The organism is Pseudomonas kielensis (assembly GCF_030505375.1).
Classification (GTDB): domain Bacteria; phylum Pseudomonadota; class Gammaproteobacteria; order Pseudomonadales; family Pseudomonadaceae; genus Aquipseudomonas; species Aquipseudomonas kielensis.
In genome coordinates this window covers 4,947,422-5,178,107 of sequence record NZ_CP130043.1, presented here as the reverse complement: position 1 = coordinate 5,178,107, position 230,686 = coordinate 4,947,422, and the positions used below count along the sequence as shown (strand labels likewise).

Sequence of the window (230,686 nt, the reverse complement as noted above, 5' to 3'; positions counted from 1 at the left end):
GCAGCAGTTCGATACCGGGCATGGGCCTTGGGTCCTCCAGCGAAGCGGTTCCTGTGACCCTAGCGCACAATCAGCCAGGCGCTACCGCTATCGCGGGCCAGCCTGCTCCCACAGAGGCATCCCACATAGATGTTCCGGCCAGAACAAGCAGGCCGGCCGGTAGCCGCCATCACCGCAGCAACGGACATGCCCCCCAAAGCCAAGATCAAAAGACCGCAGCGTGTTGATTGCCCGGCCGGTCAGCCGAGCATCTCCTTCATCCGATACCAGGCCATACCCAACGCCAGCAGCGGGGCGCGCAATGCACGGCCGCCGGGGAAGGTCAGGTGCGGCACCGCGCTGAACACGTCGAAACCCTGGCTGTGTCCGGCATGGATCGCTTCGCCCAGCAGGCGTGCGCACCAGTGGGTGACGTTCAGGCCGTGGCCGGAATAGCCCTGGGCGTAATACACGTTCGGGTGCGCCGACAGGCGGCCGATCTGCGGGAAACGGTTAGCGGAAATCCCGATGCGCCCACCCCATTGATAGTCGATGCGCACATCGGCCAACTGCGGGAACACCTTGAGCATCTGCGGCCTCATGTAGGCGCTGATGTCCGCCGGGTCCCGCCCGGAATAATGACAGGCACCGCCAAACAGCAAGCGCCGGTCGGCGGATAACCGGTAATAGTCCAGGCCGACTTTCTGGTCACACAGCGCCAGGTTCTGCGGGATCAACTGATCCGCCGCCTGCTGCGACAGCGGTTCAGTGGCGATGATGTAGCTGCCGGCGGGCAGCACTTTGCCGCTGAGCTTGGGCTCCAGCTCCTCCAGGTGCGCATTGCAGGCCAGCACCAGTGTGCCGGCGCGCACCGCGCCGCTGGCGCTGCGCACCTTGACCGTGGTGCCGTGAATGATCTCCAGCACCGGGCTGTGCTCGAAGATCCGCACCCCCAGGGACTCGGCGACCTGCGCTTCGCCGAGCACCAGGTTCAGCGGGTGCAGATGCCCCGAGCCCATGTCCACCAGCCCCCCGGCATAGACCTTGGAGTTGACCACCTGGTCGATGTCCTGCGCCGCCACGAGCCGGGTCTCATGGGCATAACCCTGGTCCTGGAGGCTCTGTTGCTCCGCCTTGAACGCGGCAAACTGCGCTGCGGTGTTGGCCAGCTCGCAGAATCCCCAGCGCAGATCGCAGTCGATGTCGTGCTGGCGGATGCGCTCGGCCACCACCTGCACCGACTCGATCCCCGCGCGCTCCAGGTAACGCACGCCGTCCTCGCCGATGTAGCGGGTAAATCCCGAGACATCATGGCCGACACCGCGGATCAGTTGTCCGCCATTACGCCCACTGGCCCCCCAGCCGATCTGCCGAGCCTCCAGCAGGATCACCGAGAGCCCGCGCTGGGCCAGTTCAATGGCGGTATTGACCCCGGTAAAACCGCCGCCGATCACGCAGACATCCGCCTCCAGGTCCGCCTCCAGCGCCGGTCGCTGGCGCATGCCCTTGGCGCTGGCGGCGTAGTAGGAGCGGGCGTGCTCGGTGTCCGGGTTGAATTGAGTGGCCTGGTTCATTTGTTGGACTTCACTTTGCTCCACGAGCGAGTCATCAGGCGCATGATTTCTGGCGTCGGGGTGGTGGAAATGTACAGTTTGTCGAGCACCGCCTGGGGCGGGTAGACCTCGGGGTTGTTCACCAGTTCGGCCTCCATGAACGGCTTGGCGGCCGGGTTCGGGTTGGCGTAGCCGACGGTGGCGCTGACCTTGGCAATGACCTCGGGGTCCAGCAGGTAGTTGATGAACTCGTAGGCTTGCTTGGGGTTGCTGGCATCGGCCGGTACCGCCAGCAGGTCGAACCACAGGTTGCTGCCTTCCTTGGGAATGGCGTAGGCGATGTTCACCCCATTCTTCGCTTCCTTGGCCCGGTTGGCGGCCTGGAACACGTCGCCGGAATAACCGAAGGCGATGCAGATATCACCGTTGGCCAGGTCCGAGACGTACTTGGAGGAGTGGAAGTAGGTGATGTAGGGGCGAATGGTCAGCAGCTTGGCTTCGGCCTTTTTGTAGTCTTCGACTTTTTCGCTGCGCGGGTCCATGCCCATGTAGTTGAGGATGGCCGGGTACACCTCATCGGCCGAATCCATCATCGACACGCCGCACTGGCTGAGTTTTTTCAGGTTCTCGGGTTCGAACATCACTGCCCACGAGTCGATATGGTCAACCCCCAGCACCTGTTTGATCTTGTCGACGTTGTAACCGATGCCGTTGGTGCCCCACAGGTAGGGCACCGAGTGCGCGTTGCCGGGGTCGTTTTTTTCCAGCAGGGTCAAGAGTTTCGGGTCCAGGTTCTTCCAGTTGGGCAACTGCTCGCGATCAAGCTTGAGGAAGGCCCCGGCCTTGACCTGGCGCGCCAGGAAGTGGTTGGACGGCACCACCACGTCGTAGCCGGTACGACCGGCGAGCAGCTTGCCTTCCAGGGTTTCATTGGAGTCGAACACGTCATAGATGACCTTGACCCCGGTCTTGGCGGTGAAGTCGGCGAGGGTGGTTTCGCCGATGTAGTCGGTCCAGTTGTACACGCTGACACTGGGCTGTGCGTGGGCCACAGCGCTGCACAACAGCCCCAGGGCAACGGGTACCACGGATTTCAATAGACGCATTCGACACCTCTTAGAATCATTGTTTTCGATGTGTAGGACCTTTTGTAGGAGCGAGCTTGCTCGCTCCCACCTTTGCAATCAGACGCTCAGCAGCAGGAACTCGCGCTCCCAGGAGCTGATCACGCGCTTGAAGTTTTCATGCTCGGCACGTTTCACCGCGACGTAGCCGCGCACGAACTTGCTGCCCAGGTAGCTTTCAATGGTCGGGCAGTTCTCCATGTGCGCCAGGGCATCTTCGATGGTGATCGGCAGGCGCAGGTTGCGTCGTTCGTAGGCCCGGCCCTCGACGGCGGCGCTCGGCTCGACGCGCTCGACCATACCCAGGTAGCCGCACAGCAGGCTGGCCGCAATGGCCAGGTAAGGGTTGGCATCGGCGCCGGGCAGGCGGTTTTCCACGCGCATCGCATCCGGGCTTGAGGTCGGCACCCGCAGGCCGACGGTGCGGTTTTCCACGCCCCATTCGACGTTCACCGGCGCCGAGGTGTCCGGCAGGAAACGGCGGAACGAGTTGACGTTGGGGGCGAACATCGGCAGCAGCTTGGGAATGTACTTCTGCAGGCCGCCGATATGGTGCAGGAACAGTTCGCTCATGCCGCCGTCTTCATTGGCGAAGATCGGCTTGCCGGTGGCGATCTCGACCACGCTCTGGTGCAGGTGCATGGCGCTGCCCGGCTCATCGCCGATCGGCTTGGCCATGAAGGTGGCGGTGACGTTGTGCTTGAGCGCCGCTTCGCGCAGGGTGCGCTTGAACACGGTGATCTGGTCGGCCAGGTCCAGCGCGTCGCCATGCCGGAAGTTGATTTCCATTTGCGCCGGGCCGTCTTCGTGGATCAGCGTGTCGAGGTCCAGGCCCTGGGCTTCGCACCAGTCGTAGACATCTTCGAACAGGGGATCAAATTCGTTGGCGGCATCGATGGAAAACGACTGCCGACCGCTTTCGGCGCGGCCCGAACGGCCCAGCGGCGCCTTGAGTGGCAAGTCCGGGTCTTCGCAGCGCTGGGTCAGGTAGAACTCCATTTCCGGGGCAACGATCGGCTTCCAGCCTTTGTCGGTGTACAGCTGCAGGACTTTCTTGAGCACGTTGCGCGGCGACAGCTCGATCGGGTTGCCGAACTTGTCGAAGGTATCGTGGATCACGATCGCAGTGGGCTCGATGGCCCATGGAATCACGTAGACCGCGTCGGACACCGGCTTGCACACCATGTCGATGTCGGCCGGGTCGAGCAGGTCGTAGTAGATGTCGTCGTCGACAAAGTCCCCGGTTACCGTTTGCAACAGCACACTTTCCGGCAGGCGCATGCCTCGCTCATGCAGGAACTTGTTGGTGGGCGCTATCTTGCCGCGAGCGATACCGGTCAGGTCAGTGACCACGCATTCGACTTCGGTAATCTTGTGATCTTTCAGCCAGGTGGAGAGCTGATCGAAAGGGGCGTTCATAAAGACCTCGTTATTGGTTTTATCCGCGCCAGAGTCAGGCTTGCTGTGCACAGAGACTTCCCCTGTAGCGCGTTGACGACTATCTTGGGCCAGCGTTACGGTTCCATCTATCCACTTTCAGCAGCCCTAAAGCGCACCAAAAGAGTGCGCGCGGATCCCCCCATGACAGCGCCCAGTCCCTTGCATGTGCAGGCTTTCAACACCGCAGACGTCGCCGACCAGATACGCGCGACCCCTGGGTGGGTGCAGCACTACCAGCAAATGTCGCCCGGCCACTTCGCCGGCCTGGTGCGCTATCTGGACTTGCAGGGGGTAGAGATTTACGAGGAGTGCATGAACACCCGGGTCGAGCAGAATTTCAGCGCGCCACCGGGGGCCTTGGCGTTCTGTTTCGACCGCAGTGATAACGCGCTTTATGTGCTCAACGGTGAAAGCCGCAACATCTGGATCACCCCGGAGAACTACCAGGAAGTGGCGGTGGTCTTCGGTCCGCAGTTCCTGCAGCGCCAGTGCGTTAGCATCGAACGCCTGGAAGGCCTGTTCATGGCACCGCTCAACTCGCAGCAGAACGCACTGTTCAGCCGCTGGCTCAGCGGTACCCTGACCCGCTTGTCCCAGACCATCGACCCACCGAGCCGGGAAGCCCTGACCCAGCAACTGCTGGACGACTGCCTGTTCATCCTCGACAACGCCTGCGTCTGCCTCGACCAGGGCGCATTGCAGCGCCGGGCAGGTGAGCGGGTGATCATGAAACGGGTGGGCGAGTGGGCAGCCGATACCCCGGAAGAACAGCTCAACCTGCTGGAATTGTCCCACGTCGCCGGGGTTTCCCTGCGCCAGTTGCAACACGCTTTCAAGACCTACACGGGCATGGCCCCGACCCAATGGCTGCGCCTGCGCCGCCTCAACAGCGCCCGCCGCGAACTGCTCGGCAGCCACCCCGGCCAGACCACCGTGGCCGAAGTGGCGATGCACTGGTCATTCTGGCACCTGGGGCGTTTTTCCAGCAGCTACCGGGCGCTGTTCAAAGAACTGCCGAGCGACACCCTCAAGCGCGCGGGGGCTACGCCAATGAGCAGGCGAGGGGTGCGTTAAAACGTCGGCGGAGTAATCACCCAGATCACTACCGCATCCACTTCGCCAGGGTTGCCGTAGCGATGCGGCTCCTGGCTCGAGAAGCTGAAGCTGTCGCCTTCGCTGAGCTGGAAATGCCGTTCGCCGACCCACAACTCGAAGCTGCCGCACAGCAGGTAGCCGGCTTCTTCGCCGTCGTGGCTGTAGCTTTGCTGGCTGTAGGTGCCGGGTGGGAAGCGCGAGTGGAGCATTTCCAGTTGGCGGTTGGGCTGGGGGGTGAGCAGGTGGTCGACGATGCCGTCTTCGTAGTGCACGCTCAGGCGGCTGTTCTTGCGCACCACCACGCCCTGGTCTTCGGGGACGGTGGGGACTTCGCTGGCGAAGAACCACTGGATGGTCACGCCCAGGCTGCGGGCGATGTTGAACAGCGCCGGTATCGACGGGTAGGCGAGGTTGCGTTCCAGTTGGCTGATGTAGCCGGCGGTCAATTCACTCAACTGCGCCAACTGCGCCAGGGTCATGCCCCGGCGTTTGCGCAGGCCGCGAATCCGCGTGCCGAGGAAATGCGGCGCAGCGCTGCCGATGTCGGGCGCAGGCGTGTTGCTGTTGCTCATGGCAAATTCCAGACCGGGAGGGACTTGAGCGCACACCCTGTGGGAGAGAGCCTGCAGTTAAACGCACGGATTTGCGCTCAAGCCAAAACCTAAAGTCCCGGAGTATAAACAGGCTTAAAGCTCCCAGGCGACTTTCAGGCCTTCGTAGATGGCTTCTTCGGCGGTGCGCGGTGCCAGGCAGTCGCCGATCCGGCGAAACTCCACCAGTCCCTGCAGTTCGGCACCGAGGGTGTCCACGGGTTGGTGGCCCTGGCACAACACCAGGGTGTCAATGTTCTCCAGCAGCATGGGCTCGCCGCTGGCGGTGTGTTGCAGGTACACCGTGTTGTCGTCGCAGCCATAGAGTCGGGCATACGGGGTGATCGGGATGCCAAGCTTGTGCAGTTCGCCGGCCAGTTGGTCACGCACGTACAGCGGCAGGTTTTCCCCGCAATGGGTGCCATTGACCGCCAACTGGACCTGATGACCGGCCCGCACCAGACGCTCGGCGATACCCGGGCCGATCCAGTCGCAGCGCCAGTCCACCACCACCACCGAACGCCCGATCGGCACCTGGTCCTTGAGCACCTGCCAGGCGTCGACCACCTGCAGTTCACCACCGCGCTCGAAGGTCGGCCAATAGGGCTCGGCGCCGGTGGCGATGATCACCAGGTCGGGTTGTTCCTGCTCCACCAGTGCCCGGTCGACCCGGGTGTTACGCACCACGCGCACCCCGGCCAGTTGCATCTCTCGCTGCAGGTTGGTGCTGGCTCCGCCGAACTCGGCGCGGCGCGGCAGCAGTTGGGCCAGCAGCACTTGGCCGCCGAGTTGCGAACTGGCTTCGTACAGGGTTACCTCATGCCCGCGTTGGGCCGCCACTGCTGCGGCCTTCATCCCGGCGGGGCCACCGCCGGCAATCATGATGCGCTTGCGTTGGGTCGCTGGTGCGCGTTGGCTGTAGATCAGTTCGCGGCCGGTTTCCGGGTGCTGGATGCAGGAAATCGGCAAACCCTTGTGGAAGTGCCCGATGCACGCCTGGTTGCAGGCGATGCAGGCACGCACGTCTTCGGCACGGCCGGCGTCGGTCTTGTTGGGCATTTGCGGGTCGCAGATCAGCGCCCGGGTCATGCCACAGACATCGGCCTGGCCCCGGGCCAGGATCAGTTCCGCTTCCTGGGGCTGGTTGATCCGCCCGGTGACGAACAGCGGAATGTTCAGGCCCGCCTTGAAGGTCCCGGCTTCCCTGGCCAGGTACGCCGCTTCGATGGCCATCGGCGGCACAATGTGCACCGCGCCACCCAGCGAGGCCGAGGTGCCGGCGACGATGTGCACGTAGTCCAGTTGCCCCTGCAGCGCTTGCACGCTGGCCAGGGATTCATCTTCGCTCAAGCCTTCGGGGTCACGCTCGTCCGCCGAAATGCGCAGGCCAATGATGAACTGTTCGTCGGTGCTGGCGCGCACCGCCGCGATCACTTCCCGCAGGAAGCGCAGGCGCTGTTCGAGGTCACCGTTGTAGTGGTCGGTGCGCCGGTTGACCCGTGGATTGATGAACTGCGCGGGCAGGTAACCATGGCTGGCGACCACCTCGACCCCGTCGATTCCGGCCTGATGCAGGCGGCGAGCGGCCGCCGCATAACCGGCGACGATCTCATCGATCATCGCCTGGTCCAGCGCCCGCGGCATCACCCGAAAGCGCTCATTGGGCACCGCGGAGGCGGAGTAGGCCACCGCCAGCAAGCCGTCGCTGGACTCCATGATTTCCCGTCCCGGGTGGAAAATCTGCGACAGCACCAGGGTGCCGTGGGCGTGGCACGTCTGCGCCAGTTCGCGGTAGCCCTCGATGCAGGCGTCATCCGTGGCCATCAGCACATGGGAGGTGTACCGCGCACTGTCGTGGACTCCGGCCACCTGCAGCACGATCAACCCGACACCGCCTTCGGCACGAGCCCGGTGATAGGCGATCAGTTGCGCGTTGACCAGGTTGTCGGTCGGCATCGAGGTGTCGTGCCCACTGGACATGATGCGGTTTTTCAAGCGTTTGCCGCGGATCTGCAAGGGTTCGAACAGATGGGCAAAGGCGGGGGACGAGGTCGGCATGGTGGGCTTACTCCAGGCAGGCTGAAGCCGAAAGGCCGTGCTTCGGCGTTGTTATTATTGCCCTATAGAAATTTACCGGCAGTAAAAAATCAACTTGTTTTTTTACTGAGGCTTGCAGTACTTTCGTTTGGCGCCCGCTCCTGGGGCGAACCTCACAACAATAAAAATGGGTCACACCGGCCTTGCTCCGGGTGGCACCTGCACGAGGACTGCCAGATGAACTCCAATAGACTCAAGCTCGCTCGTTATCCCTTGCTGCTGTCCCTGGCCATGGCCCTTGGCAACGCTCAGGCGGCACCGGACATGGTGGTGGTCGGCTACGGCGGCGCCGGACAGAAGGCCCAGGACGTGGCGTTTTTCCAGCCCTTCAGCGCGCTGGACCAGAGCAAATTGATCCAGAGCGAATACAACGGCGAAATGGCCCGGATCAAGGTAATGGTCGACACCGGCAACGTTGATTGGGACGTGGTGCAGATCGAAGGCCCGGACCTGATGCGCGGCTGCGAAGAAGGTATGTACGAACGCCTGGACTGGACGCAACTGGGGCACGCCGCGCAGTTGATTCCCGAGGCCGCGCAGGCGTGCGGTTCCGCCGCATTGGTGTGGAGCGTGGCGATTGCCTATGACACCGACAAACTGGCCCAGGCCCCGGCCTCATGGGCGGATTTCTGGAACGTGGAGAAAATCCCCGGCAAACGTGGCCTGCGCAAACGCGCGGTGTACAACCTGGAGTTCGCCTTGCTGGCCGACGGGGTCAAGGTCGAGGACGTCTATCAAGTCCTGGGCACGCCTGAAGGGGTCAACCGCGCCTTCGCCAAGCTCACCGAACTCAAGCCCCATATCCAGTGGTGGGAAGCCGGCGCACAACCGGCGCAATGGCTGGCCGCCGGCGACGTGGTCATGACCTCCACCTACAGCGGCCGGATTGCCGCCGCGGCCCAAGGCGGCAGTCACCTGGGCCTGGTCTGGCCGGGCAGCCTGTACGGGATGGACTACTGGGCGATCATCAAGGGCTCCCGCCATGTTGATCAGGCCAAGCGTTTTATCGCGTTCGCCAATCAGCCCGATGCCCAGGTCAAGTACGTGCAGCAGATTCCCTATGGCCCGACCAATACCGAGGCCGCCGCACGCCTGGATGCTTCGCTTGCGCGCTGGGTGCCGACCGCGCCGCAGAACCTCAAGGGGGCGCTGTCGATGGACGTCGGCTTCTGGGTCGATCACGGCGAAGAACTGGAAGAGCGTTTCATCGCCTGGGCCAGCAAGTAAGCCACGCGGCTGGACGCTAGCCCCGTCCAGCCTTACTGTCTGCCCAGCCACCTGCCTGGAGAACCTCGTCAATGAAGCCATTTGTCAGCCCATCTGTTGCGCCTGTCGAGCGCAGTGCCACCGAGCAGCGCCTGCGTGAAGAGTTGGCGGCCTGCTATCGATTGATCGCGCACTTTCGCATGACCGATCTGATCTTCACCCATATCTCGGTGCGCTTGCCTGGGCCTGAGCATCACTTCCTGATCAACCCCTACGGCTTGATGTTCGATGAAATCAGCGCTTCCAACCTGGTGAAAATCGACCTTCACGGGCGTGCCGTGGAACCGTCGCCGTACCCGGTCAACCCGGCGGGTTTTGTCATCCACAGCGCGATCCATGGTGCCCGTGACGACGCCCAGTGCGTGCTGCACACCCACACCCGCGCCGGTTGTGCGGTGGCGGCCTTGAAGTGTGGGCTGTTGCCGGTCAATCAGATTTCCATGGAGTTCTATGGCCGGGTCGCCTACCACGACTACGAAGGCGTGGCGCTGGACCTGAGCGAGCAGCAGCGGTTGGTGCACGATCTGGCGGACAAGCCGGTGTTAATGCTGCGCAACCATGGCCTGTTGACCGTGGGCGAAACCGTGGGTCAGGCGTTCTTGCGCATGTACTACCTGGAAAAGGCGTGCGAGATCCAACTGGCGGCCCAGGCCTGTGGTGAATTGGTGCTGCCACCCCACGAGGTCTGCGCACACACCGAACGCCAGTTCAACGACCCCGGCCGGCCGCTTGAGGACGGCCAGTTGAGCGACCCGGATGCCATGCAACTGGCCTGGGCGGCCATGTTGCGCCTGCTCGAGCGCATTGCCCCGGGCTATCGTGACTGAACGCGGTTGAGGCTGGAGACGGGGCGCACTCTTGCTGTACAGTCGTTCAACGCTGGGCCGAAGCAGGGCCCCCAAAGAACGATCCAAGGAGAGAGTCGCCCATGAGTCAGGAAGCCCGTTTTTCTCGCATGGAGCCGGAGCTGCGCAAGGCCAATCTGATCGAAGCGACCCTGGTGTGCCTCAAGCGCCATGGCTTCCAGGGCGCGTCGATTCGCAAGATCTGCGCTGAAGCCGGGGTCTCGGTGGGGCTGATCAGCCATCACTACTCGGGCAAGGACGAACTGGTGGCGGAAGCCTACATGGCGATCACTGGGCGGGTCATGAGCCTGCTGCGTGAGGCCATGGAGCAGGCCGCGCCGAGTGCGCGGGAGCGTTTGTCGGCGTTTTTTCGCGGCTCGTTTTCCGCCGAGCTGCTGGACCCGCAACTGATCGATGCCTGGCTGGCGTTCTGGGGCGCGGTGAAAACCGCCGAGGCGATCAACCTGGCCCACGAACACTCCTATGGCGAGTACCGCGGCATCTTGCGCAAAGTGCTGGCCGAACTGGCCGAGGAGGAGGGCTGGGAACACTTCGACGCCGACCTCGCGGCCATTGGCCTGAGCGCCTTGCTCGATGGTCTGTGGCTGGAGTCTGGGCTCAACCCCGGAACCTTCAGCCCGGAGCAGGGTATGCAGATCTGTGAAGCCTGGGTCGATGGGCTCCAGGCCGGCGGGCGCCAGCGGTTCTGCCTGCCGACCGGCAGCTGTTGATCGATTGTTCAGCAGGGGCTAGGATCAGCCGCCGAAACGCAAAACCCCTCTAATAAGAAACACGCCTTCGGGCACACGCAGGACTTTAAGCGATGACTCCTCGGGTACTGATCGTCGATGACGATCCGCTGATTCGCGAACTGCTGCACGCCTACCTGTCCCAGGAAGGGTACGAGGTTCACTGCGCTGAAACCGCGGAGGCTGCGGACACCTTCCTCGCCGGCCAGGCGGTCGACCTGGTGATGCTCGACATCCGCCTGCCGGGCAAGGACGGCCTGACCCTGACCCGCGAACTGCGGGTGCGCTCGGAGGTGGGCATCATCCTGATCACCGGGCGCAACGACGAAATCGACCGTATCGTCGGCCTGGAGTGCGGCGCCGATGACTATGTGATCAAGCCGCTGAACCCACGGGAACTGGTGTCCCGGGCGAAGAACCTGATCCGTCGAGTACGCCACGCCCAGGCGCCCCAGCCACTCGCCGCCGCCAAGCCGGTCAAGCAGTTCGCTGCCTGGGCCCTGGACACCGATCGCCGGCGTCTGATCGACGACGCTGGCAACGAGACCCTGCTGACCCACGGCGAGTACCAGTTGCTCAGCGTGTTCCTGCGCAACAGTGGCCATACCCTGAGCCGCGACCAGTTGATGGACCAGATCCGCAACCGCGAGTGGGTGCCCAACGACCGCTCGATCGACGTGCTGGTGGGGCGCTTGCGGCGCAAGTTGCATGATGATCCGGCCGAGCCGCAGTTGATCATCACCATTCACGGCGCCGGCTACCTGTTTACCGCCAGCGTGGCGGCCTGAGGCAATGTTGCGCGCCCTCGGGCTGTTACTGATGCTGGGCGCCGGCACGGCCATGGGCGCCGACAAGATCCGCTATTGCGATTACCCGGTGTACCCGCCGATCTCCTGGAGTGATGGCAAGCAGGTGCGCGGCCTGGCCCCCAGCGTGGTCAAGCACCTGTTCGGCGCGCTGGGCTACGAGGTCGAGACCGTGGTGCTGGGCAACTGGAAACGCTGCCTGCTGGACGCCGCCGAAGGCCGGGTCGACGTGGTGCTGGCCTACAGCACCGCGCAACGCGAGCAAAGCCTGGCGTTTTCCCAGGTGCCGGTGCTGCGCGAGGACGTCGCGGTGTTCATCAACCGCCAACACCCGGTGCGCTTCGAACGCCTCGAAGACCTGGCCCGGTACCGCGGCGGCCTGCTGTTCGGGGAAAGCTATGGGGTGGATTTCGACCGCTTGGTGGCCCGCAGCAACAATATCGAATGGGTCTCCGACAGCGGGCAGAACTTCGGCAAGCTGATTCGCGGGCGCATCGACTTCATCACCCAGGAGCGGCGCACAGGCGAGTTGTACGTCGAACACCTCAAAGGCGCCGAGGACATCGTCGCCTTGCCCAAGGCCTTGAGCGTCGACTACCTGCGGATCGCGGTGTCGCGGCGCTCGGCGCTGGCCAGCCAGATGCCGCAGATCGACGCCCAGTTGCAGCGTATGGTCGAGGCCGGCGATATCGAGCGCTGGCTCAACGAAAGCGAAGTCACCTACCGCGACATGGTCAGCCTGCCGGCGGACGCGCAATGATCGGCGCCCGGCCCGCAGGATTGTTGCGGCGCCTGCTGCTATTCATCCTGTTGTTCAGCCTGTGCTTTACCGTGCTTGCCAGCACCGTGCAGCTGTACTTCGAGTACCGCCGCGAGATGCGTGAGATCGATGCGCGCATGGAGCTGATTCGGGCCGGTTATCTGGCCAGTCTGGAACGCAGCCTGTGGGACCTCAACCAGGAGCAGTTGAACGTCCAGCTGCGGGGCCTGGTGGATTTCTCCGACGTGGCGCGGGTGCGCCTGAGCAGCCCGGACTTCGAGCTGTTGCAGGGCAATCCGCAGCCGGTCGGGCCGTTGCGCATCGAGCGCTTCGAACTGGATTACCAGCCGCCCTCCGGGGAAAAACGCCACCTGGGGCAACTGGAGGTCAGCACTGACCTGGGGGCCGTGCACCAGCGGCTATACGCCACCGGCTTGACCAGCCTGCTGTGGATGAGTGTGTTTCTCTGCGGTCTGGCGGTGGCGTTGTCTGGCTTGTTCTACCGCCTGGTGACCCGCCACCTGCAAGTGATGGCCGGGTTCGCCCGGCGCATTGCCGCCGGTGAGTGGCAGGAACCCTTGCGCCTGGACAAGAGCCGCAGTGGCGTGCCGGATGAAATCGACACCGTGGCCCATGCCCTGGACGATATGCGCCGGGCGATCCTCAGCGACATCGACCGCCGCGAATCCGACCGCCTGGCCCTGCAGCACAATCGCGACGACCTGCTGCGCATGGTCGAGCGGCGCACCGCCAGCCTGATGCGCGCCAAGGACGAAGCCGAGGCCGCCAACCTGGCCAAGTCGCGGTTCCTGGCGACCATGAGCCACGAATTGCGCACACCGCTCAATGGCATCCTTGGCATGGCTCAACTGCTGCGCAGCCCGCGCCTGGACGAGCTCGACGGCAAACGCCTGGATGCCCTGCACAAGGCCGGAGAAGGGTTGCTGACCATTCTCAACGAGGTGCTGTACTTCGCGCGCCTGGAGGAGGGCGAAACCCACCCCGAGCCGGTCAATTTTTCCCTGCGCCAACTGCTGGATGAGGTGCTGACCCTGCTGGAGCCACGAGCGCTGGGCAATCGCACGCGCCTGCAGTGCCTGGTCGACCCGCAACTCGCGTCACGCCAGTTGGGCGCCGAACAGTTCCTGCGCCAGGTGCTGAGCAACCTGCTGGCCAACGCCATCAAGTTCACCGAGGGCGGCGAGGTCAGTGTGCAGGTGCTACTGCTGGCGCCGCTGCCTGGGTACGACGGGCAACGAGTGCGGGTCAGCATCACCGACAACGGCATCGGTATTGCTCCGGCCATGCAGGAAAAGATCTTCGAACGGTTTACCCAGGCCAGTGAGGAGGTGGCGCAACGTTTTGGCGGGACCGGGCTGGGCCTGGCCATCTGCAAACACCTGGTGCAGAAAATGGGCGGCAGTATCGGCGTCGACAGTCAGCCCGGTCGCGGCAGTTGCTTCTGGTTCGAGCTGACGCTGGCGCCGGCGGGCGAGCGGCTCGCCGGCCCCGCCGAGCAGGCCAGCGGTTCGGCCCTGAAGATCCTGGTGGTCGAAGATGTGGCGCTCAACCGAGAGGTGGCCAGCGGCCTGCTGCAACGGGACGGGCACCAGGTGTGGCTTGCCGAGGAGGGCCAGCAGGGCCTGGCCGAGTGCGCCGGCCAGAGGTTTGACCTGATTCTGCTGGACGTGCATTTGCCAGGGATCAGCGGCGACGAGCTGTGCCGGCAGATCCGCAGCGGTACCGGGCCGAACCGCGCCACACGGATTTTCGCCCTGACCGCCAGCGTGCAACCGGCGCTCGTGCGCGGCTATCTGGATGCCGGGATGGACGGCATCCTCGCCAAGCCCCTGAAACTGGCCGAGTTGCGTGCAGCCCTGGCAGGGCAGACGCCGCTGGCCGAACCTGCGGCGCAGGACGGGGCCATGGACTGGCCGTTGCTGCAGACCCATCGCACGTTGCTCGGCGAACAGAAGGTCCAGGGCTTGCTGGCGGTGCTGCGCACCTCGATCATCCAGCACCGTGGGGCCCTGGCGGAAGCCATCGAAGCCGAGGATTGCACCGAGGTCGCGCACCTGGCCCACCGCCTGGCGGGCAGCAGTGACTCCCTGGGGTTCAGCGCCCTGGCCCAGGTGTTGCGAGTACTGGAGGACGCCGCGCTGGGCAACGCCGAATCGGCCCTGCGAGACCTCGCGCCCCAGGTCGATGCCCAGTTCCATGAGGCCCTGCTGACCCTCAAAGGCCTGTTGCAGAGCTGACGTACAAATCTGTTACGACTTTCTACAACTTCGATCTTTACCGTCAACGCGAACTTACATGGCCTTCCAATAATCGAGGCAACCGCCACAGCGCGGTCTTCGAAGCTTATTGGAGATAATAATAATGAATGGCCGTAAAGCTGATCCCCTCCACCTCACTCGCCTGGGGTGCTGACATGACTCAAACCACTGAACGTACAGGCATCCACCTGACCCGCGCCCTGAAAAGCCGGCACATTTTCATGCTGTCTCTGGGCGGCGTGATCGGCACCGGGCTGTTCATGGGCTCCGGTGTGACCATCAACCAGGGCGGCCCGATGGGCGCGATTCTGGCGTATCTGGTGGCCGGTTTCCTGATGTACCTGGTGATGGTCTGCCTGGGCGAGTTGTCGGTGCAGATGCCGGTGTCGGGGTCGTTCCAGACCCACGCCACCCAGTTCATCGGTCCGGCCACCGGCTTCATGATCGGCTGGGTGTACTGGATGAGCTGGGCCACTACCGTGGGCCTGGAGTTCACCGCCGCCGGCATGCTGATGGTGCGCTGGTTCCCTGAAGTACCGATCTGGTACTGGTCGGCGCTGTTCGTGGTGGTGCTGTTCGGCCTCAACGCCCTGGCCACTCGCGCCTTCGGCGAAGCCGAGTACTGGTTCTCGGGGATCAAGGTGGCGGCGATCCTGGGCTTTATCGTGGTCGGCGTGCTGGTGATCTTCGGCGCGATCCCGCTGAGCAGCGGTGCACCGGCCCCGGGAGTGAGCAACCTGATCGGCGATTCGGTGTTTCCCAACGGCCTGTCCGCAGTGTTCGCGGTGATGATGACCGTGGTCTACGCCTTCCAGGGCTGCGAAATCATGGGGGTGGCCGCGGGTGAAACCGACCAGCCGGAAAAGAGCATTCCGCGTGCGGTGCGCAACGTGGTGTTCCGCGTGCTGATCTTCTACGTGCTGGCGATCATTGTGCTGTCTGCCATCGTCCCGTGGCAGCAGGCGGGCCTGATGGAGAGCCCGTTTGTGCAGGTGTTCGACATGGTCGGCATTCCCTATGCCGCGGACCTGATGAACTTCGTGATCCTCACCGCGATCCTCTCGGTGGGCAACTCCGGCCTCTACGCCTCGACCCGGATCCTCTGGGCCATGTCCAAGACCGGCATGGCACCGAAAAGCCTGTCGCCCCTGAGCAAACGTGGCGTGCCATTGCGCGCCCTGAGCATCACCCTGTGTTTTGCCCTGGTGTCCCTGATGACCAGTTTCATCGCCGCCGACACCCTGTTCATGGTGTTGATGGCCGTGAGCGGGATGTCCGGGACCGTGACCTGGATCGTCATCGCCCTGGCCCAATACAAATTCCGCAAGGCCTACCTGCGTGATGGCGGCAAGCTCGAAGACCTGAAATACCGCGCCCCGTGGTTCCCGGTGCTGCCGCTGGTGTGCATCGCCCTGTGCTGCTCGTTGTTCGTATTCCTTGCCCTGGACGAAACCCAACGCCCGTCGCTGTACTGGGGCTTCGGCTTTATTGCCCTGTGCTATGGCGCCTACTTCCTGATCCACCGCAAACGCCAGGGCGTACTGGCTCCACAACTGCCTACCGCATAACTCCCCCCCTCTGTGGGAGTGAGCTTGCTCGCGATGGTCACCAACGATGACGCGCACAGCCTGATGCAGCGCGCCGTCCTTGCGACCATCGCTGGCAGGCCAGCCCCCACAGATGTTCCCCACTCCCTACGTGCGACCCCGGGCTTTCCGGCCTTGGTCAAGGCGCCGTCCGCGATTCCAGATCCATCTCCGCCGGCCAGACGACTTTGGGGGCGAGACGTCGAGCCAGGTTGAAGCTCACGTCTTCGTTGTTCCAATCGCGGGGCACGTAGGGGAAGGTGGGCAGGGCATGGGGCCCTTGCTGCATGAAGAGTTGAGCCATGGCCCAATACATCTCGCCTCGATGGATTTCGTGAGCGAACAGAAAGCGATCGATCACCTCGTTCGTGCCGGGTTGAGCACGGCCAGCGTGACGGTTTCGATAAAACCGCCGGTGCCCATGGGACCGTAGAGGCTGCAGGCTTCGGCGTGCAGGTCGTCCCAGTCGTAAGCTACCGGGCGCACGCCCCAGGCCGTGCGGCTGAAGGGTTTTGCACCGTCGTGGAAGAAGCGATAGACGTAGACTTTGCGCCGCAGGCGATTGAAGCGGATGGGCTCATCGCGTGGGGCTTCGGTATCCATTCGCCACGAATAAACTGCCCCCCATAGGCCCGCAGTGAAGGCGATGCCCCCGGATAGATTTAGAGCGAACTCAGGTATGCCCCCTGCATTTATCGCTGCTCTAATCCAGGTTACTAAAGAGACGAGGGAAACCAGAAAAAAGAAGATGGCCATGTATGCACTCAATCCCCGCACTCTGTATGTCGAGCGTGCCAACTCCAGATAGATGTCGTCTACGTAATTGGGCGGGTTTGGCAGGAGCCCCGTGTTCGGGGTTCTGCTGGGCGGTTGGTTGGGGCCTGGAAGGTCATGCTTCCAGCCTTCCGCCGGCTTGTTGAGTAAGGGAGCGGTATATGCCATTGACTGGTTCCAGTAAGAGATTAAAACGGCCGTCTTGGATCTGATTCAGGCTCAGGGTGCCGTCCGCGATTCCAGATCCATCTCCGCCGGCCAGACGACTTTGGGGGCGAGGCGCCGAGCCAGGTTGAAGCTCACGTCTTCGTTGTTCCAATCGCGGGGCACGTAGGGGAAGGTGGGCAGGGCATGGGGCCCTTGCTGCATGAAGAGTTGAGCCATGGCCCAATACATCTCGCCTCGATGGATCTCGTGGGTGAACAGAAAGCGATCGATCACCTCGTGTGTGCCGGGTTTGAGCACGGCCAGCGTGACGGTTTCGATAAAACCGCCGGTGCCCATGGGGCCGTAGAGGCTGCAGGCTTCGGCGTGCAGGTCGTCCCAGTCGTAAGCTACCGGGCGCACGCCCCAGGCCGTGCGGCTGAAGGGTTTTGCACCGTCGTGGAAGAAGCGATAGACGTAGACTTTGCGCCGCAGACGGTTGAAGCGGATGGGTTCATCGCGTGGGGCTTCGGTGTCCATGCGCCATAGGTAAACACCTATCCAGAGAAATGTACTGAGTAGGACGAGCCCGAAGAAATTGAGAACGAAAGGGGGGAGGTGACCCTCTGTTACCGTAAAGTCGATCAATAGGACGGGGGCGACGGTGGACGTCAAGAAGAAAATTACTGCCGCCCAGATACCCACGCTTCGTATGGCGAGTGTCGAGCGCGGCAACTCCAGATAGATGTCGTCTACGTAATTGGGCGGGTTTGGCAGGAGCCGCGTATTCGGGGTTCTGGTGGGAGGTTGGTTGGGGCCCGGAAGGTCATGCTTCCAGCCTTCAGCCGGCTTGTTGAGTAAGGGGGCGGTGTAAGCCATTGATAAGCTCCAATCTGTGTGGATTAGTACGTATTGCTGCACGGCCTTCTGGACTTCATAGAAAATCCATCGTGATCAGTTCTGCATAAGCATCCTGTACATCGCGGTCTGGCCAGTAGGTCAATGACAAGGTCGCGCCCTCGATGTTGTAGTGGCGAGACTCCAGCAGTAAGACAATCGCTCCCTGGATGTCCTTCACCGGCATGGGGCTGCCATCGGTCGAACGCACGGTGCGCAGGTTGACGCGGGGGGTGATGCTGTTTTCCTTGTAGTCAGGCTGCCTTGGTCGGGTTGATGCCTTCAGTGCTGCGCGGCGCTCGCTGGCGGAGGTAAGGACAGGCGGGGGATTCCACTCGCCTTCCACGATCACCTCACCGCCTAGGGACTGGTTGCCAGTCTCGTCACCGCGGCGATGGATTGTCACGGCCCAGCGATAGGCAGAGCGGGTCGCGTCGAAGTACGGCAGGGATATCCGGTACTCCAGGCACTGCTCGTAGACCGGGGCACTGAGGCCCGGGATGAGGCCGCCATCGTCAGGTGAACTGAGTCCGGTCAAACGCAGTCGGAAATGTATGCCCGCCTCAAGACCGAGGGTTATGGCATTGAGTTCGGCAATCGCAATGTGGGCTTGATCAGGTCTGATCCAATGAACCTTGGGTATTTCGTCGGAATTTCCGAAGTAACAGCGTTTTGCCCATTGTTCGAACGGATTCGACTCATTTTTTTTGGCCCACTGGTAGAGGCCGTAGGCCAGAAAGCTAAATGCAATAGCGATACCCAGAGGCCCCATTAATGCGGTGGTTTGTGTTGCTGCGGCATAGGTACCGAAAGTTGCACCACCTATGGAAAACACCATCGAAAAACCAAATCCAACCGCAGCAAATTTGTCGCCGTTACGCCTCGTACGACCAATAGCAACTCCCGCCTGCATTACCTCAAAAATCCCCGTAGCAGCCCCCATCACAGCCCCCGCCCTCGCGAGCACCCGCCCGACACCTTCAACCGCATCTGCCACCAATGCTCCCCGCACAGACAACCCCCCACTCATCAACACCCGACTCCCCCCTCTCGCCAATGCCCCACCCACCAACTCGAGCCCACCCCCCAACACCCCCAGGCTGCTGCCGTACAACGCCAACCGCGCTTCCAGGGACTTGTCCCCGACGACTCGCTCCGCTTCCTTGAGGTTCTTGTTCAAGGCGTCGTTGAGCAAATACATCCCGCCGAGCGCCAGCAGCATGTCGCCGCCAACCGCACCGCGCAGGCCGGTGAAGCCGGTGCGTACCCACTGGGCGGCCTGATTTGATGAGACTTTGAGCCCCTGCAGCACTTGACGCGCCTTGGGGTCGAGGGTGCCCATGCCGACCCTGACATCCTGCAAGGCCGAGTGCGTGCTGTCAGTCAGTTGCGCCATGCCGCGCTGGGTTTCCTGCAGCAGGTTGGAAGCCTTGCCTTCGACCCAGACACTCACGGTGATGGTCAACGAGGCCAGTTTTGGATCGAGCAGTGCCAGGCTGAGCAAACCGCCCTGGATCAGCGGCCGGACTTTGCCGGTGACCTTGCGTGTGTTCAGGTCCCGGGTGCCCTTTTCCTCGAGGATGCTGTCCCAACTGCGGTCCATGGACGCGACGGCATTGTGCTGCAGGTTGCGCAGGTGCTCCGACTGCAGCGCGTAGTACTCGCTGAGCTTCATCTGCACCTGGAGCTCGGTGAGGTGCAGGCGGTTGTGCAACAGTTGGCTGGCACTGTTCACGCGGGAAACCACGCGCCCTACCGCGGGACCGATGATCGGTTGCAGGCGGGCGCTGGCGGCATTCAGGGCGCCGAGCAGGTCGGCCATGGATTGTTTCAGATAGGCGCCCAGCAGGTACTCGCCCCGGTCGCTGGCGATCAGTTTGCTCAGGGCGCTGTAGAGCCGTTCGCTGTCGTTCCAGACAATGCTGGCGTCGTCCTCGAAAGTCGGCAGCAGGTTGGCCAGCAGGGACTGGTCACGTAACAACAGGGCGCGGTAGATCGGGCTCTGTGGATTGCTGAGCCACGCCCGCCAAAGCTGTGCGCTGGGGCCGCGCTCGTCGCCATTGGGCGCCGGGGCTTCGCTGATGCCGCCACGCAAGCACAGCGCCATGGTGGTGGCGTAGGCCCGGCCCGAGGCGCCGACAGCACCGTCGTAGTCATGCTGTTCGATGCAGTTGAAGCGTGGCGTGCGACAAGCTGCTGCATAGGCCTCGGCGGATTGATCAATGAACTGCTGGTAACGTTGCAGCCGTTTATCGTAGCCCTGCTGAAAGCGTTCGCGCGCGGCTTCGTCGTAGCGCTGCTCCAGATTCTGATCGGACTCGACGGCCTGGTGGTCGATGATGCGCTGGCGTTCGACTCCAGGGTCGACAAACACCGGGGGGCCGTCACCGCTGGTGGGTTCGAAGGATGGGGTCTGCGCCTCTGCGCGGTCACGGTGCTGGGCGCGGATGGCCAACAGAATCTGCGAGGTTTGGTGCTGGTAGGCGCGTAGCGGATCTTCCAGCCATTGCTGGCGGGCATGAATCCAGGCGGTGCGCTGGGCGTTGTATTCCTGGACCAGGCCGAGGGTGTCATCGAGGACGAAGGCCAGCACCCCCTGCTGCAATTCATGGCGCGCGGTGATGTTACGCAGAAAACCTTTCAATGCCTGACGGCGCAGGGCTCGCGGGTAGACACCGTGCACGCTGGGGAGTTGTCCCGCCTGCAGCGACTGGTACTCCAGGACCCGCTCATCCACCTGCAGCGACTCCGCGGTCATGGCCAGGCCCAGGCTGGCCGGGTTATCCCGTGCCTGGGCGAGGTCCAGCGCCTGGAAGCGGTGCGGAGCACGTCCGGCCTTATAGGCATCCAGCACACGGGTCGGCCAGGGATCACTGGCAAACGCCAACCAGGCTACGCGGTGCTCATGGGTGTCGATATTGAGGAACGAGGCTGGGGCGTCGTGATCGGCCGAGACACAGGTCGAGGCGAGCAAGGACTCGTTTGCAGCCGGCGGCGTATAGGGATTGAACTGCCGAAGATAGCCGTCAGGCGTGACCTGGTAGGCGTGCCAGATCGAGCGGTCGAGCAACACATACAGGTAGCCCGCGCGCAGGGTACGCCAGCCCAGTCGGGTCGGGACCTGGCCATTCTCGGCGAGGAACGGATCGCCCGAGTAGTCTGGGACCAGGGCCTGGCGCAAGGGTAGGATCGGCAGGCCCTGGCGCTCGCAGGCCCGGCACTGGTCGGTGAGCAAACCGGTTTCCGAGACGACGATGGCCAGTTGTTCGCCGAGGGTCATCGGGCTTGCCGCCGAACGTCAGCATGAACAGATACCGCGACATAGGCCGCACAGGGGACGAAGAGGCGGGTCCGTTGTGACATGAGCTTTCCTTGTCTGAAGTGCCGAGCACCCTATGCAAGGAGTGGTGGAGGGATAAATCAGCTGTTTCGGTGTTGGGTGTAGGACGCGTCGGTTTTTGATGGCTGGCCCACGCCCAAGAACGCCCGGAGCTGGATGGCGGCCCCCCCTATATCCATATCCCTTGTCATGTCATCAGTTGTGCAAAGTTGTAACAGCACACCCCTGGGCCAACCGTCACTCTTAAACAAATCCTTTAAATACAATCAGATAAGCATGTTTTTCCGCTGTTACAGCGGATTTGTCCAACGATTGCCGCCTTGTTGAACACTCGTTTAGTATGGCCTCAAGTCGCAGCACCTCAGGCCAAACACAATAATTCGAGGATTCCCATGACTACTGATTCTGCCGTGCTCAGCCAGGTTGAAGCCGGCGTTGCCTGGATCACCCTCAATCGCACCGCCCAGCGCAACGCGCTGGACATCCCGACCCTGAAATACCTGCACGCCTTGCTCGATGACTACAACGCCGATCCGCAGGTGCGGGTGGTGGTGTTGACCGGCAGTGGCCGCAGTTTCTGCGCCGGTGCCGACCTTGATGAGTGGGCCGCCGCCGAGGCCCGGGGGGCCCTGGAAAGCTACGGCTGGACCGAAACCGCCCACGCGCTGATGAACCGCCTGTACAGCCTGGAAAAACCCACCATTGCCGCCATCAACGGCACCGCCGTGGGCGCCGGGATGGACCTGACCCTGTGCTGCGACCTGCGCATCGCCGGGCAATCGGCGCGCTTCAAGGCCGGCTACACCAGCATGGCTTACTCGCCCGATGCCGGTGCCAGCTGGCACTTGCCGCGCCTGATTGGCAGTGAGCAGGCCAAGCGCCTGTTGTTCCTCGACGAGCTGTGGGGCAGCGAGCGGGCCCTGGCCGCGGGGCTGGTGGGCGAAGTCTGCGCCGACGAGCAACTGCAAAGTGTCACGGCGCAACTGGCGACGCGCCTGGCCAATGGGCCGACCTTTGCTTTTGCCCAGACCAAGCAGCTCATGCGTGACGGCGCTGACCGCAGCCTGGCGCAACAACTCCAGGCTGAACTCGCCGCCGGCCTGCTGTGCGGGCGCAGTGAAGACGCCAGCGAAGCCCTGCGCGCCGTCGCCGAGAAACGCCCGGCGCGTTTTATCGGACGCTAATGCACCACCTCAATCAGCACACGAACAACAGGTAGCCGCATGAATTTCCAACTGACCCAAGAACAAGAAATGTTGGTGGACGCCGTACGCAGCTTTGTCACCAAGGAACTGCTGCCCTATGAAGAGGCGGTGGACCGCGCCGACGAAGTATCGCCCGAGCTGGCGGCGCAGATTCGCGGCAAGGCGATCGCTGCCGGCTTCTATGCGTTCAACATGCCGGAAGAGGTGGGCGGTGGTGGCCTGGACTACTTGTCCCAGGCGCTGATCGAGCGTGAACTGTCCAAGGTCTCCTGGGCGCTGCACGTGTTCGTCGCACGGCCCTCGAAAATCCTCATGGCGTGCACCGGCGAGCAGATCAACGACTACCTGTTGCCGTGCATCCAGGGCGAAAAAATCGACTGCTTCGCCCTCACCGAGCCGGGTGCCGGCTCCGATGCCAACTCGATCAAGACCCGCGCAGTGCGAGACGGCGACGACTTCGTGCTCAACGGCAGCAAGCACTTCATCAGCCACGCCGGGCACGCCGACTTTGCCATCGTGTTTGCCGTGACCGACACCTACGAGCACAACGGCCGCATGCGCAACGCCGTGACGTCGTTCCTGGTGGACCGCAATACCCCAGGCATGACCATCCGCCGCGGCCCGAAATGCGTGAGCAACCGTGGCTACCACACCTTCGAGATGTTCTTCGACGACTGCCGCGTGCCCGCCTCCAAGGTGCTGGGTGAAGTCGGCAAGGGCTGGGACGTGGCCAACGCCTGGTTGACCGCCGGGCGGGTGATGGTGGCCGCCAACTGCGTCGGCCAGGCGCAACGGGCGCTGGACGTCTCGCTGCAATGGGCCGCCGACCGCAAACAGTTTGGCCAGCCGATCGGCACCTACCAGGGCATCTCGTTCAAGTTGGCGGACATGGCCACGCAGATCCGCGCGGCCGAGTTGTTGACCCTGCACACCGCCTGGAAAATGGACCAGGGCAGCATGACCGATGGCGAAGCCGGCATGGCCAAGCTGTTCGCCAGCGAAACCCTGGGCAAGGTCGCCGACGAGGCGGTCCAGATCTTCGGTGGCATGGGCCTGATGGATGAGTGTGTGGTCGAGCGCATCTGGCGCAACGCGCGGATCGAGCGGGTCTGGGAAGGCACCTCGGAAATCCAGCGGCACATCATTTCCCGCGAGCTGCTGCGGCCGCTGCTGCGCTGATCGGTCCCGGAGAACCCCCATGTCCCTGACGATTCGAGACAACCTCAAGCGCCTGCTTGCCCCACGCCACGTCGCCTTTGTCGGCGGGCGCAGCATGGCCCGTGCCCTCAAGCGCTGCGCCGACGGCGGTTATGCCGGCCAGATGTGGCTGGTCAACCCGCAACACGACGAACTGGAAGGCGTGCCGTGCGTGCGCCAGATCAGCGATCTACCCTGCGGGCCGGACGCGGTGTTCATTGCCACCAACCGTGAGCTGACCCTGGCCTGCGTCCGCGAGCTGGCCGCCAAGGGCGCGGGCGGGGCGATCTGCTACGCCTCCGGTTTTGCCGAGACCGGCGCCGAGGGCCAGGCCCTGCAACAACAACTGCTCGAGGCCGCCGGCGACATGGCCTTGCTCGGCCCCAACTGCTATGGCTTGCTCGACTACCTGCACAGCTGCGCGCTGTGGCCGGTGGCCCATGGCGGCAAGGCGGTGGAGCGGGGCGTGGCCGTGCTGACCCAAAGTGGCAACTTCGCCTACAACCTGTCGATGAGTGATCGCTCGCTGCCAGTGGCCTACATGGCGTCGGTGGGCAACCAGGCGCAACTGGGTGTGGCGGAGTTGATGGACGTGTTGCTCGACGAACCGCGCGTCACCGCCATCGGCCTGCACCTGGAAGGCCTGAAGAACGTCCCGGCCTTTGCCCGTGCCGCGCACAAGGCGCTGGAGCAGGGCATCCCGGTCATCGTCCTGAAAACCGGGGTGTCGCAGATCGGCGCCGAATTGGCACTCAGTCACACCAGCTCGCTGTCCGGCTCCGATGCCTTGTACGACGCGCTGTTTGCGCGCCTGGGGGTGATTCGGGTGAGTGGCCCGGTGAGTTTCGTCGAGACCCTGAAAGCGGCGGCCTGCGGCAGGTTGCCTAGCGGCAACAGCCTGATTGCGCTGGCCTGCTCCGGCGGCGATGCCGGGCTGATCGCCGACTACGCCGAACGCAACGAGCTGCGCCTGCCCAAACTCGACGCCGAGCAAACCGCCGAGCTGGCACAGGTCCTGCCCAGCTACGCCAACCTGGTCAATCCGCTGGACTTCACCACTGCCATCTGGGGCGATGGCGAGGCCCTCAATCGCATGCTCGACAGCGCCCTGCGCACCGAAGCCGACGCGGCCATGCTGGTGCTCGATTACCCCGCCCAGTTCACCGGCGAACGCAAGGAGTGCGACCTGTTGCTGGAGCTGTACTGCCAGGCACTGGTGCGTCACGGCAAGACAGGCTTCGTCACCTCGGCCTTTCCCGAACTGCTGCCAGCCCATGCCCGTGAGCGCTTGCATGCCCAGGGCGTAGCCGCCTTGCAGGGCGTGGAAGACGGCCTGGCCGCCTGGGGCCGGATCGCTGGTTATCAGGCCAATCGCCAGGCATTGCTGGCCCTGGGTGAGTCGGCGCTGGTGCCGCTCTGCCCACAGCCGCTGGTGGGGACGGGGCGGCTGCTCAATGAATGGGACTCCAAGCAGGCACTGCGGGCCTTTGGCCTGCCGGTACCCAATGGCGTGCGCAGCACCGTAGCGCAGGCCCTCGAGGATGCCCAACGCCTGGGTTACCCCCTGGTGCTCAAGGCGCTCAGCGCCGAGTTGCCGCACAAGACCGAGGCCGGTGCCGTGGCGCTCAACCTCAAGGATGCCGCCGCCCTGACCGCGGCCCTGGGCAACATGGCGACCAGCATCGGCGCCTACGCCCCCGGCGTGGCCTTCGACCAGGTGCTGCTGGAACCCATGGCCAGCGCGCCGCTGGCAGAGTTGATTGTCGGCATCAAGCGCGAAAACGACTTTTGCCTGGCGTTGGTGATCGGTGCTGGCGGGGTCCTGGTGGAACTGCTCAAGGACAGTCGCAGCCTGCTGCTGCCGACCACCGAAGGGGCGATTCGCAATGCCCTGCTGAGTTTGCGCAGTACCGCCTTGCTCCAGGGCTTTCGCGGCCGTGCGCCGGCGGACCTCGAGGCACTGGTGGCCGCGATCCGCGCGGTGGCCGACTACGCCTGCGAAAACGCCGGGCAGTTGCTGGAGCTCGATGTCAACCCATTGTTGGTCGGTGCCCAGGGCACGACCGCGGTCGATGCGTTGATTCGCATCGGCCATGCGTGAGGACAAACACATGCACACCACACCTTTGACCGGTGGCCAGGCCCTGGTTCGCCTGCTGGCTAACTACGGCGTCGACACCGTGTTCGGCATTCCCGGGGTACACACCCTGGAGCTGTACCGAGGCCTGCCCGGCAGCGGCATCCGCCACGTTTTGACCCGGCATGAACAAGGCGCCAGCTTCATGGCCGACGGCTACGCGCGGGTCAGCGGCAAACCGGGGGTCTGCTTTATCATCACCGGCCCCGGGGTAACCAATGCCGCCACCGGTATCGGCCAGGCCTATGCCGACTCGATCCCGATGCTGGTGATTTCCAGCGTCAACCACACCGCCAGCCTGGGCAAGGGCTGGGGCTGCCTGCACGAAACCCAGGACCAGCGCGCCATGACCGCGCCGATCACCGCGTTCTCGGCCGTGGCCTTGAGCACTGACGACCTGCCGCAATTGATTGCCCGCGCCTACGCGGTCTTCGACAGTGAACGCCCACGGCCGGTACACATTTCCGTGCCGTTGGACGTACTCTCGGCACCGGTGTCCCGCGACTGGAGCCAAGACGTGGTGGTACGCCCCGGACGTGGCGCCGCGTGTGCCAGCGCGCTGGACCAGGCAGTGAGCAAATTGAACGACGCCAAACGGCCGATGATCATCGCCGGGGGCGGCGCCCTCGAGGCGGGCGCGCAACTGCAGCAACTCAGCACCCGCCTGGCCGCGCCGCTGTTCACCAGCGTCGCCGGCAAGGGCCTGTTGCCGCCGCAGGCCGCACTCAACGCCGGTTCCTCGCTCTGTGTGGAGCCGGGTTGGCAACTGATCGCCGAGGCCGACGTGGTGCTGGCGGTGGGCACGGAAATGGCTGACACCGACTTCTGGCGCGAGCGTTTGCCCCTGAATGCCGAGCTGCTGCGAGTCGACATCGACCCGCGCAAGTTCAACGACTTCTACCCCTGTGCCGTGGCCTTGCACGGCGATGCCCGGCAAACCCTGGACGGCTTGCTCGAACGCCTGCCGGCCGGCCCCCGCGACGCGAGCGCGGCGATTGCCGCCGTCGCTGCCTTGCGCGAAGCGGTGCAGGCCGGTCACGGCCCGTTGCAGTCGATCCACCAGGCCATTTTGCAGCGCATTGGCGCTGAACTGCCGGACAACGCTTTTATCAGCACCGACATGACCCAGCTGGCCTACACCGGCAACTACGCATTCGACAGCCTGGCACCGCGCAGTTGGTTGCACCCCACGGGCTACGGCACCCTGGGGTATGGCTTGCCCGCCGGGATCGGCGCCAAGTTCGGCGCACCACAGCGCCCGGGCCTGGTGCTGGTGGGCGACGGTGGTTTCCTCTACACCGCCCAGGAGCTGGCGACCGCCGTCGAAGAACTGGACAGCCCGCTGGTGGTGCTGCTGTGGAACAACGACGCCCTGGGCCAGATCCGCGACGACATGCAGAGCCTGGACATCGAGCCGATTGGCGTGCTGCCGCGCAATCCGGACTTTGCCGCCCTCGGCCGTGCGTTCGGCTGCACCGTCAGCCAGCCCCAGAGCCTGGCCGAACTGCAGACCGATTTGCGCCACGGCTTCAAACGCAACGGCGTCACCCTGATCGAGCTCAAGCATGCCTGCGCTCATTGAATTGATGGTTTGTTTGACGGAGGCAGCACCATGCGTTTTTCCGATCTGACCCAACGTATCGCCGGAGACGGCGCCGCCGCCTGGGATATTCACTACCGTGCTCTGGCCTTGCGCGAGCAGGGCCATGACATTCTGCTGCTGTCGGTGGGTGACCCGGATTTCGACACCCCGGCGCCCATCGTGCAGGCCGCCATCGACAGCCTGCTGGCGGGCAACACCCACTACGCCGATGTGCGCGGCAAACGCACCCTGCGTGACGCCATCGCTCGCCGGCACCAGGCGCGCAGCGGCCAGGCGGTCACCAGCGAACAGGTGATCGTCTTGGCCGGCGCCCAATGTGCGCTGTTCAGCGTGGCCCAGTGCGTGCTCAACCCGGGCGATGAAGTGCTGGTCGCCGAACCCATGTACGTCACCTATGAAGCGGTATTCGGTGCCTGCGGCGCCGTGGTGATCCCGGTGCCGGTGCGTTCCGAGAACGGCTTTCGGGTGATGCCCGAAGACGTCGCCGCGCGCATCACCCCGCGCACCCGGGCCCTGGCGCTCAACAGCCCGCACAACCCGTCGGGGGCCAGCCTGCCGAGAAGTACTTGGCAAGCCCTGGCCGAACTGTGCATCGGCCACGACCTGTGGCTGATCTCCGACGAGGTCTACAGCGAGCTGCTATTTGACGGCGAACACCTGAGCCCGGCCAGTTTGCCGGGCATGGCAGAGCGCACCGCGACCCTCAACAGCCTGTCGAAATCCCACGCCATGACCGGCTGGCGGATCGGCTGGGTGGTGGCACCACCGGCACTCGCTTCGCACCTGGAAAACCTTGCGCTGTGCATGCTCTACGGCCTGCCGGATTTCGTCCAGGACGCCGCCGTGGTCGCCCTCGACAACCATTTGCCGGAACTGGCGGTGATGCGCGAGGCCTATCGCCAGCGTCGCGACCTGGTCTGCGCCGTGTTGGCCGATTGCCCCGGGGTGCGGGCCTTGAAACCCGATGGCGGGATGTTCGTGATGCTCGACATCCGCGCCACCGGGCTCAGCGCCCAGGCGTTTGCCGACCGCCTGCTGGAGCGCCACGGTGTCTCGGTCCTGGCCGGCGAAGCCTTTGGCCCCAGTGCGGCCGGGCATATCCGCCTGGGCCTGGTGGTCGACACCGAACAACTGCGCGAGGCCTGCCAGCGTATCGCCCGTTGTGCCCATGAATTGATGGAGGCCCAGGCCCATGCTTGATCACCGTTCGCTGTACATCGATGGCCGCTGGCTGGCCCCGTCGGGGCAGGGCATGGCCGAGGTGATCAACCCGGCCACCGAAGAAATCGCCGGCCGCGTGCCGCTGGGCGATGAACAGGACGTCGAGCGCGCAGTGGCGGCGGCGCGGCGGGCGTTTGGGCCCTGGTCACGCACCGCTTCCAGTGTGCGCGCCGGCTACATCCGCGCACTGGCCGAACAACTGCGGCTGCGGGCGGACGAGATGGCGGCCGTGATCACCCGCGAGTTGGGGATGCCGGTGCAATGGTGCCGCTCGGTGCAAGTGGAAGGGCCGATCATTGGCCTGGAGCAATACGCGGAGCTGGCGGGCCTGATGGACCAGGTCCGCGAGGTCGGCAATTCCCTGGTGATCCGTGAACCGGTGGGCGTCTGCGCCTTTATCAATCCGTGGAATTACCCGCTGCATCAACTGCTGGGCAAACTGGCACCGGCCCTGGCCGCCGGGTGCACCGTGGTGGTCAAGCCGAGTCAGGAAACCCCGCTGCACGCGTTCCTGCTGGCGCAGATGATCGAGGCCATCGGCCTGCCGGACGGGGTGTTCAACCTGATCAGCGGGCCGGGTTCGAAAGTCGGTGAAGCTTTGGCCAAGCACCCGGATGTCGACATGGTGTCGTTCACCGGCTCCACCGGCGCCGGGGTGCGCGTGGCCCAGGCTGCGGCACCGTCGGTCAAGCGGGTGTGCCTGGAGCTGGGGGGCAAGTCGCCGCTGCTGATCGCCGAGGACGCCGACCTGGCCGCCGCCGTGCAGTACGGCGTACAGGACGTGATGATCAATTCCGGACAAACCTGCACCGCCCTGACGCGCATGCTCTTGCCCGCCAGTCGGTACGCCGAGGCGGTGGAAATGGCGCGCGAGCAGACCCTTGGCCTGGTCATGGGTGATCCACTCGATCCACAGAGCTTTCTCGGGCCGATGTGCTCGGCGGCGCAACGGCGCACCGTGCAGGACTACATCCGCGTCGGCCAGCAAGAAGGGGCGCGACGGGTGTGTGGCGGTGACCAGGCGGCGTTCGAGCGTGGCTTCTACGTCACGCCGACCCTGTTCGCCGATGTCGACAACCGCATGCGCATCGCCCAGGAAGAGATCTTCGGCCCGGTGCTGTGCCTGATCCCCTACACCGATGAAGCGCACGCGTTGCAGATCGCCAACGACTCGCCTTTCGGCCTGTCCAGCGCCGTCTGGGCCGGCAGCGCCGAGCGGGCATTGCACCTGGGCCGGCAAGTGCGCGCAGGCCAGTGTTTTATCAATGGCGCGGCGTTCAACTATCAGGCGCCGTTCGGCGGCTACAAACAATCCGGCAATGGCCGGGAGTGGGGGGAAGAGGGGCTCAATGAATTCGTCGAAGTGAAGGCGATCCAGGTGTGACGGTCGACGCCACACAGAGTGTTTGCACCGGGCCATGGCCCGGTGCCTTGCGTGGAGTTGGACCGGTAATCGATTAACAACGCAGCTTTTGATCAGAGGCCATGCAATGAGCGATAACAACAACAAGATTACTCAAGCGAACCATGCGCACAGCTTCCCGCGCCGGGACTTCCTCAAATACAGCGCGGCTGCGGCCACGGTGGCCGGTGCCTTCTCCATGGGCTTGCCGTTTGGCGCATTTGCCCAGGACCCGACCCCCAAGCCCGGTGGCGTGCTGCGCCTGGGCCTGGCCGGTGGCAGCACCACCGACTCGCGTGATCCCGGCTCCTGGAGCGACACCTTCACCTTCGTCGGCTTCTCGGCGGTGTACAACACCCTGAGCGAAATCGCCGTCGACGGCACCGCCATTCCGGAACTGGCGCAGAGCTGGGAGTCGAGCCCCGACGCGCGGGTCTGGATCTTCAAGCTGCGCCAGGGCGTGACCTTCCACAATGGCAAGAGCCTGAGCAGCGAAGATGTGGTGGCCTCGATCCAGCACCACCTGGGCGAGAAGTCCACGTCGGCGGCCAAGACCGTGCTCGGCGATGTCGCCAACGTCAGCGCCCAGGGACCGGACAGCGTGGTGTTCGAGTTGCACTCGGGCAACGCCGACTTCGCCTATGTGGTCGCCGACTACCACCTGGTGATCATGCCCAGCAAGGACGGCGTGCCGGACTGGCAATCCGCGGTCGGCACCGGCGGCTATCGGCTCAAGGACTTCGAGCCGGGCGTGCGCATGACCCTGGAGCGCAGCCCCGACTACTGGAAACCCGGCCGGGCGCACTTCGCCAGTGCCGAACTGATCGCCATTGCCGATGGCGCCGCGCGGGTCAACGCCCTGGTGACCGGCCAGGTGGACGTGATCAACAAGGTCGACCTCAAGACCGTGGCCCTGCTCAAGCGCAACCCCAACCTGGTGATCGAGGAAACCAAGGGCGCCCAGCACTACACCTTCCCCATGCTCACCGACAGCCCGGTGTTCCAGAACAACGACGTGCGCCTGGCCATGAAACACGCGATCAACCGCGAAACCCTGCTGGCCTCGGTGCTCTACGGCTACGGCCTGGTGGGCAACGACCACCCGATCCAGCCCGGCAGCCGGTTCATCAACAGCGCGCTGGAGCAACGCAGCTACGACCCGGACAAGGCGCGTTTCCACCTGAAACAGGCCGGCATGGATTCGCTCAAGGTACGCCTGCAAGCGTCCGATGCCGCCTACACCGGGGCCGTGGACGCTTCGGTGCTGTTCAAGGAGCAGGCCCGGGCCGCCGGGATCGACATCGACGTGGTGCGCGAGCCCGCGGACGGCTTTTTCTCCAACGTGTGGATGAAGCAACCCTTCACCACCTCGTTCTGGTACAGCAGCCTGACCGCCGACCGCATGTTCAGCATCGGTTACGCCAAGGGCGCGGCCTGGAACGAAACCCACTGGGACAACCCACGCTTCAACCAATTGCTCAATGCCGCCCGGGGCGAGATGAACGAACCGCTGCGCCGCGAGATGTACAACGAAATGCAGGCGCTGTGCCGCGACGACGGCGGGGCGATCGTGCCGTTGTTCGCCAGCTCCGTGGCGGCCCGTTCCAAGCGTGTCAACCATGGCGGCCAGACCGCGCCGTATGGCGAGCTGGACGGGCTGCGGGTGATCGAGCGCTGGTGGCAGGCCTGATGCAACCGTTGAAACACTGAACATCCCTGTAGGAGCGGGCGCCCGCTCCTACAGTGGAATTTGCAATCTTCACTAGCGTGCCCAATTCAAGGAACCGCACGATGCGAAGTATTTTCAGGTTGTTAGGGCAGCGCCTGGCACTCGGCCTGCTGTCATTGTTTGCCGTCTCGGTGATTATTTTCCTCGCCGTGGGCATGCTCCCGGGTGACATCGCCCAGGCCATGCTCGGCCAGTCGGCGACCCCGGAAACCGTCGCCGCATTTCGTGCCCAACTGGGCCTGGACATGCCGCCGCTGAGCCGTTTCGGCCACTGGATCTGGCAGTTGCTGCAGGGCGACCTGGGGGTGTCGTTGGCCAACCAGCGACCGATCGCCGACCTGGTCGGCAGCCGCCTGGGCAACACCTTCAGCCTGGCGCTGCTGGCGGCGCTGGTCTCGGTACCGCTGGCCTTGCTCCTGGGCATGCTCGCGGCGTTGTATCGCAACAGTTGGTTCGACCGCTTGCTCAACACCTCGGCCTTGAGCGCGGTGTCGTTCCCTGAGTTCTTCGTGGCGTACCTGCTGATCCTGGTGTTCGCGGTGAAACTCAACTGGTTCCCGAGCATCTCCAACCTGGCCCCGGACGCCTCGCTGGGCACCATCCTCGAGCGCTCGGTGCTGCCGGTGGCGACCCTGAGCCTGGTGGTGATCGCGCAGATGATGCGCATGACCCGCGCCTCGCTGATCAACCTGCTGGCCAGCCCCTACATCGAAATGGCCCGGCTCAAGGGCATCAGCCCGGCGCGGATCATCTTTCGCCACGCCTTGCCCAACGCCCTGGCGCCGATCGTCAACGTGGTGGCGCTGAACCTGGCCTACTTGGTGGTGGGGGTAGTCGTGGTCGAGGTGGTGTTTGTCTACCCCGGTCTTGGCCAACTGCTGGTGGACTCGGTGGCCAAGCGCGACATCCCGGTGGTGCAGGCCTGCAGCCTGATCTTCGCGGCCACCTACATCCTGCTCAATACCAGCGCCGACGTGCTGTCGATTGCCAGTAACCCACGCCTGATGCATCCGAAGGGGTAGACCATGAGCCTGCTTAAACAATTGCTCCGGGCGCCGCTGAGCGCCCAGTTCGGCCTGCTGGTGATTGTGCTGTACATCCTGGTGGCGCTGTTCGCTCCCCTGTTGGCGCCGTTCGGCGAAACCCAGGTGGTGGGCGAGGGCTTCGCGCCCTGGGGCGGGGAGTTCCTGCTGGGCACCGATAACCTGGGCCGCGATATGTTCAGCCGCCTGGTCTACGGCGCCCGTAACACCCTGGGGATCGCCTTCCTGACTACGCTACTGGCGTTCCTGCTCGGTGGCTTGAGCGGGCTGGTGGCGGCGATCAAGGGCGGCTGGGTCGACCAGGGCTTGTCGCGGGTGGTGGACATCCTGATGGCCATTCCGCAACTGATCTTCGCCTTGCTGATCCTCAGCGTGGTCGGCACCACGGCCACCTCGCTGGTGCTGGTGATCGCGCTGCTGGACGCAACCCGGGTGTTCCGCCTGTCCCGGGCGGTGGCGATGAACGTGGTGGTCCAGGACTTCGTCGAGGCCGCGCGGCTGCGGGGTGAAGGCCTGTGGTGGCTGGTGACCCGCGAGGTGCTGCCCAATGCCGCGGCGCCGCTGATTGCCGAATTCGGCCTGAGGTTCTGCTTTGTGTTTCTGTTCATCAGCGCGTTGTCGTTCCTGGGCCTGGGTATTCAACCGCCCACGGCTGACTGGGGCAGCATGGTGCGCGACAACGCGGTGCTGATCACCTTCGGTGACATCAGCCCATTGCTGCCCGCCCTGGCCGTGGCGTTGATCACGGTGAGCGTCAACTTCGTCGTCGACTGGATGCTGCACAAATCCAGCGGTCTCAAGGAATGCTGAAGATGAATACCGCCAAACCGCTGCTGGAAATCCGCAACCTGCACATCGAAGGTCACTACGAGGACGCCTGGCATCCGTTGATCAAGGGCATCGACCTGACCCTGCAACGGGGTGAAGTACTGGGCCTGATCGGCGAGTCGGGGGCCGGCAAGTCGACGCTCGGCCTGGCCGCCATGGGCTACACCCGCGATGGCTGCCGGATCACCGGCGGATCGCTGCAGTTCGATGGCATCGATCTGCTGGCCGCCAAGCCCGAGACCCTGCGCAAGCTGCGGGGGCTGCGCATCGCGTATGTCGCGCAGAGTGCGGCGGCGTCATTCAACCCGGCCCATCGCTTGATTGACCAGCACGTGGAAACCGCCGTGCAGAACGCCGGCATCAGCCGCGCGCAAGCCATGGCCGAAGCCGTCGAACTGTATCGGGTGCTGCGCCTGCCCAACCCCGAGCAGATCGGCCAGCGTTATCCGCACCAGGTCTCCGGAGGCCAGTTGCAGCGGGTCATGACCGCCATGGCCATGGCTTGCCACCCGGACCTGATCATCTTTGATGAACCGACCACGGCCCTGGACGTCACCACCCAGATCGAGGTGCTGGCGGCGATTCGCGATGCCGTGACGAGGTACGGCAGCGCCGCGATCTACATCAGCCATGACCTGGCAGTGGTGGCGCAGATGGCCGACCGGATCATGGTGCTGCGCCACGGCAAGCTGGTGGAAGAGGCCCAGACCCGGCAGATGCTCGACGCCCCGCAGCAGGACTACACCAAGTCGCTGTGGGCGGTGCGCAGTTTCCGCACCGAACCCAAGCCCTTGCCACAGCAGGAGCAGCCCTTGCTGGAGTTGCGCAACAGCTGCGCCAGCTATGGCCAGCAGCCGGTGCTGCACGATGTGTCCCTGAGCCTGTACCGCGGCCAGACCCTGGCGGTGATCGGGGAGTCCGGCAGCGGCAAAAGCTCCACCGCGCGCTTGATCACCGGCCTGCTGCCGCCGACGGCGGGCCAGGTGCTGTACGACGGCCAGCCGCTGCCGGCGGATTTTCGCCAGCGCAGCAAGGAACAACTGCGCCGGATCCAGATGATCTACCAGATCCCCGACACGGCGCTCAACCCGCGCCAGCGCATCGTCGATATCATCGGTCGGCCGCTGACCTTCTACCTGGGCCTCAAGGGCAAGGCACTGCGGGCCCGGGTTGCCGAGTTGCTGGAGATGATCGAGCTCGACCCGGCAACCTTCATGGAGCGTCAGCCCCGGGAATTGTCCGGCGGGCAGAAGCAACGAATCTGCATCGCCCGGGCGCTGGCGGCCGACCCTCAACTGATCATTTGCGACGAAGCCACCTCGGCCCTCGACCAACTGGTGGCCGAAGGCGTACTGAAACTGCTCAACCGCATTCAACAGCAACTGGGCGTCGCCTACCTGTTCATCACCCACGACGTGGCCACGGTGCGGGCAATTGCCGACGAAGTGCTGGTGATGCAAAGGGGCAGGGTGGTGGACCACGGCTCCCGTGATGCCATCTTCACCCCGCCGCACCAGGACTACACCGGGCTGCTGTTTTCATCCGAACCGCAAATGGACCCCGACTGGCTCGACCGGTTGCTGGCCACGCGCGCCGCACACCCTTCAACGCCGACGCTTGCAGACGTCTAAGGAAGCCTCATGAAAGTACTGATCGTCCACGCTCACCCTGAACCAAACTCCTTCACCGCGGCCCTGCGTGACCAGGCCGTGACCACCCTCAAGGCCCAGGGCCACGAGGTGCAGGTCAGCGACCTGTACGCGATGAACTGGAACCCGGTGGCCAGCAGCCAGGACTTCTCCTCGCGGGAAAACCCCGACTACCTGGTCTACGCCCTGGAACAACGCCTGGGGGTCAAGAGCCAATCCCTGGCCGCGGACATCCAGGGCGAGTTGGACAAACTGCTGTGGGCCGACCTGCTGATCCTCAACTTCCCGATCTTCTGGTTCTCCGCCCCAGCCATGCTCAAGGGCTGGATCGACCGGGTGCTGGTGTCCGGCGTCTGCTACGGCGGCAAACGCTTCTACGACCAGGGTGGCTTGAGTGGCAAGAAGGCCCTGGTCAGCGTGACCCTGGGCGGGCGTGAGCACATGTTTGGCGAGGACGCGATCCACGGTCCCCTGCAGGACATGCTGCGGCCGATCCTGCGCGGTACCCTGGCCTACGTCGGTTTTGATGTCCTGGAACCCTTCGTCGCCTGGCATGTGCCCTACATCAGCGATGAAGCGCGCCAGGCATTTTTGGTGGAGTACGACCAGCGCCTGCAGCACCTGGCCGATGAACAGCCCCTGGTGTTCCCGCGCCTGGCGCAGTTTGACGAGCAGTTGTATCCGCGGACTCCAACCACGGCCTGAGCCGCGATCCACAGGCGCTGGCTGGCCAGCGCCGCCGGCCTTGATCGGGATCAATACGCTAAACCGCCACGGGTGCAGTCTTGGGTCAATACTGAACATAACTTCATCCGAGAACCCGACCATGAGCCAGTACCAACGCCTGCTGCTGATCATCAACCCGGCCCTGCGCGAGTCGCCCGCCATCCAGCAGGCCGGAGCGCTGGCCGGAGCCAGTGGCGCGAGCCTGCACATCGTCGCGCTGATCAAGTCCCTGGGCATCCTGACCCTGCTGGAGGGCGATGACTGGGCCAGCGCGCGGGTCAGCTATCTGCAGGAACAGGACGACTGGCTCCAGGGACAGGCGCAACAGTTGCGGGCCAGCGGGGTCGAGGTCACGGCCCATACCACTTGGTCCGAAGACCTCAAACGCGACATCCTGGAGCACGTCAGCGAACTGCAACCGGACCTGCTGATCAAGCAAGTGCAGCAGGAGCCATTGCTCAAGCGCACCTTCTTCACCCCAATGGATTGGCACCTGCTGCGCTATTGCCCGGTGCCGACCTACCTGGTGGGCGACCAGACGCAGGCTTTGCCGCGCAAGATCGTGGCCGCCATCGACAGCGCCAACGACCAACCACAGAACCAGCAGCTCAACGCGCGGATCATCAAGCAGGCCGAACGCCTGGCGTTGCAATGTGATGCCGAACTGCACCTGATCAGTGCCTGTGACATCGCCGCGGACTTTCTCGGCGACCTGGGCGGCGCCGGGCTGGCGCTGGGGGAATTGACCCGGGAGTTGCGCCGGGACCTGGAAAACGCCTTTCTCGACACCGCCGAGCGGTTTGGCGTAGCGCCGGAGCACCGGCACTTCATCAGCGGCGACCCGGTCCGGGTGCTGGCCGAATTTGCCCATGAGCACCAGGTGGATGTGCTGGTCCTGGGCCGCAACCAGTCGCGGGGCCTGGAAAAACTCATCGGCAGCACCACCGAGCACCTGCTGTACCAGGCGTCCTGCAGCGTGCTGGCGGTCTGACGGAAAGTGCGTTGTAGCCGCTGCCGAAGGCTGCGTTGGGTTGCGTAGCGACCCCCGGCGGATGTAGTGCCACGTTGAATGAACGTCCTGCGGCCGTTAACGCAGCCTCGCAGCCTCGCAGCCTCGCGGGCTCGGCAGCCGCTACGGTTCTGCGTTTGGTGGTGCGGCCGTTCACCCCCTTTCGGGGTATGGTGCCTTCGCGCAAATCCTCCAATAGTAGGCACGCCCGCTCATCCAGAGCCGAGCCTGCTCATAAGGTGGAATGTGCAATGCGCAAGGCACTACGCGTGTTTTCCAGTCTGTTGCTTGCTCCCATGTCCTGGGCGGTGCATGCCGCCGAGGTGAACGACGCCCATACGCTGCGGTTGTACAACTGGGCGGACTACATCGGTGAAAAGACCCTGGCCGATTTTGAGCAGGCCACGGGGATCAAGGTCATCTACGACACCTTCGATGCCTACGAGACGGTGCAGGCCAAGTTGCTCACCGGCCATTCCGGGTATGACCTGGTGGTGCTCAATGCCTCCCTGGTGCCGCCGCTGATCAAGGCCAAGGTGTTCCAGCCCCTGGATAAGCAGCTACTGCCGGGCTGGAGCAACCTGGACCCCAAGGTGCTGCAAGACTTGCAGGGCTACGACAGCGGCGTGGTCTATTCGGCGCCTTACACCTGGGGCAGCAACGGCGTGACCTACAACGTCGACATGATCAAGGCCCGCATGCCCGATGCGCCCATCGGTTCGCTGGCGATGATCTTCGATCCAAAGATCGTCTCGCGTTTCGCCGACTGCGGCGTGACCCTGATCGACGCCCCCACCGAAGTCATCCCCCTGGCCTTGACCTACCTGGGCCGCGATCCCCACAGCGCCGCGCCGGCCGACCTCAAGGCCGCCCAGGACCTGCTGCTGTCGGTACGCCCCTACATCAAGAAATTCGACTCGGTGAACTACCTCACCAGCCTGCCCAATGGCGATGTCTGCATGGCCATGACCTGGTCCGGCGATTACGCCACCGCCCAGGCCCGAGCGGAGGAGGCCAAGCTGAAGATCAACCTGGCGTACTTCGTGCCCAAGGAAGGCTCGCTGATCTGGTTCGACAATATGTACATCCCCGGCGACGCGCCCCATGTGGCCAACGCCCACACGTTCCTCCAGTACCTGTTGCAACCCCAGGTGATGGCCGACGTCAGCAACTACATCCATTACGCCAACAGCAACCAGGCCGCCACCGCGTTGCTGCAGCCCGAGGTGCGTGACAACCAGGCGATCTACCCCGACGCCGCCACCCGTGAACGGCTGTTCGCGCAGAAGACCCAGGACGCCAAGGACATGCGGGCCATCACCCGGGTCTGGAGCACGGTAAAGACCGGGCTCTGAGTCAGCGCCGGCTCGCTCCCACCTTGATATCCCAGCGGATTGATCATTACCTTCGAGACCTTTGCCATGACCACGCCCAACCCCGAGTTCTTCAACACGTTCGATAACGCCCAACTGGTCAAGGCCGACAAGGCCCACCACATGCACGGTTACCACGTGTTCGATGAACACCGGCAAAACGGTGCACTTAACATCGTCGCCGGCGACGGCGCCTATATCTACGACAGCCAAGGCCAGCGCTTTCTCGATGCGGTGGGCGGCATGTGGTGCACCAACATCGGCCTGGGGCGCGAGGAGATGGCCCTGGCGATTGCCGATCAGGTACGGCAACTGGCCTACGCCAATCCGTTCTCCGACATGGCCAACGCGGTGGCGATCCAGCTCTGCGAAAAGCTTGCCAGCCTGGCCCCCGGCGATCTCGACCACGTGTTCCTCACCACCGGCGGCTCGACCGCGGTCGACACCGCCTATCGACTGATCCAGTACTACCAGAACTGCCGTGGCAAGCCGCAGAAAAAACACATCATTGCCCGCTACAACGCCTATCACGGCTCGACCTGCCTGACGATGTCGATCGGCAACAAGGCCGCCGACCGGGTGCCGGAGTTCGACTACGCCCATGAGCTGATTCATCACGTCTCCAACCCCAACCCCTACCGCGCGCCCGATGGCATGGACGAAGCGCAGTTCCTCGAATTCCTGGTCCAGGAGTTCGAAGACAAGATCCACAGCATCGGTGCCGACCGGGTCGCGGCGTTTTTTGCCGAGCCGATCATGGGGTCCGGCGGGGTGATCATTCCCCCTGAAGGTTATCTGCAGCGCATGTGGCAGGTGTGCCAGGCCCACGACATCCTGTTTGTCGCCGATGAAGTGGTGACCTCGTTCGGCCGCCTGGGCAAGTGGTTCGCCTCCAGCGAGCTGTTCGGCGTGCAGCCGGACATCATTACCACCGCCAAGGGCCTGACGTCGGCCTACCTGCCGCTGGGGGCGTGCATTTTCTCGACGCGGATCTGGGACGTGATCGCCGAGCCCGGCCAGGGTCGCTGCTTCACTCACGGGTTCACCTACAGCGGCCACCCGGTGTGCTGCACCGCGGCGCTGAAGAACATCGAGATCATCGAGCGCGAGAACCTGCTGGCCCACGTGCAGGACGTGGGCAGCTACCTGGAACAACGCCTGGACACCCTGCGGGGCTTGCCACTGGTGGGTGATGTGCGCTGCGAGAAGCTCATGGCGTGTGTCGAATTCGTCGCCGACAAGGCCAGCAAGGCGCTGTTTGCCGACGAGGTCAACATCGGCGAACGGATTCACCTGCGGGCCCAGGCCAGGGGATTGCTGGTGCGGCCGATCATGCACCTCAATGTGATGTCGCCGCCGCTGATCATCACCCACGCCCAGGTCGACGAAATCGTCGAGACCCTGCGCGAGTGCATCCTGGAGGTCGCCGCCGAACTCCAGGCCCTGGACCTGTACACCGGGCGATGAGCAGCAGCCTGCCTATGCGCAGTCCTGGCTCCCCGGCTAGACTGCGCGGCATGAGTAAAGCCCAGGACCACACACTGATCGCCATGCCCTGGCGTGCCCTACATCAATGGCACGCCGGGCTTGCGCACGCCTTTACCCGGATCGACTCCGCGGATGCGCTGCGCTGCCTGGCGCAGGCCTTGGGGCACCTGGTGTCGGTGGAATCGGTAATGATCAGCCTGGAGCGCAAGGACCAGCCACCCCAATCCTTGTACCTGCAAGGCATCCCCGAGCAGTACCGGGAGTCGGTAATCGAACGCTATTTTGCCGGCGGCTATCTGCTCGACCCGTTTTGCCTGGCAGTGGAGCAGGGCCTGGCGGAAGGCTTCTACCACCTGGAAGAAATCGCCCCGGACGACTTTTTCGACAGCGACTACTACAAGACCTACTACCTCAAGGGCGGTTGTTCTGAAGACAGTTATTTCATTGTCGATGTCGGCAACCGGAGCAAGGTGTCCCTGAGCCTGTTCCAGGGCTTTGGCGGCCAGGCCTTGAGTGCCGGGCAACTGGACCTGCTCCGCGCGGTCGAACCCATGGTCCGCCAGTTCATCCGCCAGTTCGCCCAGTGCAACCGACTGATCACGCAACAGGACACTGTGGCCGTGCCTGCGACGGTTGACCTCAAACCCAGTATCCAGCACGCCTTCGAGCATTTTGGTAGTGAGGTACTGACCGAGCGTGAACGTGAAGTGGCGCACATGGTGCTGCGCGGCCACTCGGTCAAGTCGACCGCCAACGAACTGCGAATCGCCGCGGAAACTGTGCGCATGCACCGCAAGAACCTGTACCTGAAGTTGGCGATCAACTCCCAGTCAGAGCTGTTTGCGCTGTTCATCGAGTGGCTGCGCCAGGATCGAGTCTGACAAGGCGCCAGCCCTGGGAACACGCGTAGCCACCACGACTATGACGTTGCACTCGTACGCGGACGGCTAACTTAATACGTTTCCCACAAGCATCAGGGAAACGACCTATTTACTACCAACATTCACATCTTCAGGGTGCTGCCTGTCAATCACATCCTCTTACTCATGGTCATCGGCCGATTGGTCTCGCGCCCATCGTTCTCACTGGCGTGACAAGAGTAAGGCAGCCAAAAAACACCCAAGGATCTGGATCATAAACATGAAAGCCGCACTGCCCCTGTTGTACACGGACGATGTCTCCCTAGAGCTTCTCCAAACGCTGGAAAAAACCACCCGTTATCGAGCAGCCGCTTGCCGCTTTCAACAAGCCAGCCAGCTACCTTCGAGCGGGGGCTGAATCATGATCCGAGCCAGCGTCAACGGTATAAGACAAGGTCTGCACGGTGATCTGACCACCACCGGCGCGGTGTGTATCAGCAGCCTGCCCAATGCGACACAAGGCGGCCGGGGCGTCCTGCGGCTCGGGGATAAAACCACACCTTGTCCGCTGTGCGGAGAAATCGGCGTAATCGTTGAAAGCCAGCCTGCAATGAAGTGGATGGGGATTGCGACGGCGCTGGACGGCGCAGGGATCCACTGCGGCTGTCCCAAGGGCCGCAACCGAGTGATCGCGTCTGAGCAATCAAGCGCTGCACCGCAAACGACAAGAACAGCCGATCAACCCGCTTCTTCAGCAGTCACCAGCCCCTCGCAAGCGCCGCGGCAATCCGCCTTCTCCCCGTCGAGCCAGCCAGCTGCGTCAGTGTTCAACCGTCTGGAACCTCAGGAGCCAGGCTTCTATGTGGTACCCAAAAGCATGACCCGTGAAGCACTGGAGGCCACGCTTTTCCCGGTGCGTGATTGGGCTGTGATGAGCAAGTTTCAGGCGCTCAACCCGGGTATGGGGGAGGTCAAAGCGGGTTCGATGATCGTGCTCAGCGATCCGAACAACCCCTCCTGTACCTACCAGGAAGCGCAACTGATGCAGGCCGCTCGACAGGTCAAGGCGACCCTTGATCCCCTGACGCCGCAAGAGGCCGATTTTCGCTTTCGCCACGCTGCTGAAATCGCCAGCTTTACCGGTCACACCTCAACCTGGCTTGGCGTCAGTGCTCTGGTCATGGAAAACCACGTGAGCAGGCTGCGTGACACGCTCCAGGCCATGGAGCGCTTGCATCAGGAAAGCTATCGCCAGCATGGTCACCTCAAATCGCCGCAGTTCTTCGCCGATCGCAGGCACCTGATCAGCCAGTTGGATGCCCATTTGCTGAACTCGACGCGGCTGCGCGGCCAGACCACCCTGGGCGATCACCCCAAGTTGAAAACAGCCCTCGGCATTTCCAGTCGAAGCCTGGTCCATCATTGGGACAAGGCCGGGGCGCCGGGACAGATACCGGGGTATGCCACGCATGTCAGCGCTACCAGTCGTGCTGCCCAATATATGCAGTCGGGCGGTTACATCGGGATTGGTATTGGCGGGGTGTCCTCGTTGTTGGCGATTCAGGAGGTATGTATTGGCGATTCGGGGGCGGCTTGCGAGAAGGTGAGGTTTACGGAGGGAGGGAAGTTTGGCTTGTCCACCTTTGCTGGTGCCGTGAGCGGGAGGATTGCCATCTCTGCCGCAAGTCCGATTTGCGTGGCAATTGGCGTATCTACAGGTATCGGGGGCGTTGTCTGTGTCGCGGCCATAGTGGGGACGGGGGCATGGGTGGGTACGGAGTACGGTGGTAAGGCTGGCGAATACATGGGGGAGAAAATTTACGAGGTTACACAACCATGACCAGTATCGACACGTGGTCTCCCTGGATTGCGATCATTGTTACTGGTGGGTGGAGCCTGCTTGCAGCTGCGGGTCTTGCGTTCAGTCTATACCTGAGCAACCGTCAATTGGACGCCATTAAGGAGGCCTTGAAGAACAGTCGTTATGTCTATATCTGGGGACCTAGCCTGGGAAAGCGAGGTTTTATTTGGTCCCTGTTGGAGATATCAAAAATCGCCGGAATGGTGGTGTGGCCATGGGCATCACTTCGCATCGGTGAACTAGACCCTATCGATCTTAAAAACTTTCCTACTCGCTTGAAACGTCTTCTGATTATCGATTTGACGATAATGATCATTTCCTGCACTTGGATGGGAATTGCAGTCGTGCTGATAAAGTTTAAATAGCTTGATGGACGACCATTCCAAACTGAAAACAGCCCTCGGCATTTCCAGTCGAAGCCTGGTGCATCACTGGGACAAGGCTGGAGCGCCGGGACAGATACCGGGTTATGCCACGCATGTCAGTGCAACCAGTCGCGCTGCCCAGTATATGAAGTCCAATGCACCTCAAGCACTCAACGCGCTTGAGGTGCACGCGTGGCTCAGGCGCCTTGTGGCGTTTCGCCCCGCGCCAGGCGGGCGTTGATCTGCTCGATTACTGCCGGCAACTCGGCAATGGTGTCGATCAGGTAGTGCGGGCGGGCGCCTTCGAAGGTCTGGCTGATGCGGGCGTGGGCATCGGCCAGTTGCTCGGGGCTCAGTGCCTGGAACTGTTCGTAGGTCAGGCCCAGGGCGTTGCCGGAGCAGGTCAGGGCGACTGTCCACATGCCGGCGCTGCGGCCTTCGAGGATGCCCGGCCAGGTGTCGTCGACCTTGACGCACGCCGCGACGTCGCTGACGCCCAGGGCGATCACGTTAGCCAGGGCCTGGGCCGGGTACGGACGGCCGTTGGGCACTTCGTCGGTGGCCACCACATGGTCGGCGACGTAGCCGTTGGCTCGGGCCAGTTCTACCACCTTGGCCATCACCACCGCCGGATAGCCGGAGCAGGAACCGATTTTCAGGCCCTGCTCGCGGAGTGCGGCGATGGCCTCCAGGGCGCCCGGGATCAGGGCCGAGTGCAGGGCGATTTTCTCGATCTGCAGCGGCATGAAGCGCTCATAAAGTGCGGTGACGTCTGCATCGGTCGGCAGGCGATCGAACACGGCACGGTAGCGTTCGGCAATCTGCGGTTGATTGCACAGGGTGCGGATGTGGTCCCACTTGCCCATGCCCATCGGGCCGCGGGCCTCTTCCAGGGACACGGCAACGCCGAACTCGGCAAAGGCCTCGACGAAAATCTGCGTAGGGGCAAAGGAACCGAAGTCGACGACGGTGCCGGCCCAGTCCAGGACCACGGCTTGCAAGTGGGTCGGTTGTTGATAGTGCATGGGAAATCTCCAGTGTGTGGGTAGGGGGTGGCCGTCCTTCGTGCAAGGAAGCAGGGCGCAGGGGTGAAGGTGGGACAGGGTTATCAGGTGGCCGGTATCGGGCTTGAGTCGAACAGCTCCGCGATCATTGGTCGGTGGCGACGGATGCCCAGACAGCACAGGTGGTAGTCGATGGCGAACGGGTGATTGACGAACGTGATGGGAGTGGTGCCCGGGGTGTGGGCGTACTCGACAGCCGAGACAAAACCAATACCGATGCCCTTGGCGATGGCGTGGACAATGGCTTCGCGACTGTTCAATTGCATCACGCAGTTGAGTTCGACGTTCAGCCGCTTGCAGCTTTCCTCAACCAGTTGCCGGGTCCGCGAGCTCTTCTCGCGAAGCACCCATTTCTCGGCACTGATCTGCTCGACATGCACCTGTTCCTGCTGCGCCCAGGGATGGTCGTCACGGACCACCGCGATGATCGGGTAGCGTCGGTATAGCTGGGTGTCGAAACGCTGGTCGAATTCGGACAGGGCAAGGATCGCCACGTCGATGTCGAAATTGAACAGCCGCGCCAGGGTTTCCTTTTCCGGGCTGAAGGAGGTTTCCAGCTCGATGTCCGGATGCTGCTGCATCAGTTCATAGGTCAGGTTCATCGCGATAGGCGGTGAAACCGCCCCCAGGCGTAGCATGCCGGTCTTGCGTTGCTTGAAACTGTGCAGCAGTTGCACGGCTTCGTCCTCCTGGCCGAACAGGCCCTGGGTGATCCCGTAGAGCTGGTGTCCGGCCGCACTCATTTCGATAAAGCGGCCACGGCGGTGGAACAGTTCCACCGAGAACTTCTTCTCCAGGGCGTTGACCTGCTCGCTGACCGTTGGCTGGCCGATACACAGGTAGTCGGCCGCCAGGGTGAAGCTGCCGGTCTTGGCCACGGCGTGAAAGGATCGGAGCCACTTGTGGTACTGGTACATGAATGCGCCTGCCTGTGAGTCGAAACGGAGTGCCGGGCCATCAACGCCGGATGAACAGCGCAACCAGCGCACTGCACAGGCAGGCCGCGGTCACCACGATGAAGATCAGCGAGGTATTGCCGGTACTGTCGAGCATACTGCCGATCAAGGGTTCCGCCAGGCCCGCGAACAGATAGGAGGAGAAGTTCATTACCCCGGTGGCCGTGCCCGCCCGTTTGGCGCCGACCAGGTCGGGGCACAGGGCCCAGAAGCTGGAAGCCGGGCCATAGACAAAAAATCCGCAGAGAAACAGCGCCACCAGGCCGATCATGCTGTGGGGCGGCAGGCTCCACATCCACAGGCTGGTCGCCGCGCCGAGGAACATGTAGAGCATGATCGCCAGGTAACGTTTGGAGCCGAACAGCTTGTCCGACACCCAGCCATTGGTCAGCGCGCCGATCGCCATGCCCACCGGCAGGGCCACGGTGATCCATTTCGGATCCACCAGGCTGTCGCCGCTTTTCCAGTCGGCGCCGAGAAAATGCACCGGCACCCAGACGATCAGGCCGTAGCGGGCGGCGTTCTGGAAACCCAGGGACACTGCGGCGACGATCAGCCGGGCATTTTTCAGGACTGCCTTGTAGCGTTGCGCGGAGGTTTCGACCTCGCCTTGCGCCACCTCGTGCTGTTTGTCCGCGGCATTGGCCACACCGGTGTCGGCCAGCGGCTCGAAGCCCAGGTCCTGCGGGCGCTCACGGGCAATCAAGTAGAACAGGATGCCGCCGGCCAGCATCAGCAACACCGGCAAGCGGAAGATCCAGCGCCACTCCAGTCTGCAGCACCTCAAGCACCACGATTGAGGTCACGTAGGACAGCACCGAGGCGCACCCGGCAGCAAACACATAAAAGCCATAGACCTTGCCGCGCTCGCCAGCGCTCCACCAGTTGGAGATCAGCCGGCTGCCGGGCGCCCAGCCCAAGGCCTGGAAGTAGCCGTTGATGCCCCAGGGCAGGATCAGGCTGGCAAACCCGGCAGAGAAGCTGGTCACCCAGTTGGCGCCGCAGGACAACACGGCGCCCAGGGTCATGATCCGCCGGCCACCGAACTTGTCGGCGAGGTTGCCGTTGATGGCCTGGCCGATGGCGTAGGCCCAGAGCATGGCGGCCGACACCCAACCGAGGGTTTCCTTGCTCAGGCCGAACTCGGCCTGGATCCCGGGAATGGCAAAGCCGAAGGTTTGCCGGCCGGTGTAGAAAAACAGGTAACAGAACATCGCCGCCAGCAACATGCGCCACTGGGCGACGCGGAACGAAGCCGTGTGGGTAGCGAGACCCGGCAGGGTTTGGGCACGATTCATGATCTTTTCCTTATTATTGTTCGCCCCTCGAGCCATCGCCCGAGGGTGACACCGATTTACCGGTGCCGCAGGAAATCGCCGCGGCCGGTGGCGCCGCAGGCAGTGCGTGTTGGGTGAACGCTGGATCTAGGCCGCCTGGCAACCGATGAAGTTCTTGCCGCGCGCGCCCTGCAGGGCGAACTGGATGATGGCCTCGGCGTCCTGGGCGGTGACGCCGTAGTCGGCAAACTCGGTCTTCACGCCCACGCTGTGCAGCAGGTCGCGCAACTGGGCCTGGGCCTTGGCCAGGTCGCTGCCGAAAATCCGTTGCAGGGTCTGGTCGCGCTCCTGGTCGTGACCCCAGGCCAGGCCCAGCACCAGGGGCAGGGTGAAGGAGCAGGCGATGCCATGGGGCAGGCCGTGGCGCAGGGTCATTTCATAGGAAATGGAGTGGGCCAGTGCGGTCTTGGTGTTGGAGAACGCCATACCGGCCTTGAGCGCCGCCAGCGCCATGCGCGTGCGCAATTCCTGGCTGGACAAGTCGCGCAGCAACCGTGGCAGGCAGTCGAGGATGTCCGCGATGGCGGCCATGGCGAAGGTGTCGGAGATCGGGTTGGCGTTGACGTTCCAGATCGACTCCAGGGCGTGGGACAGGGCGTCCAGGCCGGTGGAGACGGTGACGCTGGCCGGCACCGTCAACATCAGTTGCGGGTCGATGATCGCCACCTTGGGCCAGGTGCAGTCCAGGTGCAACGAGTACTTCTTCAGGCTGGCGCTGTCCCAGATGGTCGCCCAGGGGGTGACTTCGCTGCCGGTGCCGGCGGTGGTCGGCGCGGCGATCAGCTGTTTGCTGCGCGCCGGGACAAAGGGTTTGCCGGTTGCCAACAGGGCCAGCAATTCGTCGAAGCGCCCCGACTCGGTGCCGACGATCAGGGCCTTGGCGGTGTCGATGGCGCTGCCACCGCCCACGGCGATGACCATGCTGCAGTCGTCGGCGTCAGCCCAAAAGCGTTCATAGGTATCGCGCAGGTGTGCCACGTCGGGGTTGGGCTGCACGTCTTCAATCACGTACACCAGGCGCTCGCCCAGCAGTTCTTCGATGCGCGCCACCAGGCCCAGCCCGCGCGCCTCGGGGAATGTCACCAACGCGACCTTGTGCTGTTGGGTAATGGCGGCCAACTGTTGCAGGCTGCCCCAGCCGAAACGAGTGTCAACCGGGTTGTGGAATCGGGCGGTCATCAGGGAGTTCCTTATTGTTGTTGGCGAGAGTGGCCCCATACTCGGGGGCACTCGCCAACAGCTCAAATCGATAAATCGCAGGTTTGAATCGGCGGGGCCGATAACAGCCCGCAGCCGTTGGTGCAGGTACGCTCAGTGGCTGGAACCGCGCTGGATCGCATTGCGCAGCCTGCCGGACACGGCGTCGGCGATGACCACCATCAAGGTAATGACGATGATGCAGGTGGCGGTTTGTTCGTATTTGAACAGTTTGAGGCTGCTCACCAACTCGAACCCCAGGCCGCCGGCGCCGACCATGCCGAGCACGGTGGCCGAGCGCAGGTTGACCTCGAAGCGGTAGAGGATCACCGCAATCCAGGCCGTGATGACTTGTGGCAGCACACCAAACACAATCACCTGCAACGGCCGTGCCCCGGTGGCCTGCAAGGCCTCGATGGGGCCCTGGTCGATTTCCTCGATGCTCTCGGCGAAGAACTTGCCCAGCATGCCCATGCCATGCAGCGCCAACGCCAGCACGCCGGGAAAGGGGCCCAAACCCACCGCCGAGACAAAGATCAAGGCCAGGATCAGTTCGTTGATACTGCGAGTGACGTTGAGAAACTGCCGCGTGGCGTGGAACACCAGGCGGTTGCGACTGAGGTTGCGTGCCGCCAGGAACGACAACGGAATCGCCAGCAGCACGCCAAGCAGGGTGCCCCAGATGGCGATCTGCAGGGTTTCGATGGCCGGGGCCAGTAATCGCGGGAGGATGCTCAGGTCCGGGGGCATAGTGCGGGCGAGGAAGTCGCCGATTTGCGGCAGGCCGCCGGCCAGTTCCGCGACGCTGAGCTGCGCGCCCTCGGCGCTCCAGTGCAGGGTCAGCACGACTGTCAGGACCAGCGCCGCGCTAAACAGCCAGCTCCGCGCGCTGCGCGGTCGGTCCACGGTCCACAGGTAGTTGTTCGGTTGCATGCTCAAGCCCTCGGTTCGCTGCACGGCACCAGCGCCAGGGCGCTGGCCACGGGTTGGGCGTCAGGCGCTGGGTCCTGGCCGGGATAGATGCGTTGCAGGTCAGCCTCACCCATGCTCGCCGGGTGGCCGTCGAACACCAGGCGACCGTGGGCCAGGCCGACAATCCGGTCGCCAAACTCACGGGCGTAATCCACCTGGTGCAGGTTGCACAGCACGGTGATCCCCAGTTCCCGCGATGCATCGCGCAGGTACTGCAACACCAGGCGAGCGGTCTTGGGGTCGAGGCTGGCCACCGGTTCGTCCGCCAGGATCACCTGGGGACACTGGGCCAGGGCGCGGGCAATGCCGACCCGTTGCATCTGCCCGCCGGAGAGGGCGTCGGTGCGTTCGTTGGCCTTGTGCTCCAGCTCCACCCGTTGCAGGCATTGCCTGGCCAGTGTCACATCGGCTTGGCGGAACAGCTGCAGGACTGAGCTGAAGGTGGATACGGCGCCCAGGCGTCCGGTCAGGACATTCTTCAGCACGCTCAGGCGCGGCACCACGTTGTGGTGCTGGAAGATCATCGCGACCTGGCGGCGCAGCGTCCGCGGATCGCGGCAGGAGCGGGCATCGATGCCGGCCACCTGCAGGGTGCCGGAGTCGGCCTGGACCAGGCGGTTGATGCAACGCAGCAAGGTCGACTTGCCGGCGCCGGATTGCCCCAGGATCACCACGAACTCGCCTTGGCCGACGTCCAGGTCGATACCGCGCAGCACCGGGTTGCTCCCGTAGTGCTTGGTCAATTGGCGGATGCTGATCATTTCATGCTCCGCAAATCCAGATCGAGCACCTTGGCAGTGTCGCGCACCACGTCGTAGGCCGCGTCGCTGGTGGGCTGGAAGCCGTCGAGCACACCCTGGTCACCCCACGGCACATCCTTGATCGAGGCCAGGGCGCTGGCGACTTTCTGTTGCAGGGCCGGGTCCAGGTCCTTGCGCCAGACCATCGGCGACTCGGGAATCGGCCGCGAGCTCCAGACCACCTGGAAGTCGTCCTGCTTGACCAGGCCCTTGCTCACCGCGCTGGCAAAAATCCGGTCGGCTACCGCCGCGGCGTCCACTTTGCGGTTCTCCACGGCGAGGATGCTGGCGTCGTGGGAGCCGGAGAAGATCACCCGGGAAAACAGCTGCGCCGGCACGAACCCGGCCTGCTCAAGGCCCGCCTTGGGGAACAGGTGGCCGGACGCCGAGCTGGGGTCGACAAAGGCGAAGGTACGGCCCTTGAGGTCCGCCAGCTCGCGGATGCCGCTGTCCTTGCGCGCGACAATCACGCTCTTGTAGGCGCTTTGCCCGGTTTTGCGGGTGACGGCGACCGCGAAGGCTTCGACATTGGCCACCGAAGTGGCGAGGACGTAGGAGAACGGGCCCAGGTACGCCACATCGAGCTTGCCGGCACGCAGGGCTTCGATGATGCCGTTGTAGTCGGTCGCAACGAAGGGCACCACCGGCATGCCCAACCGGCTTTCCAGGGTGCTGAGCACCTGTTTGCTGGCTTCGATCATCGCCTGGGAGTCTTCGGACGGAATCAGGCCAATGGTCAGTTGGTCTTTGGCGCTGGCGAGGCCGGCGGCGGTCAGGGTAAGGGCGATGCTGGCGACACGCAGAAATGAGCGCAGAGGTTTCATGGCAATCCAGGGAGTGGGTTGGAGTTGCCTCAGGCTAGAAGTGTCACGTGACAGTCATTCGATCAATTCAATATGGGTTCAGGCAGTTAACTATTGATGGAGTCTATGGATGTCCAGCGCAAAGATGCGGGCTTTCCTCGCGGTGGCCCGCCACGGCAGTTTCAGTGCCGGGGCACGGGCGCTCGGCCTCAGCCAGCCGACCCTGACCACCCAGGTGCAAGCCATGGAGCGGCAGTACAACCTGGAGCTGTTTCACCGCCGTGGGCGGCGCATCGAGTTGTCCGATGTCGGCCGGCAATTGCTGCCGATCGCCCAGGCGATGGCGGCGCTGGACCTGGATGCGCACAACCTGCTGCGCGATTCCGGCCGGCTCGACAGCGGGGAGTTGCGGCTGGGGGCGGTGGGGCCGTTCCATGTGATCGAGATGGTCGACCACTATCTGCAGCGCCACCCCCGTATCGATGTGTCGATCCGGGTCGGCAACTCGGCGCAGGTCCTGGCCGATCTCGAGCGCTACGTGACGGACATCGCGGTGCTGGCCGGTCGGCACGACGATCCGGCGCTGTGTGCCGTGCACTACGCGCGCCACGCGATCATCCTGTTCGCCCACCATGCCCATCCCCTGGCCGCGCGCGGCTCGGTGCGCCTCGAAGAACTGGAAGGCCAGGCGCTGCTGCAACGCGAGCCCGGCTCCACCACCCGCGCGGTCCTCGACGCCGCCCTGCAGGCCGCGGGCGTGGTGCCGCGAATCGCCATGGAGATCGGTAGCCGGGAAGCCCTGCGCGAAGCCGTGGTCCGCGGGATTGGCCTGGGCGCGGTGTCCGAAGCCGAATTCATCGCAGACCCACGGATCCGCGCGATCCGCCTGGAAGGCGACCCGCTGTACACCGAAACCTACCTCTATTGCCTGGCGGAGCGACGCTCCAGCCGGCTGATTTCATCGTTCTTCGAGGTCTTGCTGGCGGGGCAGTCCCAGGCGTCGTGAGTGACAGGCCGGGCGGGCCGATGGATCATTCGAGGGCGAGCGGGGTGATGCCTGGCGCCAGCGGTTTTTCCGCCAGGCCCCCAAAGCTGTGAGAGGCGTCGACATAGCGCATCGCCGACTTGACGTCTTTCCAGCCGACATAGCTCATCAGTGACTTGATGTCCCAGCCGTTGGCGGTGGCCCAGGTGGCAAAGCCGCGGCGCAGGGAGTGGCTGGTGTACAGCTCGGCGGGCACCCCGGCTCGGCGAAACAGGCGCCGCAGCAAGGGGATCAGGCTGTTGGCGTGCAAACCGTCCGGTGCCAGGTTGCCCCAGCGATCCAGGCGCCGGAACACCGGCCCATAGGCAATGCCCGCGGCCGTAATCCAATTGCCATAGGCCTGCACCGGGCAGAGCTTTTTCAGGGCCGGGGTCTGGAAGCGGGTCCCCAGGTGCTGGCGATCGCCCTTGCTGTGGGGCAGGTAGAAGCTGATCCCGACACCCGCCTGCATCTCGGTGTGTTCTACCCGCAGGCGGGACAGTTCATCTGCGCGAAAGCCGCGCCAGAATCCGATCAGCACCAGCGCGGCATCCCGCCGACAGCGCAGTACCGTGGGCCAGTCGTGCTGCTGGGCGGCCAGCGTTGCCTGCTGTTCGAGCCAGTCGATGGCCTGTTCCAGGTGCTGCAGCAACAGCGGCGCCGCCTGCTTCTCCTGGGCCGGATGCAAGGTGCGGATGCCCTTGATCATCTGGCGCACCGTCGGGGTCTTGGTCGGGTCGGGAAACCCCTGGGTGATGTGCCACTGGGCGAGGGCAGCCAGGCGTTGCTTCAAGGTGCTGATCGCCAGTTGATCGGCGTAGTCGGCCAGGTAGCGCACGATGCTGTCGCCCGTCGCCGGCAGAAACCCGCCCCAGGTCACTTCGAAGTGCTCCACCGCGGCACGGTAACTGCGCCGGGTGTTCTCCCGGGTGCCGGCCTTGAGGTAGCGGTCCACCTTGTTCAACTTTAGCTCCCCACAGTGCCTGATCAGGTTTTGTCGAACAAAGTAGAGCGCAAATCCTGGAAAACAGCAAAAAACCATAAGAAATAAAGGCTTGGAGCTGATGCAGGAGACCACGAGGCGGCTGTTATCAAGCGTTTGATAAATCGACGCAGTTGGATCGTATCCAGATACAGAATGTTTATGGGCAACCTCCAGCATAACAAAGTTCGCTGTTTTGTTATTGAGCCGTACTTGATTTCACAACTGGAAAATTTGCGTTGTAGGGTATTTCCTTATATGTGTACGAAATTTCCCTTTCTTATATTTGGGGCTGGAAACACCTCTGTAAGTCATCCATCATTACAACTTGCAGGTGTTTATCTTGTTTATTTTTTTGCCGGAAAAAAGGGATTTACCTAACGAGGCCGGTGGATCGGTTGCCGAGATGCCACCGGCTGTCACGTTATTGTCTGGAGGATGTATGGCGTCAAGTAGTTTTCAGAACGAAGTGCCCAAGGCGCGGATCAATATCAAGCTCGACTTGCACACTGGCGGAGCACAGAAAAAAGTCGAGTTGCCTCTCAAGCTGATGGTCATGGGCGACTACAGCAACGGCCAGGAGCTGCGGCCCCTGTCGCAAAGAACCAAGATAAACGTTGATCGCAACAACTTCGATAGTGTCCTCGCCGAGTTCGCCCCTGACCTGAAAATGACAGTGGCCAACACCTTGGCTCAAGACGGTTCGAAGACAGCTATCGAGTTGAAGTTGCGTAACCTCAAGGATTTTGAACCTGAACAGGTAGCGCGGCAAATACCGCAACTACGTGCACTGCTTGCGATGCGCAATCTCCTGCGCGACCTAAAGTCCAATCTGCTGGACAACTCAACTTTTCGTTACGAACTCGAGCTCATACTCAAGGATGAAGGGTTAAGTCACGAGCTTCGCAATGAACTGGCTGCCTTGGCTGTGCAAGAAGATCGCTAACTGCGCCCGGATTCTTTAAAAGGAAGTTTATCCCATGCCTGTAGAACATCCCCACGCGCAGTCGCGCGACGCACACGTGTTGACCGAAGAAAGTCGCGGCGTCTATGGCGCCCTGTTCAGCAAGATCAACCTCAGTCCAGTTGCGGAGTTGGGCGGTATTGAAGCTTTTCAAAGCAGCGAGGCATTGGCCGAGGCCACTGCCGACGAGCGAGTGACCGCCGCCGTCAGCGTGTTCCTCAAACTGCTAGAGCAGTCGGCACAGAAGGTCGAGCGCCTGGACAAGAGCCTGCTCGACGAGCACATTGGCGCGCTGGATGCGCAGATCAGCCAACAACTGGATGCGGTGATGCATCACCCGGACTTCCAGCGAGTCGAGTCAACCTGGCGCGGAGTGAAGTCGTTGGTCGATCAGACCGATTTCCGCCAGAACGTGCGTATCGAGCTGCTGGATATCAGTAAGGAGCACCTGGTACAGGATTTCGACGATGCCCCTGAAGTCGCGCAAAGCGGCCTTTATGTGCAGACCTACACCCAGGAGTACGACACCCCGGGCGGCGAGCCGTTCGCCGCGGCCATTTCCAACTTCGAGTTCGATCGCAGCCCGCAAGACATTGCCCTTCTACGTAACATCTCCAAGGTCGCGGCCGCCGCGCACATGCCGTTCATTGGCGCCGTGGGCCCAGCATTCTTCGGCAAGGAGTCGATGGAGGAGGTGGCTGCAATCAAAGACATCGGCAACTACTTCGACCGTGCCGAATACATCAAGTGGAAAGCCTTCCGTGACAGCGACGATGCCCGTTACATTGGGTTGACCATGCCACGGGTACTTGGCCGCTTGCCATATGGCCCGGACACTGTGCCGGTGCGCAGCTTCAACTACGTTGAGAGCGTCAAGGGCCCGGACCACGACAAATACCTCTGGACCAGCGCTGCGTTTGCGTTCGCCGCCAACATGGTCAAGAGCTTCATCACCAATGGCTGGTGTGTGCAGATTCGTGGCCCACAGTCTGGGGGCGCGGTCAGCGAGCTGCCGATTCACCTGTACGACCTGGGCACAGGTAACCAGGTGAAGATTCCATCGGAGGTGATGATCCCCGAGACCCGTGAATTCGAGTTCGCCAACCTCGGTTTCATTCCGCTGTCGTACTACAAGAACCGCGACTACGCCTGCTTTTTCTCGGCCAACTCGACTCAGAAGCCAGCGCTCTACGATACCGTCGATGCCACCGCCAACAGCCGGATCAATGCCCGTTTGCCGTACATCTTCCTGCTGTCGCGCATTGCTCATCATCTGAAGCTGATCCAGCGCGAGAACATTGGCACCACCAAAGACCGGCGCTTGCTGGAATTGGAATTGAACAAGTGGATAGGCGGGCTCGTGACTGAAATGACCGACCCTGGCGATGCCTTGCAGGCTTCGCACCCCCTGCGTGATGCCAAGGTGACCGTCGAGGATATCGAGGACAACCCCGGGTTCTTCCGCGTCAAGCTGTACGCCGTGCCGCATTTCCAGGTGGAAGGCATGGACGTCAACCTGTCGTTGGTTTCGCAAATGCCGAAAGCGAAAGCCTGATCACTTTGTAGGAAATCTTGATGAATATCGACCGCCCCCTGTGGAATGCGGGAGCCCTATTGTGCCCGCAGCAATTCCAGCAGCAGGCTCGCTGGGAAGCCCGTACCAACGAGACCATTGCCCATTTGTCGCAGGTCCATCCATGGGGCGTGCAGGCCGTGGCTTTCGACGCGCAGGCCCTGAAGCTGGGCCTGCTCAAGGCGACTCAGTTGTGCGTGCGGATGCCTGACGGCACCCTGATCGATAGCCAGCAAGCAGATCGTCTGCCTCCGGCCCTGGAACTGGCTCGCCTGCTGCCTGAAACCTGCCAGCAGGTCACGCTGCTCCTGGCGCTGCCGCTTGAACAGGCCAATGGCAACAACTGCCTGTTCGAGGGTGACAGGGCAGACCGGCCGGTGCGTTATCGCCAGGATTGGCGCCAGGTGCAGGATATCTTCGGCGATGACGTGCAATCGGTCGGCGTACTGGAATATGCGCTGAGCTTGCGCCAGGAAAACGATGACAACGGCGACTACCTGACCTGTGCGGTCGCGCGCCTGATACGCGACGGCCTGGGTACCTGGAGTCTCGATCCGGCGTATGTGCCGCCGCTGATCAGCTTTGCCGCGCATCCCGGTTTGCTCGGGCAACTGGACAACCTGCTGACTCAGCTGTCGGCCAAGCGTCAACGGCTGATGGGAATGCGCCGCGAAAGTAACCAGCGCATGGCTGACTTCGCGGTGGCCGATGTGTCGTTGTTCTGGCTACTCAATGCCTTGAACACCTACCAGCCGATCCTGGCCGATCTGCAGGCGCACCCTGCGCGTCATCCGGAGCAGGTGTATCAGGACCTGGTCAAGTTGGCGGGCAGCCTGCTGACCTTTTCCCTGGATCACGATATCGAGCAGATTCCGAGCTATCGGCACACCCAGCTGGAGAGTGTATTCGCGCCCTTGATGAGCACCATCTCAACCTTGCTCGAAGCCAGCCTGCCGTCGCGTGTCATTGCCCTGGAACTGCAGGAGACCGGGGCCAATCGCTGGCAGGTCAGCCTCAACGATGGACGCTTGCGTGAGCCGGGTGGCGCGGACTTCTACCTCTCGGTGCGCTGCCGCCTGCCGGTGGTGCAGGTGCAGGAGCAGTTCCCGCGTCTGTGCAAGGTCGGTACCCCGGATGATGTCTCGCAACTGGTCAACGCCGCGCTGGACGGTGTTCCGTTGCAGCCCCTCAGTCATGTACCGGCGGCCATCCCGTTGCGCTTGGAAAACCAGTACTTCGCCCTCGACCTGAGTCACCCCAAGGGGAGGGCGATGCTCGCGGCAGGGGTCTGTGCTTTCTACGTGCCCAGCACGCTGACCGACGTCCGTCTTGAACTGTTTGCGGTACTGCGCACATGAGCCTGAGCGCTGCACACAACCACCGCGCCCTGGCGGTGGATATCGATGGGCTGATGCAAGATAGCTATCTGCTGGTTGTCGAACTGCGCCAGGGAGCATCGGCGCAGAACAGTGATCAGCTGTGGCAGCGCTGCGTTGAACAGGTAGAGCGGGTTCGCCAGGACCTCGAGGCAGCCCACGTCAGCGAACGCAGCATCGAACTGATCAGCCACGCGCAGTGCGCCTTGCTGGATGAAACCATGCTCGGCTGTGCCCAGGGCGATGCCCATGCGAGGTGGGCCGGCGAGCCACTGCAGGCGAAGTTCTTCAACCGGCATCAGGCCGGCGAGTTTTTCTATACCGACCTGCGCGAAGTGCTGCACCAACCTGCGCCGGACCCGCTGGTGCTGACCACCTTCCAGCGCGTGTTGATGCTCGGCTTTCGCGGGCGCTACCCCGACAACGGTGATCCTGAGCGTGAACAATTACTGACCATGCTGACTGCCCGGGTCGCGCCCTTTGAGCTCGACCACGTCCTGCCCAGCCAAAGGCGTGCGAGTCGGCGCCTGGGCTGGCTGGGGCGGGACCATTCGCCGCTGGTCCATCTGTTGATGGCGGCACTGGTGCTCGGGCTGGTGTGGTGGGGGCTCGACCAACTGCTGGGCAATGTCATCGCAACGCTAGTGCCGGGGCAGGCATGAAAGCGTTACCGATGACGTCCAGGCAGGCGCAAGGGCTTTGGTTGTGGGCCGGGGGGCTGTGGCTTGGGTTGCTGATGATTATCCCGCTCGCAGGCTGGCTGCGGGTCATGATGGTCTTGGCCGTACTGTTGCTCGTCGGCCGGGCCTGGCGGCGCGCCCGCCATGAGGCGCGCCTGCGGCGTGGTTGCTTGGTGCTGGCCGAAAACGCCTGCCTTCCACCGCCCGGGTACCGCTTGCCCGTGGTGCTGGTCTGGGGGGATAGCGCCAACGAATTGTTCGCGCTCCCCCCGACGCCGCAGATCGCGCTGCGCACTACCGGGCAAGGCTGCTTCGTACGGGTACCGAGCCTTGAACAACTGCCAACACTGGTCGCCGGGCTGCTCGCCGAACGGGGGCAGTGGGGCGAACAACTCAGTGTGCTGTTGATCATCAACCCCGCTGAGCATACCGACAGCGCCGCACTGGCTGGACAACTGCGCGCCTTCTGCCACCAGGTGGCGCAAGTGCGCAAACGCGGGATCGGCTTGCCGCTGATGCTGGCGAGCTACCTGCAGAGTGCGCACGGTGCCGGTCCATGGTTCAGTTGGGAGGCGGGGCAGGCCCAGCCTTGGGTACGTGAATCCACCGCCTGTGTCAGCCTCGCCGATTGGCAGCGCCAGGTCGCGGATCCTGGCACCCGGGCCGCACGTTTGCAGGTCAGCGTGCAACTCAACAGTGCTGCGGCCTGGCTCGCCGAATCAGTCCTGCCACACCTGGCCAAGCGGGACGGACATACCACCGTCGAGCCCGCGCTGGCTTGCGCCGTCACCCTGGTGCCGGCCCTGGACGGCACGCTGTCGGGCAACCTGTGGCAGCAGTGGCTGCGCGACAAGCTGGCCCTGCTCGATAGCCCCTTGGCACAACGGCAGGTGGACAGGCCGTTGATCTTTCCCGATCCGTTGCTGTCTGTCGTGCCAATCCGCCCCTCTCGTTCGCCGTTGCGTGGCGCACCGCTGATCGCACTTTGGCTGTTCGTCGCAGCGGCTGTCGTGGCCCTCGCCAGCTCGGCCTGGCAGAACATTTTGTTGGCCCGGCAGGTCAGCGATGATCTGCGTCGCTACCACGTCATTGCTTTCAGCGAGCGGTCTGAGCATCCATCGTTCACCCAGCGCGAAGACGCACTGGCAACCCTGCGCCAGTCCGCAGTGCGCCTGGATCACTACTACCGCCGTGGCGCACCACTGGCCCTGGGACTCGGCCTGTATCACGGCGAACGATTGCGCACGCCATTGCTGGCGACTATTGCCGGACACCGGCAGCCAGCGGCCTCGACCCCGGCGCACGTGAGCCGCCCGGTTCGCCTGGACAGCCTGTCACTGTTCAGTAGCGGCAGTGCGCGGCTCAAGCCGGACTCGACCAAAGTGCTGATCAACGCCCTGGTCGGCATCCAGGCCCAGGCCGGTTGGCTGATCGTCATCGCCGGGCACACCGACGCCACCGGCAACACCGAGCACAACTTGAAACTGTCCCGCGCCCGCGCGGCGGCGGTGCATGACTGGATGCAGCGCATGGGTGACATCCCCGACAGCTGCTTTGCAGTCCAGGGCTTTGGCGCCAGCCAGCCGATCGCCAGCAATGCCACCGAGGCCGGGCGCTCGGCCAATCGACGCGTCGAAATCCGTCTGATCCCGGCAGCGGGGGCCTGTGTGTTCCCCACCGCCGGATCGGACAGACAACCCCCTGCCGCGACAGCGGCAATCGAGTACTGAGAAAGGAGTTTCACATGGCAATTCCCGTTTACCTGTGGCTGACCAATGACGGCGGCGGCCCAATCAAAGGTTCGGTGGACATGCAAGGGCGAGAGGGCAGCATCGAAGTACTCGCTCTGGACCATAACGTGTCGATTCCGACCGACAACAACACCGGCAAGCTGACTGGCACGCGCATTCACTCGCCGTTTACGTTCACCAAGGAAGTCGACGCGGCCACCGTTTATCTGTTCAAGGCGGTGACTTCCGGCCAGACCCTGCAGAGCGCTGAATTCAAGTGGTACAGCATCAACACCGCAGGTCAGGAAGTGGAGAGCTACAGCGCATTGCTGGAGCAGGTCAAGGTGGTGAATGTCGCCTCGAAAATGCACGACATCAAGGACCCCACCAAGGAAAAACACAACCACCTGGAGGAAGTCGAACTGCGCTACGAAAAAATCACCTGGTCCTTCAAGGACGGCAACCTCAACCACTCGGACGCCTGGAATACGCGCGAGAGCGCTTGACCTGAAAGCGCCAGCAGGCTGACGCCGGTCTGCTGGCTCCGGTGTGCTGGGTTGAGTGTCCGTGCGCGGATGCTCAGCCAATCACATCGCGCGGCACACCTAGCGCTGACGCAACCGTCCGCGCACCCAGAATCCAGTATAAGGACGTACCTGCATGGCCCCTGACGCCACCCGTTTGCTTCGCCGCCTCAATCCCTATTGTGCCCAGGCGCTGAGCTCGGCCGCTTCGCTGTGCCAAAGCCGAGCCCATGGGCAGATCAGCATCGAGCACTGGTTGCTCAAGCTTTTGGAACAGGGCGAGGGCGACCTGACCCTGATCGCGCGTCGCTACCAATGGGACATGGATGCGCTGTGGCGAGGCCTGCTCGAGCACCTCGACCGTCTGCCGCGCAGCGTGCAGGGCAAACCTCAGCTGTGTGGCAGGTTGCAGCAACTGATCAGGGATGCCTGGCTGCTGGCCTCGCTGGACGACCATTGCACCAGCCTGCGCTCTGCCCACTTGCTCGGTGCCTTGCTGCAGACGCCAAGCCTGCTGGCCTGTGATGCGGCATGGCCATTATTGAGCCTGGGTCAAACGCAGTTGCAGCAGCTATCCGTCCTGCTCGATCAACACTCCGAAGAACGTCCCCAGGCACAACAGCAAAGCGCGATGGGCGACGACAGCCTGTTGCCTGACCCGTGCCCACCGCCGGCGGACGATGCCTGCCAGGCGGTACTCCAACGATTTACCCAGGACCTCACCGCCAAGGCCAGGGCCGGGCAGATCGACCCGGTGCTGGGTCGCGACGACGAAATCCGCCAGGTGATCGATATTCTCAGCCGCCGACGCAAGAACAACCCATTGCTGGTCGGCGAGCCTGGGGTAGGCAAGACCGCACTGGTCGAAGGCCTGGCGTTGCGTATTGCCCAGGGCAATGTCCCCGACAGCCTCAAGCCCGTCAGTGTACGCACCCTCGACCTGGGGCTGTTGCAAGCTGGCGCCGGGGTCAAGGGAGAGTTCGAACAACGCCTGAAAAACGTCATCGAGGCGGTGCAACAGTCGACCAACCCGGTGCTGCTGTTCATCGACGAAGCCCATACCTTGATCGGCGCCGGCAACCAGGCCGGCGGGGCGGATGCGGCGAACCTGCTCAAGCCCGCGTTGGCCCGGGGTGAGCTGCGCACGATTGCAGCGACCACCTGGAGCGAATACAAGCAGTATTTCGAGCGCGACGCCGCCCTTGAACGACGTTTCCAGCAGGTCAAGGTCGACGAACCGGACGATGCCAGCGCCAGTCTCATGCTGCGAGGCCTCAAGGCGCGTTATGCCAGCCACCACGGCGTGCACATCCACGACGCGGCGGTCCAGGCCGCTGTCAGCCTGTCACGGCGCTACCTGACCGGTCGGCAACTGCCGGACAAGGCTGTCGACTTGCTCGATACCGCCAGCGCCCGGGTACGCATGAGCCTGGACTGTGAGCCGCAAGCCCTGGTCTGCCTGCGTGCCCGCCAGGTTGCGCTGGGCCTGGAGCGCGAGGCCCTTGAAGCCGACCAGCACCTGGGCGGTTGCCAGGCCCGTGAGCGTCTGGCATCGATTGCCGCGCAACACGCCGACCTGCAGCACCAGCAGGCTCAACTGCAGCAGCACCATCAACAGCAACTGGACCTGACCCGGCAACTGCTCGACGCCCGCCAGGCCGTGCCAGCGTGCATGGACACTTGCACCCGCTTGCAGGCGCAACTGAGCGACGCCCAGGGCAATCAGCCCCTGGTGTCCCTCGACGTCACGGCGCGCAGTGTCGCTGAAGTGATTGCCGACTGGACCGGAGTGCCCCTGGGTAGCCTGCTCAAGGATGAACAGGCCAGCCTGCTGGCGCTGGAGCAGGAACTGGCGGCGCGGGTAGTTGGCCAGACGCCGGCGTTGAGTGCTCTGGCCCAGCGTCTGCGGGCGGCGCGGACCGGCCTGACCGAAGAAAAAGCGCCCCTGGGGGTATTCCTGCTGGTGGGCAGCAGCGGTGTCGGCAAGACCGAAACCGCCCTGGCGCTGGCGGACTGTCTGTTCGGCGGCGAAAAGTCGTTGATCACCCTCAACCTGTGCGAATACCAGGAAGCCCACACCGTCAGCCAACTCAAAGGCTCACCGCCCGGTTATGTCGGCTATGGCCAGGGTGGCGTGCTCACTGAGGCAGTCCGCCAACGCCCCTACAGCGTGGTACTGCTGGACGAGGTGGAGAAAGCCCATCGCGACGTCCTCAACCTGTTTTACCAGGTCTTCGATCGTGGCTTCATGCGCGATGGCGAAGGGCGGGCAATCGACTTTCGCAACACCGTGATCCTCATGACCTCGAACCTGGGCAGCGATCAACTGCAAGCCTGTCTCCAGCAGCAACCCGATGCGCCGGACAGTCTTCTGCACGAACGGCTGCACCCGCTGCTGCGCGAGCACTTCCAGCCGGCCTTGCTCGCACGCTTCCAGACCCTGATCTATCGCCCGCTGCCAGCCTGCGCGCTGAAGCGCATCGTCGGCCTCAAGCTGGCCAAAGTCGCCGAGCGCCTGCAACGCCACTACGACCTCGAATGCCACTACGACGAGCCACTCAGTGATGCCCTGGTGAGCGCCTGCCTGCTGCCCGACGCCGGCGCACGCAGCATCGACAGCCTGCTCAACCAGCAGATCCTGCCGGTGCTCAGCCAGCAGTTGCTGCAACGCCAGGCGGCCCGCCAGCCCAGCCACCGCGTGACCATGGGTTACAGCGAGGAGCTGGGCGTCAGCTTGCAGTTCGCTGACGGCGCCACGGAGGCCTGAGCATGCCCACCCAAATGACCAGATTTTTCGACCACAGCCGGCACAAGCTACAGGTCGAGGGGGGCGAGGCGCCGCTTGACGTGCTCGCTTTCGAAGGCGAAGAGCAACTCAGCCAGCCGTTCAGCTACCGCATTGAATTCACCAGCAGTGCCGCTGAAATCGAGGCCGCGCAGATGCTCGGCCAGCGTGCGCAGTTGAGCCTGTACGCCTTGGCGTCGAACGTGCCGGTGTTCAGCTTCAGCGCCCCCGACGTGGTCCTGCCCCTGCGTGCTTTGCGCGGTGTGGTCACAGCTTTTCGACGCCTGTCCGGCTCGGCGGATGAAGCACGCTATGAGCTGACCCTGCAACCGCGCCTGGCGTTGCTGGCGCGGGGCAAACAGTTTCGTATCTACCAGCACCAATCAGTGCCGCAGATCGTCGAGAGCATCCTGCGCAGCCGCCACGGCTTCGAAGGCCAGGACTTCTTTTTCGACCTGCTGCGCGAGTACCCCAAGCGCGAGCAGGTCATGCAGTTCGGTGAAAGCGACCTGGCCTTTATCTCGCGGCTGCTGGCCGAGGTCGGGATCTGGTACCGCGTTACCAACGACGAACGCCTGGGCATCGACGTGCTGGAGCTGCATGACGCCCAGCGTCACTATCAGTTCGACGTCGAACTGCCCTATCGACCAACCTCCGGCCTGAGCAGCAGCGCCCAGGACGCCGTCTGGCAACTGGAGACTCGCCACCAGGTGGTGGAGCAACACGTTCACTTTCGCGCCTACGACCCACGCCAGGCCAACGCCTGGCTCAAGGGCGACGTGGACCAGAGCCGCGGGGCGAGCAGCACCTACGGCGAGGCCTATCTGTACGCCGAACCGTATACCCAGTTGGGCGACGCCCTCGACCAGGACGAAGAGCTGCAAAGCGAAAGCGGCTTTTTCTACGCCCGCCTGCGCCACGAGCGTTACCTCAACGACCAGACGCAACTCAGCGGCATCAGCAGCAGCGCGACCCTGGCCCCGGGCCAGGTCCTGAACATTTCCGGCGGTGCACCCAAGGCCTTTGCCCCGGGTGCGCTGATCACTCACCTGAGCCTGCATGCCGCCCGCGACCGCAGCCTGGAGGTCAGTTTCCAGGCCATTCCCTACTCGGACAGCGTGTGTTTCCGCCCGCCGGTGCCGAGCAAACCGCAGATCGCCGGCACCGTCCCTGCGCGGGTCACCAGCAACCGGGCCAACGACCCCTACGGCCACATCGACCTCGAAGGGCGCTACAAGGTCAACCTGCTGTTCGACCGCGACAGCTGGAAGGCCGGCGAAGAAAGCCTGTGGCTACGCCTGGCCCGCCCGTACGCCGGCGACACCCACGGCCTGCACCTGCCGCTGATCGCCGGCACCGAAGTGGCCATCGCCTTCGAACAAGGCGACCCGGACCGGCCCTACATCGCCCACGCCCTGCACGACAGCCAGCACCCCGACCCCGTGACCCTGCACAACTACAAACGCAACGTGCTGCGCACCCCGGCCAACAACAAATTGCGCATGGACGACAGCCGTGGCGAGGAGCACATCAAGCTCAGCACCGAACACAGCGGCAAGAGCCAGTTGAGCCTGGGGCATATCGTTGACGCCCAGCGTCAACCGCGGGGCCAGGGCGTGGAGTTGCGCACCGATGGGCACGGAGCTATTCGAGCCGGCAGCGGCCTTTTTATCAGTGCGGATGCACAGCCCAAAGCGCAGGGGCCGATGCTGGACATGAGCGCCGCGCTGGGCCAGTTGCAACAGGCAGGCGATCAACTGGAAAGGGTGTCGGCCGATGCCCAGACGGCCAATGCCGATCCGGCCGATGTGCAGGCGCAGTTGCAGTTGCTCAAGCAAGACCTGGAACAACTCAAGTCGTCCGTGTTGCTGCTCAGTGCACCACACGGGATAGCGCTCACGAGCGGAAAACATCTGCAATTGGCCGCGCAAAACAACTTGATGCTCAGCGCCGGCGCGCAAGCGGACATCAGTGTGGCCAAGCGTCTGTTCATGGGGGTGGGGCAGGGGTTGAGCCTGTTTGTGCGCAAACTGGGGATCAAGCTGATCGCCAACCAGGGCCCGGTGAGTGTCCAGGCACAGAACGACAGGTTGCAGCTGATGGCCCGCCATGGCCTGGAGATCACCAGTACCGAGGATGAAATCCGCATCACGGCGAAGAAAAAAATCACCCTCAATGCCGGTGGCAGCTACATCACCCTGGATGCCAACGCTATCGAAACTGCGACGGCAGGCGACGTGCGTATCAAGGCGCCGCACTTGGAGTACTTTCCCGGCAAGGTTTCGCAGGCAGCACGGCTCGGGGCACTGCCAGTGCCCATCGATCCGCCGCTGGCATTCAACCAGCAGTTCCGGATATTCGCCGATGACGCCGAGCAGGCCCTGGCCAATATGCCTTACACGATCACCGCAGCCGGCGGCAAAGTCTGGAAAGGCAGCACCGACAGCCAAGGCTTTACCCAGCGAGTATTTACCGCCAACCCTGAAGAGCTTTCGCTGAGCTATGGCCTGGAAGAAGAGGAGGAAGAGGAAGAACTCGACGGCATCACCCTGCGCCTGGGCCTGTTCTTTGATGGCACCGGCAACAACCAGGCTAATGCCGCCGCTACCGAACAATGCCGGCGCGAGGATCTGCAGTTGTTCGACCGCGACGAACTGGCAAGCATCGTCCAGCAGTGTGAGCAGTATGGATTTGATGGGTTCGATGGAGATGGATTCGACCGGGGGCCGGATGACAGTTTTGGGAATGCACCGAGTAATGTGGCGCATTTGTACAGGTTGTATCCCGACCATTCCACCGAAGGGCTCCCTCCGGGGGATGGGATTGGCTATGTTCCGGTTTACCTGGACGGCATCGGTACCCGCAGTGGTGGAAACGACTCGCTCTTCGGCCAGGGCACGGGGCGAGGGGGAACTGGGGTAGTGGCGCGGGTGGAGCAAGCACCAGAGGCTATCATAGGTCAACTTCGTGACTTTACGGGTGCCAACCCCGGGACGTCAATTCGCCGTATCGAGTTCGACATCTTTGGCTTCAGTCGTGGCGCCGCCGCTGCGCGGCATTGCGCCAACGAGCTGCTCAAACCGGGCCGTGGACTGTTCAGCGAATTGCTGCAGGCTGGTCGCTTCGGCCTGCAGGCCAGCTTCGACCCCGCGGTGGATGTCAGCCTTAACCTGATCGGCCTGTTCGACACCGTCGCCGCCATCGTCGGCCTGGACCTCAGTCCGGCCAACGATCACAACCCGGGGGTCAACCTGTACCTGCCACCTGGTTGTGCGCGCCAGGTCATCCAGTTGCAGGCCCGGGACGAGTGTCGGCACAACTTTGCGCTCAACAGCGTATTGCACGGCCATCAACAAATCAGCCTGCCCGGGGTGCATTCGGACATTGGCGGTGGTTACCTGCCGCGTGGCCGCGAGCGCCTGTGGTTGACCCAGCCGCGGCGTATCAGCCTACCGGCCCACCGCCCTATTACGAGCCATCCATTGTGGGCGCAAGCCCATGCCCAGGTGCAGGCGCTGCGTGCCAGTGGCCTGGCTGGGGAGGGCCAACTGACGATCAAGAGTTGGCCGCTCTCCCGTGCGCCGAGCGGCAAGCTGGAGCCCCTTGAGCAGGAGCACCTGCTGACGATTGAGCTGGAGCGCCCGATGCGCGGCGAGTTGGCGCTGGTAGCGCTGCGGGTCATGCGTGAATTGGGCGTGCGTCATGGGGTGCCGTTCAAAGAACTTGAAGCACGATCTGACTTGGCGATACCGGTCGACTTGCAACCGATTGCCGCACACATCCTGGATCAGGCTCTGGCAGGTCAGGAGGTCTGTCTCGATCCTGCCCAGGAACGCTTGTTACGGGGTCGCTACATCCACCAGTCCGCGCACTGGATTCCGAAGAGGGGAATGTTGATCAACAAACCAGCGGCCGACAACACACGCAATATCTACTCCAACCAACCGCAGAAGGGTTACCCGCAGTGACGCGCCCGCTCTTGCTGGCTGCGCTGTTGTTCAGCCTGTGCGCCTGCGCGAGCGGGCCGAGGCCGCCCGCACCTCCCAAGCTGCCTTACAACAGTTGGTATGTCGGTCTCGCCGCGCCGCGTTTTATGGAGGTATGGGTCGAGACCGTGGATGTACTCGATCAACGGGGAGGGGCCTTTTTTAATGTGCATGGAGGGGTGGCTGGCTATACCCGCAAACCGGAAGGTTGGCACAAGGGTGGGGGAAAAATGATGCCGATAAGCAATGTCGACTTGCCGGAGCGGCTGTTCCTGCGCTGGCAATCGCTGGTGGAGCCGCAAGCCTACAAGATCCGCATCCCGATTCCGCAATGGGTGCGCGACGAGATGGTCAAGCCGGAGCGGGTGTTTTGCGAAGCCGACCAAGAAGACGTAACGCTGTATCGCAACAGAATAACTCTGGGTATGGCCCCCGGTGGCATCGTAAAGGTCTGGGTGGGAGCGGGCTGCCTGGGCTTCAAGGAAGTCGGGCGTTTTCAGGCGGAGATCGAGCCGCTGGGTCCGTACCGGGGCAAGAGCAACGGCCAGTACATTCCCATAGAGCCTGAGAACAAAGCCTATATCGACCAACACGGAATCCCCTATGGCACTTGGTAAGTTGACTCCACTCAAGCGCCAGACCGTGCTGGTTGCCCTGCTGTTCAGCCTGTGCGCCTGCGCCAGCGGGCCTAAGTCGCCCGCACCTCCCAAGCTGCCCTACAGCAGTTGGTACGTCGGTCTCGCCGCACCGCGCTTTATGGAAGTCTGGGTCGAGACCGTAGATGTGTTGGATCAGCGTGGCTTGGCGTTTTTTCATGTGTCTGGAGGCGTCGCAAGTTATACCCGCAAACCAGAAGGGTGGCACAAGGGTGGAGGGTCGATGATGCCCGTGAGCAACGTCGACCTGCCGGAGCGGATTTTCCTGCGCTGGCAATCGCTGGTGGAGCCGCAAGCCTACAAGATCCGCATCCCGATTCCGCAATGGGTGCGCGACGAGATGGTCAAGCCGGAGCGGGTGTTTTGCGAAGCCGACCAAGAAGACGTAACGCTGTATCGCAACAGAATAACTCTGGGTATGGCCCCCGGTGGCATCGTAAAGGTCTGGGTGGGAGCGGGCTGCCTGGGCTTCAAGGAAGTCGGGCGTTTTCAGGCGGAGATCGAGCCGCTGGGTCCGTACCGGGGCAAGAGCAACGGCCAGTACATTCCCATAGAGCCTGAGAACAAAGCCTATATCGACCAACACGGAATCCCCTATGGCACTTGGTAAGTTGACTCCACTCAAGCGCCTGACCATGCTGGCTTCGTTGATGTTCAGCCTGTGCGCCTGCGCCAGCGGGCCTAAGTCGCCCGCACCTCCCAAGCTGCCCTACAGCAGTTGGTACGTCGGTCTCGCCGCACCGCGCTTTATGGAGGTCTGGGTCGAGACCGTGGATGTGTTGGATCAACGTGGCTTGGCGTTCTTTCGTGTACATGGGGGGGTAGCCGGCTACACCCGCAAGCCCGAGGGTTGGCATAAGGGTGGGGGAAAAATGAAACCGATAAACAACGTCGACCTGCCGGAGCGGCTGTTCCTGCGCTGGCAATCGCTGGTGGAGCCGCAAGCCTACAAGATCCGCATCCCGATCCCGCAGTGGGTGCGCGATGAGATGGTCAGGCCGGAGCGGACGTTTTGCCAGGGTTCCAAAAAGTGGAAGGATGACTATCGAGACTCCATCACCTTAGGCATGGCCCCCGGCGGCATCGTCAAGGTTTGGGTGGGCGGGGCGTGCCTAGGCTTCAAGGAGGTCGGGCGTTTTCAGGCGGAGATTGAGCCGCTTGGGCCTCATCGCAATGGCAACGGTATTTACTACCGAGCACCGAAACCCGAAGCCCAAGCCTATATCGACCAGTACGGTATCCCCTATGGCACTTGGTGAACATCGGGTTCGATTATTTCAGTGCACTTTCCTTTAAATCAGTCGTTATATGTGCGAATAGAGGAGTAACGCCATGCAAACGGTCAGGCATGCGGGAAGTACCAGTAGCGCAGGGGATGCGGTGACCAAGGTGGTTTCTGCGGACAATGCCTTGAGGTGGGTTTCACCGGTTGAAAATGCCGAGTTCAAAATAACTGAGGATGGTGAGTTTCCGGAAATAGTCTTCGAGTTTCACGCGCAGGCAGTTGCCGACTGTACGTGGTCCTGGGTTATAGAGTGGGATGCAAAAGTCAGTGGCTTGAGGGAGCGGGCGCGCCAAGGGAATGCCCTACAGACATTCAAGGCATCAGGCTCATTTAATAACCGCAATAATGTGTGGGTCGCCGATTTATCCGGAAGCGTTCTAGGTGGAACGTTAACGGTGACTGTGGCGCTTGGCCAAAGGACACTCAGTCGGTCGGTGGTTATAAAAGGCGCAAACCCGAGTAAAGACAGCGTTGCGAATTACATAGCAGATCTCGAGGATATGAGTGGGTTTGAGAAGTTGCTGGAGCAGGAGACGGGCAGCAAACACTTCATCGAGTTGGATAGCGAACCCATTGTTGCCTTTGATAAAGGTTATGGCATCACCCAAATGACCAATCCAGCCCCGTCCTTTGAACAGGTTTGGAGTTGGAAGGCCAATATTCTGGCAGGCTCCTCCATATACAAGGATAAAGTGCGCGCCGCTAAACAATACCTTGGACAGGCAAGCCGGACGTACACCGATGAGCAGCTCAGGCATGAGGTGTTCAGCCGCTGGAATGGCGGTTCCTACCATGAGTGGGACGCTGCTGCCAGCTCCTGGGTCAGGAAGAAAAATACCCTCTGCGACAGCAATACCGGAAATATTGGCTGGTCAATGGATAAAGAAAAAAACAAAGGCAAAACCGAAAGCGAACTGCGGGAGCGAGATAAGGATACGTACAAGAAAGGCACAAAGGGCCAGTCTGCCGACCACCCGTGGGAATATAAGGGGGTGTGTTATGCGGATCATGTACTTGCAGAGTAGTTTCAGGTGCTTTTTGTTGATGTTGATGTTGATATTCGGCTGGGGGAGTACAGCTAACGCGCTGGATATTTCGCCGTTATCGTTTTCAGGCAACACCGACAGAACTGTCTACATCGATGCCGCGGATGGCGACGTGTATCGCCTGAGGCTCTACTCCGACGTGTCGGGCATTGTGTATGACAAGAAAAAACACAAGATCAATGGCGATGTTTATTTGCCTCTGTTTCAAGTCTCGGACTCTAACCCCGGCAAGCCTACGGCTTATTGCGGCGTCGGTCGTGAAGTTTGGTTGTATGTCTATAAGGTTCAAGGGGGCACCCTGAGCCCGATAACGCGGGTCCTTGTAAGCAGTTGCTTGCGCTCGATCTCATTGACCAGTCAGAACACCGGCGAACAGGCGCAAGACTTGGATTTTTCTTCAGTGCAATGGCATGAAACAGGCTTTTCCATTCAATGGTTTGCCAGGATCGATACGGCGGGAAAGTTATTGAGCTCAACAAACTATGTAGTGCACGACGGTGTGTTCTCGGCGCAGGACGTATTGGCTATTGAACATCCGGCGGATTGATCGACGCGGACTTTATAAGGAATAAGTAATGAAAGGCATCATTCGCACAGGTGATAAAACCACGGGAGGGGGCAGAGTCCTGTCGGGCTCTAGCGCCATGCAATTTGCAGGTCTTGCTGTCGCTCGCCAGGGTGATCCCGTGGAGTGCCCCGTGCCAGGTCATGGTCGGACGATAATTGCCGAAGGACATGGGACGTTTCGCGAGAATGGAGTGCCGTTAGCGTTTGATGGGCACCGCTGTGCGTGTGGGTGCGTGTTGATCACCTCGTTGCCCGCCGCGAGTGCAAATTAGTCATGCCGGTGCGACTGGATCAAATCCCAGGCAGGGCGCCACGACCAGCCCCCCCTCGGGTGTGGTTGTGGCTGGTGCTGCTGCCTCTGCTGCTGGTGGCCGCTATCGGCGTGGCGTGGGCGTGGGACATTGCGGCATGGCGCGAGAGGCCCTTGAACTACTGGGCGCAAGCGTCGGGCTTGGCGCTTTTGCTCTGGAGTCTGCTGAGCTTCGTCCGAGGCTTGGTGCATTTGGGGCAGCAACGGGCTGCGGACGGATGGGATCAAGCCCGAGAGGAAGATTCACTGCGCAAGACACGACGTGGTCGACGGTCTCAGCAAGTCCTGGGGGTGAGTGTGCACACCGGCCTGCGCGAAGCAGGGCAATCACCGGCAGCGCAACTGCACGCGTTCCTGAGTGGGGCCCAGGCGTTACAGAGTCAAGCTCCGCGCCAAGGTGGTGACCCTGTACGCCATAGCTACCTGCCATACGATCCCCATGAACCCCCTGAGCAGGTGCTGTTGCAGGTGCTCAACCAGGTACTCGCCGATCTGGCGCAAGCGTTGGTCCATCTGGCTGACGATACGCCGGTGGCATTGTTACTGGAGATCGATAGTGGTTTGCCGGAGTCTGTGCTGCGACGGGTATGGCGCCACGCGTGGAGTGAATCCGGTATCCGTCAGTCAGCGTCGCCGCTCGACAGTAGCGGCCTGGCAGCGCTGGACCATTGGCTTGATCAGCGCATTGCGGATCGGGGGTTGTTGATGGTGGTGGCGGTACAGTTTTCGCCGCAACCGCTTGAAGGTACGGCGGACGCCGCCGTTGGGGTGTTACTGGGCAACCGACTGACGCAAAACACCTTGCCTGCACTTGCCTACCTTCATCGACCGGAACTCGCACGCGAGCCTACCGCCGAGGCATTGCTGCCTGCAGTAAAGCAGGCTCTGAATTGGGTTTCGCTGGACGCCAAGGCAATCCAATACGTCTGGCGGGCGGGGATTGCCAGCGCACTGGATGCGGCAATTAACACGGTACTGGCACAAGTGTCCATGCCCGCAAACGCCCCTCAAGGGCTTTGTAACCTCGATACATTGCTGGGGCATCCGGGCGTAGCGTCACCTTGGCTAGCAATCGCTGCCGCTACGCAAAACCTAGAATTCGGCGCCGGGCCTCAATTCATTTTCAGCGCTGACAACTGCGGTCAAACGGGGCCGTGGGGCATGGTCTTGGCGCCCGTGTCACCGCTTCTGACAAAGGAATCTTGAATGCTGTCTCCACACACCGTAGGGATTGGGGTGCTTGTTGGCTTAGTGCTGGTGGCGGGTGGGCTCATCACCTGGCGTTTCCCTGAGTGGCTAGCAATTACTCCTGGCAGCGACGGTCAAGGCATTGGGTTGTGGGTGGTATCGATCGTTGCGTTTGTCAGCGTAATGCTGTTGGTGGCTTACCCTCTGCTCGGGCGTTCACTGGGGCGCGCTGCCTACCACCGGCAAGACGCCGATGATCTGCCCGCCCCGGCGCAACCTGATGCATCGCCCACTCAGGAGATGCAAAGTGTCGCGACCCTGAAGCAATACCTGCGCACCCACTACGGCCCCTTCTGGCGTCACAACGTCCGCCTGCTGCTGGTGGTCGGTGAGCCGGCGCAGATTGATGCTATCGCTCCGGGCCTGAGCACCGACCGCTGGCAGCACGGGCAGGATCTGGTGTTGCTGCTGGGTGGCAGTGTGCTGGATGCATCCGAGGACTTTTTTTGGCGCGACTTGAGTAGCCGCTGGCGTGGGCTGGACGGGGTGGTCTGGGCACTCACTGCCGAGCAAAGCGCCGATGCGGTGGCGATGGAGCAGGGCGCACTGGGCTTGCGCCGGCTCGCTCGGGAATTGGGCTGGCATCTGCCGCTGGCGATGTGGCAGGTGTGTCACAGCGCCTGGTCACAGCAAGGTCGCAACGTTCAAGCGGTGGGCTGTGAACTGCCCGCGGGTTGCACCGTGCAGGTGCTGGAAAAGCGTCTGCAGCAGTGGCTGGAGCCATTGCGCCGACAAGGCATTGCGCAGATGAACCAGGTGATGGGTCATGACTTTTTGTACCGCCTGTCCCGGGATCTGCAGGACGAGGGCATCCGCCGCTGGTCCCAGGTGGCGGCCCCCTTGCTGGGGCGGTTGGCGCAGGGGGTGCCGTTGCGCGGCGTGTGGTTCAGCCTGGCACTGGCACCGCGTACGGACACCTCTCACCCGCACGTTTGGCTGGCAGACCCGGCCTGGCAGGGCGTACTGGCGGCGCCGTCGGTCAAACGCCGCCTGGGCTGGAGTGTCCCGCGAGTCGGTTACGCCCTGGCCCTTGTCCTGGCGCTGTTGTGGGGGGCGGGGATGCTGCTGTCGTTTGCCACTAACCGTGCCCATATCGCCCAGGTGCAAGGCGTGCTGTTGGCCCTCGAACAGGCGCCGGCCGGTGATGGACAACGGCTGGCGTTCAACGCGCTGGTGACTGAACTGGACCGCCTGGATTACCGCGCCGCGCAAGGCGCCCCCTGGTATCAGCGTTTTGGTCTGAACCAGAACCCTGCATTGCTCGCGCTGTTGTGGCCACGTTATGTCCAGGTCAATAAGCGACTGTTGCTTGACCCCGCGCTAGCCTCTTTACAGCGCGAGCTCAGCGCGCTGGTCAAACTGCCGGCGGACAGCCCTGAACGCGCGCGGCGTGCTCCGGGGGCCTACACGCAGCTCAAGGCCTACCTGATGCTGGCGCGTCCCGACAAGGCTGACGCGAGGTTTCTCGCCGATACCCTGGGTGGCGCCGAGGAGGGACTGGCCCCCGGTTGGTGGCAGTTCTACGGCAAGCACCTGGCAGCGTACCCGCAGTGGCGCAGCGAGGCCGACCCAACGCTGGTGGCCCAAGTGCGCCAGGTGCTGCTCGGCCAGCTAGGGCAGCGCAACGCCGAAGCCAGTCTGTACCAGCAGGTGCTCGACGCGGCCGCCAACCACTACCCGGCACTGAGCCTGGGGCAGATGGTGGGTGTCACCGATGCCAGCGCGTTGTTCAGTAATCCGGCCGAGGTGCCTGGGGTCTTTACCCGGCAGGCCTGGGAGGGCCAGGTGCGGCAAGCGATCGATACCATCGCCGAGGCGCGCCGCGAGGAGATCGACTGGGTACTCAGCGACCAACCGGCTGCACTCGCCACGCACTTGAGCCCGCAGTTGCTGCGCGAGCGTCTCACCGCACGTTACTTCGAGGACTATGGCAGCGCCTGGCTGGACTTTCTCAATCGCCTGCGCTGGCAGCCAGCCAATAGCCTGGCGGATGTCATCGACCAATTGAGCCTGATGAGCGATACGCGCCAGTCGCCGCTGATTGCCTTGATGAACACCCTGGCTTACCAGGGCCAGGCAGGCACTCGTCACCAGGCCCTCGGCGACTCCTTGCTGCAGTCGGCGCAAAAGCTGGTGGGCCAGGACAAAGTGGCGCTGATCGACCAGCAGTTGCAGGAACCGCAGAGCCCGCTGGATGCCACGTTTGGCCCGTTGCTGGCGCTGCTCGGCAAGGACCCGCAAAGCAGGAATGACAGCCTCAGCCTGCAAGCTTTTCTCTCCCGCGTGACGCGGGTGCGCCTGAAACTGCAGCAAGTGAGCCATGCGCCGGATCCGCAGGAGATGACCCAGGCCCTGGCGCAGAGCGTGTTCCAGGGCAAGAGCGTCGACCTCACGGATACCCAGTCCTACGGCAGCCTGTTGGCCGCCAGCCTCGGAGCGGAATGGGCGGGCATCGGTCAGACGCTCTTCGTGCAGCCGCTGGAGCAGGCCTGGCAGCGGGTCTTGCAACCCTCGGCCGCGAGTCTCAATCGTCAGTGGCAGCGCTCGATCGGCAGTCATTGGCACAGCGCGTTCGCCGGCCGCTACCCGTTTGCCGCCACGCGTAGCGATGCTTCGCTGCCGATGTTGGGACAGATGATTCGCGCCGATTCCGGACGCATCGAACAGTTTCTGCAGCATCAGTTGGGTGGCGTGCTGCGCAAGGAAGGCAATCGCTGGGTGGCCGATTCGCGGCACAGCCAGGGCCTGCGTTTCAACCCGAAGTTTCTCGCGGCGATCAACCAGCTCAGTCACCTGGCCGATGTGCTCTATACCGACGGTGGCATGGGCCTGGGGTTCGAGCTGCAGGGCAAAGCGGTACGCGACGTGGTGCAGACCACCTTCATCCTCAATGGCGAGCGTCATCAGTACTTTAATCAGCGGGAGAACTGGCAGCGGTTCAACTGGCCTGGGCGCAGCGATCACCCGGGGGCGAGCCTGAGCTGGACCAGCATCAGTAGCGGCGAACGGCTGTTCGGTGACTACCCGGGCACCTGGGGCCTGATCCGACTGCTGGAGCAGGCCCAGGTCACGCCCCTGGATGACGGCGACAGCCGCTACCGCGTGGTGCTCAAGGCCGCAGATGGCCTGGGCCTGACCTGGCACCTGCGCACCGAACTGGGTGCTGGGCCGATGGCGTTGCTGCAGTTACGCGACTTCAGGTTGCCGTCGCGGATATTTCTTGAGGAGGGCGTAGAGCCCGAACCTTATGCACTGAACGGAAGTAATGAATGAGCCTGCAGACATTGATCGCCCGCTGCCTGGGGCAGCGCGATGCCACGGCCCTGGCCCGTTCCCAGGCCGAGCGCTGGGCAACCTGGTTGCTTCCCATCAGCGGCGAGTCGCCCGTAGGCCAGGACCCGGGCTATGACGATGACTTTCAGCACATGCGCGAAGAGGTCAACAAGTTGTCCGGTGCGGACCTGGAGCGAGTCGTGCAATGGGCGCAGAAGCTTCTCAAACACAATTGCAAAGACCTGCGCGTGGCCACCTACTACCTGTGGGCCCGCTTGCACAAAGACGGCGAGGCAGGGCTGGCCGATGGCCTCAATCTGCTGGCTGCGCTGGTCGATCGATACGCCGACCAGGTGCTGCCCGCCCGGCCCAACAGTCGCAAGGCTGCCTTGGAATGGCTGGCCGCCAGCAAGGTGCTGGACAGTCTCTCGCTGCACCCGGAGGTGGTCAAAAGTGAAGCCGAGCGTACGGTGGCGGCGCTGGTGTGGCTGGAGCAGGGCCTGGCGAACTGGCCAGAAAACCAGCGTCCGGAGCTGGGGCCACTGCACCGCGCGTTGTCCGTGCGGCTAGCGCAGTCTGGTGGTGTCGACGCATTGGTTCCGCAGCATAGCGCCGGTCACGAGGCGGGTGGACACAGAGCGGCGCCGCCGATTGCACCAATCAAGTCTGGACGCGATTTGCTCGACGCTGGCCGCGCCTTGGCCGCTTATCTGCGCGAACAGCCCCTGGGTTGGTTGGCGGCCCATCACCTGATGAAGAGCCTGCGTTGGGACACCGTGCATCAGGTCCCGCCGCAGGGCGCCAACGGCTTTACGCGCCTGGCACCACCGCGTAGCGACTGTCGGGCGCAACTCAAACGCCTGTATGTGCAACAGAACTGGAGTGAGTTGCTGGAGCAGACCGAGCGCATTTTTGCCGAGGGCGTCAACCACTTCTGGCTGGACCTGCAGTGGTACCTGTACCAGGCCCTGAGCAAACTGCCGCCACCTCAGGACAGCTGGGCCGCGATTGCCCGGCGTGACCTGGGCATGTTTCTCGAACGCCTGCCCGGACTGGAGCTGTTGTGCTGGAGTGACGGCAGCCCCTTGGCCGACGAGACCACCCGCGAGTGGATCACCCGGGACGTCAGTGGTAATCAGCCGCAGCAATGGCTGCCGGCACCGCTGGTCGCGACGACCACCGTCGATGCCGAGGTCCTGTCCCTGGAAGCCGAGGCGCTGGCCCAGGCCGACAGCGATGGCGTGGAATCGGCGCTGGCCTGGCTGGCGGCGCGCCCAGGGGTGCATAGCGGGCGCCAGCGCTGGCAGTTGCGGTTATTGATGGCGCGGGTCGCCGAGCAATACGGCAAGAACGATCTGGCCCTGCACCTGCTGAGTGAGCTGGATGCCTGCGCGCAACGCCAGGTCCTGGCGCAGTGGGAACCGGAATTGGAGTTCGAGGTCAAGGCCCGCCTGCTCAAACTCTTGCGTCTCAAAGCCCAGCGCCAGGACTCAGACAAACCGGCACTGGCCCAGCGCATGGAGGCCCTGCTGGCAGCGCTGGTGAGCATTGACCCGGTGCGTGCCGCCGTGCTCTGCACTTAACCCTCATTGACCAGGATGTTTGCTCAACACATGGAAAATCTGACATTGCGTTACTTCGACGCCGAGATGCGCTACTTGCGCGAAGCGGGCAAGGAGTTCGCGCAGGCCTTCCCGGACCGGGCGGCCCAACTCAACCTCGACAAACCAGGGGCACAAGACCCTTACGTGGAACGACTGTTCGAGGGTTTTGCTTTCCTTATGGGGCGGCTCAGGGAAAAGCTCGACGATGACCTGCCGGAGTTGACGGAGGGACTGGTCAGCCTGCTGTGGCCGCATTACCTGCGCACGATTCCCTCGTTGTCGGTCGTCGAGACTGCTCCCGGAGTATGCACAGATGAAGGGCAGCGAAGTGCTCGCCAAGGGGTTTGGCGTGCTGTCGCAACCCATCGGGCCACAGCGTACCCGCTGCAGCTACACCACCACCGAAGACCTGACGCTGCAGCCATTGGCCCTGCAATCCCTGCGTCTGGCGTACGAACCGGACGGACGTTCGGTGCTGCGCCTGGGTTTTGCCTGTGGTGCCTTGGCGGACTGGAGCCAGGTCGACCTCAGTCGCTTGCCGCTGTACCTCAATGCCGACGCGCCGCTGGCCAGCGCGCTGCACCAGGCACTGACCCTGAACGCTCAGGCGCTGTATGTGCGTTGGCCCGGCGCAGAACGCGAGGCATTGGACGGGCACTTCGCGGCCAAGGGCTTCGCCGACGAGGATCGCTTGTGGCCCAAGGGCGACAGCGCCTTCAGCGGTTATCAGTTGCTGCTGGAATATTTCACCTTTCGCGAGAAGTTCATGTTCGTCACGCTCTGTGGTCTCGAGCACGTGCACGTTCCTCCCGGTACCAGTGGCTTCGAACTCGAGGTGGTACTGCGTGAAGCCTGGCCGCAGGCGTTTGCCCTGAGCGCCGAACACCTGCGCTTGCATGCGGTGCCGGTGATCAACCTGTTTGCGCTGGAAGCCGATCCGCTGAATCTGGCGCCCTTGCAAACCGATTACCTGCTGCGGCCAATGCGATTGCAGGACGGTCACACCGAGATTTACTCAGTGGATCGGGTCTCGTCCACCCGGCAGGGTGCCCGCCACGACTACGTACCTTTCAGCAGCTTTCGGCACAAGGGTGGCATGCTGCGTGACGAAGCCCCGGAGCGCTATTTCCATACGCGCTTGAAACGCGGCGCCAACGGCCGGCATGACACCTGGCTGATTCTTGGCGGCGAAGGTTTCGACGCCGATCAACTGGAAAATCGCGAGAGCTTGTCATTGCGCCTGACCGGCACCCACGGGCAGTTGCCGCGCAAGGCCTTGCAAAGTACCTCCCTCGATACCCTGGTGCAATCGACCCAAGTCGGTCTGCGGGTGCGCAATCTGTGTGCGCCGACCATGCCGTGCTACCCGCCGAACCGTGATCGTTTTCATTGGCGCGTGCTCAGTCACCTGGGCTCCAATTTCCTACCCATGCTCGACAGCGCCGAAGTGCTGCGCGGCACTCTGGCGCTGTACGACTGGACGGGAAGTGAGCTGAATCGGCGGCGTCTGGCGGCCATCATCGAAGTCCGCCACCACCTGATCCAGCGTTTCGAAAAAGGCTTCCTGCTGCGTGGGGTGGATATCGAAGTCACCCTGGATGCCAATGGTTTTTGCGGTGAGGGCGACATCAGCCTGTTCGGCGAAATGCTGCACCGATTTTTTGCCGTGTATGCCGATATTCATTTGTTCAACCAGCTCACGCTGATCCTGCAACCTACTGGAAAGTGCCTGCGATGGAACGAGAACCACAGTCAGCGTATTCCCGGCTGAAAGCCTCCGGTCTGCTGGAAGCATTGCGGGGGCAGGTAGCCGAGGCCAATTTGTACCGCTTCTGTCAGTTGCTGGAGCAAGCACTGCCCAATCACCCGCCGCTGGGCAGCACCACACGGCCGGCGGATGACCCGGTGCGCTTTCGCCCGGACCCTGGCATGGGATTCCCCGCCAGTGAGCTCAAGGCCATCGAACCTTGCGCGACCGATCCTAATGGCCCGGCGACGGTCCGCACCCGCCTACTGGGCCTGTACGGTGTCGACTCGCCAATGCCGACGAGTTTTCTCGACGACATTGCCCAGCGACGGGAGGGGCATGAGGCGCTGGAAGCCTTCCTCGACATCTTCAACCACCGGATCTTTACCCAGTTCTACCGCATCTGGCGCAAGTACTCCTACCCAGCGACGTTCGAAAGCGGCGGCAGCGATGCCACTTCGCAATGCCTGCTGGGCCTGATCGGGTTAGGGATTCCCGGTACCGCGCAACAGATCGCCACCCCCATTTCACGCTTCCTGGCGCTGCTCAGTGTCATGCGGCTGCCAACCCGCAACGCTGAAGGCGTAGTCGCCCTGGTCAAACTGCTGGCACCCGATACCCAGGCCCGCGTGACGCCGCATTGGCCGCAGAAAGTGCCGTTGGTCCAGCCGGCCAGTCTATGTGCAGGCCGTCCGGTGTGTCTGTCCCAGGGCACGCCACTGGGGCGTGCCGGGCAAGACGTCAATAGCCAGATGCACCTGGCGCTGTTTACCGACGATGCAGTCCAGGCCCGGGGCTGGTTGCCGGGCGGCCGCTTGCACAGCGACCTGTTGGTGTTGCTGCGGGTCTACCTGGGTTGGCGGTGCACCGCACGCCTGCAGTTGTCGTTACCGGTGCGCAGCCTGCCACCGCCACTACTTGGCAGCGCCGAAGTGCTGCTGGGCAAGACCGCCATGCTGGGGCTGGGCAGTTCGGCCAAGGCCGCTGCGCAGCACGCGAGCATCACGATCAACTTGGGTCGATATCAAGGCCTGCACATCAACCCCAAACTCAGAGAGGCACAGCATGTCGCGTACCCTGTTTAATGCATTGATGCTGGTGGCGCTGGGTGCGTCGCTGAGCGGTTGCGCAATGACCCAGGCGATATCGGATACCAGCAGCGCCACCGCGCGGGCAATTTTCTACAAACAAGTGAAAACCCTGCACCTGGACTTCACTGCTCGCGCGTCGATCAACACCGCAGCGGATGAAATGAATGCGCTGGCAACATCAACCCTGGTGCGCGTCTACCAATTGCGCAGCCGTGATGCGCTGGACCGCACGACCTACGCCGCGCTGGTTGACGAGGGGACCCGCGCGCTGCAGGCCGACCTGCTGCATGAACAGGCTCTGGTGGTAAAGCCCGGGGAGGGCGCGCAATTGAGCGTGGCGCTGGATAAAGACGCGCAATTTATCGCAGTGGCCGCGCTATTTCGCGAGCCGGATACACAGGCCGCGACCTGGCGCCTGGTCCTGAGGCGTGACGATCTGGATCCGGACCGAGCCCGGGTCATCGAACTGGCGGACAACCGGCTGAGCCTGCGTCCGCTGGCGAAGGACTGAGGCATGGCTAACCCACCTTCGCTCTACGAAATACTCCTGCAGAACTTCGATGGCGAGCTGGATCTGCAGCGCGTCAACGAAGAGGACCAAGCGATCCTGTCGGTACTCGACAACCTGCAACGCATCCTCAACAGCCGCGCCGGCACTCTGGACCATCTGCCGGACTACGGTCTGCCGGACATGGGGCTGATCCTGCAGGGGCTGCCGGCCACCGCGCAGGAACTGATACGGACCACGGCCGCTACGCTGCTCAAGTACGAACCTCGCCTGGCCGCGTTGAACATTGAACTGTTGCCGCAGGTGTTACCCGGCCATCTGGACTATGCCCTTGACCTGCAACTCAAGGGCGGCGCGCGGGTCGCCTTCGGCACCACCCTGGCCCCCGAAGGCAAGGTGCTGGTGCGCCACTTGAAGCGCCAGCAGTCACTGGTGTGATACCTCCAACCATAAGGACCTCCGATGACCGGGTTGTTTGAAATGCATGTGCGCGTGGGCAACGATCCGCGCGGTTTTGCCGAGTTCCTGGTGCTGCGCGATGAACTGGCCAAGCTCAGCCATCCGGCGCGCCCCGATGTGGACTGGGCGCTGGTCGAGCAGTTGTGCCTGACGCTATTTCAAAAGAACGGCGCGGAACTGCAAACCGTCGCCGCCTTTGCCTTGGCCCGAAGCCATCGCCATGGCCTGGAAGGCATGGGACAAGGCCTTGAACTGGTAGCGACGCTGTCAGAGCAGTGGCTGAACCTGTGGCCGCCAATGGCGGCGGCCCGCCTGGATATTCTCGCCTGGCTGTTCAGTCAGTTGCCGCCATTGCTGCGCAGTCTGGTACTCGATACCCGAGACTTGCCTGCACTGGTTGATTTGGATGGGCAACTGGCGCGCCTCGTGCAACGCCTGGAACACCAGGTGTCGGCGCCTCTGGTGACCTTGCAGACACTGCGTCAGCAGGTGCATAACCTGATGCAGCGCCTGCAACGCAACGTATTGCCCGACCCGACGCCGTACGGGATCTGGATGCCCCAGGCGGAACCGGAGCGACGCTTGCCAGTGGTGATCCTGAGCCAGCCACCGGCACTACCGAGCCGGGAACCCCGCCGTACTCGACGCACGCCTTGGCTACTGGCACTGGTCGCCACGCTCCTCCTGGCGTGCGGGTTGGCCTGGAACAGTGGCTGGCGCCTGGCGGCTGACAGTGAAGGCCGATATTACTGGGTCAACAACAGCCATCAGGCACAACCCAGGCTAGAACCATTGCGTCTGCAAGGCTTGTTCGATGCCGGTAGCGCTGAGCTCAAGCCTGAAGCGAGCAACTCACTGCTAAAGGCCCTGGAGGTGTTCAAACCTCGGCCTGACTGGCTGATCGTGATCATCGGGCACAGTGACGCCACGGGCAGTGCCGAGCACAACCTGCAATTGTCACAAGCCCGGGCATCGGCCGTGCGTAGCTGGATGCAACGTTTGGGCGACATCCCGGACAGTTGCCTGGCGGTTCAGGGGTATGGGGCGAACCATCCACTTGCCAGTGACCGGACCGAGGCTGGACGGGCCGCCAACCGCCGTGTGGAGATTCGCCTGCTACCTGCGTCGGGAGCCTGCGCAGCAGCCTCTGTCGAGACCGGCGATTCTCACACCTCCTGACGTTGTCTACGGCGCAGTACAGCGAGGCTGCCGGGTTTTACCGGCGAAAATAGATTTAAGATGCGATAACGCTCAATTATTCCATCTTATAAACAGCGATTTAGGTAGCTGTGTATTGAATGAATCTGGTACGTAAATACATGGTACGTACCACGTTAATAAAACCCTCTGAAAATGCCCTCGGCGCAGCGCCGCAACCACCCGCCAGGCTGTAGACCGCGAAGCCTCGGAGCAGGAGTGGCAGATGATCAGTGCCGACTTTGCCGAAGGCACCCGCGCCATGCTGGAGTGACGAGTGCCGGTGTTTATCGGTGCGTAGAGATTTGCCTGATCAGGCGCGCTCGGTTGTCACGAAATGAAAAGCCATTGTCGTCTGATGAGAAGCGGTGCCGCAGGCTGAGTCCTACAGTCCAATCAGCACAATTCGATGCCGCACGCCAATCTTGCAATGGAGAATAAGAAAACATGGCCAGAGCCGTCCGCTTTTACGAAACCGGTGGTCCCGAAGTCCTTCGCTATGAAGAGGTCGAAGTCGGCGAACCCGGTCCCGGCCAGGTTCGTCTTCGTCATGTGGCGGTCGGCCTGAACTATGCCGACACCTACTTTCGCAACGGCACCTACCCGATCCCGATGCCCAATGGTATGGGCGTGGAAGCTTCCGGGGTGGTCCAGGCTATTGGTGAAGGCGTCACCAACGTCCAGGTTGGCGATCGTGTCACCTACACCGGCTTTCTCAACACCCTGGGGGCCTACAGCACCGAGCGCCTGATCCCGGCCGCGCCGCTGATCAAGCTGCCGGAAACCATCAGCTTCGAAACCGCAGCCGCGATGACCATGCGTGGCCTGACGGCGTCGTACCTGATGCGCCGCATCTACGATTTCAAACCCGGTGACAGCATTCTGCTGCACGCCGCCGCCGGTGGCGTGGGCCTGATCGTTTCGCAATGGGCCAAGCTGCTGGGCCTGACCGTGATCGGTACGGTGTCGACCGAGGCCAAGGCCGAAGTCGCCCGCGCTCACGGTTGCGACCACGTGATCAACTACAGCCACGAAGACGTTGCCCTGCGGGTGCGTGAATTGACCGATGGGGTAGGGGTCAACGTGGTGTTCGACAGCGTTGGCAAAAACACATTCATGGGCTCCCTCGATTCCCTCAAGCGCCGTGGCCTCCTGGTGTGCGTCGGTACCGCTTCGGGGCCGATCCCGCCATTCGACCCAGTGCTGCTGGCGATCAAGGGCTCGTTGTTCATGACCCGTCCGGCGCTGGCGGACTACATCTCGGACCCGGCAGAGAAGGCCGCCCTGGCCGGTGAGCTGTTCGACCTGGTCGGCAGCGGCAAGATCAAGATCGAGATCAACCAGCACTACGCCTTGCAGGACGCCGTCCAGGCCCATCGGGACCTGGAGTCACGCAAGACCACGGGCTCGTCGATTTTCGTCATCTAAGGGGGCCGCCTGCCATGAGAGTCGAACAATTGACCTGCAACATCGGCGCGGAACTGATCGGCGTGAACCTCGCCGATGCGGTCCACGACGACGGTCTTTTTGCCGAGATTCGTGCCCAGTTGCTCAAGCATCGGGTGGTGTTCCTGCGCAATCAGGACATCAGCCGCGCCGAGCACGTGGCCTTCGCCCGCCGTTTCGGCGAGCTGGAGGACCACCCGGTGGCCGGCAGCGACCCGGACCACCCGGGCCTGGTGCGCATCTACAAGAATCCCGACCAGCCGATGGACCGTTACGAAAATGCCTGGCACACCGACGCCACCTGGCGTGAAGCCCCTCCCATGGGGTGCGTGTTGCGCTGCGTGGAGTGCCCGCCGGTGGGGGGCGACACCATGTGGGCGAACATGGTGGAGGCCTACGCGCGGCTGCCAGAAGACGTGAAGCTGAAGATTGCCGGGCTGCGTGCACGCCACAGTATCGAAGCGAGTTTCGGTGCCGCCATGCCCATCGAAAAACGCCTGGCGCTCAAGGCTATGTACCCCGATGCCGAGCACCCGGTCGTACGGACCCATCCGGAAACCTTGGAAAAGGTGCTGTTCGTCAACGCCTTTACCACCCACTTCAGCAACTACCACACCCCGGATCGGGTGCGTTTCGGCCAGGACGCCAACCCGGGAGCCAGCGAACTGCTGCGTTACCTGATCAGCCAGGCCCATATCCCCGAGTTCCAGGTGCGCTGGCGCTGGCAGCCCAACAGCATCGCGATCTGGGACAACCGCAGCACCCAGCATTACGCCGTCATGGACTACCCACCGTGCCATCGCAAGATGGAGCGGGCCGGGATCATCGGCGACAAGACTTACTGAAACACCGCAACGGCATTCGCACTCGTACAAGCGCTGCCCGGCACGATCCCGGGTGCGCGAACAACCATAATAAAAGGAGTAACTCATGCAATTTTTTGACGATTCCCTGCACCCGGAAACCATGGAGAAGGTGGTCATCACCGTGGCCCCTTACGGCCCGGAGTGGATGCCCGAAGACTTCCCGGAAGACATCCCCCTGACCATGGATGAACAGGTGCAGAAAGCGGTCGATTGCTATGAGGCAGGTGCCACGGTCCTGCACATGCATGTGCGTGAACTGGACGGCAAGGGTTCCAAGCGCCTGTCCAAGTTCAACGAACTGATTGCCGGCGTACGGGAAGCCGTGCCGGACATGATCATCCAGGTCGGCGGCTCGATTTCCTTCGCCCCGGAAAGCGATGGCGAGGCGGCCAAGTGGCTGTCGGACGACACCCGGCACATGCTGGCTGAACTGACGCCCAAGCCCGACCAGGTCACGGTGGCGATCAACACCACCCAGATGAACATTATGGAACTGCTGTATCCGGAGTACCTGGAGGGCACTTCCCTGGCCAACCCGGGCATCCAGGCCGCGTACAGCGAAATGACCGTACCGGCCGGCCCGGCCTGGGTTGCCGAACACTTGCGCCGCCTGACCGCCGCCGGTGTGCAGCCGCACTTCCAGCTGACCGGCATGCACGCCCTGGAATCCCTGGAGCGCCTGGTGCGCAGGGGTATCTACATGGGGCCGTTGAACCTGACCTGGATCGGCATCGGCGGCGGCTTTGACGGCCCGAATCCATTCAACTTCTTCAACTTCATCCACCGCGCGCCGGACGGTTGCACCCTGACTTCCGAATCGCTACTCAAGAACGTCATGCCGTTCAACACCATGTCGATGGCGATGGGGCTGCACCCGCGCGTGGGCAATGAAGACACTATCATTGATCACAAGGGTGATCGTTTCAGCTCGGTTGCGCAGATTCAGCAGACCGTGCGCATCGCTCATGAGCTGGGGCGCGAGATCGCCAGCGGCAAAGAGGCCCGCGAGATCTACCGCATCGGTGTGCAGTACCAGAGTATTGAAGAAACCCTGTTGGCCAATGGCATGGCCCCCAACCGCAAGGTGGGCGAGAAAGGTGTGCCGCAACGCGGCTGATCGTTGACGCGGGGGAAGTCCAAGGCTTCCCCCGCGCTGCGTTGCTACAAGCTCGATAACAACAATTACAACAATGTTTCGAGGAGGCTGAATGGCCTTTCATCCCATTGCCGCAGACGATGACGACGCCAGTGGTGTCGGTGTTGCGCGCAAATATGCCTGGATCGTCTTTGCCCTGACGTTCGGCCTGTTGATTTCCGATTACATGTCGCGCCAGGTGCTTAACGCGGTCTTCCCGATGCTCAAGGGCGAGTGGGCCCTGAGTGACGGCCAGTTGGGGCTACTCAGCGGTATTGTGGCGCTGATGGTCGGCTTGCTGACATTCCCATTGTCGCTGATGGCGGACCGCTTCGGTCGGGTCAAGAGCCTGGCGTTGATGGCGCTGTTGTGGAGCCTGGCAACCCTGGGTTGCGCGTTGGCCCAGGACTATCAGCAGATGTTCATTGCCCGCTTCATGGTGGGCGTGGGCGAGGCGGCCTACGGCAGCGTGGGGATCGCCGTGGTGATCTCGGTGTTTCCCAAGCACCTGCGTGCCACCCTGGCCAGTGCGTTCATGGCCGGCGGCATGTTTGGTTCGGTGCTGGGCATGGCCCTGGGCGGTGCCATTGCGGCCAAGCTGGGCTGGCGCTGGTCGTTTGCCGGCATGGCGTTGTTTGGCCTGGTGCTGGCGGTGCTGTACCCGATCATCGTCAAGGAGGCACGCATTGCGCCACAACGGGCCAACCAGGCAGCGAACAAGGTCGCCGCGGCGGTCAAGCGGCCGCTGCGTACCCTGTGCTCCAGCCCGTCGGTGATTGCTGCCTATATCGGCAGTGGCTTGCAATTGTTCGTCGGCGGCACGGTGATTGTGTGGATGCCCAGCTACCTCAACCGTTACTACGACATGGCCACCGACAAGGCCGGTGGCGTCGCGGCGATCATCGTGTTGTGCAGCGGCGCCGGGATGATCCTGTGCGGCATGCTCAGCGATCGCCTGTGCCGGCAATCGGCGCAACGCAAGGTGTCCCTGGCCATCGCCTATTGCCTGGGCAGTTGCCTGCTGCTGTCGGCGGCGTTCGCCTTGCCGCCGGGTCCTGCCCAGTTGCTGCTGATCTGCCTGGGGATGCTGATTGCGGCCGGGACGACCGGTCCTGCCGGGGCCATGGTTGCCAACCTGACCCATTACTCGGTGCATGGTACGGCCTTTGCCACATTGACCCTGGCCAACAACTTGCTCGGCCTGGCCCCGGGGCCATTCATCACCGGCAAGGTGTCGGATGTGATCGGCCTGCAAGCGGCGTTTCAACTGGTGCCACTGGTGAGCATCGCGGCGGCGGCGGTGTTCTTTTACGCCAAGTGTCACTACCACAAGGATATTGCCCGGCTTCAGGGCGAACAGGTCGACGATTCGGTTGGCCATGCGGTTGTAGAGGTGAAAGTGTGAGTGCTCGTTTACAGATTGATGTGTTTTTCGATTTCATCTGCCCCTGGTGCCTGATCGGCAAGCGCCAGCTGGAGCGGGCCCGGGCGCTGCTGCTCAGCCAGCAACCCGAGGTGCAAGTCATTGTTCAGTGGCACGGCGTGCAACTGTTGCCCCACATGCCGGTCGGCGGGCAGCCCTTCGCCGAGTTCTACAGCCACCGCCTGGGCAGTGCCGAAGCCGTCAGCCAACGCCAGGCCCAGGTCAAGCAGGCGGCGGAGGCGGTGGGGGTGGACATCGATTTCAGCCGCATCGCGACCATGCCCAATACCGCCGATGCCCACCGTTTGCTGGAACGGGCCAGTCAACTGGGCTCGCCAGCGCAGCGTGATGCCTTGCTGGAGCGCTTTTATGGCGCCTACTTCCAGCAGGGTGATGACCTGGGATGCCGGCAGACCCTGCTGGCCATCGCCCAGGACTGCGGATTCGAGGCCGCGGCGGTCGAGGACTGTCTGCGTGGCGATGGCCAGGCGTTTGTCGGCAATGGCGCCGGCGCCGCCAGCGGTGTGCCGTGTTTTCAGTTCGATGGCCGACTGACGGTGGTTGGCGCGCAGCCGGCCGAAGCCCTGCTGGGCGCGATGCACGAAGCCCTGCTGGAAAGCGCGCGTGAGCGGCAGCCGGCATGAGCCGGCGGGTCCCTGTGCCTGCCGGAAAATTCCCGCAGGCAGGCGCTCGCGCACTGCTGGAACTGGAGGGTAAAAGCCTGGCGCTGTTCAACGTCGACGGCGAGCTGCTGGTGATTGACGACAGCTGTCCCCATCAGGGCGCGTCGTTGTGTGGCGGGCGCCTTGAGGGGCGGGTGATTCAATGCTGCGCCCACGGCCTGCGCTTCGATCTGCGCACGGGCTACCTGCTCAATTCCACCGCACTCAAGGTGGCCCAGTATCCGGTCGAGGTCATCGACGGCCGGGCATTCATCGTTTTCCCTTGCGAGGAGTCCGCGCCATGAGCGCCATCGCCCTTACCCGTATTCATAGCCGCACCCGCGAGCTGGCGCCGGGATTTGTGGTCAGCCTGATCGTCGCCGCGGCGGCGTCGTTCCTGTCCGAGCACTACGGTGCGCCGGTCATGCTGTTTGCCTTGCTGCTGGGCATGGCCCTGAACTTTCTTGCGGGTGAAGGAACCTGCAAGGCCGGTATCGAGTTCACCGCCCGTACCGTGTTGCGCATTGGCGTGGCCTTGCTGGGCATGCGCATCACCCTGGAACAGATTGCCGCGCTGGGCTGGAAACCGGTGGCCCTGGTGGTGATTCTGGTGGTGGTGACCATCGGTGTCTCGGTAATCGCCGCCAAGGCCCTGGGGTTCCAGCGCCTGTTCGGCATGCTCACCGGTGGCGCCACCGCAATCTGCGGCGCCTCGGCGGCCCTGGCGCTGGCGGCGGCCTTGCCCAACCACCCGCAGAAAGAACGGGCCACGCTGTTCACGGTGATCGGCGTCTCGGCGTTGTCGACCCTGGCGATGATCCTGTACCCGATGATCGCCAATTGGCTGGAGTTGTCGCCGCAAGTGGCCGGGGTGTTCCTGGGGGCAACCATCCACGATGTCGCCCAGGTGGTAGGGGCCGGCTACAGCATGTCGACCGAGACGGGGGATACCGCCACGGTGATCAAGTTGATGCGCGTGGCCATGCTCCTGCCGGTGATCGTCTGTGCGGCCATGGTCACCCGCATGCAAGGCGCCGACCCCACGGGCAAGCGCCCGCCGTTGTTGCCCTGGTTTGCCGTGGGCTTCCTGTTGCTGGCCTGTATCAACAGCACCGGCTGGGTCGCCCCGGTGGTGCAGGGCACGGTCAATGAACTGTCACGCTGGTGCCTGGTGGTGTCCATCAGCGCCCTGGGGATGAAGACCCAGCTCAAGGAGCTGGCTGCGGTGGGGATCAAGCCGATCCTGCTGATGGTGGGGGAGACGGTGTTCCTGGTGGTGTTGGTGCTGTTGTTGCTGCACTGGGGGTTGTAACGCCTGCGCAAAGCTCTCGACCGGTGCCACAAGCGTCGGTTTTTTCGGCGGTGACTGTGCCAGCGGTCGCCGTTTTTTTTTGCCCAGATATCCAACTATGTTGGCTGTGCTGGCCCCATCGCGGGCAAGCCCGCTCCCACGGGGGCTCATACCTGTGGGAGTGTGCTTGCCCGCGATGACGGTCCAGAGCGTACTCAGCCCGTGCCGGCGCCTACAGTTCTCCGGGGAGGTCGGTCGGCAGTTTGTTGCCCTGCTTTTGCGCGCTGCGCCATGCCGCCGGGGGCATGCCGAATTGGGTGATGAACCAGCGGGTGAAGGAACTGGCCATGGAGTAGCCGAGCATGTCGGCGATGCGTCCCAGGGAGTAGTTCGGGTTGTCCAGGTAACGCAGCACCAGGTCGCGCCGGACCTCGTTGATCAGGTCGTTGAAGGCGCAGCCATCTTCCTTGAGCCGGCGCTGCAGGGTGCGTACGTTCATGCCCTGGGTCTGGGCGATCTGCTCGATGGTCGCGCGGCCCATGGGTAGCAACAGATAGATCGCCTTGCGCACCTCGAACAACATCGAGGCGCCCTCGTGGCTCAGCAACGAATCGAGGTAGCTCTGGGCGTAGCGGGCCATGGCCGGGTCGGCATGGGGGTTGGTCATGTCGAGGCTGGCGTCGGAACACACAATTCCGTTGAACTCGCTGCCGAACTCCAGGGTGCAGCCGAACAGCCGCCGATGCAGTTGCAGGTTGTCGGGAGGCTGGTGGGTGAAGTTGACGCTGTAGGGGTGCCAATGGCTGCCCAGCAGGGCGGCGCACAGGCGGAACATCACCCCGATCGCCAGCTCGGTGGCCTGGCGCGAAGGCATGGGTGTCTCGGTGACCACTTCTTCGCGAATGAGCACCATCTTGCCGGCTTCTTCGATGAAAATCGCCAGCGAATCGTTCATCAGGTGGCGATAGTGCACCACCACTTGCAGGGCATCGCGCAAGGTCCGCTGGTGGCTGAGCAGCAGGCTGACCACGCCGAAGTCCGAAAGCTGGCGCGACTCGGCCATGCTCAGGCCGAAGCTCTGGCAGCCACTGGCCGCAGCCGAGTCTTCCAGCAGGCGCACGGCGGCATCGATCGGGATGCGCTGTTCCGGGGCGAGCAACTGGGCGCGGCTGAGGCCGACCCCGGCCATCACATCGCGTGGGTTGAACCCTAGGTACTGGGTGACTTCCAGGTAGTTGGTCAAGACGGCGGCGCGAACAAGCTTGGTCATGCGGAAGTCTTTCCTGAGCCGATTGCGATGGAAGCGAGCGGGGCGACTATATCCAGCACCTGATCAATTGAACAGTTTTGAAGTCAGCAATAGTCTGCCGCCGATTGTGCCCCGGGGCAGGTACGCTGACACCCGCCATCGGCGTCCACCCCTTGATTACAGTGGCCTGGCGCGCATCTGTCGAGTTTTGTGACCAACGGTCGTGCCGTCGCCCTGGCGGCAAATTTGTCATCAAAAGAAAAGTCACTGACGTCCAATGAAAAGCGTCGGGGGTAGGCGCTCTTTAATGTCAGCACTACAAAAAGCTTCTGGCGATAGAGCCAGTCGAGTCATCGAGAAAGCGTAGGTGTTGAAGTGGATAAACTGCAGACTGCCGCAACCGTTTTGATCGTACCGGGCTTGCGCGACCACGTTGCCGAGCATTGGCAAACGTTGCTTGCCGAGCAACTTTGCAAGGTGCGCAGCGTTCCCCCACTGACCACCGACAAACTGGACTGCGCCAAGCGCGTCGAGGCGATCCAGCACGCGCTGGAGCAGATCGACGGGCCGGTGATCCTGGTGGCCCACAGTGCCGGTGTGCTGATGGTTGCGCACTGGGCCGCCCGCCACACCCGCGCGATCAAGGGCGCCCTGTTGGTCGCACCACCGGACCTCGATGCCGCCTGGCCGCAAGGCTATCCGTCCCCCGAAACCTTGCGCACCCAAGGCTGGGACCCGCTACCCAATGGCCCGCTGCCGTTTCGCAGCCTGGTAGCCGCCAGCACCAATGATCACCTGGCCAGCCTCCAGGCCGTGCAACGCATGGCCCAGGGCTGGGGCGCCGAACTGCGCAACGTCGGCGCCGTCGGTCATCTCAACCCGGCTGCGGGCTTCGGCCCCTGGCCACAGGCCTACACCCTGATCCAGGAACTGGATCGTTAGTTCAGGCACCGCAAGACCCCGAGTCAACCGGCCAAGGCCCTCATTGCTGATCAGCGTCAACCCCTGGAACAAGGGGTGACGAGAGGGCGGCTGCGCTTAAAACAACTACAAAAAGGCGGAGACACGTTAATGCACAACAATAAGAGTCACGGCTTCACCCCATCGCGTTACACCTTGCTGGCCTCAGCCATCCTCGCCGCCAGCATGCCGGTCGCCCACGGTTTCGAGCTCGATACGGGGAACCCGGACTGGACCGCGCGTCTGGACAACACCGTCAAGTACAACTACGGGGTGCGCACTGAAAGTGCCGACAAACGCATGTTGGCGACGCCCAACAACAACGATGGCGACTACAACTTTCGCAAGGCCGGTACCAACATCAGCAACCGGATCGACCTGTTGACCGAGATGGACGTGGTCTACAAGAACAGCATGGGCTTTCGGGTCAGCGCCGCCAGCTGGTACGACAAGGCCTATGAAAACGTTGGCTCGAACTCCAATCCGTTCGTCAACGGCAACGATGCACGCTCCGGCCTGGTGGCCAATGACCCGCGCCTGGCGGGCGTCACCGGCGACAATGTCGGCAACGGCAGCCCGCACCTGAGCAACTACGCCCAGCGTTACTACACCGGACCGTCCGGGGAAATCCTCGACGCCTTCGTGTTCTACAGCACCGAAGTGGGCGAAGAGTCGTTGCTCAGCGTCAAGGCCGGCCAGCACAACGTATTCTGGGGCGAAACCCTGCTCAACCCGGTGCACTCGGTCAGCTACGGCCAGTCGGGCCTGGACCTGGCCAAACTGTCGGCGTCGCCGGGCACTGAGGCCAAGGAGCTGTTCGTTCCGCGTAACCAGCTGTCGATGTCGTTCACCGTGAACCCGGAACTGACCGTCGGCGCGCAGTACTTCCTCGATTGGGACGCCGCCCGCTTGCCGGAAGCCGGCACCTACTATGGCGGTTCCGACCTGGTGGGTTTCGGCGCGCAATCGTTCCTGCTCGGCAACACCAACTCCGTGGTCCCGGGCAGCCCGCTGGGCTGTGGCCTGGCACCGTGCAACGGGTTGACCAACGTGCGTCGCGGGCATGACCTGACGCCGGGCAGCAGCGGTGACTGGGGGGTGATGGCCAAATGGTCTCCGGCTTGGCTGGACGGGACCCTCGGCGCCTACTACCGCAACACCTCGGACATCCTGCCGCAAGCCTGGTTGAACGCCACCGGGCTGACCTCGGCCAACCCCAACGGCACCCGTCCAGCCGGGCAGGTGCCGGCCGTGGTCAACACCCTCAACTCGTTGAGCACCAGTACCTACCAAATGGCCTATGCCGACAACATCCGGGTGTTCGGCCTGAGTCTGTCCAAGGATGTGGGCGGGGTGAGCGTGGGTTCGGACCTGAACATCCGCCACAACATGCCGCTGGCGAGTATTCCGGCGATTGTCAGTTCTTCGGGGCCGCTGGGCCTGGGCGCCGGCCTTGGCCTGTTGCCGGCCCGTACTGCCGCCACCGGTGTGGTCTATGACGCCCCGAGCCGGGGCGACAGCATGAGCGCCACCGGTGACACCTTGCACTGGACCCTCAACGGTCTGATGAGCCTGCCGAAAACCCCGCTGTTCGACTCGGCCAACCTGCTCGCCGAGCTGTACTACAGCAACCTGCTCAAGCTCGATGACAAAAACGAAGCGCTGTACAAGGGCAACGGCAGCTATCGTGGAATTGATGCGCCGACCCGCGACAACTGGGGTCTTGCCGTCAACTTCACGCCCACCTGGTACCAGGTGTTCCCGGGGGTCGACCTCAACATGCCGCTGTCGGTCAACGTCGGGCTGGACGGTGTATCGCCTGTCTCCGGCGGCGGCGCCAAGGACACCGGCAACTACGCCGTGGGCGTCGGCGCCGTGGCGTACAACAAATACTTTGTCGACCTCAAGTACGTCGATTCCTTCGGCAAGTCCGACAAGTGTGACAACAGCGGTTCGAGCACCGGCGCAGCCAATGCCGGCAGCGGCGACGGCTCGACTCCGAATGCCTTCAGCGGTAACGAAAACTACGCCTGTTATGGCGGGGGCTACTCAGCCTTTTCCGGTGGCGGAGCCACTACCGAAGACCGTGGCGCTCTGTACCTGACGATGAAAACCACGTTTTAACTCACGAATCGCTGACTCGAGTCAGCAGGAGAATAACAAGATGAAATTCGTGCACACCGTGTTGGCTGCCTCACTGGCCCTGGTCATCGCCGGCCAGGCCCAAGCCGCCGTCTCCGCCCAGGAAGCCGCCAAGCTGGGCAGCAGCCTGACCCTGATCGGGGCGGAAAAGGCCGGCAATGCCGATGGCTCGATTCCCGCCTACAGCGGCGGCCTGACCACGCCACCGGCCAGCTTCAAGGCCGGCGACAGCATGCGTCCGGACCCTTTTGCCGATGAAAAGCCGGTGCTGGTGATCGACGGCAAGAATGCCGAGCAGTACAAGGGCGCGCTGACGGCAACCACCCTGGAGCTGGCCAAGCGTTTCCCCAGCTTTCACGTCAACGTCTACCCGACCCACCGCACCGTCACCTTGCCCAAGGCCGTGCTGGACAACGGCGTGAAGAACGCCACCGGTGCCAAGTCCCTGGAAGGCGGCCTGGCCATCGACAACGTGCTGCCTGGCGTGCCGTTCCCGATCCCGCAGTCGGGCAATGAGGCGATGTGGAACTTCCTGCTGCGCTACCAGGGGGTCAACATCAACTCCAAGTACGACTCCTGGAACGTCGATTCCGCCGGCGTGGCGAGCCTGGCGACCACCGGCCAGGCAATGATTTCCTACCCGATCTACGAAAACCTCGCGCAACCGATCAGCAGTGCCGACGTGTACTACCAGATGAAGCTGTCGTACACCGGTCCTGCGCGCCGGGCCGGCGAAGCGGTAATGCTCAAGGACGCCGCCAACCCGCTGCAACAACCCCGTCGCGCCTGGCAATACCTGCCTGGCCAGCGTCGGGTCAAGCTGGCCCCGAACCTGGCCTATGACACACCGAACCCGGGCACGGCCGGCGCGGGCACCTACGACGATGTGTTCGTGTTCAACGGGGCCCTGGACCGCTACGACTGGAAGCTGGTGGGCAAGCAGGAAATGATCGTGCCCTACAACACCTACAAACTGACCTACGCCCAGGATCCGAAGTCGCTGACCACCCCCAATCACCTGGCACCGGATTATGTGCGCTGGGAAAAACACCGGGTGTGGGTCGTCGAGGGCAACCTCAAGGCCGGCGCCCGGCACATCTACCAGAAACGCCGCTTCTACCTCGATGAAGACAGCTGGACCGCTCTGGCCTCAGACCAGTACGACGCCCGTGGCCAACTGTATCGCGGCTCCTTCGCGTTCCTCAGCCAGAGCTATGACAAGCAGATCCCGGACTCCACGCCTTTCATGATCTACGACCTGGTCGGTGGCTCCTACAACATCAACGGTGTGGTCGGCCCTTACGGCGGCATCAAGTACATCGAGCCGCTCTCCAAGGCGCAGTGGTCGCCGGAGTCCCTGGCAGGTTCGGGCATTCGCTGATCGGCAAGGACGCCAGGTGTCAACGCCAGGCCACACGGTTGTGTGGCCTGGCGCAGTTTTCCGAAGAGGACGCGGTATGGGTTCGTACAAAAAGTACCTGCAAGTGGCGCTGGGCGCCGTGCTTGCCGTCAGCCAGGGCCTGACATGGGCCGCTGGCTACGTCGATGTCCTGGACTTGCCAGCCAAGGCCAGCCCGCTGGCGGTGCGCAGCCCGTTGTCAGGCATGGCGCGGGCTGGCGAGCGGCTGATCGCGGTCGGCCAGCGTGGCCATGTTCTGTATTCCGATGACAGCGGCACCCACTGGCAACAAGCCGTGGTGCCGGTGAGCGCCGATCTCAACGCGGTGAGTTTTCCATCGCCCTCGCAAGGCTGGGCGGTGGGGAACGACGGCGTGGTGTTGCACAGCAGCGATGCCGGGGCGAGCTGGAGCAAACAACTGGACGGGCGCCAGATCGGCGCCTTGCTGGTCAAGCACTACGGCGACCTGGCCAGGGCCGAACCGGCTAACGAGCGCTGGGCGCAACTGGCAGACGAAGGCCAGCGCATGGTGGAGCAGGGCGCCGACAAGCCATTGCTCGACGTCTGGTTCGCCAACGATCAACTCGGTTATGTGGTCGGTGTGTTCAACCTGATCCTGCGCACCGAGGACGGTGGGTTGACCTGGACACCGTTTCAGGACCGCACCGACAACCCTCAGGGCTTTCACCTGAACGCCATCGCCTCCACCGGCGACGCGCTGTACATCGCCGGCGAGCAAGGCTTGATGTTGCGCTGGGATGAGGCCGGGCAACGCTTCGTCGCCTTGGCCACGCCTTATCAGGGCAGCTTTTTCGGGGTGCTCGGCAAACCCGGCGAGGTGCTTGCCTACGGCTTGCGCGGCAACGTGCTGCGCAGCGTCGATGGCGGCCTGAGCTGGACCCCGCTGGACACCGGCCTGCACGTCAGCATCACCGCTGGCCTGCTCGACGCCAAGGGCCAGTACCGCTTGTTCACCCAGGGTGGGCAGATGCTGCAGAGCCAGGGCGCCGGTGCGCCGTTGCACCTGGTGCCGCAAGCCGAACCCGCCCCGGTGGCCGGTGCCACCCAAGCCGCCAATGGTGCGCTGGTGGTGGTGGGTAGCCGTGGTGCACGGGCGCTGTCCGGCGATTAAGACCTCGAATCCTTAGAGCGAGAACCCAGACATGGGCAATATCAAGCAAGACACCATGCCGGTCATCCGCGACGTGCGTGACTTCGACCAACGCTCCGGCAACCGCCTGGAGCGCCTGGTGTTCAACTACCGGCCGCTGTTCATGCTGCTGATGGCGCTGGCGACGGTGGTGCTGGGCTATATGGCCGCCACGCGCCTGGAACTGCGCCCCAGCTTTGAAAAAATGATTCCCCAGAGCCAGCCCTACATCCAGAACTTCCTGGAGAACCGCCAGTCCCTGCGCGGCCTGGGCAACTCGGTGCGGGTGGTGGTGGAGAACACCCAGGGCGACATCTTCGACCCTGCCTACCTGGACGTGCTCAAGCAGGTCAACGATCAGCTGTTCCTCACCGAAGGCGTCGATCGTGCCTGGATGAAATCGTTGTGGAGCCCGGCCGTACGCTGGACCGAGGTCACCGAGGAAGGCTTCCAGGGTGGCCCGGTGATGCCCGACACCTATGAGGGCAAGCCCGAGCAGATCGAACAGTTGCGGCAGAACATCGCCCGGGCCGGCATCGTCGGCAGCCTGGTGGCCAGTGACTACAAGTCGAGCATGTTGATCATCCCGCTGCTGGACAAGGCCGCCGCCGGTGGCCAGCCGATCAACTACCACGCGTTCTCGCAGATGCTCGAAGAGCAACTGCGCGACAAGATCGAATTTGCCGGCGACAAGGCGGCACGCGCGTCCGGGGAGGAGGGCAAGGGCCCGTACAAGGTGCGGGTGATCGGTTTCGCCAAGCTGATGGGCGACCTGATCGACGGCCTGATCCAGGTGATGATGTTCTTCGGCCTGGCGGTGGTGACCTCGCTGCTGATCATCTACCTCTATACCCGATGCGTGCGCAGCACCTTGCTGGTGGTCGGCTGCTCGCTGATCGCGGTGGTCTGGCAACTGGGCATCGTCGCCTGGCTGGGTTATGCCATCGATCCGTACTCGGTGCTGGTGCCGTTCCTGATCTTCGCCATCGGCGTGTCCCATGCCGCGCAGAAGATGAACGGGATCATGCAAGACATCGCCCGTGGCACCCACAAGCTGATCGCCGCGCGCTACACCTTTCGCCGCCTGTTCATTGCCGGGGTCACCGCACTGCTGGCTGACGCCGTGGGGTTTGCGGTGCTGATGCTGATCGACATTCCGGTGATCAAGGACCTGGCCATCAGCGCCAGCATCGGCGTCGCCGTACTGATCTTTACCTCCTTGTTGCTGATGCCGGTGGCGCTGTCCTATGTCGGTGTCGGCCGCAAGGCAGCCGAGCGTGCCCTGAAAATCGACACCCGGGCCGACGGCCACAAGGGCTTTGGCAAGCTGTGGGACTGGCTCGACCGTTTCACCAGCGCCAAGTGGGCCACGGGGGCGGTGCTGGTGGCCCTGGTGATGGGCATCGGCGGCTTCATGATCAGCTTGCACCTGCAGATCGGCGACCTGGAAAGCGGGGCGCCGGAGCTGCGTGCCGATTCGCGCTACAACCGCGACAACGCCTACATCACCCAGCACTACGCGCTGTCCAGCGATCTGTTCGCGGTGATGATCAAGACCGCTCCCGAAGGCTGCCTGAACTACAAGACCCTGGTGCTCGCCGACCGCCTGGCCTGGGAACTGCAGCAGTCACCGGGCGTGCAGGCGACCACCTCGCTGGTCAATGCCGTGCGCCAGATCACTGCGGGCACTTATGAGGGCAACCCCAAGCTCAACAGCATCCAGCGCAACCAGGACGTGTTGAACTATGCGGCCCAGCAGGCCTCGGTCAATTCCCCGGAACTGTTCAACACCGATTGCTCGCTGATGCCGGTGATTGCCTATCTCAAGGACCACAAGGCCCAGACCCTGGATGAGGTGGTGGCCATCGCCGATAAATTCGCCCGCGACAACAGCAGCGAAGATCGCCAGTTCCTGCTGGCCGCCGGCAGCGCCGGGATCGAGGCGGCCACCAACATTGTGGTGCGCGAAGCCAATCGCAGCATGCTGCTGTATGTCTATGCGGCGGTCACGCTGTTCTGCCTGATTACCTTCCGCAGTTGGCGCGCAACCCTGGTGGCGCTGCTGCCTTTGGTACTGACCTCGATCCTCTGCGAAGCGCTGATGGTGGTCATGGGGATCGGGGTCAAGGTCGCGACCCTGCCGGTGATCGCCCTGGGGGTGGGGATCGGCGTGGACTACGCCTTGTACCTGCTCAGCGTGCAACTGCATTACCAGCGCCAGGGCCTGCCACTGGCCCAGGCCTACCGCAATGCCGTGTCGTTCACCGGTCGGGTCGTGGGCCTGGTGGGCATCACCCTGGCCGCCGGCGTGGTGTGCTGGGTCTGGTCGCCCATCAAGTTCCAGGCGGACATGGGCATCCTGCTGACCTTCATGTTCCTGTGGAACATGCTGGGTGCGCTGATCCTGATTCCGGCCCTGTCGTACTTCCTGCTGCGAGATCCGGCGCTGGAGCGTCGGGTGGCAGCCGAAAACTCCGTGGCCCCCGCCGGTACAACCGACACATCCCAACGTCAGGGTATGCCTGATGCACTGACAACTTGTGAGAAAGCCAACTATGTCTGATTACAAAGCCCCTTTGCGTGACATGCAGTTTGTCCTCAATGAGGTGTTCCAGGTTTCCAGGTTATGGGCGCAATTGCCGGGCCTGGCCGAGGTCATCGATCCAGAGACAGCCGCGGCGATCCTCGAGGAAGCCGGCAAGATCAGCGCGCACGTGATCGCGCCGCTGAACCGCAGCGGTGATGAGCAAGGCTGTGGGTGGGACAACGGCCAGGTGACTGCGCCACAGGGTTTCGCCGAGGCGTACCAGGCGTTTGCCGAAGGCGGTTGGGTGGGCGTTGGCGGCGACCCGCAGTTTGGTGGCATGGGCATGCCCAAGGCGATTTCGGCCCAGGTCGAGGAGATGGTCAACTCCGCCAGCCTGTCGTTTGGCCTGTACCCGATGCTGACGGCCGGCGCCTGCCTGTCGATCAACGCCCACGCCAGCCAGGCGCTCAAGCAACGCTACCTGCCGAACATGTACGCCGGCACCTGGACCGGCTCGATGTGCCTGACCGAAGCCCATGCGGGTACCGACCTGGGGCTGATTCGCACCCGGGCCGAGCCGGCAGCCGATGGCAGCTACCGGATCAGCGGCAGCAAGATCTTCATCACCGGCGGTGAGCACGACCTGACCGAGAACATCATTCACCTGGTGCTGGCGCGACTGCCGGATGCGCCGGCCGGGCCCAAGGGCATTTCGCTGTTCCTGGTGCCCAAGGTGCTGGTCAACGACGATGGCTCCCTGGGCGCCACCAACGCGCTGTCGTGCGGTTCCATCGAACACAAGATGGGCATCAAGGCGTCCCCCACCTGCGTGATGAACTTCGACGGTGCCACCGGCTGGATCGTCGATGCGCCGAACAAGGGCCTAGCCGCGATGTTCACCATGATGAACTACGAGCGCCTGGGCGTAGGTATCCAGGGCCTGGCGTTGGGTGAGCGTTCCTACCAGAACGCGGTGGAGTACGCCCGCGATCGCCTGCAGAGCCGCGCACCCACGGGCCCGCAGGCCACCGAAAAGGCCGCCGACCCGATCATCGTGCACCCGGACGTGCGACGCATGTTGCTGACCATGAAAGCCTTGAACGAGGGCGGCCGGGCGTTTTCCAGCTACGTGGCGCTGCAACTGGACACGGCCAAGTACAGCCAAGACCCGGCAACCCGGACCCGCGCCCAGGAACTGGTGGCTTTGCTGACGCCGGTGGCCAAGGCGTTCCTCACCGACATGGGGCTGGAGACCACGGTGCACGGCCAGCAGGTGTTTGGCGGCCACGGCTACATCCGTGAGTGGGGGCAAGAGCAACTGGTGCGTGATGTGCGGATCACCCAGATCTATGAAGGCACCAACGGCATTCAGTCCCTGGACCTGGCCGGGCGCAAGATTGTCGGCAGCGGCGGGGCGCTGTATCGCGTGTTCGCCGAAGAAATCCGCCATTTCATCGCCAATGCCGGGGCGGACATGGGCAAGTTCTGCAAGCCACTGAGCGCCGCCGTCGACAACCTCGACGAACTGACCGCCTGGCTGCTGGATCGGGCGCAGGACAACCCGAATGAAATCGGCGCGGCCTCGGTGGAGTACCTGCAGGTCTTTGGCTACACCGCCTATGCCTATATGTGGGCGTTGATGGCCCAGGCGGCCATGGGCAAGGCCCATGAGGATGAGTTCTATGCCGGCAAGCTGTGCACCGCGCGTTTCTACTTCGCCCGCCTGTTGCCGCGCATCCATTCACTGAGCGAATCGGTCAGGGCCGGTAGCGCCTGCCTCTATGAACTGCCAGCCGCGCAGTTCTGATTGAACGGACAAGGAACCCCAGCATGATCGAGACAAAAATCATTCCTCCGGCCGCCGGCGCCTATGCCTATCCCTTGCTGATCAAGCAATTGCTGCTGTCCGGGGTGCGCTACGAGCCAGGGCGGGAAATCGTCTACGCCGACAAACTGCGCTACAGCTACCAGACCCTCAACCAGCGGATTCGCCGCCTGGCCAACGCCCTGACCACCGCCGGCGTCAAGGCCGGGGACACCGTGGCCTTGCTCGATTGGGACAGCCACCGCTACCTGGAATGCTTCTTTGCCGTGCCGATGATCGGCGCGGTGCTGCACACCGTGAACATTCGCCTGTCGGCGGAGCAGGTGCTGTTCACCATGAACCACGCCGAGGATGACCTGGTGCTGGTGCATGACGACTTCCTGCCCCTGGTCGAACAACTGCAAGGGCAACTGACGACGGTCAAGGGTTACCTGCAGCTGACGGATGAGACGGCGGCCGAGACCTGCCTGCCAGTGGTGGGGGAGTACGAGCACCTGTTGGCCGAGGCCGCAGACCAGTACGCCTTCCCCGACTTCGATGAGAACTCGGTGGCGACGCTGTTCTACACCACCGGCACCACCGGCGACCCGAAAGGCGTGTATTTCACCCACCGCCAACTGGTGCTGCACACCCTCAATGCGGTGGGCACCCTGGGGGCCTATCAAGGCTTGCCACTGTTGCGCTCCGATGATGTGTACATGCCCATCACCCCGATGTTCCATGTGCATGCCTGGGGCGTGCCCTATGTTGCGACGCTCATGGGCCTCAAGCAGGTGTACCCGGGGCGTTACGAGCCCAATCGGCTGGTGCAGTTGTACCGTGAGGAGAAGGTCACGTTTTCCCACTGTGTGCCGACCATTTTGCAGATGATCCTCAACTGCGAGGCGGGCAAGCACAGCCGTTTTGATGGCTGGAAAATGCTCCTGGGCGGCAGCGCGCTGACCCTGGGCATTGCCAGCGAAGCCAGCGCCAGGGGGATCCAGGTACACAGTGGCTACGGCATGTCGGAAACCTGCCCGGTGCTGTGCACCACCTACCTGCGGGCCGACGATCTGCAGCAACCCATGCAGGACCAGTTGGCCACGCGTATCAAGACTGGGGTGCCGGTGCCGATGGTCGACCTGAAAATCATCGATGCCGAAGGCAATGACGTGCCCCACGACGGTGAAGCCCTGGGTGAGATCGTGGTGCGCGCGCCCTGGTTGACCCAGGGGTATCTGAAGGAGCCGCAAAAGGGCGCCGAGTTGTGGCAGGGCGGTTGGCTGCACACCGGCGACATGGCGTCGATCGATGCCCGCGGCGGCGTGGAAATCAAGGACCGGATCAAGGATGTGATCAAGACGGGCGGGGAGTGGATCAGTTCCCTGGAACTGGAAAGCCTGATCAGCGAACACCCGGCGGTGATGTCGGTGGCGGTGGTCGGGATTGTTGACGAGCAGTGGGGTGAACGGCCCATGGCCCTGGTGGTGTGCGAGCCCGGGCACTACCTGGACCGCAAGCTCCTCGAAGCGCACCTGCAGACGTTTGTCGAGCGTGGGCGGATCAACAAGTGGGCGATCCCCAAGCAGTTCAAGTTCGTCACCGAGATCCCCAAGACCAGCGTCGGCAAGATCAACAAAAAGCTGATCCGCGAGGAAGAAATGAGCTGAGGCCGGCGGTCACTCCGCCGCCGGTTTGGCCAGGGAGATGCCGGCGGCCCCCAGGCGCTTGAGGATCTCGAACAGCAGGTCGCTCTTGATCTTGCCCACCACTCTGGGGCTGCTGACGTAGCCGGTGACGGTCAGGGTGATGCCGTCGGGCGTCAACTTGCTGAAGCGCACGAAGGGGGCAGGGTGGTCGAGGATGTTCTCGTGCTCGCAGTAGGTGTTGTACAGCAGGTCGTTGACTTGCTCGGGATCGATATCCAGCGCGAAGGTCAGTTCCAGCGTCGCCACCCCCTGGGCACTCCCGCCCAGGGTCACGTTGCGCAGGTTCTGGGAAATCAGCTGGGAGTTGGGGACGATCACAATGGAGCGGTCACTGAGCTGGATTTCCGTGGCCCTGACATTGATCCGCCGAATGTCGCCTTCGACCCCACTGATACTGATCAGGTCGCCGACCTTGACTGGGCGCTCGGTCAGCAGAATCAGGCCGGAGACGAAATTCTTGACGATCTCCTGCAAACCAAACCCAATGCCCACCGACAACGCACTGACGATCCAGGCCAGGTTCGTCCATTGCACGCCCAGCGAAGACAGGGCGAGCAAAATCACCAGGGCGTACCCGATGTTGGCGAACAGCGTGCTCAGGGACGCGCACATGCCAGGGTCCATCGCGGTCTTGGGCAGGAACTCGTTGTCCAGCCAGCGGCGCAGTGAGCGGATCAGGTAGACGCCAATCAACAACGCCAACACCGCGTTGAGCAAATGCCCAGGGATGATGTTCAGTTTGCGCAAGCCCGCGCCGCCGAGAATCTCCAGGGCCTGGGCAAACAGTTGACCGAAGGTGGTGCCGACGCCGCCCACCAGCAGCGCAATCAAGGCGAACAACAACATGCTCGCGCGACCGGCCCCCGACAGCACCGTCGAAACCTGCTCCAGGCGCGCATCGCCGATCCCCAGCAACTGCTTGAGTGCCTTGCCGCTGGCTTGCCTGGGGGAAAACAGGTACTCGCACAGGTCCTTGAACAACTGCATCAGCAGGTAGAAACCGGAGAACACAATGAACAGCCACACGAGTTCATAGGTGATGAACCGGGCCAGCGAGATGTAGCCCGTCAGCAGCGCCAACATGGAGGCCACGACCGCCAGGCTGGTGAACGCGTACATCAGCCCAGCCAGGGTGGTGCCGGCTTCCGGAGCCTCACCGCTGTCGGCCACGGCCTTGCGTACCTTGCTGATGTGCAACAGCAAGATGGCAAGGATCACGGTCACGATCAGGGCGATCACGCCCCGGCCAACAATCACCGCCTGGGAGCTCATGCCGCTGACGTTGGTGATCTGCGACAGCGTCACCAGGACCAGCAGCACGCCCGCCAGGATCCGCGGAAAGGGCTCCATTGCCATGGCCACGGGGTCGGCAATCGCCGGCAGTCGCCAGGAGGGATGGCGGTTCGAGAGCAAGGCCCGGCTCAGGCCGGTAATCAGCACGCAGGTGTACACCAGTTTTTCGATTTCTTCGGCCAGGTTCTGCAGCATGGGAGTCAACGGCAGTTGCCGTGTCACCGCATAAAACAGCAACTCCAAGGCGCAGGTAGCGGTCAGCAAGGTGGCGAGGATCGATGCCAGCGCCAATGAACTGCGGCGCAGCCGACCTTCGGGCATGCGATGAATGCACACCCAGAACAGCCCCCGCTCAGCGAGCCTACGTCCCTGGGTCCATACCGCCAGTGCCAGCAACAGCAACATACTGCTCGCCAGGCGTTGGCCCGGCTGCCAGACCGACGCCAGGGTGGCGCCGATCTCCTGCAGCACCGCACTGAGCCGTTGCCGGTCTTGCGGTTGCGGGGTAATCAACGGCCGCCAGAAATTCGGGCTGAGGATGCTGTTACTGCGCTGCGTCACTTCGCTTTCCAGCAGGCTGCGGCGCAGGGCGGCAATCTGGGTGGTCAGCTCCGTGGCACTGGCCTTGAGGCCGGCCAGGGTTTTCAAACTGCTGTCGAGCTTGTCTTTCTGCTCGATGAGATGGATGCGCTGGATCGCAATGTCGGTGTTTTCCGGCGCCTGTTCGTCAGCGGAGGCGGGGCCCAGCACCCCCAGCTGGGCCTGGAGCTGGGCCTGCAACGGCCGCAACGCCGAGAGTTGCCGTTCGACGTCGTTGAGGTAGGTCTGAATCAAGTCCTGCAGACTGACCAGTTGGGTCAGGCTGTCGGCCAGCGACACCTGCTGCTTGAGGCCGTCGAGACGGGCCTGCAAGCCCGGCAAGTCATTCTGCGCAATGACAAACGTCGCCTGCTCAGTCTTGGCTACCAGGCCGACCGGGCTGGCGTCCGCCGCCATGACAACGGACCATGACCCGAACAGGACGAGCGCCAGCAACCACATCGTTTTCCATGCACTGCCCATAGATGCGCCCGGCCCTGTGGTGAATCACTTGCCCTGGTGCTCAGAACCGTTCGGCGATGTATTTGAACGGATAGTTGATGGCCTTGTAGTCGCCCACCTTGCGCTTGGGCAGCCTGACTCGCGGTTGCTTGATGGTTTCGTAGGGAATGTTTTCCAGCAGGTGAGTGATCACATTGAGCCGCACCGACTTCTTGTTTTCCGAGCGGGCCGCATGCCAGGGCGCCCACTGCGAATCCGTAGCCTGGAACATCTCGTCGCGCGCACGGGTGTAATCATCCCAACGGTTGTAGGACTTGATATCCATGGGCGAGAGTTTCCAGGTCTTGCGCCCGTCGGTGATGCGCTCCTTGAGGCGACGGCTTTGTTCCTCAGGACTGACCTCCAGCCAGTACTTGAACAGCAGGATCCCGGAGTTGACCATCAAACGCTCGAAACTCGGCGCCAGATCAAGGAACGTGCGCGCCTGATCCTCGCTGCAAAACCCCATGACTCGTTCCACGCCAGCGCGGTTGTACCAACTGCGGTCGAAAATCACCACTTCGCCAGCGGCCGGCATGTGCGGCATATAGCGCTGCAGGTACATCTGGGATTTTTCCCGCTCCGACGGGGCAGGCAAGGCAACCACCCGAAAGATCCTCGGGCTCACGCGCTCGGTCAGGGCCTTGATCGTGCCGCCTTTGCCCGCACCGTCACGGCCCTCAAACACAATGACCACCTTGGCCCCCGTGGCAACCACCCATTGCTGCAACTTCACCAGCTCGACGTGCAGGGCGGCAAGTTGCTTCTCGTAGTCCTTGCGATTGAGCGGCGCGGGCGGCTGCGCTTTCGCAAGCGCCTGTTTTTTCTTGCTCATTAACCAAACTCCGATAGGGATCCGAACACAAGCGTAGTCAGGATCACGACACTACGCGAACTGGCCGAGTACAGATCAAAAGCTGAGGAGCAGGGGGCTGATCAGTCACGGTCCAAGACTCACCAATATATAACTCAACTAAATAGACCTTTAGTTGAGTTATAAGTTATTGGAATATGAAGAGTAGGGCACACACCGACATTCCGAGCTCTACCGTTGTTGAATATGGAAATAGCCACTATCGTCAAAAACACTAAAAAACGGGTACTTCCTACAGTAGCCACAACCCTGGAATGTCCGGAATATGGGGCTTCCAGCACCGTGTGGTGCCTATCAGGAGAACGAACATGGATAAGATTCACGACGATGAACTGAAGGCTATCTCGACCAGGCTCGCTGCCATGACGGCTGCTGATCGGCAACGCGCGTTGGACTTTTTGAATGGCAAGACTGAACTGCGTCCCGATATGGGCAATATCGCAAGCGTGATCGGCTCTTCAACGACTCCCGTTAAACCCACCGAGTGACATGGCGCCGCCATCCGGCCTCGAGCCACACAAAGCATTCACGCCAATACCCGGCAACTTGGCCAATATTGCGTACGCAAAGGAAACCTCCGGTGATCTGAAAGATTCGCGCAGGGTTTCTTTGCATACGTAACACCTGGGTTGATGGTTGATTCGCAAGCTAGTTGGTTGGTTGTGCGGCGGTCGCTGGGAATAATGAGCGTCCTGTAGCGCGACATGTGTCCAGTCGGTGGTGATGAGAATACAGGGGTGGGCGTTTGCCAACGTAATGGGTCATTACAACGAACGTGCATCACCAGAGGCATGGTTTGCCGTTGGCATCGCCAGTGTGGCCCTCCTTTAAAAGTGGTTAAACGCTCAAGCCTTTAGGATCCGTGGCTTCTAGCGATTCCGACTTTTAAAAATGGCTGAAAGCTTTGATGCATTAGTGGATTTGATCATTTTAAAAGGAGTGCAGTCTTAGCCCGTAAATGCAGGGGGGGCTGAAATAACCTCTGCGTCCTGGTTTTGGTAATGGAATCCAACCAATTGATTTGTAGCGGTTTTTTTTAAGGGTTTAAGCACGTGAGGCCTTGAGAAATATGCCAGTTCTAAAAGTCCAAAAAGATCGCTTCCTGTTCCCCTTGTAAAGCTGTTGCTCAAGGAGCGTTTGCTAACACGGGGTATCAGGGAGGACTCCAATCGGCAGTGACTACTTTCAGCTACAGCCTTGTGCACGGAAACAAAGTTGTGATATATGCCACGTGAACGACAGTCAGCGCGCGGTAAAGCCTTCTGCAAGCCCCATAGGGTGTTGGAGGGCACATTACGTAGACGTTTAACCTCAGCTGGCTATGAAAGGGGGAAGGGGCTAGATAACCCCTTGCTATGCCATTGAATGAGGAGTGCGGCTCACAGGCTGAGATAACTGGCGCCCTGATACCCGACTTGGCTCGCTGTCAATATAAGTAAAAGCAGATTTTTTGACTCAATAATTAGCCTTTTTGGCCGTCGGATGCGGCGTCTAAGACTCCAGTTTACAGAGCTGTGCCATTATCTTGGCGGTTATTTCGAGTCGCAAAATCCAATAAGCTCTTTCAAAGCTGTTAATTGACTCGGGGCTGGCTCAGGAAATACCCTTCCCAACGTGAATGCGGTTCATACATCAATAGATAAAAATTGAATCTTATTAATTTTATTTGTGTATATTTAATAAATTGACACTTCAGGCGGCAAGCGAAAATTATATCAAATAATAATCCATGAGTCCTGAATCCGGGGTTCGCAGGTGCTTGGCTCGCTTATTGCTAAATGCGGGCGTGTCAATTGATTAAGTATGTTTAAGCTTGGTGTCAATTAACACAATATTAGTTAAAGCCCTTCGTCAATATATGAAATTTAAGACAGTGCCTAACGAAAAATAGTTGATGCCTAACGCCAATTTCATGACGATTGACAAGCTCGGTAGTCATAGAGCTATGCTTGCGCACCTAGAATTTAAAACAGTCGGTGCCGAGTCCTTATGTTGCAACCCATCGTCGAAGGAAACTTAGTTAGCTTTGAGGAAAAGGTATATCGTGTAATAACTTGCGGAGCTAACGGTGCGATTACCCTAAAAAGCCTTGAAAGTGAGCACTCCTTTGATGTGCTCTTTACTCAGGTAAATCTGGTTGAGGTCGATCAAGAAAAACATGAGCTATACAATGATCGCCGTTTGATTTGGTTGGAACAAACAAAAGTTAATCCGAAAGAGTTGGCTATTGCTGCGGATCGAGCAAAAAACATCAGCGACTACTTCCAGGGGGAAGTTTCGCGGGCAGAGCTTATCGAAAAACTCGGCTCATCAGAAACAACGATTCGACGTCTATTAAAAAGATATGACCCAGAGCTTGGTGCTGTTTCTCTTGTTAGAAGTATCAGGGGGCGTAAAAAAAATTCGCGATTGCTTTCTGATACTCAAGAGAAAATCATGGAGAAAGCAATTTCGAAACGCCTTAATGATAAGACTAAAAAATTAGAAGCATTTGCTTCTCTTTGGGAATATGTCGACTCTCTATGTCACACCATGGGTGTTAAAACCCCGAGTATTAATGCTCTGAAGCGAAGGCTTGAATCGTTCGGGCAGAAAGCCGTTTACTCCCTTCTGCACGGCAGAGAGCCGATGCTTCAAAAGTTTGTTCTGAAACCAGGGATGATTCATGTAGATACTATACTTACTATGGTGCAAATCGACCACACACGGGTGGACGTAATTATCTGCGACGATCATGGTCGACCACTCATGCGGCCTTGGCTGACGGTAGTTATCGAACTTAAGAGTCGCGTTATTCTTGGTTACTATCTTGCACTCCATCCGCCTAGCTCACTCAGCGTTGCCATGGCGATGCTTTCTGCCTGTTTTCCTAAGCAAGCCTTTCCAATCGCTCTCGGTGGTGGTCAGAATTCTCGCCACAGGTACTGGGGAGTGCCTGGTGCAATTGGTATGGATAACGCCGCGGAATTTACTAGCCCAGAACTTGAAGCCACCCTGCAATTTTACAAAATCGTCCCTATGCTGCGGCCTGTTGGGAAAAAGCATTACGGAGGGCACGTTGAGCGAATTATCGGTACGCTGATGGGGAAGGTGCATCTTCTGCCAGGTACTACCTACTCGAATGTGCTGAAGAAAGCAGACTACGACTCTGCCAAGCATTCAGCTATGACCTTTTCAGCATTTTGTGAGTGGTTCGCAAATGAAGTGGCGATCTATCATGGGCGTGCTCATGAAGGGTTGAACAGACTTGCGCCGTTCGAGGTTTGGGATGCAGAGATGGCCAAGAAGGGGCCGGATTATGTACCTCCTATGCCGGGGAACTTTCAAACATTTGCTCTTGACTTCTTTCCAAGTGTGCTACGAACGGTGCAACCAAAGGGTGTCGAGTTTAGTAGGTCATTTTACTCTTCGGCAATACTCAGTAGGTTCGTTGGTTCACGACTTTCGTTTAAGTACAATCCATTGAACCTTTCAAAAATATGGTTGCGCCAAGATGGCCGGTATCATGAAATTCCTTATTCTGATCTGACGAAAACACCTGTCTCATACAGCGAGTACTGGGCGTTTTCGAGACCTCGCGACCGTCGCCCGGGAACACTGGTGGACGAGGAATTGCACCAAGTTCGCTTGGAGAATCATGAGTTAGTGGAAAATTCAAAGGCTACGACCAAGCGGCTCCGGCAAAACGTCGCCAAGAAAGTTACGGCCGCTGAAACTATGTCTTTTCTTTCCTACGGCGGGGAAGGGAATTTGCTTCAGGGGAAAACCAAAGAGCCGAGCTCTGATCAAACTCGAAAAAAACTTAAGTGGGAAGACTGAGAATGGATGGTGAACATTTGCATGAGAGCCGGCGTTACGCTTTGGTTCTGTCAGCTGAGGAGCGCTGTAAGATTATTCGGCAGGATATTAAGGTCGACACCGAACACTTGCTCACCGTGTCTAACATTGTCCACAACATGCTTAGCATTGTACGCGGCAGTATGGAGGCTCCATGTCTAGTCGTATCTGCCGGATCTAACCATGGAAAGACCACAATTTGCAATGCGGTCAGGGGGATGGATGAATCATGGCGTCATAAAATCAGGTATGTGACCTTTGTCAAGGATACTGAGAAGACAAAGCCCATGGTGAAGCTCTTGACCGCTTTGGGCATGGAACCTGGGAAAGTTGGGATACCCATTAGCATGGTAGCCGAATACTGTATCGCTAACGATATTCGCGGTGTGTTTATGGATGAGTTTCATGACTCTATCAAGGGGCTTTCTAAGGGCGAGCAGGATACGTTTCTCTCCTTGCTGAGGGGTTTATGTGGGGCGCCTGCTTACCTAAGCTTTTTTGTTTTCGGTATCGATGAGGCCCTCAATGCTCTCGCAAGTGACGCCCAGTACATCCGCCGATTTGAGCTCTATGAGCTTACTCCTTGGTCGAAAAACGATGCAGAGTATCTTAACTTTTTGGATACTTGGGAGGAGATCGTTCCGCTTTCAAAGAGGTCACATCTTTCTTCTAAGGCAATGTCTGACTATATTTATAATAATACTTCGGGGGTTATTGGAAATATTTGCACGTTACTCCGAGCGGCTGCTTGCCTAGCAGTGATATGGGGCGATGAGAAAATTACACTTGAAAGCTTGCAGGCAGCTACTCGTTCGAAGTGGAATACCCGCGTACGACCAAAGGGTACTGTCGAGTGAAGTATTTATTGTGTCCAAAACAGTATCGAGCTGAGCAGAACGTCTTGGCAGGTTTTTCCGCTAACGTACCAATTATTCTAGGTGGGGAGACTTGGACAGGAAAAACCACTGTTGCCAAGCGGTTGCTTAAAAATGCCGATCGGACACAAGTGTATACTGCTTATGTGCCTGGAAGGTTTACTAAGGCATATGGCAACGTCTACGCGGCATTCGCGGCAGCTCTGGGCCTTCCCTTGAACAGTCATTTTATGTCTTTTCGAAATGTCGAACATGCACTTGAGGATCTGATCGGTGGTCGAGAGTTTCGTCTGGTGTTTGACGATGCAAGTGTTCACTTTGGCGGCGGTGCGGAGCAAAGAAATAATTCTATTGATTTAGTCGGGGCCTTGCTACAGCGATTTCAGAACTTAAAGATATTGGCTGTGTCTGGGCCCGATATTTTAGATGGAGATCTGAAAAAGGTCGTTGCTAAGGAGGCTCGCTATGTCGACATCGGCTTGTGGCAGGATGACCAACAGTTCCGAACCTTCATTTCACGGGTTGGGGAGGCATGTGGCTTCAAACGCTCTCAATTGCTCAATGACGATTTCATCAAGGATCTTTTGGTTAGATCTCATGGTGCCAGTGGAGCTCTCATTCAAATCTTCCAGGCGCTAGCGCGTAACTCCAGCTACAAGGCTTGTCCATCTTTACCAATCCAGTGTCTGCGTAACATGTGGAATTTCTAACTTGTTCGACGAGTTCTCATCAGGGGCAGCGCCTCGTTTCGTTCTGGGAGAAACGCTACTTTCCTGGGTGATGCGGCGGCTTGCCCACAACAAGCTTCGAAACCCTCATCTATTTCGCGAGGCAATCAATCGAGGCCTTTCTGTCCCCAAGCGCGTGCTTCCCGGGATAGTGGAATCGTGGCCTTTCCCCGCATTCGAGGACATTGAGTTTGATTGCACCACTGAGCTTTTCAAAGTGATGCGTGCCACCTATGGTATCGATGGGGTTTTACTGCAGCAGCTATTTGCCGCCCGTCAGTCTCGTTTGATTCACATCCATTACCGACACGCCTACTGCTCTACATGTCTAAAAGAAAGTATGCGGAGAACAGGTTTTCCCATTTGGCGCCAATCATGGTGCTACACGACCACTGCATTTTGCGTTGATCACCGATGCGTGTTAATCAGGCCTCGAAATACGTTTACCCCCGAAAGGCGGATCTGGGATGCTTACCTCTATTCAAGAGGGGAGCGGTCAGTGAAGCACTCTTTATCTGATCGGCGGATTGCGGGAATCACAATACGCGTACAGCAATGGATTGAATCTCTAGTAGTGGCACAAGCACTCAATGAAGGGGTGGAAACTCTGTATGGACTGCTGCTTGCGAAGCGGACGGCGTTTGCACCCGGTGGGATAGCCTCAGCAGGGTTTTCTCGCACTCAGCAACTCCTGTGCAAAGTAAACTTGGATCTGCATGAGCGCATCGAATTCGGATTGAATGACAGCGATCCGTACCAGCGGATGGGGGCTTTGCTATTGATCGGATGGTTGAGCGGTATTGTTTCACCAGAAGAAATCGTCTACTTGGGGCGCCATAACCATTGCGTTCACAGAACGCTGCCGCCCTCACCGCAGCAATTGGGACGCTTGGTAGCTCTGGCCCTAAGTGCAGAGGAAGTGATGGTTGTTCGAGAGAAACTGGTCAACCTGAGGGAGATATCATCCACCATGATGTCGAGTTTTTTGGAGGGTTTCGGTGAAGCCGCATCCCGCTCCCTTCGTTCAAACCGGCCCAAGCGTTAAATCGTCCACGCGTTAATGGGCCAAATCGTTCCGCAGGATATGAGGTCTCAAGACCAACATTGTCGAGCGCCGTAAAACTCAGTCAGCCTGGCAGCGGTGGAGTGAAGACTTCAGGCGTCGTAGGTGACTGATGCCTATAGCGTTGAGTTGCGTAGTTTTAACCTCCTTCTGATCGGAATCTGTCTAGCTCGACACGGGCTCGTTCTAAAGCCGCTTCGGGCGTCTCGTCATTGCTTAGGGGGATGCTAATGGCTAGAAGGGCCACAGGGTCAAGCTTCAGAGGCGTGGATAGCTCAGCCAATTTATCAACGGTGATGTTGAATTTTCCAAGTTCGAGCGCACTGATGTTCGTGCGAGCGTTGATAGGCACCAAGTCTTCGTATGCCAGCCCGCGCACCGAGCGGACTAGCCGGATCGTTGCGGCAATCTGACGCACGCATATGTTTTTTGGCATACCCGTATTTTTAGCATCTTCCTTAATCCCAGAGACATCGCGTTTTTTGTCCGCTACTCGTTTCAACACAGCGGATCAAGCCAGCGATGACTTGAGCCCAGGCGAGTAGCTGGAAACAATCAAACCCAGAATCTCTGGACGGAAGACTTTGAAATACCTAGTGCTTCGGCGACTTCCTTTCTTGATTTACCTTCCTCTTTGAGACGCTTAACAGCGAGTCTCCTGCTGTCAGCGATTTCGCGAGCCTTAGCTTTTGATACTAGGCTGGAGCTTAGCTGCTCCTCGCGTATTTCCTCATCTAGGCCGATCGAGCGGAGATGACGAAGCTCCTCCTTCAGCTTGCCTATGACATCCAGAGAGTCCTGTCCACTCTCTATAGACTCGCACAACACCATAAGCGCCAGGGGAGTGATCTCAAGGCTCTTTGAAAGCTCCCGTACCTTGCCTAACGATATATTTTTCGGCGTACCTGCCTCTAAGGCAAAGGCGTAGCTCCTACTAGATGGGAGTCGTTCCTGAGTGAGCTCTCTAGTTTTTCGTAGCGCGCGAAGCACCACCGCGAGACTCTGAGTCAGCATGACGACTTGTCCTCAAAACGGAGGATAAGGCCAGCAAATTAGTGACCCAGCCACTCTGTACAACGAGCTTGTGGGTCTGGTATCGTGATCGCCTTCTTGTCTTAATCATACTTTCAGGAAGGATGCAACAAAAAACATTAGGCATAAATTGACACCTGTGAATGGACGCTAAAGCCGGCAAGGGATCATTCCTTTTTGTCCGAAAGCCTCATTCCCAAGCTCGTTGAATGCAGAAGAAGCGCCGCAGAGCGTGTAATGGCGGGTGGTGTCTCTCACGCCCTTAAGAGCTCTCAAACCAAAATATTGATGTTACGGATATAACCATCATGTTTATTTCAGATGAAACTTGTCTTGTCGGCCTACCGGGATTTCCCGGGCTTGGCCGCACGGCTTGGCGGATGGTCGAGCGAGACTCGGAAGATTTTTGGTATCACGTTCGCTTTCGCATTTGTGAAGAAGCAGGGGTTCGGTTCAAAAAATTGATGCCAACAGACCCCTCTATGTTGGCCCACCTAATCTCTCAGCGGAGCCGAGAGCACACGATTGAGGCGGTTCAGGTTGTGACTCCCGCTTGCATTAATGGGGGCTCTTTAGACCGGATGGAAAAGTTGATCAGTGTGATCGTCGGCTATGACGGAAACGGTGAGTGCGTACTGCTTCATAAAGTCGATAGCGGAGCAATCTATAGCAGCTCGCCCGGCGTTATCGACGCAGGCTTGCTCAGCAATATTCGAACGATCTACGACGCCATGACTGCCGCCGGAAAGCATTTCCATTGCACCAACTATCAGACCCCGAATCGCTCTGCCACTACAACGGCAGCAGGTTAATCCATGAAGATTCAAATCTATTCAGATCTGCACCTCGGTTTCGCTCGGTTCGATCCCGCCCCAAGCGATGCGGACGTAGTCATTCTTGCGGGGGACGTTGATATCAAATCGCGTGGAGTGAAATGGGCGAACGAGGTCTTCCAGTGTCCGTTTATCTACGTTTGTGGCAATCACGAGTACTACGGTGGCCACATCGATCACACGCTGCGCAAGATGAAAGAAGCGGCAATGCCGCATGTCCATGTACTTGAAAACGAGGCCTTGATCCTGAATCAAACTAGGTTTTTGGTCACGACAGCGTGGACAGATTACTCCTCGACTGGAGACGTTGCTGCCGCGAGGCGCGTCGCTTGGGAATGGATGAACGACTTCACTGTCATCAGAGCAGATGAGAATTACCGGCGCCTTCGTCCCGATGACTTGATCGCTAGATCAAAAGCAGCCTATGCCTGGCTCACACAGGAACTGGACAAACAATTCGATGGCAAAACCGTTGTAGTTACGCACCATGCACCGGTATTGGATTACGTTGGTGATGAGCTTCCTGCACACCTCATCGCTGCTTATGCCAATGACTGGAAGGAGCTCGTGGGCAAGGCCGATGTTTGGGTTTACGGGCACACCCAAGTCTCAGCGGATTTCCTCAAGAATGGGTGCCGTGTGATCTCCAACCCTCGCGGCTATCCGAGGCAACATACTGGATTCGATCCAGATTTTCTGATCAAGATTTGATGAGCAGCCGTTCAGCGCTGAACCTCAGCGAACTGAATTTCGCTGCTTACGATTTCGAGAAATTTACATGGTTACGTTAGAAGAGATTGCACAGTTCCTTTACGGCGCAGGGGAGGTGATGGCTGGCTGGCAGGGCACCCAGGATGAACTGATTGCATTGGCTGCAAAAGCGTTCCCAGGGAAATCATTTTGCGTAGTACGGCAATGGATTTTGATCGACCTTACGGTTAACCCGGATGAGAAAGAAAAGCTCATGGGCATCGGTCTACTTCCGGCCACCCTATATGCACATGAGGTCGTTCTCGATAGTCGAAATCGATTTCAGCCTGGCATGTGGGTACGCAGCAACTTCGGAAGATCCTTCACCGAAGGCTGTATGTTTGAAACCAAGAACACCGTCTACCTTCTCTGGGGCTCAGGTCAGAGAAAAGAGGCCACTGTGGGTGCAGCTTTTTCGATGTCGGTCGGGTAAGTGATGTGTGCGGACAAATCATTTGAATTCGTTTTGGAGCCTTTCGGGATGTCTGAAATCATCGAGGTCGAATTTCACAGCAAAGAGTTGACCGACTTTCAGCTGTATCGCCTAGAGCGAGCGAGCATTCGAAAATATTCGGTACCGGTCACTGCGTTCATCAGTGACGCCTTCATCGCAAATGACACGTGCCTTGGCATTTCCTTCGATCACGTTGAGCAAGGTGACGCTTTTCGCCCAGCAGATGGCGGCCTTCTTCGGACAGGGAAAATTCAGAAGGTATGGAAAGAGGGACGTTTCTGGCTTCTTGAAACTCAAAGTGGCAACTACGTCCTCGGAAGTTTCCTGCGAGGTGTCGGACGGAAAAGTTTTCGTGAGTTTCTTCAGACAGGTGAGCGTTACTGAGGTGTAAATTCAGCAATGCACCAGCGTGGCGATTGTCATACGCACACTAAATCACCTGTGACTACCTGACCTTTGAAGGCGCTGGCGCGCAGGGGCGATTTCATCGATGGTGCACACCTATCCATAGTGTCCTCGGACAACACTTGAGTACTCATTTGCGAGCGGTTTTTTCACCCAGGAGCACGATATGGGACATCTCAGCTTGGAGGACATTTACCCTGATGAAGTGAGGGAATACGGTCACATGCGTGTGGGTATGACTGACCTCTATGTAAAGGAAAATCATGTCGTGCACGGAGCTACTACGCTCGGCGAATGCCGCAATTTGACTCGCCGCTTTTTGCGCGACGAAACCGTGCAAATTGTCATCAGCGCCAAGCTCGCCACGTTGCCCGATGACTACGATCCGTGGATCTGGCAGATCAAACGAAATCGAGCCTTGCATGCCAAGTACGGGGACAAGTTCGATCCTTGGGGAGACGACTGACAGTCCATTTTCAAAGTCGTTTTTGGGGAATCCCAACACTTGCTGAAGCTTCAAAAGCTTCGTACAAAGTCGCTGAAGGCGCCGTGGGCCTCCACGAATTCGTTGTAGGCTTTAACGGCCTCGCGGTTCTCTGTCAGCCATTGCTCGAAATGCTTCCGCCTCAGTGCCTCGGCCAGAGCCAACTCCAATTGAATTTCCTCCTCACTCTGCATGGTGTTGTCTCTTCAGACGCGATAAGCAAGCTTACACTTTAGCGAGCATCCTATTTTATACGGCCAATAACACCGTTTCCGATTGCAATATTTCAGCCTGCACGGCTAGCCGCTTACTCGACCTCAAGATACAGAGAGTGTCATGAGCGCGTAAGCAGACCTCCACAGAGAGATTAAATGGGTGTAATTGGGTGTGTAATTGGGTGTAGATGCGGATTCCACGACACTTGGACACTCAGCCCACGATCATTTGGACACTCATTCCACGCTCACTTGGACAGGCAGTCGGAGCGCAGCGACGCAGGTTCGCATTGTTAGTCTGAAGTCCCGGTTGCAGTCAATTTCGTTGCGCGCTTGCGCATCGATTCGCCCTTCAGTTCGATGCGGTAAGCGTTGTGCACCAGCCGGTCGAGGATCGCATCGCCCAAGGTCGGATCACCGATCAGCGCATGCCATTTATCCACCGGCATCTGGCTGGTCACCAGCGTCGAGCGGTTTCCGTAACGGTCGTCCAGCAGTTCCAGCATGTCGCGCCGCTGCGCGGCGGTAAACGGTGCAAGGCCCCAGTCGTCCAGGATCAGCAGATCGGTCTTGGCATAACCCGCCATGAGTTTGGCGAAGCGACCGTCGCCGTGGGCCAGGCCCAGTTCTTCCATCAAGCGAGGCAGACGCAGATAACGCACGCTGTAACCGTCCCGGCAAGCCTTATGGGCCAGCGCGCAGGCGAGCCACGTTTTGCCTACGCCTGTCGGGCCGCCGATGATCAGGTTCAGGCCGTCACGCAGCCATTGGCCGCTACCGAGTTGCAGGATCAGGGCCTTGTCCAGGCCGCGTGGGCTGCGGTAATCGATATCTTCCAAGCAGGCGTTGTGGCGTAGTCTCGCGGATTTGAGGCGAGTGGTCAGCCGAGCATCTTCACGCTCGGTCAGTTCGCGGTCGACCATCAGGCCAAGGCGTTCGTTGAAGCTGAGATCGCTGATGTCGGGCGTTGCGTGTTGCTCGCTCAGCGCTTTGATCATGCCGTGCAGCCGCAGGGTTTGCAGCTTGTCCAGAGTCGGGTTGGGTAGCATCTTGATGCTCCTTTTCAGGTCAGTGGTAGTAGTCGGGGCCACGCAGGTTGATGTGCTCTTCGGGCAGCAGTGGCAGGTTTTGCTGGGTCAGCGGCAGCCGTTCCAAGCCTTGGCGCAGGATCGATTCGAGGCTTTTGTAACTGCATGCGCCCAGCGCCAGCGCACGCTGGCAAGCGGCTTCCAGCCGCTCTTCGCCGTGCTGTCTGCTCAGGCGCAGGATGCCCAGGCAGGCGCGGAAACCGTGCTGCGGATGGATTCGGCGTTCGAGGATGTGGGCGATGACGCCAGCCGTGTTCGGGCCGGTCTGCTCGGCCCAGCGGATCAGCCGTTGCGGTGTCCACTCGGCATGTTCGCGGTGGCTCTTGGGCATGTGCTCGGTTTGGGTGGTGTGGCGGCCTTTATGTGCCGAGCGCAGATGGCTGGCCACGCGCTGATTGGCGTGGAAGCATTCAACGGTCTGCGCCGTCAGCCGCACTTCGAGTTGGTGCTTCACCAGCTGATACGGCACCGAGTAGTAATGGCCGTCGACCTCGACGTGGTAGTCGATGTGTACTCGTACCTTTTTCCATTCGGCGTAGACGTACGGGTGTTCCGGCAGCGGTTGCAGCGCGGGTTGGTCGATGGTCTCGAAGACCGACCGGCGTGAGCCGGGCAGCTTCTTGAAGGGTTTCTGATTGAGTCGATCCAGCAGCAGTCCAATTGCCGTGTTGAGTTCGCCCAGCGAGAAGAACTGGCGGTTGCGCAGCACTGCCAGGATCCAGCGCTCGACCACTTGCACGCCGACTTCGACCTTGGCTTTGTCCCGAGGCTTGCGGGATCTGGCAGGCAATACGGCCACGCCGTAATGCTCGGCCAGGTCGCGGTAACTGGGATTGATGTCAGGCTCGTAACGATGCGCTTTGGTAACGCCGCTGCGCAGATTGTCCGGTACCAGGATCTGCGATGTACCGCCGAAAAAGGCGAAGCAGCGCACGTGCGAGCCCAGCCAGTCGGGCAGTTTCTGCGACCAAGTGGCCTCGGCAAAGGTGTAGCTGGACGCGCCGAGGACGGCGACGAAGATCTGCGTTTGGCGGATCTCGCCGGTTCGCCGATCAATGACTGGCACGGTCTGGCCAGCGTAATCGACAAACAGCTTTTCGCCGGCACGGTGTTCCTGGCGCATGACCACGTCGACCTTGGCGGCCCAGAGGCGGTAATGCTCGCAGAACCAGCTGTACTGGAAGCCTTGCGGATGGCTGAGTCGATACTCTTGCCAAAGCAGGGCCAGGGTGACGCCGGGACGGCGCAGTTCGGCATGGACATGAGCCCAGTCCGGCATCGGACGTTGATCGCTGGGAACCGTCGGCGCTGGCGGGAACAGACAGCGTTCCAGTTCGGCATCCGACAACGCCGTCGGCCAGGTCAGCCCGCAAGCGTTGAAGCGATGCAGGTAGTTGCCGGCGCTGCCACTGCTGATGCGAAGGCTGGTGGCGATCTTGCGCACGGACAGGCCGGCGTCGAACTTTAGGCGTAGTACCTCTCGGATTTTACGCATGGATATACGCTCCACGACGACCTCTTCGCTTCGAGAAAAGAGGTCGATGGTAGTGAATAATCCTGCGTCGCTGCCTGCCTGAGCATGGGCTGGGTCAGTGGAAAATCACTGTCCAAATGCTCGTGGAATGAGTGTCCAAGTCAGCGTGGAATCACTGTCCAAGTGTTCGTGGAATGGGTGTCCAACTGCGCGTGGAATCCGCAGTGTAGAGGCGCTAACTCTCGATTTAGGTCGACCTTCCACCGGCTGGGGGAAGTGCAGAGCCTGGTCAATTTCGATTCATCCATCTGGCCGACGTGCTCAATAAAATTTTTGGAGCCTGTTAAAGGTTCGTAGGAGTCGAGCCGATTGGCATTCAGTAAGCCAATTCTTCGAGAGTGCTATGAGCGACAATGATCGTTTGAAATCCCGCCTCACCTTCAAGTCCTCTGAGTTTTTCACCTTTCAGGGAACAGACGAGCAGTATCTTGCGAGGGTCAAGCTCACTCCGTCTCGACTCATACGGGTAACGCTACACGACTTCAAAGCATGCTTCACCACACGGCAGGCTTATGAAATAGCGTCTGGTCTAATCAAAGCAGTAATTAACTCGTTTGATCATAATCACCCCAAGCCGGATAAGTCTAATATCCAGACAGCTCATGATCATTGGACTGCTCTCATTGAGCGCCATGATCCGTTTGGATCACAAGAAACATCTGATCTGCTCCAACTTGTGATGACAGGTCGACGTTTCCTCATTGAAGGAGCTCTCCTGGATCCTGAGCCGATGGTGGAATTTAAGGACGGTGAAGAGCCTATCCATGACTTTCAGATCAGACTAGAAGGCCAATACGTCTTAATGTGTTTTGGGTGGGTTGGTTGGAGACTCAGCCGAAGTGAGGCTCAGTGGTTGGCGGAACAGCTTTGGACTGCGGTTTTTTTGGCAACAAAGCCGAGCCCCGCAATCAGCAAACAAAATTAGGTATCCCTCACGACCAGAGCCGTGCCATCCGCTGATCTGGCGTCATTCCCTTTGGTCTATTTTTCGCGCTCGACATTGACCATCAACCGCCTTCGACGTTTACTGTATGTATGTACAGTTTTGGTTAAGGCACCCACCATGAGCGTCACAATAATTGGCCAGTTAGGAGGAGGGGGAGTCCAGCTCCCGTTCTACTCGTTCAAAGTCCCAGCCGGCTTCCCATCCCCTGCGGCTGATCACCTTGAACAACACATCTCCATCGACGAGCTGTTGGACATTCGAGCCCCGCATATCTATCTGGTGCGCATCGAGGGTCGCAGTATGGAGGGTGCAGGGATTTTTGATGGTGATATGGCTGTGGTTGATCGCTCGATCACCGCTGAACACGGGCACATCGTTATTGCTGCAGTGAACTGCGAACCTGTCTGCAAGCGTCTCTGTAAGCAAGGGCCCAACATCATTCTCATGTCAGAGAACAGCGGATTTCCACCTCGCTATATCCTCGAAGGCGATGAGCTGATCATCTGGGGTGTGGTGACTTTCAGTGTGCGTGCTCATGATCCAAAAGCCTGAGCCTGTCTTCGCGTTGATCGACTGCAACAGTTTCTACGCGAGCTGTGAGCGAGTATTCCGTCCTGACCTGGCGAAAACGCCCATCGTGGTGCTGTCGAACAATGACGGCTGTGTGATCGCTCGAAGCGCGGACAGCAAGCCGTTCGTTAAAATGGGCGAGCCGTACTTCCAGATCAGGCACAAACTCAAGCAGCACGGCATCGTGGCGTTCTCGTCGAACTACGCATTGTATGGGGACATAAGTGAGCGTGTGATGAGTGTGATCGAATCTCTGGTACCTGCCGTTGAGGTTTACAGCATCGATGAAGCTTTCGCAGATTTGGCAGGCGTACCAGGTGATCTAGAGACGCTCGGGCGGCGTATCCGTGCGCAGGTTTATCGGAGTACCGGCATACCAGTCGGTGTGGGTATCGCCGGCACGAAAACCCTCAGCAAGCTTGCCAACCACGCGGCGAAAAAGTGGCAAGCTCAGAGTGGTGGCGTGGTCGATCTTCGTGATCAAACCAAGCGCGACTGGGTACTCAAGAAATGCTCGGTCTCGGACGTATGGGGTGTCGGACGTAAGATGACTCTTCACTTGGAAGGTATGGGCATTAAGTCAGCTTGGGATCTCTCCAAAACCGATCCCTGGACGTTGCGCAAGAAATTCAGCGTAGTGATTGAGAAGACCGCACGGGAGCTCGCGGGTACGCCATGCCTTGAGCTCGATGAACCTGACCCACCGAAGCAAGAGATCTGCTGCAGCCGGATGTTCGGCAAGCGTCTCACCGAGATTGCACCGATCAAAGAGGCCGTGGCGACCTACATGATGCGGGCCACAGAAAAACTCAGAGCCCAGCACTCACTGTGCAAGAAAATACGCGTGTCTATCCGCACCGGCATGTTCAATCCGGAGGAGGCCAAATACGCCAATGGAGTTCTGGTTGAATTGCCGTATCCAACTGACGATGTCCGGTTGATGACAAAGGCTGCTGTGGAAGCAGTGGATCGAGTCTTCCGGCCAGGCTTCAAATACAGCAAAGCCGAGGTGCTTCTGGTCAATCTGTGTCAGAAAGGTGAGTACACGGAAGACCTCTTCGCGATCTCGCAGCCGGTTGCCACTGAGAAAGTCATGGGTGTGTTGGACTCAATTAATGAACGCTGGGGTAGGGGAACGCTGCGTTTGGCGAGTGTGCCGGCCGACCCGGATTGGGGGATGCGTAGGGAGATGATGAGTCAGAGCTTTACGACGCGGGTGGATCAGCTTTGGACTGTGTACTGCAAATGAGCAGTGACTTGCTAAAGCACTATCCATTCTCCTTGCCTGCATGATGGGTGTGCGCCTGCAGCGAATCCGGAACCCCGATTCGTATCAATCCCCCTCCTTCAATCCACGTTTGGGTCGAATGATACGCGCGCTGCAGCAGTTGATCGGTCTGGCTGAAGTCGAAAACCGAGGCGTCCAGTGGGCACAAGGGGGCGACGACATGGATAGAGGCGCGCGGGGAGTATAGTTCAATGTCGCGCACCAATTGGCGCATGCTCATGAGGTTCAGTGTGTGCAGGGCTAGCGCCACGAGCCCGAGGGGCGGTGTCGGGCAAGCACAACCGAAACCGGTGGGTACCACCACGATCCGCGTTGCCCCTAGGGCAACCGCACTGGCAATTGGCGTATTGCTGGCTACGCCGCCGTCGATCAAGAACTTTTTGCCGATTCGCACGGAGGGAAACACCAGCGGAATTGCAGCACTGGCGAGCAACGCCTGTTCAGCATTACCACTGGACAGCAGTTCTTCGGCACCGCTGAGCAGATCGGTGGTGACGATATGCAATGGCAATTCAGTGTCTTCGATCTGCTCGAACGGCAGCGATCGGCGCACGAGGCGCTGTAATGCTGACGCGCGTAGCAGATGTCCGCGTCGCTGCAATATCGCCGTGAGCATGTCGAGTACCGAGAACGGGAACACATCGTCCTTGCGCAAACCTCGCCAGAAGTCCGCTAGCTCGGCCACACCCTGTGCATTCGGCCTGGCGGCGAAGTACGCACCGTTGATGGCGCCGACTGACGCTCCCACCACTAGGTCGAATGTAACCTGCGCCTCGACCAGCGCTTTCAACATACCAACCTGAACCGCGCCCAGACTGCCGCCACCCGCGAGGACAAGTGCGGTTTTTACCGTGGGCATGGTTTGCCTCCAATGGTTACCTGCTACAGACGTTACAAGCGTAGCTGGTGTGAATGCGCTTCCCCAATCCCAACACTCGCGACATTAAAGCGCCAAACCGGTAGGTGAGTCGTGTGGTCAGGTGCTAGCTTTATTTTGTGTCGGTCGATACAAAACATGTGTTACCTTCTACGGCAAACCTGCAGAGCACTCCAGTCAATGGCCCGGCCTCGTACATTCGATGAATCAAAGGTTCTAACCTCCGTAGTCGAGGCATTTTGGACTCAGGGATACGAGGGCACTTCAACCAGAGACCTTGTCAGGTGCACAGGCCTTAACCAGCCAAGCCTTTACAACGCTTTTGGTGACAAGCGCAGTCTTTATCGTCACGCCCTTGAGCATTATCTGGAATGTGGCGTGCGTGAGCGAATTCGGCGCCTCGAGGAGTTGCCAGATCCAGGATTGGCCATTACCGGTTTCTTTGCAGAAGTGTTGTATCGCACGCTGAACGATCCGCTGAATCGTGGGTGCCTGTTGGTGAACTCTGCCCTCGAAACGAATGCAGAGGATGCAGACTTGCGTCAGGCAGTGTCAGAAGAACTTGAGACCATCCGCAGTTTTTTTGAAAGCCGCCTACATGCCTTCAGCTTGCAACGCGCAGTCGCCACAGGGATCGATGCAAAGCAGGGCGCTCATCACTTGCTCAGCGTATTACTTGGGATTCGCGTGTTGGCACGGATCAATCCGGATCCTGCGTGTGTAACCGACGCTATTGGAATTGCACTCACCAGCCTGGGGCTTCCGCCCTTGGCTCTTTGCGACACTCAATGAAAGCCACTGTACGGAGTCGACATGATCAAGTTCTACTATCACCCGTCTCCCAACCCCGCGAAAGTCGCTCTTTTCCTGGAGGAAGCAGGTCTTGAGTACGAGCTCATCCCTGTCGATACGCGAAAAGGGGAGCAACACGATCCGGCGTTTCTCAAGATCAACCCTAATGGCAAGACACCGGCCTTGGTTGATGGCGATAACGTTGTGTTCGACAGCAACTCCATTCTCATCTATCTGGCAGAGAAGACCGGAAAATTCTTGCCTGCCGACAACCTGAAAGCACGCGGCGAAATGTATTCCTGGCTGATGTTCGTCGCGACAGGCATTGGCCCTTACTCTGGTCAGGCCGTGCACTTCAAACACTACGCACCCGAACCCAAAGACTACGCCGTTACTCGTTACACCTTCGAAGCCTGGCGTCACTGGTCAATCATCAATGATCGCCTGTCCAACCTGCCTTACATGCTCGGAAGTGAGTACACGCTAGTGGACATGGCCGTGTGGGGGTGGGCGCGAGCGGTTCCATTCATATTGGGGGATGACGCTTGGGCAAAGCTCCCGAACGTCAAACGCCTCCTCGACGAAATCAATACGCGACCTGCTGCACAGCGTGCGGAAGCATTGAAGACCCAGCACAGTTACAAGACCGAAATGGATGCTGACGCCCGTAAGGCAATGTTCCCGCAGATTGCTCAGTAAAGGTGCCAGGTCATGATCGATTTGCATTACTGGACTACTCCAAACGGCCACAAGATCACTTTGTTCCTTGAGGAATCGGGTGTGCCTTATCGCATCGTGCCGGTGAACATCGGGAAGGGGGAGCAGTTCACTCCATCGTTTCTGAACATCGCGCCCAATAACCGCATTCCGGCCATAGTCGACCATTCGCCACTCGATGGTGGTCAACCGTTATCAATCTTCGAGTCGGGTGCGATCTTGTTGTACCTGGCAGATAAAACTCATCAGTTCATTGCTGATGATCTGCGAGGTCGTAATGAAACCTTGCAGTGGCTGTTCTGGCAGATGGGCGGGTTGGGGCCAATGGCAGGGCAGAACCATCATTTCGTCCAATACGCCCCGGTGCCAATTCCCTATGCGCAGGAGCGCTACGTCAAGGAAACCGCTCGATTGTATGGCGTGTTGAATAAACACTTGGCGGATGGCCGTGACTACATCGCTGGCGACTACAGCATTGCCGACATGGCCAGTTATCCATGGATTGTGCCCCACGTCCGGCAGCAGCAAGACCTTGCCGACTTCCCTCATTTGGCTCGCTGGTTTGAGCGAGTAGGTGATCGACCTGCGACAAAGCGTGCATACGCGATGGCGGAACGAATCAACACCGCTCCGGTCGTCGACGAGGAAACACGCAAGCTGCTATTCAATCAGGACGCGAGCACGGTTCGATAAGCGATCGTTGGTGAAGAGCAATCCATCATACATTTATGTTCGGTCTGTGAAGGCAGTTCATAAAGTATGGAAGATGTAATCGGTGGAATCGTTGGCAGCCATTGCTAGATTCGCCCTGGCCAATCGTTCACTGAGTGATGGATCATCGACCCGTACTAGCCACTCATAATCTGGATGATCCTCTGAGTTACCTATGGCGCTGTCTATCGCCTCTAGCAAATTTGTCCGAGGCGGAAAATAAACGGCCAGCGCATTGTCTTTCCAGCTCGCCACATTTAATCCCAGTTGCGCACAAATGGCGACTTTGCTTGTGGCGTCGGAGTTGTCTGCCAGTCGAGACTGATGGATGAGCGCTTCTAGCGCTGGATTGGCTTGTCCATCGGTACATAGAATATCGTTGCTCTCCCACGCTTCTGGCGGGCACACCTTGTTGTCTTGGCGTAACGGGATAAATGGGTTGATTTCCATTGGATAAATTCGACAAACCAACGGGCGCTCGTCGTAGATACCGCACAGATTATCCGCTCTGAGGTTGGGACATTGCTCGAGGGCTTTGCCAGCAAATACGGCGATGACGTTTATCCGGGCATCGCCACAACGAACGCTTACCGACCGACCTTTGGCGTGGGCGAATTCCTCTGATGAACGAGGCCAGTTCGATTCATCGAAGGCTTCGACAATCACTGCGACTTCATCCCCCCGAGTCAGCCACTGTTGTGCCTCAGCTAACGTCAACGGTATCAGTCTGCCTTTGCAGCAAATACCGCAGCCTACACAGGAAAATCGGACGACATTACTTTGCATGTGAATTACCTGGAAGTTGCAGCCCTACGGAAGGCGGGCGTTGTACTGGCGTGATTTGCGGCGCACGGAGAACGAAGCGTTTAGCGGTACACGGGTTGCCGAAAACCATGAACAAGGTTGCTTTCTGAAACCATGCTCAATGGTGAAGGTTTCATCGGATGCCCAGCCGCCGATCAAGTGAAAGTGATCCAGCCCCGCGCGCGACTATGAGCAGCAGTAGGCCTGCCCAAGAGAGGTGAGTTGGCCAGGCATCGGGGTACACAAACACTTCGATTACAAAGGTCATGCCCAGCAATGCCAATGCTGATAGACGGGTAAACAGACCCAGCACCAGAAGCACAGGAAACAGATGCTCGCTGTACGTCGAGAGGTGCGCCGCCAGTTCTGGAGAGATCAACGGCAATGCGTACTCCGTACGGAAAAGCTCGTATGTGCTCGGAGTGATTGTCATAAAGTCCGAGACTTTGGTGCGTCCGGACATGAAGAAAATGGCGGCAATAGCAATGCGCGCCACCAGAACCAAAAACGAATCGCCGATGAGTGTGCTCAGCCGGTTCGCGACGAGATTCCAGAGTCCGCGCAGGGAGTGGTCAGCGGCGGGTGAGCGGGTTTGGAGAGTGTCCATGTCGTGCTCCTTTAATGATGTCAGTAACCGGTTTTTCAGGAGGAAAGACCCAAGTCCATAGAAACGAATGCATCGGCACTCACCAGGCGGATAATGAGATTCTCCAGATTCAGGTCTGGTTCGGCTTCAATGGCTTTATCTGCCGCGAGATCGAGGGGCAGGTGCGCTGTACAGGCGTCGAGAAAGGCACAATCAGCAGCACTGGCGGGTTGCCAATGCACGCGACCGGCTTTACGTGTCAGCAGCGCGCCTTCACCTTGCCATTCGAGTTCCTCTGGCATTTCCAGTTGTTCACGATTGACACGCCATATCGTGTAGGCCGGGCAGTCAGGTAACCAGAGCCAACCGGCTGCGGCCCTTGGTGTCAGCCACAGATTGCCAAGTTCTGTCTCGGTAAACTGCGACAAGTCGCTCAGCTCCAGACCCGGTTCATCATTGGCGCAATGAACGTGTGTCCAGAGCATATCCAGCCGGGCGACACCGCCTAAGTAAGGCATTTCTCTCGCAGGCTCAAATTCGTCGAGAAAGCGGGGGAAGTCGGTGCCGTAGTGCAGCAACCGGGCATCCGTTGGCGGCGAAAGGCGTGCGTATATCGCCACCGCACTTCTGAGCCAGTCAGTACCCACCAGGCGCTCAACAGTTGGAAAGTTGGCGAGCAGCGCATCAGTCGAACCCTTGAGTACTGTATTGCGATACACCGTAAAACCAGGCTGACTGGTAAGTGAGTCCATGAGGGATGATTCGATGCCATGCAACGCATCCACGAATGCATCCTGAAAACTCGCAAGCGATGGTTTCATATCGCCACCTGCAATCGCTGGTTTTGCCCAAGGTTCAACACGGTCTGTGCCCGGTTGCGTTCGGCCAGTAAAACGTCGAAGTCAGGGATATGATCATCACGTTCAATCAGTGTAGGGCGCAGGCCGATCCTCTCGATCAGACGTCGATACAAAGACCAGACGTCCTCGGCGATAGGGGCATCGTGGGTATCAATCAGTAACGTGGAGTTGCCAGGATCTTCGGCGAATCCTGCTAGATGAATCTCCATGATCGCTTTCGCCGGAAACGCATCCAGATAGGTAGACGCATCGAACCCCAGGTTATGGGCGCTGATGTGCACGTTATTCACATCCAGCAGCAAACCGCAGCCCGTTCGCCGACTCAGCTCGGTGAGAAAGTCGAGCTCGCTGTAGTCATGTCCATCAAAGTGCAAATAGTGGGTCGGATTTTCGATCGCAATGCGACGTCCGAGGATATCTTGTGTGCGTTGAATATTGCCTGCGATGCGCTGCAAGGCTTCTCCGGTACGGGGAAAGGGCAGTAGGTCAGGATGGTACTTTCCGCGCCAGGTTGACCACGCCAGATGCTCGGAGATTAAGGCCGGTTGAACGCGATCCGCGAGCATTTTCAGACGTTTCAAATGCTCTTCGTCCGGCGGGCAATCGGCGGCCAGTGATAGCGATACACCATGCAACGACAGTGGGTGTCGCTCAACAATGGCTTCCAGCCATGCCAAACGGGGGCCACCGCCAACCATGTAGTTTTCCGGATGAACTTCGAACCAGAGACCCTCGACGGTACACTCGAGGGCGTCCTCATAATGGTTCGGTTTGAGACCGAGTCCGGCCCCGATCTGGAATGGCTTATTCATGATTGGCGTGTGCCCCATGGTGACGGTATTACATAGGTGTGAGGGTGCCGGTGCCTTTTGGCGTCTTGATGCTGGTGCAAGTACCCGCTGGAACGTTTTTCCAGGCGTTAGGCTGGTAGTCCATTTTGGCAGTGCCTGCACAGGTGGTGCCGGCGCCGGCTTTGCAATCGTTGTGACCAGCCATGGCAACGCCGTAACATTTTTCCATGGCACCTGCTTTATCCATGGAACCGGCTGCGGTTGGGGTCTCTGCGGCAATGGCGCCAGCGGCGAAGGAAGAAAAGGCAACGGCGAGGGCGGCAAGTTTCAGATTGTTCATGGCTGTTACTCCGGGATCATGGGGATGGGTCGTCGTATCAGTGCAGGATGCTCTGTACTTGCGATCCGATAAGTAGTTCGCTGGCTTCTCCTTTCCGGTTACAGCCACCACAAAATATTTTTCAAAAACTTTTCATAAGCCGCAAACAAGGTCGATTGTTGCCTTACGTCCTTGAGCGCAAGCATCATCCGTTGCCTGTCGTCAGGGCTGGCGTTGTATAGGTACAAAAAAATTTTTACTCTTCGTGTAACCAGGGCGGACGATGGAACGAACTACATGTAACGACGCGTTGCGCAGCCGAGAGATGCAGCTTCAGGCTCTGTTCCTCGCAGGCCTTGAGGGCGACGAGCGGGCTTATCGCTCGTTCCTGTCGGTGTTAAGTGGTCATGTACGCGGCTTTTTGCGCGCCCGGCTGCAACGCCAGCCCAGTGAAATCGAGGACTTGCTGCAAGAGGTGCTGCTGGCCGTGCATAACGGTCGCCATACGTATCAGACGGATCAACCCCTGACGGCGTGGGTTTTTGCCATCACCCGCTACAAACTCACAGATTTTTTCCGAGGACGGTCGCGCCATGAGGTCTTCAACGACACACTCGACGATGCGGCGGAACTGTTTGCCGAGCCTCACCTTGAACCGGCGCAGGCCAGTCGCGACCTGGGCAAGTTACTTGAGCAATTACCTGAGCGTCAGCGTCTGCCGATCATGCACGTGAAGCTTGAGGGATTGTCCGTCACAGAAACTGCGCAAATTACAGGATTGTCGGAGTCAGCCGTTAAGATCGGCGTCCATCGCGGGCTTAAAGCGCTGGCACTGAAGATTAGAGGTGCACTATGAAAACTGATGATTTTATTGGCATGCTCGCCTCCGGGATAACCCCGGTAGACCGGCATGCGCTTGCCAAACGCTTCAGTGTTGCGGTGCTGGCAGGGCTTGTAGTTGCCACCTTGCTGGTGACGATCATATTGGGTGTCCGTCCAGACCTGGCCACAGTTGCAACAACCCCTATCTTCTGGGCGAAGATCGCCTTCCCGCTGAGTCTGATGATCGGCGCTCTGAGCGTGGTGACGCGACTGGCAAGACCTGGAGTAACTCCGGGCACCGGAAGCCTCCTGATCGGTGCAGCGGTGGCAGCGGTGTGGGCCGGTACCCTATATGTCCTCATGACTGCAGTTCCCGATACGCGCGTCGCGATCATTCTGGGTAAGACTTGGCGGGTATGCGCGATGAACATCACCTTGCTCTCGATTCCTGGGTTTATTGCTGTTTTCTGGGCCCTACGCGGGATGGCCCCGACGCGACTGTCACTGACGGGTGCCTGTGGTGGATTATTGGCGAGTGCGATGGCTACGATTGCCTATTGCCTGCATTGCCCTGAAATGGAGGCTCCATTTTGGGGGGCCTGGTATTTGCTGGGTATGTTAGTTCCGACTGCCTTAGGCGGATTACTAGGGCCGCGATGGCTTCGCTGGTAGCAATAATGGTTGATAATGCCTCGGTGGCTCTTCATGGATTTTCGCTCCAAGAGCAAAAGATGTGTTAGCCGAGCGCTTTTTTCGTACATACAAATCACATATGAGATTTACCATGTCCAAACTCGCAGAATTCCGCCAACTCGAAAAACACCTAGCTGAACAGCTTCAAGCGCTCGAAGCCCTGAAAGGCGATGCTGGCCTCAAGCAAGAAATTGAATTTGAGACCAAGCTGCGCGCCTTGCTTGCCGAATACAGTTACAGCCTGCCGAAAATGATCGCTCTTCTTGATCCGCAAGCGGGTCGTCGCGCTCCAGCAGTCGAATCCAAAGCCGGGTCTCGCAAGCCTCGTCAAGTGAAGGTCTACAAAAATCCTAACACCGGTGAAGTCGTCGAAACCAAAGGCGGAAATCAACGGACGCTGAAAGAGTGGAAGGCCGAATACGGATCAGACACGGTTGAGTCCTGGCTGGCAAAGTGATTTTGGGTTGAGTACAAAAGGGCCCGAGAGGGTAATGCCAGTCAGTTAAGCCTCATTGCTTGACCTTTGGCCGCAAGAAATCAAAATCCGATGCCTGAATAGGCATCGGATTTTTTTATGCGTCTGGCTCGGGCACTGGAACTGACCCACAACTTCGTCTCGACTCCCAATTCCCTCGAGAGATTGGACTCGTTGCTTGATCCATCTCTGGTCGAACAGGCCTTGGAACAGGCCGGTGTCGCCACCTTGCGCAAGCGGCGCTTACCTTTGGAAATGATGCTTTGGTGCGTCATCTCTATGGCGTTTTTTCGGCGCATGTCGGCGTGGGATGTGGTCAGTCGCATGAACATCATGCTGCCTGGACAACGTCCGCTGGTCGCGCCCAGCGCCGTAGTCCAGGCCCGTCAGCGGTTGGGCAGCGAGGCCGTACGACAAGTCTTCGATCTGACTCAGAAAAGCTGGCATGAAGCGGCCGGCCATCCGACCTGGGCCGGGTTGCGTTTGCTGGGTGTCGATGGCGTCGTCTGGCGAACGCCCGATACACCCGAAAACCGTGCGCGTTACGACTCCGCCAGCAACCAGCATGGCGATACCGGTTTTCCTCAGGTACGCATGGTCTGCCAAGCCAGTAGGCTTTTGATGCTCTGATCGCTTCCAAGCGAGCCAAGTGATAGCGTTCCTGGTGCCATGGCGGGTAACTAGCCGTGTTCTGCCTCAATGCACCAGACCGATGTGTAGGTGGTGTGTGACCGTAGCCCAGGCCGATCGGCCAGCTTGTGAACCGCACTTTAGTTCATCAACTTTTGGTTGAAAAAAAGCCCGAATCTCGGGCTTTTTCTCTATGGTTTTACGCCTTCCCACATCTCGACGTAGGGATGGGAGCAGAACTCGATGGTGTTACCCCAAGGGTCTTCGCAGTAAACGATTTTGTAATTCTTCACCGGATCAATGGTAAGAATTTCCGTCCTCGCTTTTCCGCCTGCAGCTTCAAGCCGTTCCACCGCGAGATGGATGTCTGGCGCGGTTAACCCGATGTGGTTGTAGCCTTTGCGCCAGTAGGTGAATGTCTCGGTGCCTGGATCGACCTTGGTCTTTTCGAAATGGAAAAGCTCAAGACCCACGTTGTCACTGGTGGCCAGGTGGGCGAAATGAAAAACTCCGAATCCCCTCCCATAGATTTGCGTGGCAGGCGGGCCGAGAAGCCGATCGTCTTCTCTAACGGAGAGCGGCCCAGCAAGAAGCCGAAAATCCAAGGTTTCGATGTACCAAGTGATAGCTGCCACCAAATCAGGTACGGTCAACCCGAAATGGGGCGCGCTAAAAGGGCGTGCAAGCAAATGATTTACTCCTCTAAAACTCAGGCTCGCCTGAGGGTTTGTCGGGGTGTTTCTCCATAACGTTGTTTGTACTCGGTACTGAAACGCCCCAGGTGGGCGAAGCCCCAGCGCAGGGCTACACCCGCAACGTTGGTTGCTTCCCCATTTACGAGTTCCTCGCGCACGTTTTCCATACGTAGGTCGCGCAGGTATTGCATAGGGCTAACGCCAAGAAACTCTCGGAATCCAGAATAGAGGCTACGAAGGCTTACGCCCGCGATCCCCGCCAACTGTTCGGGCGAAATCTGCTCGTGGGCATGGGCGGTAATGAAGTCCTGCGCTCTTCGCACATGACGGGGCAAGATGGTGTTCCGGCGAGCAGGCGCGGCTTCGCTGTAATTGTGCTGATGGGTGGCCAGCAGGACTGACGTCGTCAATTGCTCGATCTGCGGGAGCACAAATTTGTGCTGAGCCAAGTCAGGGTATTGAACGGCGCACTCCATGAGATAGGAGAGCAAGCAACGCCATGCTGGGCTGCTGCGCCAGGCGAACGAGTGCTCGAATCTTAAAGGGTCGTGCAGCGGATGCCCTAAGTGACCGACCAGAGTACGTTCCAGGAGGTGTCGGGAAACTCGCATGATCAACTGATCCATGTCATGGCTCCATTGCATATGAGCCGCGTCCGACGGACTCAAAACAGATGCAACGTCCCCTCCATCCATGAGCTTTTGGTTGCCTACGGTGATGTTCGCAGTGCCGCCAATCGGCATCTGAATCAGAAAGCATCCATCCAACGGGTCACAGTCGATCTCGACCTTAGCACCGTACCTCAGACGGCTGATGGAGATTTCTCCTAGTGCGAGGTGGTGCATCCTCGCGTCCAATTTCTCCGACCTGTCCATCTGAACGATGCGGTGCGGCTTCATGACTCTGCTAACCATCGATCGAGCTTCCTCAAGGCTGGACGACGCAAAAAGCAGCTTATCTGGGGTGCTGAGCAGTTGATCTATGGAGCCCATAGACGGGTGAGTTCGGCCTGAGGCATTAGGGGATAACGCGTGGTTTTGCACGGTAATACTTCCTGAAAGGTAGCTGGTACCCAGCCTCTTTTATTGTTATTCGAAGCTCTGATCACCCCAACGCCGACGCTTCGAAATTAGACGGCGTTATATGATTATTCATGCACTTCGTTGGCCATTAATCTCATGAGGTCAGGGAAAAATCAATCCACCCTACATCGCTTCCCTAAGTGCTCATTTTTGGGTAATTCAGGCGCAGCCGCTCTAGTCTGCGGCTTTGAGTCTCGAATGAGTTTTGGAACTTTTTTTAGATGACAGCGTGTTGCGTAAATGCGCCATGAAATCACGTTTTTGAGTGCTTATCAGGGTGGTGGAGAGGTGTCACCTGCAACCTGCAGTCTACCGTCAAAGAGAAGGTTTCAGCGTCGAAGTTTCTGCTGTTCACAGGGAGCGTCGCGCAACAAATTAAGGCTTTTTGCGCCATTTTTGCGCGCCATTTAGCGGATTCCTCCATCCTGTGCAACAACTATCCGCTCTGTGCTTTTTGTGAAAACACATGATAAATCATGCATTGACGGGCCGCGCCTCTAGAGGGAAAAGTAAAGGCCATTAAGAACAAGCTTGACGGGCTGAACCCGAGAGGAAGCACGATGGCCGAAAGATCGTTTGTTGAGGAAGTCAAAACGCTGAGGATGGGCGCTGGTGAGGTCTTCAGTGGTGAGGGCATCCTGGCGGTAACCAAGGCTTTACTGGAGTCGGGAGTCGCCTACGTCGGCGGCTACCAAGGTTCTCCAATTTCTCACCTGATGGACGTTTTGTCGGACGCCCAGGATATTCTGGCGGAGTACGGTATCCGCTTCGAGAACAGTGCCAGTGAAGCCACCGCTGCGGCTTCTCTCGCCGCATCCGTCAACTATCCGCTACGCGGCGCCATTACGTTCAAGGCCACTGTCGGCACCAACGTCGCTTCCGACGCCTTGGCGAACCTTGCGTCAGGAGGTGTGACAGGCGGTGCCCTCATCATCGTGGGGGAGGATTACGGTGAAGGCTCGTCCATCATGCAGGAGCGCAGCCATGCCTTCGCGATGAAGTCTCAGATGTGGCTGCTAGATCCTCGCCCAAATCTTCCGAGCATCGTTCAATCGGTCAAGGATGGCTTTGAGCTCTCTGAGGCGAGTAACACGCCTGTGATGCTGCAGATGCGCATCCGCTCATGTCACTTGCATGGTCAGTTCATTACCTCTGACAACCGCCCTCCGGCCTTCACCGTAAAGGACGCACTTGAGAATCCCACGAGGGACTTGAGTCGGATCGTGCTGCCACCGGCGAGCTTCCTGCATGAGCGGGAGAAAATCGAAAAGCGTTGGCCTGCGGCCATCGAATTCATTAAGGAAAAGCAGCTCAACGAGTTTTTCTCGGAGGGCGCAGCAGATATCGGCATTGCTCTGCATGGCGGACTCTACAACACGGTTATTCGAGCTCTCCAGAAGTTGGGGCTTGCTAATGCTTATGGGGACTCCAAGGTTCCTCTATACGTGATGAACGTCGCCTACCCATTAGTGGATGATGAACTTGAGCGATTCGCTCAGGACAAGCGCGCCGTGCTGGTTGTTGAGGAAGGACAACCCAATTTCGTTGAGCAAAACATTGCAGCCATCTTCCATCAGCGTGGCCTCGATACAGACATCCATGGCAAGGATGTCTTGCCACTGGCAGGGGACTACAACACGGCGACAGTGCTCAAAGGGTTGCGTAGTTTCCTGACCAACGTTGGTGTCCTGAAAGATCTTGCTCAGGTTGTGAAGGTGCAGCCTGCACCCATCCACTTCGATCCATTGATTGGAGCGGAGCAGAAAGGGCTAAGCGTTGCCAATGACGATTGGAAAGGCGAGCGGATCCCTTTGACGGAGTTGGCCGTCTCCGATGTGACCGGTTCCTCGGTCGCGGCGAAAGCAGAACTGCTGCCCCTGGAGGAGACGGTGCATGCCCGGCCACCAGGGCTTTGTACAGGTTGTCCTGAGCGTCCAATTTTCACTGCTGTGAAGCTGATCGAACGCGAGCTTGGGCCTCACCACTACAGCGCCGACATCGGTTGTCACCTGTTCTCCATTCTCCCCCCGTTCAACCTGGGCAACACCACCATGGGTTACGGTTTGGGCGGTGCCGCTGCGGCAGCATTCACTGTGGCACCTGGCAGTGCCGCTGCTCAGAAGCGAGCGATCGCGGTAATGGGTGATGGCGGTTTTTGGCACAACGGTCTCACCAGCGGTATCGCGAACTCCGTATTCAACAAGAGCGACAACCTCACCATCATCGTCGACAACAACTACAGCTCGGCAACCGGTGGGCAAGATGTGCTTTCATCGCGCGCGGTCAATCCAACCCGTAGCACTGGCCATGAAATCGAGCAGGCGGTGAGAGGGGTCGGGGTGAAGTGGGTGCGTACAATCAAGCGTACCTATGACCTCAAAGCGATGACTGCGACGCTGCGCGAGGCTCTCACGACCAATGAACCTGGGCCTAAAGTTCTCATTGCGCAAAGCGAGTGCATGCTCAACCGCCAGCGCCGCGAGAAAAAAATAACGCGCAAAGCGCTGGGCGAAGGGAAGCGTGTAGTTAGAGAGCGTTTCGGTATCGATCCCGATACTTGCACTGGCGACCACTCCTGCATTCGTTTGTCTGGCTGCCCGTCGCTTTCTATCCGTGATAACCCGGATCCGCTACGCCAAGATCCGGTGGCAATGGTCATGGACAGCTGCGTGGGTTGTGGCAACTGCGGCGAGGTGGCACATGCGGCGGTGCTGTGCCCATCGTTCTATCGGGCGCAGATCGTGAGCAATCCTACCTTCATGGATCGCCTGGGGCAGAAAATCACCAGCAGCATCATCGGATGGTTGCAGCGCGGGGAAGCGAATCGTCGTGCGAGGTACGCGCTATGAATACTGCAGCAGCTAAAGGTGGCGCTGCTGTCGCTACCGCCGCGAATCCTCCAGCGAAGGTGACCACAAGGGTGCTGTTTGTCTGCTGGCTCGCGATCCTGTTCGAAGGCTATGACGTAGGCGTGATGGGAGCCATTCTTCCTTCGATGGCTGAAGAAAAAGCCTGGAACCTGACTCCCCTAGAGTTGGGGGCTTTAAGTAGCTATGCGTTGCTTGGCATGTTCTTCGGCGCCTTTTTAATTGGCACGCTTAGCGAACTGGTTGGACGGCGACGCATGCTGCTGATGTGCGTGACATTGTTCTCACTGACGATGGGAGGAGCGGCTTGGGCGCCGACACCAGAATGGTTTGGTGCTTTCCGCTTCATTGGGGGGCTAGGCCTGGGTGGTGTCATCCCTGTAGCTGCAGCGCTGACTATCGAGTATTCCGCTCAGCATCGGCGAAGCTTCAATTACGGGATTATGTATTCGGGCTACTCGATAGGCATTCTCACAGCGGCAGCTGTAGCGATGTGGCTGATACAGGATCACGGATGGCGGACTGTTGTGGGGCTTGGCCTCATTCCGTTGATCGCGATCTTGCCGATGGCTTGTGCGCTTCCAGAGTCCCTTGAGAATCTGGTTAGCAGGGGGCGGCAGGAACAAGCTGAGCAATTGGCAAAAAAGTTTGGCGTTTCGATGCCACAGCGAGCGCAGCAAAGCGAGTCCCCTACGGCTGGATGGCGTCAAGTGCTTGCCGAGGTTTTCTCAAAGCGTCATCTCAGAGCAACCGTTTGTTTCTGGTTGGCGTTGTTCTGCGGGCTTCTTTTGATCTACGCACTCAACACGTGGCTGCCATCGATCATGCGCCGTAATGGTTATGACCTTGGATCAAGTCTGAGTTTGCTGATTGTTTTCAGTCTAGCCTCGGCGATTGGCGGCATGTTCTTGGGTAAAGCAGCGGATCGCTTTGGTGTGCGGGTGATGGTGACTTTGTTTTATCTACTGGGCGCGTTGGCGATTTTCGCGCTGATGTGGCAACACTCGATGTTCATCAATTACGTCCTTGTTGCTGTAGCGGGGGTTGGAACCATTTCAGCCTCTTTGATCCTGACCGGTCATCTTGCAAGTTACTACCCCTCTAATGTTCGTGCCGCTGCAACGGGCTGGGGACTGAGTTTTTCCCGATTAGGTGCAATGACCGGCCCGATATTGGGCGGTTACGTTGCCGGAAGTGGCCTGGGAGTAGAGTGGAACTTCGTTACTTTCGCTGTGATTGCGGCACTAGCTGCTGTTGCGGTGGCTTTTCTTCCCCGGCGCTCGGGTGAGCAAAAGTGACCATGAACTTTTGTTTGATGCAGAAAAACAAATACTGCTGGGATAATCGCTATGACTCATGAGCCAATCAAAATTGCCATTCTTGCCATGGGCGGCGAGGGGGGCGGTGTACTTGCCGACTGGATCGTCAATTTGGGCGAGCACAATGGCTACTTCGCTCAAACCACATCGGTGCCAGGTGTGGCTCAGCGGACGGGCGCGACCATTTACTACGTGGAACTTTTCCCCGGTGCGAACGTGGAAGGTCGCCGCGTGCCTGTACTGTCGCAAGCTCCGCTTCCTGGCGACGTCGATATCGTCCTGGCATCAGAGTTGATGGAGGCAGGTCGCGCTGTACAGCGTGGATTCGTGACCACCGACCGTACGACCCTTATCTCCTCCACCCACCGGGTCTACTCCATCGCTGAAAAATCCGCCATGGGTGATGGCCGTGTCTCAAGTCAAGCTCTTCTGGATCAGGCCCGAAATGCCGCTAAGGAGTTCATCTGTTTCGACATGGAAAAGGCAGCGGAGAAAACGGGCAGTGTTATCTCTGCGGTTCTGTTCGGAGCGCTGAGCGGTGCAGGGGTGTTGCCATTCAACCGTAAGCAATTCGAGGAAACCATCGAGCTGGGCGGGGTAGGTGTCAAACCAAGTCTCAAGGCTTTTGATCTCGGATTTACCCTGGTACGCGATGGTGGAGCTGAACAAGCTTCCACGGCGATCAAAGTCGCTTCTAGCTGGGAGCAGGCCAGGACAGGCAAGCTGCATCGTGATGTCGTAATGCTCGTTGATCGTTTGTGTTTGCTGCCCGAAGACGTGGCGGAGCTCGCCTATGAAGGGGTGAAGCGCCTGATTGACTATCAAGATCCCGCGTATGCCGCGCTCTATCTGGATCGACTCGAAAGGGTTGCTCAGGCACCAGGCGGTAGCGATCGTGGGCTGCTCCGCGAGCTGGCACGCCATCTGGCTCTTTGGATGTCTTTTGAGGACACCATCCGTGTTGCTGATCTGAAAAGCCGTGGCACCCGTTTCGACCGAGTACGTGGAGAGGTTCGCAGCAAGACCGACCAGGTTCTGCACATTCAAGAGTACATGCACCCACGGCTAGAAGAGATTTGCGAAACGCTACCCGCTGGCTTGGGGCGGTGGTTGGCGAAGCCACACTTCCTGAACCGTCTAGTCGGACGGATGACGCAAAGTGGTCGCACCGTGAAGACGAGCTCCTTGAGCGGGTTCTTGCTGCTGCATGGACTGGCCAAGTGGCGTCGCTGGCGTCGTTCGACCCTTCGCTACCAGCTGGAAGACGCGCGTATCGAGGCGTGGCTGGAGCGGGTCAAAAGGCTTGCGGCCATCGACCCCGTGGTCGCGCTGGAAGTTGTTCAATGCCAGCGGCTGGTGAAGGGCTACAGCGATACCCATAGCCGCGGACTCAAAAATTTCGAAGTATTAATGGCGGCTGTAGATCGCCACAAAAATGTCCTTGGTGCACCCACTTTGCGGGAACTTAGAAACGCAGCGCTCGCTGACGAGCACGGGTTCAAATTAAAAGAATCGCTCAATCGGCACGCGCTTACTGCTGAAGGATAAGTCTTATGAGTCCAGATAAATTCGAGAAGTCGCACAAGATTCGTTTTGCTGAATGTGATCCGGCAGGGATTGTTTTTTATCCCCAGTATTTTGTCATGTTCAATAATCTTCTAGAGGAATGGATTGATAACCTGCTTCCTGAAGTTGGATTCGCTGGTTACATTGGTGAGCTCAAATATGGAATGCCGTCAGTTCGGATTGAGGCGGATTTCAAGTCCATCAGTAAAATGGGTGATGAAGTTGTATTGACTCTTGATGTTGTGCGTCTGGGGTCGAAGTCAATCACCCTGCAACTTCAATGTATGTCCCCTGATGGTGAGGTTCGCGTAAGTGTCACGCAGGTTCTGGTTACCACGTCGTTGGTAACTCATAAAGCTATTGAAGTTCCTAGCGTATTACGCAAGGTGCTGGCTTCATCGCCCATTCAAGAATAAAAGGAGATCGCATCGTGAAAATCGCATGTATTGGTGGTGGGCCAGCTGGCCTTTATTTCGGTCTGCTCATGAAACTGCATGATCCAAGCAATCGCGTCGTCGTAATCGAGCGTAATCGCCCTTACGACACGTTTGGTTGGGGCGTAGTCTTCTCTGACGCCACCCTGGACAACCTTCGCGAAGCAGATCCTGTCTCGGCACAGACCATCTCCAGCGCGTTTAACCGCTGGGACAACATTGATATTCATTTCAAAAATGAAATGGTGCGCAGCGGTGGCCACGGGTTCATCGGGATCGGTCGTAAAAAACTCCTGAACATCCTCCAAGCACGTTGCGAGGAGGTTGGTGTCGAGTTGGTGTTCGAGACCTTCGTCGAGGACGATCAAGAAATCGCGCGCAAGTATGAGGCTGATCTTGTGATCGCTGCGGACGGCATCAATAGTCCGACGCGTACCCGTTACCAGGAAACGTTCAAGCCGGACATTGATCAGCGGAACTGCCGTTTCGTCTGGTTGGGAACGCGCAAGGTCTTCGATGCCTTTACCTTTCTCTTCGTTGAGACTCCGCACGGCTGGTTCCAAGCCCACGCTTACCAGTTCGAGGATGGTCTCAGCACTTTCATCGTCGAGACTACTGACGAAGCTTGGCAGGCCGCTGGTATCGACCAGATGTCCCAGGAAGAAGGTATTACGTACTGCGAGAAGATCTTCGCGCCGTGGCTGCAGGGTGAGCCACTGATCTCCAACGCTGCTCACCTGCGCGGCTCGGCCATCTGGATTCGTTTCCCGCGTGTGATGTGCGGTCGCTGGGTTCAGTGGACGAAGCCATATGGAGAGAGCGGCCAAGACGTTCCCGTTGTCCTCATGGGTGATGCAGCCCATACCGCCCACTTCTCCATCGGCTCCGGTACCAAGCTCGCCCTTGAGGATGCGATTGAACTCTGCAACACCCTCAAAGAGTCCGGCGATTTGCGCGAACGCCTTGCCCACTATGAAGAGGTGCGTGGTGTCGAAGTTCTGAAGATTCAGAACGCGGCTCGCAACTCTACCGAGTGGTTCGAAAACGTGGCGCGTTACGAGGGGCTTGAGCCTCAGCAGTTCGCCTATTCCTTGCTGACGCGCTCTCAGCGTATCTCGCATGAAAACCTGCGACTGCGAGATTCAAAGTGGCTGGGAGGCTATGAGGCATGGCTGGCACGGCGCGTTGGAATTGATGTAGGGCAGGGCGCCAAGCCGTGTCCGCCTATTTTGACGCCCTTCACCGTCCGCGATTTGACGTTGGTGAACCGTGTCGTGGTTTCGCCCACCATGCTGTATAGCGCTAACGAAGGCGTTGTCGGTAATTTCCACATGGTTCACCTCGGCAGCCGGGCCCTTGGCGGTGCCGGCTTGGTAATGGCTGAAGCCACTGCGATCAGCCCCAATTCTCGCGTTAGCAAGGGTGATACCGGCTTATGGAATGAAGACCAGGTAGCTTCGTGGAAACGGGTGACCGATTTCGTTCACAACAGCAGCCAGTCCAAGGTAGGTATTCAGCTCAGCCATTGTGGTCGCCGAGGGTCGACTCAGAAAGGGTGGGAAAAGCCCGAACAACCTCTCAAAGAAGGTAACTGGCCTCTGATTGCTGCCAGCGCGATACCCTACCTCGACGGCGTCACGCAAACACCAAAGGCGGCCACGCAAGCTGACCTTGCCGAGATCCGAGAGGCTTTTGCTCAAGCTGCGGAGCGTGCTGCACGTGCCGGTTTTGACTGGTTGGAAATCCAGGCTGGCCATGGCTTCCTTCTTTCCAACTTCATTTCGCCTCTCACCAACGAGCGTACCGATGAATACGGCGGTTCGCTTGAAAACCGTCTTCGCTTCCCGCTTGAGGTCGTCGCAGCAGTTCGCAAAACCTGGCCAGAGAATCTTCCGCTTTCGGTACGCATCTCTGCGACCGACTGGGCGGAGGGCGGTACCACAGTTGATGAAGCTGTCGCGATCGCACGCGCGCTGAAGGTCGTGGGTGTAGACGTCATCGATGTCTCCAGCGGTGAGGTGGTCGCGAACCAGCGTCCAGTGTACGGGCGCATGTTCCAGACGCCATTTGCAGACAGGGTGCGTAACGAGGCGGGTATCCCAACCATCGCGGTAGGTGCCATAAGCGATGCAGACCAAGTGAATGGGATCATTGCTTCCGGTCGTGCTGATCTGTGCGCCATCTCCAGGCCGTATCTCGCAGAGCCGACCTGGTTCCTCCGTGAAATTGCTCGACTGGGCTGGGATTCAACTCAGTGGCCCCAGGCCTATCTGTGGGGCAAAGACGCCTTGCAGCGCAGCTTCGCTACCCGTGTTTAGACCTGAACGACATTGATGTCCTGAGGAGAAAACAATGACTAAATCCTACGATCAATACCGCGAGAATACGCTTGGACGCGCCGACGTCGAAGATACGCCGGAACTGCTCGCTTATTACCGTCAGCTTGATGAACTTCAAGTTGGCGCGCTCTGGACTGTCGCCAACAAGATCGAACCGTGGCAGCCGAAATCGGATTCGGTACCGGTAGTCTGGCGATACAAGGATCTGCGGGAAATTGTGCTGCGTTCCGTGGATCTGGTTACTCCAGAAAAAGCTGGGCGCCGCGTTATCTACCTAAATAATCCGGGACGCACAGAAGTGTCAGCGGCGGTAGGTTGGTTGTATTCGGGCTTGCAGGTCATGCACCCCGGCGAACTGGCCTCCGCTCACGCACATTCATCTTCTGCGCTGCGCTTCATCATGGAAGGTCGGGGTGCCTACACCATCGTCGATGGCCACAAAATGACCCTCGGGGCGAACGACTTCGTTCTGACGCCTAATGGCACCTGGCATGAACACGGTGTCGAGTCCGATGGCCTGCCGTGCATCTGGCAGGACGGCCTGGACATCCCGCTCGTCAATGCACTCGAAGCAGGTTTCTACGCTGTGCACCCAGATCTGCAACAGGCTGTGGGTTTCCCTGTCGATGACTCGGTCAGTCTGTGGGGCGCGGCCGGCCTTCGTCCTCAAAACATCGGCTGGAAAAAACCTTACTCCCCGCTGTTCAAGTACCAATGGGAGCCGACTTACGAAGCCCTTCGCCGCTATGCCGCCGCCAAAGAAGACACCCCCTTCGACGGTGCACTCATGCACTACACCAACCCTGTCAGTGGCGGACATGTCATGGCCACCATCGGCGCAAGCATGCAGCTTCTTCGCCCCGGCTTCGTTGGTAAGGCACACCGGCACACTGGCAGCTTCCTTTATCAGGTAGCTAAAGGTAAGGGCTACTCCATCATCAATGGTCAACGCCTCGACTGGCAGGAACGAGACATCTTCTGTGTTCCGTCCTGGGCGTGGCATGAGCACGTCAACGAAAGCGGTACCGATGACGCCTGCTTGTTCTGCTTCAGCGACCTCCCTGTGATGGAAAAACTTGGGCTATATCGCGAAGAGGCCCTGGCAGACAACGACGGTCATCAGCCCGTCGCTGCCCACTAAACCCCTGCAAACAATAAACGAGAACTTGGAGTTTTTATGCGCCTGGTAACTTTCCGTAGCAACGTCAACGCCGCCGCTCGCCTCGGGGCTCTGGTCGATGGTCTTGTCGTAGATCTTAACGCCCTGGGCCAACACTCGGGCAATGTCATCCCTGACAACATGTTGGACTTCATCGACCTCGGCCCGCAGGCAGTCAGCGCTACTACCGCTTTGCTGAAGAGCTTTGAAGGCAAATGGCCTTTCGGCGTTGCTGTTCCCGCGAGCAACGTCAAACTGCTGGCTCCGATCCCTCGTCCGCGCAAAAACATCTTCGGTATCGGTCTGAACTACGTTGAGCACGTTGAAGAGTCGAGCCGCACCCTGGATACCTCCAAGGAGCTCCCCAAGCAGCCAGTGATCTTCTCCAAGCCGCCAACCACTGTGATCGGGCCTGGCGACGCGATCGAGCACAACGAGAACATCACACGCCAGATGGACTGGGAGGTCGAGTTGGCGGTCATCATCGGCCAGCGCGCCAAGGGCGTTAGCGGTGCTGAAGCACTGAACTACGTGTTCGGTTACAGCGTGATCAACGACATCAGCGCCCGCGATAACCGCCGTGCAGGCCAGTGGATCTATTCCAAAGGGCAAGACACCTATGCTCCCTTCGGGCCAGTAATCGTCACCGCTGACGAACTCCCAGATCCACACAACCTGAACCTCAGCCTCAAGGTCAATGGAGTCATCAAGCAGGAATCCAATACGCGTCACCTGCTGTTCAAAATCCCGACCTTGATCGCGGATATCAGCGCCGGCATCACGCTGGAGCCGGGCGACATCATCGCCAGCGGCACCCCAGCAGGCGTAGGTGCAGGTCGCACGCCGCAAGAGTGGCTCTGGCCAGGTGACGTTGTTGAAGCCTACGTCGAGAAAATCGGTGAGCTGCGCAACCCGGTGGTAGCCGTGGGTGACGAGCCTCGCTCCGGTAAACAGCAGGCTTAAGGGTTTTCTAGAAGGAAGTATTTCATGCTCGAATTACCTCGCTTCAAGGCGGCGGCTGTTCAAACAGCCCCCGTGTTCCTGAATACCGATGCGACAGTGGATAAGACCATATCGTTGATCATGGAAGCAGCAGGCAATGGCGCCAAGCTTGTCGCTTTCCCTGAAGTCTTCATCTCTGGATATCCGTACTGGAGCTGGATCGGTAATCCAATCGAAGGCAGCCCCTGGTTTGAGCGACTCGCGCGTTCGGCCATCGAAATTCCTGGCCCGGAAATAAGCAAGATTGCTCAGGCGGCAGCGCGCCACAAAATCAACGTGGTCATTGGTGTGAACGAGCGAAACCGCAACGGCATCGGCACGCTTTACAACACCGTGGTGACCATCGGTGAGGACGGCACGATCCTGGGGCGTCATCGCAAACTGGTGCCGACTTGGGCAGAGAAGCTGACTTGGGCTCCTGGTGACGCTTCTGCCTTGCGGGTTCACCAAACCAGCGTTGGGCCGTTGGGCGCACTGGCCTGTGGCGAGAATACCAACACCTTGGCGCGTTTCTCCCTGATCGCCCAAGGGGAGTTGATGCACGTTGCAAGCTACATTTCTCTGCCAGTGGCGCCGCCTGACTACGACATGGCCGACGCGATCAAGGTGCGTGCAGCAGCCCATTGCTTCGAGGGTAAGTTATTCACGGCGGTCTCGTGTTCGACCGTATCCGAAGAGATCATCGAGGCCCTGGAGAAAGACTTCCCTCGCGCCCGGGAGACTGCTGACGCGCAAGAACAGCGCTTTCTCTGGTTTCCTCGGCCCAGATGGCCGGGTCATCGGTGAGCCTCTTATCGACGAAGAGGGGATCGTCTACGCAGATATCGATCTGTCGCGTTGCATTCAACCCCGCCAGATGCACGACATCGCTGGGCATTACAACCGCTTCGATATCTTTGACCTCAAAGTGAACCGCCGTCCTCTGCAGGCCGCGCGCTTCGACGATGATCCCACTGAAGTCTTCAGCACCTCATCAAGCGGTGCGTCCGAACAGATCCAGGAGAATGCCTCGTGAGTGAGAGCCGGATTTATCGCATTGGCCAGATTGTGCCGTCCTCGAACACCACCATGGAAACGGAGATCCCGGCTATCCTTCGAATCCGCGAAACCGTTGCTCCTGAGCGGTTCACGTTCCACTCCAGTCGCATGCGAATGAAGCATGTGACCAAAGAGGAGCTGGCAGCGATGGATGGTGACAGCGACCGTTGTGCGTTGGAGCTTTCTGATGCGCGTGTAGATGTGCTGGGCTATGCATGCCTGGTGGCGATCATGAGCATGGGTAACGGGTATCATCGTGTCTCCGAAAGCAGACTCCATCAACGGACGGTCGAGAACGACGGGCCCGCGCCGGTCGTGACCAGCGCCGGCGCCCTGGTGGATGGGCTGCATGCCATCGGCGCCAAGAAGATCTCGTTGCTGGCTCCATACATGAAGCCTCTGACACGTCTTGTTATCGACTACATCGAAAGCGAGGGCATCGAGGTCGTTGATAGCATCTCGCTGGAGATTCCAGACAATCTGGAGGTGGGTCGTCAGGACTCCCGAGCGCCGATCGAGATCACCAAAAGGCTTCAGACTACTGGGGTTGATGCGATCGTTGCCTCGGCCTGCGTACAAATGCCGTCGCTTCAGTCGATTCAAGCCATTGAGGATCGTGTTTGCTTGCCGGTGCTTTCGTCTTCAGTTGCCACCACCTACATGATGCTCAAACGACTAGGCCTCAATACGGCGGTACCTGGTTTCGGCTCACTGCTGTCTGGGCGATACTGATGTCCTGAGCGGGGTTATCCTCGCTCATTCGCAAACGCTACAATCGACGGGATAATTCTGTGCTAGAGGCCATCGCTTGCATGACCAAAACAAACGATTTCGTCGATAACTACCTTCCCGCGCTCCTCGGTCAAGCCTGGCACTTGGTTTCCACGCAATTCCATGCCGTTGTCGAGGAGCACGGGCTCTCTGTGCTCGAATGGCGTGTGCTATCGACTTTGGCCAGCCATGGGGCCATATCCATCTCCGCTCTCGCTCAGGTTACTGTAAGCAAACAACCCACGGTGACTCGCCTGCTGCTGCGCCTTGAAGCGCAAGGCTATGTAGAGCGTTCAACGAGTCTTGATGACCGACGTTTTACACTCGTACGAGTAACACGCGCTGGTCGGCGTCTTGTGACGGGGTTGATCGCGCTTGCTGAAAAGCACGAGGTGGAAATCCTGTCTCCTTTCGAGGATGAGAAGATATCCGCGCTTAAAGAGGTTCTGCGTGAGCTGATCGCACGGCATCAGCCGAAAATCTAAAACGCCCTCTTGCAAGGGCATTTCTCTCACTCGGGTCGGGTCATCTGAAAGAGCCCAGACGGTAAAACCTCAAAGTAATCCGCAGGGCCTCCACCTCTCAGGATTGGGCGGGCCGACGCGGTATCGTAAATCCCATCCATCAATAGTGCCGAATTGATGTGAACCGCGACGACCTGGCCAATGACCATCCAGGTGTTCAGAGGTGTACCATCGAGGCCGCTTAGTTGCTGGACAGAAATGACCTTACATTCAAGTGAAACGGGGCTTTCTGCCACGCGCGGCGACGTCACCTGCGTTGACGGCACAGGGGTCAAGCCGGTCGCCTCGAACTCCTCAACTCCGGCAATCTCGGTACTGCTGCCGTTTACCGATTCAGCCAGGGGGCGGGTAGCCAGGTTGTATACGAAGTGGCCGGTTTCCTGGGCATTGCGGACGCTGTCTTTTTTCCCGACGCTAGAGAAAATCAAGATCGGCGGGCGGTAATTTACGATGTTGAAAAAGCTGTAAGGCGCAAGGTTTGTGCGACCTTCCTGGTTGATGGTTGATATCCAACCAATTGGGCGCGGGCCTAGGATAGCCGGCAGTGGGTCATGGGGAAGGCCGTGTCCATCGGCTACGGAATAGCTGTACGTAGAGGAAGCCATGTTTTTCTCTCACTGGAGTGAGGCGTAAACGTAACGTGGGCAGAGTAGCCGCGCACGTAGCTAGAGGAAATTCATGCAGGGAGTGGATAGTGAAAGCAAGATACCAAGAGCTATAGAGCTTCCGGTGTATTTCTTAACGCTATCAACGAATGAAAACTGAATAGAGCATCGCGGAGAGGAAGGACGTTTACAACAGCTCAAAAAGCCGGGGAGATGATTGGCGCACCTCCCGGTGTCAAAAGGAGACAATCAGCGACGTGAAAGCTTGTCAGCCACAAGGATGCCGGAGCCTGCTCCTAATCCAGGCCCAGGGTGCGTGGAAGCCCCGATGTGGTAGACATTTTTGAGCGTGGTTTTGTTGATACGCGCGCCATGAGTAGAAGCAAAAGGACGCAGCCAGAAGAATTGATCCGGCGAGCAGATTCCGGAGTAAGGATCACCACCGATTAGGTTGCAGTTGAGTTTTTCAAGGTCAGCAGGGGATAAGGTCTTCCTGCCTATGACGATGGAAGAGAGCCCTGGCATGACCTGTTCAAGACGCTTTTGAACGCGATCAGCAAAAGCCTCTCTGACCTGATCGTTCCACTTGCCGTCAGCGGGCGTGGCGATTTCGCCGGCAGCATCACCTTTAAGTGTGGTGGGTAGCTCCAGCATTTGAATCCAAAGAATCCACGAGCCGTCTGGCGCGCGCGATTTATCAACCACTACAGGCTGACCGATACCCAAAGTGGGTTTCGACGGGAGCAGTCCATTATTTGCCTCAGTGACGGAAAGGCAGGTTTGCTCCATGCTTTCCGTCATGTGGACTAGGGGGACTTCGCCCAGCTCTTCGGTGAGCCAACTAGGCTTCGCGCTCAACGCGAAATGGATCTGCATGCAACCGCGCCCATAGCGGTAGCCGTTGGCATGGTCACGTACAGACTTTGGGCTGTATTCGATCAGCTTACCGTACAGCTTTTCAGGCGTCACGTTGCAGACCACGGATTCAGATGCCTGGAATTGGGATCCGTCTGAAAGCGTGACGCCGGTTGCGCGCTCTCTGGTGCCTTGACCGTTGGTGTTGATTCGAACGACATCGCTGTTGGTTCGTACGGCACCACCTTTGGCTTCGATGATGCTTGCAAGGGCGTCAACCAGGCGGCTGCCGCCACCCTTGATCACGGGCATGCCTGCGGTGACCACCGAAGCGAACGTTAGCTTGCCGATGAGCGCGGAAGATGCATCGTCAGGGCCTAATCCGGAGTGCAGCGTCCAAGGGGCAATGAGGGTACGCACTTCATTGGAAATAAAGGTTCGCTCCGACCAGCGACGGAAATTTTCCAAAGACTCAGTAGCAAAGGTAAGCAACCCGTCCACGCCGCGCTTGCGCCACGCTTGGAATAGAGGCTTGAGCATGCTGAGCCCGTATGGATCTTTGCCAAGCATCGTAAAGATAAGACCGGCGTCTTCACCCATCACTTTGGAGAAGGTATTTTTGAGGGCCAGACCATCCCCAAGAGCGATCTTTTCCAAACGCTCACATGCGTCATCCAAATCTCGCGTCAGCGCGATGCCTTTGCCGTTTGGATGAACCCACCCGGTTGAGTACTTGCTGTGCAGCACTTCGACCCCGTGCTTGCGGAGCTCGGGCTCCAACTCCGCATAGGCCGGGCTTCCAGCGAGCAGAGAGTGCCAGGACGAGAGCACTTCGTGAGTGAAGCCAGGGAATAGCTCCTCAGTCCGTATGCATCCACCCAGGCGGTCATTCCGCTCAAGCACAAGCACTCGCTTTCCACGGACGGCGAGAAGCGCAGCTCCGATCATGGAGTTGATTCCGCTTCCTACAAATACCACCTGGTGACTGTTTGCCACGGTCATCTCGTTACTCCACCAAGGCCAAGACGCGCAGCGGGCTTCCGGATCCAGCTTGGATTTTGAGAGGGGCAGAGAAGATCAATGCGCCAACCGGTGGCAACTGATCCAAGTTGTTCAGGCACTGCAGACCGTACTTGTTAGCGCCATGCATCAGCGTATGACACGGGTAAGGAACAGGCCACGAATACGATTGCCCTGCATCAGTGTTGATCGTTTCAACGCCGAAGCCATGAACGTCGCGCTGATGAATCAACCACTCAATTGCTTGTTGCGAAGGGCCTGGAGTATGAGCGCCGTCCTCATGGATGTTCAGGTATGCCTGCGCATCAGGAAGCCGTTTCGACCAATCTGTGCGTAAGAACACCCAAGCACCTTTAGGGATGCGACCGTATTGGGTTTCCCATCTCTCCAGAAACTCCACGGTAAGAACCCAATCTTCGTGAGCCGCAACCTGGGTGCTCGCATCAATCACGACGGCGGGTGCAATGAAATTGGATGGAGGTATCAAATCCACCGTGTTCGCCGGGTGTTCACGCCCTGAGATCCAGTGCGCAGGGGCGTCGAAGTGTGTGCCGGTGTGCTCGCCGCAGGTGAAGTTGTTCCAGTACCAGGCAGGGCCGGCTTCGTCATACATCGAAATTCGTTCAATCTTGAAAGACTGTACTTGGCCAAAATGAGCAGGCAGTTGAAGTGCTGGGAAATCTGGAGAAAGTGTATGGGTTAGGTCGATGATCTTGACCTGACCTACAGAAAGTTGTTCTGCTAGGGTGGCTAGGGTGGGTTTACCGGTATTCATAGATTTTTGCTCCTATATTGTGGGAGGCCGCTTAAGGCGCGTCGCGCCCGACCATGCAGCCATAGTCGCCTTTCGTGGAACGATGCCGATATCCAATTAGTGCATTAAATATCCTAAAACGGCATGTTTTGATAGTTGTGAATTTATGTCGCGATGCACGGACTGCCATGCGCTGTTGCCGCACTCTAAAATCCAGGCTCCAAGAGTTCTAAGGCTTTACGAGTCATATGTTTGTAATGCTGAAGTTTAATTCATGGCTTTCAGGTCTACAACTTCTCAACCTGATTTTAAAGTACAGAAAAACAAAATAGAGGTCGACAGATTTGTGCGAGCAAGCGTTTTCCGTTGATAGGTATTTCTGTGGGACTTATAGCCTGTCAGGCGCAAGCAGATTTTTTGAAGAATCGAGCTTGAGGCTGGGCTTGAGAAACTTTTATTTCGATTGAGATTTCAAAAAATCGGATGCTCCGAAGTCTAGGGTTGGTAACTGGAGCCAAGGGTTCGACCTTCAGTTCAAATCAGGCTACACCTCAGGGCCTGTACAGTTTGCTGTGGAAACCTCCAGCCAATTTGCTTACCGTCTCGATGGGGGAGGAAGGGGCCCGGATTCCATCATCCCGTAAGACCGAAGCCGAAAGGAACAAGTAAAAGAGTACGGACGCTCCGGAGCAGCGATTAAGCTTCGCACCTCTAAAGTCGAGATTAGGATAGGAGAGCATCGACCGACGCTGCCGGTCGCATATCTGGACGATTAGCGGCAGCTGGTGACTACCTACCAGGGATCAACCGTGGAGTCCAAAGAGTGGTGCGGATTGACTTTGAATGCTGGGCGTTTCTGGACGTTCGCATCCCGAGAGTCTTCCAATCGTGAAAAACTCTATCTTCTGGGCACCCCGGATCGGTGCAGCGACGGTTTGAATTTCGACGGTGTTACCTACACCTTCATCCCATCACTCAGTATTAGTTATTTCTATGCGCAGCTTAAGGATATCTACGATCAAAACTATTTAGGGCGGACGTATACCGCAGATCTTGGCGATGGCTACTCGTTGAAAAACGACATGGGATACTACAAGGATACTGGCGATGGCCAGCAGTTAAACGGGAATTATGACAACAAATCGCTGGGCTTGATGACTTCCTTGCGCAAAGGCGGGCACGCTTTCACCGTCGCACATCAAGAAATGAATGGGTCTGACCCTTTTCTCTTCTTGGCTATGCGCCACAGCTTCATCTGGTGAACTGGTCAACGATTGCCTTCTATCTGTCGGAAGAGCGTTCTTGGCAGGCCCGGTATGACTATGATTTCACGAGCGCCGGTATTCCTGGGCTCAAATTCATGACGCGATACATGAAAGGTACCGACATCGATCGAGGAAATGGGATGTCGCATGGTCTGGAAAGCGAGCGAAATTTTGTCGTAAGTTACGTCATGCAACAAGGAGCTCTGAAGGGCTTGGGTTTGGAGGCGCGTAATATCCAGGTCAAAATCCGATACGGTTCTGACTTTGATGAGAATAGGGTGGCGACTACTTACACATGGAAGTTTTGGTGGTTGAATGAATAATAAAGGCCAGCTTGCTGGCCTTTATTATTTTTCTCAGGTAGCCGTTGCCAGTGATTTCTTTCGTCCAATTAAGCGAAGCATCGGATAGAGGACGAATGAGGCTACCAATGAAGTGGCGAATTCAATGGGTATCCACGTTTTGAGTACGTAGTGAGCCAGCACAAAGCCAACTCCAACGGTGACCACTCCAGCCCAGTTCACCTCTGGTGTTAATTGTCCTTCGTCGAATTTAGCGACGATAAGGTAATCGGCAATGATGATGCCGGCAAAACAAGTCGTGAGCACACCTAGGATGGTGATGAAGCTGTTGACCCACTCTAGGATAGAGCCCGCCAACATCAAGCAAGCCAGTACGTTGGCCAGGATGACAAATAGGATTCGGCCTGGTCGCCACCCGAATACCACATCCGCCAGTCCCGTCAGGGAAAGCGAAGCACTGTAGGTGTTGAGCACCTGTGCCTTACCTTGAGCAAGGAAAAGCATTACAGCACCAAGGCTGCCAGCAAAAATGACAAAAGCTGCGGCAACGCTGTCTGGGCTTTGCAGTACCGCCTGCAACGCCGTCTCATGGTTCATGCCTCGTGCCACGTAGTAGTCCACGAGCTGCTCTGTGCCGGCATACATGATTACCGCGCCGAAAATGAGCATCACGATATCCATGAACACGTTTCCGAAAATGGCGGCGATCAGAATGTCCTTACTGGATTTGGCATAGCGGCCCAGATCGCCATCAATCAATGCCAGAGCCCCTGCAGAGCCGATGAGCACATTGATGCAGAAGACAAATTTCCCCATCTCGGTATCTGCCCCCATCGCGGCCAGGGCCTCAGGAGGAAATTGCGCTCCGAAGGTCAGCACCGTCTGCCAGCTCTGACCTGACGAATGAATGACGTCGAACACCATGTAGACGAGTAGCGCGAGGAAAGCGACTAACGTAATGGAGGAAAATCGAGCTACGACCTGGAAGCCGAAGGCCGTCAGTAGGATCCACACAAGTGACATCACCCCATAGACCGCGACCTGCAGTAATACGGTGTCTTCGAAGCCAAGCCAGAACAGCAATCCCTTGTACAGCAGGGCGTTCTCAAGGGCGATGAACCCTATGATCATGAAGCCGAATGTCAGCGCCACGAGCACGGAGCCTTTGCGGCCAAAGCCGTGCTGACGCGACAGCATCGAACTCGCAAGTCCCGTCTTGTAGGCAACGTGTCCTACTCCCCACCCCAGGAGCGCGCCTACTACAGTCACGACAAGGCCTGCGATTATGCCAATCCAGATCCCGGCAACAAATGTTACCAATGCGCCGAGAAATATCTGGATGAGCGTCGTGACAATCCCGGTGGTATTCCAAGTTAACTGAAGCCAGTTTTGTCGTTCATTGGAAGGGACAGACTCTAATGAGTGATCGTCTGTTGACTTGCTAAAGGCGGCCATATGCTCTCCGATTTTTGATGGCAAACGGGGCTCTTCAGTAGGTAATACCGGGGCCCTGTCGGAGATGATAAGTTCGCTCAGTATGGCCTTAACTCCAATCCAGATAGGGAGCGAGATCTATCCAGTTTTTTTGATAGGGCGCCACCACTGGAGTGGTTTTTTTCATTTTCCTTTAGATTCGAACCGTCGAGAGGTGACGCTGGGACTTTCTCCGAATAAAGCGCGATACTCAGTTGAAAACCTTCCCAAGTGCGTGCAGCCCCAGCTTAAAGCGATAGTCGAAACGTTTGCACAGGATCGATCACTTAGAAGCGCTTCTCTGATTTTGGTAAGTCGATACTTTTTCAGGTAAGCCATGGGTGAAGTATTCATGCTTTTTTTAAAGTCAGTTAATAATTTGTAGCGCGAAATACCTGCAGCGGTCTCTATGTCCTCTAAGGAAAGCTCGTATTTAGCATTGAGCTCAATAAAGGCTCTCGCCTTTTTAATGTGGGGTGGGATAGATTTTTCACTGGTTTTGATTAGCTCGTCGGTGTAATTGCTGGGCTGGCTGAATAGTAGACTTTTTACGATAATAGACTCGATCTCGGCAGCAAGATGCATTTTGCCGAATGCGCTCAGCCCTAGGGGGCTTTCGTTAAGGTAATATTTTATAAGCCCCCACCAATTTCCCGATGCCCCACTTGTTGCGTCAATGGTGGGTGAGAACTCAAGGCGGGCGGATACTTGGCGCCCAAGAAGGTGCTCAAGCTTCTCCTGCAAGAGGGCGGATGGAAGGGTCAGTTGAATCTTCTTGCACAGCTTGTCCATTGAAAGGCGTTGAGCCTGGAATGGCGCGATTATGCAGCCTGTATTTTGATCAGAAAAAATGCTCCGTCCTTGAAGTGTCAATTCCTGCGAGCCTGCAACCGGTAGACTTATGCAGAAGTTATCGAAATGGGCGAGTTCATCCACGGCAATCTGCGCATCCGTTCCATATTCGATGTACCCGATGGTAGCTGTATTAAGCACGCGTCCGACGTGCCGGAAGCCAATATGGCCAGGCCGGGCGACGCTCAAATCATGAGGCCCGCAAATGCTCGTCATCCAGGCGTGAGCCCCCGACTCGTCGCTTCTTGAGATATCAATGTCCAGTTGCGGTACGCCATTGAACGCTCTCATGATCACGCTCGCTACACTTGGTTGTTTTTTGCAATTGACTGTTGATTAATTAGATATTTCAAGTGCAACGAGGCTTGCTTCATAAATTATTGCACTAAGTGGATAGTATCTACAGAGAATGTACTATTATCGCGGGATATTGGTGAGTTTTCCATACCCGCTGGGGCGTTGGCTGCGGCTCAGTGTAACGGTGGTTGTTCAATGAGTAATTGAGTTTAGGATGTTCCCCCGAAAGCGGATAAAAATTTACTCTGTTTTGGATAGTCGGCGTGCATCGGGGGATCGTAAAGTTGGAGCAGCAAGGGGCGGCAATTACCTCCCAAATGCAAAACCTACTGAAATCTGCCGTAACTCATAAATACAAAGAGGCTGATGATGAAGAGCACTATTGCCTTGGCTTCACTCCTTTGCTTGCCAGCAATCGCTGATGCTGAGGATTATTTTAAGCCTTACATTCTGACCGATGTGGGCTGGAATACAACTAACAACATCGGAGGGGAGCAAGAGTACCACTATCAAGAGGGCAGGCTTTCGCCAAACTTCTTCGGGTTGAAGGGGGAGGGCAGCATTACCGATGACTACAAGGGAGTGTTAAAGCTTGAATCTGGATATTCGTTAGAAGATCTCAGGATCACTGGTCATGGGATTTTTAGTAGGCAGGCTTATGGGGGTGTGAAAACACCCTATGGTGATGTCTTCATTGGTAAGCAGTGGGACTTCATGTTCGAAACTCTTTCCGCTGAGCGATGGGGTAAAAACCTAGGTTACGTATCGCTTTTCCAGGTTCATGCAGGGCCTTTCAATTTAGGGCTGCCTTTTGGGTCTATCGATTACAACCGAATTGCGGGCGGCTTTCCAACCGGGAACGCTGTGAAGTATAAGACGCCAAGCTTAAATGGCGTAGTGCTAGGCGCAATGTATGCGGAAGGGGACAAGAGTAGCTCGAATAATTTCGGGCGCACGACAAGTTACAGTGCTGCATATTCAGAGGGGCCTCTAAGGCTGTCAGCGGCATACACCAACGCCGAGCATAAATCGATCAACGATGGTAAAAACGGTATAGAAAACTACGGCACCGGCTTTGCTTATGAGTTCGGGCCTGTCGTCTTGGATGGTCTATACACCAAGACGAACAACACCTACACCGACGCGGGCATCGACTCGTATCTACTGGGCGTATTGGTTTCACTTAACGACGAGTCAGGCGTTTACGCTAACTACGCATACATGGATGGGAATGCCAAGCTTGGGAACGCTAGCGCGAATCAACTCGGCCTTACCTATTTTTACAATTTCAATCGCTACTTACTTGGCTATGTAACCGGCGTCTACCAGATCACTGGTGGGTCGGAGCAGAACGCCTATATTTCTGGCGCCTACGGTATTTCCGATGCGAGGGAACAAAGTGTTTTGCAGGCCGGGCTCCGCTTCTACTACGAATGAGGGCTGCCCTCTAAGGCCAGGAATGAGGCCTTAGGGGATCCGAACAGCTCGCACACGACATCTCGGCTTGCTCTTCATGAGAGTGATGAGCGTCTTGCGCAATCTCCCAGGCCGGCTGTTGCGACATCACTGACAACGTATAGGTATGCCCGGCCCAGGCTTGGGCATGCGGGTCACTCCCATGATTACGACCTGGAATACCAGGAGCATGACCACGGGCATGCGCATTCCGAACTGGAAGGTCTGGAGTTGTCGATTGATGACTACCAGGATGCGCATGAACGTGCTCATGCAAACGATATCCGGAAGCGCGTTACCAACCGTGAAGTCACCACGGGACAGATCGTCGTGTTCGGTTTGACGGGCGGTTTGATTCCTTGTCCGGCTGCCATCACCGTTCTGTTGCTGTGTCTTCAGGTTAAAGAAGTCGCGCTGGGAGGCATGCTCGTCCTGTGCTTCAGCATCGGATTGGCGCTCACCTTGGTCACTGTCGGTGCTGTGGCAGCTATTGGTGCTAAACAAGCTTCCAACCGTTGGCCATGGCTGGGTACTGTTGCTCGGCGTGCGCCGTACCTGTCGGGTGTCTTGATCATCGGTGTTGGTCTGTACGTAGGCTTCCATGGCTGGATCGGTTTGCACGTATAGCAACGAGTTGAGCATCACCAGATCCCATAACATTGACGCAAGTCACGATGGAAACGATGTAAGCCACCGTCACGATAATGGTTAAAACTACGAAAAATCGAGAAAAATGTTAGATCGTAAATTATCTTTAAAATCAGTAGCTTGCATATTGATAACTGTTAGCGTCATTCAGATATAACGATGGCTGTGTGATCGCCCACAGCGCGGACAGTAAGCCGTGCGTGAAAATGGGTGAGCCGTACTTCCAGATCAAGCACAAACTCAAGCAGCACGGCATCGTGGCCTTCTCGTCGAACTATTCGCTCTATTGAGACATGAGTGAGCAGGTGATGAGTGTGATCGAGTCAATGGTGCCTGCCGTGGAGGTCTTTCCTTTACATCGATGAAGCGTTCGCGGATTTGGCAGGTGTACCAGGTGATCTCGAGGCGCTCGGGCGACTGATTCGTGCACAGGTTTATCGCAGCACTGGCATTCCGGTGGGTGTCGGAATTGCTGCTACGAAAACCCTTAGCAAGCTCGCGAACCACGCGGCCAAAAAGTGGCAAGCGCAGAGTGGCGGAGTGGTGGATCTCCGTGATCAAACCAAGCGCGATTGGGTGCTGAAGAAATGCTCGGTCTCTGATGTTTGGGGAGTAGGGCGGAAGATGACTTTGCACCTAGAAGGGATGGGCATCAAGACAGCTTGGGATCTATCCAAAACCGATCCCTGGATGTTGCGCAAAAAATTCAGCGTGGTGATCAAGAAAACTGCGCGTGAGTTGGCCGGCACACTATGCCTTGAGCTCGATGAGCCTGATCCACCCAAGCAGGAGATCTCCTGCAGCCGAATGTTCGGCAAACGTCTCACCGAGATAGCACCGATCAAAGAGGCCATGGCAACTTACATGCAACGCGCTACGGAAAAGCTTCGGGCGCAACAGTCGTTGTGTAAGAAAATTCGAGTGAGCATACGTACCGGGATGTTCAATCTAGAAGAGGCCAAGTAAGCCAACGGTGTCCTGGTGGAGCTGCCCTATCCAACGGACGACGTTCGCTTGATGACCAAGGCCGCCTTGGACGCGGTGGATCGAGTCTTCCGGCCAGGCTTCAAATACAGCAAGGCCGAGGTGCTCATGCTTAACCTATGCCAAAAAGGCGAATACACCGAAGACCTTTTTTCGATCTCGCAGCCGATTGCCACTGAGAAGGTCATGGGCGTGTTGGACACAATCAATGGCCGATGGGGCAGGAGGACGATGCGCTTGGCCAGTGTGCCAAACGATCCCGACTGGGAGATGCGCAGGGAGATGATGTGCCAGAGTTTTACGACCAGAGTGGATCAGCTTTGGACGGTATATTGCAAGTGACAGGAGTTTCGCCATAGGCCGAACATCGAATTCGATGAGTGGATGTACACAGGTGATGCGATTGCGGATTCAAAAGCGCGGCAAACAGACGAGCTATTAATTGAAGGTGAGCATTTGCGCCAATGCTTGCTCGCCAGCAGGCGGTGGCGCTTCGGCATCCATACGGAAATAATCGTCAGTGGTTATTGCGCCAGATGGAAAAATTCAACGCGGCGGCTACACACAGCCAGGCTACGTAAGGAAAGAGGATCAGGCCAGTAATGACGTCAAGCTGCAGCGCCATCACCATCATTGCTAAGACCACCAGCCAAAGCAGCGTTAGGATCACCATAGCGGCGAAGAGTCGGTGCGCGCCGAAGAACACGGGAGTCCACAGTGTATTAAGTGCAATCTGTGCCGCCCATAACGCTAGCACCGCCTGACTTCCAGGTATCAGTGTTAACCGGTACCCGGCCCAAGCGAGCAGCAGATAGATCGTCGACCAAGCGATGGGAAACACCCAGTTGGGCGGCGTAAAGCCGGGCTTAACGAGAGATTCGTACCACTGGCCCGGTTTGAACAGGATGCCGGTGCTTGCGGCAGCAGCGCAAGCGAGAAGAAAAATGAGAAATGTCATCCCCAGTCCTTAGCTTTGGTCAGCTGTCCAAGGTTGTGAAGCCACGTCGGCAGTATAAAGAAATGACCCTCAATGAAACGAAAAGTTTGGAATGAGGGCTGACATTTCACTGAAAGCCATTTTTGTGGCTTATATTGGCCGAAATGCCAGTCGCCACCAGCAATGAAAATTTGTGTCGATGATGGTGGAGACGTTCTGCTAGAAGTCGTGCGTTTTATGTTTAGAAGCGCTTGGATTGACGACAATCGAAACGATTGCAATCGACGCAACCAGATTCGTAATTTGGCTTTTTTAGAAAATGATACCCCTACTGTGTTGGGTCAGATTCTCAATGGGCACCAACAGTTTGAAGACTAATGCCCGAGCCGGTACGAGAACTACTACACTTTTTCTCAAAACGATCATTCGGGCTATCGCAAACGCTGCCGCAGCGTGACGGTATTTTCTAACCCACCTGATTCGCAAACCTGCCCACCGCGTCGACTACTCTCTTGGCGCCATCCTGAATCTCAACAATTACTTGGCCTGCCTGCGTGGCAAGTTCAAGGCCTTGCTCTGCTTGGAACTTGCTGTTTTCCATCTCAGCTACGGTCTCATCTACTAGCTTCTGGTTCTGCAAGACAACTGTTGCGATTTCTTCAGTGGCTGTACTGGTACGCCCAGCCAATTGTCGCACCTCATCAGCCACAACCGAAAAGCCTCGACCCTGCTCACCTGCGCGGGCAGCTTCAATCGCAGCATTCAATGCCAACAGGTTTGTTTGTTGGGCAATGCTACTTATCGTCTGAATTATTGAGCTGATCAACAATGACTGCTTACCGAGCGCTTCGACCCCGCCAGAGGCAGTCTGCATATCAATAGCAATTTTACGCATGGTATGCATAGTGTCGTTGACTACAAGTGCTCCGCGCTGAGAACTAACATCCGTCTGTTGGGAAATTTCAAATGCAGTTTGCGCGGCTTTACTGACCTCTTGCTCACGGGCAACTTGGTCGGTGACTACCGTCGCAAATTTAACGACCTTGCAGAGTCTTCCTTCGGTGTCATAAACCGGGTTGTACGTCGCTTCCAGCCATACGGTTTGACCACGACTGTCAATACGTTCAAATCGACCTGCAACAAACTCACCCTTGTTCAAAGTTGACCAGAAGTCCTTGTATTTTTGGGATGAGGTTTCCTCTGGCTTGCAGAAAATACGATGGTGACTGCCCTTAGCTTGGCCCAAGCTGTAGCCCATCGCTTTTAAAAATTGGTCATTAGCCATGAGTACATGCCCGGTGAGATCGAACTCGATCACCGCCGTCGAACGAAGTAATGCGTCAATGAAGGAGGCGTTTTCAGATGTTTTCTCCACTCGAGAGGTAATGTTCGTCGCATAGGCGGTGATATGACTCAACTGGCCAGTCGCATCCGCAATGGGCTGCCAATGTGCATTAAGCCACACCAATGAACCGTCAGCATGTAGGTACCTGTACTCGTCAGTGATGGACTTGCCTGCGGCGACGGCTGCTCGAAAGTTGTGAAAGCACGGAAGCTTGGATACGTACTGCGGAACAATATCGGACATGGCACGACCTAGGAGCTGATCCTCGGTGTAGCCCAAAGCCTCTGCAAAACTTTCGTTGCATGCAGTAATTTTAAACGTCGAATCGATACTCAACGTTAGCATTTCACGGTTCAGCCCATCGCGTAGTTGGCGCAGCTCAGATAGCTCGGCTGCCTGAGATTGAAGCTGGTTCTTGATTTTGGTGTTGAACATGGGAAACCGCCTTTTGGGTCATGACAAGTCTATCGGCATGGCCAGCAGGATATTGAGGCCGCCCGACGGGCACAAAGCGAATCGCGAAACTTAGCGTTTGCTCATGCCCACTCATGCGCGATTAGATATCCAGGCAAATTTTGCCGAAATGCTGGTTGGTTTCCTGATACTTGAACGCTTCGACAATCTCGCTCAAAGGGAAATGACGATCAATAATCGGGCGCATGCCATTAGCATTGATAGCTCGGATCATGTCTTGCTGCTGGCTGCGGCTACCCACCAATACACCCTGCAGACGCACTTGCTTGATCAGTGCCGGTACAAAATTCATTGCACCGCTTACGCCACTCAATATCCCGATGATGGAGATGTGACCAGCAACCCGAATTGCAATCATCGATTGCTCAAGCGTCGCGGGGCCGCCGACTTCGATGATGTGGTCAACACCACGGCCACCCGTTAGAGCGCGCGCAGTTTCGCCCCAGTTAAGGTCTTTGCGGTAATTGATTACATGATCAGCGCCTAGAGCTTTCAGACGTTCAAGTTTTTCGTCGCTTGAAGAGGTAGCAATGACGGTAGCACCGGCCATTTTAGCGAACTGCAGGGCGAAAATTGAAACGCCACCAGTGCCTTGGACGAGCACGGTGTCGCCCGGCTTGAGGGAGTCATCGGCCATCAGGGCGCGCCATGCAGTAAGGCCGGCGGTGGTAAGTGTCGACGCTTCAGCATGGCTGTAGCCAGTAGGCGCGAGGGTGAACGATGTGGCTTTGGCCGTCACGTGCTCACGAGCGTAGCCGTCAATGCCATCACCTGGCACGCTAACAAAGCCTTCAACCAGGGGCGCACCGTTGATCCACTCCGGGAAGAAGGTGCTTACGACCGAGTCACCCACCTTGAATTCAGTGACATCTGGGCCGATAGCAATGACTTCACCGGCACCATCGGCCATGGGGATGCGTTTTTCGCTAGGGCCCCACATACCGCTGACCACCGCGAAGTCGTGGTAGTTGAGCGAGTTGGCGTGGAGGCGTACGGTGATTTCGCCACGCGCTGCGGCTCGGACTTCGCTGCTGCCAACCACAACATTTTCATAGCCGCCACCGGGTTCGACGAAGATAGTTTTGCTGCTCATAGGGGGTTCCTTATGTTTTCTAATTACGCGAAATAACGAAATGAAAATTTAAAAATTACAATTCGATGATCAACCTAGCCGCAAAGTCATCAATCGCCTGCTCATTGCGCCGGTAGTAAGTCCACTTTCCGATGCGGGTGGTTAGCACGAAGCCTGCGCGCTGCAAGATAGCTAAGTGTGCAGACGCGGTAGAAGGTGAAAGCCCGGCCTTGTGCTGCAAATGGGTTACGCACACTCCTATCGCAGGATCGCCATGATCCTGAGGTGGGAAATTACTGATTGGGTCTTTGAGCCACTCCATCATTTGCATGCGAGTGTCATTGGCCAGGGCTTTTAGCTGTTCGAGTATCATGGTCGGCAATGCTACGCTTTTTTACGAAATGTTCAATAAGTAATCTATTACCCTTCGCAAGGGTTTGAAATCAAAAAAACTCATCCAGCTGAATCGACCCTACGTTTATAGACGCATTGAATGACTACTTGGACTACCCTGCTCGGCGTGTTGTCATCGTCTTGCGGTCGTTTTTTCTCGAGGGTTGCGCTAGCGCTTTATCCAGGCAAAGAAGCTATGCGTCGACACACGAAGACGCGCCGCCACATCAGCGACAGGCAGCTTCTTTTCGGTCACTTGATTGACCGCTTGGATTTTGATTCTTCGAGATGAAGTGGGTTGCTCATGGCAACTCGTGATTGGCCTCAGTTTAAGGCACGGAGGTGTGTACGGAACCCGGGCCGATTCAGGCTTAAAGAAAATTCGATTTACCACCCTCAGTAATATAACGGCCAAAAAAAGCGGCTAATTGCCACTAGACAACTGATGCATAGCCTCGTACCTTCAGAACAACGTCCTACAAAATATTTTTACGCCTCATTTTCTGAATTGAGGTAGTCAACCTAAAAACAAACCGGACTTATACCCGGATATTGAGGTGGCCGGTTCGATGCAAGGGACACATTTAGAAAACCCCGCCAAGTACGACGCTCGGCCAGAATTTTGGCAGCTTTCCATGCGTTGCTGCCAGTTGGCAGGCAGCGTAGATATCGCCTTCTTTTTTATTTTTCTCATTCTTGGATCTCCCATTTTGGCATGGATAAACGTGGTCAGTGTGGCCATGTATGTCTATGCTTATCTCGCGTTTAAGCAGCGACGAAATCAGTTGGCCGTTCTCCTAATACGCATTGAAGTACTCGTGCACGCCGGGCTGGGAACAGTTCTAATCGGTTGGGGAAGTGGTTTTCACTATTTCTTACTAATGTTTATTCCGGCACTGTTCGTTAGCATGCGTGCACATAGCGCCTGGATATATGCCGGTTTGCTGTGGGTTTACTACGTAGGCCTATATGTACTGATGTGGTTCATAAGCCCTCTGCAACCCATCTCCTCCAGCTCCCTGTTGGCTGTGCATGTTTTCAACCTAACAGTGGTGTTCTGCATGTTCGGTTATCTTGCGCTGTTCTATGTGGTCACGGTAACCCGCGCGCACAAGAGTCTGGCGCGTATGGCAACGACGGACTCATTAACCGGCCTATTCAACCGTCGGCATATGATTGAGCTGGCCGAGAAAATTTTGGCGCGACATCATAGACGGCCCAGCAATCTCACCTTGATGCTGATGGATATAGATCACTTCAAGCAGGTCAATGATCTGTACGGTCACGATACCGGCGATCGTGTTCTCGAAGCGGTGAGTCAATCACTACAATGCTCAATGCGGGAACAAGACTTTATCGGCCGCTGGGGTGGCGAAGAATTTCTTTCCATATTGCCGGACACGGATTTTAGCCAGGCAACTGATAGCGCAGAGCGTATACGCAAGGCAGTCCAGGCACTGGAGATTTACAGTAACGGCAAAAAGGTCAGCGTTACGCTGTCCATCGGCGTCACTCAATATCGCGCTGAGGAGGTGCTCAGCGACGCTATTGCACGGGCTGATTACGCGCTCTACGAGGGCAAGTCATCTGGGCGCAATAGGGTAGAGGTAGTTGAGGTTTAGAGCTCTGCTTTTAGCCCAATTGGAAAAAGCGGGGCTTATCCATTCAATCAGATTAAGGCATCGCGTTTTATCGAAGCGTTGCCTATATTTTCAAGTCGAGGACGCCCTATGGCCCGGGGTCGGGGTTGGCCAACTCACCTTTGGCAGCGTTTCATATTCGGGCTTTGCAAACAGATAGCCTTGATAGTAGTTAATGCCCATTGCTAATAACTGCTGTAGTTCGGCATTGGTCTCTACGCCCTCTGCAATCACTTCAATATTGAGCGCTTTGCATACACCTAGTATGCCTTGGACGATTGCCTGTCGCACCGGGTCAGTGCATATGCTACGTACCAAGGTCATGTCCAGCTTAATGATGTCGGGTTGAAACTCTGCCAGCAAATTTAGCCCCGCGTACCCCGCTCCGAAATCATCGATCGCTGTCTTGAAGCCTTTAAGACGATATTCTCGAATGATGCTTTTTAGATGCTCCTTGTCCACCAGTTCTTCGTTTTCGGTGATCTCAAAAATCAGTCTTTCAGTGGGAAATCCAAATCGGCGTGCGGCCTCAAGCGTCGCACGAATGCACGTGGCTGCTTGATATACCGCATTGGGTAAGAAATTGATGCTGACAAAGCAGGGTATTTGTAAAAGTGAAGCAAGCTCAACAGCCTTGACTCGGCATGCTTGGTCAAAGGCATAACGGTTCTGCTCGTTCACCTTTCCAAGAATAGCTGCGGCCCCACTGCCATCGCAGCCACGTACCAAAGCCTCGTAGGCAAAAATACTGTTGTCGCGCAGATCTACGATTGGTTGGAACGCCATACTGAACTCGAAATCCAGTTCTTTGCCATTCCTGCAGGCCCTACAAGTAGGGACTGGTTGTGATTTTTCGTTCATTCAAAACCTATTATTCAATTACCGTCAATGTGTCGGTCAAACCAGGGTTTTGCTCATCCCGCAAGGCTGAATCATCTAGCTAATGTCGACGAGAAATTGCTGATCGCGTGTACGACTTGGCGAGCACTATCCTGAATATCCAGAATCACTTGACCAGCCTCTCCGGCTAATTTGACCCCTTGTTCTGCCTTGTCTTTACTCACCTCCATCCTGGCCACTGCCCCCTGGGCCAATAAACGATTGTGCTGCACCACTTCGACAATTTTGATAGTGGCCTGGCTTGTGCGCGAAGCCAGATTGCGCACTTCATCAGCGACCACCGCAAAACCTCGACCCTGCTCTCCGGCACGAGACCGCTTCGATGGCGGCGTTTAGCGCAAGAAGATTCGTTTGTTCGGCGATGCCACGGATGGTCTGCACGATGCTGCTGATCACTTCCGACTGCTGACTGACATCATTGATACCTTCGGCTGCGTGATTCAATTCGCCAGCCAGGCTTTGCATGACATCCACGGTCTCCTGCACCACTCGGGCGCCTTCCTGTGCTGTATTGTCGGTTTTCAGTGACGTCTCATAGGCCATACGTGCGGCTCGTGACTCAGTTTCCTGCTGGAGAACTTCAGCAGTGATATCGCTCGCAAACTTAACTATTTTGTAAAGGCTGCCGTTGGCGTCGAACACTGGATTATAAGTCGCACGTAACCAGACGGTTTTTCCCTGGTGGTTGAGGCGCTTGAAGTTGCCGGAGAAAAATTCGCCGTGATTCAGGCGCTCCCAGAACTGGCGATACTCGTTGGATTCACTTTCGCTACGCTCACAGAACAGGCGATGGTGCTTGCCAATAATCTCATCGAGGCGGTAACCCATCACTGCAAGGAAGTTCTCGTTGGCGCTGATGACTTCTCCCTGCCGGTTGAACTCAATGGTTGCCATGGAACGGTTGATCGCGTTGATTTGACTTTCCTGCTCTTGTTCCTTCTGAACCCGGGCAGTGACATCAGTAGCAATCTTGACGACCTTAATCACTCGTCCAGAGGCGTCGCGAACAGGGTTATAGCTGGCCTCCAGCCAGATCTCACGCCCTTGTTTGTCCAGGCGCAGGAAGCGGTCGTTTATGGACTCACCATTACTCAGGCGTGACCAAAAACCTTGATAGGCGACGCTGTTGGCGTAGGTCGGTGTACAGAATAAGCGGTGATGCTGGGAGTGAATTTCCTCAAGGCGATAGCCCATTGCGCTCAGGAAATTATGATTGGCGCCGAGGATCGTGCCATCAGGTTGGAACTCAATCAGAGCCATGGAGCCACCTAATGCTGCGAGGGTGGCTTCACAGTTAGCCAAACGCTGCTTGCTGAAGGCCAGTTCTTTCTTAATTTGCGAGTTGAACATACGTACCTCAGTGGCTATGGGCTGCTTGGCACTTTCATCAAGGCAACGAAAAAACTTATACAGCGTGGCGGAAATTGTACAAGAAAATTCCAGGTTGAACACGAGGGGAGCACGTTGATCGCGGTTGACGCGCTGATCGGGCAGGGGATTGAGCACTGGCAATTGACTATCCTTCCTTGGCGCGGGCTCAAGCCGATCACAACGGACACTAATAAATAAAGGGTGCGGCTCATTGACGACTCTGCGCAGGTCAATGATGTAAAGAGCGCAGAGCGGGCATTCATCGTCAAAGTAGGGCGTCACCGCCTGCTGACCAGTCTTGTGCGAGTGACATTAGCTTGTATAGGTTTGTATCAACTAAACACAGGAACACACTGAGGATGGAGGCTATTTTTTGCGCTTTGAAATCCACCGCATGCCCTTGTCTCGGCATGGCCAAATGGGCGTGGTGATCAGTCGCCTGCAATTTATGGTCAAGGATCAGAAAGGTGTTGTTACCGGTGTCCCCCCTGTAACGTGAACCAAGCCCAAGGCGTGAACGTGGTCATCACTGAAGGTTTTGATACCGAAAAGTTAAGCGACAGTGCCGCCCTTTTGAGTCGGGGCGGCTGTCACCTTTGGGCGGTATCCTTTGGTATCGCTTAACGATCAATTTCCTCGGTATGTGGAGAAACCGTAAGGGCTCAGAAGCAACGGGATGTGATAGTGAGGAACGGTACCGTCCACCTCAAAAATGACGGGTACCTCCGGAAAGAAGCTGGACGTTTTGTGCGACTTGAACCACTCACCAGTCTTGAAGGTGACACGGTAGGTACCTTTCTCCAGACCCCGACCTTCCGGATACAGCCCGGTGATACGACCTTGCTCGTTGGTGGCCCCGCTGTTGAGCATGTCCCAGTTTTTCCCGTCCTGTTTTTCCAACGTGACATTGACTCCAGGGGAGGGCAGACCATCCTGTAAGTTGAGTACATGCACGCTCAACGGATTTGTTGCCGCTGATGCAAGGGCCGAAAAAGCACTCAATACTGCGCCAGCGAAGAAACTTTTCAATACAGCCATGGTGATGTCCTTAGTTTTTAACGGCAGGTAAAACTTTGTTGATGGCGACCTCTGCACAACGTTCATCGTGTGCAGCGCCACCCGCACCGGCCACTCCGATGGCGCCGATGACCTGATCATCGAATTTCAATGGCACGCCTCCACCGAGCAGTAACAACTCATCGAGGGTGTTGAGGTTTTCAGCATCTGGATTAGCGCGAGCGCGTTCAGCTAACAACCGCGTCGAAGTCTTGGTCGACAGGGCTGTATAGGCTTTGCGTTGGGCGGCTAACGTGTTGTGCGGGCCGACATTGTCATTGCGTTGGACTGCAACCAGATTGCCGCCTCGGTCAACAACGGCGGCAACGGCTGTGCGGCCATCGGCGTTACAGGCCGTCAGCGCGGCCGATAGCAAATCGTTGGCCATTGCAAGTGATACGTCCTTGCGCTGCGCAACCTGATCCGGGGCTGCAACGGCGAACGCAGAGCTCATTGCGAGTGTGATCAGCAATGAAGTCGATAGGCTTGTACGCATGCTGTTTCCTTGGTTGGTTGAGTCTGTCTGAGTCATTGCCAGACATCATGACCAGCCCGCTCAGTCAGAATGATTACCTCCTGATTACCAATATGTAATGTGAGAAATCAGCGAAGCGGGCTAGCCTGTGCTCCAGTCCTGGAGGAAAAAATGCGTATCCTGGTGGTTGAAGATGAAACGAAAATGGCGGATTACCTGCGCAAAGCCCTGACTGAGTCGGGCTATGCGGTAGAGATCGCCCTTGACGGGCTGGACGGCCAGCATTTGGCACAGGAGAGTGAGTTCGATCTGATCATTCTGGATGTCATGTTGCCGGGATTGGACGGCTGGCAATTGCTGCAAATCATCCGGCGTAAGTGGCAGACCCCGGTACTGTTTCTTACCGCACGTGATTCGGTTGATGATCGGGTCAAAGGGTTGGAGTTGGGGGCTGATGATTATCTGGTGAAACCCTTTTCGTATGCCGAGTTGTTGGCTCGCGTACGCACGTTGCTGCGCCGTGGCCCGCCTCGCGAGGTGGAGTATTTTGTGGCTGGCGACCTTAGTCTGGACTTGTTGCGACGCAAGGTAACGCGCAACGGAGAGCGCCTCACCCTGACCAACAAGGAATTCGCCCTACTGCATCTGCTGCTCAGTCGTGAAGGGGAGGTGCTATCGCGTTCGTTGATTGCCTCACAGATCTGGCAAATGAACTTTGACAGTGACACCAATGTGGTGGATGTCGCGATTCGTCGCCTGCGGGCCAAGGTCGACGATCCATACTCGCTCAAGTTGATACACACAGTGCGTGGTATCGGTTACATGCTTGAGGTGCAATCTTGACTCTGTTTCCGCGCACCCTGAGCCTGCGCCTGGCGATCATGTTCGCATTGGTCAGCGCACTGTTACTGGGCTCCATTGGTTTTTATCTTTATCAATCCCTACAGCGAGAGATTGCCTGGCGCGATGATCAGGCCCTGCTGGGGCGCCTGGAGCGAATGCAAGCATTGATCAGCGATAGCGACAGCATCGAGCAACTGCAAGGTCGGCCCAAGCTCTACGAAAACATGTTGGGCAATCGCGACAGTCTGCTATGGATTGTCGATGACACCGGCAAGGTGTTGATCGAAATCAACCCAGTGGGTATGGCTTTTCCAAAGTTGCCGGCTGCATCCCAGGCTCGCCTCGTTGACGATCACTCTTCCGAGCCAGTGCGGCTTGCCTGGCAGGATGTCACGCAGGGTGATCGCGGTTTGACCCTGATCGCTGGCAAGTTGTTGAGTGAGCGCGACCAAATGCTGGGGGCCTACCGACTCAAGCTCTGGCTGGCCATGTCAGTCGGAGCGCTATTGGCTTTTGCATTCGGCTGGTGGGTGAGTCAACGAGGCTTACACCCTGTGCGCCTGCTGGCCAAGCGCGCCGCTGGAATCGATGTGCAGCATCTGCATCTGCGGCTGGACGAGTTCAATGAACTGAATGAGCTCAAACTGCTCTGTGGCGCACTCAACCAGATGCTTGCACGCCTTGAGGACGGATTCGCCCAGCTTTCACGTTTCTCGGAAGATCTCGCCCATGAGATGCGAACCCCACTAGGCAACCTGATGGGACATACCCAACAAACCCTGAGGCGCAGTCGCTCTATAGAGGACTATCAGAACCTGCTGGTTTCCAATCAGGAAGAGTATGAAAGGCTGGCCCGCATGATCGACAGCATGCTGTTTCTCGCTCGCACCGAGCAGCCAAACGCTTGCGTAAAATTCGAGCAAATCAACCTGCACGATCTGATCGAGCAGCTCTGTGAGTATTTCGAAGGGGTAGCGCAAGAACGAGATGTGCAACTGATAAACCAGGCCCAGGATCAATTGCTGGGTGATCCAGGCTTGATCCGTCGAGCACTTGCTAACTTGCTGGCGAATGCGCTGCGCTACGCAACTCCTACCTCTGCAGTGACGATCAGCAGCAGGGTTTTGGAGCACCGTCTCGACATCACGGTGCATAACCACGGCGAGCCGATTGCGGCAGAACATCTTCCACGATTGTTTGAGCGCTTTTACCGGTGTGACCCATCACGCAATCAACCCGACGATTCCGGTGGTTTGGGGTTGGCCATCGTTCGTTCGATTATGCAACTGCATGGCGGTTGTATAACCGTTGATAGCACTGACGCGGGTACGAGCTTTCACTTGGGTTTTCCCCTTATAAACGCCTGAGCTCGAACCGAATGTGTTGCACACGACACAGCGAATGGTGGCAAATTGCCACTGTGAAGTGGTGACCATCGAAGAAGCAGCAAATTGGGCTCGAAAATTTTTCTTTCGAGCACATGCGAAAGGGGTAGTCGCAGAGCAGAGCAGAGCAGAGCAGAAATCGTATCGGATCTGATTCCTTGGGAATGGTTCTCAGTGCTCAGCGACTTTCAAATCGGCATTTATCGGTCGTTCACCCGCGATCTCTTCTAGTTTCAACGGTGCTTGCCAAGGTTCGGCTCTCGCTCTGCGCTTTGGCAAAGTTAAAGTGATGCTTACTATGCGGCGCAGCTCCCTGGCAGGTTTCATTATCCTCGCTGTCGGATTGGTTGGTTTTTCAGCTCTGTTACTACTGAAGTCTGAGGCTGAACGTAGAGAAAAGCGTTTCTCGGAATACGTGCAAAATATTTCCGGCATCGTGCGCAATCAGCTTGCTACTAATGAGGCTGTGCTGGCGGGTTTTTCGGCATTTCTTCAGGCCGTCGATCAGAGCGATACGGAAGCTGCGGCCCGATATGCAGCTGTCGTTTTAGCTGCTTACCCTCATATTTACATGCTTGAGGCGGCGCGGTCGGTACCCATCGCCGAACAGGCGGCTTTTGAAGATCTGTTGCGCCGTACTTGGCGTCCAGACTTTCAACTCAAGGCTTTCCGAGCCTCACTCACCAACCCGCGCAACATCAGGTCTATCTCAATGAGACTTGGCCTGTATTGTTCATGTACCCCTTACTCCCTGAGTCGAGTTCGATCTATGGCGTCAAGCTAGAAACCGTCGCCTATCTCTCCTATGCGTTGGCTCGAACACGCAATAATCAGAAGCCGGTCGTATCGCCTGTTTTCTCAATGTATGAGGGGGGGGACGCTTACATTCTGATGCAGTCAGTCAGTCGGCCTGAACAGGCGCGAGAGAATACTCGGCCCAATTTCTTTGGCAGCACGATGGTGTCATTACTTTTGATCAAGACGAGTGCGCTACAGGATGCTGTGAGTTATGTGAACGTAGATCCCCTGGTTCGCATCAGTGCTGTCCTGAAAACCGCTGCGGGATCTGAAAGCAATGTTTTTTCAACTCAGACTGAGCAAGCCTGTATCTTGGATCGTTTACTATTACCGGCGCTATCTGACCGAGTCGAGATCAGGAGTGTTTCACAACCGATGACCTTGTTGTTTGAGCGTCAGTTGCGATTGGGGGATATTCTGACAGCGGAAATGTTGATCATCCTTGCGGTTCTCGCAGGGGCGTTAGTGCTTGTGCCTGCGGTGTTGATTCGGCATTTCAAAGCAATCGAAAGAGCAGAGGTTGAACACGAACGTTCGGCTTATCTCGCAACTCATGACGTGCTCACCCAACTGCCTAATCGCTACCTTTTCGCCGATCGATTTGATCAGGCCTTCTCCGATTGGAAATTGAACGGGGTTCCGTTTGCCGTGCTGTTGATCGACTTGGATCACTTCAAGAATATCAACGATAAGTACGGCCATGAGGTCGGCGATCAGGTTCTCCGTGCGGTCGCAAATCGCATGCTTCAAGCCACTCCCTCGTGTGACACCATCGCACGCTACGGCGGGGATGAATTCGTGATTCTGGTTACAGGTATTACCCACCCCGAGAGTGCGGAACTGAAGGCGGCGAGGGTGCTCGAAACCATCGCGCAGACAGTCATGACCAGTGCGGGAGAGCTTTCAATATCGTGCAGTATCGGAGTCTCGTTGTGTCCTATCCATGGCAAGAGTCTCGATACATTGCTTAAGGCGGCGGATCAGACCATGTATGGCGTAAAGCAGCTGGGGCGAAAAGGAGTCGCGATGACTGAGTCCCCGGAAGCTTGAGATGCTTATTGAATGTTCAGGCTCATTTAATCGCTAAGTTCGGCAAAAAAAACCAGGGAGCCAGGCTCTGTTAAAGGTTCTCTGGATGCAGATATCATTTCTGCATATCGGCATTCCGACTTCTGATGCGGCCTCCCAGATTGAAATAACTTGCAACTCTTGTGTGATTGAGAAACCGCACGCGTCTCTCTAGATTTGATATCGCAATGCCGGGCCCCTCTGACAGCTAGCCGCTGCCATGTCGGAGTTGCAGTTTGTATAACTTCGACACTTAGAGGAGGGGCTCATGACTGCCCTAGAACCGTTCTTCCTGGCCGAGTTCCTCGGCACCGCCACTTGGTTGTGGCTAGTCTTTATCAGCATCGTGATAGGCCTGTTGGCCTTCGACCTCGGGGTGCTCCACCGTGAGCAGCGAGAGATCGGCGTCACTGAAAGTCTGTTGCTGTCTGCTGGCTATATCACGGCTGGCTTGCTGTTCGGCCTCTGGGTCTGGCAGGTCAAGGGTGTTGACGCCGGGATGGATTTCTACACCGGTTTTCTGATCGAGAAATCGTTGTCGATTGACAACGTGTTCCTGATGGCAATGATCTTCAGTTTCCTCTCTATCCCGCGTAGGTATCAGCACGAGGTGCTATTCTGGGGCATTCTCGGTGTCATCGTGCTGCGCGCGATCATGATTGCCCTGGGTGCAGTGCTGATCGCCGAGTTCAGCTGGATTCTGTATGTGTTTGGCATCTTCCTGCTGTTAACCGGAGTGAAGATGCTGTTCAGCAAGGTTGATGCCCATCCAAACCTTAGCGAAAACCTGCTGGTGAAGTTCCTGCGCAAACACATGCGGGTGACCGAGCGACTGCATGAAGGGCACTTCTTTGTCCGTCAGGCAGACGCCAGCGGCAAGTCCGTGGTCTGGGCAACGCCGTTGTTCTTAGCCTTGGTGCTGATCGAGTGTGCCGACTTTGTGTTCGCTGTGGACAGCGTGCCGGCGATCTTTGCCATCACCCAAGACCCCTTCATCGTCTACACCTCGAACATCTTCGCCATCCTTGGTCTGCGTGCGTTGTATTTCGCCCTGGCGGCGATGATTCACCGCTTCGCCTACCTGAAGTACGCTCTGGCGCTGGTGCTGGTGTTTATCGGGGGCAAGATCTTCCTGGTCGGCATCATCGGCAAGATTCCGGCGGTCATTTCACTGAGCGTGACCTTGGGTCTGCTGCTGGGCGGTGTGCTGCTGTCGCTGTGGAAAACCCGCGACCAAGCCTCTGCTGGCTCGCAGGAGTAAATCAAAAAAGGTGGCGGCCGCTAGTCGGCTGCCTCCTAGCGAATTGGCGACTTTGAGATATGGGGACAGCAATCCACGGCTCTGCCAAGATCGCGTCAATACCGTTTTAATGAGATGAGCGAACTCAGGAGTTTGCTCCGACCGATGGCACAGCCATAAGGTATCTCACTTTTATAGATAGCTCAGACCGTATCGTTGCTGGAGCTGGAGCAGTTCTTCCCGACTGGGCTTTTCGGGAGCGAGACGACGTATCAATTCACCGGCTTCCCTGAAAAAACCTTCTGCTCCTCCAGGAGTAAAGCTGGTGAGAAATCGACAATTGCTATCACCGTCGTTCTTAAAATACTGCTGTACACCGCGCGGAGCAACGACGTAGCTGCCTGGCCCAGCTAAGTGAAAATCCTCGCCAATCTGCATGGTTAGCTGTCCTTCAAGGATAAAGTTGTTTTCATCCTCACCCGTGTGGATATGGCGCGGTACGACACCTCCAGGCGGGAGTACGGTCTCCATAAGCGAATACAGTCCTCCTGTTTCGTTAGCAAACACCTTGATGTTCATGAGAGCGCCTGTAGGGTGTAAAACATGATGGCCTTCATCAGGACTGATCATGCGTGCTCTGATCGGATTACTACTCATACTTTCCTCCAGTAGTTTTTGGGCGGGTCGACGGGTTAGCTATCTCTAGCTTATGGAGGATTTTATCGGTACCAGTCGTGGTAGGATTCGTGTATTAAGTCAACTTATCTGCAAAAAGCGTCAAAATGCCAAAGAATCTACTTCTACCTTCCGGCGCGTCAGGAAAAATCGTAACAGCGATTAGCTTTACGGCTTTGAGTGAGGAACTCTCGGGATCAAGGACTCATCTTCATGAGCAGGGACAACTGGCCTTGTCTATGCAGGGGGTTGTCGCGTGCGAGGTGGCCGATAACCATTGGATAGTGCCGCCTTATTGCGCTCTCTGGATTCCTGCTGGCGTTCCCCACCAAAGTCATGCCTCTGCCAACGCTCGCGGCTATTTCCTTTTCATCACCCCCTCAGCATCCACTCTTCCAGACGAGTGCTGTACGTTCAGTGTCAGTGCCATGCTGCGCGAAATGATTATTGAGCTATGCGAAGGTCGCAGCGACCGCAGTACTCGCAGTAAAGAACTCATCACCCAATTGCTGCTTGAAGAGTTGAGCGCTATGCCAAGGGTGAGTACACATTTCCCAATGCCAGCTGATTTGAGGTTGCGGCGGATAGCTGAAGCATTGATCAACGCTCCTGATAACAGAAAAACGCTAGAGCAATGGGCAAGTTTTGGCGGGATGAGCGAGCGTACATTTTCACGTCAGCTGTTCAAGGACACCGGGATGTCGTTTGGTAAATGGCGTCGACAGCTTCATCTGATGGTTGCGCTGAAACTGCTGGCTGAGGGGAAGAGCGTCCAACAGGTAGCAGGAGACCTTGGGTATGAGGCCGTAACGAGCTTTATCAGGATGTTCAAGCTGGCGCTCGGCACCACGCCGGCAAAATATGTTTCATTGCCCGATTTTGGACGCAAAAGGAAATAGGCTGAAGATCGCTTTCTGCAAGCTGGGACTTGTCTTCATCGAGATTCGTTGCGCTTAGCGGGGCGCTAACGTTCACGAATGGGCATTAATAGCTAAAACGGGCTGCAAGCTTATAGCCAACACACCATCATATAATCGACTGCGTGTGGTTCAGTTCGCCGACTATATCCATTATTTGCCGTACCCGATCTGTAACGGACATGTCCCCATCAAGCTTTAAGGCAGCACAAGTAAGCACAGAAAGCCTTCCTTATGCCTGGCCAAGCTCCGTCCTGGGATGCCTCCCTCATCATACTGGGCTGCCCAGGCCAGAAACTCCGGTCTTGCTTGACCGAAGCGTTTTACCTCTCGACGTTTTAATCTCTAGCCTGAGTTCAACAGGAAGATAAAGGAACACCAAAAGATCAAATCCATTCTCAAGCGGTTGACACCAGCCCATTACTGAGCAGGCAACCACGGCGCGGCCATGAAAGCGCGTTTCTTTTAGCAAGCGCTCTCCTCGCTGGGTGTTGTCTGCCAGATTTTGATATAGCGGATCACTTGGTAACCACAAAAAATCATCTGCTTCCAGGTGAATGATGCTCAGCTCCTTTGCTAATGCATCCGCTAAGATCGTGGTGCCGCTAACCACGCGGCTGTGGTCTCTCTCTTAGCTAGCGTAACAAAATTTCTGAATGGCCTTACTGCTTAGTCAGCATGCTGCGGTCAGTGTCGTAACTTCCATGATTCCGGTCGTATTTGGATGCTCCCAAGTCTTACCGGTCAGTATAGTCAACTCCGTCACCACGCCGGAGTGCCTTCAATTGGACAATACCCGTGAGCGCTTGATTGATTCAGCACTGAAGCTGTTTCTGTCACAAGGTATATACATTACTGGTGTGATGACCATCGCCGCGATGGCGGGTGTGACCAAGATGACGCTCTACAGCCATTTCCCCTCCAAGGATGCGCTGATAGTGGCTTGCCTTGAGGAGCGAGACCGACGCTGGCGTGAAGAGGTAGAGCGCACCTTGGCAGGGCATCCTGACCCGGTCAGCGGCATGCTCGCTTTTTTCGATTTGTATCAACGCTTTCTTTTGCAAGACAGTGAGCGCGGGTGCCTGTTCGTCAACAGTGCGGCCGAATTCCCCCAGTTTAGCCACCCTGTCCATTTAGCAGTGAGCAGGCATAAGCAAGGGATACGCGACAATCTTACTGCCTTGGCCCTGAGCGCCGGTATAAGTGACCCTGACGTAGTTGCTGAGGGGCTTTTTATCTTACTGGAGGGCAGTTTTGTCAGCGGTGCCATGGGCCAGGACGTGCGGGTATTCGACACTGCCCGACACGTAGCTCATTGCTGGATCCGGAAGCAGGCCCAACAGGAGCAGAGCGTATGACCCTAGGCCTATTAGCGGCCATTGCCGCCACTTTTTCCTGGTCGCTGCTCTACATCTTTCCGGGGTTGGTCGGCGATTACAGCCTTTTTGATCTGGCTGTGGTGAGCTATGCCTTTGCCGGTTTAGGTAGCCTGTTTGTGCTGTTTGTTTACCGCAGCGAAGTTAGGCAATTGCGACTGAGCGACTGGGCCTGTGCCGCACTGCTGGGCTTCTTGGGATACATCGGCTACTTCTTCCTGATCACCACTGCGGTCTTGGCAGCTGGGCCGGTGATCCCTCCGGTAATGATGGGGTCAGTACCGATTGTGCTCGCGATTGCCGGCAACATGCGAAGCTCCAGCGTGCCCTGGCGGGCCATTGCAGGGCCTCTGTTGGTCGCGGCATTGGGTATAAGTTTGGTAAACCTGAGCGTTTTCGATTTTAGCAGCGCAACGGTGGTGCTCCCGAACGATTCGATACTGCTGGGGCTGCTCGCATCGTTAATGGCAATTGGATTTTGGACTGGTTTTGGCCTGTTAAATGAAAGCGCTTTGGCCCAACGCCCAAGCATGTCCCCCATGTTGTGGTCAGCCATGCTTATCTTCATGTGCAGCGTCGAAATGCTGGCCTTTATCCCAGTTGGGCTGTACTTGAAGCTGTCCCACTTCGCCAGCCATCCGAGCGGGTTAGCAGGTACTCAGGCGCTAATGGTATGTGGGTTAATTCAGGGGTTAGGGGCTACCCTTGCGGGTGCCTGGGCATGGTCAATTGCAACTCGGCGTCTACCTCTAGCTCTAAGCGGGCAATTGATCGCCAGCGGAACCATTTATGCGACTACGATGGGCCTGCTCATCAACCAACGCTGGCCCTCTCCTATGGAAGCGGTTGGGACAGGATTGCTATTCATAGGGGTGGTGTGGGCTATTCACGCCTTTTATCGCAGGCAAACGCGCCTTGCGACGCGTGGTGGGAGCAGCCAGACCGGGTAGCGCATTATTGGAGGGGAGTAGGCCAGCGAGCAGCAGGACTGATCACTCAGCAATTCCACTATGGCGGCGTTCATGCACTAACCCCCGTCAGCCTAATTACTTATGAGCTGTTTGCTTGCTTGTATAGTTCGCGGGTCAGGAATAAATTCGATTCTTCAAGGATCCTATCAAGCTACATGCCAAAGGGAAATTGCCGTGACTTACTCAAAATCACTCGGTACAACCTCACCCTTTGATCTCAACGACGTCCACGTCCAAATTGTTGTTGGCTTATCGTCAGCCACTAACACGTTGCGAGGTTGAGTAAATCCATTGAGGACTACCGAATGCGCGTGATGATCCTGGATGACGACCCTTGGATATCCGATCTTTTAAAACAGCTCGTGTTGAGCATCCGTCCGGTGGCTCAGGTCGATTGCTTTATCGATGTCGCTAGCGCTTTAGACGCTTGGAAGCCGAGTACCTATCAGTTGGTGATGGCCGACTGGAATTTACCGGATGCTCCTGGCGTCAAACTGTTGCAGAAAATTCGCCAAAAAGATCAAAGCACGCCGCTGATCATGATCACTGGGCGCGCTGATCGAGACAGTGTTCTGGCGGTAAAATCGCTGAGGATCAGTGCCTTTTTTACCAAGCCATTCCAAGTTTCGCGTGTCGTACAACGCTTGGACGAGCTCCTTCCGCTTGATGAGCCCTCCCAAGCAATTACTGTCAACACTGAAGACCTGATGAGCCATCTCAGTGGTTTGTCTGCGTGTGAGTTGGACTTGCCTTTACTGGCCTCTGTAAAAGAAAAGCTCCAGCTCGGCTATGGCGGCGCGTCAATGGATTTACGAGAACTCGCCAATGATTGGCAGTATGACCCGGCGCTATGCGCCCACTTGATAGCCGCCGCCAACGGAGCCGCGTATCTCGGGCTCGGCCAGCCATGCACGAATTTGAACGGTGCCCTGGCGCGGCTGGGAGGGCTTACCAGCGTGAATCTGGCGATTAGCCAGGCCCTGCGACAGACCAATACTCAACCTGACGGCATGCTGATAACTTTCATCCAGGCTCATTTGGATGATGCCGAGCGTTTAGCTGAAAGGGTTGTTCTTCTGGGTCAACAATGTGGTCTTGATCCCGCTCCGCTGCAAAGTGCCGCTCTGTTGCACCGCATGGGCGAACTCTGCGTGCTGTACCAAACTCAGAAATGGGAGAATCAGGGCAATAGCGTGACCGAAGAAACACTCACCCACGCTGTCCGTGATTTTTCAGAGCCTTTTGCGATTCGCTTGAAAGCTCGCTGGGGGTTGCCTATGGTTCTACGCGAGTTGATAGGCGCAATCTATGCGTTGCCCAACATGCAAGTTCGCCGCGAACAAGTGGTGATGCGCCTTGCTGCCGCCATGAGCAACTGCGAACCCGAAGCGGACATAGACAGACTTCAACGATTAGCCGGTCTGACCTGAGCGTATTCGTGACTTACAGGATGGGCATCTTGTGGCCCCCCCGACAGGGTTTAAAATTTAATCTTGAAGGCTGAAGGCCTTCTGCGATGGGACAATGCGGTTGAGAAAGCATAAGTTTTTAGCATGGAACTGGGGAGTAGCCGTCACTCTGGCCATGGGGTTAGGGGCAAGCTTTCTGGGTGGCTGGATCCTTGACCGCATCAACGAGCAGCAGGCTCAAGCAGCGATTAAAAAGGCGACTGAAGACGCCGCAGAGTTGGTTTTAATGCGTCTCAATCTTTACCAATACGGTTTGCGAGGCGCTCGTGGAGCGGTGCTCACAGCAGGCGAATATGACATTAGCCGTGAAGTGTTTCGCCGATATCACAGAACCCGTGATCTCGCTTTCGAGTTTCCCGGCGCTAGTGCCTTTGGTTTTATCAGGCGTGTACCAGAGCGCGATGAAAACGAGTTTCTCAAGCACGCTCAAGCTGACGGCGCAGCGGATTTCTCCATTCATAAATTCTCAGCGCATTCAGGCGAGCGCTACGTTATTCAATATGTCGAACCGGCTGAAGATAACCAGGCCGCCATTGGCTTGGACATAGCGTCAGAGATGTCGCGGCGAGAGGCTGCACAATCCTCGATACAAAGCGGTTCGGCACGGATCACTGGGCCCATCACGCTAATACAGCCCATAGGAAAACCGCAGCAGTCTTTCCTGGTATTGATGCCCATCTTTCGCGGCGGAGTGACTCCTGTGACCGCCGCTGAACGCGAGGCCGCAGCTTTTGGCTGGAGCTATGTCGTTTTGCGGACAGAGGAGGTGCTCAGAGGCCTGCGCATAGAAAACGACACGATGCATGTGCGATTAAGGGATATCACCGTCCCAGGGCAAGAAAAGCTGTTTTATGAAAGCACCGGCGATTCGGCTCGCCGTGAAACATTGATGACCCATCAGATGGAGCGCGAGGTATACGGGAGGCGTTGGCAAATCGAACTCGACGCAAATTCGCTGTTCATCCAGGGCCTGCATCAGGTCTCGCCAAAAGTTGTCCTGTTTTTCGGTGGTTTTCTCACGCTTCTTCTTGCGACCTTGGTGAGTGTCGTGAGTGTCAGCCGCCATCGTCGTCGAGAGATAATTGCCGAGCAGGCAAGGCTGGCTTCCATCGTTGAAAGTTCGGCAGATGGCATTATCGGAACAACACTCGATGGCATCATCACAAACTGGAACAAAGGAGCCGAACGTCTTTTTGGTTACACCGCCGATGAAGCGGTGGGACAGACACTCGCCAATTTGATTGTTCCGGCAGAACTTGTAACAGAGGAAGCTCTTATCCTTGCGCAGATCAGGGCGGGTGAGCGTATCGGCAGTTTTGATACGCAACGCCATCACAAATACAGGCGACTGATCGATGTCTCCGTCAGCATCTCACCCATTTATGGCGAGGGTGGTCGCGTTATCGGTGCGTCCAATACATTGAGGGATATCTCGGCGAAAAAAGTGGCAGAGGCCCGAATTCTTGAACTCAACTCCAACCTCGAAGCGCAGGTTGCGCAACGGACATTCGAGTTACTGCATCTCAATCTGTTGTTGGACACGGTGCTGCGCTCGGCCACTGAGGTTTCGATCATTGCGACGGATCTCAATGGCGTTATCCGTGTGTTCAACAAAGGCGCCGAGAATTTGTTGGGTTATGACGCCGATGAGTTACTAGGCAAAGACACCCCAGCGCTCTTCCATGTCCCAGAGGAAGTCGCTGCACGTGGCGTTGAGCTGAGCGAGGAGTACGCTCAGACTATCGACGGTTTCCGTGTGTTTATCCATAAACCTGAGCTTGAAGGCGCGGAAACCCGAGAGTGGACTTACACACGCAAGGACGGCTCGCGGTTTCCTGTCACGCTAGTGGTCACCTCCATGCGCGATGCCTATGGGGCATTGAACGGTTACCTGGGTATTGCGGTAGACATCACCGAACGTAAAGCTGCAGAAAAAGAACTGGCTGCGAGCCTGAAGACGACACTGGAACAACGTAGCGAACTAATGGCGGTGCACGATCAATTGCTGATGGCTGCTGAAGTAGCCGAATTGGGCGTCTGGTCTTGGACGTTGGCGGACAATAGCTTGCAGTGGAATGACCGTATGTTCGAGTTCTACGGGCAGCCACTGACGTTGCGCAATACCGGTCTGAGCTATATGCACTGGTACTCACGTGTTCACCCTGAGGATGTCGTGGCAGCGGCTGCAAAGCTGAATGCCGCCGTCGAGGGGACTGATGTGTATGACACAATTTTTCGTGTCGTTCGCCCGGACGGTCAGATCCGCTTTATACAGGCCGGCGCGCAGATTGAACGCAGCCCGAACGGTGCGGCATTGTGTGTGACCGGGATCAATCGGGACATCACTGTCCAAAGCGAGCTAGAATCGCATCTGCTTTACGCCAAGGAGCAGGCCGATGCCGGGAGTGCGGCCAAGTCTGCTTTCCTGGCTAACATGAGTCATGAAATACGCACACCGATGAACGCCGTGTTGGGTATGTTGCAGCTGGTGCAGAACACTGACCTGAATGGTCGCCAACTCGACTATGTGAGCAAAGCGCAGAACGCTGCGAAATCACTGCTGGGCTTGCTCAATGACATCCTCGATTACTCCAAGATCGAGGCAGGCAAGTTGCAACTCGATGTGCACCCGTTCGAGTTCGAACCGCTCATGCGTGACCTCGCCGTAGTGCTGGCAGGTAACCAGGGTGAGAAGGAGGTTGAGGTCATGTTCGACCTTGACTCCAATTTACCCAACAACCTGATCGGCGATAGCCTGCGACTGCAACAGGTACTGATCAACCTGGCGGGTAATGCCCTCAAGTTCACCCAGGAAGGCCAGGTCGTGGTTAGCGTTGAACAACTGATGCGCACGGAAAATGCTGTGAGTTTGCGCATCGCCGTTTCTGATACCGGCATCGGTATCAGCCAGGAACAGCTTCAGCGCATTTTTGAAGGCTTCACTCAAGCCGAGGCTTCAACTTCCCGCCGCTTTGGTGGCACAGGTCTGGGCCTGGTGATCTGCAAGCGGTTGGTCACCATGATGGGTGGCGAACTTCAAGTGGAGAGCCAGCAAGGTGTCGGGAGTCGTTTCTGGTTCGATGTAACTCTGGATGTAGCGCCGACGTCACTGCTGAAATCCGTATGTACTGTAGTCGATGTGTCCTTACGGATTCTGGTCGTTGACGACAACGCCACGGCGGGTGAATTGCTGTTGCGAACCGTTCATGCATTGGGGTGGAAGGCTGACCGCGTGAGTGGTGGAACGCAAGCGGTGGAATGGGTGAAGAAAGCCCAGGCGCTAGGTGAAGCCTACGACGTGGTGCTGATGGACTGGCGGATGTCCGATATGGATGGGCTGAGCGCTGCGCAATTGATCCATCTGCAGGGTAACGGTGTGCCACCTCCGATGATCATTATGATCACTGCTTACGGCCGCGAAATATTGGCCGACGCGCACCAGGCGGGAGACGCTCCCTTCGTAGGTTTTCTCACCAAACCAGTCACTCCAAAGCAGCTAACCGATGCTGTTCAGCGAGCACTCAAGGGCCAAGACCTGCTGCATTCCCCCATTCCCCGCTCAACGGTTGAGAGACCAGCGCGTCTGTCCGGGTTACGGCTACTGGTGGTGGAAGACAACATGCTCAATCGCCAGGTCGCCGATGAGTTACTGACTAGGGAAGGTGCTCAGGTAACGCTGGCCGAAGGCGGGCTGGAAGGTGTGGGCAAGGTGATGAATGAGGGTGTGCCCTTCGATGTTGTGTTAATGGATATCCAGATGCCGGACATTGATGGCTTGGAGGCGACTCGTCGTATTCGATCGAATCCGCGCTTTGCAGCTTTGCCGATTGTGGCGATGACCGCAAATGCCTCCAATACCGACCGTGCAGCCTGTCTTGCTGCTGGGATGAATGAACATGTCGGCAAACCTATAGACCTAGAGCAACTCATCGTAACGCTGCTCATTCAAACGGGCCGTGAGGATAGCCGGGCATCTTTAACCTTGGGGCAAGTCAATACCGGAGAAGGCGTTATAGAGTCTCGTGCATCAACTATTGACCGCTTTGGTGGTGACCTCGATTTGATCCGTAACGTGCTGCGTACCTTTGGCCCTGAGATGGAAAAACAGCTTGTCCAGTTGCGCGATCAGATACAGCGGCAAGATGCATCGGGGGCCGCGTTTGTACTCCATACCATTAAAGGTAGCAGCGGTACTATGGGCGCCAAGGCATTGTCGCTGCTGGCAGGCGACCTCGAGCACAAACTGAAATCTGCCGATTCTGAGTGTGTAGCAAGTCTTTTGGCCGACCCGGTATGGTTTGACGGGTTGAGTAGGTTACTGCAACAAAGCCTTGAGCAAATGACTGCCGATTTTGATCAGAGCCCGCGTGCAAAAAACAGTGCTGACGAAGATCCCATGGAGCCGGCGCAATGGAGAGAGTCCCTAGAGGAGATTTTGCTATTGCTGGAAACGGGTAACCTTCAAGCCATAGAACTGGCAGACGTATTGGCGTCAAAAATGCCGCAATCCTTGCGCCCACAGTTCGACGAACTTGTTGTCAGGGTGCAATCGCTAGACTTTTCCGCTGCGATGCCGATTGGTCGTGACCTGTTGAGATACGCCTGATGGAACAATCGATGGAAACCTGGTTACCGCATTCCTTTAACCGTCCCAAACTCCTTATTGTTGACGACCAACCGACTAATATCAGGGTACTTCATGAGCTATTTCGTGAGGACTGTGATGTATTCATGGCCACCAGCGGTGAGCAGGCAATCAGCGTATGCCAGGCCCAACTGCCCGATTTGATTCTGCTGGACGTGGTCATGGAGGGCATGGACGGGCATGAAGTATGCCGTCGACTCAAGGTTGATCCTGTGACCCAAGGCATCCCTATCATCTTCATCACCGCACAGCAGCAGGAGTCAGATGAGGTGCTAGGTCTGGAACTTGGTGCGGTGGACTTCATCACCAAACCCATCAACACCATCATTGTCAGAGCACGGGTACGAACACATCTAACCCTGAAACTACAGAGCGATCTGCTGCGTTCCATGGCATTGATGGATGGTCTTACTGGAGTGGCCAATCGACGCAAATTTAATGAGGACATATTGGCTGATTGGCGTCTGTGCTTTCGAGAGCAAAAGCCGCTGTCGCTCATTTTGGTGGATGTCGACTATTTCAAACGCTACAACGACCGGTACGGACACCAGGCTGGAGACGACTGCTTGAAATCCGTTGCCCAAACGTTATCTGAAACGGTTAGACGGCCCTACGACCTGGTCGCTCGGTATGGGGGCGAAGAGTTCGCCTGCGTTCTGCCCAATACAGTTCTTTCTGGTGCGGTCGAGATTGCAGAAAGAATGCAAGAGCGTGTTCGGACATTGGGCATCGAACATTCTGCTTCTGATGTAGATAGTGTGGTGACTATTTCTCTAGGCGTCGCAACATTGACTCCCACTAGAGATCTTGATTTCCAGGCTTTGATAGAAGCTGCGGACAAGCAACTCTACGAAGCGAAGAGCGCGGGCAGGGCGCGAGTATGTTCATCTGCAATGTCGTCCAGTTAAGAGTTTCTCCAGTTAGACGCGAGTTGAAGCTTAATTTGAGTGCCGACGGTTGAGCCTGTAACGAGTAAAGACGTGCTTTTACAGTGGAAGGCTATGAGTTCTCAATAGGTATTTACCAAACGCACCTGAGCCCAGCAGTGCAGCCATTTCTTTCACCAGGCGAAGGGCAATCCGCAGACCGCACGGGTTTTGACCGGGAGTTCACCATTCTTCAAAGCGACTCCCCAACATCCAGTTTGACGAGCAGTTTCTGGCCACGATCCCATAGCGCTTGCTGCTTCGATTCAGTCATACGATCGAGGTTTTTGTAGGCCATGCCCATGCGATGATTGCTGCGTAAAAGGTCGCCGTGACGCATTAGAAAATGCCAGTAAAGCGAATTGAATGGGCAGGCGTCGTCCGTCGTGCTTTCACTGACTTTGTACGCGCAATTACGGCAGTAGTCGGACATGCGCTTTATATATTGGCCACTGGCGCAGTAAGGCTTGGAGCCGAAGTAACCACCATCGGCATGCATGACCATGCCCAATGTATTGGGTAGCTCGACCCAGTCGAATGCGTCCATGTAGATCGCCAGGTACCAGTCGCAAATCTGGCTCGGTGCGATGCCCGCCAGCAACGCAAAGTTGCCGGTCACCATCAACCGTTGGATATGGTGAGCATAGGCATGTTTCAAACTTTGGCCGATCGCCTGGCCCATACAGTTCATCCTGGTGTCGCCTGTCCAATAGAACGCTGGAAGCGGCCTGCTGTTGCCAAACAGATTGCCGCCGGCGTAGTCGGGCATTTTCAGCCAGTACACGCCGCGTACATATTCACGCCAGCCAATGAGTTGACGGATAAAGCCTTCGGCGGCGTTTAATGGAATTCTGTGCGACCAATACGCCGCCTCGACGTCGCTGCACAATTGACGCAGATCCAGGAGGCCAATATTCAGCGCAGCGCTGATCCGCGCATGGAACAGGAAAGGTTCATCACTGGCCATCGCATCCTGGTAGTCGCCGAAGGCTGCCAACCCCCAGTCGAGGAAGTAGTCCCACAGCGCTTGGGCATCGGCGTGAGTCACCGGGTAGTCAAAGGTGTCGAGGGCGCCGTAGTGGCTGGAAAAGTTTTTTGCGACCAGCGCCAGCACGTCCTGGGTGATTGCATCGGCCGAAAAACGGAGGCGGGAGGGGGCTCTAACGCCTTTAGGCAGTGCCTTGCGATTTTCGGCATCAAAGTTCCAGGCGCCGCCGACCGGGCTGCCATCGCCGTTGAGCAACAAGCCACTCTTGCGTCGCATCTCGCGGTAGAAGAACTCCATGCGCAGCTGCTTTTTGCCTTCGGCCCAGGACGCAAACTCGAGTCGGGTGCAGAGAAAACGGCTATCGGTATGCCACTGGATCGCCAAGCCGCAATCTTTGAGCGACTGCTTCAGGCGCCAGTCACCGCATTCTGTCAGGTGCAACTCATCCGGCTGTAGCAGCGACTGCCAGCGCCGCAACTCGCCCGGCACCGAGCCGCTATTTTGCGGATCATCGAGCGTGACGTATTGCACGCGGATGCCACGCTGCTGCAACGCCTCAGCAAAATGACGCATCGCACTGAAGATCAGTGCGATTTTTTGCGGGTGATGGGGCACATGACTGGCTTCCTCCATCACTTCGACCAGTAAAACCGTATCGCGCTCGTTGTCCAGCCCCTTCAATGATGCCAGGTCAAAAGACAACTGGTCGCCCAAGACCAGGCACAGTCGGTGAGTCTTATTCATTCGACAGCGTCCAACGGAAGGTGACTCACCAAGGCGTAGTCAGCGAGAACGGAATGCGTAACGACCCAATTGGCCCTTCACGTGAACCGCACATCTCGTCATGGACGCACTGCTGCACAAGCACGCAGGGGAATGGCGGGACAAACTGCAACAACTCCCGCAGGTGATTGATGGAGCGAAGGCGCATAGGCTTTGCTTCGTCGTCCAGCAGTGTGAACTGGCCTTGATCCAGCCCGACTCGCGCCAGATAAAAACCGCCTTCCAGAGACAGCAGCTCCAACTCTCGTACTTCGCCATTCGCGGCCTGTTCAGTCAACGCTTGCAGATTCAAGGTTCACTCCCTGCCTACCACGGTAGGCGTTCTCCGTTATAAGCAAAGAAATTGCCGCTGTCGGCAGGCGCCAAGCGGTCAATCAGTGATAACAATTCGCGGGCAGCGAGGCTTGCGGGCCTGGCGGCAGAAGCGCCTTTGAAGGGCTGGGACAGGCCCGAAATGACCGTACCTGGATGAAGACTCAGCAAGCGGGTCTGAGGGCGTGCTCGTGCTAGTTCAATCGCAGCCGTTTTAATCAGCATGTTCAACGCTGCCTTGGAGGCGCGATAGGCATACCAGCCGCCCAGACGGTTATCGCCAATACTGCCGACCTTGGCGGAGAGCACTGCCATCGCACCACGAGGGTCAAGCAAGGGCAGGAAGTGGCGCAAAACCAGTGCAGGCCCGAGTGTGTTGACTTGGAATATCGCCTGAAGCGCATCCGCTTCAATGGAGGTGTAACTTTTTTCAGGCTTGATGCCTTCGCGATGAAGCATGTTGGCGCTGATTGAAAACTGACCCACCCTGCCGGTTGAAAATTGACCCAGGGCGGATTGCTGATTTTTGCATCAGCAACTGTGGATAAGCTTAGCAGCAGTGTCCTGCTGACATAGGCACTAAGCCCCACCGCATACAGGCATGCGGCAGGGTATTCCCGGTGTTGATCAAAACGGTTCATCGTCCTCTGTACCGTCATCGTCCTTGCGCTTTCGCTCACGTGATTTGATCTTTGTCTGGTCGACCAAGCTGCTGTGTTGCAGGCGGTAGGACTCGTTGCCCGTTTCGACAATGTGGCAGTGGTGTGTCAGCCGATCCAGCAACGCAGTGGTCATCTTGGCGTCACCGAACACACTCGACCATTCCGAGAAGCTGAGGTTGGTGGTGATAATCACGCTGGTGTGCTCGTATAGCTTGGACAGCAGGTGAAATAACAGGGCACCACCGCTCTGACTGAAGGACAAATACCCCAGCTCATCGAGTATCACCAGGTCTGTGCGAAGCAGTCCTTGAGCGATTCGGCCTGCCTTAGCCTCGTATTTTTCGCGCTCCAGCAAATTGACCAGATCCACCGTGGAGTAGAAGCGCACGCGTTTGTTATGCGTCGTGATCCCGGACACGGCCAAGGCGGTGGCCAGGTGTGTTTTGCCTGTTCCAGGCCCGCCGATGAACACGACATTCTGCGCGGTATCGGTGAACTCCAGGCTGGACAGATCCCTGACCAAGCGGGCGTCTGCGTTGGAAGCGCTGAAGTCGAAGCCTGCCAAATCACGATGCATGGGGAGTTTGGCCATGTTCATCTGATGATTCACAGAGCGTACGGCGCGATCTGCATGTTCCTGTTGAAGCAGATGTTCGAGCAGCCATTTCGACGACGCCGTCGAAGCTTCTCCTTGGGACGCCAGACTCTTCCCAGGCGCTGGCCATGCCATGCAGCCGCAGTTCTTTGAGTTCCGCCATAAGATCACGCATTGCGAGTCTCCTCGTCGGTGGTACGGAGCCGGTCGTAGCGCGCCGTATTGGCGACAGGCGCGACCTTGAGTTGAAGGCTGGTTTCGGCAGATGGAGGGGCTGCTGTCGATGTCAGTCGAGCCAGGACATTCAGGATGTGATCAGCGCTCAAGCTGCCTGATTCAAGTACCAACTCCACAGCCACCAACACGGCATCGAGCCCGGCGATGGGAACTGCCGCCAGTACCTGCGTCATGACTCGATCACCATTGGTGTGACGTCTCAGACCGCGCTTGAGAAGCAGCAACGGCTTCGGCAGATCGGCAAACGGAGCGCCATTGCGCAGCGCTCCGGGCTTGCGTTCGATGAGTGGGATGTAATGCTGCCAGTCAAAACTGACCTGGTCTCGATCAAAGAGGCGCTCGTGACTGGCAATCATCGTTTCATCGGCGATGACCACTACCCGAGTGGGATACAGGCGGCTGCTGACCCACTGACCGACCCGTTCACAAGGCACCGAGTAGCGATTTCGCGTCACGCTGATCAGACAGGTGCTGGAGACCCGCACAGTGCGTTCGACATAGCCGTCAAAGGCCGTGGGCATTGGCATCATTTCCACCCGTTCCAGTTCCAGGACGTCCGCCACCGTCAGACCGTTGTACTGTGGGTGCAGCAACTCGTTCCAGAGCGCACGACAGCGTTGTCCAAGCCAGACATTTAGTTCTTCGAAGGTGTGGAACATGCAATCTTGAGCATCGAGCCAAATACGTCGCCGGCTGTCCTGGACGTTCTTTTCGACGATGCCTTTCTCCCAGCCCGAGGCCACGTTGCAGAAATCCGGATCAAACAAATAGTGCGCGCACATCACGGCAAATCGAGCATTGACCGTGCGGCCCTTACCCTTGTTGACCTTGTCGACAGCGGTCTTCATGTTGTCGTAGATGCCGCGACGAGGCACCCCACCTAACGCTCCAAACGAGCGGGTATGGGCATCGAACAACATCTCGTGGCCTTGGCTGGGATACGCAACCAACCAAAATGCGCGACTGGCGCACAGCTTCATGTGGGAGACCTGGATGCGTCGAAACAGGCCGCCGATCAGCAGGCCTTCTTCGCTCCAGTCGAACTGAAAGGCCTCGCCGAGTGCGAACGTCAACGGTACAAAGGCCCGTAAGGATTTGCCTTGCTCACCGCGCCACGAACGTATGAAGGCGGTGAGTTGGCTGTAGCCGCCGTCGTAACCCTCGGCCTTGATCTGCTCGAAGAGCGCTTTGGCGCTCCTGCGATTGTGCTTTGCCCGAAACGAATCGGCCTTGAGCGCTTGCTCCAGCGTCTGGTGAAACGGACTGAGTTTGTTGGAGGCTGCGCACCGCAGGTACGCCGGTTGAGTGGCTTCGGGTGCTCTGACCCATTTTCGGATGGTGTTTCTCGACAGCCCGGTACGCTTGGCTATCTGATGCAGCGACAGCTTGTCGCGAAAATACATGCGCCGAATTTTGCCCATCATTTCCATGCTGATCACCCTGTGTTCTCCTGCTCAAAAATTGAGCAGAAGCAGTTGAACACCTGGGTCAGTTTTCAGTCGGCAGAACAGCCTTTACTGGGTCAGTTTTCGGTCAGCGGCAACAGATCTGAATGACTGCGCGCAAGAACAACTTGTGCGCGGCAGTCCTTGGCTGGCCGCTTCGACGGAGCAGTTGGCGATGAAGATTAAGCGCTTTGGCCAGCGGCAGTAGGCCAGACAATCTCAGCGCTATCCCAAGCAGGAGCAGGGAAGGGCGCGCGCAGGCAAAAGGGTTAATGCTCGCAGGGTCAAGACGGACGCCTTGCGGGCAGCTAGATTTCGGACAGCTGATCTCGGATAAAAATTTGCTGCATGTAAGTCTAATAAGGGAATTTTTACTAAACTACTTAACCCAGAAGTGGCTGACGCGGAGCAATGCCAAGGCAAGATATCGTCTAAACTGAATTCGTGTGAGCGATCCAGAGATTCAGCGCACGGGCTAAATAGTATGTTTAGCTCAACTAAATAGTCATTTAGTTGAGCTAAAAAAGCTTACTGGAAATAACCCCTGTAAAGAGTAGGGCAGCTTGCTAAATGCTAACCTCACCACGCCACGCAAAGAAACGTCGGTAGGCATTTTCGGCATTTGATTTTCGCACAAGTTTGATTACGTCATCCATTCCCATCGTCCTTGCGCTATGGTGCATACCTGTTTCTCGCAACCAGAACAGACTCGCTTTACGGAACCCTGACTCAGGCGAGACTTCATATCCGCTTTCGGTAAGCCGATCAATGACAACCTGACATACAGTTCTGAATAACAGTCTCGCGTGAGCGGAACTTATCGAACCCTTCCCACGAATCTTCCCGAACAACAATGTGTGATCACGTTCCAGTGGAAGGGATTTTCGGCCAAGATTTTCACGATAACGATTCACGTACTTAGCTACAAACTCGGGGTGGATTTTCCACGCCCGATTGCCCGGGAAATGATCCTCCACTAAATCGTAAGTTCCATCGCGCATAAGCCCCAGCGCACTGAACGTTAGTTTGCCCCCTAAGCTGTCGATCTCAGATGGCTGCATCCTAAGATAATAAATTGACGCCATCATGAGTAGCGTACGTTCATTTTCGATATCTTCATCCGCCATGTCACTGAGCGTCAACATCAAGACCGCAAACTCTTCGTCATTAAAAACATTCGCACCTGTGTGAATGGGAAGATTTAAAGCGTAGAAGCCGGCAGCGTGTAGCCTTCGCGCAGGATTGACTGCTATAAGTTCACTGTAGTGCAGATGCAGAAAAAAAGTCGCAATCACAGACCACTGTTTAGCGAGTGCGCCTCTACCAGCTATGTACGTTAAGCGAGTACCGTCTTCCCCAATAGACGTCTGGTCATAGCTAAACGGACGCCAGGCGGGGTTAATTCCTATTAGCTGTTTCGTGTTCCCGAGAGTGAATCGCCGACATGACTTATCTGCCACCCAGGCGTCCGGGGGAGATGTGCAAAAACTCATAAATGCTTGAAGGTCGCCTTCATTCAAATCGGTTATGGGTTTTTTGGCCTCCAAAATGCTCCAGAGCAAAAGACGCTCGATATACCTTCGGTAGTTCGAATAGCGGGTAGGTTCGGCATGTTTAATCAAATACTGCTTCACCAGCATGTAGCTTTTTATCGGCAGACTGCTGGCTGGGCAAATGTTTAGAAAACGCTGAATTACAGGCAGCTCATCATCAAGGGTGTCTGGGTCTAGCCGTGAAAATTCTTCCAGCGGTTCAAAGCAAGGGAGGGGCATTGATTCCATGGCTTTTTCTACCAGTTGTCATTGAGGATTATTAGCGATTTTTCAAACCCAGCTTTTTAAGCGAGTAGGAGCGCTTGTTTTCATAGCTGCTGTAGTAGATGTCCTGAGTAGTAGACAAATTGTTGTGACGTAGATCCATCTGCAAGTCCTTAGGGTCTCGCCAAGGGGCATCAAGTGTCGCAGCCGTATGCCTAAGCCAGTGTGTGGAGGCCAGTCGCAGAGCCTCAATCTCGCCAAGTTGGCGATCTTCGTTCACCATTTCATTAATTGCCTGGTCGAACAGCTTCTGGATGATCGAATGAACCATTCGAGTGGATAACCCTGGACGACCATTCAAGGTCGCAATCAGAGGGGTCTGTTCATTAGGTATTGGCAGTTCAGGCAGCCCCATGAAGCGTCGGTAGCGCTTTAGGTAACGATCAATGTATTCCGGCCTTACAGCTACCTTGGCGGCTTTGTCACCCTTACCAATGAGGTAGAACCACCAGTTGCCTTCATGATCTGTCTTGAAGGAGCCCATTGTGGGCTGCCAATTCACCCGACCACAGAGATCTGAAACGCGTAGGTACATCGAGAACAACGTCGCGGCGATGAACAGGGTGCGTTCATGGTGTTCAGGAGCAGTTGCTGCCATTTTTTCAGCGGTGGTCAGTACGAAGTCCCATTGAAGAGGCGTGAGGGCGCGTCCGGTTTGCTCCATTGAGCGCGACGCTTTGAAGCGCGATTTCTGTTTGATGGCTCTGAAGGGATTCGTCGACGTCAGGCCCTCATCAAGGCCGTATTCGTACAAGCTGCTGCAAACCGAGAAAACCTGGGAAATGCTCCCTCGTGATGGTTGGTATGGAACGCCAGTAACTGGGCGGTCAAGATCAGCCGCATTACTCATGTGCTTCGATGTTTTCACCGAGAATGGATGCCAACGTGGATTTGGGCACAGCTCTGCATCTTTGTTGGATGCCACGATCAGAAACCTACTGCGTGTCACGGGGCCGAGCCAACCTATGGGTGGAGCCATGCAGAACTCCAAGAAGGCTTCAGCGTCTGCGCGACGCAGCTCCATCAGGGGCTTCTTTCTGATTAACAATGCCCAAAGCAGCAGGCGCTCGGCATGGGTGCGATATGAAACGAATGTCGCCTCGACGTTGGAGTAGGAACGCAGAAAACCACGGACGGCTTCGAAACCATCCAAGGGTTTGAGATGTGCATCAAAATTCGCCAAATAGTTCATTACCAGCGGTAGGCACGGGTCGGGTTCATCGCTAGTGTGATTGACGAATTCTTTATAGGTGTTAAACAGCGGATACGGGGCCGGCATCTTGTTATCCTTTACGGGAGACTGCATTGCAGACTTCCGATTCTGGGAGTTATCGGAAGTAGGAGGCGTATCCTTCCGTTTGTTCGAGGCGAGCGTGTCCGTCTGCTTGGATGAATCGTTCATCTCATAGCCCTAACCATTTGATCGATGGCATGTAGGTTATACATGGCAAACATGTCATTGCAAGTTTTATCTTTCAAAGATTGACTGATGATCAAACAACTAAATACTAATTAGTTATATATTGACAGTTTTGACCGAGCCCTGGCGGAGAAACGCCGACTGCACGGCCACAAGCCCCGAACTGTGCGGGTTCCGTGCTCAAACTACCCAGCTGTTGAGGGGCGCAAATAGCCCTTTATATAGGGGGGGTTAGTCTTCACTATAACCATAACCTAAGGGGCCACTTTTAAAAGATTCAGCCATTTTTAAAAGTGTTATAGCTGCACCATCCTAATAATACGGACTGCACGGCAGCAACCGCCATAATTAGTGGGCCTGACCAGTTTTAAAGGTTTCGATCATTTTTAAAAGCTTTTTAAATGAGGGGGGCATCTTGAACAACCAGTTGTCAGCCCATAAGAAATACTCTTGTAATCCAGAACTATTAGTGATTTTATAATGAAGCTTCTTCGAAGCTTCAGTCTGGAATACACCTTTAGATACGCTCCTTCCGTCTATATAGCGTTCTCCCTGCTTGAATCTCTCTGAGCTGACATATCGGTCGCTCGCTCCAATGTTTATCCACGCAACGCACGCCGGTGTTGCACGCCCTCAACCAAGATTAGCCTTCATCGCGCAGGCGAAGTTTAGACTACCTAGGCGTATTCATTGGGCTACAGACGGGGTCATTTTTAAAGGTTTCAGCCAGTTTTAAAAGATGTCGTGCATTCGGGCTCTTTATTGCACTGGGGCAACATGCTCGAAATGGGCGTTTACTAGGACGCGTGGAAGCATTTCTACGCGGCATACGGCATCCCGAACTAACAAAAAGTAGTCATACCATGTGTTAGGGCCTATTCCGCCAGATTAAAAAGCACTGAAATGGCGTTCTCCGAGAGTGAGGAATGTTCGCAGAGGCACGGCCTACAAGGCTTTCGAAATAAAATGGGTGGCGCCACTTAAGGCGCCATCTTTAAGGGGGGGCCACAACTACCAGAGCCCCATAGGTTCATATCTGTCGGTTCGCATAATGTATATTATGTTAAATATAGTGTTATGTTAGGTATGTTCATGAGGCTCATAAGGTACTGATTCGACAAACCCGCTTCTGACGTCCACTCTGTCAACGGGCCATGTACTTCGTGTTAATGATCTGATTCGCTACTATTGATGTTATTTTGACTCCCCTAAATTTTCGCGCCTTTTACGAACTCGGAACACACTCATGGATGAAAGCCTTCTCTGGCTGAACAGGTTGCTCAAGTCCTCGGCAGAACAACAGCTCGATAAAGACATGACTAAGTTGGATTTCCAGCAACTGCTGCTTTATTGGGTCGCCGTCCAGATTGTCGACGGGCGCAGAGCTGACTACGACGATGATCCAGCACAACGGCTCATGGACTACTGTCAGCGAGACGATAATCTTTCCTCACGTCACCGCGCCGTTCACCAACCGTTGAATTACCTGATAAACATCACGTTGGATCACTTGGATAGTGATGAGCGCCTAGCCCTGTTCGACGCACTGTTCTACCGGGTTGCGGCGCAGTTGGGTGTCGACCGTCGGCATGCTGAAATCAGCGCAGCATTTGCCAATGGCTTGGCGCGCAATGACGGCTTGATAGAGCTGCAGGCATACAGCGGTGAGCCCTTTATTGTGCATCGTCAGCTAGACAGGGACAGGAACAAGCCGCTCTACCGATACACACCGGAAAGAAAAACATTCCAGGACTTAACCTGTCTCAGACTTGTGGTACATCAAATTGAAAGCGAGTCTCTCAACGACCAACCAAATGAGTTCGTTAACGAATGCCTGACGTTGCTGGACCTTCCCGCTGGTGAAATAGCCCCACTCGATAAGCTGTACAAACGGCTGCAATCGGGAGCGTTGACCGGGCGCACTTTGTTCATGTTCAAGCACACGCCTGGTGCGGAATTGGCTGTACTTAACGAACTCCGGCAAAAGCTACATGCTGACGATTTATTCGAGGCTGCGTTTGAATTCACCAGCTACAACGCCAAAGGCAAACCTACGCCCATGCGCGCCTGGCTGCTGACCGTCGAAAAATTTCACGGCAGAAAGACACTTTATATCGACACCCGCAACCTGCTGCTGAATCTTCCCGGTATCAGCGGGGAGCAACTTGCCTGGTTTGCCTGTGCGGTGTGCGAGTTGTGGGCTTCACCGACGAAATTTCGCATTGGGCAGTTTCCCCAGGAGCGCCTGGGCATGCTGCAGGGGCTTTTCGGCAAATACTTCCACAACGGTTACCGCGACGTTGACGGTATTTGCGCGGTTCATGACTCGCGAACGGTACTGGAAAAACCCTTCAGCAAGCAGCATGTACCTGCAGGAGCGTCTATCGAGAATGCCTTTTCGCTGCTGGACAAGCATCAATTAGTGGAAGCGCTGGACAAGGCCGGCCAAAATCCCTTGTGCGCTTATATCATTGGGGATAACGGCGCAGGCAAAAGCTTGTTGCTAGCAGCCTTGGCAAACCATCTGCTGGAATACAGAACGCCTTGTGCGGTGATTGTCAGCGTTGCAGCAGATCGTTTCCCGCGCAAGGGTGTAAAGGATCTCTACAGTTATATGGGTAATAAAAGCACGCAAAGCCATTCAGCCCAGGCCATTGAGAAAAAACTGCTCCAGTTTCTGAAAAAGGCGTTCGCCCTTCCCGACCGTGCCCGGTTATTCGAAGACATGCTCGAATTACTTAGCCTCAAGGGCCGAATCTATCTGGCCCCCATTGAGCTTTTCGGTCAGTTGCCACCGGCGGACGCTGAGTTCGAACGCGTTCGCCCCCTGGCACAGGCCTTGAACGAAGCGGTACCAATTGAAGGCATGACGCTTGCGCTGTCGCGCAAGGGCTATTTGCACATGGCTCGGTTCAACGATTTGAGCTCCGGCGAGCAACAGGTGCTGTTGCTTCTGGGCAAAGTAATGGCAAGCGCTGGCCCCGGAAAGGTTCTACTCATCGACGAGCCGGAAATCAGCCTGCATGTTCGCTGGCAACAATTACTGCCCAGCTGTTTCAGCCTGGTTGCACGCGCCCTGCAAACGCGGTTCGTCATCGCCACCCACTCACCCACGCTGATCGCCAACGCGCAAGACAACATCAGCGAGTGCTTTCTGGCAAAAAAACAACAGCTTTTCCCGGTACCTCCTGAAGAACGTCACTCGGTGGAAACTATTTTGCTGGAAGGGTTCGAGACCTATACGCCGCACAATCGTGAAATCGCCGAACGTTGTGCAGCCCTAGTAGCCAAGGCCATTCGGGAAATCAACCTCAGCGAAGAAAGCTACGACGATCCGCAACAAAAACTCCAGGCCGAGTTGGACGAATTGGACGAGATCATGTCGAGCTCGGGTAACCCCCAGGACCCGCGATATGTGCACGACCAGCAACTGATCGAGCGCGCCCGAGAGGCGATTGCAGAGACGTTCAAATTCGCGCAGAGGGTGTGAATGCATGAGCAACGAAAAATCTGCCAACGCCACCGAACCGAAACTCAGCGCCGCCGAAAAGCGCAAGGCCCAACGAATTGCCCGGCTGGCGCTTGTACGTGAATTGATCAGCGCTGCAAAAAATAAAGAAAAAGACGTTTGGGCTCGTCTTGGCGATACGGATAACGCCGTGAGCAAAAACCTCAAGGCTATTCTGCGCGATCACCTCAAGGCTCGGCAGGAACCTCGCTGCTGCTATTGCAAGCGATGGCTGATAAATAATGCCCATGCCAGCCCAATTGAGCACATCTTGCCGCGCGATGATTACCCGCAATTTGCACTCCACACCCGTAACCTCGCCATTGCGTGCAATGACTGCAATGCAATGAAAGCCAATGATGACTGGGGCAAGTCCACAGGGCCCCACGAGCGTTACCCTTTGCCTGCCGCGATGAGTTTCTTTCACCCCTTCTATCATCGTTATGACGATCACATCCGCTTTGTGCGCATGGAAACCAACCGACAGGAACTAGTTACTTATCAAGGCCTCACGCCCCAAGGGCGTCAATTGTGTACAGCGTTGCTCAGCAAAGTGGTGGGCAAGCAAAACCTCAAGCGTAACTGCCCACAACTGGCGAATTGGTTACGGCCACTGGACGAACTTGACGTTGATCGACAATCACCTACCCGCCCCGCCCTTCAAGCCTTCCTAGCCGCCGTGGAAGTGACTGTCGCCCAGCGGTTGAATGACGCGGATAGAGCCAGCGCGTTGTGGGTGATCCCCCAGGAGCCAATCAAAAAGAAGCAGACTGCTGGAACGAAGCGCCATCCTACAGGTACGCACACCTGAAGTTCCTAGATCGCTCAGAAGCACATACCGCTGATGCGCAAACTGCTGACCGAAGAAGGTAAAACCTGGTCCCACGCCAAGATCATCTCTGTACTCTGACTAGGTCAGGGCGGGCACCCGCTGAGAGGTCTTGATTGGCAGTGCCAATTTCACTGCAGGTGCTATCAAGCACAACACGGAGTAGTGCAGTAAAAGTACTTTATCGAGCAGTGAGCGGGCGACTATTCCATACGACGGCTTTGCCTGACGCTGAAGGTCCACCCCAGTGGTTATTACGCTTGGTTGTCTGAGCCGCAATCTGCCCGCGGTTAAAGACGACCGAAGATTGCGGCCGCCATCGTGTGACGAGGCCTATGCGTCTTGAAGGTCTGCGCTCTCAGACAAGGGACGCTCACCCAGTGTACGGCACCAGTAAACGTGAGGTTAGAAAGGTCAACAACGCGGCCAGCATCAGCAAGCACGCACTGGCGATAAAAGTGCTCTGGTAGCCGAGCGTATCAAACAGTACGCCACCCACGGTGGACCCCACTGCGATGGCTAATTGCACGATCGCCACCATCAGTCCGCCGCCCGCCTCGGCGTGATGGGGCAAGGCCTGCGCGATCCAGCTCCACCAGCCCACTGGCGCAGCCGTCGCGATAAATCCCCAGAGCCCCAGCAGCAACGCCACGGTCATAACCCAAGTGCCAGCAGGAATCAGCGCGAAGGCAATCAGGGCCATTAGCAGTGAGATAGTACCCAGGGTTCCGTAGAGGCTGCGCTTCAGCACCACACCGATTATTGCCGTGCCACAAAAGCCGGCCACACCGATCACCAATAGAAGCAGAGAAAGGGTCGACACGTTGACCAGGGTGACCGTTTCCAGAAATGGGCGCAGGTAAGTGAACAGCGTAAACTGGCCCATAAAAAACAGGCCGCTGGCGGCCATGCCTAACGCCACCGTGCGATTTCTCAGCAGTTTGAAAACATTGCCCCCCACTGGCGAACGCTCCTGCGCTGCCATGCTTGGCAGGCTGATCCATTGCCAGACCAGGGCAATCAGCGCCACCGGAACCAAGCAGAAAAACGCCCCGCGCCACCCCACTACCGAGCCCAGATAACTGCCCATCGGTGCGGCCACCACCGTCGCCAGCGCGTTGCCGCCGTTGAAAATCGCTAGCGCTCTGGGCACCTGTGTGGCCGGAACCAGGCGCATCGCGGTGGCTGCCGACATCGACCAGAAGCCGCCAATCACCAAACCAATGAGGGCACGCCCAACCATGTAGATCGGGTAGTTCGGAGCAAGTGCCACAACAGCCCCCGACACCGCCATCAAGCCAGTGAGCGCCAAAAGCAGCGTCTTTCTATCGAGAGTGCCGGCGATCCAGCTGATGGACAGGCTGGCCAACACCGCAAACGCGCCAGAGATGGCAAGCCCCTGCCCTGCCAAGCCTTGGCTCACCTGCAGGTCGTTTGCCAATGGCGTCAGCAGGCTGACTGGCATGAACTCCGATGCGATCAGCGCGAATACACACAATGTCATCGCGTAAACGCCGCCCCAGTGACCCGCACGGGGTCCTGATTCGCGGGTGGAATTGGCGCTCGGGTGGGTGTCAGTGCAAGTGTTGTTCATCGTGTTGAAAAGCCTTGATGGTGCCTGCCCGTTAATTCAGATGATCCTGGAAGAACTGGGTCAGCTTGGCGAAAGGAATCAGATCGACCCGGTCATACAGATCGACATGGCCTGCGTTGGGCACGATGACCAACTCTTTAGGTTCTCCGGCCAGGCGCATCGCTTCTTCGCTGAACTCGCGGGAGTGGGCGTTTGCGCCTGTTATAAACAGCATCGGGCGGGGCGAAATACTCTCGATATCAACAAATGGGTAGAAATTCATGAACTTGGTGTTGCTGCTCAGCGTCGGGCGGGTGGTCTGTTGCGGGGTGGAGCTGGCCGGCGTGAATTCACCGCGCGGGGTGCGGTAGAAATCAAAGAACTCGCGCTGAATGGGGTGGGTGTCGGCATTGAGCGCCTGTACGGTGCCACCGGTGTATTCGGTCTTGCCGCCGGTGAATTCCACATAACGCTGCTCGGCCGCCGCTGCGATGACCTGCTTGCGCTGCTCAAGGGTTTGCGAGTGCTTGAGACCGTTGCGGTTGGCGGCGCCCATGTCGTACATGCTGACAGTGGCGATCGCTTTCATGCGTGGGTCTATCTTGGCCGCGCTGATCACGAAGCTACCGCTGCCACAGATACCCAGGACGCCGATGCGCTCACGGTCGATAAAGGGGCGCGTGCCGAGATAATCCACGGCGGCGCTGAAGTCCTCGGCGTATACGTCCGGCAGCACCGCATTGCGTGGGCTGCCTTCGCTTTCGCCCCAGAACGACAAATCCAGCGATAGGGTAACGAAGCCCTCTTCCGCCAGTTTTTGCGCATAAAGGTTGGAGCTTTGCTCCTTTACCGCGCCCATGGGGTGGCCAACGATAATGGCCGGGCTGCGGGTGGTGTTGGCCAGACCTTTAGGGACGAAAAGATTGCCCACCACATTGAGCTGATACTGATTTTTGAAGCTGACCTTCTGCATGGTCACCTTGTCACTTTTGAAGAAATTATCTGCACCGTTGGACATATCGGCTCCTAAAGCGGTGAGTGAACAGAACATAAACCCGAGCATTACGAGAAGGCTTTTCATAGGGCATCTTTTTCAGAGGAAGCCAACGGCGAAGCAGGCAGTTAGCGCAAGGCTCTGCCCTCTCCCCGCAGGCAGGGTTGGGATGCCAGCTATTGTTGCTGAACCAAGAGATTTTGATTAGCTAATGAATACTTAATTCGGATATAAGCCTAGCTAATCAATCGCCTGAGTACATCGCTGTGGCTAAACACAATTTCAACGATCTGCTGGCCTTCGTCACCGTGGCGCGCACGGGCAGCTTTACCCGCGCGGCAGTTCAACTTGAGGTGACCCAATCGGCAGTGAGTCAGGTGGTTTCGGCCCTGGAGGCACGTCTGAAAATTCGCTTGCTTACCCGCACCACGCGCAGCGTTTCTCTGACTACGGCGGGTGAGCGATTGCTGGAAGCTGTGGGCCATCGCTTTGATGAAATCGAAGCCGAAGTGGAAGCCTTGACTGAGTTGCGCGACAAACCGGCCGGCACGGTGCGGATCACCTGCGGTGACAGCATCATCAAGACCACGCTGCTGCCCAAGCTAACGCCACTGCTGCAGATGTATCCGGATATCAAGCTGGAATTCGATATCAACTATGGCTTTCGCGATATCGTCGCCGACCGCTTCGATGCCGGCGTGCGCTTCAGTGACACGGTGGCCCAAGACATGATTGCCGTGCCCATCGGCCCGGCGATACGAATGGCGGTCGTGGCAGCGCCCAGTTACTTCGCCCGAAACCCCGCTCCCGAACATCCTCGCGATCTGGCAACACATCGCTGCATCGACATACGCTTCCCCACCTATGACGGCATGGACGCGTGGGAATTCGAGCGCCAGGGCAAGAAGCTGAAAGTGCGGGTAGCTGGCCAATTGGTATTCAACTCCACTACCCATATCGCCGATGCCGCGGTCAGCGGGCTGGGCATCGCTTATCTGCCCGAGGACGAATTTTCCTCGCAACTGGCTCAAGGACTCCTGGTACGGGTGCTGGAAGACTGGTGTGAGCCTTTCGGCGGTTTCCATCTGTACTACCCCAGCCGCCGGCAGCCTTCCCAGGCTTTTTCGCTAGTCGTTGATGCACTACGGGTGGATCGGCTGCCACCCGATGGCATCGTGACTTCAAGGGATGCGTGAGCAGACATAACCTATACAAAAAAAACGCCCGTAAAGGGTTTTGGCGATGCGTGCCACTCTGCTATGCATCTGCTGCGCTCGCACCTCGCCAGGCTGTCGTCACTTCCGAATGGGCAGTAGTGGCCAATCTCGCGGCAAATGAATAGAGCCCATTGTCAGTCCTTTTCTTTCAGCCTATCTTATACAAAACCTATACAAGACAGCAGTGGATGTACAATAAAAAGGATTGGCCACTGACGCTGTGCTTTGTAGGGTTTTGGGCATCGCCCCTGACATGGTGTGCCATCCGACCGCTGCTGCTTTTAGGTTATCGCCTCTTCTGCCGCTTGCGCCCCCATCTGGCGTGGCTTCCTCACCCTGATGGCCGCCGTCGCTGTGTGCACCTGGGTCATAGCTGATCGGGTGAACAACGTGTTTTCTGGTGCGCAGCAGGCACTCTCCGACTGCCAAGGATTGCCGCCACATCAAGCGCAGCATGGCTGCGAGGAGTCTAAATGAACCCATCAATAGCCAAGCATTACCGTGAAATTCTCGTCGCCGTAGGCGAGAATCCTGAGCGTGAAGGATTGCTGGACACGCCCACGCGCGCAGCCAAAGCGATGCAATACCTGTGCAACGGCTACACGATGAGTCTGGAAGACGTGACCAACGGTGCCCTGTTCGAATCGCAAAACGATGAAATGGTCATCGTGCGCGACATCGAACTGTATTCATTGTGTGAGCATCACCTGCTGCCCTTCATCGGCAAGGCTCATGTCGCGTACATCCCCACAGGCAGGGTACTGGGTCTATCAAAGGTCGCCCGAGTCGTCGATATGTTCGCTCGCCGCTTGCAGATCCAGGAAAACCTCACAAAACAAATTGCGGATGCCATCCATCACATCACCGATGCGGCCGGTGTGGCTGTGGTTATTGAGGCAAAGCACATGTGCATGATGATGCGAGGCGTGGAGAAGCAAAACTCGGTGATGACTACATCGGTGATGCTGGGCGCCTTTCGCGATTCGTCCGCTACGCGTCACGAGTTCCTGCAACTGATAGGGCGACGCGCTTAGCGCCAATAGATCACGTCTGTCTGCGGAGAGGCTAAATGAACAGTTCCTTCAGGATGAACTCCCTTGGCGAGGGCTACCGTGCCTTGGTGATAGGCGCCAGTGGAGCGCTCGGCGCGGCGTTTTGTGAGTGGCTCAACGAAGATCCAGGATGCTCGGTGGTTCGTGAGCTGGGGCGCAATAGTGTTCCAGGATTGGATCTGGAAAAGCCCGACAGTATCGCAAGCGCAGCCGCCGAATTAGCCGAAGAAGCCCCGTATCAGTTGATTTTGCATGCTGCCGGTCTGCTTCATCGCGAAGACATCAAGCCTGAAAAAAGTTACACCTCCATTGAAGCGGATGCGCTTCAGGCAATATTCCAAGTCAACACACTCGGGCCTGCACTGGTTTTGCGCCACTTCCTGCCCTTGCTTGACCCTCGTGGTGCGATGGCAATGCTTTGCGCCAAGGTCGGCAGTATTGGCGATAACCGTCTGGGCGGCTGGTATGCCTATCGCGCCTCCAAGGCAGCGTTGAACATGCTGATTAAAACGGCGGCGATTGAACTAGCACGAACACGCCCTCAGACGCGCTTGCTGAGTCTTCATCCAGGCACGGTCATTTCGGGCCTGTCCCAGCCCTTTAAAGGCGCTTGCGCCGCCAGGCCTGCAAGCCTCGCTGCCCGCGAATTGTTATCACTGATTGACCGCTTGGCGCCTGCCGACAGCGGCAATTTCTTTGCTTATAACGCAGAACGCCTACCGTGGTAGTTACGCATTCCGTTCTCGCTGACTGCGCCTTGGTGAGTCACCTTCCGTTGGACGCTGTCGAATGAACAAGACTCACCGACTGTGCCTGGTCTTGGGCGACCAGTTGTCTTTTGACCTGGCCTCATTGAAGGGGCTGGACAGCCAGCGCGATACGGTTTTACTGGTCGAAGTGATGGAGGAAGCCAGTCATGTGCCCCATCACCCGCAAAAAATCGCACTGATCTTCAGTGCGATGCGTCATTTTGCTGAGGCGTTGCAGCAGCGTGGCATCCGCGTGCAATACGTCACGCTTGATGATCCGCAAAACAGCGGCTCGATGCCGGGCGAGTTGCGGCGCTGGCAGTCGTTGCTGCAACCGGATGAGTTGCACCTGACAGAATGCGGTGACTGGCGCCTGGAGCAGTCGCTCAAAGATTGCGGCTTGGCGATCCAGTGGCATACCGATAGCCGTTTTCTTTGCACCCGACTCGAGTTTGCGTCCTGGGCCGAAGGCAAAAAGCAGCTGCGCATGGAGTTCTTCTACCGCGAGATGCGACGCAAGAGTGGCTTGTTGCTCAACGGCGATGGCAGCCCGGTCGGCGGCGCCTGGAACTTTGATGCCGAAAATCGCAAGGCACTGCCTAAAGGCGTTAGAGCCCCCTCCCGCCTCCGTTTTTCGGCCGATGCAATCACCCAGGACGTGCTGGCGCTGGTCGCAAAAAACTTTTCCAGCCACTACGGCGCCCTCGACACCTTTGACTACCCGGTGACTCACGCCGATGCCCAAGCGCTGTGGGACTACTTCCTCGACTGGGGGTTGGCAGCCTTCGGCGACTACCAGGATGCGATGGCCAGTGATGAACCTTTCCTGTTCCATGCACGGATCAGCGCCGCGCTGAATATTGGCCTGCTGGATCTGCGTCAATTGTGCAGCGACGTCGAGGCGGCGTATTGGTCGCACAGAATTCCATTAAACGCCGCCGAAGGCTTTATCCGTCAACTCATTGGCTGGCGTGAATATGTACGCGGCGTGTACTGGCTGAAAATGCCCGACTACGCCGGCGGCAATCTGTTTGGTAACAGCAGGCCGCTTCCAGCGTTCTATTGGACAGGCGACACCAGGATGAACTGCATGGGCCAGGCGATCGGCCAAAGTTTGAAACATGCCTATGCCCACCATATCCAACGGTTGATGGTGACCGGCAACTTTGCGTTGCTGGCGGGCATCGCACCGAGCCAGATGTGCGACTGGTACCTGGCGATCTACATGGACGCATTCGACTGGGTCGAGCTACCCAATACATTGGGCATGGTCATGCATGCCGATGGTGGTTACTTGGGCTCCAAGCCTTACTGCGCCAGTGGCCAGTATATAAAGCGTATGTCCGACTACTGCCGAAACTGCGCGTACAAAGTCAGTGAAAGCACGACGGACGACGCCTGCCCTTTCAATTCGCTTTACTGGCATTTCCTAATGCGTCACGGCGACCTTCTGCGCAGCAATCAGCGTATGGGCATGGTCTACAAGAACCTCGATCGGATGACTGAGGCCAAGCAGCAAGGACTCTGGAAACGGGGCCAACAACTGCTCGCCAAACTCGATGCGGGGGAGTCGTTTTGAAGAAGAGTGAACTGCCTGTAAAGGCGTGTGCGGTCTGCGGATTGCCTTTCGCCTGGCGCAAGAAATGGGCGCGCTGCTGGGCTGAGGTGCGCTACTGCTCGGAGCGTTGCCAACGGCGCAGGAGCAGTGGACGTCATGTCATCCCCTCCCAAACTGCTGGAAATGGATGACTGGCGGATCACGACGTCCTGATAGAACGAATCCCGATTGCCCTGGACATACGCCCTGGCCACCTCCTGGTTCTGTTCTTCAGTCCAGCTCGGGACCCGTTTGACCATGCACCCAAAACGTAAATCGAAGCTGTTCGGCATCACGGCACGTGGCTGTTGAGCAAAATGGCGTAGATACGTACATCGCCGAACATCAAGCTGATCTGTGTGAAGTGGGTAGCAGGTCCGTAGTAGGCCGATGGCGCGATCAGGTCGCCGCCCAGGCGCTCGGAGTCACCATGGAAAATCGGGTGCCCGATGTGACCTTCAAAGACGTTGGCGAAGCAGAGGGTCAGCGAGGAGCCTCGGCCGAGCAAAACTGGATGCTCACTTCAAAGCCATCCTCCCGACCTTTCGCCGGTGATGTCAGGGTCATACTGGCGCCGACGCCTTGCACAATGGTTTTGGCAATCGCCAACCCTAACCCCGAGCCACTGGCTTGGTTGTTACCCCGAACAAAGCGGTCGGTCAGTTGCTGCAAGGCTGACTCTGGCACCGTCGGGCCGCCATTGGTTACCCGTAGCAGCGCCTGATTGGTGAGACTGACGTTGATCGGTTGGTCTGCTGCGCCGTACTTCAACGCATTCTCGATTACGTTGCGCAACAGAATGCCGAAGGCATCCGGGTCAATTGCCGAGTAGACACTGGCCTGGGTTGGCAATTGCAACTCGATCCGATGCCCGCTGCTTTGGTTCCACTCGTCGACCACATGGGCCAGTAATGGAATCAGGTCCTGAGGCGCTTCGGGCAACAGCCCGCCGCCCTCAGCCTTGGCCAGTTGCATGAGTTTTTCCGAGAGCCGTGCCAGGTCACGCAAGGAGTTTTCGATCTTCGCCGCTCGTACCCGCAACGGCCCCTCGGGCGCTTCTTGGCGCAGGCGTTGGATCTGCGCCAGGGTCGCCGCCAGCGGTGTACGCAGTTCATGGGCGCTGTTGGCGGTGAAACTGCGCTCGGCCTCCAATGCCTTACGTAGACGCTCAAGCAGGTGGTTGACCGCATCGGCCAGCGGGTCGATTTCCGCAGGGAGTTGCGCCACGTTGATCGCAGACAGGTCACCCACGCCCCGCGCTTCCACGGCCCGACGATAGGCCAACACGCTGCGCAGGCTGATGCGAACAAACACCCAGGTGCCCAGCAGACTGATGGGGATCAACGCCAGCAACGGCAACAGCAAGGCAAACAGCGCTTCGCGCGCCGCTTCACGGCGATGGCCGAGCGGTTCGGCGATTTCGATAAACAGTGTTCCGCGCATCGCTGAAGCACCGTACAGGCGGTACTTTTTGGTGGTGGAAAAGCCTTCGCTCGGTCGTTTGTTGAAGATCTTTGGGTTGGCATCGTGGGACTGCATCAGAATCTCGCCGTTGGCATCGCGAACCAGATACGTCAGGTATTCCTTGTGCATTTTCAGCGTGGCGATGTGTTGTGCATCTCGTGGTTCTTCACGGTTGCTGATTTCCAGTGCCGCCAAAGGCAAGATGCGCTGCGCGGTCTCCTCCAGCGCGCTGTCGAAGGCTTCATTCAACTCGTGCTGCACCACCAGCCAGGCGCCAACGGTCGCTCCCAGCCAGAGCAAGGTCATGCCCAGTGTCAAACCGAGGCCGAGGCGTTTTTGCAGGCTTGAAGACTTCATAGGGGCATCAACCGGTAACCCATGCCGCGCACGGTTTCAATCAGCTCGCGCCCGAGTTTTTTGCGCAGGCGACTGATGTAGACCTCAATGGTATTGCTCTCGATTTCCGCGCCGAAGGCATACAGGCGCTCCTCGAGCTGCGACTTCGACAGCAGCGCACTGGGGCGCTGGACAAAGGCCTCGAACAGCGCCCACTCGCGGGCCGTCAGATCTACCGTGACGCCGGCGCGCTGTACCGTGCGGGCGCTCATATCGACTTGCAGATCACCGAGCCTGATCTGCGGATTGGGATTGCCACTGTAGCGTCGGGCCACGGCTGCAACCCGGGCGGACAGTTCGAACAGGTCGAACGGCTTGACCAGGTAGTCGTCAGCCCCGGCATTGAGACCGGCAATACGGTCGGAGATCTGATCCTGGGCGGTCAGGATGATCACCGGGGTCACGTCACCGGCCAAGCGCTGCTGGCGCAGGAAATCCAGGCCGCGACCGTCCGGCAGCATCAGGTCCAGCAAAATCAAGTCGTATGGCGTCGTGCGTACGCTATTGCGCGCATGGTCCAGGCGTTGCACCCAATCCACGGCGTGACCGTCATCGGCAATCTGCTCGCGTACCGCCTCTCCTAGCCCCTGTGCGTCCTCGACCAATAAAACCCGCATCTTGCATCCCCTGTGATCGTTGTCATGCAGCACCTTAATCGCCTTGCCTGACGTGAATCTGAAGATTCAGCTGGTTGTCAGGAATGCACCTTAGGGTATGCCACTCACGCCGGCCCGACAGGAGACAGATCATGAAATCAGCTTTTATTGCCAGTACCGCCCTGTTGAGCGTGCTGCTCAGCGCTTATGCCCTGGCCGATGACGACTGCAGCGAGCCCGTCAGCGACTGGCAGCCACGCGAAACCCTGCGCCAGAACGTGGAACAGCAATGGGGCTGGAGCGTGCAGCGCATCAAGGTCGACGACGGTTGCTACAAACTCAAAGGAACCGACCGCAAGGGCAACGCCATCGAAGCCCGCTACGCCCCCGCCTCCCTACGCTTGCGCTCGTTGCAGATCAATTTCGGTGACGACGGCGACGCCGGGGACTACCTCGCCCAGCCGGCTCACGAATGATTCATGGCCGTTCAGGTTGCTGTCAGCAAGCAGGTTCAGGCTCCCGCCCTATCGTACAAACAGGACTTCCTCATGAAAAAGATCATCGCTGCAACCTGCCTGGTCGGTGCCATTGCCCTCCCGGGGCTGGCCCAGGCCCGTGAAGTGACCCTGACCACGCAACTGAAGAACTACAGCGGAAACGATGCATACCTGGCGATCTATCTCACCGACGCCAATGGCCAATACCAGAAGACGCTTTGGGTGGCTGGCAAAAAGGCCAAGTACTACCGGCACCTGACCGATTGGGCCCGGGGCAGCGGTATGCGCCCGAGCGAGTATGACGGGGTCAGCGGCGCCAGTGTCGGCAGTGGGCAGACCCTCAAAGTCAGCGTTGAGTTGGCGGACACCTTGATTGATGCCGGCTACCAGATCCGCATCGACAGCGCCGTGGAGGACAAGCGTGAAGCCCGAGCCGACATCAGCGTCCCCCTGACCTCCAAGGGTTCGAGCGTCCCCGCGCCGGGCAACACCTACGTCGATTCCTTTACTTACGATCTGTAGCACCTGCACGTACTGGAGGCTGAACATGCTTCGTCAGTTGCATTCCTTGCCCGGCCTGATTGCCGCCCTGTTGGTCATGACATTGGCCATCAGCGGCGCGATATTGTCCGTGGATCCAGCGTTGGAACGCCTGCACAGCCCCCCTGTTGCTGCCGGCCAACTGAATGTGGGTCAATTGGCCGGGCGCATTGCCAACCACTATCGGGGCGCCGAGCAAATCCAGCGCACCGCGTCGGGAACGGTCATCGTCTACTACAGCCAGGGCGGTCAGTCCGGGGCCGATATGGTCGATCCACTGACCGGCCAGGGCCTTGCGCCCTATGCACCGTCGGCCTTCACGCGCTGGGTCAAAGACCTGCACCGCTCGCTGTTCATGGGCACGCCGGGCCACGGTGTGTCGGGCGCCGGCGCCCTGTTCATGTTGATCCTGTCGGTGTCCGGCGCCTTACTGCTGGCCCGACGCCTGGGCGGCTGGCGCAATCTGCTGCGACCACTGCGGGGTACGTTAAGCCAGCGCTGGCATGCTGAAGTCGGGCGCCTGGCCTTGCTGGGGCTGTTGTTGTCAGCCCTCAGTGGCCTCTACATGTCTGCCACCACCTTCGGTTTGATCGCCGACGGCAGTCAGAACGAGCCCCCCTTCCCCACTCACATCAGCACCGGCGAGGCGTTGCCGGTGGCGAACCTGCAAGCCTTGCAGGCCATCGACCTGAATGACCTGCACGAACTGGTCTACCCAAGCCCCGGCAATCCGCAGGACGTGTTTTCCTTGCGCACGGCCCAGGGCGACGGCTACGTGGACCCGGTCAGCGGCACCCTGTTGTCCTGGCAAGCCCATGACTCGATGCACAACGTTTACCAACTGATCTACCGGTTGCACACCGGTGAAGGCCTTTGGTGGCTGGGCCTGCTGCTCGGTCTGTGCGCCCTGTGCGTACCGTTGATGAGTGTGACCGGCATGCTGCTCTGGTGGCGCCGCCGCAAGGCCGGCCCGAACATCCGCCACAACAGCCCCGCTCACTGCGCCGATAGCGTGATTCTGGTGGGCAGTGAAAACAACAGCACCTGGGGCTTTGCCAACACCCTGCACGATGCCCTGCACCGGGCCGGGCATCGGGTGCACAGCGCGGCGATGAATCAATGGACAGGCGATTACCGCAGCGCCCAACGGCTGTTCATTCTTACCGCGACCCATGGCGACGGCGATGCCCCCGCCTCGGCGTCGCAATTCCTGGCACGGCTGACCCGGGTGGGCCTCACGCCAGGCCTACCGTTTGCGGTGCTGGGGTTTGGGGATCGACAGTTTCCGAAATTCTGTCAGTACGCCCATCAAGTGCACGATGCGTTGGTGCAGGCCGGTGGCACAGCATTAGTGGGGCTGGAGACAATCAATCGCCAGTCCCCTCAAGAGTTCGCACGATGGGGGCACGCATTAGGCGATGCGCTGGGAGATGATCTGACCCTGGTCCACACCCCGCAACAGCCGCGTACGCATCAACTGGTATTGCACGAATGCAGGGTCTACGGCGAGCAGGTGAATGCGCCGACCCACATTCTGCGCTTCAAGGCGCCGGGTGAATTACCCGCCTTCCAGGCGGGGGACCTGGTCGGGATTCTACCGCCGGGTAGCCCCGTACCACGCTTCTACTCACTGGCCAGCGGTTCCGACGACGGCGTGCTGGAAATCTGCGTCCGTAAACACGAAGGTGGTCTGTGTTCGGCGTTCCTGCACGGCCTGGCGATTGGCGAGTCGATCGAAGCGTTCATTCAGCCCAACCCACAATTTCGTCCAGCCTCGGGCGCGCACCCGGTGATCCTGATCGGTGCCGGCACCGGGATTGGCCCCTTGGCCGGTTTTATTCGTAACAACAAGGCCCGACACCCGATGCATTTGTACTGGGGCGGACGCAACCCGGCGTCGGATTTCCTCTACGAACCGGAGCTCAACCGTTACCTGGCCGACCGACGTCTGACCGCGCTACGCGCCGCGTTCTCGCAGGTTCAGGACCGCAGTTACGTGCAGGACCGATTGATCGGCGATGCCCTGGCCTTGCGCCGGTTGATTGAAAAAGGGGCTCAGGTGTTGGTGTGCGGCAGTCGCGAAATGGCCAAAGGCGTGATGCTGGCCCTGGATGAAGTGTTGGCGCCGCTCAACCTGAGTGTACTGACTCTCAAGGCACAAGGACGCTACCGTGAAGATGTCTACTGATGGGCAACGCTACAGCCTGAACGGCGAGACCATGGGCAGCCGCTACACCGCACTGTTCTATGCCGATACGGGTGTCGACACCGATGAAATCGGTAGCCGCCTGGCCCAGGCCGTGGGCCGGGTGGACCAGCAAATGTCCACGTGGAAAGCCGACTCCGACCTCAACCGCCTCAATGCCGCCGCTGAACGAGAGTGGCTGCCGGTGCCCAAGGAACTGGCCACGGTGCTGGCTGCCGCGCTGCGGGTCAGTCAGCAATCCAACGGCGCTTTCGACATCGCCGTCGGTGATCTGGTGGAGGCCTGGGGGTTCGGTTCCGGCGAACGGCCAGTCAGTGAACAGGCGCTCACCGCAACGCCAGCGCGCCCCCGACTACCCGTCTGCGCAGCGCTGACGGTGGATCCGCAGCGCAATCAGGTGCGCAAACGTGTGCCGCTGCACCTTGACTTGAATGGCATCGCCAAGGGCTTCGGGGTCGACGAACTGGCCCGCTGCCTCGAAGGTTTTGGCATCACGCGCTACCTGGTGGGCATCGACGGCGAAATGCGCGCCCGCGGCCTCAAGCCTGATGCGCAACCCTGGGTCGTGGCCCTTGAAAAGCCCTGCCGGGGCACGCGTGAAGTCATGGGCGTGATGGAACTCAGCGATGCCGCCATCGCGACGTCGGGCGACTATCGACAGTGGGTCGAGGTGAATGGGCAAACCTACGCCCACACCATGAACCCGGTCACCGGCGCCCCACTGCGCAACTCACTGGCGGCGGTCACCGTGGTGGCGGCCTCGTGCATGCTCGCCGACGCCTGGGCCACGGCGCTGCTGGTGCTGGGGGACATCGAAGGCCCACGTTTGGCTCAGGAACGCGGGATGGACACGCTGTTCGTGCTGCACGACGGTCAACAGTTCAAGGAGATTTCTATAGTCGGCGGCCAGTTGCAGGCGCACATTGATACCCGTGCGTTTGATCCGCCCAATGACAGTGAGTCCCGCTAAACCATGAAATTCATGCACCGGCACACCGAGTTACACCGCAGTGAGCGTATTGGCTGGCTGCGCGCGGCCGTCCTGGGGGCCAACGACGGGATCGTGTCCACCGCCAGCCTGTTGATCGGCGTCGCCGCCGCCAACGCCAGTCACACCACGCTGCTGGTCACCGGGATGGCCGGACTGGTGGCGGGTGCGATGTCCATGGCGGCCGGGGAATACGTGTCCGTGCACTCTCAGGCGGACACCGAACGGGCCGATCTGTCGCGCGAACGGGCCGAACTGGCCAACGACTCAAAAGCCGAACACATCGAACTGGCGAACATTTACATGCATCGCGGCGTATCGCCGGAACTGGCGCATCAAGTGGCCGAACAATTGATGGCCCATGACGCCCTCGGCTCACACGCCCGGGACGAACTGGGCATCAGCGCGACCCTCACCGCCAAGCCACTGCAGGCCGCCCTCGCCTCCGCCGCCAGTTTTGTTGTCGGTGCCGCGTTGCCGCTGGCGGTGATTTTCATCGCGCCAGCGAACAGCGTGGTGCCGTGGTTGTGCGGCATGTCACTGGTGTTTCTCAGCAGCCTGGGGGCCGTGGCGGCCAGGGCCGGGGGCGCCAGCGTAGTGACCGGCGCGTGGCGCGTGTCGGTGTGGGGGGTGTTGGCGATGGGCATCACCGCGCTGGTGGGATCGTTGTTCGGAGCGGTGGTCTAGCGCGCCTGGAGGCTGCAAAAAACACAAGCGAGGCCGCGATAGGGGGATCACCAGAGAGCGATGTCGTAGGTAAAGTAGATCCGGTTGCTGTCACGTCCACGGGAATAGTCAGAGCGGTAAACGTAGAGCGTCCCTTTGATAGAGCCCATCGTTAACCGATCGTTGGGACTGGTTTACCGAAGAGGCGCCTCACTGTCTCCGGCAGCGGAAAAATTCGTCTCGATACTGCTGGAACAGTGGGAGAAATGACCTCACTCCAAGATCTGGATCTTGTTTGAGGAGACGCCTAGGTCCACGCACCTCATCACACACCCCACGTAAAAGGCCCAGGAAGGGCCTTTTACGTTCAAACTCAATTCACCGGATTGCCTACAGGGTGTAAGAAAAGCCGACCTGAACGGTTCTCGGTTCACCAGGGTAAGCGTAGACATTTCCGAAGGCGCCTTCCTCATAGTCCCGGTCAAACACATTCTTCACATCTAGATTCAGCCTGACGTTGTCATTGATTTTGTAGAAACCGAGCAGATCGACGACGGTGTAACTGCCCATCGAAAACGCCGTATTCGCCGTCTGCCCTGCGCGCTCACCGACGTACTTGAACCCTGTGCCAAGCCCCAGCCCTCTTAGCCCGCCATTCTGGAACTCGTAGACGTTGAGCAGGCTGAAGCTGTTCTTCGGAATGTTCATCAGGCGGGTGCCCGACGGGATCACATTGTCCTTGGTGACCTCGGCATCGACATAGGCATAACCGCCAATCACCCGCCACTCAGGGGTGACATTGCCAGCCACGTTCAAATCAAAGCCACGACTGCGCACTTCGCCAGCCGCCACGCTGAAGGTCGAGTCCACGGGGTCGGTGGTCAGGACATTGCGTTTTTCAATCTGATAGATTGCCCCATCAACACTCAGCTGACGATCCAGCGCTTCCCATTTGATTCCCATCTCATAGGACTTGCCCTTTTCCGGCTCAAATCCACCACCCTCTCGGCTGGCTCCGCTATTGGGTTTGAAAGAGCGCGCGGTATTGGCATACACCGCCACGGTATCGGTCAGGTCATAGAGCACGCCGAGACGTGGCGTCACCGCATTGTCGCTCGCTTCCCAGCTCCTGCCACCCGGCACGAAGGTTTCGTAGTCATGCTCGAAGCGCTCGAAACGGGCGCCGGCCAAGACTTTGAGGCGCTCAGTCAATGCCACCTGATCCTGGATAAAGGCCGCGTAGGTCTTGAGGTTTTCCTTATCATTGGTCGGCGTGCGGGTCAGGGCCGGACGAGGCTGGCCATATACCGGGTTGAAGATATCAATCGGGTAGGCACTCACCGCACCGCTGGAGCGCTGGATAATGGACTTATAGTCGTAATCCTCGTACTCGACTCCGGTCAGCAGGGTGTGATCGAAGCCGCCGGCGGAGAAATGTCCGGTGAGGTTCAGTTGGGTGTCCTTGTCCGTCCACTCCAGCTTGCGATAGTTCCAGTTGCGACCCAGCGTGCGTCCGTCGTCAGCTACGCCATTGGCTTCAACGGCATTGCCCTGCAAGGTGCCATCGAGCCATTGAAAACCACCACCCAATGTCCAGTTGTCGCTGAGGAAGTGCTCGAAACGCAACTGCGCCATGTTGTTGTCGTTGTGCAATTTGCCGACGTCTTTTTCACCAAAGAACGTGTCACGCGACGCGGTGCCGATCTGATTCGGATAGCGCGTCACACCGCGATCCAGTGGATGGTTGTTGCGCATGAAATCGCCTTCGAAGATCACCTTGGTGTCGTCGTTGGCCTGCCACGATAAAACGGGCGTCACACCGTAACGTTCGGTCTCGACGTGATCGCGGAAGGTGTCACCCCCCTCTCCCACCACGTTCAAGCGATAAGCCAGGCGGCCTTCCTCGTCGAGCGGGCCAGAGGCATCCAGAGTGCCACGCTGCATTCCCTGATCGTCGAGTTGGCTGCCCAGCGTCACGCTGCGTTCAGCCAGCGGCTGCTTGGACACCACGTTGAACGTGCCACCAGGATCGCCCCGGCCATAGAGGGTGGTCGCCGGGCCGCGCAGCACTTCCAGCCGCTCAATGGAGTTCGCGTCCGGCATGTTTGGATAACCACGATTGATCGCAAAACCATTGCGATAGAACTCGCCAGTCGTAAATCCACGCACCGTGAATGTGGTCAGCCCCTGGCCACCGAAGTTGTTAGCCCGCCCTACTCCGCCGGCATAGTCCAGCGCGTCCTGGAGGCGAGTGGCCTCAATGTCCGTTACAACATCCTTGGTCACCACACTGATGGACTGCGGCGTTTCATGAATCGCCGTGTCGGTTCGTGTCGCGCTGGCGGAACGGGTTGCTCGATAGCCCTCCACCGGGCCTTGGGCTGTTTCGTAATCCGAGGTACCGACGATGTCAGTCGCCTGCAACTCCAGAGTGGTTTTATCAGTTGAAGCTTGCTCCGCCCAAGAGGGAACGGAAAACGCCTGGAGCACACAGATAGAAACCAGAGTACGACGCATCGAGGAAACCTTGAGTGAATAGCCAAATGGGGCGGCATACGCGCCAATAATTCGCGGCGCATGGTATACCACCTCATTAGCGTACGATACGCATTCGTATTTATATTTTGCTGATTCCACCTGAGCTTTAGATCAAGCTCACGGGTTGGAGCAATGAACAATCTGTCAGCGTCTCGTAATCACTGAGTGCTGCCTATCTCAACCGGATCAAGGCCGATGCAACGAAGAACGCGATAAATCTGCGAAACCACCTGCATCGTCGCTTCTTCGAGGGTGCCTTCATTGCGGCATAGAACCCAGCCGTGATCGGCAATCGCTCGCTCGAATGCCTGGGTACAAGCGACATGCTCTTGCAGCCTATGGATCACCGTACTGTTCAGCCCACGCTGGCGTGCCGCTGCCCTCGCCCATGAAATCTCGGGGGCGGTGACAACCCCGACATGCAGGTCTGGCACTCGCACGTTTCGATCGATGTTCAGCTGCAGGATCTCTGCAAACGGGACCTGCCGGCGAAACGCGGCATCAGAGGGGTACCAGCGATCGATCAGGATGATGCTGTCCGGTGGCTGTTTCGTCAGCACGTGCCGGGAAATCCAGCCACGGCTATCAGCAAAGCGCTCACACACCTGCAGCTCCAGGTCTCGGGAGGGATTTCTGACGAACTGGTTGACGAGGGCCATGGTTTCACCCCGATAGGGGTCGCTTTTTTTCTCGCACAGTCGGATCACCTTGTTGTGGTCTGCCCTCAGTACTTTCGTCACGGCCTCCAACAGTGTGGTTTTACCGGTTCCCTTGGGCCCATCCAGTGACACAAACAGCGAACGATTCATTCTTCACATAACGATTGATATACGGTTTGTTTACCCGGTTCGTCCGCTGCAAGCGCTGGGGGCGGCTACGGGAATCGAATGGAGGGGGGGCTCATGAGCAGGTAGTGCTCAACACTCTAACCGGGTTTGTGGCTGACAGGTCTCACAATCCAGGATTGCGGCCGTTTATGAACAAGGGCCATGCTCAATAGCGTGACCCGTTCATCGACCGCCTTTGGCCGGATATCAAGCCAACTGATGCCGAAAGGGTAAGTCCGGCCCGGTTTTGCCGCAGGTCAGCGCAGCGGCGCCGATGGCAAAGCTGAGCATTGCCTCGATCTGTTCACGGCTCAAGCGCTGCAAACCCTCCACCGAATCCAACTGCTGCTCCGTCAGCCAGGCGATCAATGCCGCCTGGAAGGTGTCGCCGGCGCCCACGGTGTCGACCATCACCACGGCACGGGCCGGCACCGACCAAGTGCCGTGGTGGCGGCTGAAAACGGTCGCGCCCTGGCTGCCCCGGGTGAGGAATACCAGTTGGCAGCGGTGCTCCAGCCAGCCCTCGATCACGCTCTGCGGATCACGCTCAGGGTGGAGCAGGCTCAGGTCTTCGTCACTGACCTTGATCAGATCGGCATGTTCGACCAGAGCGCCGATGCGTTCACGCCACAATTGGATATTGGGCTCCGGGTTGAGCCGCACGTTGGGGTCGAGGCTGATCAGGCGTTTGCCACTTTCCCGGCGGACCAGCGCCAGCAGGGTGTCGGCAATCGGCTGCACCACCAACGAGAACGAGCCGATATGCAGCCCTCGCACGTCATCGCCCAGCACAGGCAAATGCCCGGGCAACAGCAGACGATCAGCGCAGCCTTCGCCGCGAAAGCTGTAATGCGGCGAGCCATCGGCACCCACGGCGACCATGGCCAGGGTGGTCGGTGCGTCGAAGTCCTGAAGGTAGTCCAGGCGCACGCCCTCCTCCTGCAGGACTTGCTGTAAACGCCGGCCCAGGTAGTCGGTGGACAACCCGGCCAACAGCGCCACGTCGATACCCAGGCGCCGCAGCCCGACGGCAACGTTGAACGGTGAGCCGCCGGCAATGGCTTTGTAGTTTATTTTTGAACGTTGATTCCCTGGAGCGTTTTCACTAAAGAAATCGAACAGCGCTTCGCCACATACCAAATACATAGTCGTTTGCTCTTTTAAAGGCTCGCTACAGAGGGTTGATCGCGTTAATAGGCCTGTTGATCGGTGCTGGCCTGGCCAATGCGTTCAAATGCTAAAACCAGGTTTCCATTTGTATACCGTATTGCCAGACCCCTCCGGCGTTGAAGTCCGTCTTGCCGAAGGCGTCTTGGGTACTGTATCCGTCCAGCTCCGAAGACCAATCCATGAAGCTCGCGAACACACGCAGTTCAGGACGCGTGAGCAGCTCTCCAACGTCTGGTTTGAACGTCGGGGCAATTGTGAACTTCCAGAAGTTACCATCGACGGCATTCCGTTGTAGATACCCCTTCGGGTCGAGGTCCATGGTTTGCCAACTCACTTCGTAGGCCATCTCGAAATTGCTGTTGATTGCATTGGCCAAACGCATGTTCAGGGTCATCCAGGCGTAGTTGTCACCCTTGACGTATCGATCCTTGCTTTGTTCGGCCAGCAAGCTAGGACCGATGCGCCAACCCGCTGCAATGGGGGTCTCGCCGTACAGTGCCAGGCGCACTGCGCGGGCCTCGTCAATCAGTTCACCGTCCGAGCCGACGTTCTTGACCTCGGCCCCCAGACCTTGCCCATACAGCAGCGCCGTTTTGAAGAAGCCTTCTGCGCCGAAAAAGGTTTTCTGGTGATTGGCCAGCATGCTGTGCAGACCGGAGTCCGCAGGTGTCAGGCCGGCGTCATTACTGCGGGTGCCAATGTCGTTTTTCTTTGAGCCAATGGCGTTGAACATCCACTGCCACTGACCCTCATCGAAGAACTGGTTAGAGGTCAGAATGTAGCTTTCCACATCGGCGTCAACGCCGCCTTCACTGAAGTCCCCGTAGTTACGCCCGATCAAGGAGTAATTGGAGCGCCAGTTCTTGTTCATCTGCACGTCGTAGATTCCACCCCCGGTACCGGCCAGGAAGATGACGTCCGAGTCCAGCCAGTGGATATCGAAGTTATCTCGATCAAAACGCTTGCCCGCCCACAAGGTGGCGTTCTGCACCATTGAATTGCCCTTGAATGCAGCGAGATGGTCGAGCTCTGTAAACACCTGGCGCACGTTCAGGTTACTTTCATCCGCGGTCCAGTCATTGGAGCTTTCCACGCCATCGGCGATGGACACCGTGAATTTGGAACGGGTGCCGTTCTGCGCATAGAGTTCTTTCGACAGGTCTATGCGCATGTAGGTGTCATCTTCGTTACCGAGTCGCCCGACAGCCCCCCCGACTGAACCTGCGGGGCTTGCATACGGGCCGCCACGGCCGCCCCCCAGGCCATCGTTCACCAGCAACCCGGAGCGGGCGTAGCCCTTGAAGCTGAAGCCATCCGTGAGGTGTTCGGTACTGCCCTGCTTTTCCATGCTTTGTTGCCGGGCTTCAAGTGTTGCCAGGCGGGAGTCAAGCGTGGGTACTGCCGTGGCTGTCGCAGTGGACGCAACAGGCTGCGCGGCGGAGGTGGCGAGTTTGATCTGCTGCAGTTCCCTGGCGAGTGCCTGGGTTTGCTGTTCGGCGGCCGCTGCGCGCTTTTCCGCTGCGCTGGCACGTGCCTCAAAGGCAGCCATACGTTGTTCCAGCGTCGCGGCCTGAGAGGTCGCCGCCGATGTGCCGAGCACGCCTGCGATTAGCCAGCTTGATGCTTTGTGCATGTGAATTCCCTGTTTTGTTTTTATTGTTCAATTTCCGCTACCGGCCTTTTTTTCGTGAGTTGAAAACTGTGGCAATCGACGAAAAAAAGGATGCCTCATCGCAAATACGCTGATACATTTGGCGATGTTAACGTTAACTTTTCTAAAAACAAAAATAAAGGGTGCTCCATGAAACATCTGAAATCTCTCCTGCCCGCAGCACTAATCACCCTCTGTGCCGGACTGCCATCCGTCTCGAACGCTGCTGATCTGACGATCTCCTGCGGTGCGGTGGGTGCGGAGTTGCAACTGTGCAAAGAGGCCGTCGAGGCGTGGTCGAAACAGACCGGCAACAACGTCGAAGTGGTCTCTACGCCTAACTCGGCGACCGAAAGGTTGTCGTTCTACCAACAGATTCTCAGTGCCCAGTCCACTGACATCGACATCATTCAGATCGATATGGTGTGGCCGGGGATGTTGGCCAAGCACCTGATGGATCTGCGCGAGGTGCTGCCCGCCAACGCGACCCAAGGCTACTTCCAGGCACAGGTGGATAACGCCACGGTGAATGGACGGCTGGTGACGATGCCGTGGTTCACTGACTCGGGCCTGTTGTATTACCGCAAGGACTTGCTCGAGAAGTACAACAAGCAGGTTCCCCAGACCTGGGAGGAAATGACGACTACCGCCAGGGAGGTGCAACAGGCAGAGCGCACTGCGGGGAACCCCAATGCCTGGGGTTACGTCTTTCAGGGACGCGCATACGAGGGGCTGACGTGTAATGCGCTGGAGTGGATCAGCAGCCAACCGGAAGGCGGGCTGGTCAATCCACAAGGCGACATCGTGGTCAACAGCCCGGCCTCGAGAGCGGCGTTGACCCTGGCCAAAAGCTGGGTAGGTGACATCTCCCCGCGTGGCGTACTCAACTACACCGAGGAAGAAGGACGTGGCGTGTTCCAGTCGGGAAATGCCTTGTTCATGCGTAACTGGCCGTATGTCTGGGCGTTGGTACAAAGCCAGGGCAGTGTCGTAAAAGACAAGGTCGGCGTCGCTCCCCTGCCCCGCGGCGGCACAACCGGCACCCATGCCTCCACCCTCGGTGGCTGGGGCCTGGCGGTGTCGCGTTACAGCGCCCATCCAGAACTTGCCGCACAGCTGGTGAGCTACCTGACCAGTGCCCAACAGCAAAAACATCGTGCGCTGAGTGCCGCCTATAACCCGGTGATCGAGTCGCTGTATCAAGATCCCGAACTGCTCGCGGCAATGCCTTATTACAGTCAGCTGCACAGCATCCTCAACGACGGGGTCATGCGTCCCGCCTCGATCACCGCCGATCGCTATCCAAGGGTCTCCAATGCGTTCTTCGATCGAGTGCATGGCGTGCTGGCGGGCGAGCTGCCTGTCGATCAGGCGCTGGCCGAGCTGGAAAGCGAACTCACGCGCATCAAACGCCGGAACTGGTAAGCCACAAGGAAGGAAATCACCATGTCTGCCTTAACTACCCATGCCCCCTGTGATGAGCTTCTGCTCACCAGGGAAACGCCAGTCCAGCTTCGCCGAGTACGCGCCGCCTGGCTGTTTCTGACACCGATGTTGCTATGCCTGGCCCTGGTGGCCGCCTGGCCGCTGCTGCGTACCTTCTGGTTCAGCCTGACTGACGCCACCCTGGGGCAAACCCGTGAGGGATCCTTTGTCGGTTTGAGCAATTATCTGTTCCACGACGGTTCTAACTGGTCGGGCATCCTGGTCGACCCCCAATGGTGGAACGCGGTGCGCAACACCTTGCATTTCACCGTGGTGTCGGTGGGACTGGAAGTCGTCCTGGGGCTACTGGTGGCCTTGCTGTTGAACATCAAATTTACCGGCCGTCCCCTGGTACGTGCGCTGATTCTGATTCCTTGGGCGATTCCTACCATCGTCTCGGCGAAGATCTGGTCGTGGATGCTCAACGACCAGTTCGGCATCATCAATCACATGATGCTGAGCGTCGGCCTGATTGATGCCCCCCTGGCCTGGACGGCAGATGCGGATCTGTCGATGTGGGCGGTGATCATCGTCGACGTCTGGAAGACCGTGCCCTTTGTCACGCTATTGATGCTGGCGGCCTTGCAGATGTTGCCGAGTGATTGCTACGAAGCCGCAAGGGTCGATGGCATTCATCCGCTGAAAGTGTTCTGGCACGTCACGCTTCCACTGCTGATGCCCGCATTGTTGGTGGCGGCGATCTTCCGCATCCTCGATTCCCTGCGGGTATTCGACGTCATTTATGTGCTGACCTCCAACTCGTCGAGCACCATGAGCATGTCGGTCTATGCCCGCCAACACCTGGTGGAGTTCCAGGATGTGGGCTATGGCAGCGCGGCCTCGACTCTGCTGTTTCTGGTCGTTGCGGTAATCGCCATGCTTTATCTCTACCTCGGACGCCGCCAGATGGAGGTGCGCTCATGAGCCTGCGTCTACTGAAAAAGGCGCTGTTGCGCCTGGGCCTCTGGAGTCTGATCGGGGTGTTGCTGCTGTACGCCGTCTTCCCTTTCTACTACGCCATCGTGACGTCGTTAAAACCCTCCAGTGCCTTGTTCGAGGTGAGCTACTGGATCGACAACCCCGACTTCTCCAATTACGCAGCGGTACTGAACCAAGCCTCATTCCTGCGGGCTATCGGTAATTCGCTGGTGGTTGCGCTTTGCGTCGTGACGCTGGCGCTGTTCCTCAGTGTCACCGCCGCCTATGCCTTGGGACGGGTGAAGTTCCGTGGGCGGGGCACGGTATTGATGATGGTTCTGGGCGTGTCGATGTTTCCCCAGGTCGCGGTACTGTCGGGGCTGTTCGAAGTGATCCGCGCCCTGGGTCTGTACAACACGTCCTGGGCGTTGATCCTCAGCTACACGATTTTCACCCTGCCCTTCACCGTCTGGGTGCTGACCACGTTCATGGGCCAACTGCCCCATGAACTGGAAGAGGCGGCAATCATGGATGGCGCGTCGCCCTGGATCACCCTCACCCGGGTGCTGTTGCCGTTGCTCTGGCCCGCACTGGTGACCACGGGTTTGCTGGCCTTCATCGCCGCCTGGAACGAGTTCCTGTTTGCCCTGACGTTCACCCTCACCGACACACAGCGCACGGTGCCGGTTGCCATCGCCCTGATTTCCGGTGGCAGCTCCCATGAGCTGCCGTGGGGGCTGCTGATGGCCGCATCGGTGCTGGTCACCGTCCCACTGGTGATTCTGGTGCTGATTTTCCAGCGCCGAATCGTTTCCGGCCTGACTGCCGGCGCGCTCAAGGGTTGATGCCCAACAACGACAAGGAACAGCATCGTGATCAAGTTGAAACTGGACAATGTGAACAAACAATTGGGCGGCATGCGGATTCTGCGCGATGTCAGCCTGGAGATCGCTGCGGGTGAATTCGTGGTGTTCGTCGGTCCCTCGGGCTGCGGAAAGTCGACCCTGCTGCGGCTGATCGCCGGGCTTGAGTCGATCTGCGGCGGTGACATGCTGATCGATGGGCGGCGGGTCAACGACCTGGAGCCTCGCGAGCGAGGCGTCGGCATGGTGTTTCAGTCGTATGCGCTGTACCCGCACATGAGCGTCTACGACAACATCAGCTTCGGCCTCAAACTGGCCAAGACTGAAAAGAGCAGCCTGCGCGAGCGCGTGCTGAAAACAGCGCAGATCCTTCAATTGGACAAACTGCTGCAGCGCAAGCCAAAAGAACTGTCGGGCGGGCAGCGTCAGCGTGTAGCCATGGGCAGAGCCATGGCGCGTGAACCGGACATTCTGTTGTTCGATGAGCCGCTCTCCAACCTGGATGCCTCCTTGCGGGTGCAGATGCGCAACGAAATCGCCCGGCTGCATGATCGACTGGGCTCGACCATGATCTACGTCACCCACGATCAAGTGGAGGCGATGACCCTGGCCGACAAAATTGTTGTGCTCAATGGCGGTCGGGTGGAGCAAATCGGCTCACCGCGCGAACTCTATGAGCGTCCAGCGAGCCGCTTTGTCGCCGGTTTCCTGGGTTCTCCGCGAATGAACTTCCTGGCGGCGCGCCTGCATACCCCGGGCACCATCAGCCTGGTCGACACCCCTGTGCTGGGCATGACTTCCCTGCCCTTCGACAGCACGAACCTGGCGGCGGGCACGTCGCTGAGCCTGGGCATTCGCCCGGAGCACATTTCGCTCAAGGCGGCGCAGGGAACCGGTGGCATCGTCGTGACCGGGGTCGAGTACCTGGGCAGCGAAACCTATGTGCACCTCGAAACCGGTCAGGACGAGCCACTGATCTGCCGTTGCGAGGTCAGCGCCGGATGGCGGGCGGGCGATCGGGTCGAACTGCAACTGGACATCCACAACCTGCACCTGTTCGACGACGACGGCACGGCCTTGGAGCGCCCACCGCAAGCCGGTGAAAACCAGCCCAATGACATCTCTCTGCACCCGGTCCGAGCTCGCGCCCTATGACCCTTTCTTCACACAACATGAGCGACCCCATGCCTGATCAGCTTGACCTTGCGCAGCGTGCACTGAGTGACGGCCTGTCTCGCGTCATCCACGACTATCGACCTGGTTATCATATCGCCCCGCCGGCAGGCTGGATGAACGACCCTAACGGGGTCGTGTACTTTCGTGGCGAATACCACGTGTTCTATCAACATTACCCCTTCGATTCGAAATGGGGCCCGATGTACTGGGGCCATGCCAAGAGTGCCGACCTGGTGCATTGGCAGCACCTGCCCATTGCGCTGGCACCCGGCGATGACTTCGATCGCGATGGGTGTTTTTCCGGTAGCGCTTTGGTGTACGGGGATACCCTGGCGCTGATCTACACCGGACACACCTGGCTGGGGGAAGTGGGTGATGAACGCTCGATTCGTCAAGTCCAGTGCCTGGCCACCAGCGTCGACGGCATCAGCTTCACCAAGCACGGCGTCGTCATCGAGACCGCGCCGCAAGACGCGATCATGCACTTTCGTGACCCCAAGGTCTGGAAGGAGGATGGCTATTGGTACCTCATTGTCGGCGCACGTCTGGGCGATATGCCGCTGCTCCCGCTGTACCGTTCCACGGATCTGCACACGTGGGAGTTCCTCAACTATGTGTCTGGCGGCAGGGAGGACGATGGCTACATGTGGGAGTGCCCGGATCTGTTCCGATTGAACGGACGCGATGTGCTGCTGTACTCCCCACAAGGCATGTCGCCCCAAGGTTACGAGCGACTCAACAAATACCAGACGGGTTACCGGGTGGGTCGACTCGACAGCGAATGGAACTTCACTGGCGGCCCTTTTATCGAGCTGGATAACGGCCATGACTTCTATGCGGCGCAAACGCTGGTGGCCGCCGATGGTCGGCGCCTTGTGTGGGCCTGGCTCGACATGTGGGAAAGCCCGATGCCGAGCCAGGCCCATCACTGGTGCGGCATGCTCGGATTGCCGCGCGAACTTGAACTGTGCGCCGATCGCCTTTGCGTGTATCCGGCACGAGAGCTCACAGCGTTGCGCAAGACACTGCTGCCAGGCACGCCGTGGTGGGAAGCGTCGGGCACCCAATGGGTCGCAGACGTGGCCGGCGATATGCTCGAAATCCAAGTGCACCTGGATTTACTTGGCTGCACCGACGGCCATCTGGGAGTCGCCTTGCGCTGCAGCGAGGATGGCCAAGAACAAACGTTGCTCTACTACGATGCCGCGTTGCAGCGCCTGGTGCTGGATCGCAGCCACTCGGGTGCGCAAGTCACCGGTCAGCGCAGCGTGTCGATAGACCCGGCACAAGGGTTGCTGGCGCTGCGTGTGTTCCTCGATCGCTCGTCCATCGAGGTGTTCGACGAAAACGGGCGCTTCAGCCTCAGCAGTCGCATCTACCCACGGCCCGATAGCCTGGGGGTGAAGCTTCTTGCAAGCGGGGCTGGCGGGCGTGTGTCGATTCCCAGGGCGTGGCCTCTGGCTTCGGGATGGTTATGAGCGGCGTCATTCGGGTCGCGAGAAGCGCCGGCCCTGTGTCATGATTGAGCGTCAACCTGACCGGTTTCGCCTCGCATGACTTCAGTGAAAGACGTTGCACAGCTGGCTGGCGTGTCCCTGATGACGGTTTCTCGAGCGCTCAACAACCCAGAAAAACTGAGCCCCGAAACCCTTCAGCGGGTGCGTTCGGCCATTGACGAACTGCAATTCGTACCGAGCCTGTCGGCGCGCAGGATTCGCGGTGACAACCTCCAGAGCCGAACCATCGGTGTGTTCGCACTGGACACCGCGACCACACCGTTCGCCGTCGAACTGCTGCTCTCCATCGAACAGACCGCGCAGCAGGCCGGCTGGAATGTCTTCATTCTCAACCTGCTGAGCAACCCGCCCACCGACCAGAATATCGACCTGATGCTATCGCACCGTCCCGACGGGTTGATCTTCAGTGCCATGGGCTTGCGCCAGGTGTGCATTCCCGAGCGATTGAAGAGCAAACCCCTGGTGCTCGCCAATTGCCTGGCTGATGACAGTCAACTGGTCAGCTATGTGCCAGACGACGAAATGGGCCAGTATCGGGCCGTACACCACGCGTTGAGTCGCGGCTATAGGCGGCCGCTGTGTATCAATCTGCCAAAACAGAGCCTGGCCTGGGGCCTGCGGCAAAAAGGCCTGCAGCGTGCCTGCCAGGCATTCGGACTGCCACCTGAGGCGCTCCTGCAATACGACCTTGGCGACCATGACGCCTATGGCGAAACGGCCGGTATCCTCGATCGGCACATCATTGATGGCCGCCCCCAATTCGACATTCTGATCTGTGGCAACGACCGTATTGCCTTTTGTGCCTATCAGCTGTTGTTGGGCCGTGGCCTGAAGATTCCCGACGATGTCGCGGTGCTCGGCTACGACAACATGATCGGTATCGCGCAGTTGTTCATCCCACCGTTGACCACCGTGCAACTGCCGTACTACGAGATCGGCCGCAAGGCAGCCCGGCACCTGATCGACACCCTCGAGGCGTCGGGCGCCCAGCCCGTTGATTGTCCGTTGGTGGTCAGGGCATCACTGTAGGCGCGGCATGGTGATGTCGGTGCCCCCAACCATGTTGGGTCACCGACATTGAACTGGCGCTTCGTGAAACAGGGGGTCATGGGCATCTTCTGGAAATGACCACGACCTCCTGTTGGATGGAGCGGTTCACAGGCGTGAAGGAGCGGCTTGTATGAGACTTACGCAGCCTTGAAGCAGTACACGGCCAGCTTGTTACCGTCCAGGTCCCGCGCATAAGCCGCATAGGCGTTAGGGGCCCAACCTCGAGGGCCCGGAGCACCTTCGTCGCTGCCACCGCAGGCCAGGGCGGCTGCGTGGAAGGCATCGATAGCGGCGCGATCCGGTGCTTCGAAGCTGATGGTGACCCCGTTACCGACGCTGGCCGGTGCACCGTTCGCTGGCTTCAGGACGAAGAAGGACGGGGCATTCACCCCCCAGATCGAACCATTGTCTTCCAGATCCGCGATGCGTTTCTGGCCGAGTGTGCCGAGCACGTTGTCGTAGAAACTGCGGGCTTTTTGCAGATCGTTGGTACCGACGGTGACGTGAGTGAAGATGCTCATGTTGATGCTCTCTTTATAAAGACACAGTGAGTGGATAGTGCAGTTGGCCCGTGCGCGAGACGTCAGACGCTCAACGCCGGGACGATTCAATCAGCGATCGAAATGGATAACGGTGCGTATGCTCTTGCCTTCATGCATCAGCGCGAAGGCCTTGTTGATGTCCTCAAGCCCCATGGTGTGGGTGATGAAGGTGTCGAGCGGTATTTCGCCGGCCTGGGACTTTTCCACATAAGTGGGCAGTTCGCTGCGGCCTTTGACACCGCCAAATGCCGAGCCGCGCCAGACCCGACCGGTCACCAGCTGGAACGGTCGGGTACTGATTTCCTGACCCGCCCCGGCCACGCCGATGATCACCGACTCCCCCCAACCTTTATGGCAACACTCCAGGGCCGCGCGCATCAGATGGACGTTGCCAATGCATTCGAAGGAATAGTCGACACCGCCCTCGGTCATCTCGACGATCACGTCCTGGATCGGTCTGTCGTAATCCTTGGGGTTGATGAAGTCGGTAGCGCCCAGTTGCCTGGCGATGTCGAACTTGGCCGGGTTGATATCGATGGCAATGATGCGACCGGCCTTGGCCATGGTCGCGCCAATGATGGCGGCCAGGCCGATGCCGCCCAGACCGAAGATCGCCACGCTGGCGCCCTCTTCCACTTTTGCCGTGTTGAGCACCGCACCAATGCCGGTGGTCACACCGCAACCGAGCAGGCAGACCTTTTCCAGTGGCGCATCCTTGGGGATTTTGGCCAGGGAAATTTCCGGTAGCACGGTGTATTCGGAAAAGGTCGACGTTCCCATGTAGTGGAACAGGGGCTGGCCATTGTAGGAGAAACGGCTGGTGCCATCTGGCATCAATCCCTTGCCCTGGGTTGCGCGAATTTTCTGGCAGAGATTGGTCTTGCCGGACCTGCAGTATTTGCAATCCCCGCATTCCGGGGTGTAGAGCGGGATCACATGATCGCCCACTGCAAGCGAGGTCACCCCCTCGCCCACCGCTTCGACAATACCGCCACCTTCGTGGCCCAGAATGACAGGGAAGATCCCTTCCGGATCGGCGCCGGACAAGGTAAACGCATCGGTATGGCACACGCCTGTCGCAACAATGCGCACCCGCACCTCACCGGCTTGCGGTGGCGCCACATCGATTTCGACAATTTGCAGAGGCTGGTTCGCCGCGAAGGCGACGGCCGCTCGTGATTTGATCATCGTCATGATTCCCGGAGGCAAAGAGAAACCTCCACGTTGTAGAAAGGGTAAAGAGGTTATGTTCAGAGGGGTGTTACAGAAGGCGGGCGTCCTTGCCCTGGAGGCCGGTTAGAGCGATGCCTCGATCTTTTTTGCGACGCCTTCATCCACCCAGGCATGCCAAACTTCCGGGTGTTCCTTGAGGAATATCCTGGCCAGCTTCGGCGACTCGATGCGTTCGCGGGTCATCCTGGCCAGGTTCTGATTCAGCAGATCAATGGGAATGTTGACCTTCTCCAATACGGCGACCAGTTCGGGCGCCTGTTCATGAAACGCCTTGGAGAGCCCGACCATGGTGATGACGTCTTTGTTGGCCCCGGTCTTTTCCTCCAGTCTTATGGCATCGATCTCGCCCATCAACGGGGTCGGTGACCAGTAGTAGAACAGGACCGGCTCGCCGCGTTTGTAGCTGGACAGGACCGCTGCATCCAATGCCGCACCCGTGCCTGGACGGAAGTTGATGAAGGTGCTTTCAAGGCCGTAGTCCTTCAGCATCTCGGTATTCTCCTGCTCGCAGATCCAGCCAGCGGGACAATTGTAGAAGCGGCCTTTGGACGGTTCCTCCGCGTCTTTGAAAACGCCCGGGTACTTGCTCAGGTCCGCGACTGTCTTGAGGTCGGGTGCTTGCGCCGGTCGATTGCGTTTTGCGTCCCCCTCCACGACATAGCGCGGCACATACCAGCCTTGAGTCGCACCAACGATCGGAGCGCCAACCCCGACAACCTTCCCGGCTGCCGAAGCCTTCTTCCAGACTTCGCTGCGCTCCATCCACTCTTCGCCAAACACTTGAATGTCGTTGCTGGCCAGCGCGGTCTCAAGAATGATGGTGTTACCCACCAACTGGTCCGTTGTGCAGCCGTAGCCTTCCTTGAGCACGATCATCATGATGTCGGTGAGGAGCATCCCGCTCTCCCAGTTCAACCCGGCGAACTTCACCGGCTTGCCCGATTCACACCATCCCGCAGCCTGGCTTGAGGCACTGCCGACAAGCAGGCCGAGGGTAAGTAACGAGGCCAGCAAACGCTTCCTGTTTTTCATGATCAGACGCTCCGAATCGTTTTTATTGGGGGCAGCGAACTGTTGTGTGCGACACAGGAACAAACGCGCGCAAACACGTAAGGCAAATTACTTTTATTGTTATGGGCAAAACTCAGGCTGTCGGGTCAACGGAGGTACGCCCGTAAAACAATTGCCGGGCATAGGCACTGAACTCGACATTGGGCTGGTCCACGTACGCAAACACTGCGTTGAGTCTCAGCCTGTCTCCTTCCACCGGCGTGACCCGGTGCAATGAATAGCGGCCACGGAACAATGTCAGGGTGCCGGGCACTTGAGGCAGAACCTCGACCTGCTGAGTGTTCGGGTTATCGAGGAACTCCCTGACGGCGTCATAACAATCGTCGTTTTCATTGCGCAGCATGCGCACGTACTCAAAATCCCCGCCAGCGTTCGCCGCCTGAAGGGACAGCGTGACGCTGAAGTCGGAACGGTCAAAGTGCCATCCCAACTCCTGTCCAGCCGTGAAGCCCTGCAAGTTAAGGGCGGCCAGTGGGTCGGCATGACGATAGAGCGTGTCCAGGGCCAGGACATCCTTGATGAAGGCAAGGACCTCGTCCGATCCGTAGATCTGCCGGATCAAATGATCGCCGGGAATATCGGCATACGCGACGGTGTCTTTCGCCGTGTTCATCAACCGCCGTAGCGGATGCGCCGGGTCAACACTTTCATCCTGCGGTTTGAAGTAAACCGTGTGGTTTTCCCGAAAATGAAACATGTGCGAGTGCAGGGCAAGTGTTTGTTGCGCCATCGCGAGAACCGATGAATCACGAACAAAACCCGGGAAGATCGCGACCCCCTCTTGTCCCAGCAACGACTGGCTGTGCTTGACCAGTTCGAGATAAGCGGGGCTGGTGCGATCGGTAATGGGATAACGCTCGAGATCGATGATATCGCTCAGGGTTGGCGCAGGTGTGAAAGGCAGGGTAGTCATTATTGTTGGTCTCCGGTGGTTCTGCTGGATTCAGATTGCATCGCCGCCAAAAACAAGTCACGCTCATAATTTTACGCAATTTTGTGAATTATTTTCAGGTCGCACGACAATGAGACTGACGCTCGATCATCTGGTGATGTTGCAAACCTTGGCAGAAGTCGACTCGGTCACCGCGGTGGCCGAGCGCTTATGGCTGACCCCTTCAGCCGTCAGTCACCGCATACGCGAAGCGGAGCGGCGCCTGGGGGTGAGCCTGACGGAACGATCAGGTGGCAAACTGCGACTCAGCCCCGCCGGGGTGCGCCTGGAGCGAGCCGCCAAGGACATCATCGCCACTCTCAATGAAGCCGAGTCCGAAGCTCGGTCCATGGCCGGTGGCGTCACCGCGTTTGTCCGTATGGGGGTCACCTCCTACGGCCCGTTTCGCTGGATTCCAAAATTCATCAAGCACTACTCCCATCTTCGGCCCGACATCGAAATCACACTGGTGACCGTGCCCCGCAACGACGTTTACGCGAGCCTGATGCAAGGTCGGCTTGATGTGTCCATCATCGATGACGGCATGGTGCCCAGTGGCGTAGCAAAACTGCCGCTTTTTCGGGACGACCTGATTGCGATCATGGCGACCGATCATCCTCTTGCCGGCCGGAAAAACATCTACGCGCAGGACTTCAAGACGTACAACCTGGTGACGTACTCAACCGATCGCGCCAGTGGCTGGGAATATGACCGGTTTTTCGCTCCCGCCAGCATCCTGCCGCGCCGCATGATCACGGTGGAATTGATCGAAGCCATCGTCGAACTGGTTCGCTCAGGATACGGAATCAGCATATTGCAACGGGATCTGGTGAGCCCCAGCCTTGAGCGTGGGGAGCTGGCGTGGGCCGCCCTGAATGACGGCCTCGACATCGCCTGGAACGCCATAGTCCGCCCCTCGGAACGAGAGGACAGTGAGGTCAACAAAATGGTGAGGGAGCTTGATACCTGGATTAAAAATGCAGGAAAACCTGCATGCAGCTAATCCTTGGTCAGCCCGTGAATTTGAGCCACACCCGCGTTTAGCCAGGTCAAACATGCAGTCCTCGAGTGGCCGGCCGGGCGCAATCCTTTAGATAGGTTCGCCTCCAACCCCACAATCGACTACCATGCCGCCGCCGGTTTCCACATGGGAATAATAGGGAATCCGTGATGCGCGCTCCGCATCAAACGGAACTGCCCCCGCAACTGTAGGTGCCGAGCCTGCTCCTGAACTGCCACTGGGATGACCCGGGAAGGCTGGAGCACGCCATGACGCACCAGTCAGGAGACCTGCCGGCAACGCAACAATCACTAACCGGCGGGGTGTCCGGGAGGGGCATCCTTGCGCGTGCGTCACTTTGGTGATCGACCCCTGCCCGGTTTCTCGGCAGCGCTCGTTGATGTGTTTCCAGGCCCGACACCCTCGCTCCGTGTACGGTTCAAATGGAGATTGCATCATGCTGCTGCCCCGCGTTGTCGCCCTCGCCACGGGTCTGGGTCTTTGTTCTGTGGCCCAGGCTGCGCCGACTCAGTACCCACTGACGCTGCAAAACTGTGGCAGCACGCAGACCTTCGCCCACGCGCCGGCTCGGGCCGTGACGATTGGCCAGGCCGGCACCGAAATGCTGTTTGCCTTGGGGCTGGGCGACAAACTGGTCGGCACCTCCCTGTGGTTCAACGATGTGTTGCCCCAGTACCAGGCGCAAAACGCCGGGATCGAACGCCTGGCCGACAACGAGCCGAGTTTCGAGTCGGTGATTGGCAAGCGCCCGGAGCTGGTCGCCGTCGAGCTGGAGTGGGTGGTTGGCCCGCAAGGGGTGGTGGCTACCCGCGAGCAGTTTGATGAGCTGAAGATTGCGACCTACCTGATGCCCTCGGACTGCGAGTCCAAGGACAATCTGGTGGGAGCCGACGGGACTCGCCTGGCGCCGTTCCGGATCGACAGCATCTATCAGAGCATCACCCAACTGGCGCAGATCTTTGATGTCCAGGAGCGTGCGCAGCAGCTCAACGCGCAGCTCCAGGCCAGCCTGGCCAAGTCCGTGGCCACGGTGCAGAACAAGGACTTGAAGGACACCAGCGCGTTGGTCTGGTTCTCCAGTGCCAGCCTGGATATCGATCCCTATGTCGCCGGTCACAAGGGCATTCCCGACTTCATGCTCAATACCCTGGGCGTGCGCAACGTGGTGGAGTCCGACGAAGAGTGGCCAAGCGTCGGCTGGGAAACCATCGCCAAGGCTAACCCGACCTTCCTGGTCATCGCGCGCATGGATCGCCGGCGTTTTCCGGCCGACGACTATCAAAAGAAACTGAAATTCCTGCGCAGCGACCCGGTGACCCGCAACATGGACGCGGTGAAACACAACCGCATCATTGTCCTCGACGCCATGGCCCTGCAGGCCAGTGTGAGGATGTTCGAGGGCCTTGAAACCCTGGCGACCGCCCTCAACAGCTACGACCTGGCGCAATGACGGCGATGCTACTGCGCACCTCCGGGGCACTGGTGACCCTGCTGATCGCACTGATTGCCGGCGTGGCGATCGGCGAAACCCATATCGACCCCACGGTGGTGTTTCAGGTCCTGGCCAACAAACTCTGGGCCGCCGGTTACGCCCTGGCCCCCATCGACGAGGGCATCGTCTGGAACTACCGCCTGACCCGTGCGCTGGTGGCCGCGGCGTGCGGTGCGGGCCTGGCGACGTGCGGGGTGATCCTGCAATCGCTGCTGCGCAACCCATTGGCCGATCCCTACTTGTTGGGGATTTCCGCGGGGGCTTCGACAGGCGCGGTGCTGGTGGCGCTGCTGGGCTTGGGCGCCGGCGCGATCTCAATGTCGGTCGGGGCGTTTGCCGGGGCGGTGGTGGCCTTCGCCGTGGTGGTGTTGCTCGGCCGTGCCAGCGGTGTACCGGGTGCAACCGGGCAGATCATCCTCGCCGGGATCGCCGGGTCACAACTGTTCAACGCGCTCACGGCGTTTTTGATCACCAAGTCCGCCAGCTCCGAACAGGCGCGCGGCATCATGTTCTGGTTGCTGGGCAATCTCAGTGGCGTGCGCTGGCCATCGGTGTGGCTGGCCGTACCGGTGGCGCTGGCCGGGCTCGCGGTGTGCCTGTGGCACCGCCGCGCGCTGGATGCCTTCACCTTTGGCGCCGACTCAGCGGCCTCCCTCGGGATTGCGGTGCGTCCCGTGCAGTTGCTGTTGATCAGTTGCGCCGCATTGGTCACGGCAGTGATGGTCTCGATTGTCGGCTCCATCGGTTTTGTCGGCCTGGTGATTCCCCACGCCGCCCGGCTGTTGCTCGGGACGGGGCATGCCCGCCTGCTGCCGGCCAGCGCGCTGGGGGGCGCGGTGTTTCTGATCGCCGCCGATGTGCTGTCACGTACGCTGATCAAGGGCCAGGTGATTCCGGTCGGCGTGGTCACGGCGCTGGTCGGGGCGCCGGTGTTCGCGCTGATCCTGGTGGGTCGGAGGCATGCCCGATGACGGCGGCGGTGTCTGTTGCCGAGCCCTGTGTGCTGAGTTGTTCCGGCCTGGGCTTTGCCGTTCGCGATGCGCAGTTGCTGCACGACGTGCACCTGGCCATTCATCGCGGCGAGACCCTGGGCCTGGTCGGCCCCAACGGTTCCGGCAAGTCCACCCTGCTCAAGCTGCTGGCCGGCGTGCGCTCGCCGAGTCAGGGCGCCATCCACCTCAACGGCCAAGGCCTCAAGACCCTGTCGCGGCGCACCATCGCGCAAACCCTGGCGGTGGTCGAACAGCAGGCGGACACCCTGGATACGATCAGCGTGTTCGAGGCAGTGGCTTTGGGCCGCACACCCTGGCTGTCGGCCTTGAGCCCCTGGTCGGCGGCGGACACGGCGATCGTCGAGCAAGCGCTGCGTGACGTCGATGCGGCTCATCTGAGCCGCCGCACCTGGCGCAGCCTCTCCGGCGGCGAGCGCCAGCGCGTGCATATCGCCCGCGCCCTGGCGCAACGCCCGCAGATCCTGTTGCTGGACGAACCGACCAATCACCTGGATATCCAGCACCAACTGGCGATCCTGAACGTGATTCACGCCTTGCCCGTGACCACGGTGATTGCCCTGCACGACCTCAACCAGGCGCTGGGCTGTGATCGTTTGGCAGTGCTGGAACGGGGGCGCCTGGTCGCCCTGGGCACACCACTTGAAGTCTTGACCCCTGAGCGCCTGCTGCACACCTTCGGGGTCCACGGGCACTACCTCACGGACCCCTTTGACGGCTCGCAGATCCTGCGCTTGCGCGCCTCCTGATTCGCTCATGGGGTGATCGACGCGGCAGAGCGGGATAGACTGTGTTCGGCTCGCTAACGCCAGACATCCCGCGTGAAAAGGAAGATCATCAATGCCGGCACCCATCAACCACGAAGATTTTTCGCTGACTACGCCCTACGGTCAGGTATTCGCACGCTGCTGGTATCCGAACAATCAACCCCAGCCACTGGCCCCGATCATCCTGTTCCACGACTCGCTCGGCTGTGTTGAGCTGTGGCGTGACTTCCCTTCCCTGCTGGCACGTGCGACCCAGCGCACTGTCGTGGCGTATGACCGCTTGGGCTTTGGTCGTTCAGATCCCCATCCCGGCGATTGGTCCAATGACTTCATCCGCCAGGAAGCCCAGCGCTATGTGCCGCTCGTGCGCGCAAGCCTGGGTATCGACCGCTTCATCGCCTTTGGTCATAGCGTCGGTGGTGCCATGGCGACCCACTGCGCCGGGTTGTTTCCCCAGCACTGCCTGGCCCTGGTGACCGAGTCGGCCCAGGCCTTTGTCGAGGAGCGCACGGTCCTGGGCGTGCAGCTTGCCAAAGAGCAGTTCCAACAACCGGGACAGATCGAGCGTCTGCGCAAGTACCACGGTGAAAAGGCCCCGTGGGTGCTCAATGCCTGGACCCAAACCTGGCTTAGCCCGACCTACGCGGGTTGGGCCATTGAGCAGACGCTGCCGGCGATCAGTTGCCCGCACCTGGTGATCCACGGTGAAGACGACGAGTTTGGTTCGACCCAACATGCCTATCGATACGCCAGCCTGACAGGCGCACGCAGCGAGCTGCTGTTGATCAGAGATTGCCAGCACGTTCCCCACCGGGAACAGCCTCAAACCGTGATCGACGCCGTCTGCCGTCAACTTTCCAACGTGAACTAACCCCCCCCTTTACCACTGACGATAAGCGCCAGGCTGGTCTACCCTTGCGCAATCCGCCATAGCAGGAGCAGGAGATGGCATGAACAATTTCCCGATCGTGGCCACGGTACTCTCGATGATTCTGGGGCTGTCCGTCACTCGCCTGTTGCTGGGGCTGGTGACCGTGTTTCGCATCCGTCGTTCGGCGAAACCGGACTGGGTCCCGCTGGTGTGGGCCGTCATGTTGTTCACGATACAGCTGGATTTCTGGTGGGCGGTCAATTCGCTGCCGGCGGTGAAGCAGACGTTTTCCTTCCTGGAGTTCCTGTTGCTGGTGCTGCTGGCGTTGTCGCTGTTTGTCGCGGCTGCCTTGTTGTTGCCCAGCCGCATTGAAGATGAAAAGAACGGCCTGCGCACCTACTTCGAAGAAGACGGCCGTTACGCGCTGCTGGCGCTGTCGGCTTATCTGGCGCTTGGGCTGCTCGTCAATGTGATGTTTTTCCAGGCATCGCCCATCGCGCTGTGGGGGGGCCTGGATGTGTTGATGATTGTGCTGCCGCTCTGCGCATTCAAAGCCAGGTCGCGCACGGCCTACTCGGCGCTGACCCTGCTCTACATTCCCATCAGCGCGATCGACACGGTGATTTCACTGACCGACTAGGCGGGTAGGTGGATGCGGATCACACCGCAGGAGCGAGCTTGCTCGCGATGGCCGTCAACGATGACGCGCCCATTCAGGATGGACGCGGCGCCCTGGAGACCATCGCGAGCAAGCTCGCTCATACATACCCACCGTGTTGCGGTGCGGGTGGGGGTTAGCGTGCGGCCCAGGCATTGAAGCGTTGTTCCAACTCCTCGCCATGGTCGACCCAGAACTCGGCGTTCACCGCGCCGGCGCCGGCCAGGTTGGCCTCGGCGGTGGGCAGTTGCGCCTGCACCGATGCGGGCAACAAGGCCAGGGTCTGCCGGTGTACCGGCCCGTAAGGGATGTTTTGCGAGAACACTTTCTGCGCCTGGGGCTGGCTGGCGAAGGTGATGAATTTCTCGGCCAGGGCCTTGTTCGGCGTGCCCTTGACCACGGCCCAGTACTCCGGGTCGTACAGGCTTTGCGGCCAGACGATGCTCAGTTTCATGCCCTCCTCCTGAGCCGAGGCGATGCGCCCGTTGTAAGCGGCGCTCATCACCACGTCGCCGGCCACCAGCCATTG

General features: G+C 58.7%; 190 protein-coding genes, 17 pseudogenes and 1 riboswitch (2 of these 208 cut by a window edge). Of the genes and pseudogenes, 136 read left to right on the top strand and 71 right to left on the bottom strand.

The window, feature by feature from the left end:
• From Q1W70_RS24070 to Q1W70_RS24055, 4 genes are all read right to left on the bottom strand, one after another.
• Positions 1–22, bottom strand: the beginning of a protein-coding gene (locus tag Q1W70_RS24070) for a GNAT family N-acetyltransferase (RefSeq protein ID WP_166592611.1). 470 nt of this gene lie to the left of the window's left edge; only the first 22 of its 492 coding nucleotides appear in the window; the start codon lies at positions 20–22; the stop codon falls past the left edge of the window.
• 217 nt (positions 23–239) lie between these two features.
• A complete protein-coding gene (locus Q1W70_RS24065) occupies positions 240–1,553 on the bottom strand; it encodes an NAD(P)/FAD-dependent oxidoreductase (RefSeq protein ID WP_166592612.1) in 1,314 nt (437 codons plus the stop codon).
• Positions 1,550–2,638: a polyamine ABC transporter substrate-binding protein gene (locus Q1W70_RS24060; RefSeq protein WP_166592613.1), complete on the bottom strand. Its 1,089-nt coding sequence runs from the start codon at positions 2,636–2,638 to the stop codon at positions 1,550–1,552. Before Q1W70_RS24060 ends, Q1W70_RS24065 begins: the two co-directional genes overlap by 4 nt.
• A gap of 78 nt (positions 2,639–2,716) precedes the next feature.
• Positions 2,717–4,075: a glutamine synthetase family protein gene (locus Q1W70_RS24055; protein WP_166592614.1), complete on the bottom strand. Its 1,359-nt coding sequence runs from the start codon at positions 4,073–4,075 to the stop codon at positions 2,717–2,719.
• A 162-nt stretch (positions 4,076–4,237) separates the two neighbouring features.
• On the opposite strand from Q1W70_RS24055, the gene Q1W70_RS24050 reads away from it, so the two are divergent.
• The gene (locus Q1W70_RS24050) at positions 4,238–5,170 is read left to right on the top strand and encodes a helix-turn-helix domain-containing protein (RefSeq protein ID WP_166592615.1); all 933 of its coding nucleotides are present in this window, start codon (positions 4,238–4,240) and stop codon (positions 5,168–5,170) included.
• Here the strand turns inward: Q1W70_RS24050 and Q1W70_RS24045 are convergent.
• Positions 5,167–5,763, bottom strand: coding sequence for a cupin domain-containing protein (locus Q1W70_RS24045; protein ID WP_302098158.1), 597 nt, complete (start codon positions 5,761–5,763; stop codon positions 5,167–5,169). The genes Q1W70_RS24050 and Q1W70_RS24045 overlap by 4 nt on opposite strands.
• A 114-nt stretch (positions 5,764–5,877) precedes the next feature.
• Positions 5,878–7,839 (bottom strand): oxidoreductase, encoded by a 1,962-nt coding sequence (locus tag Q1W70_RS24040; RefSeq protein WP_166592617.1) that lies wholly within the window; start codon positions 7,837–7,839, stop codon positions 5,878–5,880.
• 216 nt (positions 7,840–8,055) lie between these two features.
• Between Q1W70_RS24040 and Q1W70_RS24035 the strand changes: the two genes are divergently transcribed.
• The 7 genes from Q1W70_RS24035 to Q1W70_RS24005 all read left to right on the top strand — a co-directional run bounded on the left by Q1W70_RS24035 (position 8,056) and on the right by Q1W70_RS24005 (position 16,151).
• Positions 8,056–9,105, top strand: coding sequence for an ABC transporter substrate-binding protein (locus Q1W70_RS24035; protein WP_166592618.1), 1,050 nt, complete (start codon positions 8,056–8,058; stop codon positions 9,103–9,105).
• A gap of 71 nt (positions 9,106–9,176) precedes the next feature.
• The gene (locus Q1W70_RS24030) at positions 9,177–9,971 is read left to right on the top strand and encodes a class II aldolase/adducin family protein (RefSeq protein WP_166592619.1); all 795 of its coding nucleotides are present in this window, start codon (positions 9,177–9,179) and stop codon (positions 9,969–9,971) included.
• Between the two features lie 101 nt (positions 9,972–10,072).
• Entirely contained in the window at positions 10,073–10,720 is a 648-nt protein-coding gene (locus tag Q1W70_RS24025) for a TetR family transcriptional regulator C-terminal domain-containing protein (RefSeq protein WP_166592620.1), read from the top strand.
• A 92-nt stretch (positions 10,721–10,812) separates the two neighbouring features.
• Positions 10,813–11,526: a response regulator gene (locus tag Q1W70_RS24020; RefSeq protein ID WP_166592621.1), complete on the top strand. Its 714-nt coding sequence runs from the start codon at positions 10,813–10,815 to the stop codon at positions 11,524–11,526.
• 4 nt (positions 11,527–11,530) lie between these two features.
• A complete protein-coding gene (locus tag Q1W70_RS24015; protein ID WP_166592622.1) occupies positions 11,531–12,304 on the top strand; it encodes a substrate-binding periplasmic protein in 774 nt (257 codons plus the stop codon).
• The gene (locus tag Q1W70_RS24010) at positions 12,301–14,562 is read left to right on the top strand and encodes an ATP-binding protein (RefSeq protein ID WP_166592623.1); all 2,262 of its coding nucleotides are present in this window, start codon (positions 12,301–12,303) and stop codon (positions 14,560–14,562) included. The genes Q1W70_RS24015 and Q1W70_RS24010 overlap by 4 nt, the downstream gene beginning before the upstream one ends.
• Before the next feature lie 176 nt (positions 14,563–14,738).
• Positions 14,739–16,151, top strand: coding sequence for an amino acid permease (locus Q1W70_RS24005; RefSeq protein ID WP_166592624.1), 1,413 nt, complete (start codon positions 14,739–14,741; stop codon positions 16,149–16,151).
• A gap of 157 nt (positions 16,152–16,308) precedes the next feature.
• Here the strand turns inward: Q1W70_RS24005 and Q1W70_RS27390 are convergent.
• The 3 genes and pseudogenes from Q1W70_RS27390 to Q1W70_RS23990 all read right to left on the bottom strand — a co-directional run bounded on the left by Q1W70_RS27390 (position 16,309) and on the right by Q1W70_RS23990 (position 21,264).
• Positions 16,309–16,772, bottom strand: a pseudogene (locus Q1W70_RS27390) (DUF6708 domain-containing protein).
• Positions 16,773–17,162: 390 nt separating this feature from the next.
• Positions 17,163–17,966 (bottom strand): DUF6708 domain-containing protein, encoded by an 804-nt coding sequence (locus tag Q1W70_RS27175; protein ID WP_367186762.1) that lies wholly within the window; start codon positions 17,964–17,966, stop codon positions 17,163–17,165.
• A 55-nt stretch (positions 17,967–18,021) separates the two neighbouring features.
• Positions 18,022–21,264 carry a T6SS effector BTH_I2691 family protein gene (locus Q1W70_RS23990; RefSeq protein WP_302098156.1) on the bottom strand — a complete coding sequence of 1,081 codons (3,243 nt, stop codon included), beginning with the start codon at positions 21,262–21,264 and terminating at the stop codon, positions 18,022–18,024.
• 452 nt (positions 21,265–21,716) lie between these two features.
• Between Q1W70_RS23990 and Q1W70_RS23985 the strand changes: the two genes are divergently transcribed.
• From Q1W70_RS23985 to Q1W70_RS23905, 17 genes are all read left to right on the top strand, one after another.
• Positions 21,717–22,508 carry an enoyl-CoA hydratase/isomerase family protein gene (locus tag Q1W70_RS23985; protein ID WP_166592914.1) on the top strand — a complete coding sequence of 264 codons (792 nt, stop codon included), beginning with the start codon at positions 21,717–21,719 and terminating at the stop codon, positions 22,506–22,508.
• Positions 22,509–22,547: 39 nt separating this feature from the next.
• A complete protein-coding gene (locus Q1W70_RS23980; RefSeq protein WP_166592915.1) occupies positions 22,548–23,708 on the top strand; it encodes an acyl-CoA dehydrogenase family protein in 1,161 nt (386 codons plus the stop codon).
• Positions 23,709–23,727: 19 nt separating this feature from the next.
• Entirely contained in the window at positions 23,728–25,827 is a 2,100-nt protein-coding gene (locus Q1W70_RS23975) for an acetate--CoA ligase family protein (RefSeq protein ID WP_302098155.1), read from the top strand.
• 10 nt (positions 25,828–25,837) lie between these two features.
• Complete coding sequence (locus Q1W70_RS23970; protein WP_166592917.1) at positions 25,838–27,445, top strand: 5-guanidino-2-oxopentanoate decarboxylase; 1,608 nt, start codon at positions 25,838–25,840, stop codon at positions 27,443–27,445.
• Between the two features lie 30 nt (positions 27,446–27,475).
• Entirely contained in the window at positions 27,476–28,666 is a 1,191-nt protein-coding gene (locus Q1W70_RS23965) for a pyridoxal phosphate-dependent aminotransferase (protein WP_182340320.1), read from the top strand.
• Entirely contained in the window at positions 28,659–30,071 is a 1,413-nt protein-coding gene (locus Q1W70_RS23960; RefSeq protein WP_166592919.1) for an aldehyde dehydrogenase family protein, read from the top strand. The genes Q1W70_RS23965 and Q1W70_RS23960 overlap by 8 nt, the downstream gene beginning before the upstream one ends.
• Before the next feature lie 106 nt (positions 30,072–30,177).
• Complete coding sequence (locus Q1W70_RS23955; protein WP_166592920.1) at positions 30,178–31,779, top strand: ABC transporter substrate-binding protein; 1,602 nt, start codon at positions 30,178–30,180, stop codon at positions 31,777–31,779.
• 101 nt (positions 31,780–31,880) lie between these two features.
• On the top strand, positions 31,881–32,840 hold the full coding sequence (locus tag Q1W70_RS23950) for an ABC transporter permease (RefSeq protein WP_185819092.1): 960 nt from the start codon (positions 31,881–31,883) through the stop codon (positions 32,838–32,840).
• Positions 32,841–32,843: 3 nt separating this feature from the next.
• On the top strand, positions 32,844–33,671 hold the full coding sequence (locus tag Q1W70_RS23945) for an ABC transporter permease (RefSeq protein WP_166592922.1): 828 nt from the start codon (positions 32,844–32,846) through the stop codon (positions 33,669–33,671).
• A gap of 2 nt (positions 33,672–33,673) precedes the next feature.
• Positions 33,674–35,320, top strand: coding sequence for an ABC transporter ATP-binding protein (locus Q1W70_RS23940; RefSeq protein ID WP_182340326.1), 1,647 nt, complete (start codon positions 33,674–33,676; stop codon positions 35,318–35,320).
• A gap of 9 nt (positions 35,321–35,329) precedes the next feature.
• Positions 35,330–36,043, top strand: coding sequence for an NAD(P)H-dependent oxidoreductase (locus Q1W70_RS23935; protein WP_166592924.1), 714 nt, complete (start codon positions 35,330–35,332; stop codon positions 36,041–36,043).
• 121 nt (positions 36,044–36,164) lie between these two features.
• Positions 36,165–37,055: a universal stress protein gene (locus Q1W70_RS23930; RefSeq protein ID WP_166592925.1), complete on the top strand. Its 891-nt coding sequence runs from the start codon at positions 36,165–36,167 to the stop codon at positions 37,053–37,055.
• 269 nt (positions 37,056–37,324) lie between these two features.
• On the top strand, positions 37,325–38,428 hold the full coding sequence (locus tag Q1W70_RS23925) for a polyamine ABC transporter substrate-binding protein (RefSeq protein WP_166592926.1): 1,104 nt from the start codon (positions 37,325–37,327) through the stop codon (positions 38,426–38,428).
• A gap of 66 nt (positions 38,429–38,494) precedes the next feature.
• The gene (locus tag Q1W70_RS23920; RefSeq protein ID WP_166592927.1) at positions 38,495–39,913 is read left to right on the top strand and encodes an aminotransferase; all 1,419 of its coding nucleotides are present in this window, start codon (positions 38,495–38,497) and stop codon (positions 39,911–39,913) included.
• 50 nt (positions 39,914–39,963) lie between these two features.
• Complete coding sequence (locus tag Q1W70_RS23915; protein WP_166592928.1) at positions 39,964–40,815, top strand: helix-turn-helix transcriptional regulator; 852 nt, start codon at positions 39,964–39,966, stop codon at positions 40,813–40,815.
• A gap of 400 nt (positions 40,816–41,215) precedes the next feature.
• Entirely contained in the window at positions 41,216–42,634 is a 1,419-nt protein-coding gene (locus Q1W70_RS23910) for a PAAR domain-containing protein (protein WP_302098154.1), read from the top strand.
• Entirely contained in the window at positions 42,631–43,020 is a 390-nt protein-coding gene (locus Q1W70_RS23905; protein ID WP_166592966.1) for a hypothetical protein, read from the top strand. Before Q1W70_RS23910 ends, Q1W70_RS23905 begins: the two co-directional genes overlap by 4 nt.
• A gap of 197 nt (positions 43,021–43,217) precedes the next feature.
• Here the strand turns inward: Q1W70_RS23905 and phnX are convergent, their stop codons facing one another.
• The 7 genes and pseudogenes from phnX to phnD all read right to left on the bottom strand — a co-directional run bounded on the left by phnX (position 43,218) and on the right by phnD (position 50,170).
• Positions 43,218–44,045, bottom strand: coding sequence for a phosphonoacetaldehyde hydrolase (gene phnX / locus Q1W70_RS23900; protein ID WP_166592964.1), 828 nt, complete (start codon positions 44,043–44,045; stop codon positions 43,218–43,220).
• 83 nt (positions 44,046–44,128) lie between these two features.
• Positions 44,129–45,001: a LysR substrate-binding domain-containing protein gene (locus Q1W70_RS23895; RefSeq protein WP_166592963.1), complete on the bottom strand. Its 873-nt coding sequence runs from the start codon at positions 44,999–45,001 to the stop codon at positions 44,129–44,131.
• A 40-nt stretch (positions 45,002–45,041) separates the two neighbouring features.
• Positions 45,042–46,338 (bottom strand): annotated as a pseudogene (locus Q1W70_RS23890) (MFS transporter).
• Between the two features lie 126 nt (positions 46,339–46,464).
• Entirely contained in the window at positions 46,465–47,556 is a 1,092-nt protein-coding gene (gene psrA, locus Q1W70_RS23885) for an iron-containing alcohol dehydrogenase PsrA (protein ID WP_166592961.1), read from the bottom strand.
• 132 nt (positions 47,557–47,688) lie between these two features.
• Entirely contained in the window at positions 47,689–48,507 is an 819-nt protein-coding gene (gene phnE / locus Q1W70_RS23880) for a phosphonate ABC transporter, permease protein PhnE (protein ID WP_166592967.1), read from the bottom strand.
• A 2-nt stretch (positions 48,508–48,509) separates the two neighbouring features.
• Positions 48,510–49,307 (bottom strand): phosphonate ABC transporter ATP-binding protein, encoded by a 798-nt coding sequence (gene phnC / locus Q1W70_RS23875; RefSeq protein WP_166592960.1) that lies wholly within the window; start codon positions 49,305–49,307, stop codon positions 48,510–48,512.
• A complete protein-coding gene (phnD, locus tag Q1W70_RS23870; RefSeq protein WP_166592959.1) occupies positions 49,304–50,170 on the bottom strand; it encodes a phosphonate ABC transporter substrate-binding protein in 867 nt (288 codons plus the stop codon). The genes phnC and phnD overlap by 4 nt, the downstream gene beginning before the upstream one ends.
• Before the next feature lie 109 nt (positions 50,171–50,279).
• Here phnD and Q1W70_RS23865 point away from each other — a divergent pair, with 109 nt between their 5' ends.
• Positions 50,280–51,155 carry a LysR substrate-binding domain-containing protein gene (locus Q1W70_RS23865; RefSeq protein WP_166592958.1) on the top strand — a complete coding sequence of 292 codons (876 nt, stop codon included), beginning with the start codon at positions 50,280–50,282 and terminating at the stop codon, positions 51,153–51,155.
• 25 nt (positions 51,156–51,180) lie between these two features.
• On the opposite strand, the gene Q1W70_RS23860 is transcribed toward Q1W70_RS23865, so the two are convergent.
• Positions 51,181–52,128: a site-specific integrase gene (locus Q1W70_RS23860; RefSeq protein ID WP_265538306.1), complete on the bottom strand. Its 948-nt coding sequence runs from the start codon at positions 52,126–52,128 to the stop codon at positions 51,181–51,183.
• Positions 52,129–52,597: 469 nt separating this feature from the next.
• On the opposite strand from Q1W70_RS23860, the gene tssB reads away from it, so the two are divergent.
• The 29 genes and pseudogenes from tssB (at position 52,598) to Q1W70_RS23715 (ending at position 87,608) form a co-directional block, all read left to right on the top strand.
• Positions 52,598–53,101 (top strand): type VI secretion system contractile sheath small subunit, encoded by a 504-nt coding sequence (tssB, locus tag Q1W70_RS23855; RefSeq protein WP_166592956.1) that lies wholly within the window; start codon positions 52,598–52,600, stop codon positions 53,099–53,101.
• A gap of 34 nt (positions 53,102–53,135) precedes the next feature.
• The gene (gene tssC, locus Q1W70_RS23850) at positions 53,136–54,674 is read left to right on the top strand and encodes a type VI secretion system contractile sheath large subunit (RefSeq protein WP_166592955.1); all 1,539 of its coding nucleotides are present in this window, start codon (positions 53,136–53,138) and stop codon (positions 54,672–54,674) included.
• Positions 54,675–54,694: 20 nt separating this feature from the next.
• Entirely contained in the window at positions 54,695–56,050 is a 1,356-nt protein-coding gene (gene tssK, locus Q1W70_RS23845; RefSeq protein WP_166592954.1) for a type VI secretion system baseplate subunit TssK, read from the top strand.
• Positions 56,047–56,730, top strand: coding sequence for a type VI secretion system protein TssL, short form (gene tssL, locus Q1W70_RS23840; RefSeq protein WP_302098151.1), 684 nt, complete (start codon positions 56,047–56,049; stop codon positions 56,728–56,730). Before tssK ends, tssL begins: the two co-directional genes overlap by 4 nt.
• Positions 56,727–58,478, top strand: a complete 1,752-nt coding sequence (locus Q1W70_RS23835; RefSeq protein WP_302098150.1) for an OmpA family protein — start codon at positions 56,727–56,729, stop codon at positions 58,476–58,478. Before tssL ends, Q1W70_RS23835 begins: the two co-directional genes overlap by 4 nt.
• Positions 58,479–58,492: 14 nt before the next feature.
• Positions 58,493–58,984, top strand: a complete 492-nt coding sequence (locus tag Q1W70_RS23830) for an Hcp family type VI secretion system effector (RefSeq protein ID WP_166592951.1) — start codon at positions 58,493–58,495, stop codon at positions 58,982–58,984.
• Positions 58,985–59,138: 154 nt separating this feature from the next.
• Positions 59,139–61,769, top strand: coding sequence for a type VI secretion system ATPase TssH (gene tssH / locus Q1W70_RS23825; RefSeq protein ID WP_302098149.1), 2,631 nt, complete (start codon positions 59,139–59,141; stop codon positions 61,767–61,769).
• Positions 61,770–61,771: 2 nt separating this feature from the next.
• On the top strand, positions 61,772–65,755 hold the full coding sequence (vgrG, locus tag Q1W70_RS23820; protein ID WP_302098147.1) for a type VI secretion system tip protein VgrG: 3,984 nt from the start codon (positions 61,772–61,774) through the stop codon (positions 65,753–65,755).
• Positions 65,752–66,390 carry a DUF2931 family protein gene (locus tag Q1W70_RS23815; protein WP_302098145.1) on the top strand — a complete coding sequence of 213 codons (639 nt, stop codon included), beginning with the start codon at positions 65,752–65,754 and terminating at the stop codon, positions 66,388–66,390. The genes vgrG and Q1W70_RS23815 overlap by 4 nt, the downstream gene beginning before the upstream one ends.
• Positions 66,377–67,039 (top strand): DUF2931 family protein, encoded by a 663-nt coding sequence (locus tag Q1W70_RS23810; RefSeq protein WP_302098143.1) that lies wholly within the window; start codon positions 66,377–66,379, stop codon positions 67,037–67,039. The genes Q1W70_RS23815 and Q1W70_RS23810 overlap by 14 nt, the downstream gene beginning before the upstream one ends.
• Positions 67,026–67,688 carry a DUF2931 family protein gene (locus Q1W70_RS23805; protein WP_302098141.1) on the top strand — a complete coding sequence of 221 codons (663 nt, stop codon included), beginning with the start codon at positions 67,026–67,028 and terminating at the stop codon, positions 67,686–67,688. Before Q1W70_RS23810 ends, Q1W70_RS23805 begins: the two co-directional genes overlap by 14 nt.
• 73 nt (positions 67,689–67,761) lie before the next feature.
• Positions 67,762–68,739 carry a hypothetical protein gene (locus tag Q1W70_RS23800; RefSeq protein WP_185817983.1) on the top strand — a complete coding sequence of 326 codons (978 nt, stop codon included), beginning with the start codon at positions 67,762–67,764 and terminating at the stop codon, positions 68,737–68,739.
• 19 nt (positions 68,740–68,758) lie between these two features.
• Positions 68,759–69,307, top strand: coding sequence for a hypothetical protein (locus Q1W70_RS23795; protein WP_166590955.1), 549 nt, complete (start codon positions 68,759–68,761; stop codon positions 69,305–69,307).
• A 28-nt stretch (positions 69,308–69,335) separates the two neighbouring features.
• On the top strand, positions 69,336–69,599 hold the full coding sequence (locus Q1W70_RS23790; protein ID WP_166590956.1) for a PAAR domain-containing protein: 264 nt from the start codon (positions 69,336–69,338) through the stop codon (positions 69,597–69,599).
• A 2-nt stretch (positions 69,600–69,601) separates the two neighbouring features.
• The gene (locus tag Q1W70_RS23785; RefSeq protein ID WP_166590957.1) at positions 69,602–70,843 is read left to right on the top strand and encodes a KPHS_23130 family T6SS system protein; all 1,242 of its coding nucleotides are present in this window, start codon (positions 69,602–69,604) and stop codon (positions 70,841–70,843) included.
• Positions 70,844–74,158: an ImcF-related family protein gene (locus Q1W70_RS23780; protein ID WP_302098138.1), complete on the top strand. Its 3,315-nt coding sequence runs from the start codon at positions 70,844–70,846 to the stop codon at positions 74,156–74,158.
• Positions 74,155–75,741, top strand: a complete 1,587-nt coding sequence (tssA, locus tag Q1W70_RS23775; RefSeq protein ID WP_166590959.1) for a type VI secretion system protein TssA — start codon at positions 74,155–74,157, stop codon at positions 75,739–75,741. Before Q1W70_RS23780 ends, tssA begins: the two co-directional genes overlap by 4 nt.
• 30 nt (positions 75,742–75,771) lie before the next feature.
• Positions 75,772–77,533: pseudogene (gene tssF, locus Q1W70_RS23770) on the top strand (type VI secretion system baseplate subunit TssF).
• Positions 77,497–78,594, top strand: coding sequence for a type VI secretion system baseplate subunit TssG (gene tssG, locus Q1W70_RS23765; protein ID WP_265537744.1), 1,098 nt, complete (start codon positions 77,497–77,499; stop codon positions 78,592–78,594). Before tssF ends, tssG begins: the two are co-directional and overlap by 37 nt.
• Complete coding sequence (tssJ, locus tag Q1W70_RS23760; protein ID WP_265537745.1) at positions 78,575–79,111, top strand: type VI secretion system lipoprotein TssJ; 537 nt, start codon at positions 78,575–78,577, stop codon at positions 79,109–79,111. Before tssG ends, tssJ begins: the two co-directional genes overlap by 20 nt.
• Before the next feature lie 3 nt (positions 79,112–79,114).
• Positions 79,115–79,546, top strand: coding sequence for a type VI secretion system baseplate subunit TssE (gene tssE / locus Q1W70_RS23755; RefSeq protein WP_265537746.1), 432 nt, complete (start codon positions 79,115–79,117; stop codon positions 79,544–79,546).
• 24 nt (positions 79,547–79,570) lie between these two features.
• On the top strand, positions 79,571–80,746 hold the full coding sequence (locus Q1W70_RS23750) for an OmpA family protein (RefSeq protein WP_185817980.1): 1,176 nt from the start codon (positions 79,571–79,573) through the stop codon (positions 80,744–80,746).
• Between the two features lie 465 nt (positions 80,747–81,211).
• Entirely contained in the window at positions 81,212–82,192 is a 981-nt protein-coding gene (locus Q1W70_RS23745) for a quinone oxidoreductase family protein (protein ID WP_166590965.1), read from the top strand.
• 14 nt (positions 82,193–82,206) lie between these two features.
• Complete coding sequence (locus tag Q1W70_RS23740) at positions 82,207–83,055, top strand: TauD/TfdA dioxygenase family protein (RefSeq protein WP_166590966.1); 849 nt, start codon at positions 82,207–82,209, stop codon at positions 83,053–83,055.
• Between the two features lie 85 nt (positions 83,056–83,140).
• Positions 83,141–84,193 (top strand): beta-keto acid cleavage family enzyme, encoded by a 1,053-nt coding sequence (locus Q1W70_RS23735; RefSeq protein ID WP_166590967.1) that lies wholly within the window; start codon positions 83,141–83,143, stop codon positions 84,191–84,193.
• A gap of 91 nt (positions 84,194–84,284) precedes the next feature.
• Positions 84,285–85,616 (top strand): MFS transporter, encoded by a 1,332-nt coding sequence (locus Q1W70_RS23730; RefSeq protein WP_166590968.1) that lies wholly within the window; start codon positions 84,285–84,287, stop codon positions 85,614–85,616.
• Positions 85,613–86,278 (top strand): DsbA family oxidoreductase, encoded by a 666-nt coding sequence (locus tag Q1W70_RS23725; protein ID WP_302098135.1) that lies wholly within the window; start codon positions 85,613–85,615, stop codon positions 86,276–86,278. Before Q1W70_RS23730 ends, Q1W70_RS23725 begins: the two co-directional genes overlap by 4 nt.
• The gene (locus tag Q1W70_RS23720; protein ID WP_166590970.1) at positions 86,275–86,601 is read left to right on the top strand and encodes a Rieske (2Fe-2S) protein; all 327 of its coding nucleotides are present in this window, start codon (positions 86,275–86,277) and stop codon (positions 86,599–86,601) included. The genes Q1W70_RS23725 and Q1W70_RS23720 overlap by 4 nt, the downstream gene beginning before the upstream one ends.
• On the top strand, positions 86,598–87,608 hold the full coding sequence (locus Q1W70_RS23715) for a YeiH family protein (RefSeq protein WP_166590971.1): 1,011 nt from the start codon (positions 86,598–86,600) through the stop codon (positions 87,606–87,608). Before Q1W70_RS23720 ends, Q1W70_RS23715 begins: the two co-directional genes overlap by 4 nt.
• Before the next feature lie 211 nt (positions 87,609–87,819).
• On the opposite strand, the gene Q1W70_RS23710 is transcribed toward Q1W70_RS23715, so the two are convergent.
• Positions 87,820–88,857: an AraC family transcriptional regulator gene (locus Q1W70_RS23710; RefSeq protein WP_166590972.1), complete on the bottom strand. Its 1,038-nt coding sequence runs from the start codon at positions 88,855–88,857 to the stop codon at positions 87,820–87,822.
• Between the two features lie 354 nt (positions 88,858–89,211).
• Here Q1W70_RS23710 and Q1W70_RS23705 point away from each other — a divergent pair, with 354 nt between their 5' ends.
• The 7 genes from Q1W70_RS23705 to Q1W70_RS23675 all read left to right on the top strand — a co-directional run bounded on the left by Q1W70_RS23705 (position 89,212) and on the right by Q1W70_RS23675 (position 100,488).
• Entirely contained in the window at positions 89,212–89,778 is a 567-nt protein-coding gene (locus tag Q1W70_RS23705; RefSeq protein ID WP_166590973.1) for an RBBP9/YdeN family alpha/beta hydrolase, read from the top strand.
• 129 nt (positions 89,779–89,907) lie between these two features.
• Positions 89,908–91,920: a DUF1302 domain-containing protein gene (locus Q1W70_RS23700; RefSeq protein WP_302098132.1), complete on the top strand. Its 2,013-nt coding sequence runs from the start codon at positions 89,908–89,910 to the stop codon at positions 91,918–91,920.
• Between the two features lie 40 nt (positions 91,921–91,960).
• Entirely contained in the window at positions 91,961–93,319 is a 1,359-nt protein-coding gene (locus tag Q1W70_RS23695) for a DUF1329 domain-containing protein (protein ID WP_166590975.1), read from the top strand.
• A 76-nt stretch (positions 93,320–93,395) separates the two neighbouring features.
• Positions 93,396–94,469, top strand: a complete 1,074-nt coding sequence (locus tag Q1W70_RS23690) for a WD40/YVTN/BNR-like repeat-containing protein (RefSeq protein ID WP_302098131.1) — start codon at positions 93,396–93,398, stop codon at positions 94,467–94,469.
• A gap of 31 nt (positions 94,470–94,500) precedes the next feature.
• Positions 94,501–97,050, top strand: a complete 2,550-nt coding sequence (locus tag Q1W70_RS23685) for an efflux RND transporter permease subunit (RefSeq protein WP_166590977.1) — start codon at positions 94,501–94,503, stop codon at positions 97,048–97,050.
• Positions 97,043–98,821 carry an acyl-CoA dehydrogenase C-terminal domain-containing protein gene (locus Q1W70_RS23680; RefSeq protein WP_166590978.1) on the top strand — a complete coding sequence of 593 codons (1,779 nt, stop codon included), beginning with the start codon at positions 97,043–97,045 and terminating at the stop codon, positions 98,819–98,821. The genes Q1W70_RS23685 and Q1W70_RS23680 overlap by 8 nt, the downstream gene beginning before the upstream one ends.
• A 23-nt stretch (positions 98,822–98,844) precedes the next feature.
• Positions 98,845–100,488 (top strand): fatty acid--CoA ligase, encoded by a 1,644-nt coding sequence (locus tag Q1W70_RS23675; protein ID WP_182340341.1) that lies wholly within the window; start codon positions 98,845–98,847, stop codon positions 100,486–100,488.
• 9 nt (positions 100,489–100,497) lie between these two features.
• On the opposite strand, the gene Q1W70_RS23670 is transcribed toward Q1W70_RS23675, so the two are convergent.
• Entirely contained in the window at positions 100,498–102,882 is a 2,385-nt protein-coding gene (locus Q1W70_RS23670) for a DUF3772 domain-containing protein (RefSeq protein ID WP_166590980.1), read from the bottom strand.
• 40 nt (positions 102,883–102,922) lie between these two features.
• Positions 102,923–103,735: a polyphosphate kinase 2 gene (gene ppk2, locus Q1W70_RS23665; protein ID WP_166590981.1), complete on the bottom strand. Its 813-nt coding sequence runs from the start codon at positions 103,733–103,735 to the stop codon at positions 102,923–102,925.
• A gap of 347 nt (positions 103,736–104,082) precedes the next feature.
• On the opposite strand from ppk2, the gene Q1W70_RS23660 reads away from it, so the two are divergent.
• The 5 genes from Q1W70_RS23660 (at position 104,083) to Q1W70_RS23640 (ending at position 110,259) form a co-directional block, all read left to right on the top strand.
• Complete coding sequence (locus Q1W70_RS23660; RefSeq protein WP_166590982.1) at positions 104,083–104,262, top strand: hypothetical protein; 180 nt, start codon at positions 104,083–104,085, stop codon at positions 104,260–104,262.
• A 1,501-nt stretch (positions 104,263–105,763) separates the two neighbouring features.
• On the top strand, positions 105,764–107,593 hold the full coding sequence (locus Q1W70_RS23655; RefSeq protein WP_302098130.1) for a TnsB C-terminal domain-containing protein: 1,830 nt from the start codon (positions 105,764–105,766) through the stop codon (positions 107,591–107,593).
• A 2-nt stretch (positions 107,594–107,595) separates the two neighbouring features.
• On the top strand, positions 107,596–108,468 hold the full coding sequence (locus tag Q1W70_RS23650) for a TniB family NTP-binding protein (protein ID WP_302098129.1): 873 nt from the start codon (positions 107,596–107,598) through the stop codon (positions 108,466–108,468).
• The gene (locus Q1W70_RS23645; RefSeq protein WP_302098128.1) at positions 108,465–109,196 is read left to right on the top strand and encodes a P-loop NTPase family protein; all 732 of its coding nucleotides are present in this window, start codon (positions 108,465–108,467) and stop codon (positions 109,194–109,196) included. The genes Q1W70_RS23650 and Q1W70_RS23645 overlap by 4 nt, the downstream gene beginning before the upstream one ends.
• A 1-nt stretch (position 109,197) precedes the next feature.
• On the top strand, positions 109,198–110,259 hold the full coding sequence (locus Q1W70_RS23640; RefSeq protein WP_302098127.1) for a TniQ family protein: 1,062 nt from the start codon (positions 109,198–109,200) through the stop codon (positions 110,257–110,259).
• 573 nt (positions 110,260–110,832) lie between these two features.
• Here the strand turns inward: Q1W70_RS23640 and Q1W70_RS23635 are convergent.
• Positions 110,833–111,291, bottom strand: a complete 459-nt coding sequence (locus tag Q1W70_RS23635; RefSeq protein WP_302098126.1) for a helix-turn-helix domain-containing protein — start codon at positions 111,289–111,291, stop codon at positions 110,833–110,835.
• Between the two features lie 326 nt (positions 111,292–111,617).
• On the opposite strand from Q1W70_RS23635, the gene Q1W70_RS23630 reads away from it, so the two are divergent.
• The 5 genes from Q1W70_RS23630 to Q1W70_RS23610 all read left to right on the top strand — a co-directional run bounded on the left by Q1W70_RS23630 (position 111,618) and on the right by Q1W70_RS23610 (position 114,217).
• On the top strand, positions 111,618–112,121 hold the full coding sequence (locus Q1W70_RS23630) for a hypothetical protein (RefSeq protein WP_302098125.1): 504 nt from the start codon (positions 111,618–111,620) through the stop codon (positions 112,119–112,121).
• A 3-nt stretch (positions 112,122–112,124) separates the two neighbouring features.
• Positions 112,125–112,853 carry a metallophosphoesterase gene (locus tag Q1W70_RS23625; protein WP_302098124.1) on the top strand — a complete coding sequence of 243 codons (729 nt, stop codon included), beginning with the start codon at positions 112,125–112,127 and terminating at the stop codon, positions 112,851–112,853.
• A 67-nt stretch (positions 112,854–112,920) separates the two neighbouring features.
• Positions 112,921–113,325, top strand: coding sequence for a DUF6957 family protein (locus Q1W70_RS23620; RefSeq protein ID WP_302098123.1), 405 nt, complete (start codon positions 112,921–112,923; stop codon positions 113,323–113,325).
• 48 nt (positions 113,326–113,373) lie between these two features.
• Positions 113,374–113,730 (top strand): hypothetical protein, encoded by a 357-nt coding sequence (locus Q1W70_RS23615; protein WP_302098122.1) that lies wholly within the window; start codon positions 113,374–113,376, stop codon positions 113,728–113,730.
• A 187-nt stretch (positions 113,731–113,917) separates the two neighbouring features.
• Positions 113,918–114,217, top strand: coding sequence for a hypothetical protein (locus Q1W70_RS23610; RefSeq protein WP_302098121.1), 300 nt, complete (start codon positions 113,918–113,920; stop codon positions 114,215–114,217).
• Between the two features lie 50 nt (positions 114,218–114,267).
• Here the strand turns inward: Q1W70_RS23610 and Q1W70_RS23605 are convergent, their stop codons facing one another.
• The 3 genes from Q1W70_RS23605 to istA (Q1W70_RS23595) form a co-directional block, all read right to left on the bottom strand.
• Positions 114,268–114,429, bottom strand: a complete 162-nt coding sequence (locus Q1W70_RS23605) for a type II toxin-antitoxin system CcdA family antitoxin (RefSeq protein ID WP_302098120.1) — start codon at positions 114,427–114,429, stop codon at positions 114,268–114,270.
• A gap of 314 nt (positions 114,430–114,743) precedes the next feature.
• Positions 114,744–115,499 (bottom strand): IS21-like element ISPsy14 family helper ATPase IstB, encoded by a 756-nt coding sequence (gene istB / locus Q1W70_RS23600; protein WP_057704534.1) that lies wholly within the window; start codon positions 115,497–115,499, stop codon positions 114,744–114,746.
• Between the two features lie 19 nt (positions 115,500–115,518).
• A complete protein-coding gene (istA, locus tag Q1W70_RS23595; RefSeq protein WP_302098119.1) occupies positions 115,519–117,033 on the bottom strand; it encodes an IS21 family transposase in 1,515 nt (504 codons plus the stop codon).
• Between the two features lie 382 nt (positions 117,034–117,415).
• Between istA (Q1W70_RS23595) and Q1W70_RS23590 the strand changes: the two genes are divergently transcribed.
• The 3 genes from Q1W70_RS23590 (at position 117,416) to umuC (ending at position 119,837) form a co-directional block, all read left to right on the top strand.
• Positions 117,416–117,997 carry a hypothetical protein gene (locus Q1W70_RS23590; RefSeq protein WP_302098118.1) on the top strand — a complete coding sequence of 194 codons (582 nt, stop codon included), beginning with the start codon at positions 117,416–117,418 and terminating at the stop codon, positions 117,995–117,997.
• Between the two features lie 138 nt (positions 117,998–118,135).
• Complete coding sequence (locus Q1W70_RS23585; RefSeq protein WP_302098117.1) at positions 118,136–118,570, top strand: LexA family protein; 435 nt, start codon at positions 118,136–118,138, stop codon at positions 118,568–118,570.
• Complete coding sequence (gene umuC / locus Q1W70_RS23580; RefSeq protein ID WP_302098909.1) at positions 118,557–119,837, top strand: translesion error-prone DNA polymerase V subunit UmuC; 1,281 nt, start codon at positions 118,557–118,559, stop codon at positions 119,835–119,837. Before Q1W70_RS23585 ends, umuC begins: the two co-directional genes overlap by 14 nt.
• Before the next feature lie 19 nt (positions 119,838–119,856).
• Here umuC and Q1W70_RS23575 read toward each other — a convergent pair whose 3' ends face one another.
• Positions 119,857–120,735: a patatin-like phospholipase family protein gene (locus tag Q1W70_RS23575; protein ID WP_302098116.1), complete on the bottom strand. Its 879-nt coding sequence runs from the start codon at positions 120,733–120,735 to the stop codon at positions 119,857–119,859.
• A 156-nt stretch (positions 120,736–120,891) separates the two neighbouring features.
• On the opposite strand from Q1W70_RS23575, the pseudogene Q1W70_RS23570 reads away from it, so the two are divergent.
• The 4 genes and pseudogenes from Q1W70_RS23570 to Q1W70_RS23555 form a co-directional block, all read left to right on the top strand.
• Positions 120,892–121,089 (top strand): annotated as a pseudogene (locus tag Q1W70_RS23570) (TetR/AcrR family transcriptional regulator); the annotation flags it as partial.
• Positions 121,090–121,131: 42 nt separating this feature from the next.
• A complete protein-coding gene (locus tag Q1W70_RS23565) occupies positions 121,132–121,545 on the top strand; it encodes a TetR family transcriptional regulator C-terminal domain-containing protein (RefSeq protein ID WP_302098924.1) in 414 nt (137 codons plus the stop codon).
• A 21-nt stretch (positions 121,546–121,566) separates the two neighbouring features.
• Positions 121,567–122,244, top strand: coding sequence for a glutathione S-transferase family protein (locus Q1W70_RS23560; protein ID WP_145307937.1), 678 nt, complete (start codon positions 121,567–121,569; stop codon positions 122,242–122,244).
• A gap of 12 nt (positions 122,245–122,256) precedes the next feature.
• Positions 122,257–122,955 (top strand): glutathione S-transferase N-terminal domain-containing protein, encoded by a 699-nt coding sequence (locus tag Q1W70_RS23555; RefSeq protein ID WP_302098115.1) that lies wholly within the window; start codon positions 122,257–122,259, stop codon positions 122,953–122,955.
• 57 nt (positions 122,956–123,012) lie between these two features.
• Here the strand turns inward: Q1W70_RS23555 and Q1W70_RS23550 are convergent, their stop codons facing one another.
• The 5 genes from Q1W70_RS23550 to Q1W70_RS23530 form a co-directional block, all read right to left on the bottom strand.
• Positions 123,013–123,759, bottom strand: a complete 747-nt coding sequence (locus tag Q1W70_RS23550; protein ID WP_302098113.1) for a YkgJ family cysteine cluster protein — start codon at positions 123,757–123,759, stop codon at positions 123,013–123,015.
• Positions 123,760–123,910: 151 nt separating this feature from the next.
• Complete coding sequence (locus Q1W70_RS23545) at positions 123,911–124,384, bottom strand: DoxX family protein (protein ID WP_094468396.1); 474 nt, start codon at positions 124,382–124,384, stop codon at positions 123,911–123,913.
• Positions 124,385–124,419: 35 nt separating this feature from the next.
• Positions 124,420–125,184 (bottom strand): HvfC/BufC N-terminal domain-containing protein, encoded by a 765-nt coding sequence (locus tag Q1W70_RS23540; protein WP_302098111.1) that lies wholly within the window; start codon positions 125,182–125,184, stop codon positions 124,420–124,422.
• Entirely contained in the window at positions 125,181–126,035 is an 855-nt protein-coding gene (bufB, locus tag Q1W70_RS23535) for an MNIO family bufferin maturase (protein ID WP_302098110.1), read from the bottom strand. Before bufB ends, Q1W70_RS23540 begins: the two co-directional genes overlap by 4 nt.
• Positions 126,036–126,063: 28 nt before the next feature.
• Entirely contained in the window at positions 126,064–126,354 is a 291-nt protein-coding gene (locus Q1W70_RS23530) for a BufA1 family periplasmic bufferin-type metallophore (protein WP_208668277.1), read from the bottom strand.
• Between the two features lie 262 nt (positions 126,355–126,616).
• Here Q1W70_RS23530 and Q1W70_RS23525 point away from each other — a divergent pair, with 262 nt between their 5' ends.
• The 4 genes from Q1W70_RS23525 (at position 126,617) to Q1W70_RS23510 (ending at position 128,953) form a co-directional block, all read left to right on the top strand.
• Positions 126,617–127,189, top strand: coding sequence for a sigma-70 family RNA polymerase sigma factor (locus Q1W70_RS23525; RefSeq protein WP_302098109.1), 573 nt, complete (start codon positions 126,617–126,619; stop codon positions 127,187–127,189).
• A complete protein-coding gene (locus Q1W70_RS23520) occupies positions 127,186–127,827 on the top strand; it encodes a DUF1109 domain-containing protein (protein ID WP_302098108.1) in 642 nt (213 codons plus the stop codon). Before Q1W70_RS23525 ends, Q1W70_RS23520 begins: the two co-directional genes overlap by 4 nt.
• A 112-nt stretch (positions 127,828–127,939) precedes the next feature.
• Positions 127,940–128,305, top strand: coding sequence for a histone-like nucleoid-structuring protein, MvaT/MvaU family (locus Q1W70_RS23515; protein ID WP_302098107.1), 366 nt, complete (start codon positions 127,940–127,942; stop codon positions 128,303–128,305).
• A 117-nt stretch (positions 128,306–128,422) separates the two neighbouring features.
• Complete coding sequence (locus tag Q1W70_RS23510; protein ID WP_302098104.1) at positions 128,423–128,953, top strand: transposase domain-containing protein; 531 nt, start codon at positions 128,423–128,425, stop codon at positions 128,951–128,953.
• A 191-nt stretch (positions 128,954–129,144) separates the two neighbouring features.
• On the opposite strand, the gene Q1W70_RS23505 is transcribed toward Q1W70_RS23510, so the two are convergent.
• Both Q1W70_RS23505 and Q1W70_RS23500 read right to left on the bottom strand, forming a co-directional pair.
• Positions 129,145–129,642, bottom strand: a complete 498-nt coding sequence (locus Q1W70_RS23505) for a VOC family protein (protein ID WP_302098103.1) — start codon at positions 129,640–129,642, stop codon at positions 129,145–129,147.
• A gap of 20 nt (positions 129,643–129,662) precedes the next feature.
• Complete coding sequence (locus Q1W70_RS23500; protein ID WP_302098100.1) at positions 129,663–130,562, bottom strand: AraC family transcriptional regulator; 900 nt, start codon at positions 130,560–130,562, stop codon at positions 129,663–129,665.
• Between the two features lie 728 nt (positions 130,563–131,290).
• Here Q1W70_RS23500 and Q1W70_RS23495 point away from each other — a divergent pair.
• The 11 genes from Q1W70_RS23495 (at position 131,291) to Q1W70_RS23445 (ending at position 143,710) form a co-directional block, all read left to right on the top strand.
• A complete protein-coding gene (locus Q1W70_RS23495; RefSeq protein ID WP_302098099.1) occupies positions 131,291–133,579 on the top strand; it encodes a thiamine pyrophosphate-dependent enzyme in 2,289 nt (762 codons plus the stop codon).
• Entirely contained in the window at positions 133,576–134,895 is a 1,320-nt protein-coding gene (locus Q1W70_RS23490) for an MFS transporter (RefSeq protein ID WP_302098098.1), read from the top strand. The genes Q1W70_RS23495 and Q1W70_RS23490 overlap by 4 nt, the downstream gene beginning before the upstream one ends.
• A 51-nt stretch (positions 134,896–134,946) precedes the next feature.
• Positions 134,947–136,464: an indolepyruvate oxidoreductase subunit beta family protein gene (locus Q1W70_RS23485; RefSeq protein ID WP_302098097.1), complete on the top strand. Its 1,518-nt coding sequence runs from the start codon at positions 134,947–134,949 to the stop codon at positions 136,462–136,464.
• A 5-nt stretch (positions 136,465–136,469) separates the two neighbouring features.
• Positions 136,470–136,898 carry an acyl-CoA thioesterase gene (locus Q1W70_RS23480; RefSeq protein ID WP_302098096.1) on the top strand — a complete coding sequence of 143 codons (429 nt, stop codon included), beginning with the start codon at positions 136,470–136,472 and terminating at the stop codon, positions 136,896–136,898.
• A gap of 14 nt (positions 136,899–136,912) precedes the next feature.
• Complete coding sequence (locus Q1W70_RS23475) at positions 136,913–139,234, top strand: bifunctional salicylyl-CoA 5-hydroxylase/oxidoreductase (protein ID WP_302098095.1); 2,322 nt, start codon at positions 136,913–136,915, stop codon at positions 139,232–139,234.
• A 34-nt stretch (positions 139,235–139,268) separates the two neighbouring features.
• A complete protein-coding gene (locus Q1W70_RS23470) occupies positions 139,269–140,396 on the top strand; it encodes a cupin domain-containing protein (RefSeq protein WP_302098093.1) in 1,128 nt (375 codons plus the stop codon).
• A 36-nt stretch (positions 140,397–140,432) separates the two neighbouring features.
• Complete coding sequence (locus tag Q1W70_RS23465) at positions 140,433–141,377, top strand: fumarylacetoacetate hydrolase family protein (RefSeq protein ID WP_302098092.1); 945 nt, start codon at positions 140,433–140,435, stop codon at positions 141,375–141,377.
• A gap of 24 nt (positions 141,378–141,401) precedes the next feature.
• Positions 141,402–142,202: a carbon-nitrogen hydrolase family protein gene (locus Q1W70_RS23460; RefSeq protein ID WP_302098087.1), complete on the top strand. Its 801-nt coding sequence runs from the start codon at positions 141,402–141,404 to the stop codon at positions 142,200–142,202.
• Positions 142,203–142,272: 70 nt separating this feature from the next.
• Positions 142,273–142,431 carry a hypothetical protein gene (locus Q1W70_RS23455; RefSeq protein ID WP_302098086.1) on the top strand — a complete coding sequence of 53 codons (159 nt, stop codon included), beginning with the start codon at positions 142,273–142,275 and terminating at the stop codon, positions 142,429–142,431.
• A gap of 53 nt (positions 142,432–142,484) precedes the next feature.
• Positions 142,485–143,186 (top strand): maleate cis-trans isomerase family protein, encoded by a 702-nt coding sequence (locus Q1W70_RS23450; RefSeq protein ID WP_302098908.1) that lies wholly within the window; start codon positions 142,485–142,487, stop codon positions 143,184–143,186.
• Positions 143,187–143,266: 80 nt separating this feature from the next.
• Entirely contained in the window at positions 143,267–143,710 is a 444-nt protein-coding gene (locus Q1W70_RS23445; RefSeq protein WP_302098085.1) for a MarR family winged helix-turn-helix transcriptional regulator, read from the top strand.
• Positions 143,711–143,736: 26 nt separating this feature from the next.
• On the opposite strand, the gene Q1W70_RS23440 is transcribed toward Q1W70_RS23445, so the two are convergent.
• From Q1W70_RS23440 to Q1W70_RS23430, 3 genes are all read right to left on the bottom strand, one after another.
• Positions 143,737–144,354, bottom strand: coding sequence for a flavin reductase family protein (locus tag Q1W70_RS23440; RefSeq protein ID WP_302098083.1), 618 nt, complete (start codon positions 144,352–144,354; stop codon positions 143,737–143,739).
• A 249-nt stretch (positions 144,355–144,603) separates the two neighbouring features.
• Positions 144,604–146,211 carry a phytoene desaturase family protein gene (locus Q1W70_RS23435; protein ID WP_302098082.1) on the bottom strand — a complete coding sequence of 536 codons (1,608 nt, stop codon included), beginning with the start codon at positions 146,209–146,211 and terminating at the stop codon, positions 144,604–144,606.
• A 4-nt stretch (positions 146,212–146,215) separates the two neighbouring features.
• The gene (locus Q1W70_RS23430; protein WP_302098081.1) at positions 146,216–147,004 is read right to left on the bottom strand and encodes a cyclase family protein; all 789 of its coding nucleotides are present in this window, start codon (positions 147,002–147,004) and stop codon (positions 146,216–146,218) included.
• Between the two features lie 506 nt (positions 147,005–147,510).
• Between Q1W70_RS23430 and Q1W70_RS23425 the strand changes: the two are divergent.
• Positions 147,511–148,571 (top strand): annotated as a pseudogene (locus tag Q1W70_RS23425) (OprD family outer membrane porin); the annotation flags it as partial.
• A 33-nt stretch (positions 148,572–148,604) separates the two neighbouring features.
• Here Q1W70_RS23425 and Q1W70_RS23415 read toward each other — a convergent pair.
• Together Q1W70_RS23415 and Q1W70_RS23410 are read right to left on the bottom strand one after the other, a co-directional pair.
• On the bottom strand, positions 148,605–150,005 hold the full coding sequence (locus Q1W70_RS23415; RefSeq protein ID WP_302098079.1) for a purine-cytosine permease family protein: 1,401 nt from the start codon (positions 150,003–150,005) through the stop codon (positions 148,605–148,607).
• 162 nt (positions 150,006–150,167) lie between these two features.
• Positions 150,168–151,166, bottom strand: a complete 999-nt coding sequence (locus tag Q1W70_RS23410) for an AraC family transcriptional regulator (protein WP_302098077.1) — start codon at positions 151,164–151,166, stop codon at positions 150,168–150,170.
• A gap of 375 nt (positions 151,167–151,541) precedes the next feature.
• On the opposite strand from Q1W70_RS23410, the gene Q1W70_RS23405 reads away from it, so the two are divergent.
• The 3 genes and pseudogenes from Q1W70_RS23405 to Q1W70_RS23395 form a co-directional block, all read left to right on the top strand.
• Positions 151,542–152,609 carry a porin gene (locus Q1W70_RS23405; RefSeq protein WP_302098075.1) on the top strand — a complete coding sequence of 356 codons (1,068 nt, stop codon included), beginning with the start codon at positions 151,542–151,544 and terminating at the stop codon, positions 152,607–152,609.
• A gap of 147 nt (positions 152,610–152,756) precedes the next feature.
• Positions 152,757–153,254 (top strand): annotated as a pseudogene (locus Q1W70_RS23400) (nickel/cobalt efflux transporter); the annotation flags it as partial.
• Positions 153,255–153,430: 176 nt separating this feature from the next.
• Positions 153,431–154,601: pseudogene (locus Q1W70_RS23395) on the top strand (Y-family DNA polymerase); the annotation flags it as partial.
• 175 nt (positions 154,602–154,776) lie between these two features.
• Here the strand turns inward: Q1W70_RS23395 and tspO are convergent.
• From tspO to Q1W70_RS23370, 6 genes and pseudogenes are all read right to left on the bottom strand, one after another.
• Positions 154,777–155,217, bottom strand: coding sequence for a tryptophan-rich sensory protein TspO (gene tspO, locus Q1W70_RS23390; protein ID WP_302098070.1), 441 nt, complete (start codon positions 155,215–155,217; stop codon positions 154,777–154,779).
• 445 nt (positions 155,218–155,662) lie between these two features.
• Positions 155,663–156,097: pseudogene (locus Q1W70_RS27385) on the bottom strand (methyl-accepting chemotaxis protein); the annotation flags it as partial.
• 102 nt (positions 156,098–156,199) lie between these two features.
• Positions 156,200–156,886 (bottom strand): annotated as a pseudogene (locus Q1W70_RS27380) (PAS domain-containing protein); the annotation flags it as partial.
• A gap of 211 nt (positions 156,887–157,097) precedes the next feature.
• The gene (locus Q1W70_RS23380; protein ID WP_302098066.1) at positions 157,098–158,108 is read right to left on the bottom strand and encodes a zinc-dependent alcohol dehydrogenase family protein; all 1,011 of its coding nucleotides are present in this window, start codon (positions 158,106–158,108) and stop codon (positions 157,098–157,100) included.
• 55 nt (positions 158,109–158,163) lie between these two features.
• Positions 158,164–158,460, bottom strand: coding sequence for an ArsR/SmtB family transcription factor (locus Q1W70_RS23375; protein ID WP_302098064.1), 297 nt, complete (start codon positions 158,458–158,460; stop codon positions 158,164–158,166).
• Positions 158,461–158,652: 192 nt separating this feature from the next.
• A pseudogene (locus tag Q1W70_RS23370) lies at positions 158,653–158,760 on the bottom strand (transposase); the annotation flags it as partial.
• 289 nt (positions 158,761–159,049) lie between these two features.
• Here Q1W70_RS23370 and Q1W70_RS23365 point away from each other — a divergent pair.
• Positions 159,050–160,102, top strand: a complete 1,053-nt coding sequence (locus tag Q1W70_RS23365; RefSeq protein WP_302098063.1) for a GGDEF domain-containing protein — start codon at positions 159,050–159,052, stop codon at positions 160,100–160,102.
• A gap of 90 nt (positions 160,103–160,192) precedes the next feature.
• Here the strand turns inward: Q1W70_RS23365 and Q1W70_RS23360 are convergent, their stop codons facing one another.
• The 5 genes and pseudogenes from Q1W70_RS23360 to Q1W70_RS23345 form a co-directional block, all read right to left on the bottom strand.
• Positions 160,193–160,981 carry an EAL domain-containing protein gene (locus Q1W70_RS23360; protein ID WP_302098062.1) on the bottom strand — a complete coding sequence of 263 codons (789 nt, stop codon included), beginning with the start codon at positions 160,979–160,981 and terminating at the stop codon, positions 160,193–160,195.
• Positions 160,982–161,052: 71 nt separating this feature from the next.
• Positions 161,053–161,488: pseudogene (locus Q1W70_RS27375) on the bottom strand (methyl-accepting chemotaxis protein); the annotation flags it as partial.
• A gap of 156 nt (positions 161,489–161,644) precedes the next feature.
• Positions 161,645–162,280 (bottom strand): annotated as a pseudogene (locus Q1W70_RS27370) (PAS domain-containing protein); the annotation flags it as partial.
• A gap of 738 nt (positions 162,281–163,018) precedes the next feature.
• A complete protein-coding gene (gene uraH / locus Q1W70_RS23350; RefSeq protein WP_302098056.1) occupies positions 163,019–163,429 on the bottom strand; it encodes a hydroxyisourate hydrolase in 411 nt (136 codons plus the stop codon).
• 10 nt (positions 163,430–163,439) lie between these two features.
• On the bottom strand, positions 163,440–163,943 hold the full coding sequence (locus Q1W70_RS23345; RefSeq protein ID WP_302098055.1) for a GlcG/HbpS family heme-binding protein: 504 nt from the start codon (positions 163,941–163,943) through the stop codon (positions 163,440–163,442).
• Positions 163,944–164,093: 150 nt separating this feature from the next.
• Between Q1W70_RS23345 and Q1W70_RS23340 the strand changes: the two genes are divergently transcribed.
• The 5 genes from Q1W70_RS23340 (at position 164,094) to Q1W70_RS23325 (ending at position 169,277) form a co-directional block, all read left to right on the top strand.
• On the top strand, positions 164,094–164,765 hold the full coding sequence (locus Q1W70_RS23340; protein WP_302098054.1) for a heavy metal response regulator transcription factor: 672 nt from the start codon (positions 164,094–164,096) through the stop codon (positions 164,763–164,765).
• Positions 164,762–166,132, top strand: coding sequence for a heavy metal sensor histidine kinase (locus tag Q1W70_RS23335; protein WP_302098053.1), 1,371 nt, complete (start codon positions 164,762–164,764; stop codon positions 166,130–166,132). The genes Q1W70_RS23340 and Q1W70_RS23335 overlap by 4 nt, the downstream gene beginning before the upstream one ends.
• 316 nt (positions 166,133–166,448) lie before the next feature.
• Positions 166,449–166,934: a hypothetical protein gene (locus Q1W70_RS27170; RefSeq protein ID WP_367186760.1), complete on the top strand. Its 486-nt coding sequence runs from the start codon at positions 166,449–166,451 to the stop codon at positions 166,932–166,934.
• Positions 166,886–167,998 carry a diguanylate cyclase domain-containing protein gene (locus Q1W70_RS23330; RefSeq protein WP_367186759.1) on the top strand — a complete coding sequence of 371 codons (1,113 nt, stop codon included), beginning with the start codon at positions 166,886–166,888 and terminating at the stop codon, positions 167,996–167,998. Before Q1W70_RS27170 ends, Q1W70_RS23330 begins: the two co-directional genes overlap by 49 nt.
• A 286-nt stretch (positions 167,999–168,284) precedes the next feature.
• On the top strand, positions 168,285–169,277 hold the full coding sequence (locus Q1W70_RS23325; RefSeq protein ID WP_302098052.1) for a TerC family protein: 993 nt from the start codon (positions 168,285–168,287) through the stop codon (positions 169,275–169,277).
• A gap of 171 nt (positions 169,278–169,448) precedes the next feature.
• Here the strand turns inward: Q1W70_RS23325 and Q1W70_RS23320 are convergent, their stop codons facing one another.
• A complete protein-coding gene (locus tag Q1W70_RS23320; protein WP_302098051.1) occupies positions 169,449–169,913 on the bottom strand; it encodes a cupin domain-containing protein in 465 nt (154 codons plus the stop codon).
• Positions 169,914–170,038: 125 nt separating this feature from the next.
• On the opposite strand from Q1W70_RS23320, the gene Q1W70_RS23315 reads away from it, so the two are divergent.
• Positions 170,039–170,830 carry an AraC family transcriptional regulator gene (locus Q1W70_RS23315; RefSeq protein ID WP_302098050.1) on the top strand — a complete coding sequence of 264 codons (792 nt, stop codon included), beginning with the start codon at positions 170,039–170,041 and terminating at the stop codon, positions 170,828–170,830.
• Positions 170,831–171,119: 289 nt separating this feature from the next.
• On the opposite strand, the gene Q1W70_RS23310 is transcribed toward Q1W70_RS23315, so the two are convergent.
• The gene (locus Q1W70_RS23310) at positions 171,120–171,461 is read right to left on the bottom strand and encodes a P-loop NTPase family protein (protein ID WP_302098049.1); all 342 of its coding nucleotides are present in this window, start codon (positions 171,459–171,461) and stop codon (positions 171,120–171,122) included.
• A 172-nt stretch (positions 171,462–171,633) separates the two neighbouring features.
• On the opposite strand from Q1W70_RS23310, the gene Q1W70_RS23305 reads away from it, so the two are divergent.
• The 5 genes from Q1W70_RS23305 (at position 171,634) to Q1W70_RS23285 (ending at position 180,217) form a co-directional block, all read left to right on the top strand.
• A complete protein-coding gene (locus Q1W70_RS23305) occupies positions 171,634–172,206 on the top strand; it encodes a TetR/AcrR family transcriptional regulator (RefSeq protein WP_302098048.1) in 573 nt (190 codons plus the stop codon).
• Positions 172,203–173,174, top strand: coding sequence for a DMT family transporter (locus Q1W70_RS23300; protein ID WP_302098046.1), 972 nt, complete (start codon positions 172,203–172,205; stop codon positions 173,172–173,174). The genes Q1W70_RS23305 and Q1W70_RS23300 overlap by 4 nt, the downstream gene beginning before the upstream one ends.
• 326 nt (positions 173,175–173,500) lie before the next feature.
• Positions 173,501–174,625, top strand: a complete 1,125-nt coding sequence (locus Q1W70_RS23295; RefSeq protein ID WP_302098044.1) for a response regulator — start codon at positions 173,501–173,503, stop codon at positions 174,623–174,625.
• Between the two features lie 94 nt (positions 174,626–174,719).
• Complete coding sequence (locus Q1W70_RS23290; RefSeq protein ID WP_302098043.1) at positions 174,720–179,270, top strand: PAS domain-containing hybrid sensor histidine kinase/response regulator; 4,551 nt, start codon at positions 174,720–174,722, stop codon at positions 179,268–179,270.
• An 11-nt stretch (positions 179,271–179,281) separates the two neighbouring features.
• Positions 179,282–180,217 carry a diguanylate cyclase gene (locus Q1W70_RS23285; protein WP_302098042.1) on the top strand — a complete coding sequence of 312 codons (936 nt, stop codon included), beginning with the start codon at positions 179,282–179,284 and terminating at the stop codon, positions 180,215–180,217.
• Positions 180,218–180,428: 211 nt separating this feature from the next.
• On the opposite strand, the gene Q1W70_RS23280 is transcribed toward Q1W70_RS23285, so the two are convergent.
• The 7 genes and pseudogenes from Q1W70_RS23280 to Q1W70_RS23250 all read right to left on the bottom strand — a co-directional run bounded on the left by Q1W70_RS23280 (position 180,429) and on the right by Q1W70_RS23250 (position 188,353).
• Positions 180,429–181,967, bottom strand: coding sequence for a cryptochrome/photolyase family protein (locus Q1W70_RS23280; RefSeq protein ID WP_302098041.1), 1,539 nt, complete (start codon positions 181,965–181,967; stop codon positions 180,429–180,431).
• 25 nt (positions 181,968–181,992) lie between these two features.
• Positions 181,993–182,298: a DUF6482 family protein gene (locus tag Q1W70_RS23275; RefSeq protein ID WP_302098040.1), complete on the bottom strand. Its 306-nt coding sequence runs from the start codon at positions 182,296–182,298 to the stop codon at positions 181,993–181,995.
• Positions 182,299–182,312: 14 nt separating this feature from the next.
• Positions 182,313–182,786 (bottom strand): annotated as a pseudogene (locus Q1W70_RS23270) (SDR family oxidoreductase); the annotation flags it as partial.
• Between the two features lie 159 nt (positions 182,787–182,945).
• Positions 182,946–183,750, bottom strand: a pseudogene (istB, locus tag Q1W70_RS23265) (IS21-like element helper ATPase IstB).
• Entirely contained in the window at positions 183,743–185,242 is a 1,500-nt protein-coding gene (istA, locus tag Q1W70_RS23260) for an IS21 family transposase (RefSeq protein ID WP_182344632.1), read from the bottom strand. The pseudogene istB (Q1W70_RS23265) and the gene istA (Q1W70_RS23260) overlap by 8 nt, the downstream one beginning before the upstream one ends.
• Positions 185,243–185,823: 581 nt before the next feature.
• Positions 185,824–187,038, bottom strand: coding sequence for a hypothetical protein (locus Q1W70_RS23255; protein WP_302098039.1), 1,215 nt, complete (start codon positions 187,036–187,038; stop codon positions 185,824–185,826).
• Positions 187,039–187,069: 31 nt separating this feature from the next.
• Positions 187,070–188,353 (bottom strand): tyrosine-type recombinase/integrase, encoded by a 1,284-nt coding sequence (locus Q1W70_RS23250; protein WP_302098038.1) that lies wholly within the window; start codon positions 188,351–188,353, stop codon positions 187,070–187,072.
• A 1,387-nt stretch (positions 188,354–189,740) separates the two neighbouring features.
• On the opposite strand from Q1W70_RS23250, the gene Q1W70_RS23245 reads away from it, so the two are divergent.
• From Q1W70_RS23245 to Q1W70_RS23235, 3 genes and pseudogenes are all read left to right on the top strand, one after another.
• Positions 189,741–191,984 (top strand): AAA family ATPase, encoded by a 2,244-nt coding sequence (locus Q1W70_RS23245; protein WP_166589611.1) that lies wholly within the window; start codon positions 189,741–189,743, stop codon positions 191,982–191,984.
• Between the two features lie 4 nt (positions 191,985–191,988).
• Positions 191,989–192,813: an HNH endonuclease gene (locus Q1W70_RS23240; RefSeq protein ID WP_166589610.1), complete on the top strand. Its 825-nt coding sequence runs from the start codon at positions 191,989–191,991 to the stop codon at positions 192,811–192,813.
• A gap of 219 nt (positions 192,814–193,032) precedes the next feature.
• A pseudogene (locus Q1W70_RS23235) lies at positions 193,033–193,196 on the top strand (IS3 family transposase); the annotation flags it as partial.
• A gap of 8 nt (positions 193,197–193,204) precedes the next feature.
• Here the strand turns inward: Q1W70_RS23235 and Q1W70_RS23230 are convergent.
• Both Q1W70_RS23230 and Q1W70_RS23225 read right to left on the bottom strand, forming a co-directional pair.
• The gene (locus Q1W70_RS23230; protein ID WP_166589609.1) at positions 193,205–194,425 is read right to left on the bottom strand and encodes an MFS transporter; all 1,221 of its coding nucleotides are present in this window, start codon (positions 194,423–194,425) and stop codon (positions 193,205–193,207) included.
• Positions 194,426–194,456: 31 nt separating this feature from the next.
• The gene (locus tag Q1W70_RS23225; protein ID WP_166589608.1) at positions 194,457–195,485 is read right to left on the bottom strand and encodes an alpha/beta hydrolase; all 1,029 of its coding nucleotides are present in this window, start codon (positions 195,483–195,485) and stop codon (positions 194,457–194,459) included.
• A gap of 179 nt (positions 195,486–195,664) precedes the next feature.
• Here Q1W70_RS23225 and Q1W70_RS23220 point away from each other — a divergent pair, with 179 nt between their 5' ends.
• From Q1W70_RS23220 to Q1W70_RS23200, 5 genes are all read left to right on the top strand, one after another.
• Positions 195,665–196,594, top strand: coding sequence for a LysR family transcriptional regulator (locus tag Q1W70_RS23220; RefSeq protein ID WP_166589607.1), 930 nt, complete (start codon positions 195,665–195,667; stop codon positions 196,592–196,594).
• Positions 196,595–197,088: 494 nt separating this feature from the next.
• Entirely contained in the window at positions 197,089–197,649 is a 561-nt protein-coding gene (gene folE, locus Q1W70_RS23215) for a GTP cyclohydrolase I FolE (protein WP_166589606.1), read from the top strand.
• Positions 197,650–197,684: 35 nt separating this feature from the next.
• Positions 197,685–198,395, top strand: a complete 711-nt coding sequence (locus Q1W70_RS23210) for an SDR family NAD(P)-dependent oxidoreductase (RefSeq protein ID WP_166589605.1) — start codon at positions 197,685–197,687, stop codon at positions 198,393–198,395.
• 61 nt (positions 198,396–198,456) lie between these two features.
• Positions 198,457–199,995 (top strand): cryptochrome/photolyase family protein, encoded by a 1,539-nt coding sequence (locus Q1W70_RS23205; protein WP_166589604.1) that lies wholly within the window; start codon positions 198,457–198,459, stop codon positions 199,993–199,995.
• Positions 199,992–200,165 carry a DUF2256 domain-containing protein gene (locus tag Q1W70_RS23200; protein ID WP_166589603.1) on the top strand — a complete coding sequence of 58 codons (174 nt, stop codon included), beginning with the start codon at positions 199,992–199,994 and terminating at the stop codon, positions 200,163–200,165. Before Q1W70_RS23205 ends, Q1W70_RS23200 begins: the two co-directional genes overlap by 4 nt.
• On the opposite strand, the pseudogene Q1W70_RS27365 reads toward Q1W70_RS23200, so the two are convergent.
• The 3 genes and pseudogenes from Q1W70_RS27365 to Q1W70_RS23180 form a co-directional block, all read right to left on the bottom strand.
• Positions 200,157–200,497: pseudogene (locus Q1W70_RS27365) on the bottom strand (3-ketosteroid-9-alpha-hydroxylase); the annotation flags it as partial. The gene Q1W70_RS23200 and the pseudogene Q1W70_RS27365 sit on opposite strands and share 9 nt — an antisense overlap.
• On the bottom strand, positions 200,497–201,834 hold the full coding sequence (locus tag Q1W70_RS23185; RefSeq protein WP_302098037.1) for a sensor histidine kinase: 1,338 nt from the start codon (positions 201,832–201,834) through the stop codon (positions 200,497–200,499). The pseudogene Q1W70_RS27365 and the gene Q1W70_RS23185, both read right to left, overlap by 1 nt.
• Complete coding sequence (locus tag Q1W70_RS23180; RefSeq protein ID WP_166589601.1) at positions 201,831–202,490, bottom strand: response regulator transcription factor; 660 nt, start codon at positions 202,488–202,490, stop codon at positions 201,831–201,833. Before Q1W70_RS23180 ends, Q1W70_RS23185 begins: the two co-directional genes overlap by 4 nt.
• A 131-nt stretch (positions 202,491–202,621) precedes the next feature.
• On the opposite strand from Q1W70_RS23180, the gene Q1W70_RS23175 reads away from it, so the two are divergent.
• The 6 genes and pseudogenes from Q1W70_RS23175 to Q1W70_RS23150 all read left to right on the top strand — a co-directional run.
• Positions 202,622–202,945: a PepSY domain-containing protein gene (locus Q1W70_RS23175; RefSeq protein WP_166589600.1), complete on the top strand. Its 324-nt coding sequence runs from the start codon at positions 202,622–202,624 to the stop codon at positions 202,943–202,945.
• Between the two features lie 72 nt (positions 202,946–203,017).
• Entirely contained in the window at positions 203,018–203,488 is a 471-nt protein-coding gene (locus tag Q1W70_RS23170; RefSeq protein ID WP_166589599.1) for a DUF2271 domain-containing protein, read from the top strand.
• Between the two features lie 25 nt (positions 203,489–203,513).
• Positions 203,514–205,694: a PepSY domain-containing protein gene (locus Q1W70_RS23165; protein WP_166589598.1), complete on the top strand. Its 2,181-nt coding sequence runs from the start codon at positions 203,514–203,516 to the stop codon at positions 205,692–205,694.
• Positions 205,684–206,682, top strand: a complete 999-nt coding sequence (locus tag Q1W70_RS23160) for an FAD:protein FMN transferase (RefSeq protein WP_166589660.1) — start codon at positions 205,684–205,686, stop codon at positions 206,680–206,682. Before Q1W70_RS23165 ends, Q1W70_RS23160 begins: the two co-directional genes overlap by 11 nt.
• Positions 206,683–206,685: 3 nt before the next feature.
• Complete coding sequence (locus tag Q1W70_RS23155) at positions 206,686–207,387, top strand: VIT1/CCC1 transporter family protein (protein ID WP_166589597.1); 702 nt, start codon at positions 206,686–206,688, stop codon at positions 207,385–207,387.
• 126 nt (positions 207,388–207,513) lie between these two features.
• Positions 207,514–207,636 (top strand): annotated as a pseudogene (locus tag Q1W70_RS23150) (LysR family transcriptional regulator); the annotation flags it as partial.
• Positions 207,637–207,756: 120 nt separating this feature from the next.
• On the opposite strand, the gene Q1W70_RS23145 reads toward Q1W70_RS23150, so the two are convergent.
• The 4 genes from Q1W70_RS23145 to Q1W70_RS23130 all read right to left on the bottom strand — a co-directional run bounded on the left by Q1W70_RS23145 (position 207,757) and on the right by Q1W70_RS23130 (position 213,534).
• Positions 207,757–209,883: a TonB-dependent siderophore receptor gene (locus Q1W70_RS23145; RefSeq protein ID WP_166589596.1), complete on the bottom strand. Its 2,127-nt coding sequence runs from the start codon at positions 209,881–209,883 to the stop codon at positions 207,757–207,759.
• Positions 209,884–210,062: 179 nt separating this feature from the next.
• A complete protein-coding gene (locus tag Q1W70_RS23140) occupies positions 210,063–210,713 on the bottom strand; it encodes a dTMP kinase (RefSeq protein ID WP_166589595.1) in 651 nt (216 codons plus the stop codon).
• A 225-nt stretch (positions 210,714–210,938) separates the two neighbouring features.
• Positions 210,939–211,877: a carbohydrate kinase family protein gene (locus Q1W70_RS23135; protein ID WP_166589594.1), complete on the bottom strand. Its 939-nt coding sequence runs from the start codon at positions 211,875–211,877 to the stop codon at positions 210,939–210,941.
• Between the two features lie 91 nt (positions 211,878–211,968).
• Entirely contained in the window at positions 211,969–213,534 is a 1,566-nt protein-coding gene (locus Q1W70_RS23130) for a carbohydrate porin (RefSeq protein ID WP_166589593.1), read from the bottom strand.
• Between the two features lie 168 nt (positions 213,535–213,702).
• Here Q1W70_RS23130 and Q1W70_RS23125 point away from each other — a divergent pair, with 168 nt between their 5' ends.
• The 6 genes from Q1W70_RS23125 (at position 213,703) to Q1W70_RS23100 (ending at position 220,540) form a co-directional block, all read left to right on the top strand.
• Positions 213,703–214,977, top strand: coding sequence for an ABC transporter substrate-binding protein (locus tag Q1W70_RS23125; protein ID WP_185817951.1), 1,275 nt, complete (start codon positions 213,703–213,705; stop codon positions 214,975–214,977).
• Between the two features lie 21 nt (positions 214,978–214,998).
• On the top strand, positions 214,999–215,961 hold the full coding sequence (locus Q1W70_RS23120; protein WP_185817950.1) for a carbohydrate ABC transporter permease: 963 nt from the start codon (positions 214,999–215,001) through the stop codon (positions 215,959–215,961).
• Positions 215,958–216,800 (top strand): carbohydrate ABC transporter permease, encoded by an 843-nt coding sequence (locus Q1W70_RS23115; protein WP_166589590.1) that lies wholly within the window; start codon positions 215,958–215,960, stop codon positions 216,798–216,800. The genes Q1W70_RS23120 and Q1W70_RS23115 overlap by 4 nt, the downstream gene beginning before the upstream one ends.
• A 27-nt stretch (positions 216,801–216,827) precedes the next feature.
• Positions 216,828–217,973, top strand: a complete 1,146-nt coding sequence (locus Q1W70_RS23110; RefSeq protein ID WP_166589589.1) for an ABC transporter ATP-binding protein — start codon at positions 216,828–216,830, stop codon at positions 217,971–217,973.
• Positions 217,974–218,002: 29 nt separating this feature from the next.
• On the top strand, positions 218,003–219,472 hold the full coding sequence (locus Q1W70_RS23105; RefSeq protein ID WP_425312217.1) for a glycoside hydrolase family 32 protein: 1,470 nt from the start codon (positions 218,003–218,005) through the stop codon (positions 219,470–219,472).
• Positions 219,473–219,547: 75 nt separating this feature from the next.
• Entirely contained in the window at positions 219,548–220,540 is a 993-nt protein-coding gene (locus tag Q1W70_RS23100; RefSeq protein WP_166589587.1) for a LacI family DNA-binding transcriptional regulator, read from the top strand.
• Positions 220,541–220,698: 158 nt separating this feature from the next.
• Here Q1W70_RS23100 and Q1W70_RS23095 read toward each other — a convergent pair whose 3' ends face one another.
• The 4 genes from Q1W70_RS23095 to Q1W70_RS23080 form a co-directional block, all read right to left on the bottom strand.
• Positions 220,699–221,082: a VOC family protein gene (locus tag Q1W70_RS23095; protein ID WP_166589586.1), complete on the bottom strand. Its 384-nt coding sequence runs from the start codon at positions 221,080–221,082 to the stop codon at positions 220,699–220,701.
• Positions 221,083–221,172: 90 nt separating this feature from the next.
• Entirely contained in the window at positions 221,173–222,291 is a 1,119-nt protein-coding gene (locus tag Q1W70_RS23090) for an S-(hydroxymethyl)glutathione dehydrogenase/class III alcohol dehydrogenase (protein WP_166589585.1), read from the bottom strand.
• Between the two features lie 108 nt (positions 222,292–222,399).
• A complete protein-coding gene (locus Q1W70_RS23085; RefSeq protein ID WP_166589659.1) occupies positions 222,400–223,368 on the bottom strand; it encodes an ABC transporter substrate-binding protein in 969 nt (322 codons plus the stop codon).
• Positions 223,369–223,480: 112 nt separating this feature from the next.
• Positions 223,481–224,320 (bottom strand): HalD/BesD family halogenase, encoded by an 840-nt coding sequence (locus Q1W70_RS23080; RefSeq protein WP_166589584.1) that lies wholly within the window; start codon positions 224,318–224,320, stop codon positions 223,481–223,483.
• Positions 224,321–224,429: 109 nt separating this feature from the next.
• Between Q1W70_RS23080 and Q1W70_RS23075 the strand changes: the two genes are divergently transcribed.
• The 6 genes from Q1W70_RS23075 to Q1W70_RS23050 all read left to right on the top strand — a co-directional run bounded on the left by Q1W70_RS23075 (position 224,430) and on the right by Q1W70_RS23050 (position 230,139).
• Positions 224,430–225,341: a LysR family transcriptional regulator gene (locus tag Q1W70_RS23075; protein WP_166589583.1), complete on the top strand. Its 912-nt coding sequence runs from the start codon at positions 224,430–224,432 to the stop codon at positions 225,339–225,341.
• A gap of 117 nt (positions 225,342–225,458) precedes the next feature.
• A riboswitch (cobalamin riboswitch) is annotated at positions 225,459–225,650 on the top strand.
• Positions 225,651–225,795: 145 nt separating this feature from the next.
• A complete protein-coding gene (locus Q1W70_RS23070) occupies positions 225,796–226,809 on the top strand; it encodes an ABC transporter substrate-binding protein (protein WP_302098032.1) in 1,014 nt (337 codons plus the stop codon).
• Positions 226,806–227,822, top strand: a complete 1,017-nt coding sequence (locus tag Q1W70_RS23065) for a FecCD family ABC transporter permease (RefSeq protein WP_302098030.1) — start codon at positions 226,806–226,808, stop codon at positions 227,820–227,822. The genes Q1W70_RS23070 and Q1W70_RS23065 overlap by 4 nt, the downstream gene beginning before the upstream one ends.
• Positions 227,819–228,610 (top strand): ABC transporter ATP-binding protein, encoded by a 792-nt coding sequence (locus tag Q1W70_RS23060; RefSeq protein WP_185817946.1) that lies wholly within the window; start codon positions 227,819–227,821, stop codon positions 228,608–228,610. The genes Q1W70_RS23065 and Q1W70_RS23060 overlap by 4 nt, the downstream gene beginning before the upstream one ends.
• Before the next feature lie 91 nt (positions 228,611–228,701).
• Positions 228,702–229,499, top strand: coding sequence for an alpha/beta fold hydrolase (locus tag Q1W70_RS23055; RefSeq protein ID WP_166589579.1), 798 nt, complete (start codon positions 228,702–228,704; stop codon positions 229,497–229,499).
• A 79-nt stretch (positions 229,500–229,578) separates the two neighbouring features.
• Positions 229,579–230,139, top strand: a complete 561-nt coding sequence (locus Q1W70_RS23050) for a hypothetical protein (protein WP_166589578.1) — start codon at positions 229,579–229,581, stop codon at positions 230,137–230,139.
• A gap of 154 nt (positions 230,140–230,293) precedes the next feature.
• Here the strand turns inward: Q1W70_RS23050 and Q1W70_RS23045 are convergent, their stop codons facing one another.
• Positions 230,294–230,686 carry the end of an ABC transporter substrate-binding protein gene (locus Q1W70_RS23045; RefSeq protein ID WP_166589577.1) on the bottom strand. 648 nt of this gene lie beyond the right edge of the window, so 393 of the gene's 1,041 nt are visible here — the last part of the coding sequence; its start codon lies beyond the right edge, outside the window; the stop codon is at positions 230,294–230,296.

Coding starts and splice junctions, on each gene's coding strand:
- Q1W70_RS23685 (WP_166590977.1), top strand. CDS start 94,501: ATGGGCAATATCAAGCAAGACACCATGCCGGTCATCCGCGACGTGCGT.
- Q1W70_RS23795 (WP_166590955.1), top strand. CDS start 68,759: ATGTTGATGTTGATATTCGGCTGGGGGAGTACAGCTAACGCGCTGGAT.
- Q1W70_RS23460 (WP_302098087.1), top strand. CDS start 141,402: ATGCTCGAATTACCTCGCTTCAAGGCGGCGGCTGTTCAAACAGCCCCC.
- Q1W70_RS23680 (WP_166590978.1), top strand. CDS start 97,043: ATGTCTGATTACAAAGCCCCTTTGCGTGACATGCAGTTTGTCCTCAAT.
- Q1W70_RS23080 (WP_166589584.1), bottom strand. CDS start 224,320: ATGACTACCCTGCCTTTCACACCTGCGCCAACCCTGAGCGATATCATC.
- Q1W70_RS23950 (WP_185819092.1), top strand. CDS start 31,881: ATGCGAAGTATTTTCAGGTTGTTAGGGCAGCGCCTGGCACTCGGCCTG.
- Q1W70_RS23380 (WP_302098066.1), bottom strand. CDS start 158,108: ATGAGCAGCAAAACTATCTTCGTCGAACCCGGTGGCGGCTATGAAAAT.
- Q1W70_RS23690 (WP_302098131.1), top strand. CDS start 93,396: ATGGGTTCGTACAAAAAGTACCTGCAAGTGGCGCTGGGCGCCGTGCTT.
- Q1W70_RS23830 (WP_166592951.1), top strand. CDS start 58,493: ATGGCAATTCCCGTTTACCTGTGGCTGACCAATGACGGCGGCGGCCCA.
- Q1W70_RS23545 (WP_094468396.1), bottom strand. CDS start 124,384: ATGGACACTCTCCAAACCCGCTCACCCGCCGCTGACCACTCCCTGCGC.
- Q1W70_RS23205 (WP_166589604.1), top strand. CDS start 198,457: ATGAACAAGACTCACCGACTGTGCCTGGTCTTGGGCGACCAGTTGTCT.
- Q1W70_RS23695 (WP_166590975.1), top strand. CDS start 91,961: ATGAAATTCGTGCACACCGTGTTGGCTGCCTCACTGGCCCTGGTCATC.
- Q1W70_RS23185 (WP_302098037.1), bottom strand. CDS start 201,834: ATGAAGTCTTCAAGCCTGCAAAAACGCCTCGGCCTCGGTTTGACACTG.
- Q1W70_RS23175 (WP_166589600.1), top strand. CDS start 202,622: ATGAAATCAGCTTTTATTGCCAGTACCGCCCTGTTGAGCGTGCTGCTC.
- Q1W70_RS23105 (WP_425312217.1), top strand. CDS start 218,003: ATGCCTGATCAGCTTGACCTTGCGCAGCGTGCACTGAGTGACGGCCTG.
- Q1W70_RS23050 (WP_166589578.1), top strand. CDS start 229,579: ATGAACAATTTCCCGATCGTGGCCACGGTACTCTCGATGATTCTGGGG.
- Q1W70_RS23990 (WP_302098156.1), bottom strand. CDS start 21,264: ATGACCCTCGGCGAACAACTGGCCATCGTCGTCTCGGAAACCGGTTTG.
- uraH (WP_302098056.1), bottom strand. CDS start 163,429: ATGGCTGTATTGAAAAGTTTCTTCGCTGGCGCAGTATTGAGTGCTTTT.
- Q1W70_RS23100 (WP_166589587.1), top strand. CDS start 219,548: ATGACTTCAGTGAAAGACGTTGCACAGCTGGCTGGCGTGTCCCTGATG.
- Q1W70_RS23070 (WP_302098032.1), top strand. CDS start 225,796: ATGCTGCTGCCCCGCGTTGTCGCCCTCGCCACGGGTCTGGGTCTTTGT.
- Q1W70_RS23965 (WP_182340320.1), top strand. CDS start 27,476: ATGCGTTTTTCCGATCTGACCCAACGTATCGCCGGAGACGGCGCCGCC.
- Q1W70_RS23605 (WP_302098120.1), bottom strand. CDS start 114,429: ATGCAGAGTGAGGAGGAAATTCAATTGGAGTTGGCTCTGGCCGAGGCA.
- Q1W70_RS23470 (WP_302098093.1), top strand. CDS start 139,269: ATGACTAAATCCTACGATCAATACCGCGAGAATACGCTTGGACGCGCC.
- Q1W70_RS23500 (WP_302098100.1), bottom strand. CDS start 130,562: ATGGTTAGCAGAGTCATGAAGCCGCACCGCATCGTTCAGATGGACAGG.
- Q1W70_RS23285 (WP_302098042.1), top strand. CDS start 179,282: ATGGAAACCTGGTTACCGCATTCCTTTAACCGTCCCAAACTCCTTATT.
- Q1W70_RS23710 (WP_166590972.1), bottom strand. CDS start 88,857: ATGACCAAGCTTGTTCGCGCCGCCGTCTTGACCAACTACCTGGAAGTC.
- Q1W70_RS23450 (WP_302098908.1), top strand. CDS start 142,485: ATGGAAACGGAGATCCCGGCTATCCTTCGAATCCGCGAAACCGTTGCT.
- Q1W70_RS23615 (WP_302098122.1), top strand. CDS start 113,374: ATGTCTGAAATCATCGAGGTCGAATTTCACAGCAAAGAGTTGACCGAC.
- Q1W70_RS23300 (WP_302098046.1), top strand. CDS start 172,203: ATGACCCTAGGCCTATTAGCGGCCATTGCCGCCACTTTTTCCTGGTCG.
- Q1W70_RS23955 (WP_166592920.1), top strand. CDS start 30,178: ATGAGCGATAACAACAACAAGATTACTCAAGCGAACCATGCGCACAGC.
- Q1W70_RS23700 (WP_302098132.1), top strand. CDS start 89,908: ATGCACAACAATAAGAGTCACGGCTTCACCCCATCGCGTTACACCTTG.
- Q1W70_RS23750 (WP_185817980.1), top strand. CDS start 79,571: ATGACCGGGTTGTTTGAAATGCATGTGCGCGTGGGCAACGATCCGCGC.
- Q1W70_RS23960 (WP_166592919.1), top strand. CDS start 28,659: ATGCTTGATCACCGTTCGCTGTACATCGATGGCCGCTGGCTGGCCCCG.
- Q1W70_RS23650 (WP_302098129.1), top strand. CDS start 107,596: ATGGATGGTGAACATTTGCATGAGAGCCGGCGTTACGCTTTGGTTCTG.
- Q1W70_RS23165 (WP_166589598.1), top strand. CDS start 203,514: ATGCTTCGTCAGTTGCATTCCTTGCCCGGCCTGATTGCCGCCCTGTTG.
- Q1W70_RS23740 (WP_166590966.1), top strand. CDS start 82,207: ATGAGAGTCGAACAATTGACCTGCAACATCGGCGCGGAACTGATCGGC.
- Q1W70_RS23295 (WP_302098044.1), top strand. CDS start 173,501: ATGCGCGTGATGATCCTGGATGACGACCCTTGGATATCCGATCTTTTA.
- Q1W70_RS23485 (WP_302098097.1), top strand. CDS start 134,947: ATGACTCATGAGCCAATCAAAATTGCCATTCTTGCCATGGGCGGCGAG.
- tssC (WP_166592955.1), top strand. CDS start 53,136: ATGCCTGTAGAACATCCCCACGCGCAGTCGCGCGACGCACACGTGTTG.
- Q1W70_RS23090 (WP_166589585.1), bottom strand. CDS start 222,291: ATGATCAAATCACGAGCGGCCGTCGCCTTCGCGGCGAACCAGCCTCTG.
- Q1W70_RS23250 (WP_302098038.1), bottom strand. CDS start 188,353: ATGCCGGCCCCGTATCCGCTGTTTAACACCTATAAAGAATTCGTCAAT.
- Q1W70_RS23670 (WP_166590980.1), bottom strand. CDS start 102,882: ATGGGCAGTGCATGGAAAACGATGTGGTTGCTGGCGCTCGTCCTGTTC.
- Q1W70_RS23655 (WP_302098130.1), top strand. CDS start 105,764: ATGTTGCAACCCATCGTCGAAGGAAACTTAGTTAGCTTTGAGGAAAAG.
- Q1W70_RS23555 (WP_302098115.1), top strand. CDS start 122,257: ATGATCGATTTGCATTACTGGACTACTCCAAACGGCCACAAGATCACT.
- Q1W70_RS23735 (WP_166590967.1), top strand. CDS start 83,141: ATGCAATTTTTTGACGATTCCCTGCACCCGGAAACCATGGAGAAGGTG.
- Q1W70_RS23065 (WP_302098030.1), top strand. CDS start 226,806: ATGACGGCGATGCTACTGCGCACCTCCGGGGCACTGGTGACCCTGCTG.
- Q1W70_RS23320 (WP_302098051.1), bottom strand. CDS start 169,913: ATGAGTAGTAATCCGATCAGAGCACGCATGATCAGTCCTGATGAAGGC.
- Q1W70_RS23940 (WP_182340326.1), top strand. CDS start 33,674: ATGAATACCGCCAAACCGCTGCTGGAAATCCGCAACCTGCACATCGAA.
- Q1W70_RS23405 (WP_302098075.1), top strand. CDS start 151,542: ATGAAGAGCACTATTGCCTTGGCTTCACTCCTTTGCTTGCCAGCAATC.
- Q1W70_RS23245 (WP_166589611.1), top strand. CDS start 189,741: ATGGATGAAAGCCTTCTCTGGCTGAACAGGTTGCTCAAGTCCTCGGCA.
- Q1W70_RS23055 (WP_166589579.1), top strand. CDS start 228,702: ATGCCGGCACCCATCAACCACGAAGATTTTTCGCTGACTACGCCCTAC.
- Q1W70_RS23240 (WP_166589610.1), top strand. CDS start 191,989: ATGAGCAACGAAAAATCTGCCAACGCCACCGAACCGAAACTCAGCGCC.
- Q1W70_RS23560 (WP_145307937.1), top strand. CDS start 121,567: ATGATCAAGTTCTACTATCACCCGTCTCCCAACCCCGCGAAAGTCGCT.
- tssK (WP_166592954.1), top strand. CDS start 54,695: ATGAATATCGACCGCCCCCTGTGGAATGCGGGAGCCCTATTGTGCCCG.
- Q1W70_RS23135 (WP_166589594.1), bottom strand. CDS start 211,877: ATGTATTTGGTATGTGGCGAAGCGCTGTTCGATTTCTTTAGTGAAAAC.
- Q1W70_RS23730 (WP_166590968.1), top strand. CDS start 84,285: ATGGCCTTTCATCCCATTGCCGCAGACGATGACGACGCCAGTGGTGTC.
- Q1W70_RS23280 (WP_302098041.1), bottom strand. CDS start 181,967: ATGAATAAGACTCACCGACTGTGCCTGGTCTTGGGCGACCAGTTGTCT.
- Q1W70_RS23675 (WP_182340341.1), top strand. CDS start 98,845: ATGATCGAGACAAAAATCATTCCTCCGGCCGCCGGCGCCTATGCCTAT.
- Q1W70_RS23140 (WP_166589595.1), bottom strand. CDS start 210,713: ATGAATCGTTCGCTGTTTGTGTCACTGGATGGGCCCAAGGGAACCGGT.
- Q1W70_RS23785 (WP_166590957.1), top strand. CDS start 69,602: ATGCCGGTGCGACTGGATCAAATCCCAGGCAGGGCGCCACGACCAGCC.
- Q1W70_RS23930 (WP_166592925.1), top strand. CDS start 36,165: ATGAGCCAGTACCAACGCCTGCTGCTGATCATCAACCCGGCCCTGCGC.
- Q1W70_RS23435 (WP_302098082.1), bottom strand. CDS start 146,211: ATGACCGTGGCAAACAGTCACCAGGTGGTATTTGTAGGAAGCGGAATC.
- Q1W70_RS24050 (WP_166592615.1), top strand. CDS start 4,238: ATGACAGCGCCCAGTCCCTTGCATGTGCAGGCTTTCAACACCGCAGAC.
- Q1W70_RS23345 (WP_302098055.1), bottom strand. CDS start 163,943: ATGCGTACAAGCCTATCGACTTCATTGCTGATCACACTCGCAATGAGC.
- Q1W70_RS23530 (WP_208668277.1), bottom strand. CDS start 126,354: ATGAACAATCTGAAACTTGCCGCCCTCGCCGTTGCCTTTTCTTCCTTC.
- Q1W70_RS23130 (WP_166589593.1), bottom strand. CDS start 213,534: ATGCACAAAGCATCAAGCTGGCTAATCGCAGGCGTGCTCGGCACATCG.
- Q1W70_RS23415 (WP_302098079.1), bottom strand. CDS start 150,005: ATGGCCGCCTTTAGCAAGTCAACAGACGATCACTCATTAGAGTCTGTC.
- Q1W70_RS23920 (WP_166592927.1), top strand. CDS start 38,495: ATGACCACGCCCAACCCCGAGTTCTTCAACACGTTCGATAACGCCCAA.
- Q1W70_RS24060 (WP_166592613.1), bottom strand. CDS start 2,638: ATGCGTCTATTGAAATCCGTGGTACCCGTTGCCCTGGGGCTGTTGTGC.
- Q1W70_RS23410 (WP_302098077.1), bottom strand. CDS start 151,166: ATGAGAGCGTTCAATGGCGTACCGCAACTGGACATTGATATCTCAAGA.
- Q1W70_RS23660 (WP_166590982.1), top strand. CDS start 104,083: ATGGATAAGATTCACGACGATGAACTGAAGGCTATCTCGACCAGGCTC.
- tssJ (WP_265537745.1), top strand. CDS start 78,575: ATGTCGCGTACCCTGTTTAATGCATTGATGCTGGTGGCGCTGGGTGCG.
- Q1W70_RS23375 (WP_302098064.1), bottom strand. CDS start 158,460: ATGATACTCGAACAGCTAAAAGCCCTGGCCAATGACACTCGCATGCAA.
- Q1W70_RS23075 (WP_166589583.1), top strand. CDS start 224,430: ATGAGACTGACGCTCGATCATCTGGTGATGTTGCAAACCTTGGCAGAA.
- bufB (WP_302098110.1), bottom strand. CDS start 126,035: ATGAATAAGCCATTCCAGATCGGGGCCGGACTCGGTCTCAAACCGAAC.
- phnX (WP_166592964.1), bottom strand. CDS start 44,045: ATGCACTATCAACAACCGACCCACTTGCAAGCCGTGGTCCTGGACTGG.
- istA (WP_302098119.1), bottom strand. CDS start 117,033: ATGCGTAAAATCCGAGAGGTACTACGCCTAAAGTTCGACGCCGGCCTG.
- Q1W70_RS24035 (WP_166592618.1), top strand. CDS start 8,056: ATGAACTCCAATAGACTCAAGCTCGCTCGTTATCCCTTGCTGCTGTCC.
- Q1W70_RS23160 (WP_166589660.1), top strand. CDS start 205,684: ATGTCTACTGATGGGCAACGCTACAGCCTGAACGGCGAGACCATGGGC.
- Q1W70_RS23315 (WP_302098050.1), top strand. CDS start 170,039: ATGCCAAAGAATCTACTTCTACCTTCCGGCGCGTCAGGAAAAATCGTA.
- tssL (WP_302098151.1), top strand. CDS start 56,047: ATGAGCCTGAGCGCTGCACACAACCACCGCGCCCTGGCGGTGGATATC.
- folE (WP_166589606.1), top strand. CDS start 197,089: ATGAACCCATCAATAGCCAAGCATTACCGTGAAATTCTCGTCGCCGTA.
- istB (WP_057704534.1), bottom strand. CDS start 115,499: ATGCTACCCAACCCGACTCTGGACAAGCTGCAAACCCTGCGGCTGCAC.
- Q1W70_RS23490 (WP_302098098.1), top strand. CDS start 133,576: ATGAATACTGCAGCAGCTAAAGGTGGCGCTGCTGTCGCTACCGCCGCG.
- Q1W70_RS23800 (WP_185817983.1), top strand. CDS start 67,762: ATGCAAACGGTCAGGCATGCGGGAAGTACCAGTAGCGCAGGGGATGCG.
- Q1W70_RS24055 (WP_166592614.1), bottom strand. CDS start 4,075: ATGAACGCCCCTTTCGATCAGCTCTCCACCTGGCTGAAAGATCACAAG.
- Q1W70_RS23635 (WP_302098126.1), bottom strand. CDS start 111,291: ATGCTGACTCAGAGTCTCGCGGTGGTGCTTCGCGCGCTACGAAAAACT.
- vgrG (WP_302098147.1), top strand. CDS start 61,772: ATGCCCACCCAAATGACCAGATTTTTCGACCACAGCCGGCACAAGCTA.
- Q1W70_RS23790 (WP_166590956.1), top strand. CDS start 69,336: ATGAAAGGCATCATTCGCACAGGTGATAAAACCACGGGAGGGGGCAGA.
- Q1W70_RS23360 (WP_302098062.1), bottom strand. CDS start 160,981: ATGAACGAAAAATCACAACCAGTCCCTACTTGTAGGGCCTGCAGGAAT.
- phnC (WP_166592960.1), bottom strand. CDS start 49,307: ATGATCAGCATCCGCCAATTGACCAAGCACTACGGGAGCAACCCGGTG.
- Q1W70_RS23620 (WP_302098123.1), top strand. CDS start 112,921: ATGGTTACGTTAGAAGAGATTGCACAGTTCCTTTACGGCGCAGGGGAG.
- Q1W70_RS23835 (WP_302098150.1), top strand. CDS start 56,727: ATGAAAGCGTTACCGATGACGTCCAGGCAGGCGCAAGGGCTTTGGTTG.
- Q1W70_RS23115 (WP_166589590.1), top strand. CDS start 215,958: ATGAGCCTGCGTCTACTGAAAAAGGCGCTGTTGCGCCTGGGCCTCTGG.
- Q1W70_RS23325 (WP_302098052.1), top strand. CDS start 168,285: ATGACTGCCCTAGAACCGTTCTTCCTGGCCGAGTTCCTCGGCACCGCC.
- Q1W70_RS23985 (WP_166592914.1), top strand. CDS start 21,717: ATGACTACTGATTCTGCCGTGCTCAGCCAGGTTGAAGCCGGCGTTGCC.
- Q1W70_RS23330 (WP_367186759.1), top strand. CDS start 166,886: ATGTACCCCTTACTCCCTGAGTCGAGTTCGATCTATGGCGTCAAGCTA.
- Q1W70_RS23495 (WP_302098099.1), top strand. CDS start 131,291: ATGGCCGAAAGATCGTTTGTTGAGGAAGTCAAAACGCTGAGGATGGGC.
- Q1W70_RS23455 (WP_302098086.1), top strand. CDS start 142,273: ATGCACGACATCGCTGGGCATTACAACCGCTTCGATATCTTTGACCTC.
- tssG (WP_265537744.1), top strand. CDS start 77,497: ATGGAACGAGAACCACAGTCAGCGTATTCCCGGCTGAAAGCCTCCGGT.
- Q1W70_RS23155 (WP_166589597.1), top strand. CDS start 206,686: ATGAAATTCATGCACCGGCACACCGAGTTACACCGCAGTGAGCGTATT.
- Q1W70_RS23225 (WP_166589608.1), bottom strand. CDS start 195,485: ATGAAAAGCCTTCTCGTAATGCTCGGGTTTATGTTCTGTTCACTCACC.
- Q1W70_RS23805 (WP_302098141.1), top strand. CDS start 67,026: ATGGCACTTGGTAAGTTGACTCCACTCAAGCGCCTGACCATGCTGGCT.
- phnD (WP_166592959.1), bottom strand. CDS start 50,170: ATGAAACCTCTGCGCTCATTTCTGCGTGTCGCCAGCATCGCCCTTACC.
- Q1W70_RS23780 (WP_302098138.1), top strand. CDS start 70,844: ATGCTGTCTCCACACACCGTAGGGATTGGGGTGCTTGTTGGCTTAGTG.
- Q1W70_RS27170 (WP_367186760.1), top strand. CDS start 166,449: ATGCGGCGCAGCTCCCTGGCAGGTTTCATTATCCTCGCTGTCGGATTG.
- Q1W70_RS23865 (WP_166592958.1), top strand. CDS start 50,280: ATGTCCAGCGCAAAGATGCGGGCTTTCCTCGCGGTGGCCCGCCACGGC.
- Q1W70_RS23945 (WP_166592922.1), top strand. CDS start 32,844: ATGAGCCTGCTTAAACAATTGCTCCGGGCGCCGCTGAGCGCCCAGTTC.
- Q1W70_RS23975 (WP_302098155.1), top strand. CDS start 23,728: ATGTCCCTGACGATTCGAGACAACCTCAAGCGCCTGCTTGCCCCACGC.
- Q1W70_RS23085 (WP_166589659.1), bottom strand. CDS start 223,368: ATGAAAAACAGGAAGCGTTTGCTGGCCTCGTTACTTACCCTCGGCCTG.
- Q1W70_RS24045 (WP_302098158.1), bottom strand. CDS start 5,763: ATGAGCAACAGCAACACGCCTGCGCCCGACATCGGCAGCGCTGCGCCG.
- Q1W70_RS27175 (WP_367186762.1), bottom strand. CDS start 17,966: ATGGCTTACACCGCCCCCTTACTCAACAAGCCGGCTGAAGGCTGGAAG.
- phnE (WP_166592967.1), bottom strand. CDS start 48,507: ATGCAACCGAACAACTACCTGTGGACCGTGGACCGACCGCGCAGCGCG.
- Q1W70_RS23630 (WP_302098125.1), top strand. CDS start 111,618: ATGTTTATTTCAGATGAAACTTGTCTTGTCGGCCTACCGGGATTTCCC.
- Q1W70_RS23095 (WP_166589586.1), bottom strand. CDS start 221,082: ATGAGCATCTTCACTCACGTCACCGTCGGTACCAACGATCTGCAAAAA.
- Q1W70_RS24010 (WP_166592623.1), top strand. CDS start 12,301: ATGATCGGCGCCCGGCCCGCAGGATTGTTGCGGCGCCTGCTGCTATTC.
- tssB (WP_166592956.1), top strand. CDS start 52,598: ATGGCGTCAAGTAGTTTTCAGAACGAAGTGCCCAAGGCGCGGATCAAT.
- Q1W70_RS23480 (WP_302098096.1), top strand. CDS start 136,470: ATGAGTCCAGATAAATTCGAGAAGTCGCACAAGATTCGTTTTGCTGAA.
- Q1W70_RS23060 (WP_185817946.1), top strand. CDS start 227,819: ATGACGGCGGCGGTGTCTGTTGCCGAGCCCTGTGTGCTGAGTTGTTCC.
- Q1W70_RS24040 (WP_166592617.1), bottom strand. CDS start 7,839: ATGCCGACCTCGTCCCCCGCCTTTGCCCATCTGTTCGAACCCTTGCAG.
- Q1W70_RS24025 (WP_166592620.1), top strand. CDS start 10,073: ATGAGTCAGGAAGCCCGTTTTTCTCGCATGGAGCCGGAGCTGCGCAAG.
- istA (WP_182344632.1), bottom strand. CDS start 185,242: ATGGAAATGATGGGCAAAATTCGGCGCATGTATTTTCGCGACAAGCTG.
- Q1W70_RS23910 (WP_302098154.1), top strand. CDS start 41,216: ATGATCCGAGCCAGCGTCAACGGTATAAGACAAGGTCTGCACGGTGAT.
- ppk2 (WP_166590981.1), bottom strand. CDS start 103,735: ATGAGCAAGAAAAAACAGGCGCTTGCGAAAGCGCAGCCGCCCGCGCCG.
- Q1W70_RS23625 (WP_302098124.1), top strand. CDS start 112,125: ATGAAGATTCAAATCTATTCAGATCTGCACCTCGGTTTCGCTCGGTTC.
- Q1W70_RS23290 (WP_302098043.1), top strand. CDS start 174,720: ATGCGGTTGAGAAAGCATAAGTTTTTAGCATGGAACTGGGGAGTAGCC.
- Q1W70_RS23525 (WP_302098109.1), top strand. CDS start 126,617: ATGGAACGAACTACATGTAACGACGCGTTGCGCAGCCGAGAGATGCAG.
- Q1W70_RS24030 (WP_166592619.1), top strand. CDS start 9,177: ATGAAGCCATTTGTCAGCCCATCTGTTGCGCCTGTCGAGCGCAGTGCC.
- Q1W70_RS23440 (WP_302098083.1), bottom strand. CDS start 144,354: ATGGCTTCCTCTACGTACAGCTATTCCGTAGCCGATGGACACGGCCTT.
- Q1W70_RS23465 (WP_302098092.1), top strand. CDS start 140,433: ATGCGCCTGGTAACTTTCCGTAGCAACGTCAACGCCGCCGCTCGCCTC.
- Q1W70_RS23715 (WP_166590971.1), top strand. CDS start 86,598: ATGAGCGCCATCGCCCTTACCCGTATTCATAGCCGCACCCGCGAGCTG.
- Q1W70_RS23895 (WP_166592963.1), bottom strand. CDS start 45,001: ATGTACCAGTACCACAAGTGGCTCCGATCCTTTCACGCCGTGGCCAAG.
- Q1W70_RS23925 (WP_166592926.1), top strand. CDS start 37,325: ATGCGCAAGGCACTACGCGTGTTTTCCAGTCTGTTGCTTGCTCCCATG.
- Q1W70_RS23365 (WP_302098063.1), top strand. CDS start 159,050: ATGCAAGGGACACATTTAGAAAACCCCGCCAAGTACGACGCTCGGCCA.
- Q1W70_RS23915 (WP_166592928.1), top strand. CDS start 39,964: ATGAGTAAAGCCCAGGACCACACACTGATCGCCATGCCCTGGCGTGCC.
- Q1W70_RS24005 (WP_166592624.1), top strand. CDS start 14,739: ATGACTCAAACCACTGAACGTACAGGCATCCACCTGACCCGCGCCCTG.
- Q1W70_RS24015 (WP_166592622.1), top strand. CDS start 11,531: ATGTTGCGCGCCCTCGGGCTGTTACTGATGCTGGGCGCCGGCACGGCC.
- Q1W70_RS23170 (WP_166589599.1), top strand. CDS start 203,018: ATGAAAAAGATCATCGCTGCAACCTGCCTGGTCGGTGCCATTGCCCTC.
- tssE (WP_265537746.1), top strand. CDS start 79,115: ATGGCTAACCCACCTTCGCTCTACGAAATACTCCTGCAGAACTTCGAT.
- Q1W70_RS23540 (WP_302098111.1), bottom strand. CDS start 125,184: ATGAAACCATCGCTTGCGAGTTTTCAGGATGCATTCGTGGATGCGTTG.
- Q1W70_RS23445 (WP_302098085.1), top strand. CDS start 143,267: ATGACCAAAACAAACGATTTCGTCGATAACTACCTTCCCGCGCTCCTC.
- Q1W70_RS23590 (WP_302098118.1), top strand. CDS start 117,416: ATGAGCGACAATGATCGTTTGAAATCCCGCCTCACCTTCAAGTCCTCT.
- Q1W70_RS23980 (WP_166592915.1), top strand. CDS start 22,548: ATGAATTTCCAACTGACCCAAGAACAAGAAATGTTGGTGGACGCCGTA.
- Q1W70_RS23745 (WP_166590965.1), top strand. CDS start 81,212: ATGGCCAGAGCCGTCCGCTTTTACGAAACCGGTGGTCCCGAAGTCCTT.
- Q1W70_RS23145 (WP_166589596.1), bottom strand. CDS start 209,883: ATGCGTCGTACTCTGGTTTCTATCTGTGTGCTCCAGGCGTTTTCCGTT.
- Q1W70_RS23340 (WP_302098054.1), top strand. CDS start 164,094: ATGCGTATCCTGGTGGTTGAAGATGAAACGAAAATGGCGGATTACCTG.
- Q1W70_RS23520 (WP_302098108.1), top strand. CDS start 127,186: ATGAAAACTGATGATTTTATTGGCATGCTCGCCTCCGGGATAACCCCG.
- Q1W70_RS23585 (WP_302098117.1), top strand. CDS start 118,136: ATGAGCGTCACAATAATTGGCCAGTTAGGAGGAGGGGGAGTCCAGCTC.
- tssH (WP_302098149.1), top strand. CDS start 59,139: ATGGCCCCTGACGCCACCCGTTTGCTTCGCCGCCTCAATCCCTATTGT.
- Q1W70_RS24020 (WP_166592621.1), top strand. CDS start 10,813: ATGACTCCTCGGGTACTGATCGTCGATGACGATCCGCTGATTCGCGAA.
- Q1W70_RS23550 (WP_302098113.1), bottom strand. CDS start 123,759: ATGCAAAGTAATGTCGTCCGATTTTCCTGTGTAGGCTGCGGTATTTGC.
- Q1W70_RS23720 (WP_166590970.1), top strand. CDS start 86,275: ATGAGCCGGCGGGTCCCTGTGCCTGCCGGAAAATTCCCGCAGGCAGGC.
- Q1W70_RS23430 (WP_302098081.1), bottom strand. CDS start 147,004: ATGAATACCGGTAAACCCACCCTAGCCACCCTAGCAGAACAACTTTCT.
- Q1W70_RS23575 (WP_302098116.1), bottom strand. CDS start 120,735: ATGCCCACGGTAAAAACCGCACTTGTCCTCGCGGGTGGCGGCAGTCTG.
- Q1W70_RS23210 (WP_166589605.1), top strand. CDS start 197,685: ATGAACAGTTCCTTCAGGATGAACTCCCTTGGCGAGGGCTACCGTGCC.
- Q1W70_RS23255 (WP_302098039.1), bottom strand. CDS start 187,038: ATGGAATCAATGCCCCTCCCTTGCTTTGAACCGCTGGAAGAATTTTCA.
- tssA (WP_166590959.1), top strand. CDS start 74,155: ATGAGCCTGCAGACATTGATCGCCCGCTGCCTGGGGCAGCGCGATGCC.
- Q1W70_RS23905 (WP_166592966.1), top strand. CDS start 42,631: ATGACCAGTATCGACACGTGGTCTCCCTGGATTGCGATCATTGTTACT.
- Q1W70_RS23125 (WP_185817951.1), top strand. CDS start 213,703: ATGAAACATCTGAAATCTCTCCTGCCCGCAGCACTAATCACCCTCTGT.
- Q1W70_RS23610 (WP_302098121.1), top strand. CDS start 113,918: ATGGGACATCTCAGCTTGGAGGACATTTACCCTGATGAAGTGAGGGAA.
- Q1W70_RS23230 (WP_166589609.1), bottom strand. CDS start 194,425: ATGAACAACACTTGCACTGACACCCACCCGAGCGCCAATTCCACCCGC.
- Q1W70_RS23120 (WP_185817950.1), top strand. CDS start 214,999: ATGTCTGCCTTAACTACCCATGCCCCCTGTGATGAGCTTCTGCTCACC.
- Q1W70_RS23510 (WP_302098104.1), top strand. CDS start 128,423: ATGCGTCTGGCTCGGGCACTGGAACTGACCCACAACTTCGTCTCGACT.
- psrA (WP_166592961.1), bottom strand. CDS start 47,556: ATGACCGCCCGATTCCACAACCCGGTTGACACTCGTTTCGGCTGGGGC.
- Q1W70_RS23180 (WP_166589601.1), bottom strand. CDS start 202,490: ATGCGGGTTTTATTGGTCGAGGACGCACAGGGGCTAGGAGAGGCGGTA.
- Q1W70_RS23935 (WP_166592924.1), top strand. CDS start 35,330: ATGAAAGTACTGATCGTCCACGCTCACCCTGAACCAAACTCCTTCACC.
- Q1W70_RS23810 (WP_302098143.1), top strand. CDS start 66,377: ATGGCACTTGGTAAGTTGACTCCACTCAAGCGCCAGACCGTGCTGGTT.
- Q1W70_RS23970 (WP_166592917.1), top strand. CDS start 25,838: ATGCACACCACACCTTTGACCGGTGGCCAGGCCCTGGTTCGCCTGCTG.
- Q1W70_RS23515 (WP_302098107.1), top strand. CDS start 127,940: ATGTCCAAACTCGCAGAATTCCGCCAACTCGAAAAACACCTAGCTGAA.
- tspO (WP_302098070.1), bottom strand. CDS start 155,217: ATGACATTTCTCATTTTTCTTCTCGCTTGCGCTGCTGCCGCAAGCACC.
- Q1W70_RS24065 (WP_166592612.1), bottom strand. CDS start 1,553: ATGAACCAGGCCACTCAATTCAACCCGGACACCGAGCACGCCCGCTCC.